Genomic DNA, 230686 nt, shown 5'->3' with positions numbered 1-230686 from the left:
AAGGCCGTCGATGCGGTTATCCGCGAGCGGTTGAACTCTGAGGTGGTGCTGATCCGCACCATAGGCGATTACATCATCGGTGCCGGCGGTAAACGCATGCGGCCGGCGATGGTGTTGATGGTGGCCCGGGCGCTGGGCTATGAAGGCACCCATCACCAACTCCTGGCGGCCGTGGTCGAATTTATCCACACCGCCACGCTGTTGCACGACGATGTGGTTGACGAGTCCGATCTGCGCCGTGGCCGGGAAACCGCCAATGCCGTGTTCGGCAATGCCGCCAGTGTGCTCGTGGGGGACTACCTATACTCCCGGTCCTTCGAAATGATGGTCGAGGCTAACTCCATGCGGATCATGCAGATCCTCTCGGAGGCCACCACCGTCATCGCCGAGGGGGAGGTGCTGCAACTCTTGAATGTGCATGATCCCGAGGTGTCTCAAGAACACTACCTCCAGGTCGTGCGCTACAAGACCGCCAAATTGTTCGAAGCGGCCGCCCAGGTTGGCGCCGTGCTGGCCGGTGCCACCCCTGAGCAGGAAGCGGCCGCCGCGGCCTATGGCCGCCATATCGGTACTGCCTTCCAGCTCATCGACGATGTGCTCGACTACAGCGGCGATGCCTTGGCCTTGGGCAAGAACGTCGGCGACGACCTGCGTGAAGGCAAACCCACTCTGCCGCTCATCCGCGTCATGGAAGTCGGCAGCCCTGAGCAGCAGGCCCTAATCCGCCAGGCTATCGAAACCGGCCAGGCAGATTTCGCCGCCGTGGCCGCCGCGATCCGCGATACCGACGCCTTGGCGCATGCCCGTCGCGCAGCCGAAGTCGAGGCGCAAAAGGCGCGTGATGCCCTTTCTTGCTACCCCGCTTCCATTTTCCAAAAATCTCTGTTAGAATTTTGCGCTTTCGCGGTTGAGAGAGATCGATAGCGCGAAATGAAGCAAAAACACCCAAACCTGATTGAAAAGCGCAGTGTGAAAAGTACAGTGCTTCAAGCAGGAGTGTGATGCAAATCGGGGCGTAGCTCAGTCTGGTAGAGTACTGCGTTCGGGACGCAGGAGTCGGAGGTTCGAATCCTCTCGCCCCGACCATTCATTTGGTCGAATTCCCGGCGGTGTGTTTCACACCGCAGGCAAAACTAGCCGGTATCGCGAAAGCGTTGCCGGTTTTTTTGCGTCTGGTGTTGCCTTCTGTTCCAGGCCGCTACCAGGCAGGGCAGCACAACGCAGAGCGGCACAAAGGGACATAGCGTAATGCGTTGTAGGGTGCCGGTCAGCGTGCGCAAAATTGGGCCGCGTGTACTGAGCCTGGCTCTGCGCGGGGCCGAGGCATACCAAGCCTGCACCCGCCAGTCGCATTACCGCGCGGTTGGCTGCATGGAAGGGGATGGGCTTGAGCGATGGCCCTGGCCAAAACCGAAGGCATTGGCCTCAGATGCTGCTTCATGATCACGGGAACGCCGCCGGTAGCCCGCGAGGAAGTGTGGTTCAAGAGTGGGGTTCAGGAGCGGGCCGGTGTGCTTGCTGGGCAGGAGGTCTTCTCGGCACGCGATGTGGGGGCTTTCGCAAGCAGTGCCTGCGGCGCCCGCTTCCTGGTCTGGGAGTGGCACGCGGCTCAGCTTCCACGAAGGCACACAAGCAAGGCTCAGCCCTGGTTTGCGTTGGCGCCATCTTTCAAAGAACCTGCTCCGCAGTCTGGGGGGCGTCGGGCTGTCGACGACGATGCCGCGAGAATGGTTTTTGCCTGCTCATAGCCTTGCTTCTGATTGGCCCGGATGGCGATATCAGAGAAATCATAGTCTCGGGAGGACGGCTCGTCAGGAGGACCCTGGCGGATAAACCGCGTGATCTGCGTCTGCGTGCCGTTGCCCATGAGCTGGATGTAGCGTGGCAGCCGTTTGATCCGTTCGCGCCGTTGTGGCTCTATCTCCAGCAAGAGATTCTCGATCATGCCGCGATAGGCATCGATCAGTTCGCGCGTGCGCAAGTCATTACGCACCCGCTCGGAATAAACAATCTCATCGCGGCGCGCCATGATTTCTACCATATTCTTCGGTAGCTCCTTTTGGCTGGCGAATAAGTCCACGATAAAAACCCGCTTGCCGTCGGGGCCACAACAGTCAATGACCAGATCCAGCGGCGAATTACTGACAATACCGCCGTCCCAATAGGGCTTGCCGTCCACGAATGTCCAGGAGAAACCGGGGGGCAGGCTGCCGCTGGCAAGAATATGATCCGGGGTCAGGTCGTCTACGTAGCTGTCAAAGGTTTCGAACTCGGCGGTCAGCACATTGACCGCTCCCACCAGCAGCCGGACGGGACTGGATTTCAGTGAAGAAAAGTCCACATACTTTGACAGCAGCCGTCTCATGGGAGCGGTATCGTAAAAGCTCGTCCAGTTCCAGGGCGCCTCCCAGGGCGAGTCGTAGCTGGGAATCCAGCGCGGCCGGAAGAAGTTGTCCACCCCGAGTTGCAGGATTTGCATGACGGCTATTGCCCGCTGCATCGGTTCGGCCGCGCCCTGTAATGAGGCGACCTCGAGTTCCGACCAGAATGCTTCGAGTGCGGCAGTCGCATTGTGGGGATGGCTGGCGATGATGGCGCCGTTCACGGCGCCGATGGAGATGCCCGCGACGATGTCCGGGTAGATTTGACACTCCTCCAGCGCCTTGACGACGCCGCACTCAAAGGCGCCGAGTGCTCCGCCTCCCTGGAGTATCAGCACATTCTGCGTGGGTAGCCCATGCAGCGCGAAGCCAGGATGCCCCAGCTTTTCTTTTTCGTTACTCAACTTGGTCCGATAGCGGATCAGGCTTTCGGCGATACGTGTTTCATCGGCAGAACGGCCTAGCGTGAACACGGCTCGCGCAATGTCCTCCAGAACAGCGAAAATGAGCGCTCTTGCAGCGTGCCGCGTGCAATGGTCTGGTCGATGTCTTCCGTGGGATCGCCGAGCATATCGAAACCGAGGTCGCCAATTTCGCAGAAAAAATACGATACCTCGTCGTAGCGTTGGCGCCGTCTGAGCATATTCATCGCGGCCAGGCGGCCTTGCTTGATGGCGTTGTCCCAGTGTTCGATGTGCCGGCGGCGCGAGAACACGGGGTCAAAGAAGCTGGCCACGTCGCCAGCGGCGAATACGCCGGGCACATTACTCTCCAGCCTGTCGTCCACCTGCACCCAACCGTCTTCGAGCGAGATTTCGCTGCTCTCCAGAAACTGGGTGGCGGGCTTCACGCCAGTGCAAAGAATGGCGAGGTCGCACGGAATACGCCTGCCCTGTTCGGTCAAGACCTCTGAGACCTGGTCTTGGCCTTGGAATGCGATGACAGGGTCATTCATGACGACAGTTATTCCGGCCGCTTGCGCATGGTCTCTGAATACATCAGACAACAGCGGCGATGCCAGGTGCTTGAGCAGTTGTGTGCTGCGTTCGACTATCGTGACCTTCAGGCCAAGTTTGGCCAGCGTCATGGCCACTTCCATGCCGAGAAAGCTACCGCCAGCCACGACTGCGTGCAGACCCTTTGGCGAGGCGTTTGCGATGAGCGCGCGTATTACATCGCAATCGTCGCGTGAGCGCAGCGGGAGCACGCCCTTGAGCGAGGCGCCAGGCACCTCGAGTTGCCGGCTTGTAGCCCCTGTGGCGATCAGCAGTTGACCATAACGGATGTGCGAACCGGATGCGGTCGTGAGCAGGCGCTCGCCTGCATCCAGTGACACGGCAGCAGTGTTGAGGGCGACATCGATGTTTTGCTTGCAGTAGAACGATTCGGGGTGGACCAGGAGACGGGGCGCATCGGTCGTGCCGAGCAGGTAGCGTTTGGATAGCTCAGGGCGGTGATACGGCAGGATAGACTCCGCCGACAGGATAAGAATGGACCCGGTGGCACCTTCCCGGCGCAACGTCTCGGCTGCCTGTGCGCTGGCCAGACCGCCGCCGACCAAAAGAAAGTCGATATCCTGGTACGTCATGCGATGTCCTTCACGATGTCATGTCCCAGTGGCGCGCTGGACCTTACTGCATGAACCAGCCGTGGCTGACCACGAAGGACTGCCCCGTGAGGGCGGCACTCGGGAAGGTCGACAGAAAAAGGACGGTTTGCGCGACGTCTTCGACTGTGGTGAATACCCCATCCACGGTTGCGCCCAGCATCACTTTGCGTACCACCTCGGCTTCGGTGATACCGAGTTCTCTGGCCTGTTCGGGGATCTGTTTTTCCACCAGCGGCGTTTTTACGAATCCGGGGCATATGACATGCGAGCGCACATTGTGTGCCGCGCCTTCTTTGGCTAGCACACGCGCCAGGCCTAGCAGGCCGTGCTTGGCTGTCACGTAGGCGGACTTCAGCGGCGATGCCTCGTGGGAATGGACAGAACCCATGTAGATGACGATGCCGCCCCGATCGTCGCGGTACATGTGCTTGAGCGCGGCCTTGGTGGTCAGAAATGCGCCGTCGAGGTGGATGGCCTGCATTTTTTTCCAGTCCGAGAAGGCGTAGTTCTCGATCGGGTTGACGATCTGGATGCCGGCGTTAGAGACCAGGATATCGATCGACCCGTAGTCGGCTGCGACCTTGTCCATCCCTTCGTTGACTGAGTTTTCGCTGGTGACGTCCATCGCGATGCCCATTGCCTTGCCGCCCGTCTGCGAGATCTCGCGGGCGGCCGTGTTGGCTCCTTCGAGATTCAGGTCTGCGATGGCGACTGCCGCGCCCGCGTCCGCGAGTACCCGCGCGATCTCCTTGCCGATACCGCTTGCTGCGCCTGTGACAACGGCTACCTTCCCGTTCAGATTGCTCATGATTCGACTCCTGTGGATGAATAAAAAACGAAGCTGAAACGACGTGGCTATTTCGCCAGGTAGTCGTAAACCACCTCGCCCAGACCCAATGTCAGATCGGCGATGAAGTGCCGCGCTCCGACGACCTCCAGGACGGGCAGATCGGCGACCGGCGCCAAGGCATGGGGTGCGAGTTCCAAAGCTGCGGGGCCGGACCAAGCGCCGTATACCCGGATGTCTTCGAGGTAATAGCGGACCAGCTCGCAAATGCGCGGCGAGCAGTCGACGTGCGGGATGATTTTCAGAAGGAAGTTCGGGGCGCTCAGATGCCTGGCTTGCTCCACGATATCGACCTCCTCGTGCTTGTAGCCCATGGTGCCCGTGGCGACGCGGATGGGGCCGTAGTCCAGGGTGCCGACGAGGGTGTCGGTATGGACCTTCAGGGTGGGCAGGGCGAGTTTTTTCGGAAACCCCCACAGTTCGCGTCCGCCAGCGATCGGTGGGTGGTCGTTCAGATACATCGCATGCGTATAGCTGCCTGCCACGCCTTCGTATTCAACCGGGATGACCTGTCCGCTTTCGGTGTAGTCGCCAAAGCCTGTGGAGTCTGGCATGCGGATGAATTCATAGTGCACCAATGGTTGCGTGACGGCGAGAGGCTCGGGAACGACGCTGCGTAGCGCTTCAGGATCGGTGCGATAGGTGATGACGAAGAACTCTCGCTTGACGAAGCGGTAAGGACCCATCGGAAAGGCGGGACTGGTCAATGGCATGGCAAAGGCGTTTGCCCGCACGGTGTCTATGTTCATGTTCAATTCCACATATGCTGAATGGGTGCCAAAGCCTGGCTGCGCGGCCAGAAGCGGGCTTGTATCGAGGCCTTTTGCAGCATTGCCGTCGGCATAGGCGGCCGCCTCCTGATAGGCGGGCTTCGTTCTGCCCGTGTCCAGGACGATGACTCTCGTTTGAGGCTTTCTTGCTTTGTAGGCAGGCCAAGTGCTGTGTCTCGCCGATCAATAAAAAAACTTTAGGGATAAACCCGTTCCAGTTTATGGGGGCCTCAAGCTGGCGATTGGCGCCTCTTTCATTTGCAGACGGCCATACCCTGAAGCCGACAAAGCAGCCTTGCACGTAGGTCTCGGACGCACCTCTTTTCACGCTGTTTGCCGCCAGCGGAGGGGGCTTGCCGTGCAGAGCGCTCAACGTAAAGAAGCAAGCAGGCGGTCATGTCAGCTTGGAGAGCGAGCTAAGCATGGTCCTATTCGGTTGGAACGCTGGTCGCTCTGCAATACCTGATTGCAGCGGTGTGCGTGGCGCCTCAGCGTCGTGGGAGCCTTATCAGATCGCTTCACCTATGCTGTTGAAGAGCTTCGTTGATAAGTTTCAGGCTCCGGTAGCAAAGCGAGAGTTCTGATGTCCAATAGTTTGCAGAAATGGGTAGGGCGTAATCGGGCGCCTCGCGTCCAGATCACCTACGACGTGGAAAACGGTGGGGCGATCGAGAAAAAAGAGTTGCCGATGGTGGTGGGTGTGATGGCAGATCTTTCCGGCCACCCGAAAGAACCCCTGCCCAAGCTCAAAGATCGTCGCTTCGTCGAAATAGACCGGGACAACTTCGACGAAATTCTCGATCGGATCAGGCCCCGTCTTGATCTGAGCGTGCCCGATACCGCCAAAGGCGAGGGCAATCTCCGGATCGAGCTGGAGTTCTCCAAATTTTCTGACTTTCATCCCGAAAGCCTGGTGCAACAGGTGCCGCGCCTGCAGCGCCTGCTTCAGGCGCGGCATCAATTGCGCGACCTCTTGGCAAAGCTGGATGGCAATGACGAACTGGATTCGATTCTTGACAGGGTGATTCGCAGCACAGAGGAACTTCGTGCCTTGCACGATGAGGCCGGGCAAGCGGCCGATGATCAAGCTGCAGAGGAGAAGCCTGCCGATCCTCCTGCCGCCGAACCAAGCTGAGCGGGCTCTGTGTCGTGCTCCTTTGAGTCGTGCTCTTTAGAGAGGTAAATCATGTCCAATGAAACGCTTCCGGAAACCGCCGACGCTGTGCAGTCCAGCGCAGAGTTGACCTTGCTTGATCGTATCGTCCTCGAAGGGAATATGGCCGTTGAACCATCCCAGAGTGGTTATGCTAAGCAATTGATCGGGCAGTTGGCGAGCCAGATCCTCGACGAGGGGATGCGCACCAGCCCCGATAAGTCTGTGGTCGCCATGATCCATGAGCGTATCGCCGAGATCGATGCGCTCTTGTCGGATCAGCTCAATGCCATCATGCATGACCCCGCCTTTCAGCAACTAGAGGCTTCCTGGACGGGGTTGCATCACTTCGTGTCGGGCACGGAAACCAGTTCTCGCTTGAAGCTGCGTCTGCTCAATGTCAGCAAAAAAGATCTGCTCAAGGATCTGGAAAGCGCGGTCGATCACGATATGAGCGTGCTGTTCAAGAAAGTGTATGAAGAAGAGTACGGCACCTTTGGCGGCGTGCCCTACAGCATGCTGATCGGCGACTATCAGTTTGGCCGTCATCCACAGGATATTGCCCTGCTAGAACGCATTTCACGCGTGGCCTCGGCCGCGCATGCGCCATTCGTGGCTGCGGCGGCTCCTTCGTTGTTCGATCTGAAGTCATTCACCGATCTCGGTGTGACGCGAGATCTGGCCAAAATATTCGAGAGCGCCGAGCTTGAACGCTGGCGGCAGTTCAGGGATAGCGAAGATTCGCGCTATGTCTGCCTGGTTCTGCCTTCTTATGCGGCACGGCTTCCTTATGGAGCGAATTCGCAGCCGGTCGATTCCTTCAATTTTGAGGAAGATGTCCAGGACGCCAAACACGGTAAGTATCTTTGGGCGAACGCGGCCTACCAGCTGGGCTTGCGTATCACTGCGGCATTTGCCGAACACAGCTGGGCCACGGCCATTCGGGGTGTGGAAGGTGGAGGCCGGGTTCAGGGCATGGCTGCTCATGCCTATAAAACCGGCGAGGGCGATATCGCCATGAAATGTCCGACCGAGGTCACGATTACCGATCGACGCGAGAAAGAACTCAGCGACCTGGGCTTCATCGCTCTGGTCAATGCCAAGGGCACGGGTGAGGCAACTTTTTTCGGCAGCCAGACGGTTAACCGCCCCAAAATCTACAACACGGCTGCGGCGAACGCCAATGCCCAGCTATCCGCTCGCCTGCCGTATGTGCTGGCGGCCTCCCGTTTCGCGCATTACATCAAGGTCATCATGCGCGACAAGATCGGCAGCTTTCAGTCTCGCTCGGACGTGGAACGCTATCTCAATAACTGGATCGCGGATTACGTCCTGATCAATCCCTCGGCCTCACATGACCAGAAGGCCAGCTATCCCTTGAGTGAGGCGAGAGTGGATGTCACCGAAGTGCCAGGCCGCCCCGGCGCTTACCGGGCGACCTGCTTTCTACGGCCTCATTACCAGATGGAAGAGCTCACGGCTTCTATCCGTTTGGTGGCTGATCTTCCTGCCGCCGCCAGTCAATGATTTCCCACAGTGGGGGGCGTTGTGCCCCACTGTTCCCTCCCCCCTGCTTAGGAGTCAAGCATGAACATCTATCTGAAGATCAAGGACATCAAGGGAAACAGCCTGGTTGACCCCTACGTGGGTTATATCGTTCTCGATAGCTATTCGCTGGGTGTCTCGCAACCCGTCTCGCACGATGTGGGGAATTCAGAGCGCACGCTAGGGCGACCGGATTTCCGCCTGTTGTCGTGCTCCAAGCAAACCGATCAGTCCAGTCCGGCGCTGATGGGGGCTTGCGCGGGCGGCAAGAAGCTGGGAGAGGTCGAGTTGATCGTGGCGCGCAATGCAGATGACAAGTCCTTGAATCGCATCTGCGTAACCATGGGCAATTGCATCATCGCCAGCTACGACATGAGCGGTGGCGGCGGCATGGAAAGCGACAGTTTCACCATTTCGTTTACCAGCATCAAGTTTGAGTACACCCAGCAGGGTCCGACCGGCGAGAAGAAGGGTAATGCGTCGATGGGCTGGGATCTCGAAACCAACAAAGCGTTCTGATATTTTGAATGACGCGCTATCTGTTGCCTCTATTTGACCGGTTGTCGGTCGATGCGCCTGAGACGGTGGATATGGCTGGTCTGCATGAGTCGGTCGCCCTGGATCTGGATCGTCTGTTGAACACACGCACGGCCAGATCCACCGATCTCTGGCTGGATGAGTCCGAACTGGATTATGGCGTACCGGACTTCTCCATTCAGATGCTGCGGTCTCAGGGCGACCGAGAAACCATCGAGGTAGTGGTGGCTTGTGCGATTCGGCGCTTTGAGCCCCGTTTGAACGATGTCCAGGTCAAATTTTCTTTTCCTGAAACAGACGCCAGGCGGGGCCATTTTCTCGTATCTGCCAGGTTGAACGCTCAGCCGAAAGCGCCGCAAGTCATGTTCAAGATCGGCGTCGACCTCCTCAACTGACGCTGCGGCACCTCCTATGCTTAGCGATGAATTTCTCAAGTATTACCGGCGAGAGTTGGCGTATTTAAGAGAGCAGGGCGCTGATTTCGCTCAGCGCTATCCCAAGGTGGCCGGAAAACTGGGTCTGCATGGGGGCGAGTCTCCCGACCCTCATGTCGAGCGCCTGCTGGAGTCTTTTGCTTTCCTTTCGGCCAGGGTGCATCGAGAGATTGATCAGACCTTGCCGCAGTTGGCTTCGGATCTTCTTGAGAATCTCTGCCCTGCGCTGGCTTTGCCAGTCCCGTCTATGTCGATTGCGCAGTTGCACCTGGAACTCAGCCAGGGCAAGGTCACCGCAGGTTTCTCGCTACCCAAGGGGGCTGAGTTGGTGGCGCGCAGCGCCGGCAAGGAAAACTGCCGTTTTCAAACCGTCTGGGACAGCCGCTTATGGCCGCTGCATTTGCGCGGTATACGTAGTCTTGATGAGCGGACGCTGTCGTTGGAGCTGGAGGCCGATGCGGGCTTGACGCTGGCGGAGCTGGATATACGCAGTCTGCGGGTGCATCTTGCTGGCGACTGGATGGAGGCTGCGCCCTTGTATGAGTGGCTGGTCGGCGGCGTGATCGGCACGGACCTGATCGTGGACGACCACCGTGTGTCGGCGGGGGAGTGGCGAGAAGTGGGCTTTGACCACGGCGAAGAAGCCTTGCCGCGCCACGGTTACGCCCATCCGGCGCATTTACTTTTGCAGGAAATTTTCGCTTTTCCCCGCAAATTCCATTTCTTCGACCTCGGGTTGCCGCAGGGCCTTCCACTGCCCGGCAGCCGTTGTGAGATCCGCGTGAATTTGCGGCGTCCTTTGCGGGGAAACCGTGGCCCTCACGAAGGGAGTTTCAAGCTGGGCTGCGTGCCGATTGTCAATCTGTTCGGCAGCACTAGCGAACCGGTAGCTTTAGATCAGAAGGCCTATGAGTATCCGCTGAGCGCCAGTTGGCAAGACAGCGAGACCGTCGAGATATTCCGTGTTGAAAAGGTATATCTGTCTGATCCGATGGCGGAGCGCACCGTGGAAGTGCCGAATTTTTCTTCGCAGCAGCATCTGATACAACCTGAGCCACCGATGTTCTGGACCAGCCGGCGGCAACTCAGTTTCCGGCCCAATGGCGGAACCGATACCTTTATCAGTTTCATTGATTCGCGCCAGCGTGCCATGGCGCCGGCAGTGCCGGTCGCCTATGCCAATTTATGGTGCACCAATCGCAGGCTCGCCGAGCAAGTGCCGGCAGGCGCCAGTCTCTTGTTCGAGAAGGTGCGCTCCAACCTGAGCGCGACATGTCTTTATGAGCCGACGGCGCAGCGAGACCCACCGCTGGATGCCGGACAGCTCTGGCAACTGGCCGCCTTTGTGACCTCGCAACAGCAATCACTTTTTGAACCGGGTGGCAGTAGTCAAAGGTTGCAGGATCTGATGCGGCTGTTCGCGGGTAGTTCCGCGCGTGAGATCGGAATGATTCAAGGCCTGTTGAGTGCGCAGGCGACTGAGGCCAGCATTCCCGTCTCTCGAGGGAGTTGGCGCGGCTATCAGCTTGGCACGGATGTGACGCTGGAGTTCGACCCGCAAGCCTATGTCGGCAGTTCGCCGCTGTTGCTGGCAGCCGGGCTGGCGCGGTTTTTCGCGCTGACGACCTCGATCAATTCTTTTGTGCGCACCCAGGTTCGGCTGCGCGATGAGATCTGGCGTGCCTGGCCGCCGATGTCGGGTTACGAGGCCATCCTATGAGTCATGACTTGCTGGCGCGGCCCTATCAATTCAATTTCTTTCAGGCAGTGCGTTTGCTTGAGCAGATGAGCGGCAAGCAAGGCGGGCGCGCCGTGCGCTTTCGGACACGCGTTGGCATCAGTTTTGACGCCAGCGATGTGCTGGCTATTTCGCGCAATGGCGAGGGGCCGTTCGAGCTGACCAGCAATGTGCTTTGTATTGCCGGTGCCAATGGCCCCTTGCCTTTGCCCTATACCGAGCAGGTGCTCCAGGCGAGGGAGCGTGGTGATAGCTCGGCAAGCGATTTTCTGGATATTTTCAACCATAGATTGATGCTCATGCTGTTCCGGGCCCGGCGTCGTTGCTACCCGGCCTTGCTCGGACAGGGCGTGGAGGCGCCGATTTGGCAGGTCTTGCGGGCGCTGACGCATCTTCCTGCCGATGTGGAGCCGCTGGGCGCGCCCGCTTCGGCCTTGCTCGCAATACGCACCCGTTCTCTGGCCGGACTGCAAACGCTGATCGCCGAACGCCTGCATTTGCGGGTGAGGGGGGCGTCGATGCAGGGAGGCTGGATTGCCTTGGACCAGGCCACGCGCGCGCGGCTGGGTGCTGCTTCACGCTTGTCGGATACCGCTTTAGGTAGCCGGGCATGGAATCCGGCAGCGGGTATTGCGTTGACGCTCATGCCCAGACACGCCGACGCATTCACGGATGTCGAAGCCCAGGCTTTAAGCGCCGGAGGCGAGGGATATCGGCTGCTCGTCGCCTGTTTGCGCGCTTATCTCCGAGCGCCACTCGATGTTGAGGTCAGGTTGGCGCCGACGGCAGGACCTGTTACACGGCCTCGCTTGGGGTGGTCCAGCTGGCTGGGGAAGGCTTGCAGACAATCACCAAGATTCCGCTTGCGCGGGGTCCCTTTGCATAAAGGATAAGCGTGGCTACAGATATACGAACCCTGCTGACCCGCATGAATGCGGTGTGTAAAACGGCAATGGAAGAGGCGGCCCAGTTGTGCGTCCGACAGACGCACCACACTGTGGAAGTCGAGCACCTTTTACTCGCTTTGCAGGAGGCCAGAGCTCCGGACCTGGAGCTGTTGATCGAGCGTATGGGGGTAGACCGGGAGATGTTGTCCGCTCAGCTAAAGCGATCGATCGATGCCTTCAAGCGTGGTAATCCCCGTACGCCTGCGTTATCGCCTTATTTCGCGGCCTGGTTTGAAGAGGCCTTGTTGCAAAGCGCCTTGTTGTTAGGCGAGCAGCAGATTCGTTCCGGCACCCTGCTGGTTGCGCTGCTTGAGAAAGACGAATTACGCCAGGCGATTCTGGTCAGCGCGCCCTCCCTGCTCAATATCCCGCGCGAACAACTGCGCGCGGTCTTGCCGGATGCGCTAGCTGCGGGACAGGAGGGTGGCTCGGTCGCCGAGCGTGGAGCGACGTCGGCGCTCTCGCAGTACACGGTAAACCTGACCGAAATCGCGCTGGCAGGGGGGTTAGACCCGGTGACCGGGCGCGATGCCGAGATTCGGCAATTGATCGACGTGCTCTTACGTCGGCGTCAGAACAACCCTATCCTGACTGGCGAGGCCGGCGTCGGTAAAACGGCTGTCGTGGAGGGCTTGGCGCAGCGCATCGCGCAAGGGACTGTGCCGCCTTCTTTGAAGGATGTGCAGCTATGCACGCTGGATCTCGCCTTGCTGCAGGCCGGCGCAGGCGTGCGAGGCGAATTTGAAAACCGACTCAAAGGCGTGATGGCAGAGGTGAAGTCCTCCCCACGGCCCATCGTACTTTTCATCGATGAAGCTCATCAGCTGATAGGGGCAGGGGGCACGGAGGGCCAGGGGGACGCGGCCAACCTGCTCAAGCCTGCTTTGGCCAGGGGGGAACTGCGCACCATCGCGGCGACCACCTGGGCGGAATACAAACGCTATGTCGAGCGCGATCCCGCCTTGGCCAGGCGCTTTCAGGTCATCAAGGTGGATGAGCCCTCCGAGGACACGGCAGTGGAGATGCTGCGCGCGGTTGTGCCACGTCTGTTGCAGCATCATCAGGTGGAAGTTCTCGATAGCGCCGTGCGCGATGCGGTGCGTCTTTCTCATCGCTATCTGTCGGGCAGGCAGTTGCCGGACAAGGCGGTGAGTGTGCTGGATACGGCCTGCGCTATTGTCGCCTCTGCCCACAACGGGCCGCCCCAGGCCTTGGAGACGTTGGACCGTCAGCTCGAACTGGCGCGCGGCCGTCTGAATCTGCTGCGTCATGAGGTGGCGAAAGGCCAGGGCAACCCCGCCGAAGTGGAGCAACTGACGCAGCGCATAGAAGAGCTTGCCGCAGAGAAGACGCATTTGCTGGATCGCCTCGACAATGAACGCCTGGCAGTGCAACAGATCAGAGCCTGGCGTGCTCGGATCGAGCAGGCCGTTCAAGCCGAGGCGGGCGCCGAGGAGTTGCGCGACATGACGAACAATTTGCTGCGTCTCGAAAAAGGTCTGGAGGTACTGCAGGCCGATGAGGCGCTGGTGCCCAGTTGCGTTGACTCCTCTGTTGTTGCCCGGGTCATTTCCGGCTGGACCGGTATACCCGTGGGGCGGATGCTTACCGATGAGCTGCATACGGTGCTCAATCTCGAAGACCGGCTGCGCGAGCGGGTCGTGGGGCAGGACGCTGCGCTAGATGCGATTGCACGGCGGGTGAGGACGTTTCGCGCCGAACTCGATGATCCGGGCAAGCCTGTGGGCGTATTTCTGCTGGTGGGGCCCAGCGGCGTGGGCAAAACGGAGACCGCTACGGCGCTGGCCGATATTCTTTATGGCGGCGAACGCAACATGATCACTATCAACTTGTCGGAGTACCAGGAGGCCCACAGCGTTTCGGGCCTGAAGGGTGCGCCGCCGGGTTATGTGGGCTATGGCAAGGGCGGTGTCTTGACCGAGGCGGTCCGGCGCAGGCCGTATAGCGTGGTGTTGCTGGACGAGATAGAGAAGGCGCATCCCGACGTGCTGGAGCTTTTCTTCCAGGTGTTCGACAAAGGGGAAATGGAAGACGGTGAGGGCACGCCGATTGATTTTCGCAACACCCTCATCATTCTGACCTCCAATGCTGCGCAGGATGTCATTACTGATGCCTGCGCGGGCGAGGTGTGGCCCGATGCCCAAGCGCTGCGCGAGCGCTTGCACGCTGCGCTGTCTCGGCAATTCGGCCCTGCCTTTCTGGGGCGAACGGTTGTCGTTCCTTATTACCCGCTGCAAGACGTCCAGTTAGAGCGCATTGTCAGGCTGAAGCTGAACAAAATCGCTGAGCGCATACGGCTCAACCACGGGGCCGAGTTCGAGTGGACGCCGGAGGTCTCGCAGCAGATTGCACGCCGCTGCCGAGAAGTCGATAGCGGTGCGCGCAATGTGGACCACATTCTCACGCAGGTGGTTCTGCCCGAGATTGCCAGCCAGGTGCTGGACTGCCTGTCCACAGGCGCCGAGTTCGCCCTTGTGCGTCTGAGCGTGGACAGTAGCGGAAACTTTGTCTTTGGCTTGACCGCTAAGGAAGCAGAGCATGACTGAGGTTCAGCATCGTTGGTTGGGTTCAGTCGATACCTCCCTCGGTCAGAACGTTTTGTTGCTGGAGGCGCTGCGGGGCACCGAGGCGCTATCGGCCCTCTTCGACTTTCGCTTGCGTTTGCGCTCCGAGAAGCTCGACATCGATCCCAAGGCGCTCCTCGGCAGCCAGATGACGGTGCGATTGCAGCGGCCCGGCAGTCGTGCGAGGTTTTTGCATGGTCTGGTAACGCGTTTCAGCCACCTTGGGGCCGACGCGCGCAATGCCTGGTACGAGGCCCGCTTGCAGCCGCGCATGTGTTTGATGGCCGAGGGCCGGGATCGCAAAATCTTTCAGGACATGACCGTGCCTGAGATTCTGCGCAAAGTGCTGGATCAACACGCTATCCGCGTCACCCCCAAGTTGCGTGACACGAACTATCCCCGGCGTGAATATTGTGTGCAGTTTGATGAGAGCCCTCTGGATTTTGTTTCGCGTCTGATGGAAGAAGAGGGGATTTTCTATTTCTTCGATTTCTCGGAGAGCGGCCATACCTTGATTTTGGCGGACTCACCCGCCGCGCATCGTGAATGCGCTGGCGCATCGGAGCTTGTTTATGCGCCTCAAGGGCCGGATAAGCCGGGGTTGTTCGATCTTGCCCTGTCGGCCGAGGTGGAGGGCCCTGCCCCGGTGTTGGCTGATTATGACTACCTGAACGCCACGGTTTTGCATACCGATGGGGCGAAAGCCCAGGGAGGGCGGCTTTACTGCTACCCGGGCAGGTATACCCAAGAAGGGGAGGGTAAACGCAAGGCGGACATTCTGGCGGCTGCGCTCCAGTTGCGTCGAGAAAGCGGGTCCGCCCGCAGCGAAAGTCCGGCGCTGTGCGCCGGCGCCAAGTTCCGCCTGCGCGGCCACCCTGATTCGCGCTATGACCAGAGCTATATCCTGAAAACGGTGGCCCATGATTTTCGTCAAGGTGAATACCACAATCAGGTCGATATCTTTCCGGAGTCCTTGCCGTTTCGCTCCTTGCCCCTGACCGCGCGGCCTAAGGTAGCCGGAACGCACACCGGCGTTGTGGTAGGCCCGTCTGGCGAGGAAATCTGGACGGATGATCATGGCCGCATCAAGGTCAAGTTTCATTGGGATGATGGTCCGGAGAAAAACCAGGATGCCTCGTGTTGGATGCGGGTGACTCAGCCGCTGGCGGGACAGGGGTGGGGCGCCTGGTTCCTGCCCAGAGTGGGGCAGGAGGTGCTGGTTGCCTATGCCGACGGTGATCCGGATCAGCCATTAGTGGTAGGCACGCTCTACAACGTCAAACAAACGCTGCCATTGCAACTCCCCGATCAGCAGACGCAGACGGTGCTGCGCTCCCGATCGACGCCTTCGGGCCAGGCGGGTAACGAGCTGCGGATGGAGGATCGCGCGGGTGAAGAGCAGTTCTATCTGCGCGCGCAAAAAGACATGAAGGTCGAGGCTCAATCTCAACTCTTCACCCAGGTTGGTGAGGGAGAAACCCATTCCATTGAAAAGGGTGATCGCGTGATTCGCGTTGCCGATGGCAACGAGCGGCATGAGGTCCAGGGAAAACGAGAGATCAACGTGACGGGTGACGAAACGCATCTCAATGGAGCGCGGTTCAGCCGTGAAGTGGCCGGCGATTATGTGCTCACTGTGTCCGGAAACTTGACGCTTGATGTACGAGGCATGCTAACGATAAAGACAATAGGCGGTTACAGCCTGGAATCCTCCTCCACGGTGAGTGTTAAAGGCCTGTCTATAGAGCAAAAGGCATCTGCCACACAGACCTTGGATGGCGGCGGTCTATTGCTCGTCAAGGGTGGGCTTGTGAAGGTGAACTGATGCAGCAAACAGTCATGGCAATGAACGATGCGGATGGGGTCGGTGAAGAGGCATCCGCCTTTCTTTTCAAGCTTGCTACGGGTGAGCGTATCGATGGCACGCTGCGACAGGGGTCTCTGCACGGACGCTGCACCATCATCAATGAAGATTCTTCACCCCTTCATGAAGCGGATTACCTCAGTGGAAAACTCCATGGCGAGTCCCGCCATTACTTGAATGGTCGCTTGGTGGGCCTGCAGCATTACGCCATGGGGCAGCTTGATGGGCCGAGCCAGAGCTTTGACGCCGTCGGCAACGTCGTTTGCCAAGTGTTTTACGCCGCCGGTCAGCTTGAGGGCCCGGCACAGTGGTTTCAAGAAGGTGTGCTGATTCGTGAAGGGTCTTTTCATCGTGGTTTGCCGGAAGGTGAGTGGCATCACTATGACGAGGGCGGCAGGCGGCTGGAGTCCATGACCTATCAACAAGGTCTTCTGCATGGGCCGGCCTGCCGCTATGGCGCCGATGGCGAGCTCGCGGCCAAGCGGCTCTATCAGGGCGGTAAGCCGCAGGCGCCCTGGGCGCCCGTGTCCCGGGAGGATGCCGGGCCGCAGGGCTCGCGCCTCGAACGTTGGTTAAGGGGCGGTTCATGACACGTCAGATCACAACAGGTGCGACGCTTGCCTGCTCGTTCGGCTTGGCGCCATCCGTGCTGAATGCTACCCCGTCGCCCATCCTGACAGGGGGGCTGCCGGCAGCGACGGTCATGGATCATGTGCCAGGCTTCAATATTCCGCCGTTCGGCATGTGTGTCTGCCCGGCAAATCCCGCTGTGGTGGCGGCTACGGCGGCGGCCTTGGGTACCCCCACACCGGCTCCCTGCATGCCCATGACATCCACGCCCTGGGTTCCTGGTCAGTTGAATGTTCTTTTATCTGGCAAGCCGGGGCTGCGCGAAAGCGATGTGCTCACCTGCGGCTGGGGAGGTCTTATCCGCATTGTTGCGCCCGCTCAATTTCAGACCATGCTGAGTTAATCCATGAGCGCTATTGTCTTTACCTTGACTCGTCGCATGCTGACGCTATTAGCGATCTGCATCATCGCAGTTTTTCTCTTGTTGTTTTTGCTTGGGGTCCAGATAGGCAGCCGCGTTGCTGAGCCGCCCGCAGTCAAGGCCGAGGTCAAGTCGTGATGCGTCGTGCTTGGTCTTTGCTTCTGTTGGCTTTGCTAGCGCTCATGCCATGTTTGGCGCCCGCGGCGGCCAGTTCGCCGTCCGCCACCCCGGTCCCGGCCGCCTCAGGCACTGCGTCTGCGCCACGGTCTGCCGCTCTTGCTGAGCTGCCCTTGAAACGCACCGACACAGGCCTGGTTATGTGGCCCGATGGCAGTCTGTACTCACCTGAGATCAGTGCCATCAAGCAGCGCGGCGTTCTCATTGTGTCCATGCTGAATGTCGACCAGCCCCCTTACTTCTCAGAGGTGAATGGCGAGCTGGTCGGCATCGACGTAGACCTTGCCAGAGGCCTTGCTGATGGTCTGAATGTAAGGCTGGAAATCGATCGCAGCGCCCGGACTTTCAATGAGGTGCTGCAACGCCTTGGGGAGGGCAAGGCGGATCTGGGCATCAGCAAACTATCTCGCACCCTGGCGCGGACGCAGTTCATGGCCTTCAGCGAACCCTATGTCAGCCTGAATCAGGCCTTGCTTGTTAATCGGGTTGCATTTGCGAAGCGTCAGGGCGGGCGCAGCATGGGTGCGGTCATTCGTCATTATGACGGCACGATGGGCGTGTGGGCCAGGTCGTCTTATGCCTCTCGTGTCAAGAGCACCTTTCCTCACGCGGATGTGCATTACTACTCATCCTGGCAGGAGGTGATCGATGCCTTGCTCACGGGAAAAGTCGAGGCGGTGTATCGAGATGAATACGAAATAAAAAAAGTACTGAGCGATGACCCGGCTGCGGCACTTAAGTTGCGCATGGTCACATTGGATGATTTGTGGGACAAGTTCTCTGTCGCGGTCAATCTCGATGCGCCTGCTTTGCTGAATTACGTCAACCTATATCTTGGAATGCGCGGAAAGCCCTATGACCTCGACGACCTTGAAAAAGCCAAGCGAAGGTAAGCGCAGCGCATCGCGGCTTCTGAAATCGATCCAGGCCTTCTCCTTGAATCCGCTGGTGGTGGTGCTTTGCCTGGTGATCGGCGCTGGCGCAGGCGCGATCTGGCCTGCCTTCGGCACCAAGGTGGGCTTCGTCGGAGATATTTATATCGATCTCTTGAAGATGACGACGCTGCCTTTCATGATCTCTGCGGTCATCTTCAGTATTCAGCGTCTGTTTCGCGTGGGCGATGCACCCCTGCTTTTCGTTCGCCTCATCGTTATGTTCCTGGCGTCTATGGTCCTGGTCGCGTTAACTGGCATGGTCCTCATGCTTCTTTTGACGCCAGGCAGCGATCTACCGCGTTCCGTGCTTGACGCCTTGGGCAGCTACGTAGGGGCAGGCGGAGAGGCAGAAGTCGCTCGCGTTCAGCTTCACGGTCCTGATGTGGTGGTGGCCGGACCCAGCCTGGCCTCCATGCTCGGCAATCTGATACCGACCAACATCTTTGCGGCGCTTGCCGCAGGAGACATGCTGAAGGCGCTGATCTTCGCCCTGCTGTTCGGTCTGGCAGTGGGGTCTGTTCCTGAGCGGATTGCTTCAGGGCTAAGCGCGGTTCTGGAGACCATCTACTATGCCTGCCAGAAGATCATTCATAGCCTTAGCTTGCCCCTGCCCTTGATTCTGTTGTGCATGAGCGCATCGCAAATGGCCAAGTCCGGTATCGAGCCGATTCTGGCGATGTTGTGGTTTCTGGTTGCGTTTGGTCTGGCCAGCCTGTTGCTGATGGCGCTTGCTGTCGTGCTCGTGTGGCAGCGTTCGGGCGGCAATCTCCGCGCAACGCTGTTGGCCATGCGCGAGCCATTTTCGATGGCGATCGCGACGCGCAATAGCGCCGCCGCCATGCCGTCGATGATAGAGGGGTTGGCAACGGGTCTGGGTTACTCCCGTTTCACGGTTGAGCTGCTGGTCCCGCTCAGCCTGTCCCTGCTGCGTCTTGGCCCCATCGTTTACTACGTGTGCGCAACCCTGTTTATTGCGCAGCTCTATGGGGTTGATCCAACGCCCGTTCAGCTATTGCTGGTGATCTTCGCGTCGATGCTGGCTGGGCTGGCTTCGGCCGGTTCAACGGGGATACTGACCGTGTCCCTGATCGGGATCGCCTGCGGCTACCTGGGATTGCCCTTCGAGGCAGCCTTTTTGTTGTTTCTGGCCATTGATCCGGTGTGTGACATGTTGCGCACACTTCTGCTTGTGATCGGAAATTTTGCGGTGGTTGCGGGCATTTGCCCCAAGCCGTTGCGAATTTGACATGCATCCTGCCTCGAGGTTCTCACAACGTGGTTCGGGTGAGCCGCTGTGGCTGTGCTGGCCCTCATTGCTGGCAGCGGCGGCGAGCGGCTGGGTGCTCGGCCTGTGGTTTCCGGGGCTGTCCGAGTCTCTTGGCTATGTGAGCGTCATTTATCAAAGCCTTTTGCAGGCGATGGCACTGCCGCTGGTCGTGGCGGCGGTTCTGTTCGGGTTCCGTCAGCTTTTCGACTTGCAGGCGCCAGGTTCCGCCGTGATTCGCATGACGACGGCGGCGTTCTGCGTGACCTTGCTGGCGGCATTGGCGGGGGTTCTGGCTTCCTATGGGATGCTGCCCCGATTGACCGCGCCGCAGCTTGCGGAGTTGGGGAATATGTTCTCTCAAGCGCATATGCCGGGAGATCATATTGTCATGCATACCAGTTTGCCGGTCGTCGAGGATAGGCCGACCTCTGCCGTGCCCGTCAGCATTTATGGCGCGCTGGCGCAAGGGCATCTGTTGCAGGGAATATTCGGCATTTGCCTCTTCGGGGTGGCCATCGCGCGGCAGAACAGCGTGTCTACACAGTTCTTCGACACCCTGATCGAGGCCGTCTACCGCGCCCTGACCCGCGCCATCAATGTGATGAACCTGGCTTTGCCTCTGGTGGTCTTCGGTGTGGCCGTTCATCTCGGGCCGATGGTGAGTGGTGCAGGGGTGCGTGCCTTGTCCAGCCTGCTGTTTAGCTTCGTCCTGGTGGTCTTGCTCATGGTGCTTTGCTCGGTGGGTTTTATCGCCTGGCGGACAAGACGAAGTTATTTTCAGACCTTGACGGCTTTGAAAGAGCCCGCTGCCGTCGCGCTCGTTACCGGTAATCCTATTGCTGCGGTGTCGCTGGCCATCGAGGCGATGAGCACAAAGCTGGGGTGTCCTCGCCATGTGAGTGAGACGGCGATTCCGCTGGGTGCGATCACCGTTCGTCCCGGAATGGCTGTTTACCTGGCTTTGGTGACGATGTTCACGGCCGGTATTTACGGGCTGACGCCGACGGCGACAGACGTCATCGTGGTTGTGTTGCTGGGCGTGGTGCTCGCCTTTATGTCGGCTGACGCGAAAGGGAGCATCGCACCCTGGCACTTCCAGATGATCATGCTGTATCTGGGGCTGCCGCTAGAGGCCGCCATTATTGTTGCGATGGCGATCGATCCCTTATGTGATGGGGTGCGTAACTTGCTCAATTTGATTGCGGTGTGCGTGGTGGCAGCCTGGTTGAGTGAACAGTTCGAAGCGGCTGCGGCACGAGAAGACAATACCGAGATATGGCGGCTGACGCTGTCCCGCAGCCAGCTATATCTGCTGGGTGCTGTGTTGCTTGGTTGCGCGAGTTTGGTTCTGCTTTTAGGCCTTGGTTTGGGAGCGCGCTCATGAGGTTGTTATGGCTGATTTCCTGCTTGATTCTGTTAGCAGGTTGCGGCTGGATCGGATCCTCTGGAGAGCGCCTGTCCTGGAAGGGCGCGGTGATCACGGCGTCAAGCGACATGAATGACAACAGCGCGCTGGCGGTCGATCTGGTGGTTGCGCGTGACGCCATGCTTGGCGGGCAGCTCGCGGCCCTGTCGGCTGAGCAATGGTTTGAGCGTCGCGCGGATTTGCGTGCGGCGTACGGTGCCCAGCTTGACGTGGTGAGTTGGGAGTTGGTGCCGGGCCAACAGTGGACAGTGGGCGCGCAGGGGCTTCCCGCCGGGCGGACGATGGGCGTTTATCTCTTTGCCCGTTATGGCGGGTCGGGCGCGCACCGCACGCGCATTACGCAATTGAACGGAACACTGCGGCTTTATCTGGGGGCCAGGAATGTCAGGGTGCTGCTCGCACCTTGAGACGCCGTGGTTCGTCGTTGAAATCTTCGGGAGCGTCAACTGTGGGGAAAAATGCGCAGGTCGTAGACCGGATCGCGTGGCATGAAGGGATGCTGCTCGCGCCACAGCATTTCCAGCAACTGTCCGCCAGAGTGGATAGTCTGGTGGCTGCGCAGACCCTGGCTGCCCAGCCATTGGCTTGGGGTTTGAGCCATTTAGTCCTGGATGAGCAGCTTTTGCCTGTGGGCAGGCTGAGGGTGCTGGAGCTGGAGGCGGTGCTAGCGGATGGCACCTTGGTGTCGTACTCGGCGCTGGCAGGCACCCCGCTCGAGGTCGATCTGGGCCCGTTTGAAAGCGCGATGCAGCAAGAGGGGGTTGATGTTTACCTCACGCTGGCGCTGGGACAACGACGTTTCATTAGTGTTGCGGTCAGTGTCGAAGAAGACCTGGTTTCTGATGCACCAGACGCGGAAGTGCCGCGTTGGGTGCCGGACTTGCAGCTATTGGCGGGCGAGGCACCCGGCCCCGATCGCACGGGTTTGCTGCTGGGGAACTTCGTTCAGGAGGGCAGCACCGTCAAGCGCGGCTTGCGTCTGGGTCCGCTGCTGCATCTGCCGCGCGATGGCGAGCCATACCGTCAGGCGGTAGCAGTCTTGGCGCGGATACGCGCCAAAGCCGTTTATTTGGCGAAACAGACGCTGACCCCCGTTTCTGATCTCGAAAGCCGTCTGGCTCAGGCGGAGCAGCGGGGCAAGCTGATGGCCTTGATGGCCGCTCTGCCTGGTGCGGAAGGGGTGTTGCGTCTGCCTCGTCTTCATCCCTGCGATCTGTATCTGGCCCTGGTGACGCTATCGGGTCCGATGGCGCTGCTCTGCCCAGGACAGGTCGCGCCCATTCCGCCGGATTATGACCATGAGCGACCGCAGGCCGCGCTAGATCCGCTGCTGCGTTTTCTCAATGAGATGGCTGCCGAGGTCAGTGAGGCTTACCGGCTGAGCAAATTTGTGCTTGTAGACGGTGTGTTCGAGTTGCGCCTGGAAAGCACCTTGGAACAGGAGTTGTTGGTGGGTGTGATGAGCACGTCCGAGCGGGCCGCGATTGCCTGGATGAGCGGGGCCGTTATCGGTGATCAGTCAGAGTTCTCGGCATTGCGTGGACGACGGGTGCTCGGCGCCGCACGAGAACCTGTCGGCGAGTCGGGCAGCATGAGGTATCGCAACGGCTACGCGTTATTCCGAATCGATGCCGCCACATTGAGATCCGGAGGCATGCTCCATATTGCCAATCCTAATGAGGGGGCTTTAGCCGAGCGGCCTTCGGAAATCGTGTTGTTCACGCAGGAGGATGCATGAGCTTCACGCGTATGCCCAAGGAAGCGTCCGCAACCGATGTCATGCTTGGGCAGTTTGTCAGCTATGTCGAGCTGTTGTTGAACCTCATGCGCACCGCTGCCGAAGGTGAGCCGGCCTGCGATGCCGCGCGCCGCGTCAACATGCAGTTAATCGACGCCCTTGAGATCCAGACCCTAGAAGCGCGCCGCGAGAGCTCGCGCTTCGATATTGAAAACATGGCCGACTCGCGCTATCTCAAGGCGGCGGTGGCAGACGAGTTGTTGCTGCATACGCCTTGGCCGGGCCAGGCCTGCTGGGGGGATTATCTATTGGAGTCTGCTTTGTACCGCAGCAATGTTGCGGGTGACCGGATTTTCGAGCTGATAGAGAAAATTCTGCGTGACCAGGAGCCGGCTCAGCGGGGATTGGCGCGCCTCTTGCTCTATGCCTTGGCCTTGGGCTATGAGGGCCGCTTTCGGGGGGAGGGGCAGGAAGGGCGTTTGCGTGAATACCGCCTGGAGCTCTACGAGTTTTCCTATCAGCGTAGGCCGGATCTCGATAGTCTGGACCGCGTCATTGAGCCCAAGGCTTATGCGCATCTTTTGTCGCATTTTTCTCCGCGCCGGTTTGTCGCTGTCAGCCGCGGCTCACTGCTTTTTCTGATTGCCGTGGTGGGGATGCTGGCGTTATCGGAAATCGCCTGGCTGTGGCAGTCGTGGCCGGTTCGGACTGAATTAAACCATGTCGAATCAGGCAATTGAATGGAGGCGTGACGCCTCTCCTGGAAGGGCAGGATGCTACTGAGCAACAACCTCTTTCTCGTCTCGGTATTGGTGCTGTTGATCGTGGCCATTCTCGGGGTCGCGGTGGTGCTTTACTTCGCCACGCGTCCGGTGGGCGAAAAGCCCAAGCCTGAGGTGGTGCCCACTTGGTCGGCCGACGCCTTGCGTGCCGGTTTTCGGCAGGCTATCGATATCATCGAGTCCAATATCAGTTCGCGCGCCGAACGCTATAACGTGCCCTGGGTCGTGGTGCTCGAGGATGGCGATCAGGCGCGTCTTCCCCTGGGGCATACCGGCATTCCGGGAGTCTATGGCAGTGGCCCCGCCTTGTCACAACAAATTCATTGGGAGTTCTTCGAGCGGGGCGTGGTGGTTGATCTCGCGGTCGGGGCGACGCAAGAAAGTGACAGGGACGAGCAGTGGGAGCAGTTCCTGACGCTGTGCCGCAGTTACCGGCCGCAGCGGCCATTTGATAGCGTTGTCGTGACGATTCCTGCGGCCCTGCTGCTGGATAGCGAAGCGCGCCCCGAGCTGATACGCCGTGCCGGTGTGATGCATAGACGTCTGTGGCTGGCTCAGAACCGCTTCGCCATGCGCCTGGCTCTGTATGTTCTGGTGACAGAGTGCGAGAGCATGACGGGCTTCAGCGCCTTTGCGCGTGCCCTGCCAGATGGTATGCGGGCCAGCATGTTGGGCTGGTCATCGCCTTACGATCCATCGATTTCTTATCAGTCCGACTGGGTAGAGCAGGCGATGGCGGACGTTGCCGCTACGGTTGACGATACCGTGGCCGAGGTTCTGGTCACGCGCGAGGTGGGCGTCGCCGATATGCTGGTCTTGACCTCGCGCGTACGTGAAATTCAACCCCAGCTCCAGTTGTATCTGGATGAGTTGATGCGGCCCAATGTTTATCACGAGCCGTTTTTGTTGCGGGGCGTTTACCTGACCGGAGACAGTGGCGAACTCCAGACGCCTCAGTCGGCCAATGCGCCGGACTTGCTGCAGCCGGCCTTTCTTCGTGCGGTGTTCGAGCGCAAGATTTTTCTGGAATCCGGCCTGACACGCCCGATCCGCAATGCCACGCTGACACGCCCGCTCTTGCACAAAGGCTTGCGCCTTGCCGCCGGGGGCGTGCTGGGCGTATGGGCCATAGGTATCGTGGTCGCCACCATCGATGTCGGCCGCCATGCGCCAGGACAGGTGGCCGCCCTGCGAGAGATACGGCGCATTGCGGCAGCAGATGATCAGGACCGTTCGGCAGACTGGTATCGCCGCAGCGCAATCACGCTGCTGGGGCTGGAGCCGGAGGTTCGCGGCGAAGGTGGTTTGGCCTGGATGCTGCCGGGTTCCTGGTCGATGTTTGATGGTCTGAATGCCGCGCTGCGTGAGGCGCTGATGCGCGAATTCCGCGACGTGGTGCGGGTGGCGATTGAGCGTGGCTTTGCGGCACGCGCTACGGCCTTGAGCGGCCAGACGGGGCCGGACGGTCCATGCCGTGCGCCGGCGGGTCTTGCTGAGGGGGCTGATGTGCTGGCGCTGACCGACCGCGCCGATTTTCGTGCAATGCTGGCCTATGTTTCCCAGGTTGAGCGGTTTTCGAATGCCTGGAGCGCCTGGCACGACAGGACTGCGGGAGTGCTGTCTTTGCAGCCGGCGGTTCAGTATGCATTGGGGATAGACGCCTCACCCTCTGCCTTGCAGATCCTGGCCTCCATGCCGCCGTCTGAGGCGCATCAGAATGTCTATGCAGATGCCTTCCAGTGCGCCTACGAAAAAGGCATGGGGCAGCTCGAAGACTCGCTGTTCACGCAAAACCCTCTGTTGCGCGCCGAGCGCAAGGCGCAGCATGCCCTGGCCGCTTTTACGCAGCGCGCGCCCGTCGACGGAGAGGCCGATTTACGCGATCTGGTGCATGCCATTTCCGCGGAACAAGACCTGCTCTCTTCGGCCAACACCGCCTGGCTGCACCAGGATGTTTTCATGCCTGATCCCCTTCTTGAGCAGATTTTCTCCACCGCTGCCAAGGTGCCGCTGTTGGGACAGACGGTCGTGGCGAAAAGCCGAGCGTCCTTTCAGGACGCCTTCGCGGTGCTGCGCAGTCAGATTGCGTCATTTACCTCTGGTTCCGATGCGGGTTTGCAATGGCGCGAAAACCAGTATGTCTTGTCGCCAGGCAGATTAGCTTTGCGTGACAGTCTGGCGGGATTGCTGGTGCAACCCTTTATGCAAGTGCCGCCCGCAACGCAAGTCCCTGATCTGCGTGGGGCGGCGCTGGTGCATTGGGATATCAGCGCGCTGGATCAGGCCCTGGTGTTGATGGATGCGCGCACGGCCTTCTTGGCTCGGGGGCTGGCAGGCGTGCCGCTTACCTATGTGCCGGCCGTCATGCAAAGCGCGAATGCGCAGGCGGGTCTGGGTCTGTATCGGCGGGCGGTGGCTGCCCTTGAGCCAGGCTTCGCTTTACGGTCGATGGAGTTTCAGGCGGCGGCCGACCGTGTGCGGCGGATTGCCTCCCTGCTCGGTGACCTGGGTGCGGTGCGGGAGCGTGGCGAGTTGCTGGCATTGCTCTCGCGCGGGGCGCTGGCGGCGCTGACGCATCTGGATGACATGTTGCGCCGCGCAGATCTTTATGCCGTCCAAACTGATGTGTCGCTGCCTGGCACATCCTTGCTGGCAGCCTTTGGTGTTGCAGACCTGGCGGGGCTGGATGCCTATCTGGCGCAGCAGGCGGGCACGTTGCAGGAGTTGTCGGCCCAAGCCGCCGTTTATCTGACGGCACTTTCTCCGAGTGATGCCCGCTCTGTTGTGGCGCAGCGATGGCAAATGATAGGGCAGGAACTTGAACGTTATGCCTTGCGCAATCCTAATAGCGCCCTGCTGCGGCTTGAGCAATGGATACGCCTGGCCGGGCAGACCAAGGACTGCGCCAAGTGGCCTGCGGCGCCGAGCGCTTCGTCGGGTTACTTCGAACTGCATTGGTCTCGTCTGGCCGCGACCCTGCGGGAGCGTTGCCTCGGGCGCGACAGTTTGCAGTTCCAGACCGATTGGCGGCGTTTCACCACGGCCTACAACGAACTGCTGGGTGGCCGCATGCCCGTGGCCGATCCCAAGGCGCCGTCGCGTGGCGTCGTGCCTCGGCCCGCCGCGACGGTGCAGGGAGTGCAGGATGTGCTCGGGCGGTTTCAGTCGCTGCCCTCATACGAGTGGCCCCCTGGCGCGATCGCCGATTTTCTGACGCGCTTTCGCGCCTGGGCTGAAGTGTTGCAGCCGCTTTGGTCGGCGACCGGCGAGTCTGGCTACCACCTCGCCTGGAACTTCCGGGTAAATCGGGGGGCGGAGGTTGCTGCCAACCAGATTATTTCCTGGACCTTGTCCGTAGGCAGCGAATCCGTGGGCAGCGACATGCCAGACGCCCGCCTGCGCTGGGCGGTGGGATTGCCGATAACGCTGAGCGTGCGTCTGGCCAAGGACGCGCCGTTGCTGCCGCGGGCCGATCCCACTCAGCCGCGGATGTCGGTAGATGGCCATCAGGTCAGTTGGACCTTTCAGGGGCCGTGGGCGCTATTCACGATGCTGGGCTGGCAAGGGCTCGATAGCGGGCTGTTGCGGTTTGAGGTGCCGGTCATGGTGGAAAACATCAATGACTTTGCTCGCTTGCCACCGGGTCAAAAGCTGAAGTTCTTCGTTGATCTGAATCTTTTCTCGCTCGGAGAGGGCAAGCCGCTCAACTGGGCGCGGCCTTTGCCGCCCATCGCGCCAGCCGGGAGTGGCCCGTGATCGAACATCTTTTGCAGGCCATTTCTGGTGAACCTGCCGGACGATCCTTGCGCTATGACCCGATCACTACGCGCATCAGCGCCATGCGCCAGGAAGATGATGCCTCTCTGCCGCAAGGAGAGTGGCAGCGGGAGTTGCAGCGGGCCGACTGGAATGGCGTTGCCGCGCTATGTGAAGAAGCGCTGGTCGAGCATGGCAAAGACTTTCAGATCGCTGCCTGGCTATGCGAGGCATGGGCCAGGCAGCGGGGTCTGGAGGGGCTGTGCTGCGGGGCGCAATTGCTGGATGGCCTGATCGCCAACTTTTGGGAAGATGGCTGGCCCGCCATCGAAGATGACGATGTGGAGGCAAGGCGTGCGCCCTTTGTCTGGCTGGTGGCGACATTGCCCGTTGTCCTTTTGGCCCATATTCCTTTGTTGGACAACCGCGCCCAGGCATGGCTGACGGTTGATGTTTTCCGCCGGCTGACGATGCGCGGTGCAGCACAGGCAGATGAGGCGCTGCAAGAAGGGCCCGATATGGCGCAGGTGGAGCGACTTATCGCGGCGCAACCGCAACACGGCGATGTGTTGCGCACGGCCTTAGACCAGGCGCGTCTGGCTTGGGAGGCGCTTGATCGGCGGTTGAACGAGCATCTGGGATTGGAGGCGCCGAGTTTTGAGCCTCTGCGCGAGGCGTTTCGCCAATGGGAGGCCTGCCTGGCGGCACTTTGGCCCCTCAAGGCGATATCGCAGCCTGAGCCAGTCGTTGAGGTGGTCGCGCCGTCGGCGGAGCCGGAGACGATGTCAGTGCCGGCGCGCATCGAGCGTCCGCGCGATCGGGCGCATGCCTATCAGCAGATTGAGATGATTGCCGCCTATCTGGCCGAGATAGAGCCGCATAGCCCGACGCCGTATTTGCTGCGGCAGGCGGCTTCCTGGGGCGCAATGCCCTTGGATGTCTTGATGCGATCTATTGCGCAGGAAGAGGGCGGGCTGGCGCGGCTGCTCTCCTTGTTGGACGTGGCTTAACTGCCTGGATAGCCCGATTGTTCGGGGTTTGGCCCGAAATTGCTGGTATCTGTCAGCAGCCTGAAATGGCAGGTTCAGAATGCAGATCTATCGGAAGCTTTCCAATTTTTCGGGGTAGTCAAACATGAGCAATCACACCAACAATGTCTGGGAATATGCCAAATACCATGTTGGCAATAAGTCGATTCACCAACGTGTCTGGCACTCACCCAAATTGCACGAGTTGCGCAGCGCCGTGTCTAGCCGTGGTTCTGCGCTGTCCAAAGGGGCGAAGCTTGGCGGCAACGTGACGCGCACCGTGCTGGGTCTGGTGCCGATTCCTGCCCTGGCGACCATTCTTTCCGGCGTGCAGACGAAGATCGAAGAAAAGTATCGCGAGTATCTTCGCGGCAAAAAGCTCGATGGGCTGGCCAGCACGGATCCGGAGTTCGTGAAGTTCTCTATCAAGGATGCCAGTATTGAAGAGATGGATCGCATGCGCTGGAAAGCCGAGCATGATCTGACCGAATTGCAGCGCGTCGGCCAAAAGTGGGGCGAGGCGCGTCAGGATGCGGCGGGTCGGGGTGCGGTATGTGATTTCATGGCGGACGCCGCCCGCCATGTCGCGCAGGCCGAACGCCGGCTGGATATCTTTGAAAAAAAGGTGGCTGAGATCAAGGCGCTGATGCTGGCCTGCGAGATCTGGTCTTCGAATGCGCGCAAGTCGATAGATAAGTTCCGCCAGGAAGCTGAGGAAAGCTTTGCTGAGCTCGCCAAGATCGATCAGCAGATGGGGGCCTATGCGGCCGACAATCATCTCAATTGCGGCGCCTTCTGCATCCATGGCGGTCGGGGCCAGATTAATCGGCGCCGTGATCAGGTCATCAATGCCGCCGCTGTCGCGACGACGATGCTGACCGACCTGGGAGATATTGACAGTTTTCTGTCGCTCAACCGCGAGACGTTTACGGTGACGGATTCGCTGGGGCCTTATCGCGCTAGCAGCGACGACTGACGGACTACGCCGTGTGCATGGGCTGGCTGCCCGCGCAAATTGCTAGTCAGCGCTGCCGGCTCGCCGCTTTACTGCTTTGGCTAGCCAGCTTTGCGCCGCGTGGGCTGGCCGCGCGGCGCAGCGCAAGGCTTAGAGCCCGGCGCCAGCAAGATCGGGTTGGCGCAAATGCCAGTCCGTTTCTTGTTGAAAGCTCATGCCGATTCGGCCCAGGCGGTCTTCTGCGAAGGGGGCGCCCATCAGTTGTACGCCAATCGGCAGCCCCTCGCTGCTGAAGCCGGCCGGCAGGGCCAGCCCAGGCGCGTTCATATAGTTGCCGGGCCGGGTGAAGGCGGCCAGGGGAGTCGACAATTCGTCTGCCTCTTCGACGCGGCAGGCTGCTATGGGCAGGCAGGGAGTGATCAGCGCATCGAAATCCGCAATCCAGCTTTGCCAGGCCTGGCAGGCCTCGGATTGCGCTTGCAGGGCTTCGATGTAATCGGCTGCGCCGATCTGTTTTCCGTTCAACACCCGCGCCCGCACATGCGGCCCGATGGGCAGTTCCATGTCCTCGATGTAGCTGCGATGCAAGGCATAGGACTCCGCTGCGATGATCTGGCCATTGCGCAGCATCATCTCATGGAAGTCGAAGGGCAGTGCCGGGTGTTGGATTTCGGCCCCCAGGTTTTGCAGAACACGGCAGGCCTCTTCAAAAGCTTGCAGCGTATCGGCCTCGATCGGCAGGGGGAATTGCGTGGGCGACATCATGGCGATGCGCATGCCGCGCAGCGACCCGCCGGGAGCGGGGCAGTGGAAGGCGGGTTGATGCAGGGTCAGCGGATCGCGTGCGTCGGGGCCGGCCAGTACGGCAGTCAGCAGCATGGCATCGCGGGTGTCACGCGTGAGCGGACCGATGGAGTCCAGCGATGTCGAAAGGGGTACGGCGCCATACAGGCTGATCAGACCGCGAGTGGTCTTCAGGCCGGTCACACCATTGAGTGCGGCAGGAATACGCACCGATCCGCCGGTATCGGAACCCAGTGCTGCGGGGACGAGTCCGGCGGCAACCGCCACACCCGAGCCGCTTGATGATCCGCCCGGAATGCGCGCATGCTGCATATCCCAGGGGTTGCGCGGCGTGCCCAGCAGGGGATTGGTTCCCCAGCCGCCGAAGGCGAATTCGACCATCTGTGTCTTGCCCAGAATGACCATACCGGCATCGAGCAGGCGGGTGACGGCGGTGGCCGTGACCTCACTGCGGCGTTGCCGCCAGGCGGCGGACCCGCCTGTGGTGATCTGGCCTTCGATGTCGCACAGATCTTTGACGGCAATGGGCAGACCGTCCAGCGGGCTGAGTAAGCCATAGCCTGAGCGCCGGCGCGCGTCGGCGGCCTCGGCCAAGCGCAGAGCGCCCTCACGGTCCACGCTGGCGAAAGCGTTCAGCACCGGGTTGGCCCGCTCAATGCGGTCCAGGAAGTACCGCGCCAATTCCACCGAGCTGTAGCGACCTTCAGACAGCCCTAGGGCCAGCTCGCTCAGCGTGGCAAATGCAATGTGAGACATGTTTTCCTCAAGTTGAGGCGCCGACCTTAAGGCCGGCGCCAGCAGGGTTAACGCTTGTTCCAGTTCGGAGCCGGGAAAACAGGCTTTTCAGTGGCGACGTCCAACGGCCACACGGGCACCATGCCCTTGCCGGGCTGGAGCTGTACGACGGGGAAGGGCATTTGCAACTGCTTGCCCGTTTCGTCGATGGCGTAAGGACCGGCCATGACGGTCACTTTGCCGGACAGGTCCAGCGATGCCTTCTTGAGCGCGGCGGGGTCCGTCGAACCGGCCTGCTTGACGATTTCCTCGGTGAGTGCGCCGGCGCCATAGGCCAGTGCGGTCTGGAAGTCAGGCGGAAACTCGGCCTTGGGGAACTTCTTGTCGTAGGCGGCCGCGAACTGTTCACGGTTAAGGCCTGCATTGACCTTCCAGTTAATCGCCGGATGGTAGTTGGTGTGGCTGTAGATGTAGTTGGAGTCTGCGCCGATGGCCTGGAACTGCGGCGTCGAAGCGTACACCATGAAAACGTAGGGGAAGTTGATATCCAGCTGCTTGAGCTGGCGGGTCATGCTGATCAGATCGCCCTCATACGAGGTCGGCACCAGTGCTTCGGCGCCTGCAGCCCGCGCTTTTTGCAGCAGGGTGCTGAAGTCCTTCTGGCCCTTGGGGTACTTCTCGAACATGACGACTTCCATGCCGTTCTTGAGGGCCTGCTCGCGCCCGCCCTCGGCCAGACCAGCAGGGAAGGGCTCGTCGGCATAGATCAGCGCGACCTTTTTCACGCCGAGTTTGGCAGCCTGCTCCATGCTGGCGCGCAGCATCGCAGACACCGGCATCTGCGTGCCGGAAACCATGTTTTTGAAACCCTGTTTGTAGAGGTCATCGCTGGCGGCGGACCAGACCATCATGTATTTGCCCAGACGTTCGGTGACCGTGGCGGCTGCGGCCGTCAGGGTGGAGCCAAAGGGGGCGAACACCAGATCGACCTTATCGTCCGCGATCAGGCGCTCGTACACGCGGGTGACCATTTGCTTGTCGCTGCGGTCGTCCAGCTTGACCAGTTCAACGGGATATTTTTTTCCCTTGATTTCGATACCGCCGCGGCTATTGACGTCATCGACCCAGAGCTCGACGCCACGCACGCCCGATTGCGAGGCGAGTGCGAAGTTGCCCGTCGAGGACACGGTCATGCCGATACGGATTTTGTCGGATGTTTGCGCCGAGGTGGGTGCTGCGGCGGCAAGCGCGAGCGCGAGGGCTGGCAGGCGGGTCAACCAGAGTTTGGCAAGCATGAGTTGTCTCCAATCGTTATAAATATGCGGTCCCGGCTCGGTTCGCTCAGGAGCCCAGGATCGTGTCCTAAGCGATAATTGCTCAAAACACGGTAAAGCGTATAACAAATAGGCATGGAGTGCACGTCTTGAATAAATTGAACTATCGGCAGACCGAGATGCTCTGGGCCATCGTGATGGCCGGATCGATCAGCGGCGCCGCCCGTTTGCTCAATATTTCGCAGCCCGCAGTGAGCCGGATGCTGGCCCATACGGAGAAAGCGATAGGCGTAGCGCTGTTCGAACGGGTGCGCGGCAAGCTGCGCCCGACCTTGCAAGTCCGTAGCCTGTTTGAGGAAATTGAGAAAACGCAGCGCATGATGCAGCGCGTCAATGACTTGGCCGATAGTCTGGCCGGGGAAGGCTCGGCGATATTGCGGCTGGTTTCCATTCCCAGTCTGGCGCAGTTTCTGGTGCCGCGCGCCGTGGCGCGTTTCCAACAGCATCGCCCCGATATGTTGTTGCGTCTGAACACGACGGCGTTGCCGCTGCTGATCGGCGAGGTGTTGCAGGGCGAGGCCGAGCTGGGCTTGGTGGTCATGCAGGCCGAGCACCCTTTTCTGGTCTCGGAGCAGCTATACGTGGGCCGCATGGTGGCCGCTATCCCTAAGAGCTATCCCCTGGCGGCGCGGGCAAGCGTCAGTCTGGCGGATCTGTCGCCCCATCCGCACATCCTTGTGGGAACGCGCATGCCCTACGGCATGCTGGTTCAAGGGGCGTTTGAGCAGGCGGGTCTGCCCTGCCGCATGGTGGCCGATGTGCCCTGGAGTCAGTTGGCCTGTGCGCTGGTCAGCGCCGGGGTGGGCATTGCCATCGTAGATGAATTCACTGTGATGCCGGGTGCTTTGCCCGACGTGGTGATCGTCCCCCTGGACGAGAATATTCCCCTGACGGTGTCGGTGGTTTATGCCAGCAATCGCGAGCCTTCTTTGATTGCCCGGCAGTTCATCCAGGAGCTGAAAGGCGTCCTCGACGAGGTGTTTCCCGTTAGAAAAATGCCGAAATAAGGGTTAGTCCTTAACTTGCAGTTATGGTTTTAACTGTTCATAATCGCCTCCAAATAAAGCAGCCGATTCATCCGAGTCGGTCCGGAGGAAGACAATATGAGCAGCAGTCCCACCTTGGCGGTGGCCGCGTCGCATCGCGCGCAGGATATGCACGCGATTCGTTTGCGTACCCGCATAGCCGTTACCCTTTTCGCCGTATTAGCGATCATTCTTGCCGTGGTGCCTGCGGCGACATCGAATATTTCCTTCGCCTTTTATCTGATGCTTTGGATAACCATGGCCAGCGCCATGAATATCTGCGTCGGTTTCACGGGCTACCTGCCCTTTGGCTATGTGGTGTTTTATGGCGTGGGTTCTTACGCCACAGGCATCTGCTACAAGATTCTGGGCTGGCCGATATTGCCCTCGCTGCTTGCTGCGGGGGGCGTGGGCGTGGCCATCGCCATGTTGCTGGCGCCGACCTTGCGTTTGCGCGGGGTGTATTTCGGCATCGTCAGCCTGGCGCTGGCGACCATCGTCAAGCTGGTGATCTCCAATCTGCCGCAGTCTTTCACGGGCGGCAGCATGGGCATCATTCTGTCCAACGCCAACAATCCCACGCATAGCTATTACGCCATGCTGATCGTGATGGCGGCCACGCTGGCTGTCGTGACCTGGCTGTCGGTGTCCGGGCTGGGCCGTGCGCTCAAAGCCATCCGCGACGATGACGGCGCGGCCGCCTGCGTAGGCATTCATGTGCCGAACACGCGTCTGAAGGCCTGGCTGCTGGCTGCGCTCTTTCCGGCATTAGCCGGAGGTATCGAGGCTTGGTACACCAACGTGGTCGATCCGGAATATGCCTTCCATGTGCTGATCACCGCCAAGAGCATCATCTATGCCATGGCGGGCGGCTTTGGCACGATTCTCGGTCCGGTTGTCGGGACGCTGGCGCTCCTGGGCATCGATCACGTGATCTGGCAGAAATTCCCCGTGGTGAACCTGCTCTTGCTGGGTTTGATCATTGTCCTGCTGATGCTGTTCCTGCCACGCGGCATTGTCGGCAGTCTGCTCAAGCGCAAGCCCGAACTGCGCCGCTACATTGCCTGAGGAAGCTGTCATGACCGGTTTGATTATTCAAGGCCTGATCAATGGCCTGATCCTGGGCGCCATCTATGGTTTGATCGGCGTCGGCTTGAACGTGATTTTTGGTGTCCTGCGCGTGGTGAACTTCGCGCATGGCGAGTTTCTGGTGCTGGGCGCTTATTTCGCCTACTACCTGATGGAATATGCCGGCATCAATCCGCTGATTGCGCTGCCGCTTTCATTCGCCGTGTTTTTCCTGGCGGGTTATCTGCTGTATTTCGTGCTTATCCCGCGTCTGTCCAAGGCCGAAGATCCCGAAATGAGCTCGCTGTTGCTGATGTTTGGCGTGTCTATCATGCTGGGCGCCATCATGCTGCTGGCCTTTGATGCCGACGCCCGCTCGCTGCCCTTTGAGATGGAGCCGGTGTTTTTCAAGTTTGGTCAGGTGATCATTCCCACGGTACGCCTGCTGGCTTTGGTGATTGCCTTGGCCATCATCGCCGCACTCACGGTATTCCTGTACCGCAGTCAGGTGGGCAAGGCGCTGCGCGCCATCATCATGAACCGTGACGCGGTGCGTATTGTCGGTATCAACGCGCAGCGTTTGTCGGCTGTCGCTTTCGGCCTGGGCTTGGGCCTGGCTGCCGCCAGCGGCGTCTTGGTGGCCATGGTGTTTCCTTCGTTCTCGCCCTTTATGGGCAATGACTACACCCTGATCGGCTTTATTGTCATCGTGCTGGGCGGCCTGGGGCATCCCGTCGGCGCGCTGGTGGGTGCCTTGTTGTTCGCGATCACCGAACAGGTTTCGGTCGTGTTCTTCAATCCTTCGATCGCCACCATTCTGGGCTTTGCCTTGATGGTTGCCATGATCTTCATTCGTCCCAGCGGTCTGTTTGGCCGTCAGGCGCTGCGCTGATCGGGAGACCACCATGTTGAAAGTCAGAAATCTCAAGAAACGCTTTGGCGGGCTGGTGGCTTTGCAGGGCGTAGATGTGGATGTGCCGCGCGGCGCTATTCTGGGCGTAATCGGCATGAACGGTTCGGGCAAGACCACGATGCTCAATTGCATCAATGGCCTGTACACGCCTGATGAAGGACGCATCGAACTCGATGGGCAGGACATCGCTGGCAAGCCGGTCCACGAAGTGGCCCGGCTAGGCGTGGGCCGGACCTTCCAGGTGCCGCGTATCTTCCGCCAGCTCAGCTTGCTGGACAACCTGGATGTGGCTCAACAGCATACCGGGCGCAGTGCCGATGACCGCTATGCGCAATCGGAATATTGGTTGAACAAGGTGGAGCTTTACCGCCTTCGGCACAACTACGCCGAAGAGCTGTCTGGCGGACAGCAAAAACTGGTAGAGCTGGCGCGCATTATGGCGGCGCGCCCCAAAGTGGTGTTGCTGGACGAGCCTTTTGCCGGGGTCAATCCGGCCTTGGCGCAGCTGCTTATCTCCATCATCCGTGACATGCCTCGGGAACATGATTGCTCGGTGGTGCTGGTTTCGCACGACCTGACGTCGATCTATCAGTTGTCCGATCACATCATTGTCATGAACGAAGGTGCCATCCTGACCCAGGGTGATGCCGATCATGTGCGCGCCGACCCCCGGGTGGTCGAAGCCTATCTGGGAGCTTGAGATGAGCAACGCGATACTTGCGCTGGAAGACGTTACCGTGGCCTATCACGGTGACATCACCATTTTGAACCGCATCAATGTACAGGCCCGTCAGGGCAAGGTCACGGGCGTGATTGGGCCCAATGGCGCCGGCAAGTCCACCGTGCTGAAGACGCTGTTTGGCTTTTTGCCACTGCGCACGGGCCGCATTACTTTGCGCGGCGAAGATATCAGCGCCCAGCCCTCGTTTGAACGGGCACGCCATGGCGTGGCCTTTGTGCCGCAGCACCGCAGTCTGTTCGGCGAACTCTCGGTGCACGACAACCTGCTGCTGGGATGCTGGCCTTTTCGCAAGGACAAGCACCGTGTGCGTGAGCGCATTGATTCGGTGTATGACCGCTTTCCGATCCTGGCACAAAAGCGCCATGATCCCGTATCCAGCATGAGCGGGGGGCAGCAGCGTTTTGTCGAGTTCGGCCGCGCCCTGCTCATCGAGCCCTCGGTCATCCTGCTGGATGAGCCCACCGCGATGCTCGCACCTAAGATTTCCAAGGAAATCTACACCTTGATCCGGGGTTTTGCTGATGAGGGGATGACGGTAGTGCTGGTCGATCAGAACGTGCGGCGCTGCGCCGAGATTTCCGACTATATGTACATTCTGGAGCTGGGACGCAACAAGGCCGAAGGTGGCCGTGAAACCTTTGCTGAAGGCGGTGGCCTGCGCGAAATGGTGGCGTCCTGGATGGACTACAAGATCGATTGATTTCCTGTGCCGGCCGTGCGGGCTGTGCATTTTTCAGCGAGGGCAAGGTTTCGCCGATTCCTCGCGACGGCACTTTCGGGTGCCGTTTTTTTTGTCTGCGGCGGACGATGGCGATCAATCTGGCCGTCTGTCGGGGACCTCGATCACGCAATGAGGCAGAAAGTGCTTTTGCTCGCCTTTGCGGCGATAACCCAGCGGATTGGCGACGACGCGGCAGCGGCGCCCGGTGGCCGGGTCTTGCACGACATAGTCATGGGGGCAGTGCAGGTGGCCGTGCAGCCATAGATCCGCCTGCGCGAGTAAATCATCGAGGGCATTGCAAAAACCGGCCGTGCCCGGTGTCAGGCCATAGCGCGGATCGGCGCTGCGCAAGCTGGGGGCGAAATGGGTGATCGCGACGGTCGGCCCGTCAAAGGGCTGCGCCAGGGTTCGGCGCAGCCATGCCTGGCTTTGCAGGCCCAGTTCACGCAGCGCTTCGGCCAGCATGGGCTGCCCTTCATTATCCAGCGTGGTGTTCTTGCTCAGGTAGAAGTTGGCCGCGCGATAGGCCTTTTCCAATTGCTGGCGGCGCAGGGTCTCGGTCTTTTGCGTGATAGCCAAGGCCTCGAAGTCCGTCCATAGCGTAGCGCCAGCAAAACGCACGCCGTCGAGCACCAGGGTTTCGCGTTCCAGCCAATAGATGTTCAGCCGTTCGCAGACCGCGCGCATGCGTTCGGTCGCGGCTTGATAAGCTAGGCCGTCGAATTCATGATTGCCCGGCACGAAGATGACAGCAGGCGGACGCGCCGCCATGAAACGCCCTAGACCGAAATCATCGCCGGGCAGCTGTGATCCGGCCTGATAAGAGCCGATGTCACCGGCCAGGACCAGTACGTCAGCCCCCGGAGCGGGCGAAAACTCGAAGTCCGGGTTGGCCTCGAGATGAATGTCGGAGAGCAGTTGGATGCGCATGTCGCTAGTGTAGAGGCATGCGCATCGGGCTTGATCAAGCGCGGGAAACCTCGGGTCGCAGCGTGCGCAGCGGGCGGCGCAGCAACTGGGCCATCAGCACGCCAGCCAGCGCCGCGCCACCGCCCATGAGGTGGTAGGCCTTCAGGCTTTCACCGAACATGCCTACCGCAATGGCCGCAGTGAATAGCGGCAGCAAATTCATATACATCGCGCAGCGGTTGGGGCCCAGTAGTTTGACGCCCTGCATCCAAAGCACCGGCAGCAAGACCGAGGCGCAGAGTCCGGCGTAGGCGATGAGCGGCAGGCTGGCGTGCTTAGGCAGGGCGGCTTCGGCAGGCAGGCGCATTGTCAGCAGGCCCATGATGATGAATGCCGTAATGCCTTGCACATAGTTCGATTGCCATGTGGGCAGCCCCACCTGCCAGCGTTTGAGCAGCACGCCATAAAGCGCATAGGCCAGACTGGCGGCCAGCATCAGCAGATCGCCTGCGTGGGCGCCGCCGCTTAGCAAGACGCCTGGATTGCCGCCGCTGATCAGGTAGACCAGTCCGCAGAAAGACAGCACGCCGCCTGTCAGCATGCCCAGCGTGGGTGTCTCGCGCAGCAACAGCACCGACAGCAGCATGGTCAACAGAGGCACGAGCGAAGTCAGGATGGCCATATTGGTAGCGGTGGTCGTGTGCGCGGCCTCATAAGACAGGCATTGAAACAGCACCATGGATAGAAAGCCCAAAAAGGCCAGGCGCAGCAATTGCGGCCGGATCATCGCCCTGTTACGCCAGGCCGGTCTGGCTACAAAAAGACTCATGACGGCCACGGCCAGCACCAGCCGCCAGAAGGTGATGGCTAGCGGATCGATGCTGCGAGCCGAGAGCTTGGACACGATAACGTCGCCAGCCCAGAGCAGGATGGCCGAAACGGGATACAGAAAAGAGAAGGCGGGCATGGCATGCGGGGAGAACGACGAGAGAGCTGCCATCCTGCGCGAGTCCGCCAAGTCTGTCCCACGCTAAAATGTCGATAGTTATCGTAAAAGTGACAAATAGACATGTTGGCGCAACCGGCTCACGACATCCATCTGGCGTTTGAGCGCACCGAGCATCCGGTGGCGGTGCTGGCGGCCGACTATCCGCAGGGCGCGCGCATTCCGCGTCATTGTCACCGGCGTGCGCAGCTGCTCTATGCGGTCGAGGGCGTGATGATTGTCGAAGCGCGCGCCGGCCGCTGGGTGGTGCCGCCTACGCGTGGGGTGTGGCTGGATGCGGGTCTGGAGCACAGGGTGCGCATGAGCGGCAGGGTGAAGATGCGCACGGTGTTTGTTGAGCCGGATGCTGTCGCTCATCTGCCGCAGGGCGGCTGCGTGGTCGAGGTGCCGCCTTTGCTGCGCGAGCTGATTCTGGCCGCGGCGCTATTGCCGCTAAGCTATGAGGATACCGGCCGGGATGGCCTGCTCATGCGTTTATTGCTGGCCGAACTGGCCGCGATTCCGCGTTTGCCGCTCTATCTGCCCTGGCCGCAGGATAAGCGTTTGCGCGCCTTGTGTGACGCGCTTTCCCGCGATCTGGCTCAGGTCCATGAGGCGGCATATTGGGCAGAGCAGATGCAGGTGTCCACGCGCACCCTGCATCGCGCGTTTTTGCGCGAAACCGGCATGACATTTGGCCGCTGGCGCCAGCATGCCCGCCTGCTGTCTGCATTGGAAAGATTGGCGCATGGCGAGAAAATACTCAGCATCGCGCTGGATCACGGCTATACCAGCCAGAGCGCTTTTTCCGCCATGTTCAAACAGCATTTCGGCGTGCCGCCCTCGGCTTTCTATACCTAGCCGCCGCGCTGCTCGTAAGCGCCGTCTCTTATCTGCGCTGACGTCGGGGCGGTTTTCGAGCCATGCGGCAGGTGGCGGCAAGATCATGTCGCCTGTGTGCTCAGGCTAAAGAAGAATGGGCTTCGCCAGGCCTTGCCCCCTGCTGCATCGCAAGCGAGACGTTCCGCAGCCGCTGCGTCCTGGGGTAGAGCGGGGCAGGCAGGCCCATCCGAGACGCTTCACAGGCGAATTCATCCGCAGCGGACGCGGGCTGGCCGATAAGCCCGGGCGTGCGCGTTCTCCGATGCCGCATAATGTTGGCCGGGTCCGGCGCGCTGGCCGGGATGCAATTTCTGAATTGAATGCTCTTTCTGGAACGCTCGCATGCATAGCTCCTCTCCGAGTCAGTCTTCGGCATTGATGCGGCCTAATGCTTGGCTCAAGGAGCTGACGCGCCTGAAACCCGCCCATTGGCGCTGGGGCCGCTCGATTCGCGTGGCCCTGGGCATGGCAATTCCGCTGGGCTTCGGGCTGGCGCTGGACAATATAGCCAGCGTACTGTTCATCGCCATGGGCGCGATGTTGCAAGGGGTGGGCGAGCGAGATGCGCCTTATGCAGTCTTGTTCAAGAAGGCGGCTATCTCAGCGCCGCTCGGAGCGGTGAGTTTTCTGCTCGGCTATCTGAGCGCCCTGCCCTTGGGTGTCATGGTCGGCGTCATGGCCTGTGTCGCCTTTGTATCGGCCATCATCAGCAGCTATAGCGCCGCCCTGTCGATCGGATGTCTGCAACTGCTGGCCATGGGGGCGGTGTTCATCGGCAATCCCGAGTTGGCGCCTTATTGGCCGACCGGCTGTATGTTGCTGCTGGGTTCGCTGCTTTATATGGTGCTGCTTGCGCTGGAGGCGCTTTTTTATCGGCAGCGCCCGGATCGTGACATGACGATCAACCTCTTGCGCGCCCTGGCCGAACTGGCTCGCTCCCGCGCCGAGGGGCGGGTCGAGAGCGCCCGACAGCAAGTCACCGATCAACTGGCGGCGCTTTATGGTCTGCTGTTGCAGCGCCGCTCCCATGCCTTGGGCAAGAACAATCATTTGAATCAGGCCGATGCCTTGTTCGCCCTCTTGATGTCCAGTTCCGACCCGCAGGCGCTGCGGCAGGCGCATGACCAACTGCAAAGCATGGCGCGTGCCTATGGCGCAGGCAGCGACGATCCCATTGCAGAGAGCGCCGATGCCGCACAGCCCCTGTCCGCCACGATCGCGGCCTTGGGGCAGGCGTTGTGGGGGCGTACCGCGCCTGCCAGCCTTACCCTCGGTGCCCCCGAGCCCGTGCATCGCCAAAGCCGCCTGGCCCTGCTGCTGGACAAGCTGACCCCTGGCCGCCAGGTCGTGCAGCCGGCCTTAGCGCTTGCGCTCTGCACTGGTCTCGGATATTCGCTGTATTGGATCGACGATAAAAGCCATTGGTATTGGGTGCCCATGACGGTGTGCATTGTCATGAAACCTGATATGGGTTCCATTTTCGGGCGTACCGTATTGCGCTGCCTGGGCACGGCTGGCGGCGTCGTGGTCGGTAGCGCCATCCTGGCCTGGTTGCCGCCAGGGCCGCTCTTCGCCTTGATCATGGTGCTCATTGCCGCTGTCATGCCCTGGATGGGTCAGCGTTCCTATGCGCTTTTTTCCTTGGGCCTGACGCCTCTCGTGCTGGTGCTCATCGACGCCGTCAGTCCCGAGACCCACGGCGTTAACTATGCGGTGCTGCGGCTGATCGACACGCTGCTGGGGGCGGCCATCGTTCTGGTGTTCGGTTATCTCATCTGGCCGCGCAGCCAGGACCGCCAGATGGAGAGCGCCTTTCTGGTCGCGCGCCGGCAGATTGCCGCCTATCTGCGCGCCTCGCTCGACGCGGCGGGAAATCGCGATGCGCCCCAGGTCCATATCAGTCGGCGGCAAGCCTATGGCGCCCTGTCCAATATGCGCACCCGCTTACAGCAGGCTCTGGGAGATCCGCCGCCCGCCGGCCGCGAGGCGGCCGCCTGGTTTCCGCTGCTTGCCGCCGCCGAGCGCGTTTGCGACGCCATCACGGCTTATTCATCCCAAGTGCATCCCGCACCGGCCGAGCAGGACGTGCGCCAGCTCCAGGAACTGGCCCGCGTTATGGATGTCGGCCTGGATGATCCGGGCTGGAAACAGCTGGACGATAGGGTGCCGGACACCTCCCCCGAAGCCCGTCTGATCACCCAGATCCGCAGCGAACTGCGCCAAAGCCGCAGGATGGTGGAGCCAGGGCAGGGTGTTTGAGTGGCGCCAGGTTTTCTGGCGGCGAGATCGCGGCTCTCCGCTGTCGCCGCAGGCGGCCAAGGGCAGGCAGGGGCAGGCAGGGGCAGGCAGGGGCAGGCAAGGGCGCGCGTGTGGATGGACACGCCCCTACGGTTTAGAAAGGTTCGTCACGAACTAACGTCGCGCGGCCCATGCCGGCGCTTGCATCGAAGCCGCTATGGGCTCCAGACCGCTATGCCCACTGCTATGCCCCAACACCGCCTGCGCTAAGGCTAGGCTGCCTCGGCGTTCAGCCGGGATGCTGCGGTGGTGCTTCCTGCGGCGGTGCTTCCATCCCCCGGTTTTCAAAAGCATGATCAGCGCTAAAAACAAAAGCCCCGCCGCATGGTGCGACGGGGCTGCTTTCTGAATCTGCTTTTTGAATCTTTTGGTGGCCTGGGGCGGAATCGAACCACCGACACAAGGATTTTCAATCCTCTGCTCTACCGACTGAGCTACCAGGCCAACCGAGACCGAAACTATACATGAAAAAATCGGTGCAAGCACGTTGTCTGGCACTTTTTTTCATGATCAGGCAAAAAAATCCTGAAGTTTCGTCAGATTTTGCTTATATATTGAGCAAATGCGGGTGAAAACCGGGCTGGCGGGAGCAGGGTGGGCGTTGCGATGATGTTGTGCGGGCGCAAACAATGGGGAAGGCCGTGCGGTGGGGGCGTCTGTCTCGGCTTGCGCGGGGGGTATAATCTTGACTCTGGCTGTTCTCACTTGGCAGCGTTTCCCTACTCCTGATGTCAGTCGCAGTCCTTGCCTTCGGTCTGAATCACACCTCGGCGCCGGTTTCGGTGCGCGAGCGCGTGTCTATGCCCGTTGATCTGGTCAAGCCGGCATTGGCGGGCCTGCGTTCCGCTTTTGGCGGCGCGGTGCGCGAGGCGGCGATTTTGTCGACTTGTAATCGCACCGAGGTGTATTGCGCGGCCGACGCCGCCGTGGCTGAGCAATTGCCTATCTGGCTGGCCGACCATCACTGCATGGAAGCGGGCAGCCTGCATCCTCATTTGTATCGTCTGCACCAGAACGATGCCGTGCGTCACGCGTTTCGTGTGGCGAGCGGGCTGGATTCCATGGTGCTGGGCGAGCCGCAGATTCTGGGGCAGATGAAGGACGCGGTGCGCGCCGCCGAAGAGGCCGGCTCACTGGGCACTCTGCTGCATCAGTTGTTCCAGCGTACGTTTGCGGTGGCCAAGGAAGTCCGTTCGCAGACCGAGATCGGCGCGCATTCGGTGTCGATGGCGGCGGCGGCGGTGCGTCTGGCCGAACGCGTGTTCGGCGACCTGGGTCAGGCCCGCACGTTGTTCATCGGCGCGGGTGAGATGATTGAATTGTGCGCGACGCATTTCGCGGCGCAGCATCCGCGTTCGATGGTGGTCGCTAATCGCACCGCCGAGCGCGCCGAGTCCCTGGCCGGCCGTTTTTCGGCGGGCACCATGAAGCTGGCCGACCTCACCGAGCGTCTGGCCGAGTTCGATGTGGTGGTGTCCTGTACGGCCAGTTCCCTGCCCATATTGGGTTTGGGAATGGTGGAGCGGGCGACGCGCCAGCGCCGCCACAGGCCGATGGTCATGATCGATCTGGCGGTGCCGCGTGATATCGAGCCCGAGGTCGGCCGCCTGGACGACGTCTATTTGTATTCCGTCGATGATCTGGGCCGCCTGGTCCAGTCGGGCACGGATGCCCGCCGCGCTGCGGTGGTGCAGGCTGAGGCCATTATTGAAACCCGCGTGCAGGGTTTTATGCACTGGATGCAGTCCCGCGAGGTGGTGCCTGTGATTCGTGGCCTGCATCAGGCCGCCGAAGATGTGCAGGCCGCCGAACTGGAGCGCGCCCGCCGCCTGTTGGCGCGCGGCGAGTCGCCGGAAGCGGTGCTGGAGCAGTTGGCCCATGGCCTGACGCAGAAGTATCTGCACGGCCCGCTGGCGGCCTTGAACCGCAGCGCGGGCGACGAGCGCAAGCAGTTGCTCGCCTGGATGCCGCGTCTGTTCCCCGGCCGCGACTCCCGCCGTTAGCTGTTGAACCGCGTTCTGTCCTGACCGCGCGGCCTTGCCCGTGCGCGCTTGTTTTTTCCTCTTTTTTTCCGAATTCTTCCATGAAATCCTCCATGCTCGGCCGCCTGGAACAGTTGGCCCACCGCCTGATCGAAGTTGATGCGCTTTTGGCCGACCCGGATTCGGCAGGGGATATGGACCGTTTTCGCAGACTGTCGCGGGAACGCGCCGAGCTGGAGCCTGTGGTGCTGGCCTTCAATGCCTTTCAGAGCACCCAGGCCGACCTGGCCACCGCGCAGGAAATGCTGGCCGATCCCGAAATGAAGGCGATGGCCGAAGAGGAGATCAAGGCGGCGCGCGAGCGCATCGAAGTCCTCGAGGGCGAACTCCAGGTGTTGCTGCTGCCGCGCGACCCCAATGACGGGCGCAGCCTGTTCTTGGAAATCCGGGCGGGCACGGGGGGCGACGAAAGCGCGCTGTTTTCGGGCGATTTGCTGCGCATGTATTCGCGCTATGCCGAGAGCCAGGGTTGGCGCGTCGAGATCATGTCCGAAAGCCCTTCGGAGCTTGGTGGCTACAAGGAGGTGATCGCGCGTATCGACGGCGATGGCGCCTATGGCCGTTTGAAATTCGAGTCGGGCGCGCATCGTGTGCAGCGGGTGCCGGCGACCGAGGCGCAAGGCCGGATTCACACCTCGGCGTGCACGGTGGCCGTCATGCCCGAGGCCGATGAAATGAACGATATCGTCATCAATCCGGCGGATCTGCGCATCGACACCTTCCGCGCCAGCGGCGCGGGCGGACAGCATATCAACAAGACGGATTCTGCCGTGCGTATCACTCACTTGCCGACTGGCTTGGTGGTGGAGTGCCAGGATGACCGCTCGCAGCATCGCAACAAGGATCGCGCCATGCAGGTGCTAGCCGCGCGCTTGAAAGATAAAGAGCTGCGTGAGCGTCAGAGTAAAGAGGCCGCTGAGCGCAAGAGCCTGGTGGGCTCGGGCGACCGCTCCGAGCGGATTCGCACCTATAACTATCCGCAGGGCCGCGTGACGGATCATCGCATCAACCTGACGCTGTACAAGCTGCAGCAGATTCTGGAGGGCGATCTCAACGAGCTGACCGGGGCCTTGCTGGCCGAGCATCAGGCCGAGCAGTTGGCTGCGCTGGGCGAGGACATCTGAGCGTTATGCAAATCAAAGATCTGTTGCAGGATCGCCGTTTGCCGCGTCTGGAGGCGCGCATGCTGGTCGAACAGGTCTGGCGCCAGTCTCGGGCCTGGTTGCTCGCGCATGACGACGACGAGGCCCGTCCGGATCTTGTGGCGGCTTATGAGATGCTGGCGCAGCGCAGGCTGGCCGGCGAGCCCATGGCCTATGTGATCGGCGAGCGGGAGTTCATGGGGCATGTGTTTCAGGTTACGCCTGCGGTTTTGATTCCGCGCCCGGACACGGAAACCCTGGTCGAGGCCGCGCTGGCGTTTCTCAAGACGCGGCCGCAGGCCCGGGTGCTGGATTTAGGTACCGGCAGCGGCGCTATCGCCGTGTCGATTGCGCTGGCCTGCCCGCAGGCCGAGGTAAGCGCTACGGATCTCAGCGCCGAGGCGCTCGCGGTGGCGCGCGGCAATGCCGATAGGCTGGGCGTGCGCCTGCATCTGGCTCAGGGTAGCTGGTTCGCCGCGCTGGACGCCGATGCGCGCTTTGATCTGATTGTGTCCAATCCCCCGTATATTCATCGTAATGATGCGCACCTGGCGCAGGGTGATCTGCGTTTCGAGCCCCGTGGCGCGCTGACGGATGGCGCCGACGGGCTGGCCGCCCTGGCCGAAATCGCCCTGGAGGCGCCCGGGCGTTTGCTGCCGGGGGGCGCATTGTGGATGGAGCATGGCTGGGATCAGGCGGCTGCCGTCCGGGCTTTGTTACAAGAGGCCGGCTTGCGCGATGTGGCAAGCCAGCCCGATCTTGCCGGAATCGAGCGGATTTCCGGCGGCTTTCTATAATGATGCGTGTGTTCCGCTTATTCCTTTTGCGAGTTTATCCATGAGCGACGTCCAGAATTTCATCCGTGATACCGTCACCCAGCATCCCGTGGTGCTGTTCATGAAGGGCACGGCGCAGTTTCCGCAGTGTGGTTTTTCGGGCCGCGCCATCCAGATTCTGAAGGCCTGTGGCGTCAAGAAGCTGGTCACGGTCAACGTGCTGGAAGATGATGAAGTCCGCCAGGGCATCAAGACCTTCTCTAACTGGCCCACGATTCCGCAGCTGTATGTGCAGGGCGAGTTCATCGGCGGTTCCGACATCATGAACGAGATGAACGAAAGCGGTGAGCTCAAGACACTGCTGGATCAATCTGGCGCGACGGCCTGATCGATGCGCAGGCTGGTTGTCGCTATCACGGGCGCCACAGGCGCCCTGTATGCCGTGCGCATGTTGCAGGTGCTGCGTGGTGTGGAGGATGTGGAAACGCATCTGGTGGTCTCGGCTTCCGGCGTTTTGAATATCCAGCATGAAATGGATATCACTCGCCAGGAAGTGCAGGCGCTGGCCGACCATGTGTATGGCGTGCGCGACGTGGGCGCCACACTGGCCAGCGGCGCCTTCGCCACGGCCGGCATGGTCATCGCGCCCTGTTCCATGCGCACGCTGGCCGCAGTGGCCCTTGGCCTGTCTGACAATCTCATTACCCGCGCGGCGGACGTGACGCTCAAGGAGCGCCGGCGTCTGGTGATGCTGGTGCGCGAGACACCCTTTAATCTGGCTCATCTGCGCAATATGACGGCGGTCACGGAAATGGGCGGCATCATTTTTCCGCCGCTGCCGGCGTTTTATCACCGGCCCGCCAGCATCGAGGAAATGGTGGACCATACGGTCGCTCGTGTCCTCGAGTTGTTCGACATCCACGTGCCCGGCCCAACCTGGGAAGGCACGCGTCCCTGAGCGCCGCGGCTAGGGGGTCGGGTAGGTCTGCTGGTAGCGCACGCTGAAGGTGCTGAAGGCCTGGAGCGCCTGCTCCGGGTCGTGGCCGGCCTTGAGCAGAAAGCTGTCGAAGCCGACACGCGCCTGGTAGTAAATCGTGTCTATCATCACATCGCCCACGGCGCGCAGCTCTCCTTGCCAGCCATAGTCCCGGCGCAGCCACTGCGCCAGGGAATAGCCGCGCCCGTCGGTATAGACGGGAAACTCGATGGCAATGAAGGCGGGGGGCGTTCTGGCCAGGGTCTGGCCGAGGTCTTTCAGTTCGGCATCCGGACCGAGTTGCAGGCCGACAGGATGCTGGCGGGCAGCCAGCGCCTGGTGCTGGGCAAGCCACAGGGGCAGGTTCACGCTCCAGCCGGCTTCGTCAGGCGGCAGGCTGTTCTGGGGCTCGTGCAGCCGCCATGCGTTGTTTTGCAGCCGGCCTTGGCGGATAAGCTGGGGCAGAGAGAGGGCAATCATGGCAGGCCTCAGGCTTGGGCGGTTTCGCGGGGCTTGGCTAGCAGCGGATCGGCGTAGACATCTTTTTTGAAGGGATCGATGCCGACACGGTCCACGACGTCGATGAAGCGCTCCAGCTCGCTGTCGCGCAAGCCGAGGTAGGTGCGAATCAGGCGGTCTACGACATGGGCGACCTGTTCGCGGGCGAACGACGGGCCGATGATGCGGCCGATAGCGGCGCCGCCGCCTCGGGTCGAGGCGAGGTCCGTCAGGGGGCGCGCGCCGCCGTTCTGGCGGCCGCCGATAGTGACCTGATACCACTCTTCACCGGCCTTATCCACGCCCAGAATGCCGATGTGGCCGATATGGTGGTGGCCGCAGGAGTTGATGCAGCCGGAAATGTTCAGATCCAGTTCGCCAATCTCGAACAGATAGTCCAGGTCGTCGAACTGCTTTTGGATGGCCTCGGCGACCGGGATGGAGACGGCATTGGCCAGTGCGCAGAAGTCTCCGCCCGGGCAGGCGATGATATTGCTCAGCAGCCCGACATTCGGCGTGGCCAGATTGAGCGCCTGCAACTCGCGCCACAGGGCGGGTAATTGTGCGCGCTGCACATCGGCCAGAATGAGGTTTTGTTCGTGCGACACACGCAGTTCGCCAAAGCCATAGCGTTCGGAGAGGTCGGCTGCGGCGTCCATCTGGTCGGCGGTGATGTCGCCGGGAGGCACTCCGGTAGGCTTGAGTGACAGGGTCACGGCCGCATAGCCCGGCATCTTGTGGGCATGCACGTTGGTGCGCAGCCAGCGCGCGTAGTGTTTGTCCTGCGCCGCCAAGGCGGCATTGGGGTCGGTGGTGCTCTCTTGATAGGCCGGCCATATGAAGCGGCCCGCAATAGTGTCGAGCTGCGCTTGCGTGAGGGTGTCGGGGCCATCTTTGATGCGCAGCCATTCCTCTTCGACCTGCCGCGCATAGGCTTCGGGCGTGAGATCTTTCACCAGGATTTTGATGCGGGCCTTGTATTTGTTGTCACGGCGGCCGTGCAGGTTGTAGATGCGCAGCGCCGCCTGCAAATAGGTCAGCAGGTGTTGCCAGGCCACGAAAGGCTTGATCAGGTGGCCGACCATCGGCGTGCGGCCCATGCCGCCGCCTATCCAGACACGAAAGCCCAGTTGTCCGTCCTGTTCGATGGCCTGCAAACCGATGTCGTGCACGCCCACGGCGGCGCGGTCTTCAATGGCGCCGCTGACGGCGATCTTGAATTTGCGCGGTAGAAAAGCGAATTCCGGGTGCAGTGTTGACCATTGGCGAATGATTTCACACCACACCAGAGGGTTGACCAGCTCGTCGGGCGCGATGCCGGCGAAGTGGTCGGTGGTGGTGTTGCGTATACAGTTGCCGCTGGTCTGGATGGCGTGCATCTGCACTTCGGCCAGCTCGCCCAGAATCGCGGGCACGTCTTTCAGTGCGGGCCAGTTGAACTGGATGTTCTGGCGCGTCGAAAAATGGCCATAGCCGCGATCGTATTTACGGGCAATATGGGCCAGTTTACGCAGTTGCCGCGCCGCCAGCATGCCGTAGGGGATGGCCACGCGCAGCATGTGTGCATGACGTTGTTCATAAAGCCCGTTCTGCAGACGCAGCACGCGAAAGTCGTCCGCGCTCAATTGGCCGCCGAGAAAGCGGCGCGTCTGTCCGGCAAACTGGGCCACACGCTCTTTGACGAGCTGCTGGTTGACGGGGTCATACACATACATGATGGGGGCCCTGGATGGCCGGCGCGCCGGCGTCAAAAAGCGCCTGTGCACGCCGCCAGGCGCTATAGCGGAGAATTGCACATAACCGTAGCCGCGGGCTGATTCTGCCGTCTAAGTCTTTGTGGTTATATGAATATAGGGTCGCGCCGCTTACATCCGGGCCCGGCCGCGATGCGCGCAGCACATCGCGGCAGTGCTCTAATACGCTGCCGGCTTAATGCTGCGGCAGGCTGTCAACGCAGGGCGAGAACGCGCCCGAAACCGGGTCGCGCACAAACAGCACGCCCGTAGCCACGCCGAAATAGCAGCCGTGCAATTGCAGCGTTCCCTGTTCCACGCGGCGGCGGATCGAGGGGAAGGTCATCAGGTTGTTCAGACTGTGGCCGATGACGGACAGCTCCAGGCGCTTGAGGTCCTGGGTGCGGTCGCCGGTGCTCTCGCCCAAGGCATCCGCCACGGGGGCGATTTGCGACATCCACTTGCCGATGAAATTCATCTTGGACAGGGGTTCGGCGTGGTCGTAATAGGAGCGGATACCGCCACAGGAGGCGTGGCCCATGACCACGATGTGCTTGACGGCCAGGCCGTTGACAGCGAATTCGATGGCGGCGCTGGTGCCGTGGTAGGAGGACTCGGTGTCCGGGTCGCAAGGCGGCACCAGGTTGGCGACGTTGCGCACGACGAAAAGTTCGCCCGGACCCACGTCGAAAATCGCCTCGGGCGACACGCGAGAGTCACAACAACTGATGATCAGGATTTCCGGTTGCTGGCCTTTTTCGGCGAGCGCTTCGTAGCGGTTGCGTTCGGCGGGAAAGCGGCCTTGGAGAAAGGCCTGATAGCCGTCGGTAAGTCTTTTGGGAAACATGGTCGTATCCTGCGGTTATTGCCCCTCGGACACGGTGGAGTGGCTTGTCGCCGCGCCGGGTCCGATGTGGCGGGTTCGGGACCATCGCCATTTTCCCACATCAGCTCTGCGCTGAAAAATGGCCCAGACCGAGGCGCCGCAACAAGACGCCCAACTCGGGAGACGGAGGCTTGCCGCAGGCGGCCCGCCGAGCCTTGCTGGCCGGCGGGCCCGCTTGCCACCGCTACACCGTGGCGATCGGCGTGACCGGCGAGCCGATGGCGTGCGGCAGACGCAAGGGCGGGGCGGTCAGCATGAAGCGGTTGCGGCCATGGGCTTGCAGCCATTGCGCCAGGTCTTTCAGATACCAGAGTTCGGCCAGCGGCAGGCCCAGTTTGAACAGACAATGATGGTGCAGCGGCAGCATGGCGCGGCGGCCCTGGCGGTCGCGCGCCGGATAGGCTTCGACCGCGTAGTTATCGGCGCAGATGGCCGCGATGCCGCTGTCGCTGATCCAGGACAGGAGGGCGGCGTCGCTTCCGTCCAGCGCAGCGCCGTATTGGTGCAGCACCTCTGCATCGGGCTTGCCCTGCATCTTGACGACGGCTTCGGCATAGCCCGTGCGCAGCACCAGCATATCGCCAGGTTCGACCACGACGTCCTGCGCCTGCATGGCCTGTTGTAATTCGGCGGCGCCGATAAGGCTGCGGCCGGTACCGAATTCCCGCGCTAGATCCACCAGCACGGCGCGGCCTTGCATGCCTTTCTCGGCGAGATGCTCCACGCCGATCTTAAGCGCGGCCGATGGGCCGCCACTGTTGCAGCCGCAACCGGTATGGTCAGCGTCGGCTGGCCCGATGATGTCTACGCCCGCGCGAAAGCCGTTGTAGTAAACCAGTTCATCCTGCCCGTCGCCATCGGCGTCAAAGAGCGCGCCGACATGGGCTAGCGAGTCCCATTGCGTGGAGTACTGCATGGATAGCAATACCTGATCATCGCTCAATACATCGACGGCATCGGGATTGAGGGCCCGTAGCGGGAAGTTGACATAGGGCGTGTCGTTCAGGCGTGTCGGGCTCAGTTGCGGCGGGTGGCGGCGGGGGTTGAGCACATTGCCGCCGGGTAAATCCAGCGGCAGCGAAAGGCAGAAGGTTTTGCCGGCCCGGATTTCACGGGCGCCTTTGAGCACCTGTTCTTCTGTAATGAGGTTCAGGCGGCCGAGTTGATCGTCCGGACCATAGTCGCCCCAGTTCGATCCTGGTGGGCGTTGTTTCCAGCGTTGCATGGCTTACTCCGTCAGGAAGGCCAGAACATGGCGCGTGAAGCTGTCGGGGTCCTCCCAGTTGGAGATATGGGAGGTATCCAGTTCGACATAGCGGGCGCCGGGAATATGTGCCGCAAGGTACTGGCCATCGGCCGGTGTGGCGGCCAGGTCGTGGGTGCTGGCGATGACCAGAGTGCGGGTGTGGATCTCGGCCAGGCGCGGGCGCAGGTCAGCGTCGCGCAGGGCGGCGCAATTGGCCTGGTAACCGGCGTCGGGCGTGCGGCGCAGCATGTCCACCAGCAGCTGGGCCAGCCCGGGTTCGCGTTGGCGATAGCCCTCGGTCAGCCAGCGCTCAACCACGGCAGGGGCCATGGCTGCGAGGGTCTGCTTCTCTACGGCGGCGATGCGATCGCTCCAGCCTTGGGCGCTGCCGATGCGGGCGGCGGTGTTGCACAGGACCAGGCGGTCAATACGTTCAGGGTGGTTCAGCGCCAGGGTCAGGCCGGTGGGACCGCCCATGGACAGACCGCAAAAGTGGGCGCGGGCCACGCCCAGATGATCCAGCAGTTCGACCACATCGCCAGCGAGCTGTTCGAAGCAGTATTCGCCATCCGGCACGGACGAGCGGCCGTGACCGCGGGTGTCGTAGCGCACAACGCGGAAGTGGTGGGCGAGGGCCGGAACCTGGCGCGCCCACATGTCGGCATTGGTGCCCAGGGAGTTGGACAAGACCAGGGCGGGGGCGTCGGCAGGACCGTCGACGACGTAGTACAGGCGAACCTGGCTGAGATCGGCGTAGGGCATGGAAATTCCTGAATACTGGCGCGAAGCGCCGTTCACAACATCAAAGATAGCTCTTGCCATCTACATAGGCTTTGCGCCAGCGCATGATCGACACACGCTCGAACAATTGGGCCTGGTAGAAGGGATCGGCCTGGATGAGCCGCTCGGCCTCTTCGCGGGTATCGACATCGACCACGTACAGGCCGCCGCCCATGTCCGTGCCGTCATCGTGCAGCTTTGCGCCGCAGGCCAGCAGCAGATGCTTGTTGGCATCCAGAAAGGCCAAGTGTTCGTTGCGGGTCGCCTGGCGCAGGGCCAGGCTGCCGGGTTTGTCGAAGGTTTCGATGATGTAAGGCATGAGCGGCTCCGGGATCAGATGGCCGAAGGATGGCGCGCCAGCGCGGTGACGCGGATATCCATATAGGGGAACAGCGGCAGCGAAGAGAGCAACTGGTGCAGCTCGTCGTGGTTGTCAACGTTGAAAATACTGACGTTGGCATAGCGGCCCACCACGCGCCACAGGCTTTGCCATTTGCCTTCGTGTTGCAGCTTCTGGGCCAGGGCTTTTTCGTCGGCCTTGAGTTTGTCGGCCTTGTCCGCAGGCATGTCAACCGGCAGATTCACTTGCATTTCGACCATGTACAGCATGCTCTTTCTCCTTGAATGGGCGGCGGCTGGCCGCCCGGCATCGATGGGCAGGGCCAGGGCAGGCCCGCCAGAATCAGTGGGCGAACTTCAGCGGCAGGCCGGTGAGTTCGAGCAGGCGTTCGGGCGTCATGCCGCCGAACAAATCCGTTACGGTGATGCCGTCTTTATTGATGTCGAAGACGGCCAAATCGGTATAAACGCGCGAGACGCAGCCCACGCCGGTCAGCGGGTAGCTGCAGGCCTTGACCAGCTTGCTCTGGCCGTCGCGGGTGAGCAGTTCCATCATGACAAAAACCTGTTTGGCGCCGATCGCCAGATCCATCGCGCCGCCGACGGCCGGGATGGCGTCGGGCGCGCCGGTATGCCAGTTGGCCAGATCGCCTTGCTGTGACACTTGGAAGGCGCCCAGCACGCAGATATCCAGATGGCCGCCGCGCATCATGCCGAAAGAGTCGGCGTGATGGAAATAAGCGCAGCCTGGCAATTCGGTGACGGGCTGTTTGCCGGCATTGATCAGGTCGTAGTCTTCCTGGCCTTTGGCCGGCGCGGGGCCCATGCCCAGCATGCCGTTCTCGGTGTGCAGAATGACTTCGCGGTCGGCCGGCAGGTGGTTGGCGACCAGGGTAGGCAGGCCGATACCCAGGTTGACGTAGGCGCCTTCGGGGATGTCTTGCGCGACGCGGGCGGCGATGGCGTCACGGCTCAGTTTTTCGCTCATGCTTACTCCTTGGCGCCGTGGGCGGCGTCGATCTGTACGACGCGTTTGACGAAGATGCCCGGGGTGACGACGGTCTCGGGATCGATGTCCCCCAGTTCGACGATTTCACGCACCTGGGCCACGGCCACGCGCGCCGCGCTGGCCATGATGGGGCCGAAGTTGCGTGCGGTCTTGCGATAGACCAGATTGCCCCAGCGGTCGGCGCGCTCGGCCTTGATCAGGGCGTAGTCGGCGGTCAGCGGGTACTCCAACACGTACTGGCGGCCATTGATCTCGCGCGTTTCTTTGCCGTCGGCCAGGGGGGTGCCGTAGCCCGTGGGCGTGTAGAACGCGCCGATGCCTGCGCCGGCGGCGCGGATGCGTTCGGCCAGGTTGCCCTGGGGCACCAGTTCGAGCTCGATCTTGCCGCTGCGATACAGGCCGTCGAAGATCTGCGAGTCCACCTGGCGGGGGAAGGAGCAGACGATCTTGCGCACCCGGCCGGCGCCCAACAGCGCGGCCAGGCCCGTCTCGCCGTTGCCGGCATTGTTGTTGATGATGACCAGATCCTTGGCGCCTTGATCGAGCAGGGCATCGATCAGCTCCATGGGTTGGCCGGCGGTGCCGAAGCCGCCGATCATGATGGTGGCGCCATCGGGCACATCCGCCAGGGCGGCTGCCGCACTTGGAACGAGCTTAGAAATCATAGGAGAGGTCTGTAATAGTGATGGCGTGGGAGAGCGGCGTGCTTAGGTTTAAGCGCGGGAGAACAGCCTTGCATCGAGCGACTGCGCTTGGTCAAACGTGCGGTGAGGCCGGGCTTGTGGCCCGGGCCCCGCCGTCTTCAGACAGGCGCTACGCCTAATGTGGTGCCGCCGCACACGTACAGCACCTGGCCGGTTACGAAGCCATTGTCCGGGGACAGGAAGAACATCGCGGCACGCGCGACGTCCTCCGGCGTGCCCAGTCGCTTGACCACGATGCTGTCGATGATGCGTTGTGTTTGCGGCGCTCCGGCGGGGTTGCTCTGCATGAAGAGATCCGTCGCGATGGGGCCGGGGCCGATGGCGTTGACGGTGATGCCGTCTCCGCCTAGCTCCATGGCCAGGGTGCGTGTCATGCCGATCAGGCCGGCCTTGGTGGCCGAGTAGACCACGCGCTCGGGCTTGCCCAGCGCGGCGCGCGAGGACATGTTGACGATGCGGCCGAAGCCGGCGGCCCGCATGGCTGGCAGCACCGCCTGGGTCAGGATGAGCGCCGTGCGCAGGTGCAGGGAAACGACATAATCGAGGTCGGCCAAGGTGGCCGTATCGGCGCTGCCGGGGCGCGTGGCGCCCGCATTGTTGACCAGACCCACAATGGCGTATTGCTCAGTGATCTGGCGGGCCACCGCTTCGGTCTGCTCGGCATCGGTGAGGTCCGCCGGAAAAGACACCAGGCCGGCCGGCGCGGCTTCGGGCAGACGGTAATCGATGTTTACGACAGTATGGCCGGCATTGAGCAGCGCATGGGCAATGGCTGCGCCGATGCCGTTGCTTGCGCCCGTAACCAGGTAGGCGGTCGGTTTCATGCGGGATCTCCAGAATCAGTGAGTCAGGTAGCCCCAGGCCAGGACGGCGGCGATGTGAATCACGCCTACCCAGAGCATCATGATGACGGTATAGCCCATCACGTCACGCAACTTCAGTTTGGACAGGGCCAGCGCCGGCAGAATCCAGAAGGGCTGCACCAGATCGTTCCAGGCGTTGCCCAGCATGACCGACATGGTGGTCTGGTTAAGCGCGCTGCCGATTTCTTTGGCGGCGTCGATCATGAAGGGGCCCTGGATGACCCAGTGGCCGCCAGCCGAAGGCGCAAAGAAATTAATGACGAAGGAACTGATCAAGCCCCAGAACGGCAGGCTGGCCGGCGTGGCCACATCCACGAAGATCTTGGAGATCGTGTTGACCAGGCCGGAGCCGGCCATGATGGCCATGATGCCGGCATAAAAGGGATATTGCAGGATGATGCCGGAGATGGTTTTGATACCCTCGTTCAACTTGGCGACATAGGCTGCGGGCGTGCCCAGCAGGATGATGCCCAGGAAGAGAATGATGAAGTTGATGAGGTTCAGGTCCAGCGACTTGCCGTCAGCGAAGTAGAACACCACATAGGCGATGCCCAGCAGGCCGATAAGCAGGCTCAGGATGCGGCTGTTGTTCAGGCGGTTGGCCAGCGTGTTCTCGCCAGCGATGCTGTGGCCCGGCTGTGCCGTTTCGGTGGCCTTGTCGATATTGGGATCGACTTCGACGATTTTGTCGCCCGCCTTGGGGTGCAGCCAGGCGTTGAGCAGCGGCAAGGTGATGATGATGACCAGGCTGGTCAGCAGCATGGGCACGGAGAAAATGGTCTCCGATAGCGGAATGACGCCCATGTCTTTGGCCAGCGGGTGTCCTGGCGTCGCGACCAGGACGGGGATGCTGGCCGACAGGCCCAGACCATAGAGGGTAAAGCCGCTATAGGCGGCGGCAATGATCAGCGGGTAATGGACCCCTTTGACCTTGAGCGCCAGTTTCTTGGCGACGATGCCGCCGATCACCAGGCCGAAGCCCCAGTTCAGATAGCTGCCGATGCCGCCGACCAGCGTGGCCACGATGATGGCTGTGCGCGGGTTGTGCACATGGGTCACGATGCGGTCAAGCAGACGGTCGGTCAGGGGGGCGGTGGCCAGCACATAGCCCATGGCCAGGATGACGGCCATCTGGGTGGTGAAGGCCAGCAGGCTCCAGAAGCCAGATCCCCATTCACGGGTGATTTGCGGCAGGCCTTGGCCTTCGACGGCAAAGGCCAACACTACCGTCAGCAGGGTCAGGGCGATGGCAAAGACAAAAGGATCGGGCAGATACTTGCGCATCAACTCCGTGAAAAAAGAAGTGAGTTTATTCATGATGCCTCCTACAGACTCTAATAAGGCTTGTGCTGTGTTTATGTTTTGTGCGCAGACGCGCGGGGGGAATCAGTCGAGTTTTTGCGTGTTCAGCCACTGCACCAGCGCGGCCAGCGCCGCACTTTTTTCACGCAGCACACGCTCGCGGCGTTCGGCCGGCCAGTCATAGAAACCCTGGCCGGTCTTGGCGCCGAGTTCGCCGGCCTCGACTTTGCGCTTGAGCAGATCGGAAGGCGTGACGCGGTTTTCGAGGTCGGCGTAGAGGTAATCGACGATGGCCAGGTGCACATCCAGGCCGTTCATGTCGCGCTGTTCCAGCGGCCCAGTCAAGGCCAGGCGGATGCCCAGACTCCACTTGACGACCTCATCGATGTCTTCGGCGCTGGCCACGCCTTTCTCCAGCAATGACATGGCCTCTCGGGCCAAGGCGTGCTGGATGCGGTTGGCGATGAAGCCGGGGATGTCGCGATTCACGCGCACCGGGCGTTTGCCGCCGGCGCGCAGTACGGCCATGGCCAGATCGGCGGTGGCATCCGAGGTCTCGTCGCCGCGCACGACTTCCACCAGCGGGATGACATCGGCCGGGGTAAAGAAGTGCATGCCGACAAAACGGTCGCGGCGGCTGACGGCCTGGGCGATGGCGTTGATCGACAAGCCCGAGGTGTTGGTGGCGAAGACGGTGGCGGGCTTGCACAGCGCGTCGAGCTGGGCGAAGAGCTGGCGTTTGAGATCCAGTTTTTCCGGAACGGCTTCGATCACCAGATCGCAGTCGGCGGCCGCCTGTAGACCGGGTTCCATACGGATGCGCGCCAGGCAGGCGGCGACGTCATTGGGCGCATAAACCCCAAGTTGGCGTTCGATGATCGCGGCGGCGCGTGCTAATGCACCGTCCACGGGGTCGATCAGTACGACCGGCAGGCCTCGAGAGGCGAACAGCGCGGCAATGCCGCTGCCCATTGCGCCCGCGCCGATGATGGCCAGATTCTGGATGGGAAAGCCCATGAAAACTCGCTAAGCCATGGCTTCGCAAGTCGCATCCAGGGCGTGGGCACGGCGGCACCGTTGTCTCATCCTTGCTGCGTTCTGTGCGATAGCCAGAAGATCTTTGTGCCCAGGCAGGCATAAGCGCCGACCTGGAATTTGTAGAAATATCTTACTCAGAATTGCTACAGGTGGACGAATTGATCAATGATGCGTCCACCAGATGGACAGTTGAATCTGTGCCGGGCCGTGGCTGTCAGGGATAGACGATGGAGTATTGAACGTAGGTTTGCACCTTGCCCGCGCCGATAGCGCCCGTACCGGTTTTGATGTAGCGGGCCAGATAGGTGAGGGTGGCGCTGGCGGTGCTGTTGACTTTGGCTGCTGTCACGCCCTTGCTGTTTTGTTCGGCAGCGGGTGAGCCTATTTTGATGGCGCTGCCATCTGTATTGGCGAGTTGAATCTCCATATCGCTGAAAACATCGCTGCTGCCCAGGCCGGTATTGGGGAGGCTGCTTGCCGCCTCGGTGGGCAGGGCGTTTGTTTTGTAGGCCAGCAGATTGCCCGTTGCGTAATCCACGGTGGGGCCGGCCTCGAAATAGGCGGACAGGGATTGGTTCGCCAGCGCCTCTGGACAGTCGCTCAGCTTGAGTTGAAAAACGGTGCTGCCTGCGGTGTCGCCGGTGTTTTTCAGCGCCGAGGTCGAGATTTTTGGCAGGGGGACGAGCAGGTTGTAGGGCGGTGTGTTGCCATTGATCTTGCAGGTTTGGGTGGTGATTTCACCTGTGATGGTGATCAGCCCGTCGGCGGCGTGGGCCGGTGCGGCAACCATGCTCGCCAGCGCCAGCAAGGTGAAGGCGGTGCTCTTCACGCATTCAATTGCGGATTGCGTCATGCTTCTTGGCTAAACGAAGGGGGCAGAGCGATGCAGTATGGCTGCGCCTTGAGCTAAGAAGTTTCCGAAGTTCAGCCTGCGACGCAGACCGCACAGGCAGGGCCTTGATAAGAAATCAGACCCCTGGCGTTAGGCCTGCACGGTCAAGGGTAGGCGATGGAGTACTCCACATAGGTCACTACTTTGCCTGCATTGATGCTGCCCGTGCCGGTTTTCACGTAACGCGCCAGATAACGCAGCGTGGCCGATTTACTCCCGCTAGCCTCTGTCAGAGTGGCGCCCGAGGCGGTCGAGGGTTGCTGTCCGATCGTGATTTTGCTGCCGTCGGGATTGGCCAGTTGTATGCCCAGGTTGTCGACCTTGCTGGCTGCCATCCCGGTTGGAATGCTGTCTGCGGCCGAACTCACCGAACTCGCATTTGTATAGGCATAAAGACTGCCGTTGGCGTAATCGGTGGTCGATCCGGGTTCGAAATGCGCCTTGACGTTGCCCGTCAATGATGACGGACACTCCGTCAGCTTGATGGTGAACAGCGTGGCGCCCGCCGTATCGCCCACATTTTTCAAGGCCGTGGTCGAAATCTTAGGCAACGCCACGAAAATATTGGCAGGTGGATCACCACCATTGATCTTGCAGGTGCTATCGGTAATCTCGCCGGTGATGGTGACAATGCCATCGGCGGCATGGGCCGGTGCAGCAGCCATGCCCGCCAGCGCCAGCAAGGTGAAGGCGCTGATCTTCACGCATTCAATTGCGGATTGCGGATTGCGGATTGCGGATTGCGTCATTATCTTTGCTATGAAGGAAAGCACAGAGACGCAGTATGGCTGCGCCACAAGCTCAGAATCTTCCGAAATTCAGCCTTCAACGCAAGCCACAGAGGCAAGACACCGATAAGGAATCAGACCGCTGATTACGCCTGCGCGATCAGGGATAAACGATGGAATACTGCACATAGGTCACCACCTTCCCTGCATTAATGACGCCGTCACCCGTTTTTACGTAACGCGCCAGATAGCGCAGTGTGGCTGTTTTCTTCCCGTCGGTCTGAGCATTCAGAGCCTCGCCAGGGCCGGATGGTAATTCGCCGATCGTGATTTTGCTGCCATCGGGATTGGCCAGCTGTATGCCCAAATTGCTGACTTTGGCGGCTGCCGGAGAAGGAATGCTGCCGACGGCAGCACTCACGGAATTCACATTCGTATAAGCATAAAGACTGCCGTTGGCGTAATCGGTCGTCGATCCGGGTTCGAAATGCGCTTTAACGTTGCCCGTCAGTGAAGTGGGGCAGTCCGTCAGCTTGATGGTGAACAGCGTGGCGCCCGCCGTATCGCCCACATTTTTCAAGGCCGTGGTCGAAATCTTAGGCAACGCCACGAAAATATTGGCAGGTGGATCACCACCATTGATCTTGCAGGTGCTATCGGTAATCTCGCCGGTGATGGTGACAATGCCATCGGCGGCATGGGCCGGTGCAGCAGCCATGCCCGCCAGCGCCAGCAAGGTGAAGGCGCTGATCTTCACGCATTCAATTGCGGATTGCGGATTGCGGATTGCGGATTGCGGATTGCGGATCGTTGGGCATTGGGACTCATCAGCATCTAGTGGGCATAGCAGCGACAGTTTGCACAAGTGACGCCATACGACGAGTCCACTTTTCCCCCCCTGCTCGCCTGGCCTCTCCGACAAGTCTGGGTGCATATCAGACGCACCCTATCAGGTCGAAAAAAAACCGCCGGGCTACGGCGGTTTTTGGGATGGGTGATGGCGCTAATCAGCGTTTGATTTGCGACAGATCCCGCACTGCGCCACGGTCGGCGGAGGTGGCCAGCGCCGCATAGGCCTGCAAGGCCAGGGACACTACGCGCTCGCGATCCAGCGGCTGCCAGGCCTTGTCGCCACGGGCATCCATGGCAGCGCGGCGGCGGGCCAGTTCGGCATCGTCCACCGCCAGATGCATGCGACGCTTGGGAATGTCGATTTCGATCACATCGCCATCTTCGACCAAACCGATCGCACCGCCCTCGGCGGCCTCTGGCGAGGCATGACCGATCACCAGGCCTGACGAGCCGCCCGAAAAACGGCCGTCCGTGAACAGGGCGCAGGTTTTGCCCAGGCCCTTGGACTTCAGGTAAGAGGTCGGGTAGAGCATTTCCTGCATGCCAGGACCGCCCTTGGGGCCTTCGTAGCGAATGATGACCACATCGCCCGCCTCGACCTTGTCTCCCAGAATGCCTTCCACGGCGTCTTCCTGGCTTTCGAACACACGCGCACGACCGGTGAATACCCACTGCGATTCATCGACGCCAGCAGTCTTCACAATGCAGCCCTTCTCGGCAAGGTTGCCATAGAGCACAGCCAGGCCGCCGTCCTGGGAATAGGCGTGTTCTTTGCTTCGAATGCAACCGGCCTTGCGATCCAAGTCCAGCGTCAGGAAAGTCTTATCCTGGCTGAAGGCCACCGTGGTCGGCACGCCGCCGGGCGCCGCCCGATAGAAGGTTTGCGCGGCTTCGCCCGCGCCGCCGGCCACGTCCCATTGTGCGATGGCCTGGCCTAAGGTGCCGCTGTGTACGTTGCCGCAGGACAGATCAAGCAGGTTAGCACGCCCCAGTTCACCCAGAATACCCAGGATGCCGCCGGCGCGGTGCACGTCTTCAATGTGGTATTTATCCGTCGCGGGCGCGGCCTTGCACAGGCAGGGCACTTTGCGCGAAATGCGGTCGATGTCGGCCATCGTGAAATCCACGCCAGCCTCCTGTGCGGCAGCCAGCAAATGCAGCACGGTATTGGTCGAGCCGCCCATGGCGACGTCCAGCGACATTGCATTCTCGAATGCCGCCTTGGTGGCGATGCTACGTGGCAGAACAGAGGCGTCATCCTGCTCGTAATAGCGGCGGCACAGATCCACAACCAGGCGGCCAGCTTGCTCGAACAGCCCACGGCGCCAGGCGTGCGTGGCGACGATGGTGCCATTGCCCGGCAAGGCCAGGCCGATGGCTTCGGTCAGGCAGTTCATGGAGTTGGCCGTGAACATACCGGAACAGGAGCCGCAGGTCGGGCAGGCGCTGCGCTCGACCTGTTCGGCCTCGGCGTCACTCACGTTGGGATCGGCTGCCTTGATCATGGCGTCGACCAGATCCAGCTTGATCACTTTGCCGTCGGTCGGCGAAACGACCTTCCCGGCCTCCATGGGGCCGCCGGACACAAACACGACCGGAATGTTCAGGCGCATGGCGGCCATCAGCATTCCCGGAGTTATCTTGTCGCAGTTGGAGATACAGACCATGGCGTCGGCGCAATGCGCATTGACCATGTATTCGACCGAGTCGGCGATCAATTCACGCGAAGGCAGGGAATACAGCATGCCGCCATGCCCCATCGCGATGCCGTCATCGACGGCGATGGTGTTGAATTCTTTGGCGACGCCCCCGGCCGCTTCGATCTGGCTGGCCACCAGGGCGCCCAGATCCTTCAGATGCACATGGCCGGGCACGAACTGCGTGAACGAATTGACCACCGCGATGATGGGCTTGCCGAAGTCGCCATCCTTCATGCCGGTAGCGCGCCAAAGCGCGCGCGCGCCAGCCATATTGCGGCCATGTGTGGAGGTGCGTGAACGGTAGTGCGGCATGATCCTTCTCGGGCGGTAATGTCAGCAAAGATATAAATATTACGCTGGATCGGGTATCACCGCCCTGATACGAGCCTGAGGGCATAACAATGAGAGGCCGGCGCGGTTCAGACCCCGGGTTTTCCCTGGGTATTCATTTATTTTTACGGTGGGCGCACACTTGCAAGCTATTCGCCTTAAGCGCAACGAGAGCCCGCGTGAACCTGAACCTCCTGATCCGCGACAGCGCGGAAACTGATCTTGATCCGATACAGGCTATTTACGCGCACCACGTGTTGCACGGCACCTCCTCCTTCGAGTTGGACCCTCCGGGCATCCACGACATTTTCCAGCGACGCGCCGCAGTGCTGGCCCAGGGTCTGCCTTATCTGGTGGCCGAACGTGACGGAGAAATCGTGGGCTACGCCTATGCCACGCTCTACCGCCCACGAGCGGCTTACCGCCATACCTGCGAAGACTCGGTCTATGTACGAGAAGGCCGTCATGGCCTGGGCATAGGGCGCGGCCTGCTCGATACGCTGGTGGCGCGATGCGCGGCGGCCGGATGGCGTCAGATGCTGGCCGTGGTCGGCGATAACAACCCAGCCTCATTGGCGCTGCACGCGCGCTGCGGGTTCGAAGTGGCAGGCACCCTGAAAGCCGTTGGCTATAAACATGGCCAGTGGCGGGATACCACTTTCATGCAGCGTACGCTGGGCGACGGCGCGCACACCCCGCCGCCTCATCACGCCTGACGACGGCCGCCAGGCCGGCCATTAGCGCGGCGCGCGCTCCGCCCAGCGCGACCATCCTGCCTTGCGCAAGACGCAGGCCGGACACTCGCCGCAGCCATAACCCCAATCGTGACGCTGGCCACGCTCCCCCACATAGCAGGTGTGGCTTTCTTCGACGATGGTTTGCACCAGGGATTCGCCGCCCAGGCTATCGGCCAGGGCCCAGGTGTCGGCCTTGTCCAGCCACATGAGCGGCGTTTCTATCGTGACGCGCGAACCCAGCCCCAGGCTGAGTGCAACCTGTTGCGCCTTCATGGTGTCATCGCGGCAATCTGGGTAGCCCGAGAAATCGGTTTCGCACATGCCGCCCACCAGCACATCGAGCTGGCGGCGGTAGCCCAGCGCGGCCGCCAGGGTCAGAAACAGCAGGTTGCGCCCCGGCACAAAAGTATTGGGCAGGCCATTGGCCTGCATTTCGATGGCCCGATCACTGGTCATGGCCGTATCGCCAACCTGACCGAGCACTTTCAAATCCAGCAGATGGTCTTGGCCCAAACGCGCCGCCCAGGCGGGAAAACGGCCACGGATCTCGCGCAGCACATTCAAGCGGGCGTCCAGCTCGATACGGTGGCGCTGGCCATAGTCGAAAGCGACGGTCTCGACATGGGCATAGCGATCCAGGGCCCAGGCCAGACAGGTGGTGGAATCCTGGCCGCCGGAAAACAGAACCAGGGCGCGGCGTTGATGATTTTGCATGATGAAAACGGGAAAGTGCATGGCAGCTGCCACTGTAACGCAGCCCCCGATGTAAGAAAGGCTGCGTAGAATTTACGCAGCTTGCCCGCAACTCAGCCGTCCTTTCCTGGAACTCCTGATGACCGCAACACGCACGCCGTCCAATCTGGCCGAGCCCTTACGCAACGACATCCGCCTGCTCGGGCATCAACTGGGTATCGTAGTTCAAGCCTGCGAAGGTAAACGGGTCTACGACACCATCGAAACGCTACGCCGCAGCGCCGTCAGGTTCCGGCGCCAGGGAAAGCCGGAAGACGGCCTGCTGATGCAGAAATTGGTCAAGCAACTGCGCGGCACCGATCCCAATATGGTGGCGCGCGCTTTCAGCTACTTTTTGCATCTATTCAACATTGCCGAGGACCGCGATCAACACCGGCGCCAGCGCGCGCAAGCGCTGACCGCGCCGGCGCCGGGCAGCCTGCACCACACCGTGCAGCAACTGCGTTCGCAGGGCGTCACCGCAGAGCGTATCCGGCGTCTGCTGGCTGAAGCCTGCGTCATGCCGGTATTGACCGCCCATCCGACGGAAGTCCAGCGCAAGAGCACGCTGGACGCACACCGCGAGATCGCCGCCCTCCTCGCGCAGCGCGACCAAACCCTGACTGCCGAAGAAATCGCCGACATCGATAACGCCTTGCTAGGCCGTGTGGACACGCTCTGGCAGACACGCATGCTGCGTTATACGCGGCTGACGGTCGCAGACGAGATCGAGAACGCGCTGTCCTATTACCGCAGCACGTTTCTGCCCGCCATCCCGCGCTTGTACACCGGCCTGTCGAAATTGCTACGTCCGGAATCCTCTTTCAGCGCAGCGCCCGAACCGCTGGTGCCTTTTCTGCGCATGGGAAGCTGGATAGGCGGCGACCGCGACGGCAACCTCAACGTCGATGCCGGCACCCTGGAGTTGGCGATGCTGCGCCAGGCTGCGGTAGTGTTCGAGTACTACTTGAACGAGGTTCATGCGCTGGGCGCCGAACTCTCGATCACCACCCTGCTCAGCCATGTCAGCGATGCACTGCGCGAATTAGCCGATGCCAGCGGCGACAGCTCCCCTCATCGCCAGGACGAGCCCTACCGGCGGGCCCTGATCGGCATTTACGCGCGCCTGGCCGCAACCGCGAACACCCTGACTGGCCGCGATCTTGCCCGGCGCAGCACGCGGCCGGCAGCGCCCTACGATCACCCGCAAGCGCTGATGAACGATCTGAACGTCATCATGGACTCGCTCTCGCGCCACCATGGCAGCCCGATTGCCAGGCTGCGGCTGTCTGGCCTGCTGCAATCGGTTTCGGTCTTTGGTTTCCACTTGGCGACCCTGGATCTGCGTCAAAGTTCAGACGTGCACGAACGCGTGCTGACCGAGCTCTTTGCTCGCGCGGGCGGGCCGCCCCGCTACGACCTGCTGGATGAGACCGAGCGCGTGCAATTACTGCGCGATGAATTGGCTACGGCACGCCCGCTGGCCTCACCCTGGCTGGAGTACAGCGAAGACACCCGCCGCGAACTGGCCATTCTGCGCGCCGCGGCAGCCGCGCGCAGGCGCTATGGCCGCGCCGCCCTGCGCCAGACCATCGTGTCGCATACGGAAAGCTTGAGCGACTTGCTCGAGGTGCTCGTGTTGCAGAAAGAAACTGGTCTGATCCCACCCACCGCCCCCGATGACGGTTTAATGGTCGTGCCCTTGTTTGAAACCATCTCCGACCTAGAGCGGGGTCCGGACATCATGGCCGCCTGGCTGGATCTGCCCGAAGTGCGCCGGCGAGTGAAAATCGCGCAGGACGACACCCAGGAAGTCATGCTCGGCTATTCGGACAGCAATAAAGACGGCGGCTACCTGACCTCGAATTGGTCGCTCTACCGCGCCGAGCGTGAGCTGGTGGAAGTGTTTCGCGCGCGTCAGGTCCGTTTGCGGCTGTTTCACGGCCGGGGCGGCTCAGTCGGGCGTGGCGGCGGCTCCAGTTTTGACGCCATTCTGGCGCAGCCGCCGGGAACCGTGGCCGGGCAGTTGCGCCTGACTGAGCAGGGTGAAGTCATCCAGAGCAAATACAAAGACGCCGAGATCGGCCGCGGACATCTGGAGCTGCTGGTGTCTGCCGTGCTGCAAGCCAGCCTGACGCCGCAACCGGCGGCGCGGCAGGCCGAAGATGCGCATAATGAGCTTCATGGTCCGCTCATGCAGGTGTTGTCGGACAGCGCGCGCCAAAGCTATTGCTCACTGGTCTATGAAACCAGCGGCTTCGCTGACTACTTTTTCGCGGCCACCCCCATCAGCGAAATCGCGGGTCTGAATATCGGTTCGCGTCCGGCCTCGCGCAAGCAGGGGCAGCGTATCGAAGACCTGCGCGCCATTCCCTGGGGCTTTTCCTGGGCGCAATGCCGTCTCATGCTGACGGGCTGGTACGGCATGGGTTCGGCGCTGCAATCCTATCTGGAACTGGGCGCCCAGGGCGCGCCACGCTCCCGACGGGGCCGGCTGACGCAGTTGCGTGCCATGGCCCAAGACTGGCCGGCTTTTCGCACGCTGCTGTCGAACATGGAGATGGTGCTGGCCAAATCGGACCTGGCAATCGCCTCGCGCTATGCCATGCTGGTGCCGCAACGCGGGCTGCGCGAACGCATTTTCGGCGCCATCTCGGATGAGCACGGCCGCACCCTGGCCATGCTCAAACTCATTAACCAGCGCGAACTGCTGGCGGACAACCCCACGCTGGCCGCCTCATTGCGCGAACGCTTTGCCTACATCGATCCGCTGAACTATTTGCAGATCGATTTAATCCGCCGCCACCGCGCTGCCCAGCGCCAACCCGAGAAGACAGAAGACCCGCGCCTGACACGGGCCATCCATCTGACTATTAACGGGATTGCGGCCGGACTACGCAACTCCGGCTAGAGAACCAAAGACCAGCCTGATTTTAAATGTCCCGGTCTCAAGACGAGATCGGGACAGCCGCGAAATACAGCCCCAATCCGATACCCATGCGCAGACATACTTTCAAGCTCTACCAGCCCATGTTTTAGAGTTGAAGCAATGCTTTCATCCGCAATCCGCAATCCGCAATCCGCAATCCGCAATCCGCAATCCGCAATTGAATGCGTGAAGATCACCGCCTTCACCTTGCTGGCGCTGGCGGGCATGGCCGCCGCGCCGGCCCATGCCGCCGATGGCATTGTCACCATTACCGGCGAGATTACCGATAGCACCTGCAAGATCAATGGGAAGGAGCCGCCGGCCAATATTTTCGTGGCGCTGCCCAAGATCTCGACCTCGGCCTTGAAAAGCGTCGGGGATACGGCGGGCGCCACGGCATTTACTATCACGCTTTCTGATTGTCCTGAAGCGATGGCTGGCGATGTCAAAGCGCATTTTGAACCTGGCGCGACGACAGATTACGCGCACGGCAATCTTTTCGCTTATACCGATGCGGCTTCGGTGACGCAGGCTGCGACGAGCATGCCGACGATCGCAGCAGCTAAAGTCGATAACCTGGGCATACAACTGGCCAATGCCAACGGTAGCAAAATCATGATCGGTGAATCGCCCTCAGGCGCGAGCGGCGTGTCTCTGGTTGAGAGCGGCGGGAAAAAGGGCGCCACCTTGCGTTATCTGGCGCGCTATATCAAAACGGGTAATGGCAATATTGCGGCAGGCAAGCTGGTGACCTATGTGCAGTATTCCATTGTCTATCCCTGAGCGCTTAAGCGAAGGCCTGTTCCATTTCGCGGCGCAGGCGCGCGGCCAGGGTTTCCTCGTCGTAGCTGACGTCCAGCGTGCGTATAGGCTGCGATTGGCGCACCGCATGTTTCAGTACTGCGCCCTCGGCCAGGCCGATAGGCAGATAGGCATCATCGGTTGAAATCCGAGCCGGCACTAGGCGGCCATAGACGCTGTATCCGCCCGCGCCATCCAGCACCTCGCCTGCCGCCATATCCCGTTTGGCGGTGGCGATTACATCGGCGTGCCAGGCCGTGGGCATGCCGGTGGGTTCGCGGCGCAGGCCGATGCTGGCCACGCTCATGCCGAGTTCCATGCCCATCAGGTGGTAGGGCCGGTACATGGCGGCGTAATTACCACTGGGGTCGGTGACCAGCCCGAAGTCCCGAAAAGAGCTGCGCACGAAGTCGCTATCGGCGGCCAGCGTGACGAATACCCCCCAGCGCAGATCACGAAACACCGAGCGGCCGTCACGCTCCAATGAGGACACGACTTCCACCTGGCCCCGATGATGCAGGATGCCTCCGTGCTCGCGCGGGCGCAGCACCCGGGCTAGGTCATCGACGCCGCAGGGCGGGTAGAACAGCCCCTGCGGCGCGGGCGTCAGGCCCGTGGCATTGGCGACGCTGGCCATTTCCAGTGCGCTCTTCGTACCGTCCAGAAAGCTGTTGAACAAACGGGCATCGAAATCGCCTGCAGCCACCATTTCGTCGGTGAAGCCGTAATAGGGCCATACCGTATCAGGCGTGGAGGTGTGAAACTCAGGAAGGTATTTGGTGCCTTTGCCTGCGGCCATGATTTCGAACCCGCAAGCCCTTGCCCAATCGACCATTTCGCAGATGAGCGCAGGCTGATCGCCATAGGCCAGCGAGTAAACAATGCCGGCTTCGCGCGCGCGGCGCGCCAGCAGCGGACCCGCCAGTGCATCGGCGGCGAGGTTTACCATAATGATGTCTTTGCGATATTCGCAGCACCACAGCGTGTGGGCGATGCCTTCGGCGGCCAGGGTGCTGGCGTCGATGACGATTTCTACATCGGGGTCGGCGATGACCTGTAAAGGGTCATCGCAGCAAAAGACCTTGCCGTGTTTGAGCGCCTCGTGGATGGTGGACGCGCCCAGTGTCTGGGCGGGCCAGCCGCAGCGGGTCAGGGCAGAGCGGGCCCGCGAGGCATCGCGGTCGGCTACGGCGATAAGACGGATGCCTGGGGTGCGTTGGGCCTGACTCAACAACATGGCGCTGAACTTGCCAATACCGATCAGCGCCAGGCGCAGCGGCTTGTTGTCGGTCTCGCGCTGTTTGAGCAGACGGTGCAGATTCATGGCTCACCTGGTCAGGGCCGGCCCCCGGTGTGGGCCTTTTGCAAACAGCATAGCGTCAATTGCCTGGTGTGAGGAGATCAGGTATCCGATTGGTAGAGCGCGCCGGCCAGGATGTTGCGCCAGTTCTGCCATGTCAGGCGCGGACAGCCGGTTTCCTGCCGGTTGTAGGGGGCGTCATAAATGATGTGGCGCCATTGTGGGCGTACCGCGCCCGGAATGTTCGGACGGTCGTCGATGAGCAAATCGCCCTGGATCAGGGTTTTGTCGCGGGTGAGGATGAGTCGTTCGGTCGCGGCGCGGCCAAGATGATGTTCGACCCACTGATATTTTTCGAGTACGCAGTTGTCATATTGCCGCAAGGGAGACGTGCAGATACGCACATCCATGCCCAGGGCAATCAGTTCGCGCACGGCCTCCAGCGCGCTCGCTACCGGCGGCAGATGGCGGATGAAGCCGGGCGCGGTGTAGATCGCTTCGGCACGGGCGCGCAGCGCCTCGGGGTAGTCTTCAAGAAGATGAAATGAACGGCGGTCTTCATAGGCGACAGGCGCAATATCGGGGTAGCGTTGACGCCAGGCGTCGATAAAGGCGTGTTCAAAATCGGCGAGCACGCCGTCTTGATCGAGCAGGATCAGCATGGTGTGTGGCGGTAGTAGCGTTGCGCGATTGTGCCATGCGGGTTTTGTCCGAGCGCAAGAGGTGGCCGGCGGTGACACTGCCGGCCACGTCAGTCAGCGCATTGCGGCCGTCTTGCCGGTTTCCTGGCCTGCTGCGGGTACGGCGCTGTCCCAGCCGCCGCCCAGCGCACGGATCAGATCGACCGTGGATCGCGCCTGCTCGCCGGTGAGCTGTACCGACAGGCGGCGTTGCGTCAGCACGGTACGGTCGGCCTCGATCACGTCCAGATAACTGATCGACCCTTCGCGGTACTGCGCGTGCGAGATGCTGGCTGCACGGGCGCTGGCGTCAACGGCCTCGCTTTGCGCTTGGGTCTGATTACCCAGGATACGTAGATTGGCGAGGTTGTCTTCGACTTCGCGAAAGGCGCTCAACACGGTCTGGCGGTATTGCGCCACGTCTTCCTCGTAAACCGCCAGGGCCCGATCCAGGCTTGCCTGACGGCGGCCGCCATCGAAGATGGGCAGCGACAAGGCGGTGCCGACCAGGGGGCCGAGCAGAAAGGTGCGGGATGACCACTGGAAAAGCTTGCTCAACTGCGAGGATTCATAGCCCAGCGCACCGGTGATTTCCAGGCGCGGGAAGAATGCCGACTTGGCCACGCCGACGCGGGCATTGGCCGATGCCATGGCGCGTTCTGCGGCGGCGATGTCGGGACGGCGCTCCAGCAGCGCCGAAGGCAAGCCGGCCGGCACCGTCACCAGTAGGGGTTTGAGCGGCTGCGGGGGCATGCTGAATTCGGCAGGGGTTTTTCCCAGCAGCACGGCCAGCGCGTGTTCGGCCGTGGCGCGCTGGCGGTCTACCCCTAGCGCTTCCGCTTGGGCCTGAGCCAGCTCCGACTTGGCGCGGGCGAGGTCGAGCTCACCGATGTCGCCGGCCTCAAAGCGGCGCTGAATCAGCGTGAGGCTTGCTTCGCGCAGCGCGACTGTCTGACGGTAGAGTTGCGATTCGGCATCGCGTTCCCGCACCAGAAAATAGGTGGAGGCCACGTCTGCTTGCAGGGCCAGCAGGATGGAGCGGTAGAGCGCTTCGCTTTGTTGAGCGTCGGCCGTGGCGGCGTCTACGCTGTTGGCGACTCTGCCGAACAGGTCGGCCTCATAGGCGGCACTTGCCTGGGCGCGCCACTGGGTTGAGGCGCTAGGGGAGGCGTTGTCGGACAAGTCTTGCGACGCAGGGGAAGGCCGCTGGCGATTAGGGCCGACACCGGCGTCCACCTTGGGGAAGAAGTCGGCGCGGGCGTCACGCTGCAGGGCGCGGGCCTGCGCCAGACGTGCGGCGGCGGCCTTGAGGCTTTGATTGGCGCCTAGCGCCTCCTCCTGCATGGCGTTGAGGGCCGTGTCGCCAAAAATTTTCCACCATTCGCCGCGCAGCGCCGCTTCCGAGGGCTGAGCCGTTTTCCAATTGCCGGCTTCCTGCGGCGCGGCTTCTTTGTACCGAGCTGGCGTGGCGGCGGCGGGTTGGTGGTAGTCAGGTCCCACCGCGCAGCCCGCCAGCACCAGAAGGGCGGCGAGCAGGGCGGATAGGCGGGCGATGCGTTGTGTCATGTTAGAACTCTCAGGTTCAATGAGCGTGATGTTGATGCAGGGGCGCGTCATGAGGCGAGGCCGAGTGCAGCTTGCGCTTGCTCAGGGTGCGCAACACCACATAGAAGACCGGTGTCAGGAAGAGGCCGAAGAGGGTCACGCCCAGCATGCCGAAGAACACGGCCACGCCCATCGCATGACGCATTTCGGAGCCTGCGCCGGAAGACAGCACCAGCGGCACCACACCCATAATGAAGGCGATAGAGGTCATCAAGATGGGGCGCAGCCGCAGGCGGCTGGCCTCGATGGCTGCCTCCAGCGGTGTCGAACCCTGCATTTCCAGCTCGCGGGCAAATTCCACGATAAGAATGGCGTTCTTGGCTGACAGGCCCACCAGCACCATGAAACCGATTTGCGTGAAGATGTTGTTGTCGCCGCCGGTCAGCCAGACGCCGGTCAGCGCGGCCAGGATGCTCATGGGCACGATCAGGATGACGGCCAGGGGCAGGGCCAGGCTCTCATACAGCGCAGCCAGCACCAGAAAGACCAGGAGCACCGAAATCGGGAAGACCCACAGGCCGGCGTTGCCCGCCAAGATCTGTTGATAGGTCAGGTCGGTCCATTCCATCTTCATGCCGCGAGGTAGCACCTCGGCGGCGATGCGCTCGGCGGCCGCCTGGGCCTGATTGGTGGAGAAGCCCGGCGCCGGGCCGCCATTGATGTCGGCGGCGGTATAGCCGTTGTAACGGACGACCATTTCGGAGCCAAAGGTCGGCTTGATCGTGACCAGCGAGGACAGCGGCACCATCTCGCCCGCAGCATTGCGGGTTTTCAGTTGCAGGATGTCTTGTGGATGCGAGCGGAAGGGGGCATCTGCTTGGGCGCGAACCTGGAAAACGCGGCCGAAACGGTTGAAGTCGTTCACATACATGGAGCCCAGGTAGATCTGCATGGTGTCGAACACCTCGCTTACCGGCACGCCCAGCTGCTTGGCCTTCACGCGATCTAGATCCACATCCAGTTGCGGCACATTGATCTGGTAGCTGGAGAAAGACGGCCCAAGCTCGGGGGTTTGCGCAGCCTTGGCCAGGAAGGCCTGCGCGGCGCGGTCCAGTTCGGCGTAGCCGAGCGCGCCGCGATCTTCGATTTGTAGTTTAAAGCCGCCCAATGTGCCCAGGCCCATGACCGGCGGGGGCGGGAAGACGGCCACAAAAGCGTCTTTGATGGCGCCGAATTTTTGGTTCAGGCTGGCGGCGATGGCATTGCCCGATAGCGCAGCCGATTGGCGCTCTTCGAAGGGCTTGAGCGTGACGAACACGATGCCTGCGCTGGAGCTGTTGGTGAAGCCGTTGATCGATAGCCCGGGGAAGGCAATGGCGCTTTTCACGCCGGGTTCGGCCAGGGCGATGTCCGTCATGCGGCGGATGACGGCATCGCTGCGGTCCAGCGATGCGCCATTGGGCAGTTGCGCGAAGCCGATCAGATATTGCTTGTCCTGAGCGGGCACGAAGCCGCCGGGCACCAGATAGGAGATACCCACGGTCAGCGCCAGCAGCAGCGCGTACACGCCCATGGCCTTGCTCTTGTGCCGGATTACGCCTTCGACGTTGGTGGCGTAGCGGTCGGAGGCGCTGCCGAACAGGCGGTTGAAGGCGGCGAAGAATCGGCCCAGAAAGCGGTTCATCTGGCGTGTCAGCCAGTCGGGTTTGTCATGGTGGCCGCGCAGCAGCAGGGCCGACAGGGCGGGCGAGAGCGTGAGCGAATTGAAGGCCGAGATCACCGTCGAGATGGCGATGGTCATGGCGAATTGCTTGTAGAACTGGCCAGACAGGCCGGTCATGAAGGCCAGCGGCACGAACACCGCGCAAAGCGTGAGGGCGATGGCGATGATGGGACCGCTGACCTCGCGCATGGCGCGATAGGTGGCCTCTCTAGGGCTCAGTCCTGCTGCGATATTGCGTTCAACGTTTTCCACCACCACGATGGCGTCATCCACCACAATCCCGATGGCGAGCACCATGCCGAACAGGGACAGGGCATTGATCGAGTAGCCGAACATCAGCAAGAAGGCGAAGGTGCCGACGATGGAGACGGGCACGGCCAGCAGCGGGATGATGGAGGCGCGCCAGGTTTGCAGGAAGAGGATCACGACCAGCACCACGAGGGCGATGGCTTCGAGCAGGGTATGCACCACGGCCTCGATGCTGGAGCGCACGAACTGCGTGGGGTCATACTCGATGCGGTACTCCACACCCGGTGGGAAGTCCTGCGAGAGTTCCTGCATGGTGTTGCGTACTTGCGTTGCGACATCCAGTGCGTTGGCGCCGGGCGACTGCATGATGCCCATGCCTACGGCGGGCTTGTTGTCCAGCAGCGAGCGCAGTCCGTATTCTTGCGCGTCCAGTTCCACCCGGGCCACACCAGCCAGATGGGTGACACCGCCATCGGGCGAAGTCTTGAGGACGATGTCGCGGAATTCTTCTTCGGTTTGCAGACGGCCGCGCGCATTGACGTTGAGCTGCAAGGGCACATCGCTCAGGGTGGGCGAGGCGCCGATCACGCCAGCGGCGACTTGCACATTCTGCTCGCGGATGGCGGCTACGACTTCCGAGGCGGTCATGCCGCGCTGGGCGACTTTTTGCGGGTCCAGCCAGACGCGCATCGAATAGTTGCCAGAACCCCATACTGTCGCCTCACCCACGCCATTGATGCGCGAGAGGCGGTCCTTGATGTTGATGATGGCGTAGTTGCGCAGATAGGTGATGTCGTAGCGGTCGTTGGGCGAGATCAGGTGCACCACCAGCGTCAGGGTGGGCGAGGTTTTGGTCGTGGTGACGCCTAGGCGCTGCACATCCGGAGGCAGGCGCGGCAAGGCCTGCGAGATGCGGTTTTGCACCAGTTGCTGCGCCTTGTCGGGGTCCATGCCCAGCTTGAAATTCACGGTCAGCGTGAGGTTGCCGTCGCTGTTGGCCTGCGACTGCATATAGATCATGTCCTCGACGCCATTGATGGCTTCTTCGAGCGGAGAGGCCACGGTTTCGGCGATGACCTTGGGGTTGGCGCCGGGGTATTGGGCGCGAACCACGACCGAAGGCGGCACCACTTCCGGATATTCGGAAATGGGTAGCTGGAACATGGCCAGCAGACCGCCCAGCAGAACCAACACCGACAGCACGCCCGCGAAAATGGGCCGGTCGATGAAAAACTTGGAGATATTCATGTGAGGCTCCGGGCCTGGTTTTACTTCAGGGCTGCCGCAGCCGTCTTGACCGCTTGCGGCGCCGTGTCCATAGACACGACGGTGGGCGCGACAACCGAGCCTGGGCGCACGCGCTGCAAGCCGTTGACGACGATTTGCTCGCCGGGCTTCAAGCCTTTTTCGATAACTTGCAGCGGGCCGAGGTTGGCGCCCAGGGTCACTTCGCGGTAGTTGGCGCGGTGTTGATCGTCTAGCACCAGCACATAGCGCTTGTTTTGGTCGGTGCCGATGGCTTTTTCGTCGACCAGCACGGCTTCGCGGGGGCCGCCGCCGCCCAGGCGCACTCTGGCGTAGAGTCCGGGCAGCAGGCTGCCGTCGTGGTTGTCGAACACCGCGCGCAGGCGGATGGTGGCCGAGTTGCTGTCCAGGCGGTTGTCCACGTAATGCACCACGCCTTCACGCGAATAGCCGTCTTCATTGGCCAGGCCGAGCTGCACAGGCACCTCGGTGCCGGCGGCGCGCGCCGGGTTAACAGACTTCAGGAAGGTTTGCTCATCCACGTCGAAAGCGGCGTAAATAGGCGAGACCGAGACCAGCGTGGTGAGCGGCAGGGTTTGCGCGCCGGCGTTCACCACATTGCCCACCGTGACTTCCGCACGCGAGACCCGGCCGTCCACGGGCGCGGTGATACGGGTGTAGCCAAGATGGATGCGCGCCGATTCTTGCGCCGCCCTGGCGGCCAGCAGATGGGCGGCGGCCTCGCGCGCGGCGTTCTGTTTCTCCTCGAAGTCCCGCTTGGCGATGGCGTTGTCGCTCAAGAGGCGCTGAGCACGCGCTAGGTCGCTGGCCGTGTAGGCGGCGCGGGCTTGGGCGGCAGCCAGTTGCGCGGCAGCACGATCGACTTCGGCCGCATAGGGGCGGGGATCGATGGTGAACAGCACGTCTCCCTTTTTGACCAGCGCGCCATCCTTGAAGTGGACCTCGGTCAGGGTGCCTGACACCAGGGGACGGATATCCACCCGGTCGATGGCTTCCAGGCGGCCGGAGTAGCGCTGCCAGTCAAGGATGGTGCGCGCCAGGGCGGGCGCGACATCGACGGCGGCCGCAGCGGGCTGTCCTTCGGCGTGGGCCACCCCCCCGGAGGCGGGTAATAGCGTGTAAGCGGCGCCTGCGGCCAGCAGGGCGGCGGCAACCGTCAGGGCCGCGATACGATGGCGCGAAAGCGTCATGGTGTTTCCTTGATGCAAGTATTTGGGGGGGATCGGGCCGGGTGAGGGAAGGGCGGGGCAGGTAGGAATGCTGCGGCGCGCAATTCGAAGACAGTCCGACAAACCGAGATAGACGGGGCGATTCTGAGCGTTTCGACGGGCAGAATAAACAATGGCTATCCGGCAATACTGTTCGTTTTGAACGTACAATTAATCGAAAATCGGCTGTATCCTAGGCGCACAATTTCTTGATAGGACAGAAACATGGATCGTTTCCAAGCCATGCAGGTCTTTGTTCGTGTGGTCGAAGCAAACAGCTTCACGCGCGCCGCAGAGAGTCTTACGCTGCCCCGCACAACGGTTACCACCATCATTCAAAATCTGGAGCGCCATCTCGGCGTGCGCTTGCTAAACCGCACGACGCGGCGCATCAGCCTGACACCAGACGGCGCGGCCTATTACAAGCACGCCACCCGTATTCTGGCCGAGGTCTACGAGACGGAAGCCTGTTTGCAGGATGCGGCCGCACGTCCGCAAGGCCGTCTCCGTATCGACGTGCCGGCGTCCGTTGGTCAGCTCATCCTGATTCCTGCCCTGTGTGATTTCCACACCCGTTACCCGGATGTGGAGCTGGTGATCGGCATGGGCGACCGCAAAGTGGATCTGGTTCAGGAGGCCGTGGACTGTGTGATCCGGAGCGGTGAGCTGGAAGACTCCAGCCTGGTTGCGCGTCGTATCGGCACGGTTCAGACCGTGACCTGCGCCACGCCCAGCTATCTCGAGCGTTATGGCACGCCCGAGTCCTTGCAGGATCTGGAGCGCCACCATGCGGTGCACTATTTTTCTTCGGGCGGCCGGCAGTGCGCCTGGACCTTTATGGTTGATGGTAAAGAGCAGCTCGTGGACGTGGCGGGTACGGTGTCGGTCAATGACTGGAGCGCCCATCTGACTTGCGGCCTTAACGGCTTTGGTCTGATCCAGACGGCACGCTATATGGCCCTGCCGCATCTGCTGTCTGGGGCCTTGGTCGAGGTGCTGCCGCAATGGAAGCCCAAGTCGGTGCCGATTTCGCTGCTGTATTTGCAGAATCGTCAGCTTTCGCCCAAGGTGCGGGTGTTTTCCGACTGGGTGGCAGATTTGTTCGCGGGCTGCACGCTCTTGTCGGGCCGTGATGAAAATGAGCCTGGCGTGTTGGTATGCAAGGTTCAGCAGCCGACGCTGCTGCCGGCTGGCGAGCATGAAGCGCGCCGCCGCGTGCCGCAAGATATGCCCGAGTTCGTTATGTAAATTTCAGACCGGCAGGCCACATGATGGGGACGGAACCTAAAAACTAGGTATATTGCAGGGGTCTTTCCTGCAATACCAGAGAGCCGTCTAGCCTATGCAGCAGCCCGTCTTTCCCGTTTACCTGATCGCCCGCTGGTTGTTGCTGCTGGTCGTGGCTGCGGGGCTTTATTTTCTTTCCGGTTTTTTGGTGCCCGCCTTGGCGGCCCTCATCATCGGCCTGGCGACCTGGCCGCTTTACGAACGGGTAGTGCGCTTTTGTAAAGGCCGCAACATTCTGGCGGCCACGCTGGCATTGTGCATCGTCGTGCTGGTGGTGGTGGTGCCGCTGTCGATGGCCTTGACCTATGCCTTCAAAGAGGCGAGCAACTTTTTCGCCTGGGCGCTGGCGGCCAATAAACATGGTGTGGAGGTGCCATTCTGGATTTCCTCTCTGCCCGGTGTGGGGGAGCGCCTCTCTCAGTACTGGACCACCTACCTGGGCGAGCCGCATGCCCTGGGTGCGATGGTGGAGTTGGTCAGTGGAGAGCATCTGGGCAATATCTACCGCATGGCGCTGTCGGCCACGGGTAATGTTTTTCAGTGGTTGCTGACGCTGCTTTTCATGCTGATCACACTCTTTTTCGTCTACAAAGATGGCAAGAGCATGGTTGCCCAGCTGGATATTCTTGGCGAGCGCGTGCTGCCGGCCCGCTGGAAGCGTTTCTCGCGCGTTGTGCCGGCCACCGTCAGTTCCACCGTTACCGGCATGTGCCTGATCGCCCTGGGCGAAGGCGTGGTGCTGGGCCTGGCTTATTGGATCGCCGGGGTGCCGTCGCCCGTCTTGCTGGGCGTGATTACCGGCTTCATGGCCTTGATTCCGGGCGGCGCGCCGCTGTCTTTCACCTTGGTGTCGCTTTACCTGGTGGGGTCCAACCATCTGGTGGCCGGCGTCGGCCTGTTCGTCTGGGGCACGGTCGAGCTTTTCATCGTGGATAAGACGCTGCGGCCCAGGTTGGTAGGCGGGCCGGTCAAACTGCCTTTTCTGCCGACGTTCTTCGGCCTGGTGGGCGGCGTGAAAACCATGGGCATCGTGGGCCTGTTCGTCGGGCCGGTGCTGATGGCTTTGCTGGTCGCCATCTGGCGCGAATGGGTGCGCAATACCGAGCGTGATTGCGATCTGGAGCGTGGCATGCCTTCTGAGCGGGGTCCTGGCCCCAGCGACTGAGTCGCCGCAGGAGTATCCTAGGCCCGGGAAGACCGGTCAGGCGACGCGGTCTTGCCTTGCCTAGTATAGAGAGAGAAAATGCCCACCCTTTCGGTTGCCGATCTGGTCGCCACCCTGCGCCAACAGGGTTTCGCGATAGCCCGCAACTTTGCTTCACCCTCAGAGGTTCAGGCGCTGCGCGCCGCAGCCGAGCATGATCTGCACCATCAGATCGCTCCGGTCGAATACGAAGCCGACCTGCAATATCCCGGCGCGCCATCCTCGCGGGCGGCGGCAGGCGGCATGACCGTGCGGCGTCTGCTTGATGCCTACGGCCGGGGGCCGCGCTTTCAGCAATGGGCTACGCAAGCCGCGATCAGCGAGGTGTTGCGTGCCTATTTCGACGGACGCCGGCCGGTGGTCTCGACGGTGCATCACAACTGTGTCATGACCAAGCATCCGATGTATGGCAGCCTGACGGGCTGGCACCAGGACATCCGCTATTGGTCGTTTCCGCAACAGGATCTGGTGTCCTGTTGGCTGGCCCTGGGGCCGGAGTCGCCGCATAACGGCGGCCTGTTTTTCGTGCCCGGCTCGCATGCGGCCGCCTATGGTCCCGAGTGCTTCGATAGCCAGAAATTCTTCCGTGACGACTTGCCGGCCAACCAGGCCTGGATCGCGCGCGCCGTAAGTCCGGAGCTTGAGGCGGGCGATGTGGTGTTTTTCCATTGCCGCACCCTGCATGCGGCGCAGCAGAATCGTAGCGGCAGGGTCAAGCTGTCTCTGGTGCATACCTATTACCCGGAAGATTGTCCGCCTGTCGAGGGCACGCGCTCGTCGTCGCGCCCAGGGGTGTTACTGGCTTGATTCGCCATCGCTCTGCCGCCTGTGAGCGGCAGGGCGGGGAAAAATAGGCCCACGTCACGGATACTGCGCTGATAAACTTTGGCAGCCCTGGCCTTTTTGCGGACACCATGCTGACCAAGCTGCGTTCCTTTTTCGCGCGCTTTTTCCCCTCCCATCTGGTTCTTGCGGTGCTGGTTGCCCTCGTCGGTTACCTGCATCTGCTGTCTGCCTTCAATCAGGCCGGCAGGCCCGATTTCGAGTTTTTCTCGAGTTTCGATTCTTGGCGCGACGCCATCGAGGCGGTGGGCCTGCTCGACGCTCCCCGCGCCCTGCTCGGCCTGGGCCTGGTGTTCATGGCGCTGGGCCTGTTGCTGCGGGCGCGGATTGCCTGGGCGTTTTCGCTGTTGATGCTGGTGGTGGTGGGGATATTGGGCTATCTGGGCAGCGCCAATATGCTGCTCAACCTTTTCAACCTGCTGACCTTTATGCTTCTGGTGGCGGCATGGTCGGTGTTCAACCGGGCCAGTCTGGCGGCGGGCAGTCTGTTCACCGTCATCGCCATTCTTTCCTTGCTGGCCTATGCCATCTTCGGCAGTCTGTATCTGGGGCCGGAATTCGCGCCGGCCATCAGCAGCTTGCCGGCGGCGATTTATTTCTCGGTCGTCACGATGTCTACGGTCGGCTATGGCGACATCGTGCCGCACAGCGATGCGGCGCGTTATTTCACGCTGTCGGTCATCATTCTGGGTATCACGGTGTTCGCCACTTCCATTAGCGCCATCGCGGGCCCAGTGATTGGCGGCAACGTCAAACGACTTATCAAAGGCAGGATCGCTCACGCCATGCGTCACGACCACATTATTCTCGCCGGTGCCTCCTCGCTCGCTGCGGCGGTTTATCCGGTGCTCCGCGCCCATGGTTACGCCGTTACGGCAATTGTTCCGGAAGGTGAGCAGCACCGCTATCCCGATGGGACAGACCTGATCGAGGGGGACCCCACCACTTCGGCGGTGCTGATTGAGGCCGGCGCACAGCGTGCCCGCTATGTGCTGGCCTTGAGCGGCGACGATGCCGAAAATGCCTTTATCGTGCTGGCGGCCAAAGATGTCGGCTCGCCTGAAACCCGAACCGTAGCGGTAGCCAATTTGCCCGAGCATCTCGTCAAGCTCAAACGGGTGCAGCCCGATATCGTGTTCTCGCTGCAGCAGATGGTGGGAGAGCTGCTTGCCCGCACACTGGGGGGCGAGAAGATCGATCAGGCCTTTATCGACAACCTGTTCACGGGCAACAAAAACCATTGATCGGCGGTCGCGTGCCCTCTTTGCGCCCTTGTGGGCTTGGCGGGGCAGTAATGTGACAGGGTCTGATCAGAGCGGCAGCGAGGGGAGAAACAAAGCTGCTATGCCGGCGGCCGCCAAAAAAGGGCCGAAGGGCAAGGCGCGGTGACCGCGCGTCAGCATCCACAGGATGGCGCTCAGGCTGGCCAGCAAGACAATGTCGATCAGGCGGATGGCTCCGAACCAGGCGCCCAGCGCAGCCATGAGCTTGAAGTCGCCGCCACCCATGCCGTCGCTGCCACGCGCCAGGCGTAAGCCCTGTGCGGCCAGCCAGGGCAGGGCATAGCCCAGCGCCGCGCCTACGACGGCCTGAGCCAGCGGAGCGAAAGCATGGTCGAGGTTCACCAGCAATCCGGCCCAGAGCAGGGGCTGCGTCAGGATATCGGGCAGCAGGCGGGTGCGCCGGTCAATGTCCGCGAGGGTAAGTAAAACGGCGCACAAGAGCAGTGCTTGCAGCGAACCCAGTGTCCAGCCAAAGCGCCAGCCGCAAGCCAGGGCCAGGGTGCAGGCGGCGGCAAGGAACAGGGCTTGCCTGCGACCGCGGCCGGGCGGCGAAAGTTTGCCGAATTCGGCCTCGATGGCGGCTTCGTCCTGCATCCATTGCCGGATAACCAGGCCGGGCAGCCGCTCCGCGGCCAGCCAGGCCATCAGCCCGCTCAGGAGACCGGCGGCGATCGCGGCCAGAAGATCAGGGATAGACATAGGGGCGGGATCAGCGGATGAGCTGATTCATTTCCAGTATGGGCATCATCACGGCCAGCACGATGAGCAGCACCAAGCCGCCCATAACCAGGATGAGCGCGGGCTCGAGCAAGGCCGTCATGGCCAGGGCGCGCCGTTCCAGATCGCGCGACAGGTTGCGTGCGCATTGATCGAGCAGTTCGGGCAGCTGCCCGGTTTTTTCGCCGCTGGCCACCAGATGGATGAGGATGGGCGGAAAGACCTTGCGGCGGGCCAGGGCGCCAGACAACGAGGCGCCCTTGCCGACGTGCTCGGCGGCCTCCTGCACGGCGGTGCGCAACACATCGTTGGTCATGGTGCGCCGAGCCGCATCGAGCGCGGCCAGAATCGGCACGCCGCTGCCGCAGAGAATCGCCAGTGTCGAGGCAAAGCGCGCCGCGTTAACCCCCAGCACGAAACGGCCTGCCAGCGGCAGGCGCATCAGCTGGCCGTGCCAGGCAGCGCGGGCTGCCGGCATGCGCAGGCTATAGCGCCATAGCGCGATCAGGGCCGTCAGCCCTAGGCCGCTTATCAGGCCCCATTCGCGCACATAGTCTGAAAGCGCCAGCATGATGCGGGTGAGCAGGGGCAGTTGCTGCTTGGCGTGGCTGAAAGCCGACACGACTTGCGGCACGACATAGCCTAATAGAAAAATTACGATCAGCACCGACACCGCACCCACGACCACCGGGTAGATGAAGGCGGTGAGCACCTTGCTGCGCAGGGCGTTGCGCTCTTCGATGTAGTGGGCCAGTTTCTCCATGACCTGGGAGAGATCGCCCGACTCTTCGCCCGCGCCGATCAGCGCGCGATAGATTTCAGGAAAGTCCCGCGGCCGTGACGCCAGGGCCGAGGACAGCTTGTGGCCGGCGCGCACGTCGTCGCGCACGCCGGTCAGGGTCGTGGCGATATGACGCTTTTCGGCCTGCTCCAGCGTGATGGTCAGGGCGGCGTCCAGCGGCAAGCTGGCCGCCAGCAGGCTGGCCAATTGGCGCGTGAGCCAGGCCAGATCTGCGTCGGAAAGGCGGGCCTGCAAGGCGCCGCCCTGAGCCGCGCGCGCGGTCGAAATCGGGAAAAGCCCACGGCTGCGCAATTGATTGCGGGCGCTGCGTTCGCTCTCGGCATCCAGGGTGCCCCGGACGATTTTTCCCAGAGCGTCGCTGGCCTCATAGCGGTAGGAGGGCATGTCATCTGCCTGCAATGCAAAAACTGCGAGGCTGTCAGATTGGCGCTGAAATATGACCGTAGTATTTCATGGTCATACTCGCCGTTCTCAGGTGCTTTCCCGCACTCGTTACTGGCCAATGTGCTCATCTCGTCATGCGTTTCTTTCTGTCTATGGGTCTCGCCCTGGTGCTGACCGCAGCAAGTCCCCTCAACGCGTTCGCGCAGCCGGCAGCCGACAAGCCAGCCAGCACATCGGATGGCAAAGTCAGCCTCAATTTCGTCGACACCGATATTCCAGCCGTTGTGCGCGCAATCTCTCTGTTCACGGATCAGGACTTCCTGATCGACCCGCGTGTCAAAGGCAAAATCACCCTGGTTTCCGAGCGGCCCGTGAGTCGCGAGCAGGCGCTGGCCCTGTTGAGCGGTTCTTTGCGCCTTCAGGGTTTTTCCATGGTTGAAGTCGCTGGCATCATGCGCGTCGTGCCCGAGGCGGATGCCAAGCTGCAAGGCACGGTCGTGGGCGCCGCGCGGAGAACGGCGGGCGGGCCCGTGCCGGTCTCCGACTTTCTGCGGGGCGCGGCCAGCGGGCAGATGATGACCCGCGTGTTCCCGCTGCGCTACGAAAACGCCGCCAACCTCGTGCCGGTGCTGCGCCCTATGGTGCCGCCCAACAACCCGGTGACGGCCTATCCAGGTAACAACACGGTGGTGGTGACCGACTACGCCGACAATCTGGAGCGCATCGCCGAGGTGATCGCCCGCATCGACGTGCCCAGCGCCCTGTCTACCGACGTGGTGCCGATCAAGGGCGGTATCGCTTCCGACATCGCCGCCCTGGCCTCGCAACTGCTGGACACCCAGAGCAACGATCCCACGCAGCGCATCACCATCGTGGCCGACCCGCGCAGCAACAGCGTGCTGGTGCGCTCGGGGAGTTCTGGCCGCACTCGGCTGGCGCGGGATCTGATCGTCAAACTGGATGCGCAGCAATCTGTCGAGAGTAATCTGCATGTGGTGTATCTGCGCAACGCACAGGCCGCGCGCATCGCCGAGGTGCTGGGCGGTCTGCTGACCGGCCAGGCGAACAACCAGGCGGGGAGTGCGATCAACGGCGGCGCGGGCGGCTCGCGTAGCGGCGCGGCCAGCCCGCCCGCCGGGAATATGCCCTCGCGTAGCGGCGCGTCGGGCGGCAACTACAACGGCGGCAGCACCGGTCTGGGCGGCTCTGGCAATGAGCGCATCGCACGCGAGGAAGTGAGCAACCAGCCGCTGTCCTTCAGCGCAGGCGGCGCGACGGTGCAGGCCGACCCGGCCACCAATTCGCTCATTATTTCCGCACCCGAACCGCTTTACCGTAATCTGCGCACGGTGATCGACCAGCTCGATCAGCGCCGCGCGCAGGTCTTGGTCGAAAGCATGATTGTCGAGGTGTCGGAAGACAAGGCCTCAGAGTTCGGTATTCAGTGGATGACCGGCGCCGGCAATATCAACAGCAATAGCACCTCCTTTATTGGCGGCACTAATCTCGGCGGCAGCGGCCTGGGCGGCGTGCAGGGACCGACCTCGCTCGATGTGCTGGGCAAGGGCCTGAGCCTGGGCGTGGTCAAGGGGACAGTGGATGTGCTGGGCAACAAGGTCATCAATCTGGGCGTGCTGGCCCGCGCGATGCAGAAAGACGGCGAAGCCAATATTCTTTCTACGCCGAATCTGCTGACGCTGGACAACCAGTCGGCCAGCATACTCGTGGGCAAAACCGTGCCTTTCGTGACGGGGCAATACGTAACCTCCGGCGGCAATGGCAGCAGCAATCCCTTTCAGACCATCGAGCGCGAAGACGTCGGCCTCAAGCTCAATATCCGCCCGCAGATTTCCGAGGGGGGCGCGGTCAAGCTGGACATCTATCAGGAAGTCAGCAGCATCGACACCAGCAACTCGACGGCGGTGTCCGGTGTCGTGACCAATAAGCGCGCGATCGACACCAGCGTGCTGGTCGAAGATGGCCAGATCATTGTGCTGGGCGGCCTGCTGGAGGACAGCGTGTCGCAGGGCGCCAATGGTGTGCCGGGCCTGTCGTCTATCCCTATTCTGGGCGCGCTGTTTCGCTATGATTCGCGGCGTCATACCAAGACCAATCTGATGGTTTTTCTGCGCCCTTATGTGGTGCGCGATAACCGCCGTGCGGCCTCGCTGACGATGGACCGCTACGACTATATGCGCCGCCAGCAGGCCGCTTCGCAACCCGAGGCGCACTGGCTGTTGCCGCAGGTGCAGACGCCCGAACTGACGCCGCCGGGAAGCCGTGGATCGGTGTCGAACAACATCTACGATATGCGTCCGGAGCAGCTTGCGCAGACCATGCGCCGCGATCCGCCGCCGACGCTTAGCGCGTCTGTGGTGCGCCAATTGCCGCCGACGCGCAAGTTCTCTCCGGATGAGCCCATCCGCGCGAGTCTGCCGATTGGGGTGACGGTGGCGCTCGACCCCTCCGATTTGGAATCGACGGCGGGCAATGACGGCACGGTGCTGCAATTCGCATCGGTGCAAGAGCAGCGCGAAGCCGAGCAGATCGCTCGCCGCGTGCAATCCAGCGGCTTGTCGGCCTATGTGCAGGTCGGCCCAGGCGGTATGGGTTATGTGGTGCGCAGCCAGGTCTCCAATGACGCGGGCACTGTGCAGACCGCGATGACGCTGTTGCGTGAGTTGGGCTATCCGGCGCAGATCATCAAAAGCCTATGAGTGTCCATCCCCTGCCTTATGCCTGGGCGCGTGCGCAGCGCGCGGTACTCAGTCTGCGCGCCGGGCAGGCGCAGCTGACGGTCAGTCCCCGCACGCCCTCCTGGGCGGTGCGCGAGGTGCGGCGCCGGCATGGAGAGGTTCTGCTGCACGAGGTGGATGACCAAACACTGGAAAGCCTGCTCACCGCCAGCTACACGCATGGCGAAGACGCGGCCTCTGTCATGGGTGTGGCCGAGAACGAAATCGATCTGGACCGCCTGCTGCAAGATATCCCCGAAGTAGCGGACCTGTTGGAAGCCCAGGATGACGCGCCCGTCATTCGTATGATCAACGCCCTGTTTGCGCAGGCCGCGCGCGATGGCGCCAGCGATATCCATATCGAGCCGTTCGAGACACATTCTGCGGTGCGCTTTCGCGTGGATGGCACGCTGCGCGATGTGGTCACGCCGCGCAAAGGGCTGCATGCTGCGCTAATTTCACGTATCAAGATCATGGCGCACCTGGATATCGCCGAGAAGCGCTTGCCGCAAGACGGGCGTATCGCCCTGCGGGTGGGCGGGCGGCCGATCGATGTGCGTGTCTCGACGCTGCCGACCGGGCACGGCGAGCGCGCTGTGCTGCGTCTGCTCGATAAAGAGGCTGGGCGGCTGCAATTAGAGCGCTTGGGGATGAGTCCCCGCGTGCTGGGCCAGCTTGATCGTTTGATACGCCAGCCGCATGGCATCGTGCTGGTGACCGGTCCGACCGGCAGCGGCAAGACCACCACCCTGTATGCCGCGCTAAGCCGTCTGGATGCCGCCACCAGCAATATCCTGACGGTGGAAGACCCGATCGAGTATGACCTGCCGGGGGTAAGCCAGACACAGATCAACGCCAAGATCGACATGAGCTTTGCGATGGCGCTGCGCGCGATTCTGCGTCAGGACCCGGACGTGATCATGATCGGTGAAATCCGCGACCTCGAAACCGCGCAGATCGCTGTGCAGGCCTCGTTGACCGGCCATTTGGTGCTAGCCACCCTGCACACCAATGATTCGGTGTCCGCCGTCACCCGTCTGGTCGACATGGGGGTAGAGCCTTTCCTGCTCGCCTCCTCCCTGTTGGGGGTGCTGGCTCAGCGCCTGGTGCGCCGTCTGTGCCCGGCCTGCAAAACGCCGGTCGATGGCGGGCCGCAATATCGCGCGGTGGGTTGCCCCCTTTGCAATCACAGCGGCTATAGCGGACGCTCGGGCATTCATGAGCTGTTTGTCGTCGATGATGGGGCGCGCAGCCATATTCACGACGGCCGCGACGAACGCGCATTGCGCGTGGCCGCCGTGGCGGCGGGCCTGCGCAGCATGCGCGAAGATGGGCAGCGCTGGGTCGATGCGGGAGAGACCTCGGCCGAGGAGGTCTTGAGGGTGACCAAGGACGATTGAAACAGGCCGGCGGCCAGGTTTCATGGCGCCATGGCCGCGCCCGGCGTGCCGAAGCTTACCGTATCGCCTTGGCGCGGGCCTATCATCGCCAGTAGCCCATCGAGCGCGCGCCGCTGTGCCGCGTCAGTGTTGGCCGCATAGCTGAGACGGCCGGCGAAGCGTACGCCATGTTGATTCGCAATGCCTTGACCGTCGGCCTGTAAGACGCCGCTTTCCGTCGAGAGTGCTAGCGTCAGGTCCTTGCCATTGCCCTGTATGCGCATGACATAAGCGCCGATGCGCGGCAGAGGTGAGAGGGCGGTGCTGGCGTCCTGCCAGCGGATCTGCGCGACTGGGCCGCTCATGGGACGGCCCAAGGTCAGCGCCTGCCAGCGCATGTCCAGCAGGCCGCCCGGACTCAGGGTGTTCCAGGGCGCGCCTAGCGCCGCCATCGCGGCGGCGGGCGCGCGCAGCCCCTGCGCACTGATTTTTATACCGTCCAGACGCGGTGCGATGACAAGCGGGCCTTGCAGCCAGGGATGGGTGGCCTCGATATCCAGACGTGCCCAGCGCACGCGCCATTGCAGGGGCTCGGGCAGCAGGCGGCGCGAATCGGGCGGTCCCAGCGCGATCCAGGCCCGGCCTTCCCACAGGCTGCCCTGGGCATCGGCCAGGCCGATGGGCGCGCCGGCCGGCGAGATCAGGAGCAGCCAGCGTGCAGGCAGCACAGTCAGCCCGGCGATCAGGGCGCACAAGACCAGCCCCATCGCGGCCAGCAGAGACTTGCTATTGAGGCCTCGCATCTTAGTTTCCCTGGGTCAATGCCAGCCGCAGGCTGGCATTGACCAGGCCAGGCAGGGGTCTGCCATTGGGGTTGAGCGCACGGGCCAGTTCGGCCTGCCGAGCAAGCAGCCCCCAATCCCGGGCGCTGGTTTCCAGCCAATCAAGCAGCCGCTGCGCCGGCACATCGTTCAGCGTCAGCACATAAACGGCGTCCTCCTGCGTGAGTGTCCAGTGGTCTGCCGGCAACCCGGCGCGGATCAGGCTGCCGCTCAGATCGGAAGGGGTCGGCAGCTCTGCGCGGACCTGGGCGCGGCGCGACAGCGCGCTGGCCCGAGCGGCCAGATCATCCACGGCCGCCGCCTGGATGCGCAGGCTGGGCAGATCGGTGCGCAGGCGAGCCAGTTTGGCCAGCGGGGGTTCAATAAAACCCAGAAAGATCACCGCAGCGGCCAAAATCGCGCTGACGACCAGCAGCAGACGGCGTTCACGCAGGCTGAGCGCCGCATGGCGGGCGCGTAGCGTATGGAGCTGCGGTGCGGCGTATTGGCTCAGCTTCAGCCAGTATTGAGTCAATCGCTTCATGGTGAGTTACGCGTGATGCGCCAGGTCGGTGTCTTTTCCTGCTGTTCCAGCTTGAGGCCAAGCGAGGCGGCCTGCTGAATCAGCTTTGGGGTGACCGCCAGTTGCCTGGCGGCATCTTCTTCTGCAAAGAGTTGCAGGGTCAGCGCCTGATCGGCGTAATGGAGTTGCTTGACCCTGTCGTCGGTCGGCAGGGGCAAGCGTGCAACATCACGTGCCAGTGACAGAAAATCATGGGAATTGGCCTGGCCGCTGCCCAGGGCGGCCAGGCCCTGCTGCGCCTGACGCAAGGGATCAAGCACCACTGGCAGATTAAAGCTCTGCTGCACGCGTTGCGTCATGCGGGCGCGCAGGGCGCGGGCCTCGGCGTCCAGGTGGCTGGCATAGAGATTGAGGCCGATCAGCCACAAGAGCGCAGCGGCGGCCGTCCATTGCAGCGGGCTGCGCCATTGGGAGACCGTATGGCCTGCCTGGCGGGGCAGCTCTAGGGACCAGCCGGGGGAGGGCGCCCGCCAGCGCGGGTCGCCGCGCGCTTGCAGGGCTTGGCCCTCGCCCAGCGCCGAGGGCGGAATAATGGCGCGCAGCCGCATGCCCTGGCCGGCCAGGAGGGCGCAGGCTTGCTCCAGCGCCGGGCGCGGCGTCCAGGCGACCTCTACCTGCCCATCGGCACCCGTATCGGCATAGCCGATCGCGACTTCATTCAGATCGCCTAGCACCAGCGGTTCGAGAGCGCCGCGCACCACCGCCGCCTGCCGGGCACGGCCCAGCGGCGGCACGCCGATGACTGTCGTGATGATGTCGTCGGGATGCATCACCAGCTCTGCCGGGGCCCGGCGAAAGGCGGTGGCCAGCGCCTGCGCGGTGCTCTCTCCCTGGCGCAAGCCGCCCCGCCGGTCATGCCAGGCATAAGGCAGCAGGGTGTCGGCGCGCAGCGCCGCCAGCGGCGGCAAGGCCACGCGCAGCATGTTTTTCATTGCAACTCTCTTATCCATTGCGTCTTTGGCGCCGCGGGCGAGGCACTGTGCAACAGGGCCTGCATGCCAACCCGCGCGCGTTCGTAGACCAGTGTTCCGCTGGCCAGATACCAATTGCTGTGGGTCACGACGGGGGGATGCCCTCGTTGACGCCGAAGGCCGCCAGGCGGTTGCTGAAGTCTGCGCTGTTGTTGAACCCGTTTCCCCGGTCACGCTCGCCGGTGATCGAGCGCGCCTGAGACAGCGACAGGCCGGGTATCAGCGCGGCGATGACCTCGGGCGGCGCGGTGTTGACGTTAACGCTGACGGCGGCGGGCAAGAGGGTCATCGTGCGCGTCAGCGCAGCACGGGCCGACGGCGGCAGGCGCAGCCACGCCGCCAGTTCGGCCACCCCTCTGGGCAAGGGCGCCTGGAGATCGGGATTGCCTGTGTTGCTGGCTAGGGCGGCGGGCGCCTGAGCGGCCGCGATGGCCTCCAGCAGGGTGTCGGCGAGTGATTCCGGCAGTTGCTGCAATTGCAGCAGCCGCGCCAATACCTTTTGTTGTTCGGACTGCGGTGCGCCATTGCGGGCCAGGGTATACAAATTGAATTTGCCCTGCTCGTCCTCAAGACGGCCGGAAAACACCGCCACCCGCTCATCCCCTGGCCGCTCGATACGCGTATCCATGACGGGTGTCGCCCAGACTTGATCGGGCGTGGTGATGCGGTTCTGACGGCCGTGGTCGCGCAGGATCAGACGGGCCCAATCCGTGCCGCCCTTCAGAAACTGGCGGGCCTGTATCCCAGACAGCGCATTCTCGAATTGGCGTGTGCTGGCGGTTTGGCGCTGAAAGAGGCTGGTCGCCAGCGCGGCGACAACCGCGACGACGATCAGGGCCATGATGACCGCCGTGCCACGCTGGCGCGCTAGCGCTTGCCTGCGTTGTCCCGTCATGGCAGCTCCACCAAGGCGGTGTAGCGCTGCTGCGGGCCGCGCTCCAACGCCAGTTCCAGGCCCTCGGGCGCCGAGCCCGGCGCGCGCGCGGTCGGCACCCAACCGGCGCCCGGCACCCAGGCCCGCAGCGAGAGCGAGGTGATGCCCGGCAACAGCAGCACGCGCTGATCCGCTTGCGGCAGGGGCATGCGGGCAGCGGCCATGCCCGTCGCCCGCCAAAGCCCTTGGCCATCCACCCGCCATTGCACCCGCTGCCACAGGCCCGCGCCATCGGGGTCGGGACGCACAATCTCCAGTACTGGCTGGCCGAGCTGGCGCGTGTTCAGGCGGATGCCATTCGTGAGGGTGATCTCCTCCGTGGTGGGCGGATCGAAAGCGGGCCCGGTATAGGCCAGCTCCACGTCGCGCGAGAGCTGGCCGATGGCGCGCATGACCTGATCGGTGTCGGCCGATTGGCTATCGATGCGCTCGCGCGCGTCGGCCACCTGTCGCAGGCCGCGCCAGGCCATCACGCTGACCAGGGCCATCAATGAAATCGCCACCAACACTTCGATTAGCGTGAAGCCTTGCTGCGCGAGCTGGCGGCGGTGAGGGGACGCGTTCATCGGATACGGGAAATCAAGCCATCCAATTGGATGAGCACGCCCGCGCCATCATTGCCAAGCACCCGCACGCTGGCCTGGCGGAAACTGCGGTTGAGCGAGTTGGCGATCGTGACTTCACAGCGCATGGGCAGGCCACCCTGCGGGCAAGCCGACGTCTGCTTGCCTGCCCGGGGCAGCACGGGCTCCAGCCTGAGCTGTGTCAGCGCGTTTTGCGCCGATAGCAGGGCCAGCGTTTTATTGTGCAAGGCGCGATGGTTGGCGGCCATCAGGCCGGTCGCCCGCAATGCGGCGGTCAAGGCGATGGCAATGATGGCTAGCGCCACCAGCACTTCGATCAGCGAGAAGCCGGTTTGTTGATGCCGCGATTTATCGGATGTCATAGTTGCCTGCCGGGTCACGCCGCAGTTCCACCCGCCGTCCGGCGCTTTCCAGGACCAGCGCAAAGGGCGCCGCGACCCATTCCGTATTGAAAGTCAGCGTGCGTTCGGGGTCTAAGCGCAGGCTTACGGGCGCGGCCGTAAAGCGCATCGGCCGCAATTGTTCGTCGGTGGAGAAATCATCGGGTGGCGGCACACGATCATCCTGAGCGCTCAGCGTGAGAGCGCGGCCATCGCGTTCGAACGCCCAGCCCGCGTTGTTGGCGCGCCAACGGATCGCACGGCCATCGCTCAAGGCCTCGCCTTGGGCCACGGTGAAGGCGCGCTCCAGCCGGCGGGCGTCCTCGAGCAAGGCATCGCTGGCTGGCCGCACCGCCAGCGTCACCATGCCGGCCGTCATGCCCACGATGACCAGCACCACCAGCATTTCCAGCAGGGTGAAGCCGCGCTCAGAGCGCCCAGGAGCCGATGTCTGCATCATTGCCCTCGCCGCCGGCTTTGTTGTCCGCGCCGAAAGAGAACACGTCAACCTCGCCTTTGACGCCTGGATTGAGGTATTGATAGGGCTGGCCCCAGGGGTCGATGGGCAGCTTGTCCAGATAGCCGCGCCAGCCGCTGACCCCATCGGGCTTTTCGACCAGAGCGCGCAGACCCTGAGCCGTATTGGGATAGCGGCCGTTGTCCAGCCGGTATAGCTTCAGCGCCTGCATGATGCCGGCGATGTCCTGGCGCGCCGCCACCTGGCGGGCCTGTTCGGGGCGGTCTAGCACGCGGGGCACGATCAGGGCGGCCAGCACGCCGATGATGACCATCACCACCAGCATTTCGATCAGGGTCAGGCCGCGCTGTAGGGAAAGAGGGGAACGATGACGCACGCGAGATCTCAGTTTTTTTGGGAAAAACTGGATTATGGAAATGAAATAGTGCAGAAATATTAAAGCGGCCTATGGACGCCTCGAATACCGGCTGGACGTTGTGCGGGCGCTGCTCAAGGCAGCGGCACGATGCCAGCCGGCGCGGCCTCACGGGACGGCGTGCGCAGCTGCATTTCGCGTCCGCGCTGATCCAGCACCACCCTGTCTGCGCCGATGTCGCGCAGCACCAGCGCGCCGGGCAGCGCATTGCCGACCCGGTAGGCAGTCGGCGGCCCGCCGTCGATGCTCAGCACGGCCGAACCATGCCGCCCGGCGGCGATGACGCCCAGGATTTTCACATCGCTAGTCAGGGCTTCGTCGCGGCCGAACCAGCGCGCCACCGCCTGATTGTCGGCGGCTGGCGGTGGTGCGGCGGCCAGGGGCGCAGGCATGGCGCCTGGGGCCGGGGCCAGCAAAATCGCACCCCAGACGCCCAGTGCGCAGGCGGCTAGAACCTGAACGGCAAGGGGAGCGGGAAAAACGGGAAGGGCGAAGCGCATAGCGAAACAGGATTGACAGGCTCGGGCGATAGCAGAGCACAGTCATGTTTCAGGCTTGTGATGGCGGCGAAGCCCCAGGCTGTTTCCCCACTAACAAGCCCGCTTACGCGGTGCGGCAGCCCGGCATTAGGGGCGCTTGGCTGGCATGCAGTTCTTGCCAAGCATGAGATCGACAGACTGCCACTTGCCATTGAACTTCTCGCGCGTGTGCTCGAACAGAAACACACCGGTCTTTGCCACGTTGGCGCGGTTCACCTTGCCCTGCAAGGTGTAACGCGCATTGCTGAACCCGCCATCCTCGTAAACCAGTTTTTCCGCCCGTCCATGAATATGCATATGGGCTTCGGGCCGCGGATGATCAAACTCATAAACCACCCGGAAAGGCCTGCCCGCATCACAGTGATAATGCGCCACCTGAACATCGGCATCGACATGAGCATGGGCCGCCATAGGTAGTCCGGTGAGCGGGGAAAAAGCCAAAGAAGCAAGAAGGTATCGATGATTAATCATGGGATATTTGAACAGTTGAGATCAGAAATTAACAGGCTTAACAGCGCAGATAAATAATCTCAGCCATGCCGCCGCGCAGCGGATGCGCGAAGAAATTGCGGATAAAGAGAAGGGGGCTGTGGGGCGTCAGCAAGAAGGCATCCAAAGGCGGGCTGTGTTGGGCGCATGCAGCCCACACGCGGCGCAGGGCCTCCCCGTAGCGCTTACGCGACTCAGCGTCATCGCCATCCGCCGCGACAAGCACGCTGGCAAGGTGCGACATGCCGCACAGGGAGCGGCGTTCTAGGCCTGGCCGAACCGACAGGGCCAAAAAATAAATCGCCCACGGCGCCAGGCATAACACGGTCTAAAAAAGATCGTGACTGCCTATCCCTGTTTTTTTGCAGATTATCTGGTTTAAATCTGACTTGAACTAAAAATACCGTTAATCATTTTTATTAATAGCAATAGCCTATACAGTGACCCCTCTGTTTCTAGATTTATAAAAACGATGATGATTTTAAATAAATGGCACATTGGATATTTTTCGCTTTCAATCTGACTTGAACTAAAAATCAATGACGCTTATGGCCGGTATGGTCAGGTCATTCTCACGGGCTCGTTGATTGATGGTTTTGAATGTAAGCAAAAAAACGCAAATGCCGACTTTTGTATATCTCACCGTATTGCCTGCGGGCGTCAGCAAAGGGAAGGGGTTATGACCACGGATACCAACATTCATGCTCTGTTCATCGGCGATCAGGCAGAAAATGGTGAAAGATTCACGCATATTCTGAATCAGCTGATCCAGGATCACCTCGGCTGGCGCCGGGACTATATGCCCAATGACAGGCCGGGTATCACCGATGCAGAAAAGCGCTCGCCCAGCTTTATCGCGACGGACGCCCGCATGGGTGAGGTCATGGAAGAACTCTCGCGCCGTCTGCGCGGCGGCTCGGTACCCTGGAATAGCGCAGGCCGTTATTGGGGGCAGATGAATTCCGAAACCTTGCTGCCAGCGATCGCCGCCTACAGCTTCGTCATGCTGTGGAATCCGAACAATGTGGCGCTCGAAGCATCGATGGCCACCTCCGCCATGGAAGCCGAGATCGGCGCGGATTTCGCCAAGCTCTTCGGTTTCGACCAGGGCTGGGGCCATATCTCGGCGGACGGCTCCATCGCCAACTTGGAGGGCATTTGGTATGCGCGCTGCGTGAAGTCCATCCCGCTGGCGCTCAAGCGCGTGCTGCCGGCCAGGGTGGCGGGCAAGAGCGAGTGGCAGTTGCTCAATATGTCGGTCGAGGAGATCCTGGATATCTGCGCCACGCTGACACCCGAGGAGTATGACCAGGTCAAGGCGGCGTCGTCCCGCAGCGGCCGGGACCTGCCCAAGCTCGGCAAGTGGCTCGTTCCGCAGACCAAGCATTACTCCTGGGTCAAGGCCGCAGACATCATCGGCGTTGGCCTGGATCAGGTTGTGCAGATTCCCGTGCAGACTGATTACCGCCAGAACGTTACGGTGTTGGAGAAGACCATCCGCGACCTCGCCGCGGCAGGCACACCGATTCTGGGCGTGGTCGCGGTGATCGGCACGACCGAAGAGGGTGCGGTCGACGAGCTCGACAAAATTGTGGCGCTGCGCGAGAAGCTGAAGGCCGAAGGCATCTATTTCTACATCCATTGCGATGCCGCTTACGGCGGCTACGGCCGTTCGCTCTTTATCAAGGAGGACGGCAGCTTCGTCGATTATGCAGACCTCCCTGCGCTGCTGAAACAGCATCATGTTTTCAACTATGACGTGCAGATTTCGGAGTCGGTCTATAAGGGCTACAAAGCCATCAAGGACGTGGAGTCTGTGACGGTAGACCCGCACAAAATGGGTTATGTGCCGTATGCGGCAGGCGGCATCGCCATCAAGCACAAGGCGATGCGCAACATCATTTCCTATTTCGCGCCTTATGTGTTTGAGAAAGGCATCCAGGCGCCCGACATGCTTGGCGCCTTTACGCTGGAAGGGTCACGGGCGGGCGCCACGGCTGCGGCGGTTTGGGCTGCGCACCGCTGCGTGCCGCTGAACGTAAGCGGCTACGGCCGTCTGGTGGGCGCATCGATCGAAGCTGCCCAGCGTTTCAGAGCCTTTCTCGCCACGCTGGAGTTCAAATTTGGCGACAAGGTGGTCAAGGCGCACCCGCTCAATCATCCCGACTTCAATATGGTGGATTGGGTGTTCAAGGTCGAAGGGGAACAAAGCCTGGCCGCGACCAATCAGCTCAACGAAACGGTATTCAACTACTCGTCATACCTGAATGGCAACGACTTCAACAATCGTTTCCTCACTTCGCATACGGCCTTCTCGACAGATGACTACGGCGACAGCCCTCTGCCTTTCGTCAAGTCCATGGGCTTCTCGGAGTCGGAATGGAAGGCGGTCAAGTCGGTCACGCTGCTGCGTGCGGCCATCATGACGCCTTACCTCACTAACGACGCGCTGTTCGATTACTACGCCAAGGCGATCAAAGCCACGCTGGAGCAGCGGCTCCAGGAAGTGCTTACTCAGGGCTAAGCCGCCCGCGATACGGCTGGGGGCGGCGCGCAGCTTGCCACCAGCCGGCAGTGTATTGGCGGTCAATGATCTCTGTGCCTTGAATCCAGGAGCATGTTCATGGTGAGCAAATCGGCAGCGGGTGCATCTCCTGCTTCGAACCCTATCGGGCTTTTCACATTTATTGGTATGACTTGCGCGCTGGTAGCCAGCGTGCGCAACATTCCCGACCTGTCGGCGACTGGTTGGAGCATGTTTTTCTATATGTTCGTGGCGACGTTTATGTTCGCCCTGCCGATCACGCTGATCTCCGGCGAGTTCGCCGGGATGAAGCCCAAGGAAGGCGGTCCCGAACTCTGGGTGACGAGCGGCATCGACGAGCGTTGGGGTTTTGTCACCTCCTGGCTGCTGTGGGTGCAGATGTTTCCTGGCATGGTGATGGTCGCCTCCTCACTCGCTCCCTTGCTGGCCATCGCCATCGGCAACAACGCCATAGGCGAGAACAATACGTTTACCTTGATCTGCATTCTCGTCGTTTACTGGGCCATTTCCATCTTGAACATGTTCTTCGACATGGCCAAGATCGGCGGCAGAATCGGCGCCTGGCTCGGGGTGTACATCCCGGTCATCATGCTGCTCGTGCTCGGCGTGGCGGCGACCATCAAGACGGGTATCCAGACCAACAATTACCTTGGCGAATTCTCGGTTGCAAAGCTGTTCCCGGACACGCTGTCGGCGACAGGGTCCTTGCAGTACTTCGCGGCGATATGCTTTATCTATACCGGCATCGAGATGTCGTCGGTCTACATCCCGCGTCTGAAGAATCCGATCGCGACCTATATCAAGGGTATCTTTATTGCCCTGGTGTTCATGCTGCTCTTTAACCTGGTCAACGCTTTCCTGCTCGCCAATGCCGTAGCACCAGGTCAAATCCAGCTTAACAATATTGCACAAGGCCCCTTGCTCTGGCTGCAGGCGCTTGGGCTGCCGATGTGGATCGGCAATGTGTTCGCAGGATGCGTCTTTATCGGCGTAGCCGTGCAGCTTTCTGCCTGGGCTTCAGGTCCGGCCAAGACCATTCAGGCCAGCGCCCGTCGTGGTTTGTATCCGCCTAGCCTGGGCTATTGGCGCGAGAACAAGTACGGCGTGTCGCGCACCATTATCCTTACCCAGGCCATCATCATCTCGCTGTTCGCGCTGGTCTATCTGCTGATTCCCGCTGTCAATGCGGCCTTCCTGCTGCTCGTGACCGCAACATCGGTCATCTATTGCGTGGTCTACATCCTGATGGCGGTGGGCATTGTCAAGATGCGCAAGGCACAGCCCGATGTCCCGCGTCCTTTCCGCATTGGGGGCGCGAATAGCAAGGGTAATTTCTGGCTGTGGGTGGTGATCGTGGTTTTCCTGGGCACCATACTGGCCTCCATCATCCTGACGCTGTTCACCTTCTCGTTTGTGGATGCTGCGATCGTGATCGGCATTACCGTCGTTCTGACCGGACTGCCGCTCTATATCCACCATATTCGCAAGCCGCAATGGAGGGTTGACGTCGAGGCCAAGATGCAAGCCTTGGGCCAAGGCCATCTGATAGCCAAGCCCGAATCCGCTGCCGCCATCAAGACGGCTCCAGGCGGGCGCGGCGCCGCCTGAGGCAGGGCCTAGAACATGCCCGGCCAGTCTGACTGGCCGGGCATGTCTACGGGCGGCCGCTTCGGCGCCTTGGCTTTCGGGCAGGGCCGAGGCGTCTTTGACATGGCACGCGATGCCTAAAACGAGCGCGACGATGATGCAGCAGAAACAGAGTGGGCGGGGCGGACAGAAATTAGGCTTGATCTCCTGCGTGGCTTTCGCCGTGGGTTCCATGGTGGGCGGCGGCGTTTTCGCGATGGCGGGCGTCGCCGTCAACATGGCCGGCCCGGGCGCACTGCTGGCCTATTTGCTTGCGGGTATCGTGGTGGGGTTTTCGGCCTTGAGTTTCGCCGTGGTGGCCAGCCGTGCGCCGGAAGGAGAGTCCGGCTATACCCCGGTTGGCGTGGAGCTTGGCCAAATCTGGCAGTTCATCACGATGTGGGCGTTCTACGTGTCCACCGTGACAGCCGTCGCCTTCATGCTCATCGCCTTCGGCAATTATTTGCAGTACTTCTTTTCCAGCGTCGATGCGCTCCTCGTGGCGCTCGTTGGACTCTTGGCGCTGGTGTTATTGAACCTGACTTCGGTCGGTGTGATCGGCAAGGCCGAAAGTCTGATGGTGGGGTTCAAACTGCTAGTGCTCTTCGCCATGATCGGCTTCGGTCTGGCCGCATTTAGCGGTGAACGCCTGACGCCCTTTTTCCCCAAAGGCGAGATGCCGGTTCTATCGACTGCGGCCATGCTTTTCAGCGCCTATCTCGGCTTTAGCGTGATCACCAATATGGCCGGGGTCGTCAAGAATCCGCAGAAAACCGTGCCGCGTGCATTGATGCTGAGCATAGGCGTGGTGGCGGTCGTCTATATCGGTATTACCTTTGCGCTGCTGATGGCCGACGTCGGCGATCTTGGCGACGCCGGTCTGGCCAAAGCCGCCGAAGTCCTAATGGGCAAATGGGGCGCCTGGCTGGTTGCCCTGGCGGCCTGCATTTCTACGCTCTCCGGATCCAACGCCACGCTGCTCGGGGTTAGCGAACTCATGATAGGGATGGCGGCTAAAGGCTATGTGCCTTCGTTCATGGGACGTATGAGCCGCGCAGGGCATGCGCAGATGAGCGTCTTGATTGCCGGCGCCGTGGCCTGTGTGCTGATGCTGACCGGAGACATCGCGTCCATCATCACCTATTGCAGTGTTGCAGGCATCTGGGCTTTGATTATGATGGACATCACGGCATGTCGCATCGCCTGGAAGCGCTGGGGGCCGATCGGCTTGCGCTTGCCCTTCGGTGGCCTGATTCCGGCGCTAGCCGCGATTGCGGCGGCGGCGCAACTGCCCTCTTTGGGGTGGGAGCAGGTCCTCATCGGCACGGCCATGGTGGCTGCGGGATTTCTGATCTATGCGCTGCGGCACCGCTCTGACCCAAAAGAGCGGGAGACGACCCAGGCGCAAATCGCGGCGCAGCAGACGCCCTTGCTGCGCCATGTGCAAGGCGCTCAGGCAGCTGAGCATGATCGTGGCGCGGCATCTTGACCGATATGGGCCTGCGGCCCTCCAACCGAGGCGCGAGCTCAGCGAGTGGTCTCAGCGCCCGGTGGCTCTCCCTTGGCCGCGCAGCACGCCCTCGGCAGAGGGCCGTTCCTGGCGCTGCGCCGAGACGCAAGCTTACAGGCGAGTCGGATCGCCATGGGCTGCCGCTAGGTGGCGCTTGAGCCGCCCAGTGCAAGATCGGTTTCGGAAAAGCGCTTTAGCTTTGAAGCATTTTTCAACCATTGAATAAGAAATTTACCGGCCTGAATATGGACAAAGCCGTTGACGCTTCCTAAGCTAATCCGGCCTGTCGCTTCGTCCTAGTTGCGGTGCGCGGTTGAGGGGCGCCTCAATAGGGCCCCTTGAAATTTCTGACTTTCTGGAGCTCATCATGAAGCGTTTTCTGGTTGGAGCAACGATTGCGCTGGCCTGTGGCTGGGCGTATGCCGCCGACATCGTGGATACGGCCAAATCGGCGGGCGAGTTCAAAACACTGACGACTGCCGTGCAGGCTGCCGGCCTGACCGATACCCTGAAGGGACCGGGTCCCTTTACTGTTTTCGCGCCGACAGACGCGGCCTTCGCCAAGATACCCAAGGACAAGCTGGACGCGCTGTTGAAAGACAAGGCGGCGCTGACCAAGGTTCTCACCTATCACGTCGTGCCGGGCAAGGTCATGGCCAAGGACGTCAAGGCGGGCGAGGTCAAGACCGTGCAGGGCAGCCCGGTCACGGTGACTGTTGCTGACGGCAAGGCCAAGGTCGATGGCGCGAACGTGGTCAAGACGGATATCGCCGCTGACAACGGTGTCATTCACGTCATCGATACGGTATTGATGCCCAAATAACGCGGAATCTGCGACGCTCAGGTTCGGCTAAGGCCGTACGAGCACGGTGCCAAACCGCTCCGTGCTCGTTTGCGCAAAGCCGCTTCGTCTCATTAGGCCAAGGTCAGGCCAAGAAAACCCTGTCTCGGCCGAGCAGCAAGCTCAGGGTGCATGGGATATCGGCGGCATCGCCTTGAAGGCCGGTCTGGCGAACAAATACCCTTGCATCAGCGTGATGCCTTCCGAGGCCAGGAAATCACGCTCGCCGACGGTTTCAATCCCTTCTGCAATCACCCGGATGCCCAGATCCGTGCAGATTCTTTGGACGCCTGAGATGATGCGCTGGCGCGCCTTGTCGGCGTCGACGCCGCGCACTAAGGCCATGTCAAGTTTGATGATGTCAGGTTGAAAGTCAGCCAGCAGCGTCAAACCCGAATAGCCTGACCCAAAGTCATCGATGGCGGTCTTGAAGCCATACGATTTATAGGCCTTGAATATCGCCAACAAATGCGCGCGGTCGACGATATTCTCACTTTCTGTCGTTTCGAAAATGATCCGATCGGTCGGGAAACCATGGCGTTCCGCGGCCTCAAAGGTCGTGCGAATACACGCGGCGGGTTGATAGACCGCATTCGGCATGAAATTGATGGAGAGGAAGCGGTCCATCCCCAGCCGGGCCGCGAGTTCGATCGCTGTCGTGCGGCAACGCTGGTCAAAACGATAGCGTTTGCTGTCGTCCACTTGCGCCAATACGGAAGCCGCCGATTCCCCTTGAGGCCCGCGAACCAGCGCTTCATAGGCATAGGCCTCTCCCGATGCCATGTCGACAATGGGTTGAAACGCGAACGTCATCTCGATCGACCCTTCCTCGCCCGATTTGCAACCGTGGCACAGGCCGTCTGATGCAAGAAAGCCGAGCGAGCGATGTATGGGAATCATGGTGGTGGAACGGGCGGAAAAAAATGATGAGATGGCCCCCATCCAGACCTGGGACTGCTCGCAGGCCTAGGTTTTTGGGTGCGAGGCTGTAACAGATGTGAAAACCTAAAGAACCGCGGTGGCTGCCGTCCGAAGAAGCGCCAAGCGCCAAGCACAACGGCATCAGGTCGCAGGTGTTGAGGGGAGGGCGTGGTGCTGGGGCAGGCCGCGGGCCCGAGGTGTTTCCCGTGGTCCCTCGGTTTGCCAAGCCTGCGTCAATTCGGGCACTCAAGATTTTCCGCCCCAGGCAACAGGATGAATGCGGATCTTCGCGCCAGCCCACACCCGCCAGCCGCTTGGCACTTGCGATGGATGCGCAGCGGGCAAGTTCAGCGCGAGGGGGCGGTCACTGCTCAAGCCGGCTGGGCCTGGAAGACAGCGGCCAAACTACGAGAAACCGCCTCCATCTGCGTCGTGCACTGGTTGAGTTCTTTTAAGGCGCTTGACGCGGTTTGCGTGGAGGCAAGCGCTTCTTTGGCTTTGCTGTCGCACTGTTCGAGCGCAGTGACGGCCTCCCTGACCCCGCGTTGCGTGAGCTGCGTCAGGCGGTCAATCTCCTTGGCCTGTAAGGCGACTGCCCCGGCTAAGGAGCGTACTTCTGCCGCGACGATGGAAAAGCCCCGCCCGGCCTCTGCGGCACGAGCCGCCTCGATGGCCGCATTGAGCGCCAGGATATTCGTTTTAAATGCAATGTCCGAGATGCCGCTCGCCATCTCGCCTATGGAATGGGATAGCTTGAGCAGCGCCATTATTTTTCCGGCGCTTTCACTCACCAAGCCAGCCAGCGCCTCAACTTGCTGCTCACTGGCCCCGCCGGTCAGCCTTAGGACTTCGCTTTGCTGCTGCGCGCGGGTAGAAGATCGGTATGTCTCTTCAACGGCGAGGCGGGATTCGCGGTTGAAATTCTCTCTTTGCGTCACATCGGTCGCAAACTTCAAAACACTCCTGACATTCCCCATGTCGTCCTTGATGGGGTTGTAAGAGGCCTCGAGCCACAAGAGCGTGCCGTCTTTGCGCACCCTGTCAAATAGCCCCACGCCTGCCACGCCCTGTCTTAGCCTCTCCCAAAAACCACGATACTCTGCCGTGTTCGCATACTGGGGCTTACAGAGCAGCCGACGATCTCGTCTCGCCGATACCCCACGCTACGAAGAAAGCGGTCATTGGCGTTGACGATAAAGCCTTCCGGGGTAAATTCGATCATCGCCGTGGACTCGTTTAAGGCCTGGACGATGGCGCCGGATTGTTGCCGGCTGAGGTGCTGGGCCGTCACGTCTTGGGCGAGCTGAAGTACCGATGCTATCCGGCCATTTTGGCTTCTTGTCGCCAGATAAGTGGCCTCCAGATACACCGCCACCCCATCTTTGCGCAGGCGCTTGAATACTCGAGTTGCCGGCTTGTCCTCTGCGACGTCTTGCAAGATCGACGTATATCGCGCAGCCCCTACCGGATCGGGCACGCAGAAGATGTCATGGTGTTGGCCCAACAGCTCGTCCGGGTGATACCCCATCATGTCGCAAAAACGATGGTTCGCTGCAAGAATGCGCCCATCCGGGAGGAACTCAATCATCGGAACGGCGTTCCGTAATGCTTCAAGGTTTCGATTCTTGAATAGGCTAAACATCTGGGCTCAGTTCGGAGAGTGTTCGTCGCAATCGCATCAGACTGCAAAGCGGGCAAGCTGGGCTTATTGCGTAGCGGCCGAACTCGGGTCGTAGCGCGGGTCTTTGCGTTCTTGTGATACCCAGATCAGCGCCGAGGTATCGACCCCCAGGGCCTGCGCCTGCGCCACAATGGCGTCACGCTGTGCGGCAGATAGCTGCTTGTCGCGCGCCAGAATCCAGGCATAGCCGGTATCGTTGCCAAGCACCAGCGCCCAGCGGTAATCGGGGTCTAGCGCGGCGACGTGGTAGCCGCCGTAGAAAGGCCCGAAGAAAGACACTTTGAGCGAGGCGGTGGTCGGCGAGCCGATAAACAAGGCCTTGCCCACGGCTTCGCGCCATTTGCCAGTGCTTGGCGCATAGCCACGGTTAATGACTTGCACGCTGCCGTCAGCCTGCGCGGTGTAGGTGGCTGAAACATCGGTCATGCCGCGCTCGAAGCTGTGATCCAGCCTTGCCAGTTCGTACCAGCGTCCCTCATAGCGCTGCACCTCAAAGGGGCTGACAGGCGTCACCCCCGGCGGCGGAAGCGTTGCCGCACAGCCCGCCAGCAGCAAGGCGCTCCCGGCCAGCAGCGCTGCCAACAGGCCCCGACGCCCACGGCATGAAACAGAGGCCGGCTTCGGCGATGTGAATACGTGTTCGAACATGAAGGTAAGGGTAGGCATGTAATGCTTTCTAGGTACGATGAGCCTGGCGCCACTGCGCCACCAGAGGCGCTAAACCCGATAGATTTCTTACGGTGCTGACGCCCGCCAGCGGGCGTTGATAAAGCGCGGTGCAGCCGCCGCCCACCCACAGCTCGGTGTCTGCGGCCAACAGGGCGCGCAACTCATGCAGGAAGATAGGCACGACGGCCCCTTTGTGTATGTTGCTAAAACTCATGACCACTACATCGGCCCGGTGCGCGCGCGCCGCCTGGATAATGTCGCTAAGCGGAGTCTGTGTGCCGAGCGACACGCAGGTGCAGCATTCCAGCGCCAGCAAGGCCTCGACCATGAGCAGGCCCAGGCCGTGCGGCTCTTGCTGCATGGTCGTGAGCAGCACCTTAGGGCCTTGCGCGATTGCCGGTGGGCTCAGCGAGACTGTCGCCTGACGCAACACGCCGGTGACCACCTCGGTGTACAGGTGTTCCTCAAAAATCTCAAAGCGCCCCTGCGCCCAGGCCTCCCCAACCGCCGTCGTTAAGGGCGCCACCAGATCCGTCACGAAGCGCTCAAGCCCCATGCGCGCTTGCGCATAGCTAAGGCCGTGCCGCAGCCGCTGCGGATCGTGGGCGCCAATGGCGCTCAGCAACTCGTGGAGCAAGGGGTAGTCAGAAACCTTGCCTGGGTTTGTCCTAGACAAATGAACGGGAGGCGCCAAAGCCTGCTGCGTCAGCAAGGCCTGCAAGCCCGGCTGATCCAGGCCCACCACCTTGCCGGGGCGGGCCCCGGCATCGAGCAGCCTGCGGATCAGCTTGAGCTGCTGTAGCTGTGCAGCGCTATAGCGTCTGTCGCCAGAGGAATCGCGTGATGGCTTAGGGAAACCATAGCGCCGCTCCCACACGCGCAGCGTGTCTTTGCCGATGCCGGTTTCGCGCTCGACGGCTGCGATCGGCAGGGCGCCATCGTCAGCGTCAAGAGAGGCCAAAACAGGGGAGCGTGTTAGCGGGGTCATTGGAATCTTAAGTCCTCGGCGCCAATAGTCTAGGACAAATTCAGTTTTGTCTAGTCTATTTAGGCCTCAGGCCCGCGCATAACGAGGAATGCGCCAGCGCCGCAAACCCTTGCAATGTCCGGCAATCGTCGGATAGGGTGCGCCGGCCGCCGCCGCTTGACGGCGCGGCAAGGCCTTAAGGCTTGCGCGGCTTAAGCGCTGTCCGCATTCGCTTTTGAGTAAGGGCCCGCCCCGTTGTTACGGGGGCGGGCTGTTTGAATGGCGGCAAGCCTTGCGGGGGAGGGCGGCCGAGCAATGGAGGAAACGGCGCGGTTCAAGAAAACCTGGGCGGCTCATGGCGGGCGGGCAGCGAGAGCCGGACAAGGGGGGCCTGCCTGGTTCGGCCCTCGCAAACGAGGGCCGGTGTTTAGCCCGCCGCTAATGCCACCTGGATTTTCTGCGGGGTAATCGGATAGTGATAAAAGCGCTTGCCGACGGCATGGCTAATGGCATTGCTCACCGCAGCCACGACGGGAATCATGCCCAGCTCCGCCATCCCCTTGGGCGGCGAGGTCTCTGACAACGGCGGCAAATAACTCGCCGTTTGCGTCCAAACCGCTACATCCTTGGCGCGAGGCAGGGTGTAGCGATTGAAGTTCCAGGTGCCGTCGCCAGGGCCATTTTCATAGAGCGGCATTTCCTCCATCAAGGCATGGCCTATCCCCATGGCCGCGCCGCCTTGAAGCTGACCCGATACCAGCTCCGGCACGATCATGGTGCCAGGGTCCATAAACGAGTGATGGCTCATGACCTCGACCTGGCCGGTAAAGGTGTTGACGTTCAACTCCACGATATAGGCTGCTGGCGTGTAGGTGGTCGGCCCGGCGCTGCTGCGTTGCGTGGGGGGGTAGGTGGCGCTTTTACGCTTGATAAAGTCGTATCCGGCCGTCGTCATTCTGCTTTTCAGCGCAGCCGAAGCCCCATCGCCATACCGTACTGCCAGGGCGTCGATGGGCAGATTGCGTAGACCCACACCCGGGATATCGAATTCGGCGCGGGCCCATTCCCAGCGGCTAAAGGTGTGCAAAGCCACCCCGGTGATCAAGCCCATTTCGTGCGCCTTGCGCGCCAGCGTCTCGAAGGGCAGAGGCTTCATGCCGCCGCCGCCCAGCCCGTCCGGCCCGATGCGCACGTCGCTGAACTGCATGTCGAAACTGGAAAACGACCCGTCGCCCGCACCCTCGCTCCAAATGGCGCGCGCGGCCGGCCAGAGCGTGAATTCCAGCAAAAACCGGGCGGCCTGGCGTGTCGCAAACCCGATGTAATAGACCCCCGCTGACGAGCTCATATCGGGCACGATAGACGGCACCCAATAGGGATTGTTCTTGGAGAACTCATCCTGTAGCTTCTGATCGGCCCAAGCGCTAGTCAGCGGTAGCTCCGGGAAGTCGGTGATGCCGAATTCGACCTGATCCGGCGCCTTGCCCAAGCCCTGCCACACCATGACTTGCTGCGCAGTGGTGGCCCCGGTGCCAATCTCTTGGACGCAATGCCGCATGGTCAGTTTGCCCTGGCTGTCGAACTCCAGCGCCAAAATGCTGGGGTCGCCGCTGGACCCATACACCTGCTGCACCTGGGCAAAGCCAACGCCATAGCGTTTGCCTGGATTGGCGGCTTCGAACTCGGCCTTGGCTTTTTGGCGATTGGCCCACAGGGGGTGTTGTTCCGCCATGTCCAGCATTTCTATGATGCGCGGATCACCCGCTTGCACCCCGCCTTGGGTGTTTTGCCAGCCCTCACGCAAGGCATTACGGCGGCGCAGTTCTATGGGGTCTATGCCCAGCTGATCGGCCAGCTCATCGACCATGACTTCCGTGACGCTCATCGACTGCAAGGAGCCAAACCCGCGCATCGAGCCGGCCTCGACAGCGCGGGTCGCCATCGCGACGGTCGCCAGGTCAGATTTGGGAAAGTAGTAAATCGACTGCGCGCCGCGTGCGGCCACGTGCGACACGGCGACTGACAGGTTTTCCCGCCCGCCGCCATTACAGTTATAGAAGCCCTTCAGGATCTCGAACTTGCCTGTCTTGCGATCTGCCGTAATGGTGACATCCATTTCGACGGAATGGCGCTTCATGCCCATTTGAAACTGGTCATAGCGATTATTGGCTACCCGAACAGGCAGACCATCGCTGTAAAGACAGGCCGCAATCGCGTAATACGGGAAAACCGAATAATCCTTGGAGCCATAGCCCACGGTCGAGCCGGTCAGCAAAATGATGCGCTCGACCGGAACCTGCGTATTGTTCTTCACCATGTCTGCGGCTGCGCTGACGATACCCACCGGAGACTGGGTGGCCGTCATGATATGCAGACTGCGTGTGGCGGCGTCGTACCAGGCCGTACAGTTGTCAGGCTCCATCGCGCAGGGGTCGATCGATTGTGAAAACCCCTGCCGTTGCAGCACGATCTTGTCTGGATTCTTGCGGGCCTGCTCGATATCGCCGGCGATCACCATAGCGGCATCCATCGCTTGCGACGCCACGCTCGGGTCCAGGCTGGCGGCGTAGAGCGAATCCTCGAAGCCGCTGCCGCGCTTTCTCTTGATCACATCGGGAACAAACAGCGCGGGGTCCGGCTTAAAGGGCGGCCATATCACCTCATTGCCATGAAAACCGCCTTTGATGGCGCCATTCTGGAAAGGCGCGAATTCAGGCGCGGCAGAAGGGGTTTCCCCGCCAATGCGAACAAAGCGGCCGGCGCCGTAATTGGCGGGCGGCTTAGCGCCGGTGAACTCGCCATACTTGACGGCTTCGGTATTGAATTGCAGCAGCCTTCTGGCTGCCTGGAAGCGGTCAAAATCTTTATAGAACAGAATGGCGACAGGATGCCCCAGCAGCGGCGCGGTTTCGCCCACAGGCAGCAGAATATGCTCGCCATAAAACCGACTGCCCATGCTCTTGGGCGCTTCCAGGCCATTGCCGGCCAAATCTTTTTGCAAGATCAGCCGGTCGGGTTGCAAGCCATCGCCCAGCACGGCGAGGTCTACCCCTGCAAAACGGTGTTCCGCATCAGTGGCTTTGAGCATGAAGGCATAGCCTTGCTGCTTGGGCCAGCCGGGAATGTCGCGTGAGCGGTAATCAAAAGCGAAGTTCTTTTGACCCGTGACTTTGCGTACGCCATCCCAGCGGGATTTGGCCTTGCCGTTGCGCCCTATCCACTCGGTAGGGCTAGGGCCAGAATTCACCTCCAAGGCTTGTGCCGTCGGTAAGCGCCCCAAAAATAGCGTAATACCCCCTACGGTTCCCAGTTTGATGAAATCCCGGCGGGAAAATCCATGTTGATTCGCGCTTGACACAAGCTACTCCTGAACTCGACTTAGAGTGAATTTTTCATGCTAGGCCCGGCAAGCATGAGGCAAGGGCGTTCAGAAACTATGATCCAACCCGACGATCACCTGCTGGCCACGGACGTTTTGGAAAGCAAAACCGGTCGAATAAGCGCCAATCGCATAGAGCGACGTGCGCTTGGACAGGTTGTAGCTATAGCCCGCGCTGTAGATGTTCTGTTGCCGCTTTTCCAGGTTATAGGCATTGCTGAAACCGCTGCTGGCGCGAGAAATGCTCCAGCCCACCATGGCGCTGGACACGGCGCCCACGGGTACGGTTGCGTTGATCGTAAAGCTCGATTTGAATTTTTGGCTAATGCGTAAGGCTTACGCCGTAGCCGCGTCTCTTGATTCAAAACGAAGCAACCGGTCGTAGACCGGCTTGAAGACATTGCGTTGATCAAAGCTTTTTAGATGGCAAGTGCCAAACGCTTATAGACGATGGTAACCAAGCCCCGCGCCTCAATAATTTAGTACGAGTCCGATTAAAGTTCGATGCTAAATAAAATTCGACGCGCTGACAGCATAAACAATGCAAAACCCACCGTAGAACATGCCAGAAAATATGGCGCTGCACGGTATTTTCGTCAATACGCCATCGTTCCATTTGCCATCGTCCCGGTTACGCGGCTTGCGCCCGCACCCACACCCTCGTGCTGTCGGTCTGCTTGCGGCAGCCCTGCACCGCCTCAGATCGCTACCCCTATTGTCCAAGAGAGAATCGGCCTTCGCTTTCCGTGCGGGCGGACATAGATCTCGGCATTTTCCCGATAAGGGGTCAGCGGGCTCAACGCTAAAGGCCGGCGATCCGGGCGCCGATGAGGGTCTAGGCGGATGGGTTGTGATGCGCGGCGCCTTTATCTAGGAATGTTGCGTATTGGACACACAGGGGCCTGCTCTGGCTGCCTTCGTCGCTTGTCAGCAGATATTGCCGCCGCCATGCTGGGCCGCTCAGCGTCATATTGCGCCGCTTTCGTGAAGCCTCCGGTGCTGACATAAAGGCCACGATTATTTTTATGGCGGCCATTCCGATGCGTTACCTCGATGACGATACGAGGCGGTTGAAACCCGAAACCGTCAGGCGACGCAAGAATATCTTTACCCCGGTCAGCGCCAAATGCCTTGGTTTTTTGGCCCATTGCCCGCAATAAACCCGCGGCGAGCGCTTGCATTTCATCTGCCCCTAACCCAGCTTAGTGCCGATCTAAATTAGAAAAAACGGCGTGATTTCACGATAGGGAATGGGGTCGTCCAACAAGGCGCCAAGGCCTAAGCAAGGCCCCAACCATGCCAGGCATCGACCAACTCGCCGGCGCGGACCTCCTTCACCTCGGGGCGGGCGCGGCACCAATCCAGCAGGCGGCTCACCTGCTCTGGCGTCACAGAGCCAGGGTCCCAACTGGAGACAAAGCCTTCGGTCTCGGCGATGGGCAGCGTGCCGCCCAGGCCGCCGACGCACAGGCCCAGCGCTTCGATGCGCTCGATAATGGCATCCCAGTGCCGCTCATAAGCCGCTTCATCCAGCGGGCTGTGGAAGGACAGATGCAGGGTGAAGCCCAGCTCCTGGAATTCGCCCAGGCGCAGTTTTTTGCGCTGGCGGCGGTTCCAGCGGTGTAGGCGGTTGCGGGGTACGGTTTGGAAGGGTTTCACGTTTTTCTTGGATGCGTGTTCAGGCTACGGCGCGAACGTCGATGTGGCCGGTGACGGCAGCGGCAATTAGGGCATTGCGTCGTCGTGCTAGCAGGGTGATGGCTCGCTCTGAGTCCGATTTGAGTTTGTCGAGTTTGGCAATTTCACGGTCAAGAACGACGTCATTGCAAGCTGCTCGGTTACGCGCCAGACGGCAGGGCCTAGATCGAGCGTGTGCGGCAGCAACTGAAAGATGACATATCGCTTGCTGGAGCGATAGTCATGCCAGCGTAGCGCAGCAAGACAGAATGCATGCGCAGCGTTATAGGCCAGATCGAGGCGGCGTTCTATGGCCAGCGACTCGTTCAGCGCGTCCCGCAGACGGGCATGTCCTGAGCGGACCAAGCCTTCGAACTCCCGCTTGTCTGGCGGCTCGGCCCGCAGCGGCTTATTCGGGCCGCTCAGGTTTTCAAACGCGGTTGCCCACCTGTTTCATCGAGACAAGGCCGCTATGGATGAGCGTTGCCAGTTCACGTCGCACGGCACCTGATCCGCTGGCGGCAAGCCTGATCAACGCGTTCGCGTACAAGCTACGGTCGGGCTGTTCGTACAAAATCCCCAGCACGCGCTGTTTGTTGCCGGGGAAGAGCGCGTCGGACGGGCTCTGAGGAGAGGGGAGAGTGGCTTTCGTACCCATATTGGGTTCTATTGTGCCTAATTCGGTTTTTTTGCTGTTTGTCAGGGTGCAGCGCTTTGCTGGGCTCAGGTGTGGGCAAGTCGCTAAAGGTTCAAACGGGGCGAGCTTGATTCATCACACTTTTAGTCCTGTCCCATTCTCTTTCAACCACTGCCGACACTGCGCATACTCCGGCATGACCCGCGCGACCTCCCTCCAGACTTGGTTTCGACGCGGAATGTTGGACGACCTTGGCTAACTCGTCTCGCGCATGACGGCTGTGCAGGTACCAGATGGGGGTCGCCATGCGAGTTGAACGTTCCGGCATTAGGCTCGGTGCTACGCCGCGATAGCGAAACCGTAGCTGGCTCACAAACTTGGAAAATCCCCTAGTGCTAGGGAAAGACTAAAAATCGCGCTAGATGCTTGTAAATAATAGGGATTTTTAAGTGGTGCCCGGGGCCTGCACACCAAAATGCTCTCAGGGCCTTATTCTAAGCGGGTCTCGGGGAAAGCACCAGTCCGCGGGCACGCGCTGGGGACATCCAGCATCCAAATTCCTGACGCTCTATCTCGACGAGGCAAATTTCTCCCAAATGTGATCGGTTTTGCCTTGAGCACTCATGGGGTGCATGGTTTCATTAACTCATCGCAACTCACCCAGTCAGACCATGTCATCCACCAAGCGCCCCGCCCCTCGCAAACCTCGGACGTTCCCTGATGCCGAGCTACTGAACCGGGCCGACCTGATGTGCGGCTTGGATATTACTAAGTCTACGCTGCACCGTTGGGTGGACGACGGATACTTGCCCGCGCCGCACAAGCTGGGCACTACGCCGTACTGGCGCAGGGAAACGATCATGTCTTGGATCGACGCCAAGTGCCCTGCTATGACCTTCACCGTCGAATAACAGTCACCCTAAAGCGAAAGGCCCGCTCTGGCAGGAGTGGGCCTTTCTTGGCATGGCAGCTACGTCATGCTGGTGTGGACACAGAAGACGGGAGCTTCTATGTTGTATGGCAATTCTACTGGTGGCGATTGGCCGCTCGCAAGCAGTTCTGGTCGAAGCTGTAGGCCTACCGCAGCCAAGAGTTTGGTTGCCAACCCGGCGCCCGCGTGGGCTAAATCCTGGGGGGCTGCCGCCATCGAGATGGTTGCCGAAATTTGGCGCAAGGCCCACGCCGATCATGTGCAAGCTGCAGCAGAGAGGAGGGCCGCCACCGAGAGCCAGGCAGTAGTCCATGCTCAACGTGCTAGCAAGCAAACAAAACGCAGAGAGAAATCCGAGCAGTCAGATTCGGTCTTCGCGGTGCATCGGCGTCTGACGGCGCTCGGACGTAGTAAGAAGATGGTCGACACGGCGCGAGCCGTGATGGCCTTTCACGACAGCATTCGCGCCAGCGGATTCAGGACAGCTGTGCTTAAGTCCTTCGATATGGAGGGCAATCCGGTGTTCGGCCGTACCCGTCGCTATTGCAGCACGTCCCATCGCCTACGTTGCGTGAGAGCGGTTCAACGGAATGACGCCCTGGCGCGCGATGCCTTTGCCAAAAGTCGCGGAATCCAAGTAGACCTCAACGCCGCCTTTCGCCGGCAGCTACAAAGCAGAGTGGCAGCCCACTATTCCCGAGCTCTAACGGGGATCGTTGCGGGCCAATGTGCCGGGCTGAAGGTCTACACAATGACGCTGACGCTTGACCGGAAGTGGCACGGTCGACCGCTAGCGGACCAGTTCAAAGAACTTAAGCGGGCCTGCAAGGCGCTCTCGGATCGGCTGCGCCGTGCAGGTATCCATTGGGAGTATGTGAAGGCTGTCGGCACCCACAGGGCCACTCTCTGCCCGCACTTGCACTTGATTGTCACCTTGCACCCAGGCACGTATAGAACGTTTCGTCGGCACGTGCGAGAGTGCTTTCCAGGGCGCCGCGGCGCCCATATGAAGCAGATCTACGACGCTGCTGGAGCAGCGTGCTACTTGCTCCACGAGCTACAGGATCTAGATAGGTCCGTGGTTCGCACGGTTTGCCGAGAAGCCAGAAGCAGAACGATGAGTTTCTCGGCCGGCTGGCCTGACGCAGCAGAACGCAACGCGCCCGCTTTTCGCGCGCACGTTGCGTTGAAAACCAACCAAGAGAACGCTGACAACCTTCCACGGGTTCGGCGGTGGGTCTTGGCTCCGACATCGCCACTCGTGGAAGGGAAGAGTTGCTTCGAATTGATTTCGAATCAATCGGAGTGCCCTAGGTGTGGCGTTTTGGCCTTTAGGGTAGGAAGTCCTTCTGGCTGAGCAGCCCCGTCAGCGGCTAAGGGTGAAAGGCCGAACAGGGCTCGATCGCTATCTCTCGTGAGGTAGTCAGTGAATCTTGCCCCATGCAGGGTCATGCCCGATACCTTTCCACCCGTTTGAGCCATTACAAAGGCTCCTACCAGAACCTTGCGACGCGTATCGGCAGCTCGTTCAGCTTTGTTGGTCTTGCTGCGATTCCGCGCTCGGATCGCCTGCTCCGGCGCCTTGGCTTGGCTAAGCTTCTTGGCGAGCTCATCGACTTTGGCCTGTGCCCTCAGTAGGCTCGACATACTGTCCTCCGCTGCTTAAAAAATCCAGGATATTTGCCCTTAACCTGAGTTGCAACGTACAGCGGCATAGATATGCTTGAATCTCTGCCGAAGGCCCGCGCCGATTGAGCGGCCCCCATGGAATGGCGCACTTATACATTGACTCCGTCAATGGTGCGCAAGGGCTCCGCCCTTGACCCCTTCGCCCGTTCCGGGCTGCGCGTCGGCGGGCCGACTTACAAAACCTGGAAGCATCGCTGTGGCCATTTATCACTTTTCTGCTCAGATCATTGGCCGGTCTGTCGGACGCTCTTCTGTTGCTGCGGCGGCATATCGGGCCGGCGCGAAAATGGTTGATGCTCGGACCGGTGAGATCCATGATTTCACGCGCAAGGGAGGAGTGTTTCACGACGAGATCATGGTGCCGTCCAATGCTCCCACCTGGATGCTCGATCGGTCCGAGTTGTGGAACCATGTTGAGCAGACAGATCGCCGAAAAGATGCCCAGCTTTGCCGCGAGTTCAACGTCGCACTGCCGCGTGAACTAGACCGGAAACAGCAGCTAGCTCTGGCCCGCGCCTTTGTTCAACGCGAGATGGTCGACAAGGGCATGGTGGTGCAGCTGAACCTGCATGACCTCGAAGGCGAAAATCCGCACTTTCATGTGATGGCGACCACACGCACGGTTGAAAGCAGTGGATTCGGAAAGAAGGAGCGGAGTTGGAACTCGAAGGAACAGTTGCAAGGATGGCGTGTAGCGTGGGCGAACTTGGCGAACGCGCATCTTGAGCTAGCGGGCCTGGGCGTGCGAATCGATCATAGAAGCTTGAGGGAACAAGGAATGACCATGCGGGAAGCCGCCGCGCATCTCGGCCCTCATGCTGCCGCCGTCGAGCGTCGTACCGGGCAGTCATCCCGGATTCGGCAGGACAGGCAAGTGGCCGACCGCGAGGTCATGGGCGAGCGCGCCCGCGAGGCCGCGGTTGGCAAATGCGCCGAAGCGCGCGCTCGCGCATGCGTCCAGGCTTTGCAGACTCAGGTGGATCAGGCGCGGCTCGAGATATCCATGCGCATTAGCGCTGAACGCCCCTCTGCTGATCTGACTTTAGAAGCGGAAATGATCGAGCATGACATGAGGCAACTTTTGGCGGCTGCTCCCGCCGTTGTGGGTGCTACGAGTGCTCTCAAGGAGGCTACGACGCGTCACGACCGTGCCGAAGCTCGAGTGAAGCGTATTTCCCTGATTCATCAAAAGGTTGAAATGCTTGCCAACAAGGCGCAATGCAGCCTAGCCTGTTGGCCACAGGAGCACCCTATCCGCGCTTGGTTCCACCGGCGCGGTCTTAGGCAGAGAGCTCTCGTCGTGGTCGAGCAGCAAGCCCAGGATGCGGCTTGCGCCATGCGACGAGTTACTTATCTGGTTGATCAGTCGCGGCAGACCTATGCTGCTGCTGTGGCAGTAGTCGATCAGGTACGGAACCGCTTAGACCAGGTGTGCAAGGTCGAAATTGAGGTTCTACGAAGCAGGGGTTTGGTGGATTTCCGCACCCAAGTCGAGGCTGCTGTCGGTCAGGCGCGACAGCGGGAATGCGCGATTGTCACAAAGAGGGAAGGGATCCAACGCGAACACGTCGAGATCTGCCGTCTGGCTGAACAAGAGCGCAGTGACTGGATAGCTCACTGGGGCGCGAGCGTAGCTCAGGATCGAAGCCGTGGGCAGGTTCCTCGGGCGCGTTGATGGCCAGCAACGTCGGCGCGGTGTTGCCGGCTGCCGCATCAAGTGGCGTAGGTGGATGGTAATTCTAGCTAGTCCTTCATACGCATTCAGCAAACACGTGCTCAGCACATGCATTTTCCGACATGGTGTCTATTGCGCCATGTCAGAGCGAAGTTAGCTCTCGAAGTACGTCCGCTGCGGCTCGGTATACCATGTTCGCGAGGCGGTCCATCCAGCTTTTGACTTCAAGTAAGCATAAGTTTGACGAAAAGTCCGGCGTGAAGTATTCCTTATATTGCTTGGGCGCTTATGGGGGAAACTATGAGGACGCTCTTGGGCTCGCTTGAGGCTCATCGCGCCATTTGGGCTTGGGCCGTCGGGGCCCGAACACCTGCCGATGCAATACGGCTCCGTCGATGGATGGCGCCAATACAGCCTGATGCACGGGTGATACCGCGGCAAATTGTTTAATCAGATATTCTTGGCCCGCACCTTGTGAGATCACGGCGTTGTACCCAAACCTGCATGTTTGAGCGTTGATGTGCTCCACCCACGTGTCGTGAGGGGCGTCACAGTGCACGAGCCCTTTAGCTGCAAAGGGCTCTCGGTACTGAGTGCCTCCAAGGAGAAGGACGGTCGGGCTAATAGGAAACTGGAGAGTAATTGGCCCATCAGGACTCAGCGCGTATGGAAGCTGGCTTTCGAAGGGCAGGGATGGGTCAAACCATGCAACGGGGTTGTCGCTTGTCAAGAACGGACGTGACGTCGCGTTGTGGATCGCCACTAGCCCGATCTTGTCATAGATCGGGCCCATACTTTGAATGATCGTCACCATGGCATGGATGCTTTGGTGCGGATCAATCGCTATCTCAACTAGGTCAGGGAGATTTTCAAGCCCCGTCGGTGGGGGAGGAAGGGCTCCCGCAGCTAGCATGGCCTTCATCGTAGCCTTGACAGTCGAAGCGAGCGCTGCTTCGACTGCATCTCGGCTCGCTGGGACTCGGGCACGCTGCAACGCCATGAATTGAAAAATGGCTTCCAAGCTATTGTTGACGTTCTCCCTTCGATGAAGTTTAGCGACAATCTGAGGCCAGTCGCTTTCTATTTCAGAGAAGAAGTCCTCCAAGGTATTGTTGTCCACACCGCCGTCTGGTGTCGGCTGAGAGTAGTAATACCCCTGGAATTGGGTCGCGTCCGGTGTAACCCGTAGGGGCTCGTCGGGCTTGTCCTTCCGATAGACCAGCAGCCGTCCTGCACTGTCGCAGAACGCTTTGAGGTAGGCTTTAGGAACGTAATGGTGTCTTTTCTTCTGCATCATTTGCTATTTCGAAAAATCCATCTCAGCCTCACTCTGCTCCCGATGCCAGTTTTTCCAAGTAGCCTGTTCTTGCTGGTAGTCGGCCAAACTCACTCTTCTGGGGAGGATGCGAGGAACATCGCTCTCCTCTTTGTCGAAAACGTAGCGGTGGGCATGTTCAATAATGATCCTTCTAATCCGCTGCGCAGTGACTACATCGAGTATGGCACCTCTCGGCCAACTTCTTCGACCTACGAAGTGGTGCAGCAGATGTTTGGGACTGAGCGGCATGAAAACATCGCACTTGGGAACTCCCCAGCCTCCGCCGTAGGTGTAGCTATCAGCACTCATGTATCTGAGCTTGACGACAGGGTGGTCGGTCGTCGGCCACGAGATGCCGTCGGGTGCATGAATGATGGTCCAACGGCTGTCTGGGACCTTCTTGATCGTTTCGGTCAGGAGATGTCGCAGGCTCCATAGCCAGAGGCTTCTTCCAACGACCATTTCGGTTCGGATGGTTCCATCCCCCTCCCCATTCGGATTCCTCTCGGTGGTCACCTTGAATGGAAAGGCACCCGAAGTAGTTGGTTGTGGCGTTGGAGGTCTGGCACCGGTCCTGGCCATTTCTTCAAGGACTCTGACGGAGTTCTCAAGGGTCTCGTTTATGAGAGATGGTAGGGTTTCTTGTTGCCGGCTCAAGAAATTCACCAAACTTGCCGGAGTGCGTACATCCTGCGCAACTGTGAAGCGGATCAGGGCTTTCCAATGTTCGGCCGTCATCCGCTCATTATTGACTGCCCGTCGTATGGCTTCTGTAGCAGGGTTTTCAAACTCCTGGGCAAGCCATCGTTCGAACTCGTCTGTTTCTTCTTGGCCAATCAGGTACGTGTACAGATGCTGATGGGAGGCTATGCCTCGTAGCGAGTGCTTCTTCCACAGTGGGATGTTTGCGCGCGGGACGAGAAGCCGGTAGGTCTGGATCCTGCCCTCTGTAGCCCACTGCTTTAGGTAAAGCTGCGGCACGTAGTGATTGTTTTTGCGGAATTCGGGCATTTCAGCCTTCATCATTCAATTGCCGGACTGTCCAGGAGTCTAATTCTTGATCGAGCTCACCCTTCATCTTGGCGCCGAGCTGCGGGTGAAAGCGGACTACTTTCCCGACCTTTCCGCGTGCACTGTTGATGGCTTGAGCGTCGACTAGGGCGCCAGACGCAAGAGCGAGTTTCGCCTGGTGCAATTGAGCTCGGATTTGGCGGCGTTCAGCCTTGGGCAGCGCAGGGTGCTCATTGATAACCAAGTTGTTGACAGTCATGGGGACGTTGCGCTTCATCACCTTAAGCTTGGAACGCTTGACGGTGAATCCGTTGCGCTGGATGAAGCCGATCGCTGTGCATGTGGTGCGGGTGATTTCGTCTTTTTCGACGGGTGCTTTCTTCGAGAGCGTGATGTCGTCCGTTAGTCTGGAATAGTGCCAGCCTCGCGTTTGAAGAGTTCGCACAAGCTCGTGCTCGTTTTCCCATAGCACCAGGTTAGCCAAGTAGCTGCTAGTCGGTGCGCCTTGGGGAAGGAAGCTATCCTTCGTGGTCAACCGGGTAAGCAACTCAGCTACTTGCCAGGGGAAATGGCATACCCCAAGCCATGCAGACAGGACCTGATCCGGAGTGATGCTGGGGAAAAAATCTTGAATGTCGATCGCGATGGTGACGGCGGCGCCCGAATGGATGTTCGCGTTTCGTGCGTAATCTCTGGGATATGCCCGATCTCGGATGCTTCCTTGCAGGTACAACGGAAATAAGATTCGACCAAAAATTCGCAGGTTGATCTGCTTCTGAGCCTTCTTCAGTTGAGGGTGTGCATCCCATGTCATGCGCAAAGACCCATCCTTCTTGCGCTGGGGGTTCTCACGATACATCTTGCTGGCGTTGGCAGCCAGTTGATGTAGTTGTGGAGAAGTCAGTCCGAGCACCTCTGCCAGGGCATCAGAACTGGCGATCTCGTCGCCCTTATATAAGGGTCTGTTCGGACGACTCATGCAGCAGCTGTAGCGCAGCAAAGGACAGTTTCTCTTGCAGTTCGACCGGCAGACCTGATAGCTCAGTCTTGTCCGCCGCTAGAAAAAACAAGATTCCAGACGGGATGCCCAAGGCTTCCGAAATTCTCTGGATGGTAGTGAGCGTTGGGTCCTTTCGCTTGTTCTGTTCAAGCAGCGAAAGGTATGAGACGGAAATCTCCGCTTTTTCAGCGAGAGCCGCTTGATTGAACCCACGCTGCTTTCTACAGAGCGTGATGGCGCGACCAAGGTTCATGTTTTTTCCTAAATATGGAAATGGTGGTTTGCTGCATCAATCCGAGTGGAAGAATCGATCAATCAATGCGCTGAGGTTCGTTACGACCGACAGGCCTTTAGCCATTAGTTCCAATGCCTTTTGGCAGGTTTCGTAAGAAACTCGGGGCTTGTTTGCCGCTGCTTCCTGGCAATCCTCCAATGCAGCGATGATTGCCGTTAACTCACTATTGACGCTGGTGTTTAGCTCATGGTGCTTTTCCTGATGAAACGCGCGAAGCGCTTCGATGCAGGCTTTCAACTGGTCTGACTTCATTTCGGATCTCTCCAAGTCCGGGCAAAATTGCCCAGCTTCCACAAGCAATGGCCGAACGGAGAAGAGCTAACACCACAAACCACATCCCAACCAACAGCTTCCCATACTTTGTGACGCGTGCTTCGCATGTAGCCTGCGGTGCAGATACGGCATAGACCGGTATCTGGACAACGATGAGTACAGCCAAGACAGAGTCGCAAGGTGTGCAGCTTTCCTGCTACGTACGACTCGGGCCGGGTGGGGCGAGGGGACGGGCAGGCAGCGAGGGGGAGACTTCAATCAAACGAGTGCATCACCTCAAGAGCGATGCAGTCCTACCACGCCATGCTTGTGCAACGATGAAATCGACCGTTTAAAGAGCGCCGGGGCGAAACGCCCCTCCAAGCGACATGCTACAGAGATGCAGACAGAAGTCAATATTTTTTCACTGTCAGTAAATTTTTCGATGCATATATTTTGTTACGATCTGCATTTTTCCGTTGTGGTTGCCGGGTTTTTTGTTAAATAACTCTGGCTTCGACCAAAGTCACCCCTCCGTTGATTTGCAAAGCTTGGAGGCCGCTTGCCCGCGACTGACCCTTAGTGCGGCTGAGCTGGCGCTCGGCGATATGTGGGCGCAGCCGATCGACCATAGCTCCAGCATTCTTACAAGCCTTTTAACGGTGGGGAGGGCGCGGCTGTCATAACAGAACTTCTCCACTTCCCGACTGACGCCGATGATCGCTGCGCCCAGCCGCTCATACCAGTCTTGTTTCTCCAGGGAGGAAACCCCGCAAAGGCGCGCTAGCGCGTCGAGATCGGCTTGACTTGGCCAGCGCCGCGTGCCTCGTAATGTGAGCGCCATGCCATCCAGTGCGTCGCCATTATTGGCGCGTGGCGCGTAGGCTCCCATGGTTAGCACGTCTTAGGCGGGAGATAGCCGCGGGCTTGAACCGGGCGAATAGAGCACGCCAAAGTTTTTGAGATGCGCGTCTCCGTTGCGAATCGCAGATGCCAGGATGTATTGGCCAAACAGGTCCGCGCAGCTTCGAGCCGCCGCTTCGGGAGCTACGGTGCTGCGGATAATACGTATCACCCGTTCAATGGAACTCGCATATTTATCGCGGGCAGGCCGCCCCAGCAGCGAACATGCGTCCTCAAACTGAAGTGCCGTACCGTCTTCGGCGACATCGAAGCGCTTGACGTACAGATGCTCCCCATCGGGGGATAGTACGGTAGTCGCGGTCGGAAGCCCCATGCGCCTAGAGACTTCCATGCCAAAGAACTCAAGCACGGTTAGCTCGGGGTGATCGGCATCATTGGTTTTGACGATCCAGAGGGGTTCCGACGAGGACGAATCTTGACTTGGTGCAGAGCTGAGGTACTTAGGGAAGCCACCAGAGATGCCGGGCAGGTTCCCGATGGCGACTCTATCCAAATCGGCCAAGCAAGACGCTTCGAAGTCGGCGCCCGCATACATCAGTTCAAGAGGGCGAGCTCTGGGGAGCTCGCCGTGAGGAACTAGGCGGAGATTGCCGATTCGCTTCTGGCCGCTGGCCAACAGCGTGTCCAGCTCGGATGCGTGCATGCCTTCGTTGTCCAGACGCTTTTCGAGCAATCGTTCCAGAAATCCTTCTGGATAAGAAACTTGGAATATCGGGAACAGCGTTCTGCTCTTCCATTCTCGCTGGGTTATGGGCATGCCGATAGCGAGCGCATGCTTGGCGGGCACCGAGGGCGCATAAGTGAACGTGAAATGGTCCTGGTCATCGCGATCAAGAACCCCTAGCAGGACGTCCCGGAAGAAGACATCAATCTGCATGGTTGTTGCCTCCAGCATAGGATTGGACAGGCCGTGACGGGTAGCGGATAGCGTACGCGTTGGCAAGGCTGAGCAGTCATAGTTTTGTTTTCGCCGCATAGCTCAAATGCCACAAAGGACGTCCGACTCGCTCGGCGACGTGGATGAAACGCAAATCGCATCAAGATCCTCGCAGAATACGCCACCGCCATTCCAGCCAATTCCACAGCGAACCTACCATATTTGGTGTCTCGGGTTCCTTAGCGTGGAGGCGTAGTCAGTCGCAGGCTAATCGATGATTTCCAGGGGGCAACATCGCCAATTCCGCTGCGAACCTACAACCTGATGTGCCAGCGATCGCAGTCTAGAGGTGCTGTTAGCCACTTCCAAACGGTGCAAGCCAGAGATTCTCTAGTCAACGCCGCAGCAGACCCACCACTTTTGGTGTAGCGGGTTCCGTGGTCCGGAGGCGTAGTCAGTCGCATGCCAATCGATGATTTTCAGAGGCAACATCGCCAATTCCGCAGCGAACCTATGACCTGCTATGCCAGCGGCCGCAGTCCAGACGGGCTGCCAGCCACTTCAAAACGGTGCCTGCCGGCCAGAGGCTCTCGCGCTAACGCCGCAGCAAACCCACCACTTTGCGGGTAGTCAAGCCGCGAAATATCTTCATGAATGAGAAGACGGCGTCGCAGATTTGCCACTGATGCACTGTTACACACATTGGGCCTGCCGCTCTATGGGCGAGGTGGTAGGTTTGCTGCGGAGTTGGAAATTGCCCTGATTTCTCCCTTTGAAAAGAGTCGATCAGAGCCTTGTGTTTGTATAGGCTATACAGACAGGCCATCACAAACACGGCCTTCTCAGCGCGTCTATTAGAAGCCTTTCCTTGTTCAATCGAGCCTTGCTGGACCTTGGGGAGAGCTCCGCAGCACCCTAGTGCTTTTCTGAGGCTTAGCGCCTTTGAGCGCTCCCTTCCTTTGCGTCGATTGAACCGATTTCCTGCCGAAAAAGCCCTAACCATGAACGAACACTCTAATCGACTAGATACGTTGAAACAGCAATTCCCTCGTGTGCTTCAGAACGCCAATCTTCCGTGGGGGCTGGAATGCGGTCCCGGCTGGGATGGGTTGCTCGCGGACCTACTCTTCCGTATCGACACTATTCTGAGCGAGTATCCCGCTTGCACGGCGAAAGTCGTGCAGATCAAGGAAAAGTTCGGTGCCTTGCGGTTCTATTGCCAAGTTGATGGCGAGGACGATGCTAGGCGAGACGCAGCGGCCGAGGCTATTTCGCGGGTGATCCGCCACGCCGAACACGTCAGCGTTGAAACGTGCGAGAACTGCGGGCAGCCAAGCTCGATACAGGAAGCCGGGCTTCTAACAACAGTCTGTCCTAAGTGCACAAGTCGGTGAAAGCTTGGTCACCAAGACCCCTGACTAGTGAGCTCCGAGGGGAACTTCAGGCCCAGAGTACGGAAGCCTTAATGTTGAATAGATCCCGTTCAGATGTAGCCAGGGCCTAGGAGTGGCCCCGGCGATACGGTCATCAGGCCGCCAGACGAACTGCGGGTGTCGTCTTCCCGTCGCGCAGACCATCAAGGTAGTCTGCCCAAGCCTGCACCATCGCTAATCTCTGCGTCAGGAACTGAGTGCGGTCATAACTTGTGCCCAGCTCTTCTCGCGTCTTGTGAGCAAGGTGCCGTTCCACGACATCCCTGTTCCATTCCAGTCGCTCGACTAGCAGTGTGCGCGCCATAGCTCTGAAGCCGTGGCCCGTAATCTCTGTACGTGTGTCATAACCCAGCGCTCTGAGAGCCGAGTTAACTGTGTTTTCCGAGATGGTCCGAGTTGCATCGCTGCGTCTGGCTGCCGGCTTGAACACGAAGCCGGACGGCCCTGTGACCTGATGCAGGTTACGCAGGATCTCGAGGGCCTGCTTCGAAAGCGGGACCAAATGCGTTGGTGTTTGTTCGTGTTCCTTGTCCACGCGGCGCAGCTTCATGATCTCAGCTGGACACGTCCAAACGCCCGTCTCGAAATCGATCTGATCCCAGCTCATCCTGCGCACTTGGCCGGGGCGCTGGAAAACAAGCGGCATGATCTCCAACAGAGATTTCGTGATGAAGTTCCCCCGATACTCTTTGAGGTCGCGTAGCAACTGCCCAACGGCTTCGGGCTTCAGAATCGTAGCGAAGTTCGTTGTGCGATAAACCGGCAGGTCCATCTGGGTCACTGCCATAAAGTTTGCCGCCGGCACGATCATTTCGTTGCGTACGGCGAAGGCATACATCCGTTTGAGGTGTGTGCGCAGCTCTCCTGCCGTCTCGCGCGTTTCCACGGCCACAGACATTAGCAGGCCGTGGACCTCTGGAGGGGATACCAGGTGCAAAGGCCGTGCGCCCAACTTCGGGAGCAGGTGGAGTTCGATCATTCGCAGAACCTTGCGCTCGTAATTTGCCGACCACTTTCCCAGCACCGCGGCTTCTTTATGCCAGGCGCGTGCCACGGTCTCCATAGTGTCAAAAGCGCGGCGTTTGGCAACCGTGACCTGCTCGATGCGGTGGATCTTCGGGTCGACCTTGGCGGACAGCAGCTGTCGCTGCTCTCCGGCACGCTCTCTCGCTAGAGTAAGTGGCACGTCCGTTAGCCGCCCGAGGCTGAGCTTGCCCTTGCGGCCTCCTGGAGCCGTAAAGCGGAATAGCCAATCCCGGCTGACTGTGCCGTCGGATCGTAGCCGCAGCCGTAGGTAAAGACCGCCGCCGTCGCTCAAAAGGGTTTCTTGTTTGCCAGACGGGATCAAGGCCGCCAGGCATTGCTTGGCCGTAAGCTTCATATGCTCTCCAGAAATGGGTGTACCCACGGGGAATTCGGAGAGCATTTTGGGTACACGCCAGGGAACCCAGAAAAGCGGGCTTCGGTGTACCCCAGCGGGAATCTATGGGACTCGCTGGGAATTTTGTCTAGCGCTAACTCGCTGATGTAAAAGCGAATTTGTTGGCTATGGGCCTTGCTGGGAAGGCCAGATGGTGCCCGGGGCCGGAATCGAACCGGCACGCCTTGCGGCGGGGGATTTTGAGTCCCCTGCGTCTACCAATTTCACCACCCGGGCGGGAGGATGCGCTGACCTGGCAGGCAGGAAAGGCTGGAAGCTAGTCCGCAATTATACGTGATCTTTGCGTTTTGGGGGAGGGTGGCCGGGTTTATTGCCCCAGGGGGCCTTTGATTTCGCCTCGGGCGAGGGTGTCGGGGGTATTGCCTTGCTTGTCTTGGGCCTGCATGTTGGCGCCGCGTTCGCGCAGGGTCTGGAGCAGGGCGTGGCGTTGGAAGAGGGCGGCGTACATGGCGGCGGTCTGGCCTGCGTGGTTGGTCTGGTCGATGGGGCAGGCGGTGTCGAGCAGGAGGCGGGCGGCGCTGTCGTGGCCTTGGAAGAGGGCGCCCATGAGGGCGGTGTTGCCGCGAGCGTCGGGCAGGCAGGGGTCGGCGCCTTGCTTGAGCAGAAAGCGCAGGGCGTCGGTCTGGCCGTGGTAGGCCGCGAGGATGAGGGGGCTGCGGCCCTGGGCGTCGCGGGCGTTCCAGTTGGTGGCGGCCTGGGCGAAGGCGGCGAGCGCGGTCATATCGCCTTCGCGGGCAGCCTGGCGCAGCCGGGCCTGGAGTTCGGCTTGGAGAGCGGCGGGAGCCTCGGGCGGGGCGGCGTGCAGCAGCGGCGCGCTGCTTAGCGTTAGGCAGGCGCAGAGGAGGGGGATGCGCAGTGGTCGGGTGAGCATGGCGGGCTTCTCTTGTTGGGGGGCGCCCGCCGTTTGGCGCGGCGGGCGGTGGGCCGGGCTCAGTCGGCGAGCTGGCTGGCCAGGTGGCGGACTTTGTTCATGTCTGCCTTGGCCACGCGGGCCAGGCCTTGTCCATATTCGGGGTCGGCCTTGTAGAAGTAGGAAATCATGATGTGTTTGGTGTCGTCTTGGGTGCGGGCCAGCTCGCTGCCCAGGCTCTGGATGAGGTCGGCGCGTTCTTTGGCGCTGTAGCTGCGGTAGAGCTCGCCAGCCTGTTTGAAGTTTTGCTGGCGCTGGATGGGGCGCTGTTGAACGGTGCCGCTCAAGGGGGTGGGGGTGGCGCGTGCTGCGGCGGATTCGAGGGCGGGCGAGACACGGCTGGGTTGGTAGTTGACGCTGCCTTGGGTGTGGCCGGCGTTCAGGGCGCCGTCCTGGTTGCGGGTGAGGACGGCGTTGTGCGGGCGGTTGATGGGCAGGGACAGGGCCGTGGCGCCCAGGCGGTACATCTGGGTGTCGGCGTAGGCGAAGAGCCTGCCTTGCAGCAGGCGGTCTTCGGAGGGCGCGATGCCAGGGATGAGGTTGCTGGGCGCCATGGCGACCTGTTCGGTTTCCTGGAAGACATTCTCGGGGTTGCGGTTGAGCACCATTTCACCGATTTTGCGGCTGGGCACGTCGGGCCAGATCTTGGTGGCGTCGAGCGGGTCGAAGTCGAAGCTGGCGAGTTGTTCGGGTTTGAGGACCTGGATGTAGAGATCCCATTTGGGGTAGTCGCCGCGGTCGATGGCCTCAACCAGGTCGCGCGTCATGTGGCTATAGTCTTTGCCTTGCATGGCCTGGACTTCGCCGGGATCGAGGTTTTTCCTGCCTTGGCGGGTACGCCAGTTGAATTTGACGTAGTGCGTCTGGCCGGCCGCGTTGACGAATTTGTAGGCGTGCACGCTGTTGCCGTCCATATGGCGGTAGCTGGCGGGGGTGCCTTCGTTGGCGTAGAGCTGGGTGAGGGTGCGGGTGGCTTCGGGGAAAAAGGAGAAGAAGTCGAAGCGGCGGCGATCGTCGTCCAGGTTGGTGCGCGGGTCGGTCTTGAAGGCGTGGACCATGTCGGGGAATTTGATCGCGTCGCGGATGAAGAAGGTGGGGAAGTTGTTGCCCACCAGATCCCAATTGCCCTGGGTGGTGTAGAACTTGACGGCAAAGCCGCGCGGGTCGCGCAGGGTTTCCGGCGAGTGCACGCCATGGACGACCGAGGAAAAGCGTACAAAGACCGGGGTTTTGATGTCTTTGCGAAAGAGTTCGGCCTGGGTCAGGTCGGAGAGGTCTTCGTGGGCGATGAACTCGCCGTAGGCGCCCGTGCCGCGTGCGTGTACGACGCGCTCGGGAATGCGCTCGCGATCAAAGCGTTGCAGTTTTTGCAGCAACTGCACGTCTTGCAGTAGCACGGGGCCGTTGGGGCCGGCGGTCTGGGAGTTCTGGTTGTCGCCGACGGGGGCGCCGTTGTCCAGGGTGAGGGTGGGCTCTTGCGCCAGGGCGGGCAGACAGAGGGTGGCGCTGATGGCCATGCCCAGAGAGATGGCAGTCTTGTGCACGAGAAGCTCCTTGTTGAGGGAGCCTCACCATAGCGGCTGATGATGCTGGGTTGGATTGATTTCTTGTGCGGCCGGGATAGCGGATGGCTATATTGCCGCGCGGGCCCTGCGGGCCGGGCCGCCTCAAGGGCAGTCCGGCCGGATCGATGAATCAGACAGCCTGAAGGACCCGCCCTAGTGGGCGGGGCGGTTCAGGCGGCTTTGGCCTGGGCGGGGCTTTCCGGGAGGAACCAGTTCATCAGCAGGGCGCAGATGCCGCCCGTGGCGACGCCGGATTCGAGGATGCTCTTGAGGGCGTGGGGCATGTGAGCCAGGAATTCGGGCACTTGCGACACCCCCAGGCCGAGGGCCAGGGAGACGGCGATGATGAGCAGGGCGCGGCGGTCCAGGCGCACGCCAGCGAGGATGTTGATGCCCGAGGCCGCAACGGCGCCGAACATGACCATGGCGGCGCCGCCCAGCACGGGTTCGGGCACGGCCTGGAGCAGGCCGGCGACGGCGGGGAAGAGGCCGAGCACGACGAGCATGCCCGCGATCCAGATGCCGACGCGGCGGCTGGCGATGCCGGTGAGCTGGATGACGCCGTTGTTTTGGGCGAAGACCGAGCTGGGGAAGGTGTTGAATACCCCTGCCAGCAGGGAGTTGGCGCCGTTGACGAGCACGCCACCCTTGATGCGCTGCATCCAGAGCGGGCCGTGGACGGGCTGGCGCGAGACCTGGCTGGTGGCGGTGATGTCGCCGATGGCTTCGAGCGAGGTGACCAGGTAGATGATCAGCATGGGCACGAAGAGGGGCCAGGAGAAGGACAGGCCGAAGTGCAGGGGCAGGGGCACTTGAAACAGGGCGGCGTCGCGGGCGCTGGAGAGGTCGAGGCGGCCGAGGGAGGCGGCGGCGATGTAGCCGACGATCAGGGCGATGACGAGGGCGGCGCTGCGCACCCAGACGATGGGCAGGCGGTTGAGCACGATGATGGTGCCGAGCACGAGGCCGGAGAGCAGCAGGTTTTCGCTGTTGGCGAAGGTGCCGTTCTGCATGGCGGAGAAGCCGCCGCCCATGCTGATCAGGCCGACTTTGATGAGGGTCAGGCCGATCAGGAGCACGACAATGCCAGTGACCAGCGGGGTGATGAGGCGTTTGACGAAGGGCAGGATGCGGGAGATACCCATTTCGACGAAGGAGCCGGCAATGACGACGCCGAAGATGGCGGCCATGACGGCCTCGACGGGGGTGCCTTGCGCGACCATCATGCTGCCGCCGGCGATGAGCGGGCCGACGAAGTTGAAGCTGGTGCCTTGCACGATGAGCAGTCCGGCGCCGAAGGGGCCGAAACGGCGGCATTGCACGTAGGTGGCGATGCCGGAGATGACCAGCGACATCGAGACAATGAGGGTGGTGTCGCGGCTGGAGACGCCAAGCGCCTGGCAGATCAGCAGTCCGGGGGTGACGATGGGAACGAGGATGGCCAGTAGGTGTTGCAGGGCGGCGATGAAGGCGACCGGGGTGGCGGGGCGGTCATCGGGGCCATAAATGAGGTCGGGCGTGACTTGGCCGTGGGCCGGGGGGGTGTGGGTTTGGGTTTGAGGAGCGGAGCTCATGGTGGAAAAAAGAGCGGGTTGGTCGGGCGGAGCGGGATTTTACCGGCTTCCGGGCGGGGCGCTGGCCGTGGGCCCGCCGCGGCAGGCGTTAGACTCTTGAATTAGGGGCTTCAGACCCCATGTCGGGAAGGCTGGGCAGGTTCTCTGCCATTCTTTTTTCTTAATCTGACGATCACATCCATGACTCAAAATGCCACGTCCGAAACCCTGGGGTTCCAGGCTGAGGTCAAGCAGTTGCTGCACCTGATGATCCATTCCTTGTATAGCAACAAGGAAATTTTCTTGCGCGAGCTGGTCTCGAACGCATCGGATGCCTGCGACAAGCTGCGCTTTGAAGCCATCGATCAGCCTGAGCTGCTGGCGGGCGATAGCGAGCTGGCGATCCGCGTGAGCTATGACAAGGCGGCGCGCACGATCACGATCGCCGATAACGGCATCGGCCTGTCGCGCGAAGAGGCCATCGCCAATCTGGGCACGATCGCCCGCTCGGGCACGCGCGAGTTTTTCTCGCAATTGACGGGCGACAAGCAAAAAGACGCCCAGTTGATCGGTCAGTTCGGCGTGGGCTTTTATTCGTCGTTCATCGTGGCGGACCGGGTCAGCGTGCTGAGCCGCCGCGCCGGTTCCGATGAGGCGATCCGCTGGGAATCCGACGGCCAGGGCGAGTTCTCGATTGCATCGGCCGAGAAGGCCACGCGGGGCACGGATGTCGTGCTGCATCTGCGCGCCGACGAGGATGAGTTTCTGAATGGCTGGAAGCTGCGCGAGGTGCTGCGCCGCTATTCCGACCATATTTCGCTGCCCATTCTGATGCGCAAGGAAGAGTGGGACGCCGACAAGGGCGAGCAGGTCACGCGGGATGAGTGGGAGACGGTCAATCAGGCCAATGCGCTCTGGACCCGCTCCAAGAGCGAGATCTCCGATGAGCAGTACCGCGAGTTCTACAAGACGGTGTCGCACGGCTTTGATGAGCCGCTGGCCTGGACGCATAACCGCGTGGAAGGCCGCAGTGAGTATACGCAGCTGCTCTATGTGCCGCGTCAGGCGCCCTTTGATCTGTGGGACCGCGATGCCCGCCGCGGCGTGAAGCTGTATGTGAAGCGGGTGTTCATCATGGATGACGCCGAGCAGCTGCTGCCGGCCTATTTGCGCTTTGTGCGTGGGGTGATCGATTCGGCGGATCTGCCGCTGAATGTGTCGCGCGAAATCTTGCAGGAAAGCCGGGATGTCCGCGCGATCCGCGAGGGCTCGGCCAAGCGCATTTTGTCGCTGCTGGAAGACCTGGCCGAGAACCGCAAGGACGATTACGCGGTGTTCTGGGGCGAGTTTGGCCAGGTGCTGAAGGAAGGCGTGGGCGAAGATCCGTCTAACCAGGAGCGCATTGCCAAACTGCTGCGTTTTGCATCGACCCATGCGGGAGATGCGTCGCAGACGACGTCGCTGCAAGATTATCTGGGCCGTTTGAAAGAAGGCCAGGACAAGATCTATTACGTGACGGCCGACAGCTATTCGGCGGCCAGCAACAGCCCGCATCTGGAGATTTTCCGCAAGAAGGGCATCGAGGTGCTGCTCTTGTGGGACCGCGTGGACGAGTGGATGCTGTCGCATCTGCGCGAATTCGAGGGCAAGTCGCTGGTGTCGGTGGCCAAGGGCGGTCTGGATCTGGCCGATCTGGCGGACGAGGAAGAAAAGAAAAAGCAGACCGAGGTGGCCGAGTCTTTCAAGCCGCTGATCGAGCGCTTGCAAACGGCGCTGGGAGAGCAGGTCAAAGAGGTGCGTGTCACCCTGCGCCTGGTGGACTCGCCTGCCTGCGTGGTGGTGGGCCAGAATGATTTGAGCCCGCATTTGCTGCGCATGCTCAAGGCGGCCGGGCAGGAAGCGCCCGAGGTCAAGCCGGTGCTGGAGATCAACCCGGAGCACGCCCTGATCGCCCGTATCCGCGACGTTGCCGATGCGGATTTCGGCGCCTGGGCGCAGTTGTTGCTGGATCAGGCGCTGCTGGCCGAAGGCGCGCAGATCGCCGATCCGGCGGCCTTTGTGAAGCGCCTGAATGCGCTGCTGCTGAAGGTATGACAGCCTGAGGCTGCATGACAAAGCGGACCCTGATCGGGTCCGCTTTGTTTTTGGGCGCTGTCCTTTGCCGATCAGGCTAGGGGCAGGGTCAGCACGCCCTGAACGGCCGGGCGCATCATGAGACGCCGGTACCAGGCGGCCATATTGGGCGTGTCGGGCCTTTCGATGGGCAGGGCGAGCCAGCGGTGGGCGGCGCAGCCCAGCACCACGTCTCCCATCGTGAACTGCGGGCCGGTAATGAATTCGCGGCCTTGCAGCGCTTTTTCGAGGATTAGCGCGCTGGCGTTGGACTTGGCGATCGAGGCCGCGATGGCGGCCTTGTCACGTTGGTCTTCTGGCGTGCGGATCAGGCCCAGAAAGGCAGGCCCCTGCGCCGTTTGCCAATCGGTGGTTTGCCAATCCATCCAGCGGTCGGCGTCGCCGCGCACGCAAGGATCAACAGGCCACAGCGAACCGGCGCCGTAGCGTGAGGCCAGATAGCGCACGATGGCGTTGGATTCCCACAGGATGAAGCCGCTGTCGTCGATGACCGGCACGCGGCGGTTGGGGTTCATGCTGAGGTATTCCGGGGTGTCCAGGCCCCCGAACTTGCCGCCGACCTCGGTCAGCGTATGCGGCAGCGCCAATTCGCGCACGGCCCAGACCACCTTCTGCACATTGACGGAACTCAGCCGTCCCCAGATCTTCAGCATTGCATGTCCTCGGTGTTAGCGCGGCGGCAGTTCGCGCCGCAGAAAGCCGGCGCCGCGCGCAAAGCGCGGCCAGTCGAAAGCGGGGCCCGGATCGGTTTTGCGGCCGGGCGCGATGTCTTCGTGTCCCCAGGCGGCCCGGATGGGCAGGCGCGCGCGCAGGCGGCGGGCCAGTTTGCTCAGGGTGGTGTACTGCGCGTCGGTATAGGGCAGGCGGTCGGTGCCCTCCAGTTCGACGCCTACGGAAAAATCATTGCAGCGCTCGCGTCCGGCAAAGCGTGACACGCCGGCATGCCAGGCGCGATCGTGGATGGAGGCGAACTGGACGATGTTGCCATCGCGGCGCACAAAAAAGTGCGCCGACACCCGCAAACCCTTGAGCCGCGCAAACCAGGGATGCGCATTCAGATCTAGCCGGTTCAGGAAAAGGTCGGCCACATAGGGGCCGCCGAATTCTCCGGGGGGCAGGGTGATGTTGTGCAATACCAGGAGCGACACCTGCGCGCCCGGGGGGCGGGCGTCGACATTGGGCGAGGGCAGGAGGGTGACGGTGGGCGCGGGGTGCAGCCAGCCGTGGCGATCCAGTTGCGGCAAGGACATAGCGAAAAGAAGAGTTTCCAAGCCAGGCATTATGCCGCTTGGACCGCGCGCTTGCCTAACGGGCCGCTATTTGGACTGGCCCAGGCGGGCGTGCTCCTGGCTGCACCAGGACTGGCCATGGGCCTGCACGGCCTCGGAGCGGGGCAGGTGCAGGCCGCAATGGGCACAGCTCACCATGGGTTCGACGGCCTTGGCGGTCGGAGGCTGCCGCGTCGTGCCGGGCTTGCGGGCGTTGATCATGCGCCAGACCGTCAGGATGGTCAGGATGGCGAAGAACCAGAAGATTATTTTGCCCATCTGGATCAACTCCGATGCAGGATCATTTCCAGCACGAACCGGCTGCCGGTGTAGGCCAGGATCAAAAAGCAAAAGCCCACGATGGTCCAGCGCAGCGCAACCCGGCCGCGCCAACCCCAGGCCTGGCGGCCGACCAGCAGGCCGCCGAATGTCAGCCAGGACAGCAGGGTGAAGATGGTTTTGTGATCAAAGGGCAGAATCCGCCCGGTAAGCAGAATGGAGGCGACCGAGCCGGTGCCGACAGCGAGGGTCAGCACGATAAAGCCGATCAGAATGATGCGGAACAATAGTTGTTCCTGCACCAGCAGGGGCGGCTGGGCGTCCAGCACGCGGCCGATGATGCTGCGTCCGTCGGGCGCGTCCAGCGGCCGGTGCAGATGGCGGTCCAGCAGGGCCATCAGCATGGCGTGCAGCGCGGCTATGGTGATCAGACCATAGGCCGCCAGCGCGATCAGCAGGTGGATGCGCAGCCAGGGATTGCCCTCATGAGGAACCTGGATGCCCTGCGGGAACAGGGCCGCCAGCAGGGTGGCCAGGGAGGCGAGGGGCAAAAGCAGTAGCTGCACGCCGTCGATGCGGATGAAGAGGCTCTCCAGCCAGTACATGACCAGGCCCAGCCAAACGGCCGCCGACAGGGCCAGGGCCCAGCCGATAAAGATATGATGCGCCCCTAGCATCGCCTCGCGCAGGGCGTAGCCATGCACGATCAGCGCGCCGAGCAGGCACAGCCGGGCAATTTTGCCGGTATGCTCGACGCTGCCGGCCCGCTGTAGGCGCCGCCACATCGAGGCGCCGAGCACGGCATAGACCAAGGCGGCCACGGCGTGAAATACAATGCCTGATGACATAAAAACCGTTGTCTGGATGGAACCGGGGGAATGCCACCCGCTGACATCGCCCCAATCGACGGCCTCGCGGCCTGGGCGGTCCCGTTCAATCAACTAGTTTAAGCGGAAACGCCTCTCATGCTCGATAACCTTACCCAACGATTGTCGCGCGTCGTCAAGACGCTGCGCGGCGAAGCCCGCCTGACTGAGGCCAACACCCAGGAGATGCTGCGCGAAGTGCGCATGGCCTTGCTGGAGGCGGACGTGGCGCTGCCCGTGGTGCGCGATTTCGTTGCCCGCGTCAAAGAGAAGGCCCTGGGCGAGGAAGTGGCTTCCAGCCTCACGCCGGGCCAGACCCTGGTCGGCCTGGTCCATAAAGAGCTGACCTCTCTGATGGGCGGAGACCTCGGCCCGGGCAGCGGCGAACTGTCGCTGGCCGTTCAGCCGCCGGCCGTCATCCTCATGGCCGGCCTGCAGGGGGCGGGTAAAACCACCACCACCGGCAAGCTGGCGCGCTGGCTGTCGGAAGGCGAGCACATCCAAAACGGCCGCAAGAGCGGCAAGAAAAAGGTCTTGGTGGTGTCGGCAGACGTTTATCGTCCGGCCGCCATCGAACAGCTCAAGACGGTGGCGGCCCAGGTCGGCGTCGATTTTCTGCCTTCGGACCCCAGCCAGAAGCCGGAGGATATCGCCCGCAATGCGGTCGAACACGCCCGCCGCCATCACTATGACGTCCTGATCGTCGATACGGCCGGCCGCCTGGGCATCGACGAGGCCATGATGCGCGAAATCGCCGCGCTGCATGCGTTGGTCAAACCGGTGGAAACGCTGTTTGTCGTCGATGCCATGCAGGGTCAGGACGCGGTCAATACGGCGCGCGCCTTTGCCGAGGCCTTGCCCCTGACCGGCGTGGTCCTGACCAAGCTGGACGGCGATGCGCGCGGCGGTGCGGCCCTGTCGGTGCGCTATATCACCGGCAAGCCCCTGAAATTCGTGGGGGTGTCCGAAAAACTGGACGGCTTGCAGCCTTTTCACCCCGAGCGCATGGCGCAGCGCGTGCTGGGCATGGGCGACATCGTTTCGCTGGTCGAACAAGCCCAGAAGAACATCGATATCGCCGAGGCCGAGAAGCTGGCCAAGAAGATCAAGTCGGGCGACAAGTTCGACCTGAACGACTTCCGCGAGCAATTGGGGCAGGTCAAAAAGCTGGGCGACATGAGTTCCTTGCTGGAAAAACTGCCCTCGCAGTTTCAGCAGGCGGCCGGCCAGCTACAGGGCGGGCAGGCGGAAAAGCAATTGCGCCGCACGGAGGGCATCCTGAACTCCATGACGCCGGCAGAGCGCTCCAAGCCGGAACTCATCAAGGCCGCGCGCAAGCGGCGCATTGCTGCGGGCGCGGGCGTGCCGGTGCAAGAAGTCAACAAGCTGCTGAATCAGTTCGAGCAGATGCAGGGCATGATGAAGCAGATGAAAAAGGGTGGCATGGCCAAGATGATGCGCGCTATGGGCGGCATCAAGGGCCTGGGCCGCTTTGGCGGTTTCGGTCGCTGAACGGGCCGGCTTGCTTCGCCTGATGGATAAAGGGGCCGCCGGCCCCTTTATCGTTTTTGCGAAGGGTTTGAGGAGTGGTGTTCAGCCGCCGCCGACCGCGACGACGATTTCGATCTGGTCGCCATCGGCAAGCGGCGTGGCGCTGTGGCGGCTTTTGGGCACGATTTCGCCGTTGCGCTCAACGGCGACGCGTTTGCCCGCATAGCCCAGCTCTTCCAGCAGCCCCATGACGGTAAGCGAGGCCGGCAGCGCGCGCGGCTGGCCGTTCAAGGTAATCTGCATATCAGTCCTAGTAGCTGGCATAACGGTTCGTGGCCTCGATCAGGCGGGCCAGGGTGCCGGGTTCGTCGAAGGCATGGCCCGAGTCGGGAACCAGGTGGAAGTCGGCCTGCGGCCAGGCGCGATGCAATTCCCAGGCGGTTCGAGCCGGGGTGCATGCGTCGTAACGGCCTTGCACGATGGTGCCTGGAATGCCGTGTAATTTGTGCGCGTCGCGCAGCAATTGGCCTTCTTCCATAAAGCCTGCATGCACAAAATAATGGTTTTCAATGCGTGCGAAGGCGAGGGCTGCGCGGTCGGCCGCGTGGCTTTGCTGGTGGCGCGGGCTGGGCAGCAGCGTGACCGTGCGGTCTTCCCATTGGCTCCAGGCCTTGGCGGCGCGTAGCTGTTCGGCCGGGTCGGCGCCGGTCAGGCGCTTGCGGTAGGCCGCGATCATGTCGCCGCGCTCGGTTTGGGGTATCGGCGCCAGGTAATCTTCCCAATAGTCCGGGAATAGCCAGGACGCGCCTTCCTGGTAGAACCATTGCAGCTCGGCCCGGCGCAGGCTGAAGATGCCGCGCACGACCAGTTCGCTTACCCGTTCGGGGTGGGTTTCGGCGTAGGCCAGCGCCAGCGTCGAGCCCCAGGAGCCGCCAAACACCAGCCAGCTTTGCACGCCCATCACCTCCTGGCGCAGCCGCTCGATATCGGCCACCAGATCCCAGGTGGTGTTGTTGTCCAGGCTGGCATGCGGCGTGGAGCGCCCGCAGCCGCGCTGATCGAACAGCAGCACGTGGTAGCGCGAAGGGTCGAACAGTTGCCGGTGCACGGGCGAGCAGCCGCTGCCCGGCCCGCCATGCAGGAAGACGGCGGGTTTGCCTTTCGGGTTGCCGCAAAGCTCCCAATACACCTGATGGCCGTCGCCGGTGTCCATCATGCCGTGACGGTAGGGTTCGATAGCGGGGTAGAGCATGGGGCGGATTCCTGTCGGCGGGCCTGTCAGGCCTTGCGTTTGAAAATCAGATCCCAGACGCCATGGCCCAGGCGCAGGCCGCGCGTCTCGAACTTGGTCTGCGGACGGTAAGCGGGGCGCTCGGCGTAATCCTGGGCGGTGTTCTCCAGCAGCGCTTCGCCGCCGAGCACCTCCAGCATCTGCACCGCGTAATCCTGCCAGTCTGTGGCGCAATGCAGATAGCCGCCCGGCTTGATGCGGCTGGCCAGCAGTTGCACGAAGGCCGGTTGCAGCAGGCGGCGCTTGTGGTGGCGTTTTTTGGGCCAGGGATCGGGGAAGTACACATGCACTCCGGCCAGCGAGTCGGGCGCGATCATGTCGCGCACCACTTCGACGGCGTCATGCTGGATGATGCGCACATTGGGGATCTGCGAGGTTTCGATACGGTGCAGCATCGAGCCCACGCCCGCGTTGAAGACTTCCACCCCCAGGAAGTTGTCTTCCGGGCGGGCCAAGGCGATTTTTTCGGTCGTTTCGCCCATGCCGAAGCCGATTTCCAGAATCGTCGGCGCTTCACGTCCGAAAGCCGTGGCGGGGTTCAGGGGGCGCGGCGCATAGGGGATGGCCCATTTGCCCATCAATTGTTCCAGCGCATCACGTTGGCGCTGGGTAATGTGGCCCCGGCGATGCACGAAGCTGCGGATATGCGTGGCGCCAGGGCTGGCGGGCGCATGGTTGGCCGGCTCCAGCGCAGCCTGGGTGGACGGCGTGAGCTCAGTCGGCTGGCCGTCGATAGGGGTCGGGGTGTTCGCGTTCATAAGCTGAATTGTAGTGGGAGGCGCAGCCCCCCCGGAAATGCGGTCTCGGCAGGCTCGGTTCAGGACTTTGTGCGGATCGGCGGGCCAGTCCGCCCAAGCAGCCAAAGGCAAGCTATAATTCGCGCCTGCGCTGTCGCGGCTCAAGCCCGCTTCGGCGCCAGCCTCCCAAGGCGGGTGTAGTTCAATGGTAGAACGGCGGCTTCCCAAGCCTCAAGCGTGGGTTCGATTCCCATCACCCGCTCCAGTTTTCATTCCCAAACCTATGCAGATTTTGGGAAGCGAGCGCCATACCTGAGGCTCAAGGGCCTGCTGGCCTCTGTCGGTGTTCAGAAAACATCGCGTTCACCCCCATAAGTCGCTCCGGCCATCAATCTGATGCCTTGCGCTTGTCTGCGCCTGTAGAGCGGCGATGCCTGTCTGGGAAACTGGATTGCGGGAGTGCTTTCCATCTGCTGCGCAGATCGGCCTCGGCTTTGCGCCCCATCAGCACTACGCGCGCTTTGCCGCCGACCTGGTCTTGCGGCTGGCGTGCTCCAGCGAGCGCGCCAGCCGGCTTACGCCTTCCTCGATATGGTCTGACGGCACGCCGCCGTAGCCGAGCACCACGGCCTGGCGGTCGGAGTGGGTATCGTCATCCAGAAAGTGGGGCATGCCGAGCACCAGCGCTTCGGCTCGGGCGGCGTCGGCCAACGCCTGGACGCAGATTTCCGGGCCCAGCCGGGCATAGACATGCAGGCCGGCTCGGGCTTGCGACAGGCGCAGTGGCTCGCCAATGCGGCGTTCCAGGGCCTCGCGCAGCACAGACTGGCGCTGCGCGTATTCCAGGCGCATGCGTTTGATGTTGTGCGAGAAGTGGCCGTCGTTCATGAAGTCGGCCAGGGCGGCCTGCAAGTGCAGGTGGCCGGGTCGATAGATGCGCGCGCAAGCATTTGAAAAAGCATGCGCTACGTGTTCCGGAACCACCATATAACTCAGGCGCAGCCCCGCGAACATGGTTTTGCTGAAAGTGCCCATATAGATCACGCGTCCGTCGGCATCGAGGCCTTGCAGCGAAGGAATGGGCGCGGCGTCGTAGCGGAATTCGCTGTCGTAGTCGTCTTCGAGCACCCAGAGGCTGCGCGCGCGCGCTTGTTGCAGCAATTCGAGCCGCCGGGCCAGCGGCATGATGACGCCGGTGGGGTATTGATGTGACGGGCTGGTGATGACCATACGGGCGCGGCGCGGCAGGGGGCTTGCCGCGATGTCGATGCCTTGATCGTCCAGCCGTGCCGCCCGGGTGCGCAGGCCTGCGGCGCCTAAGACCGGCGCAAAGGCCCAGTGGCAGGGGCTTTCGACCAGGGCGCTATCGCCGGATTCGGCCAGCAGCCGCGCGCAGAGATCAACGGACTGGTGCGTGCCGGCCGTGACGATGATCTGCGCCGGCTCGCACACCACCGATCGCGACAGGCGTAGATAGTTGGCGATCGCCATGCGCAGGGGTAGAAAGCCCGCGCCGTCTTTGGCATAGCCGGCCAGCTCCAGATTGGATTTGTTCAGGTGGCGCGAGACCAGGCGGCGCCAGATATGAAAGGGGAACAGGCTGGCGTCGGCAATGCCGGGCACGAAGGCGCCGGTATGCTGACCCAGGCCGCCAGTGCCGCTGCCGGTGATGGCGCCTCGCGCCGACAATGCCGGACGCTCATGCTCGATCAGGTCGGCTGCGCCCGCTGTTCGCAGCGGTGTGTCGACGGTCTGCTCGACGAAGGTGCCGCTGCCGCCGCGCGCGCTCAGATAGCTCTCGGCAATCAGTCGCTCATAAGCCAGCGTGACGGTGATGCGCGAGACCCCCAGTTCTTCGGCGAGTGCGCGCGAGGAGGGCAGGCGTTGTCCGGCGGCCAAGGTGTGATCTAGCACGCCACGCCGGACGATCTCATAAATCTGTTTTTGCAGCGGCTCGTCGGCCGCGCGTGACAGGGAGCCGGTCAGCAGGTCGGCGAGCAAGACTTCTTTCATTGCGAGGCCCGGAAAAGTGGACTTAGGCAGCCCTGTGGCCGATCAAGATATCGCCAGTGCTTGCTAGCGTCAAACGCCAGCGCGAAGCTTCATGTGTCCATTTCACCAACCCGGGGTATCTTCCTGAGCGCGGGTCCGCAGCCGCTGGGCGAGGTGGGCGGGGGCTGGCCTCAATATCAGCAGTGCTAGCCTGCGTGCCCTCAATGGCTGTGCGCTTGGCAGACCGCCCTCTCTCGCGATCTGGAGGCGAACGTGACGAGGCCAGGGCAGCCTGACGCTGCTCGTTCTTAGCGCGTTAGTCTTCGCGCCCCAGCCAGGCGCTTACGTCTCAGATCGCGTCAAGCGCGGCGCGCACCAGTGTTTCGACGGCGCCGCTGGCGGCGGCTGCCAGCGCCCCATCCCAGGCATAGGGAGGCCGTTCTTCCATATAGGTGGATTGGCACATCTCTAATTGCACGGCATGGATCTGCCGCTCGGGGTCGCCATAGTGGCGAGTGATGTAGCCGCCCTGGAAGCGGCCATTGACCACCCAGCTATAGCCGGCCTGTTGTTCCAGTGCCTGCTGGATAGCGTCTTGCACGGCCCGGGCTGCGCTGGCGCCGCTGGCGGTGCCGATGTTCAGATCGGGCAGCTTGCCGTCGAACAGGCGAGGGATGACGCTAGCGATGGAATGCCCTTCCCAGAGCAGGACTTTGCCGTGACGCGCGCGCAGGCGTTCGATTTCCGCGCGGAGCTGATCGTGATAGGGCTGCCAGTAACGCACACGGCGCGACTCGCGCTCGGTTTCGCTGATCGCGTCGCGGCCGTCTAGGTAAAGAGGCTGGCCGTCAAAGGTATGGGTGGGGCACAGGCCAGTCTTGGCCTGGCCGGGGTAGAGGCTGGCATCGTTGGGCGGCCGGTTCAGATCGACGACATAACGTGAATAGCGTGCCCACAGAAAGGAGGCGCCCAGCGCGCGGCCAAAGGCATAGAGGCGGTCAAGATGCCAATCGGTGTCGGCCGAACTCAGCCCGATCGCGGTCATGTCTGGCGCCTGCTCGTCGGGGATCAGGCTGCCCAGATGGGGAATGGAGATCAACAGCGGGGTGGAGCCCGCTTCGAAGTGATAGGTATCGCTCATGAATGGGTCTGCTGCTTGGACGCCCGAAGGTAGGCAGCAGGCAGTGTAAACCGGCCTACGGTGCCTGCACTGTTTCGCGAGCCACGCGGGAGGTAGAGGGTGGGTTCAGCGGCGCTAAGCGAAAAGATCTTGGGCATGGGTGCAGGGGATGTCTAGGCCGGACAAGGGCTTGTCAGGCTGGCGGGCGACGCTGAAGCGGTGGCGGCGGTCAAGTGCTGGCGCCAAGGTGCTGCGGAGCCTGCGCACGCGGGCCCGCTCCCCGTGTCGCGCATGAAGGCCTGCGCGGCGCGCCAGGGGCGAGACGCAGGCGCCCCGGCGCGGCCTCGTGATGGCCGCGCGGCCCCTTGTGCAAACTGTCAGGCGACGCGACGCAGGCGAGCGGCGCCCTGGCCGGTGTGGCAGAACAAATCCTTGGGGTCTGCCGCCTCGGGCACGAGCTGCACGGTCTTGCCGATATCGTGTTCGAGCGATTTCGCCAGCACATAGCGCAGGACTGAGTAGTCTTCCAGGGCGAAACCCACGGAGTCGAACACGGTGATTTCCTTGGCGTCCTGGCGGCCGGTGAGATGGCCTGCCAGCACCCGCCACAGATCCTTGACCGGGAAGTCGGCGGGCAATTGTTGAATATCGCCTTCGATGCGGGTCTGCGGTTCATACTCGACGAACACGGTGGCCGCGCGCAAAACATCGGCGTGTAGTTCCGTTTTACCGGGGCAGTCGCCGCCGACGCCGTTCAAGTGCATGCCGGGTTCCAGCATGTCGGGCGTGATGATGGTGGCGTAGGCCTTGTCGGCCGTGACGGTGGTCACGATATCGGCGCCGCGCACGGCTTCGGCCGTGGAGGCGGTGCGCACGATTTTCAGGTCCGGGAAGCCCGTGAGATTGCGGATCAATTTTTCGGTGGCCTGCGGATCGATGTCATAGACGCGCAGTTCTTCGATACCCAGGTGGCAGTGGAAGGCCAGCGCCTGGAACTCGCTCTGGGCGCCGTTGCCGATCAGGGCCATCACGCGCGAATCGGGGCGGGCCAGCGCGCGGGCGGCCATCAGCGAGGTGGCGCAGGTGCGCAGGGCGGTGGCTAGCGTGAGTTCGGACAGCAGCACCGGGTAGCCGGTCTCAACTTCGGCCAGCAAGCCGAAAGCCATGACGGTGTACAGGCCGCGCGCCGTGTTGCCGGGGTGGCCATTGACATATTTGAAAGCGTAATCCTGGGCGTCGGATACCGGCATCAGTTCGATGACGCCAATGTCGCTGTGGTTGGCCACGCGCGCGGATTTGTCAAAGTCGGGCCAGCGGGTGAAGTCGGCCTTGATGGTGTCGGCCAACTCGCCGATGAAGGTGGGCAGACCGACCTTCTGAATGAGTTGGGACATGGCGGGAACATCGATAAAACGGGTCATAGGCAAGCTCTTTAGGCCGCTAAGCGGCGACCGGGATATTGTCTCCGGGGCAGGCTACCAATTTGAATCAGGCAAACTGCACAGTTCAACGCAGAAATTGTGCATCTTGCTCGTAAGCGCCTTACATAGTGATTTTTGTGCTGTGCAAAAAGTCATAATTTGGGCAGAAAGCCGGCTTTTCAGGCGGGCGTTGCGCGCGGGCGTCTCCCTGCCTGCCTGGCGTCAAGGGGGCAATACCGCGTCTGGCCCCTGTCGAATGGCGCCGTCTGGCTCTAGCCGCGGGCCTGTCCGGCACGCAGAATGGCGCATTGTTTCCCGGACAGCCGCTATGTATATCCCCGCCCCTTTCACGGTCAGCGACCCCGCCGTCTTGCATACCCTTATGCGTGACCATCCTCTGGGCATGCTGGTCACACAGGGTGGCAGCGGGCTGGATGCCAATCATCTGCCTTTCGAGTTGGATGCCGGCGAGGGGCCGTTGGGCCGTCTGAGCGCGCATGTGGCGCGCGCCAACCCCGTTTGGCAGGATGTGGCCGATGGCGACGAGGTGCTGGTGGTGTTCCGCGCCGAACAGGCCTATCTGTCGCCGAGCTGGTATCCCAGCAAGCACGAGACCCATCAGCAGGTGCCGACCTGGAACTACCGTGTGGTGCATGCGCGGGGCCGCATCACCATCCGCGATGACGAGCGTTATGTACGCGGCGTCGTGGCGCGCCTGACGCGGCGCCATGAGGCGGGCGAGGCCGTACCCTGGAAAATGAGCGATAGCGCGCCGGATTTCATCGACGGCATGCTGCGCACCATTGTCGGTATCCAGGTGGATATCACGGCAATCGAGGGGAAGTTCAAACTGAGTCAGAACAAGGCCTCCCGTGACATCGCGGGCGCCGCGCAGGCGCTTGCCGAGCGGGGCAACACCGCCCTGAGCGCAGCTATGCTGGCCTGTGATCCGGGAAAGCCGGCTTCTTGAGGGCGGGCGGCGTTGGCGCAAGCGAGGGTGAACAGGATGCGCGCTCAAAATCTGGCCCGAGCTTCGCTGTGCCGAGGCGGCGGGCATGCGGTGGCGGCACGCCCTGCGCAGCGTAGAAAATCCGCATTGTTTGAGATCGAAGATGTGGCGAGTTGGAAAGCGCTCGCTTGGTGCGGCCTCGGTTTCCAGGTCTGGCGGGTCGATAAAGTGGCTATATAAAATTTGCCAGACTGGCTATCGAGTTTAGGGCCAGTTCTCTCTATCATCCTTGGCATCACCCTGCCAATGGAAAGATCATGCCAGAACTGACGCCGGCGCTGAAAGCGCGCATTCTCGAAGCTGTCGATGCGGGATTCGCAGCCCAGACGGAATTGACCGCGCAATTGGTGTGCCTGCCCTCACAACGCGGCGAAGAAGCGACCGCCCAGGACTTCATGGCGGCCCGCTACGCCGAGCGCGGCTATGCGGTAGACCGCTGGAAGATCGACGTGGACGCCATTCGCCATCTGCCGGGCTTTTCCCCGGTCGCGGTCTCTTATGACCATGCCTACAACGTCGTGGGAGCCTATCGCTCGCACTCCTTGCAGGGGCGCTCGCTGATTCTGAATGGCCATATCGACGTGGTGCCCGTCGGCCCCTTGAGCCAATGGAGCCGCGATCCCTATGATCCGGCCATTGTCGATGGCTGGATGCACGGACGCGGCGCGGGCGATATGAAGTCGGGTCTCGTCGCCTGCCTGTCGGCCATGGACGCGCTGGCCAGCCTGGGCCTGGCGCCGGCGGGCGATGTGTTTCTGCAATCGGTGGTCGAGGAAGAATGTACCGGCAACGGAGCGCTGGCCTGCCTAGCGCGCGGCTACCGGGCCGACGCGGCTTTCATCCCTGAGCCGCTATTGCCGATGCTGATGCGCGCTCAGGTTGGCCCGATGTGGTTCCAGGTGCAGGTCGAGGGGGACCCGCAGCATGCTTCGGCGGCCTTTACGGGCGCGGGCGCCAATGCCATCCAGAAGGCCATTTTCCTGATCCAGGCGCTGGACGAACTGGAGGTGCGCTGGAATGGCCGCAAGTGTGACCACCGGCATTTCCACGATCACCCGCATCCCATTCGCTTCAACCTGGGCAAGATTGCCGGCGGCGACTGGCCTTCCAGTGTGCCGGCTTGGTGCACCTTCGACATGCGCGTGGCGGTTTATCCGGGTCAGAGCCTGGAGTCCGCCCGCGCCGAAATCGAGGCCTTCATCGCCGAAGCCGCGGCGCGAGATCCCTTCCTCGCTCAGCATCCGCCCAAGGTGGTCTACCATGGCTTTATGGCCGAAGGCTATGAGCTGAAAGACTCGGAAGCCGTCGAGGTCGCCCTGCGCTCGGCCCATGAACGGGTGTTCGGCGAGCCGCTGCGCGAATATGCGACGTCCGCGGCGACCGATGCCCGCTTCTATGGTCTTTATGCCGACACGCCCGCGATCGTCTACGGGCCGGAGTGCCGTATGCCGCATGGCTACGATGAGGCCGTCAACCTGGAGTCGGTGCGCAAAGTGACGCAGACGATTGCGTTGTTCATCGCCGAGTGGTGCGGGTTGGAGGAGCGCTCCGTATGAGCGCCAGCGCAGCGCAGGCGCTATTCGCCGCCGAGCCGCCCAAGCTGACCCCAGGGGAGGCGGAAGCGCTGGCGGCCCGCTTTTACGGTTTGACGGCGCGGGCCGATACCTTGAGCAGCGAGCGTGATCAGAATTTCCGCCTGACCCTGGCCGATGGCCAGCGCTATGTGCTCAAGGCCACGCATCCTGCGGAGGACCCGGCTGTCACGGATTTCCAGACTCAGGCTCAGCTTCATATGATGCGCGCGGGCGGCGATCTACCCATTCCGCGTCTGGTCCCCGGTCTGGCAGGCGAGTATGTGTGTTGGCACGAGGGGGCCGACGGCGCCCGCCGCGCCATCCGCCTCATCACCTTTATTCAAGGCCGTCCGCTGCATAGCGTGGGCCGCAGCGCGGCGCAGCGGCGCGCGCTGGCGCGGGCCCTGGCCCGTGTCGATCACGCGCTGAGCGGTTTTGAGCATCCGATGGCGGATCACGAGCTGCTCTGGGATGTGCAACACGCGGACCGGCTGGCCGACCTGCTGCCCTTGATCGAAGAGCCCGAGCGCCGCGCGCTGGCCGAAAAGCATATGGCGTATTTCACGCAGCGGGTGCGGCCCGCTCTGACGGGATTGCGGCGTCAGGTGATCCATAACGATCTGAATGCGTACAACGTGATGGTCGGCGCCGACAACGCCGACCATATCGCCGCCCTGCTCGACTTCGGAGATATGGTGCGCGCGCCCTTGGTGCAGGATATCGCCGTCGCCTGCGCTTATCAGCTCGAGGACGCGCCGGACCCGCTCTCCACGGCTGCCCGCGATTGCGTGGCGAGCTATCACCAGGTGCTGCCGCTGGGCGAGGCCGAGCTCGCGCTGATCCCGGGTTTGATTGCCGCGCGTCTGCTCATCACCGTGGCGATCACCGGCTGGCGTGCGCGCCAGCACCCCGAGAACCGGCAATACATCTTGCGTAATAACGCCCTCGCCTGGAACGGCTTGGCCCGCCTGGATGCTTTGCCCCGATCCCAGGCCCGCGACATTGTGTTCGCAGCCTGCCACACCTCCTTGGAGAATTCCGCATGAGTCGAGATAAAGCCATGCTCAATGCCTTCGATCCTGCGGCGGCTGCGGGCCTGCCGCAGGCCGAGCGCGCATTGATCGAACGGCGTCAACGTATGTTGGGCCCGGCCTACCGCCTGTTTTACGACCAGCCCTTGCATATCGTGCGCGGCGAGGGCGTATGGCTCTATGCCGCCGATGGCCAGCGCTACCTGGACGCCTATAACAACGTCGCTTCGGTGGGGCATAGCCATCCGCGCGTGGTGCAGGCTATTGCCGCCCAGGCGGCGGTGCTCAACACCCATACGCGTTATCTGCATGAGGGCGTGCTGGACTACGCCGAGCGCCTGCTCGCGACCTTTCCGCCCGCTCTGTCACAGGTCATCTTCACCTGCACCGGCAGCGAAGCCAATGACCTGGCCTTGCGCGTGGTCCGCAGCCATACGGGCGGCAGCGGCGTCATCGTGACCTGGCTGGCCTATCACGGCGTCACGGCGGCGGTCGCTGCGGTTTCGCCGTCTTTGGGGCAGGCCGTGCCGCTGGGTCTGGATACCCGCGCGATCGATGTTCCTGACAGTTACCGCCAGGACCCGGCGACGCTGGGCCTTTGGTTTGCCGAGCGCGTGCGTGAGGCCATCGCAGATATGCGCCGTCATGGCATCCAGCCGGCGGCGCTCCTGGTCGATACCATTTTCTCCAGCGATGGCGTCTATGCCGAGCCCGCGGGTTTTCTGGGGCCTGCTGTGGCGGTCATCCGCGAGGCGGGCGGGCTGTTCATCGCCGATGAAGTGCAGGCCGGCTTTGCACGCACCGGATCATGTATGTGGGGCTTTCAACGCCATGGGCTGGAACCCGATATCGTCACCATGGGCAAGCCCATGGGCAACGGCCATCCCATCGCCGCCATGGTGGCGCGCCCCGATGTGCTGGCCCGCTTTGGCAGCGAAGCCCGCTATTTCAATACCTTTGGCGGAAATCCGGTTTCCTGCGCAGCGGCCGCCGCCACGCTGTCGGTGATCGAAGACGAGGGCTTGCAGGCCAATGCCGCCGAAGTCGGCCACTACTTGCGCCAAGGCTTTCGGGCGCTGGCGGCGCGCCACCCGCTTATCGGCGATGTGCGGGGCGATGGCCTTTTCCTGGGGGTCGAGCTGGTCAGTGACCGCCAGGCCAAAACGCCAGCCAAGGCCCATACGCATCGTTTCGTGAATCTCATGCGCGAAAACCATGTGCTGCTGAGCGCTACCGGTCTGCATGGCAATGTGCTTAAGTTGCGTCCGCAACTACCTTTCAGAACAGAGCATGCCGACATCCTGCTCGCGGCGGCGGACAAGGTGTTCACGCAACTGGCCGAGGAGTCAACGCGGCTCACCGTGCTGGCGCCTGGACTGGGCTTTTGAGGCAGTGGGAGGCCTCGGATATCAGATAGGCCACCCTGGTCCGTCCGCGCCAGCGGTATCAGGCAGGCCAACTGGGCGCTGGCTGACGTTATAGGGCGAGATAGCGGGGATGGCTCTTGCTTAGCTCGAGCGCCGACGCACGGCGGCAAGTTCGTCCTGAGTGGGGCGGACGCCGACTTATCCAGGATAGACCGCTTGGCCGGCGGCGAGGCAACAGGGGCTTTAGCGATGCGCCGCCAGCAGCAAATGGCTTTCTGAGTTGGCCACCCCGGCTATGCCGCGCAGCTCGCGCAGCACCCGGTCAAATGCTGCGAGGTCGGCCGTGTGCAAATGCACCACCAGATCCCAGCGCCCGTTGGTGGAGTGCACCTGGGTCGCCTCAGGCAGGCGGCGCAGGGCGGCAATCACCTGGTCTGTGGCGGCCCCGTGCACCTCGATGAGGGTCACTGCCTGCACGCCAGCCTGATCTTCATGTTCGGCCATGCGCAGGGTATAGCCCGTGATAACCCCGGCGCGTTCCAGGCGCTGCATGCGGTTTTGTATGGTGCCGCGTGACACCGCTAACTGCTTGGCCAAGGCCGCAGTGGGCAGGCGGGCGTCGGTGCGCAATAGCGCGATAAGACGGCGGTCCAAAGGATCGAGCAACATGATGGGTCCGGCAGCAGTCAAAGCCCTGATCATAGTGAAAAATAGTCAGAACGCCAGATTTCTATGCTTATTGAATAGAGGATTATCGAAAAGCATCATTTTTCTATCTATCCGATAGCGCTCAAGCGTTCTACCATTGCGCCAGCAGATTGACGCTCAAACCCCCCGCCGACCAGAAGGAGATGCCATGCAGGCCAGAGATATCAGTTTGATCGGTGTGCCGACCGATGTCGGCGCCGGCGCGCGTGGCGCGTCAATGGGCCCTGAGGCGCTGCGTGTGGCAGGCCTGATCGAACGCTTGAGCCAGCGCGGCATGCGGGTTCACGATCGTGGCAATCTGGCTGGCCCGCCCAATCCCTGGCAACCCCCCTCGGCCGGCTATCGCCATCTGGATGAGGTCATTGCCTGGAACCGCCTCGTCTACGAGGCCGTGTACGCGGAGTTGCGCGCCGGTCATTTCCCCATGATGCTGGGAGGGGACCATTGCCTGGCCATTGGTTCGATCAGCGCCGTGGCGCGTCATTGCCGCGAAGCCGGCAAAGGGCTGCGGGTGTTGTGGCTGGATGCACATGCCGATTTCAACACGCAAGTCCTCACGCCGACGGGCAATATCCACGGTATGCCGGTGGCCTGTCTGTGCGGGGCGGGACCCGAAGCGCTGATCAATCTGTCAGGGGCCGTGCCGGCCATCGAGGCAGGCTGGGTGCGTCAGATCGGCATTCGCAGCGTCGATGACGGCGAGCGCCTGCGGATATACGAGGCGGGTCTGGAGGTGTTCGATATGCGCCATCTTGACGAGGCCGGCATGCGCGCCACCATGCAAACCGCGCTCGAGGGCCTGGATCACAACACCCATTTGCATGTCAGCTTTGATGTGGATTTTCTCGACCCCGACATTGCGCCCGGTGTAGGAACCACCGTGTCTGGCGGCCCGACTTATCGCGAGGCCCAGCTATGCATGGAGATGATCGCCGACACGGGGCTGATGGCTTCGCTCGACATCGTTGAACTCAATCCCGCGCTGGATGTGCGCAACCGTACCGCCATGGTGGCGGCCGAATTGGTGGAAAGCCTGTTCGGCAAATCCACCCTGATACGGCGTCAAGGGTAGAGGATCGAATACTGTACGTAGGTATGAACCTTGCCCGCCTTGATGGCGCCGTTGCCTGTCTTGATATAGCGTGCCAGATAGGTCAGCGTGGCGCTGGCCGTCTTGCTGTTGCCCGAGCCGGCCTCCACGGCTGTGAAACCCTTGCTGCGATGGTCGGCCGCGCCGATCTTGATGGCGCTGCCATCCGTATTGGCCAACTGGATTTCCACATTGTCGAATAACTTGCTGCTGTCCAGGTCGCCAGGAATGGTGCTCGCCGCCTTCGTGGGCAGCGTGTCGATGGTATAGGTCTGGAGATTGCCTGTCGCGAGGTCCACCGCAGGGCCCGGTTCAAAGTAGGCGGCCAGCATCTTGTTTTTCAGGGACTCGGGGCATTCCGTCAGCTCGATGTGAAAGACGGTGCTGCCGGCCGTGTCATTGACGTTTTTCAGGGCTGACGACGAAATCTTGGGCAGGGTGACCAGCAGATTGTAGGGCGGTGTGTTGCCATTGATTTTGCAGGTTTGCGTGGTGATTTCACCGGTGATGGTGATGACGCCATCGGAGGCATGCGCCGGGACGGCTGCCATGCCAGCAAGCGCGACCAAGACGACGGAGGTCGTTCTTATGCAGTCGATTACAGTCTGCGGTTTGAAAGCGAAAGCCATGTCTTGCCTTTAACGAGAGATAACAAGGGGAGCCTGTCAGCCTCCCCCCTTGATGGAAGGCAGGGAAGCGGGTTTCCAACCGTTCGAGAGCGGCCCGGCGCTGTCCCTCAACGCATCGAAACACCCGATGAATGTCATCAGGTGTTTCATCCATCGTCCATGCTAGCCCTGGGCGGGGTCAGAATGCCCAGCGGCCTTGCAGCGTAGCGGTCTGTTGCCGTGACCGGGAACCGAACTCTCCGGTATAGCCTACGCCCAGCGTCGCCTTGGGGCTGATGGCCAGATCCGCGCCCAATTCGGCCTGTGCCGTACTGCGTGCGATCGGGGTGCCGCTTACCGTGAAATCCGGCCCATTCTGGAAAGCGAGTTTGGATTGCGGCGTCAAGTCCTGGCCTGTGTAGCGCCAGGCCAAGCCGGCCCGCAAGCGCAGATCTTTACCCGACACCTTCAGATCGTAGGCAGCACGAACACCCAACGAGGTCACGAGGTTGCTGCGGCTTTGTGCCGCGCCATGTAGGGCGGCAACCCCACCGCTTTCCGTATAGGACTCGGTGTGCAGGCGGTTGAGGCTGATGCCGGCATAGGGTTCGACATAGCCGTGACGCCAGGGGAAGGCGTGGCCGAGTTCGGTGAAGAGCTGCACGGTATTGCCGTGGTAGCCGGCCCTCAGCGTATCGGCCAGCCCCACCTGGGAAAGATCGCGCTTGCTGCGAATGTGATGCGAGGTATAAGCGCCGCCCGCCAGCAAGTTCAACTGGCCCAAGCCGGTTTCCCACTGTTTTCCGCCGTAAGCGGTCAAGCTGAAGTTGTCGATCGTGGCCTTGGCCGAGCGCGTGCGGATGTTGACCTGTGTCTGGCTGTAGCCCAGGGCGGCGCCCAGGCGTATGTCCTTATTCTTGCCAAGAGCCTGGTCTACCCCGATGAAGAGCCCACCCGTGAAGGCACGGCCGCCGGGGGCGTTGCTATCACCTTTGTCGTGCTGCCACGATCCGAATGTCTGGGCCCACAGAGGCTGGGCGGCCGAGGAGGGCAGGGCGGAAACCGGGTAGGAGCCGCCGCTTTGCGCCAATGGCGCGCCTGGCAGCAGACCGGCTTGCAGATTGCTGCGAAGATGGGCCATGGGCACTTGCATCACAGGGGCCACTGCGCTTTGTTGTAGTGCGTTGCTGACCGAGGTGTGCGCATCGCCTGCCAGGGCATCAAACACGGCGGCCGGAGCGCCCTTGGGCAGCCGTTGCACGAACTGAGGGAGTTCGCCGCTCTCGGGCATGTGGTCGAGCGCGTTGGCGACGGCGCGCTCATTGCTGCTGACGGCCTGGCTGGCGAAGGTGTCGTTCGCGCGGCGGGTCAGTGTCAAACTAATCTGTCCTGGGGTGTTGTAGTCCAGCGTGGTGTCAATAAAGGCGAGATTGTTGTCCACCTTGCTGGATACCGTGCCGAACTTGCCCTCGACGCCGCCCGTCGCCTTGAGCAACAGATAGGGCGCGTCGAGTTGCGCGTCACGAGCCTCCACGTTCAGCTTGCTGGTTTCTTCAAGCTTTGTCTTGCCACTCACATTGAGCAGCGCCTGAGTGGGCACGGTGTCACTGGCGAGCGCGACGCTTAAGGCGCCGCCGTTCTTGATCTCCAGGTCACCCATGACCGTAACAGGCTGGCGGCCTCCGGCCGAAAGCGTGCCGCCCTCATTGATGACGGTCGAGCCGATCTGGCCCGTGCCGCTCAGGAATGCGCCGCTATGGACGGTAAGTGTTCCTCCCAGTTTTCCATCGACGCGCAGCGTACCGCCCAGAACATCTGTCTGGCCGGCAAAGGCTGCGCTGTCTCCGGTCAAGAGGGTGACGCCATGTTGCTGCGTGATGTGACCGCGGCCGGTGATAGGCGCGCCAAACTCATAGTTGTCGGAGTTATGGTTGAAAACCAGTTGTTGCGTGGCGGCGCTGTCGTCGAGCGAGGAAAATTCCAGCCCCTTGGTGGACAGTGTGCCGGCGGCTGCGGCTGCATCCTCACCGCCCAGAATGAGGCGGCTGTGCTTCCCTTGCAAGCTCAAGGCCTTGTTTCCGGTGTCCAGTGTGCCGCCATTGCGCAACTGGACGCTGGCATTGTCGTTCAGCGTGAAAGCCTGTGTCGCAGCCCAGTGTGACCCCGCGCCATCGATAAGCACGGTGGTAGACTCGCCGTCGCCAGGCTTGCCCAGGGTTGCGCCTTGGCTCTTCAGGCTGCCGCCGTCAAGGATTTTGATATCAACCTTACCTTCAGTAGCTTGGGCGTTGACCGTTGAGGCCGTCGTCAGCGAGGCGTTCTCGCCTTCGACCAATAGGCTGCTGCTGCGAGTGGATTTAAGCTGAACAGCGCTTTGGCTATCGACCGTGCCGGAAACCTTGAGCTCGCCATTGCTGATGGTGAGTGCGCCGCCGAGTTTTCCCGCAACGTCCAGAGAGCCCCCGGTTATCAGTGTTTCACCCGAGAACGTCGAGCTATCTGCGGTCAGGTTTGTCAGGCCTTGCTCTACTACGATCGAACCATTGCCCGTGATCTTGGGGCTGAAATCCAATCCATTGGTGGTGTGCTTGAAGGCGAGTATTTGCAGTGTGTCGTCACTTATTTGTGGCGAACGCAACCTCTGGTGTTTTCAGTAGCCCCGGTGCGACGGCTGCTTCGGTTGACAGGCTGCCGATGGACACTTCAGCATCCTTGCCCGACAGTGTCAAGGCTTGGTCGCCGAGATCCAGCGTACCGCCATTGCGCAATTGCAAAGTGGCATTGTCGTTAAGTGTGAAGGGCTTTGCCGTGGTGGTCCAGCGCGACCCCACGCCGTCTATCAGCACGCTAGTGGTCTTGTCACCGTCGGACTTGCCCAGTGTCGCGCCTTGGCTGTTCAGGCTGCCGCCATCGAGAATCTTGATGCTGGCCATGCCGCCACCGGTACTCGAATCGACGGTTTGCGCCGTTGTCAGGCTGGCGCCTGAACCTGAAATCAACAGGCTCGCCGTATCGGAGGTGTCTTGCGTGAGCGTCAGCGCCTCCGGCGTATCGACCGTTCCGGACACCTGGAGCTCGCCATTAATGAGGTTGAGCTTTCCGCCCAACTTGCCTACGACCTGCAGCGATCCGCCGGCTATCTCCGTGCTGCCACTGAATTGCGAGCTATCCGCACTCAGGCGTGTCAGGCCGTGTTTCAGTATGACCTTACCATCGCCAGAAAGTTTGGCGCCGAACTCAAAGCCCTCCGAGTCGGAGTGGTTGAAGACCAGCGCTTGGGTGGCGGCGGTCGCATCGCTCTTCGAGAATGCGACTGCTGCTGCGTGCAGCGTCCCAGTGGCGGCGGCGCCTTCGGTGTTTGTGCCGCCGAGGTTCAGGCTGGTGTTCTGGCCTGTCAGCGTGAGCGTTTTGTCACCGAGATCCAGCGCACCGCCATTGCGAAGCTGCACGCTGGCCTGTGCGTTGAGGGTGATGGCTCCGGTATTGGTCCAACGAGATCCGGCGCCGTCGATAAGCACGGTGGTCTTGTTGCCGTCAGACTTGCCCAGTGTTGCGCCTTGGCTGTTGAGGCTGCCGCCATTGAGCACAGTGATCGCAGTGGTGCCGCCTGCGCCGGATGACACCTCACCGCTAACGTTAAGCGAGGAGCCTGCCCCATCAATGCCGAGCGTGGCGGAGTCGGTGTTTGTGTTCGTGAGCGTCAGCATTGTGTCGCTCGTCAGGGCTCCACCATCCTTGATTTGCAACGTGGCTGCGCCGTTGTTACCGACGCGGAAACTTCCATCGGCTTTTACTTGCAAAGACGAACCCTGCCCGGTGACCAGCGTTTGCCCCTTGTCCAGGTTGAGTTTGTTCAAGACTGCCTTGCCCTGGTCCTCGACCTTGAGGCTTGCCCCACTCTCGGTAATCTGCACCTCACCGGTGGTGAGCGTCGAGCCGGCGCCGGTTACGGTGACGGAAGCTGTGGCTCCGGGAAGGATGATCCAGTCGGCGGGCGACAGGGACCCGCCGTTCTCGATGGTCAGCGATGCGGAGCCGGACAGTTGAATTTTGTTTTTGTTTTTCACATTGTTCGGGACATTTTCGCCGGAGACGGTAACGGCGGTGTTGCTCAATGTGGCATCTGGCTGCGGGACCTGGGCGTATGTGGCCGGCGCTGCAGAAAGCAGAGACAGATAAAGGGCCAGTGGAGCCGGGCGAAATATAGGACGAAAGGAGCGGGGGGGGGGGTGGAGTCATTATTGATGGCGGCTTAGGAGAAACAAGGTGTTTGCGCAGGACACCGGAGGTATGCGGTAAAGCATCGCTACGCATGCTTGAGAACCGATATAGAGTGGGGTGTTGGGCAATCATCCGGGGCTGGGCGATGGGCGGCGCGCGATGTGCCGTAATCAAGACGGAGTCCGTGACAAGCTGGCCACGTAGCGCGACAAAAGCACGGTGCGGTTTAGCGTCGGCGTTAGACGTTGGCGGGGCGGAGCCGCTTATGTCGGGCCGTGGTGAACAGGTCGGTCAACAATATGCCCAGCAGCGCACCGGCCAGGGTGGCCCAGATCGTGTGGGCGTCGAGCATCACGCGCGCCCACATGGTCATGAGCGTCATCGGTGCGAGTATCCAGAGGAAGATCAAGCCGTAACGCCGCGCGACAAACCATGCGCCAGAGGCGGCCAAGGAGGAGTGTCCTGAGGGCATGTTGTGTTTGCTGGAGGCCGAGCGCGGCCGCTGCCCGAGACGGCTGCCTGCAATTTCGACGTCGTTGAGCAGACGCTTCAGGCCGTGCACGGTTGCGGTCGCGGTGATGGCGACCACCAGCAGTTGCTTCAGGCCGACCCAATCGCGCGTCAAAAGCGGCATGGAGACCTGCATGAGCGTGTTCAGGTGGCGGCCGACATGCTCCACCGCCCACGCGGCGGCGGGGGCATCGGGCGACACATGCTTGTCATGGTCGTAAGGAAAGACCATGGCTGCGATGGCCAGGCACCAGCCCGAACCCAGCAGCTTCAGGCGTGCGGCCGGATAGCTGAGGGGCAGGCGCAGGATGTTACGGAAGGTCATGGTGTTTTCTCCCGGAACAGGTTGCGTTCGGGCTGGTAGATGGGCGATTGCATGCCGAAGGCGCCCAGCACGCTGTGAAAGACATGGTTGTGCGAGAGATCGTCTGGCGCCTGCGTAGGCAGGCGCAGGCGGGGATGGGAGTCGGATAACCAGAGATAGAAGGGGATGTCGCGTTGAACATCGGGCGCCAGCGCATTGGGTGCGCCATGCAGATACCAGCCATGCTCGCCCAGCGATTCGCCGTGGTCGGCGGCGTAAAGCAGCGTTGCCGGATAGGGCAGGCTGGACAGCATTCCGATCAGGCGGCCGAGCACGTAATCGGTGTAGACCAGCGTGTTGTCATAGGCGTTGATGAGCGATTCCGATGAGCATTCGCTGGGCTGCACAGAGCGGCATACGGGCGTGAAGGTCGTGAAGGCTGGCGGATGTTTGCGGTGGTAGGCCGGACCGTGGCTGCCAGCCAGGTGTAACACGACGAATACCCGTTCCGAGGTTGAGGTCTGGATGCGCTTGGCCAGCCCATGGAGCAGATCGGCGTCATGCCCGTCGCACTCGGGGCAATCCTGTGCGATGTCGCCGCGTTGCTCATAAGTGTTGACCGCGATGCGGGGTTCTCCGCTGTTGTTGCCACGCCAGATCACGTCCACACCCTGGCGCGACAGATAGCTGGGCAAGGGCTCGTCGCTGACCGGAAGACTGGCCGCGTCACCCTTGTGCGACAACATGCAGGCCAGCGAAGCGGTGGTGTAGGTGGCGCAGGAACGGGCGCCCGGTAGGGCAAGCAAGGTGGTGTCGCGGGTGTAGGGATTGGTGTCTCGCCCGTAGCCGTAATGGGTAATATTGGCCGAGCGGGCGGCTTCGCCGATCACCAGTACGACGACCTCTTTTTCTGCCAGGGGGGAGGCAGCGCGGCGTCGGGCAAGAGGCGTTGCACGGTCTGCTGGCCTGCTTCATGGCTGGCGTAGCGGACGGTGTTGACGAGGTAGGACCAGGGCAGCACTAGACCGCCGAGCCGCTTGGCATGTTGGTCCAGCCACAACCAACTGCCGCTGGCCGCGTAAAGCCAGGCGAGCAGAGCAAGCAGCACGGCGCTCGCGCTGGCTGCCAGATGCAGCCTCCCGCCTGAACGCAGGCGCAGGCGCCAGAGCAGGGCGGCGGGCAGCAGGCCCAGCACAAGTACATAGAAGCCCAGCATCGGGTGCAGCAGCTCGCTCGATTCGGCCCAGTCGGTGCTTAGCACATTGCCCATCATGGCGCGGTCTATCAGCACGCCATAGGTGTTGATGAAGTACAGCGCGATGGCATTGCCGATCAGCAGCAAGGCCGCAGCCAGCTTGGCCGCGCGGCGAGACAGCAGCGCGAAGGGGGCGAGCAGCAAAAAACTTAGGCCGGCCTGCGTCAGGATCAGCGTGATCAGAATGTTGATGTGGCCGTCGTTGTGCCGGGCGGCATAACGCAGCAGCGGCCATATAAACAGCAGCGAGTTGAGCAGTACGAACAGGGCCGCGAAGGCCGTACGGCTGCAGGCCGGCGGAGTACGGAAAGAGGCTAGGGACACAGGCGTTGGCGGGGCAAGCCTCATGACAAGGACGCCCGGCAGTCTCCGTGGCTTTATCCGGCGCGCGCTGTTGAGCGGCGAAAACAAGACGGTTCTGCGTCGACCCTGCGCTATAGCTCGAACATCTCTTGGCGGTTACAGTAGATGCCTACTCCTCAGACAGAGAGAATGTGATGTCCCTTCCTCGAGCAATGCTGTGCGCCGGCTTGCTGGCCCTGTCGGCCGGCTGCGCGACCCATACCGGTCAGGCCCGGCCCGTCGGGTCGGCTGCCGCCAATGCCGCCACCAGCGCGGATTCGCTGGCGCAAACCCGCTGGGAGCTGACCCGTTGGGCCGACGCGCTGGGCAATCAGCGTGATATCACGAAAGGAGGCGAGCCGATCTCGCTGACTTTCCTGGCGGATGGCAAGCAATACACGGTTCATGGTTTTTCGGGCTGCAATCGCTATCGCGGCAGCTATAAGCTGGAGGCCGACAAGCTCAGCATCACGGCACCCGCCTCGACACGCATGGCCTGCCCGGACCCGCAGCAGGCTCAGCTCGAGGCGGATTATCTGCGCGCCCTGGCAGCTATCCGCTCGTTCACGCTGGATGCCAGCGGCGCGCCGCGTCATCTGACTTTCAACGTGGCAACGGGTGACGTGCTTGAGTTTTCGCGTCGCGAGGATGCATCCAACCTCTGATGCGGCCCATGGACGGCAGGGCATAAAATAGGGGTTTCGGCCGCTCAGCCGGCCTGCATCAAGGAAGCCGCTATGCCTGCTATCTTTCGTCCGCTGTGCTATTTGACGCTTTTGCTGGGGCTGGCTGCCTGCGCTTCACGGCCTGCGCCGTCGCCCGTCATGGGGCAGCAGGTCGGGCAACAATCGGATGTTTTCGCGCAGACAAGCTGGGAGCTCGCGCGCTGGACCCGGCCCGGTGGCGCATTGCGTCCGGTGCCGCATGCGCACAGCGGGCAAAGACCCATCACCCTGGTCTTCACGCAGGACAGGGGGCGAGGGCAGATGGGGGGGGTTGCCGGGTGCAATAGCTACTCGAGCCAGTATGTGGTGGCCAATGGCCAGTTGCTCGTGCAATCGCCTCCTGTGGTGACCTATATGGCTTGCCCGACTGACACCATGCAGCTCGAGCAGGATTATCTCGCGGGCCTGACAGGGATTACCGCCAGCCATCTGAACGATGTCACGAGGCCAGAGCGCCTGACGCTTACGCTGGCCTCGGGCGATGTGCTGGACTTCGTCCGCCTGGCGAATAGGGCGCCGCGATAAGCCCGCCCGGTTTTTATTTTCAGTTTTTGCCGTCTGCTTTCATGTCTATCGTCAATATTGCCGCCTATAAATTCGTAAGCCTGCCCGATACCGTCTTGCTGCGCGAGGCCTTGCAGGAGCGCGCCGATGCCCTGGGTCTCAAGGGCACTATTCTGTTGGCCCCCGAGGGCATCAATCTGTTTTTGGCAGGTTCGGGCGAGGCGATCGAGGCTTTTCTTGCTGGCCTGCGCGCCGATGCGCGTTTTGCAGACATCGAGGTCAAGTACAGCACTTCCGCCGACGTGCCCTTTGGCAAGATGCGTGTGCGTCTTAAGCGAGAGATCATCCGCATGAATCATCCGGCCATCCGTCCCGAGGCGGGCCGAGCGCCCAGCGTCAACGCCCATACCCTGGCTCGCTGGCTCGAGCAGGGGCGCGATGATGACGGGCGCGAGGTCGTTATGCTGGACACCCGCAATGCTTTCGAAGTGGATGTGGGAACCTTCCGTAACGCCATCGATTGGCGTATCGACCGCTTCACGCAGTTCCCGGATGCGGTGCGCGAACACCGCGCAGAACTGGAAGGGAAAACGGTGGTGAGTTTCTGCACCGGGGGCATCCGCTGCGAGAAAGCCGCCATCTTCATGGAAGATATCGGGATAGCGCATGTCTATCAGCTCGAAGGCGGCATTCTGAAATACTTCGAGGAAACTGGCGGGCCGGGCTATGACGGCGCCTGTTTTGTGTTTGATGAGCGCCATGCCCTCGATCCGGCGCTCAAGCCGGTCTGACGTCGCCGCCTTACCGGTAAAGCAAAGGGGCGCCCATTTCGCGATGGGCGCCCCTTTGCTGGACCTGGGTTTTAGTGGATGCGCATGCCAGGTTGCGCACCAGGCCAGGGCTCGAGCACGTAGATCCCGGCGTCGACCTTTTCGTCGGCGTGGCTGGCGGCCAGCACCATGCCTTCGGATACTCCGAACTTCATTTTGCGCGGCGCCAAATTGGCTACCAGCACCGTCAGCTTGCCAATGAGGTCTTGGGGCTTGTAGAAGGACTTGATGCCGGAGAAGACATTGCGGTGGCGGCCTTCGCCTGCGTCCAGGGTCAGGCGTAGCAACTTGGTCGAGCCTTCGACCTCTTCGCAATTGATGATTTTGGCGATGCGCAGGTCCACCTTGACGAAATCATCGATGGAGATGGTGTCAGCCAGGGCTTCGCCGCCTGGTGTGGGAGCGGGAGCGGCAAGTTCGGCGGGCGGCTCGAACAAGGCATCGAGCATTTGCGGATCGACACGCTGCATCAGATGCTTGAAGGGGGCCACCTGAGCCGGCAGGTCGGCGGCATCGCTCCAGATGAAGTCACGCTGGGCGCCGAACAGCTCACGCGCCACGCGCGAGGTCAGGGCGGGCAGCACCGGGGCAAGCATGACCGACAAGGCTTTGAAGCCGGCCAGGGCGCGCGAGCAGATGTCTTGCAGTTGGGCGCGGCGGGCCTCGTCGGCCTCGGCGAAGCCCTTGGCCAGGACCCAGGGCTGAGCGGCGTCGAAAGCCTGATTGATGCCGTCGGCGTAGGCCATGATTTCACGGATGGCGCGGTTGAACTCGCGCGCCTCCAGGGCTGCGCGGATCGATTCGGTTTGCTGCGCGAACTCGGCCGACAGCGCAGCGGTATCGCCCAGATACGCGAGCTTGCCCTCGAAGTGGCGGGTGATGAAGTTGGCCGCGCGGCTGGCGATATTGACGTATTTGCCGACCAGGTCGCTGTTGACGCGGGCGATGAAGTCCTCGGGGTTGAAGTCCATGTCTTCAACGCGTGCGTTCAGCTTGGCCGCCATGTAGTAGCGCAGCCATTCGGGGTCCATGCCGACTTCGAGATAGCGCAGCGGGGAAATGCCGGTGCCGCGGCTCTTGGACATCTTCTCGCCGCTGACGGTGATGAAGCCGTGCACATTCAGGGCGTCGGGTGTCTTGCGGCCGGCGAACTTGAGCATGGCAGGCCAGAACAGCGCGTGAAAATAGATGATGTCCTTGCCGATGAAGTGGACTTGTTCGGTGGCGCTGGACGGGTCGAGCAGCGCGTCGAAGTCCAGGCCGATCTTGTCGCAGTAAGATTTCAGCGAGGCCAGGTAGCCGACCGGGGCGTCCAGCCAGACATAGAAATACTTGCCCGGCGCATCGGGGATTTCAATGCCGAAGTAGGGCGCGTCGCGCGAGATATCCCAGTCGCCCAGCTTGGCTTCGCCCTCTTCGCCGCCCAGCCATTCCCGCGTCTTGGCCTGGACTTCGGATTGCAGGTGCTTGATGCCGTTGCGATTGCTGCCGGTCGTCCATTGCTGGAGGAATTCCACACAGCGCGGATCAGAAAGTTTGAAAAAGAAGTGGTCTGAACGCTTGAGTACCGGGGTGGCGCCGGTCAGGGCGGAATAGGGCTGGATCAGTTCGGTGGGGGCATAGACGGCACCGCACACTTCGCAGGAGTCGCCGTATTGGTCTTTGGCGTGGCAGCGCGGGCATTCGCCCTTGATATAGCGGTCGGCGAGGAACATGCCCTTGACCGGGTCGAAAAACTGTTCGATGGAGCGCGTTTCAATCAGGCCGGCCGCCTTCAGCGCCCTGTAGATTTCGTGCGACAGGGCGACATTCTCGGCCGAGTCCGTGCTGTGCCAGTGGTCGAAACGGATATGGAAGCCGTCGAGGTAGCGGGGGCGCTCGGCCGCGTAGCGGGCCACGAGTGCTTGGGGCGTGATCCCTTCCTTTTCGGCCTTGAGCATGATGGGCGCGCCATGCGCGTCATCCGCGCCCACGAAGTGCACCGTGTGCCCCGCCATGCGCATCGAGCGGACCCAGATGTCAGCCTGGATGTATTCCATGATGTGGCCGATATGGAAGGAGCCGTTGGCATAGGGCAGAGCAGTGGTGACGAACAGGGTGCGTGACATGTCGGATCTGACGTTGAGAGGAAGGCGGGCAACACCCGCCAGGAAGCGAGAGGCTATTTTAAGGCCTGGCGCGGAGGGCGAGGCCAGACGGGCAAGCCATGGGCTTGCCCGCTAAACGGGGGGCAGGGGCAGAGCGGGGGCATAGTAAACGGATTGCCCGCCGTGCCGGGCGGAGCTAGCGGATTTCGCGAGCCTCGACGTCGATGACGTCTTGGGTGCGCGTGGGCGCGCTGGCGCCGGGGAAGGGCCCCTGAAAGGGTCGGTTCGCCTGGCGTTGGCTCCAGTAGGCGCGCACGCCAAAGGGTTTTCCGCGCACCTTGGCAACCAGATACAGAATGCCCAGTGCGATCACGGTCGAGGCCATGAACACCAGCGCCATCAGCGTGCCGATCAAGCCCAGCAAGATAATGGGAATGGCGCGGAGAAAACGAATGAGGGCGTTTGTCATGGATATAGGATGTTAAAACAGGGCATTAGGTTCCCTTGCTTCCGCTATCCTTGTGGGTAACGGTTGATGCGAATCCCGCCTTGCCTCTGAAATCATAGTGACATGAGTATAACGATAGACCAAATCCGCGCCGCGTTGCGCGGAGTTTCCGATCCGATAACCGGCCTTTCCCTGGGCGCTTCTGTAAAAGATCGTGACATCCACATCGAAAATGGCCGGGTTCGTCTCCTGATCGAACAAGGCTATCCCGGGCTGGCGGCACAGGCGCGCCTGGCCGAGCTGGCCCGTGACGCGCTGGCCGCCGTAGGGGTTGATCAGGCCGAGATCGCGGTCAAGGTGGCTGTGCAGGCGCATGCCGTGCAGCGCGGCCTCAAGCCCCTGCCCAATGTGCGCAATATCATCGCCGTGGCCTCGGGCAAGGGGGGGGTTGGCAAAAGCACCACTTCGGTCAATCTGGCCCTGGCCCTGGCGGCCGAGGGCGCCAGTGTAGGCGTGCTTGACGCCGACATCTATGGGCCCAGCATCCCGACCATGCTGGGCATCACCGGCCGTCCGGAGAGCCTGGACAACAAATCGATGGAGCCCCTGGTGGGCCATGGCATCCAGGCCAATTCCATCGGCTTTCTCATCGATGCCGACTCGCCCGCCATCTGGCGCGGGCCGATGGTGACCCAGGCGCTGGAGCAATTGTTGCGCCAGACCAACTGGCGTGACCTGGATTATCTGATTGTCGACATGCCGCCGGGCACGGGCGATGTGGCGCTGACGTTGGCCCAGAAAGTGCCCGTGGTGGGCGCGGTCATCGTGACCACGCCTCAGGATATCGCGCTGCTGGACGCACGCAAGGGCCTGCGCATGTTCCAGAAGGTCGAGGTGCCGATTCTCGGCGTGGTCGAGAACATGGCTATCCATGTGTGCAGTCAGTGCGGCCACGCTGAGCATATCTTCGGCGAGGGCGGCGGGCAGCGCATGGCGGCCCAATACGAGGTGCCCTGGCTTGGCAGCCTGCCGCTGACCCTGGCCATCCGAGAGCAGACCGATGCCGGCGCGCCCACGGTGGTGGCGGACCCGCAAAGCGAGGCCGCCGGCCTGTATCGCGAGATTGCTCGCAAGGTGGCCGCACAGGTGGCGGCTCTGCCGCGTGACATGGCAGGGCGGATGCCTTCGGTTGTCGTTCAGCAGCAGCGGCCCTCCTGAGGATGCGCGGGTCACGAGCGGCCGTTGTCCTGGCAGCCCTGGTGTATGTGTCCCATGCCCAGGCCAAGCCCGAAATCATCATTGATCCGGGCGGCGTTACGCCACAGTCGCTGAAGGTCATCACCGAGGCGGTTGATGCAATCGCCCGGCTGGCGGAAGACCAGGACGGCGGTGAAACCACCCGTTTGCGCCGCCGTGCGCGCGATGCGACCGTGGCCGCTCTTGCGACACAAGGGTATTTCTCGCCGACGGTGACCTTGGCGCCCGGCACCGATGTGGCGGGCGATACCTGGGACATCACCATCGGGCCAGGGCCGCGCGCGACGATCCGCTCGGTAGACCTGCAATTCACGGGCCGCGTGCTGCGGCCGGAATACGCGGCCCGCATTGCCCAGTGGCGCGAAGACTGGAGCCTGAAGGTCGGTCAGCCCTTTATCAACGACAACTGGAGCAAGGCCAAAGCCACCCTGCTGGATAATGTCTCGGCGCGGGACTTCATGCTGGCCGCCATGACCGGCTCGCAAGCGGATGTCTATGCCGAAGACGCCAAGGTAGACCTGAAGGTCGTGATCGACAGCGGCCCGCTGGTGCGTCTTGGCGCCTTGCAGACCCAGGGGCTTGAGCGTGTGCCGGAAAGCCTGGTCACGCGGTATGTGCGCTATGACAAGGGCGCGCCCTACAACCAGGAGCAGCTCGATGACTGGCAGCAGGAGCTCCAGTCGACCGCTTTTTTCCGCGGCGCCTTCGTGACCCTGCGCCGTTCGGGCGCGCAGCCGGTCCAAACCGAGACGTCGCCGCCATCGGGCCCGCCGGCCGATGTCAAAACGCAGCCCGCCCCGGCCGTGGCGCCGCAGGCCTACGATTCGGATGGCGAACTGACCCTGCCGGTAGATGTCCGTGTGGTCGAGGCGCCGCCCAAGGCCCTGACCGTGGCGGTGGGCTTCGACGATACCGCCGGCGCGCGTTTTGAAACCTTGTATCGCCAGAATGTGGTGTTTGGCCTGCCGCTCACGATGGAGACCGGGGTGGGCGCCGACCGTTTGCAGCAGCGCGCTTTCATGGATTTCACCCTGCCGCCGGACGCACGCGGGCGGCGCAATTCCATCGGTGTGCTGGCCCAGCATTCGGATATCCAGGGGCTGGATGTCACGCGTTACGCCCTGGGTTTCACCCAGGCGCAGGATCGCAAGGCGGCCGGCGAGAGCCGGGTGGAGTATGAAACGCGTTGGGGCGGTCTGTTGGCGCATGACCATGTCCAGATCGATGGCGGCCCGACCTATGACCTGCCCACGGCCACGCTGACGGCCGACTGGCTGCGCCGCGACGTGGACAGCAAGTACGACCCGCGCGAGGGCAACCTGATTGCGGCGGGCGCAGGCCTGGGCGCGGTGCTCGATAATGGCGATCCCTATCTTCGTCTGCGGCTGCGCGGCCAGAAATGGTGGCCGGTCGGCCAGCGGGATGTCCTGACGCTGCGCGGCGAGCTTGGGCGTGTATGGTCCAACAGCAAGACGCACGTCCCTGACGATTTCGGTTTTCGCACAGGGGGCGCGCGTTCCATCCGCGGCTATCGTTATCAAAGCATCGGTTTGAAGCGCAATAGCGCTACCGTCGGAGCGCCGACCCTGGCGGTCGCAAGTGTTGAATACGACCACTACTTCGATGAGCGCTGGGGAATCGGCTTTTTTGTCGATGCGGGCGATGCCGCCGAGTCTTTTGGCTCCATGGACCTCGCGGTGGGCTATGGCGTGGGCGCACGCGTGCGCACGCCCGCCGGACCTCTGTTTCTTGATGTGGCCTATGGCCAGCGTGAGCGCGATCTGCGCTTGCATTTTTCGCTGGGGATCGCGTTTTGATCAAGCTGCGCGCCGTCTTGCGGCATGTGCTCGTGTGGTGGTTGCCGGGCTTGGCCATGCTGGCTGCGCTGGCGGCTTCCTTTGTGCTTTGGCTGGTGGCCACCCAGAATGGCAGCCGTTTACTGCTGACTTCGGCCGTGCAGCTATTGGATGGCCAGATCGAAAACATCGAAGGTTCTGTCCTGCGCGGTCTGCGCATAGGCAAATTGGATGTCACGGTGGCCGCAACCCAGGTGCGGGCCGACGACCTTGGGCTGGACGTGGATTGGCGCGCGCTCGGTCAAGGGCGCGCGCATGTGCGGGCACTGACGGCCGCCAATCTGGCTATCGGCTTGCCGCCTTCGGAGGAGGCCGGGGCTAAGCCGCCACAAGAGAGCGGTTTGCCCGAGTCCTTGTCCTTGCCGGTTTCCATTGATGTCGATCGGCTGGCGGTAGGCAGGTTTTCGCTGACTCAGGCTGGCAAGCCCTTGCCGGTCGCCCTGAGCGATATCGTGCTGGCCTTGCATGTGCAACGAGACAAGGCGGCGCGTCTGGCTGTCGAGAGTCTGCGTGTCGATCATGATGAGGGCCAATTGCGCCTGAACGGCGTGCTTGATTTGCATGAGCTGGCCGCACCCTGGCCTTTATCGGCTCAGATCGAGGCGCGGGCGGCCGCCACGCGGCCGGACTCCACACTGTGCGCCGAATGGGATCATGCGGGACGCAAGCGCGAGGAAGCGGCCGCCAAGGCGGGCGAACTGGGCGCCTACCTCATGACTCAGCCGCAGGCGCAGCATCAAGCTGCAGCCTTATTAGGCCGGGATGCCGTCATCGATGACACCGGCCGGCAGCGCTGGCTCGAAACCCTGGATCAGATGTGCCCGGTCACGGTGTCCGTCCGTGCGCAAGGGTCGATGGATCAATTGGCCCTTACGCTCAAGGGGGATGGCGGGGGCATTGCGATCGATGCGCAGGCCGCGCTCGCGCCGCTGGCGGCTTTTCCGCTGCGTGGCGCGCGGGTGGACATCAAACGGGATGATGGCTCTGGCCTGAGCGCCACGCTCGATTGGCAAACGGCCGAAAAGGCGGGGGCGCCGGATCACGTCAAGGCCGAGCTGCGGGCGGATCGGTTGGATCTGCGCAGGCTGGTCGGTGATCGCCTGCCGCAGGCGTTGTTGAGCGCGCAGGCCGAGGTGCAGGCTGAGGTCTTGAACCTGAGTGAGCTGCTTTCGGCCAGTGTGCGGCTGAATATCGCCCCGGACAGCCGCTGGAACCAGCAAGCCCTGTCGGGTGCGGTGAAAGCGGATTTGCGCGCCGGTGGGGGCGCCCTTGCGCCGGGTCTGCCTGCGGGCTGGCGCCTGCCGATGCTGGATATCGACCTCACCCTGGGGAAAAACCGTATTCTTGCGCAGGGTGAGCTACAGGCGCAGCGCGCCAGGCTCATGCTGGATGCGCGGGCCCCGGAGCTGGCCGCTTTCTGGCCCGATCTGCCTGGCGGCGCCGTGCTCAAGGCGACGCTGGATGGCGATGCGGCGCATCATCGGGGCAAGCTCGATGCGCGCTACACCCCGCCTGGTGCGCAGCCCAAGCTTCTGGGCCGTGCGCTGGTCGAGGCCCGTTTGGCTTTTGACGGCGGCTGGGCGGAGCAGGATGGTCAGGCAGGCTGGCGTGGCAAGCTGACGGGCTTGTCCGCGCAAAGCGCCGGCTTCACGGTCGCCATTCCCGGCGCCATGGCGCTGGCTTATTTGCCGGATGCCCCGCAATGGCAATGGCAGGTGGGCGCGGCGCAGATCCAGGCGGTTTTCCCGGACAAGCAAAGCCTTGTCTTGTCTCACGCCGGTTCGCGTGGCGGGCCTGAGCGTTGGGAAAGCGCCGGACGCGCCAATAATTTCGTCTTGCGCGCCTCTATGGTGCGCCAACTGATGCAGGCCCTGGAACCTGAGGCGGGCGCGGCGGCGAAGGTCAATGCCGTGACGGCAGATGTGCAACGCCGCATCGCGCTCGATTTTTCCTGGGATCTGAAATATGACCAGGCCTTGTCGGGGCGGGTCCGTCTGGCGCGGCGGGATGGGGATTTGCAGATCCCAGGCGATCCGCCGATTCCCTTGGGCCTGAAAACCTTGCAACTGGACCTGAGCGCTACGCCGGGCGGGGGTAATGCGAGCCGGATCAATGCGGCTTTGGCGCTGACCACCGAGCACATGGGCGATGTGAAGGCCACAGCCAGCACTCAGCTCCGAGGTTTGACGCTGCCGCCTAATCAGGCGATACGCGCCGAGGTGTCGGCGGATATCGCCGATCTGGCCTGGGTTGGTTTGTTCGTGAGCGACACGCTGGAGTTGGGCGGCTCTCTGCGCGCCAATGTGCGCGCCGATGGGTCCTTGGGCGGCGCTTGGAAGGCCTCAGGCAGTATCGAGGGCGACAAGTTGCGCATGGTGCGCATCGATGATGGCGTACGCCTCATGGACGGCACTCTGCGGGCCCGCCTTGACGGCGACCGGGTGGTGCTGGAGTCCCTGCGCTTTCCTGCCGTGCTGCGTGTCATGCCGGATGAGTGGCGCACGAAAGAGTGGATCACCACCAATCCGGGCGCCAAGGGGGGGTATCTGGAGGCCAAGGGTGACTGGAACCTGGCGGAGTCGGCGGGCCGGGTCGGTGTGACGCTGTATCGCTTCCCGGCGCTTCAGCGTTCGGACCGCTACGCGATGGTCAGCGGCAAGGTGGATATCGACGCCGCCCTGCCCCGGGTCAGCATCGACGGCAGCATCACGGCGGACGCGGGCTGGTTCAGCCTGGAAATTCTGCAAGGCGTGCCCACGCTGGATGACGATGTGCGGGTGGTGCATCCAGGGCAGAGCCTAAAGGCCGGCCCCCCCATCCAGTTGAGCATGGATCTCAAGGTGGACATGGGGCCGCGCTTTTACATTACCGGCATGGGCCTGGACGCCGGGCTGGTCGGCAGTATCCAGATACTGATGCAAGACGGTAGGTTGAGCGGCATCGGCGCCCTGCATACGCGGGACGGCGGCATCGAGGCTTATGGGCAAAAGCTGCGCCTGCGGCGAGGGACTCTGACCTTCCAGGGCCGATTGGACAATCCCCTGTTGGATATCGAGGCTCTGCGCACCGGCAAGGCGGTCGAGGCGGGCGTGCGCGTGGCGGGCACAGCCCAACGGCCGCGTATCGATCTGGTCTCCTACCCCGATGTCAGCGATGTCGAGAAGCTGTCCTGGCTGGTGTTGGGGCGCGGCCCTGATGCCGGCGGCGGCGATACCGCGCTCTTGCTGTCCCTAGGCACATCCTTGTTGAGCGGCAAGGGTCCGCCCCTGTATAAGCAGTTCGGCCTGGACGATGTCAGCATGCGTACCGGGGCCATTGGCAGCTCGGGCAGTGTGCTGCCCGACCGCACCGTGGCCAGCTCCGTCAACCGGGATGCCGATGCCGATCTGGCCACCCAGTTCCTGGTTGCCAGCAAGAATTTCGCCAATGGCATCACGCTGAGCGTGGAACAGGCCATGTCCGGCAGCGAAACCGTAGGCCGGGCCAGCTATGCTTTGGCGAAAGGCCTGTCCCTGGATTTGAAGGGGGGGTCCGTCAATGGCATCGAGCTGGTCTACCGCTGGCTGGGCGGGCAATGAGCCCGACGCGATAAAATAGTCGCCGATTGCATATAAGGTAGAGAATTCATGAGCATCAAAAGCGACCGCTGGATACGCCGCGCGGCCGAGGGCGGCATGATTGAACCGTTCGAGGCCGGACAGGTGCGCACCGTAAACGGCGGGCGCATCGTCAGTTATGGCACGAGCAGCTACGGCTACGACGTGCGCTGCGCCGACGAGTTCAAGATATTCACCAACATCAACTCCACCATTGTTGATCCGAAGAATTTCGACGAAGGCTCTTTCGTGGATTTCAAGGGTGATGTCTGCATCATTCCGCCGAATTCGTTCGCCTTGGCGCGCACGGTGGAGTACTTCCGCATTCCCCGCAGCGTGCTGACCATCTGCCTGGGCAAGAGCACCTATGCGCGTTGCGGCATCATCGTCAATGTCACGCCGCTGGAGCCCGAGTGGGAGGGCCATGTAACGCTGGAGTTCTCCAACACTACGCCCTTGCCGGCCAAGATCTACGCGGGCGAGGGCTGCGCCCAGATGCTGTTCCTGGAAAGCGATGAAGTCTGCGAGACCTCGTATCGCGACCGTGGCGGCAAATATCAGGGCCAGCGCGGCGTGACCCTGCCGCGCACCTGATCAGTCATCGAGCGGCTTGAGCATCAGGGTTTCGTCGATGGGGCGGCCATCGATGTACAGGGCCGCTGGTTCATGGCCATAGGCCTTGAAGCCCAGGCTGCGATACAGCTGGCAGGCCGCGAGCTTGCTGCTGTTCACGGTGAGCAGCAGTTGCCGCAGCCCCTGCCATTGCCGGGCATGATCGATGGCGCTCAGGATCAACTGCCGCCCTAGACCTGCGCCACGTTGCGCGGGCGCAACGTATACCCCCCAGATCACCGCCTTATGCTGCTGCTTCAGCGGACTGAGGCGGTATAGGCCTGCACAGCCCACCAACCGCTCGGCTTCCCAGGCGCCCAATACCAGGCTGGCCGAGGTGGGCGTGATCCGTCCTGCCCATTCCTGAGTCGTAAGCCTTTGTTCTTCTTCGTAACTTGATCCAAAGGCGTCGGGTGTGTCGCATAGCGCGGCCAGGCGTAGCGCTTGAAACGATGCGGCGGATTCGGGCCCGAGCGGGCGTATGCAGGCTGAACTCATCAGTGATACCTTGTGCGAAGGGGCCCGTGCTGACGCCGCAGCCCTGGCGTAACCATACCCGAACGCGCAGGAGTCGCCGATGTTTGGTCTGTTCAAGAAAAAAGCGCAGGCGGTATTGCCCAATCCAGAGGTGCAGGCTGAGTTTATCGACCGGGTAAGCCAGGCCGCTGCGGACTTTCTGGCTGCGCTGTCCGACACGCAGGGGCTGGATTATCAGCCGGCCAGTGTGGCCTTGCTCGACAGGGTCGCCGCGCGTGTGCGGGCCGGCACCCTGAGCTTATCGCCCATGCAGCGGGTCGGCATGGCCGCCTATCTGTACGAAGTCGCGCGGCGCGCCCACGGGGGGCAATACGAGGTCTGCGACAACGATGATCCCGTGGTGCTCGTGATAGGCGAACCGGTGTTCGACGTTTGTCTCTGCGGTATTTCGCGGGTGGAAAGTACGCTCCAGGGCAGGGTGCAAGAACCCCTAGCTGTTTTCTATGGGCGTTTTGAGGCGGCTGTGCGCGCCGCCCGCCCGGCCCTATTGCGTTGAGCCCGACAAGCAATTTGGCCTGCTGTCATCGCGTGACCAAGAATCCGTCCTACAATTCTCCCCGAATCGCCGGCTCCACGTCCGCTTGATCGTTTCAGGCGGGCGTCCCCGAAGTACACTCGCGTCCGTTTTGCCTTGCCGCCCAGGAGCGCCAGCATGAAATTTCGCTTCCCCATTTTCATCATCGACGAAGACTTCCGTTCCGAGAACGCCTCGGGTCTCGGGATTCGCGCCTTGGCGTCGGCCATCGAGGCCGAGGGCGTGGAGGTCATCGGCGTGACGAGTTATGGCGACCTGAGTTCTTTTGCCCAGCAGCAAAGCCGCGCGAGCGCCTTCATCCTGTCTATCGATGATGAAGAGTTCGATGTGGACTCTCCGGAGGACGTGGCCAGCGCGATCAAGAATCTGCGCACCTTCATCGGCGAGCTGCGGTTTCGCAACGCCGACATCCCGATTTATCTGTACGGCGAGACGCGCACCTCGGAACACATTCCGAATGACATCCTGCGCGAGCTGCACGGCTTCATCCACATGTTTGAAGACACGCCCGAGTTCGTGGCGCGTCACATCATCCGCGAAGCGCGCAGCTATGTTGACAGCCTGCCGCCGCCGTTTTTCCGCGAACTGGTCAAGTATGCCCAGGATGGCTCTTATTCCTGGCACTGCCCCGGCCACTCGGGGGGCGTGGCTTTTCTGAAGAGCCCGGTGGGCCAGATGTTCCACCAGTTCTTCGGTGAAAACATGTTGCGCGCCGACGTATGTAATGCGGTCGATGAATTGGGCCAATTGTTGGACCACACCGGGCCGATTGCCGAGTCGGAAGTCAATGCCGCGCGCATCTTCCATGCCGATCACTGCTACTTCGTGACCAACGGCACCTCGACGTCGAATAAGGTTGTCTGGCATGCCAACGTCGCCGCCGGCGACGTGGTGGTCGTGGACCGTAATTGCCACAAGTCGATTCTGCACGCCATCACCATGACGGGCGCTATTCCGGTGTTTCTGCGCCCGACGCGCAATCACCTGGGCATTATCGGCCCCATTCCGCTCGAAGAGTTTGACCCCGAGAACATTCGCAAGAAGATCGAGGCCAATCCCTTCGCCCGCGAAGCCAAGAACAAGAACCCGCGCATCCTGACCCTGACCCAGAGCACCTATGACGGCGTGATCTACAACGTCGAAATGATCAAGGAAAAGCTCGGCAGCTATGTCGATACGCTGCACTTCGATGAGGCCTGGCTGCCGCACGCCTCTTTCCACGAGTACTACCAGGACATGCATGCCATCGGCCAGGACCGTCCGCGCAGCAAGGACGCCATGGTGTTCGCTACGCACTCCACGCACAAGCTGCTGGCCGGTATTTCGCAGGCCTCGCAGATCATCGTGCAGGAATCGGAGTCGCGCAAACTGGACCGCAATGTGTTCAACGAAGCCTACCTGATGCACACCTCGACTTCGCCGCAATACGCCATCATCGCTTCTTGCGATGTGGCCGCGGCCATGATGGAGCCGCCGGGCGGCACCGCACTGGTCGAAGAGAGTATCCGCGAAGCCCTGGACTTCCGCCGCGCCATGCGCAAGGTGGAATCGGAGTATGGCAAGAAAGACTGGTGGTTCAAGGTGTGGGGCCCCAATCGTCTGGTGTCCGAAGGCATCGGCAACCGCGACGAATGGATGCTGCAAGCCAATGATCACTGGCATGGCTTCGGCGAGCTGGCCGAAGGCTTCAATATGCTGGACCCCATCAAGGCCACTATCATCACCCCGGGCCTGGATATGTCGGGCAGCTTCGGCGAAACCGGTATTCCCGCGGCGCTCGTGTCCAAGTATCTGACCGAGCACGGCGTGGTGGTCGAGAAGACGGGTCTCTATTCCTTCTTCATTCTGTTCACCATCGGCATCACCAAGGGCCGTTGGAATACGCTCTTGACCGCTTTGCAGCAGTTCAAGGACGATTACGATCGCAACCAGCCTCTGTGGCGCATCCTGCCCGATTTCTGCCGCGAGCACCGCAAGTATGAACGCCTGGGTCTGCGCGATCTGTGCCAGATGATCCACGAAGCCTACCGCGAGCGCGATGTGGCGCGCCTGACCACGGAAATGTATTTGAGCGATATGGTGCCCGCGCTCAAGCCTTCGGACGCCTTTGCCAGGATGGCGCACCGCGAAGTCGAGCGTGTGGAGATCGATCAGCTCGAAGGCCGCGTGACCGGGGTGCTGCTCACGCCCTATCCGCCGGGTATTCCGCTCTTGATTCCGGGCGAGCGCTTCAATCGCACCATCGTGCAATATTTGCAATTCGCGCGTGAGTTCAATGAGCGCTTCCCCGGTTTCGAAACCTATATTCACGGCCTGGCCGATGAGGTTGGTCCGGACGGCGCCAAGCGCTACTACGTGGACTGCCTGAAGGAAGGCGACGCCTGATCGGGCGGGAATGCTTCAGCAACGATGGGCCGCAAGGCCCATCTTTTTTCAGGAAGCCACATGTTTGATGTCGCCATCGTAGGCGCCGGCGCGGCGGGCATGATGTGCGCGGCCGTGGCAGGCCAGCGCGGCTTGTCGGTCGTGCTGATCGATCATGCCAGCCGTCTGGCCGAAAAAATCCGTATCTCGGGCGGCGGGCGCTGCAATTTCACCAATCTGGGTACCAGCCCCGGCCAGTTTCTCTCCGAGAATCCGCATTTTTGCCGGTCTGCGCTGGCGGGCTACACGCCCCAGGACTTTCTGAGCCTGATGCGCGAGCATCGCATCGCCTGGCATGAAAAACACCGCGGCCAGCTATTCTGCGACAACAGCAGCGAGGACATCATCGAGATGTTGCGCAGCGAATGCGACCGTGGCCGGGTGTCCTGGCGCATGCCTTGCGCGGTGCGCGAGATCGCCCGGGAAGGCGAGACCTGGGCGCTGGCCACCGATGGCGGCGCTATTCGCGCGGGCAAGCTGGTAATCGCGACGGGCGGCATGGCCATCCCGCAGCTTGGCGCGACGGACTACGGGTTGAAGATCGCAAGGCAGTTCGGTCTCAAAGTGGTCGAGCCGCGTCCGGCCCTGGTGCCGCTGACTTTCGACCCCCAGCAGTGGCAAGCCTTTGCCGAGTTGTCAGGCCTGGCCTTGGAGGTCAGCCTGACGACTGGCGAGGGCAAGGCCCGGGGGGAGTTTCTCGAAGACCTCTTGTTTACGCACCGTGGGCTGTCGGGTCCGGCTATTTTGCAAATTTCCAGCTATTGGAAGCCAGGGACGCAGATCCGCATCGATCTGGCGCCGGGCCGCGATCTGGGCGATGAGCTGCTGGCGGCTAAAACGGGGGCGCGCCAGCAACTGCATACCCTGCTGTCCGGCCTGTGGCCCAAGCGGCTGGCCGATACCTGGCTGGCGGGGGAGCCTGGGCTGGGTCATGCCAGGCTGGCCGATGTTCCCGATCGCCGCTTGCGCCAGCTGGCTGCCGGCATCCATGCCTGGTCGCTTATCCCCACCGGAACGGCGGGATACAAGAAGGCCGAGGTGATGCGAGGCGGGGTGGATACGCGCGGTCTGGACCAGAAGTCCATGCAGGCGCGGGCGGTGCCTGGCCTGTACTTTATCGGCGAAACCGTGGATGTGACCGGTTGGCTGGGCGGTTATAACTTTCAGTGGGCTTGGGCATCGGCCGCTGCCTGCGGCCGGGCGCTCTAAGCGCGGGTTTCAGTCTTTGCGGCGCGGCGCGGCGCAGTGGCGGGAGCGCCCAAGCTGCCCCGTTCGAGCACAGTGTGCGGCAGCGGGCCGCTAGGCGCCGGCTCACGGTCTTCAATCAGGTCGACGATATGGCGCGCGGCCCGCCGGCCGATCTCCTGCGCCGGAATACTCACGGTGGTGAGTTCCGGCTGCATCATTTCGCCCTCGTCGATACCGTCAAAACCAACGATGGAAAGCTGTTCCGGTACGGCAATGCCCAAGCGTCGGCACTCGTGCAAAGCCCCCATGGCCAGCAGGTCCGTGCCAAAGAAAATAACCGACGGACGCTCGGGGCGTGACCAGTACTCACGGATGGCTTGGCGGCCGCCTTCGAATGAAAAGGGTTGCTCGTTGATCCATTCGGCCGGCACAGAAAGCCCCTGTTCGCGCAAAGCGCCTAGCACGCCGTTGCGTCGTCCGCGGGCGCGTTCGTTGCGCTCTATCGGGCCGCCGCAAATGCCAACACGGGTATGGCCGTGCGCCAGCACGCAGCGCGCCAGATCGTAGGCGGCCGTGTAGTTCGAGATGCCGACGCAATGCGGATAGTTGCTGTCGTCTACCGACCAGGTCAGCACGTAAGGCAGGCTGCGTTGATGCAGCAGGGCGAAGACTTCTTCACTGTGATCGGTGCCCACCATGATGATGCCGTCCACCCCGCGCTCGACCGTTGCGCGCAGCACGGCGGCTTCGTCATCGATGTGATATTCGTGGCTGGCGATCAGCAGTTGGTAGCCCATCTCCCACAGGGTTTGCTGCATGGAGTGCGTGGAGTGCGCATAGATGGGATTGTTGAGCGTGGGGTAGACCGCGCCCACCGTGCGGGTGCGGCGCGAAGCCAGCGCCGCGGCGGCGCCGTCGCGGATATAGCCCAATTGCGCGACGGCGCGGTTCACGCGCTCGAGCGTGGCCGGTTTGACCTCATTGGGCACGGACAGCGCCCGCGATGCGCTGCCCAGCGAAACGCCGGCCAGTTTGGCGACATCGGCAAGGGTGGGGCGGCGTATGGAGGGTTTCATAGGATTGGAAGCCAAGCGGCGAGTGTAAGCAGGACGCTCCTGGGGAAAACGCGAAGTTTACGCGGAGCAGATTGACAGCTTGCCAGAGTTGGCCTCAAAATTGAAGCGTTTCAAAAATATAGAAGCAACCTGAGATAGCCAAAAAGCCGATTTTTAATCATGAATTGGCTTTTTTTTGAAAACAAATTTGAAGCGCTTCAAGTGCTTTGGATCTGGTGGCCTCTTGGGAATGACGACAACTGGAGACAAGACATGGAAGTGGCGAAGGTTTGTGCGCGCCTGTTGGCGGGCATGTCCGTGGCGTTGGGCCTGACGGCCACCACGCTGGCGGCTGATGAGATCAAGATGGGGGCGTTGTTTCCTTTCAGCGGCGGCCTGGCCCAGTTGGGCGATGAAAGCTATCGCGGTCTGCAGATGGCCATCGAAGAGCGTAATGCCAAAGGCGGCCTGCTGGGCAAGCAGATCGTGCTGGTCAAGGCGGATGCCGTTGACGCCAATCAGGCCGTGGGCGAGGCCCGCCGGCTGACTTCCGTGGAAAATGTCGCGGCCGTGTTTGGCAGCTTCTCCTCGGCGCTGTCTTTTGCCGCAACCCAGGTGACCGAGCTGGCGGGCGTGCCCTTTCTGGAGCTGGGCGCGGTTTCCGACAGTGTGACGGACCGCGGTTTCAAATACGTGTTTCGCAGCAACTCCACTGCGCGCGACTTCGCCAATGGCACCATCGAGGGCGTCGTCGATGTGATTGGCCCGGCGCTCAAGACCGATCCCAAGGCGCTCAGGCTGGCCATCATTCACGAGGATGGCCTGTACGGCAAAACGATCGCGGGCTTCCAGCAGGAGCGCGCCAAGGCGCTGGGGCTGAATGTGGTGGAGGTGCTGCCGTATTCGGCCAAGGCCGTAGACCTGTCGTCCCTGATCCTGCGTCTGCACGGCGCCAAGGCCGATGTGGTGTTGCAGACCTCTTATCAGAATGACACGATGCTGTACTTCCGCCAGGCGAAGTCGGCGGGCTTTAAGCCGCGTGCGGTCATCGGCGCTGGCGGCGGCTATTCCTTGTCGGACACGGCCAAGGCGCTGGGCGGCGAGATGGACGGCGCTTTTGACGTCGACTTTCCGCAATTCGCCATGAACGAGAAGGGTGCGCCGGGCCTGTCCGACTTTGTGACGGTCTATAAAAAGCGCTTCAACAGCGAGCCGCGTTCTGGCCATAGCCTGGTGAATTATGTTGGCGCGAAAGCCTTTCTGGATGCCATCGAGCAGGCCGGCTCGCTCGATAAGGACAAGGTTCGCGCTGCGGTGCTGGCCTACAAGCAGCCGGTCGGCAGCAATGCGGCGGGCTGGGGCTTTGACTTTGGTGAAAACGGCCAGAATCGCGCCGCCACCACCACCTTGATGCAGTGGCAGGACGGCAAGCTGGTTACGGTGTGGCCCAAGGCGGCCGCCGTGACCGAGCCCATCATCAAGCGCTGATCTCGCATATCCCGGTGGACAGGGTTTCCTGTCCACGCTAGGACATTCCCAGATGGACATTCTTCTGCAACTGATCGTCAACGGTCTGCTGCTGGGCGGCGCTTACGCCATCATCAGCATCGGCCTGACTCTGATCTTCGGCGTGGTGCGCGTCGTCAACTTCGCGCACGGCGAGTTTTTGATGGTGGGCATGTACGCCACCTATCTGCTGGCCATGAATCTGGGCTGGCATCCCTATGTGTCTCTGGCCCCGGTGGCCCTGTTGCTCTTCGTCATTGGCGCGGCCATGCAGCGCTTTGTCGTCCAGCCCTTGCTGGACGCCGACGGGCATATCCAGATTTTCGCCACCGTGGGCGTATCCACGGCGCTGATGAATCTTGCCTTGCTGGTGTTCGGCGCTGACGTGCGCGCCACGCCCGTGGAGCTGGGCACCGGCATTATCAGCCTGGGCAGCATCAGCGTCGTCAGCGGCCAGCTCATCACGTTGATCGCGGCCCTGGCGCTGGCGGGCGGCATGCATTGGTTCATGACGCGCACCTATCTGGGCCGGGCTTTTCGGGCCGTCGCCCAGCATCGCAATGCGGCCGCTCTGATGGGCGTCAATGTGCGCGGCATCTATGTGCTGGCGTTCGGCATCGGCTCGGCGTTTGTCGGCGTGGCCGCCGCCCTGCTCACGCCGCAATACCCCGTGTTTCCGACTATCGGCACCTATTTCGTGCTCACCGCCTTCGTCATCGTGGTGCTAGGCGGCATGGGCAGTCTGTTCGGGGCTTTGCTGGGCTCCATGCTGATCGGGCTGGTGGACAGTCTGGCCGGCTATTACATCGCGCCGGATCTCAAAGAGGTCGTGTATTTCGCGATCTTCCTGCTCATCCTGGTGCTGCGCCCGACCGGTCTGTTCGGCCTGGGCCGCGGATCTGAATAAAGAGAGGCTGCCATGTTTCCCGATATCCGACGCCCGCGCGTCTACGTGGGGCTGCTTGCGCTGTCCCTGCTGCTGATCATTCCTCTCCTGATCCAGTCGCCTTTTGCCTATCACCTGTTCGTGCTGATCTGTCTGTACGGCGCGCTGGCGACGGCCTGGAATATTGTCGGCGGCTATGCAGGACAGCTTTCGCTGGGTCATGCCGTGTTTTATGGGGTGGGGAGTTACGCCGCCACGCTGCTGGTCATCAACTTCGGCATTTCGCCGTGGATAGGCATGTTCGTGGGGATGGCGGTGGCCGCGCTGGTGGCTCTGCTGATTTCCTATCCCACCTTCCGTTTGCGCGGACCCTTTTTCGCGCTGGCGACGATTGCCGTGCTGGAGGTAGTCAAGCTGCTGGTGGTGAACCAGGACAGCTGGACCGGCGGCGCGGCGGGCCTGAGCGTGCCCTTGAACATCGGCCTGGAGTGGATGATCTTCCGTGAGAAGTGGGCCTATTTGCTGGTGGCCTTCGGCATGCTGGCGATCACAATCTGGGTGGCCTGGGCCATACGCCATTCGCGCCTGGGTTTTTATCTAGTGGCCGTGCGTGAGCGCGAGTACGCCGCGCCGGCGGTCGGCATCGATACGGTGCGTGTAAAACTGGCCGCCGCCGTGATCTCGGCCATGCTGACGGCGATGGTCGGCTCCTTCCATGCGATGTATCTGACCTTTATCGAGCCTTCTGCGGCTTTTTCGCTGGAACTCTCGATCCAGATCGCCATGTTTGCGCTCATCGGCGGACTGGGTAGCGTGGCCGGCCCGCTGGCCGGCACCGTGCTGGTCGTGCCGATCGCTGAACTGGCGCGTGGCTGGCTGGGCGCCTTCGGCAGCGGCATGCATGGTTTCATCTATGGCGTCATTCTGGTGCTGGTGGTGTTGACGATGCCACGCGGCATTGTGGGTCAGTTCGGCGCCCGAGTGCGGGCCTGGGTCGATCGCCTGCCCGGTCCGACGGAAAGCCCCGTCGCGCCTGCGGCGGCGCCCACGCTCGCTCAGAGCGCGGGCGTGGGGACGCCGATTCTTAAAGCCGAGTCGCTCAACAAGCACTTCGGCGGCTTGCACGCCACCAACAATGTGTCGCTCACGCTGAACGAGGGCGAAATTCTTGGCGTGATCGGGCCTAATGGCGCGGGTAAAACCACGGTATTCAATCAGCTCTCGGGGTTTATCCGGCCGGATAGCGGCACGGTGAGCGTGCGCGGCCCGGCAGGCTGGGAGCAGCCGGCCGATTCGCGCGCCTTTGCCCGTGCGGGGGTGGGGCGCACCTTCCAGATCGCCCAGCCCTTTGCCGGCCTGAGCGTGCTGGAGAACATCATGCTGGGCGCGTTCTTGCATACCTCGGATCGGCGCGAGGCCGAGGCGATCGCGCGCCAGGTGGCTGATCTTACCGAGCTGACGGCCAGCCTGGATGCCGAGGCGCGCAGCCTGACCGTGGGCGGCCTCAAGCGTCTGGAAGTGGCGCGGGCGCTGGCCACGCGACCCCGCATCCTCTTGCTGGACGAAGTGATGGCTGGGCTCAATCCCACCGATGTGGAGCGCGCCATCCGCATGGTGCGCCGGGTGCGCGACGCCGGTGTGTCCGTGCTGCTCATCGAACACTTGATGCAGGCAACCATGGCGTTGTCGGACCGCATTCTGGTTATCAATCTGGGCCAGGTGCTGATCAGCGGCACACCCGAGGCGGTGGTGAACGATCCGCAAGTCATCGAGGCCTATCTCGGCAAGGAGTACCTGCATGCTCAAAATTCGTGATCTTTCCGCCGGTTACGGCAAGAGCGAGGTGTTGCAGGGCATCTCCCTGGATGTGCCCGAGGGCAAGGTGGTCACGCTTATCGGCGCGAATGGCGCGGGCAAGACCACCACGCTTAAGACGCTGTGCGGCTTGATTCGTCCGTCGGCGGGCACCATTGAGTTCGAGGGCCGCCAGATTGCCGGTGAAACGCCGCATCAGATCGTTGAGCGCGGCATCACCATGATTCCGGAGGGGCGGCAGCTTTTCCCTTTCCTGACGGTGCGCGACAACCTGCTGATGGGGGCTTACAAGCGTAGCGCCAGGCCGGTTGCGCAGGAGCGTCTGGAAGAGGTGTTGACGCTGTTTCCGCGTGTGCGCGAACGTCTGGACCAATTCGCGGGGTCGCTGTCTGGCGGCGAACAGCAGATGGTGGCCATCGCGCGCGGCATGATGGCCTGCCCCAGGCTGTTGATTTTCGATGAGCCTTCGCTGGGCCTGTCTCCGCTCCTGGTCGAGCAGATGTTTGCGGTGATTCGCGATGTCGTGCGCCAGGGCATCACCGTGCTGCTCGTCGAGCAGAACGTCTACCACACGCTGAAGCTGGCCGACATGGGCTATGTGTTGGAAAACGGCCGTATCGCCCTGTCGGGCAGCGGCGAGGAATTGTTGAACAGCCCGCATGTGCGGCGCGCCTATCTGGGCCATTGAACACTGCGCAGACGCGCAAGGAGATATTCATCATGAGCGGAAACATCCATCGACCCGATGAGCAGGCCATCGCCTATCGCCTGCCGCAAGCGCCCGATATGATGCGCGACCTCGTGCATCCCGGCGTCGCGACAGACTGGTTGGCCGACGACAATCTCTGGGTGCCTTCTTCGGCGACCGTCTCTTTCAAGCCTTTGTTGTTCAGCGCTAGCCAGGGCTATTACATCAATCTGTTGCGCGTGCGCGGCAGCGGCGTCGTGTCGCGCCATCGCCATACCGGCCCGGTCCATGCGATGGTGCTCAAAGGGCGCTGGTATTACCTGGAGCATGATTGGGTCGCGGAGCAGGGCGGCTACGCCTTCGAGCCGGCAGGCGAAACGCATACGCTTTTCGTGCCCGAGGATGTGCCCGAAATGATTACCTGGTTCCACGTTACCGGCGGCTACACCTATGTGGACCCGGAAGGCGTGGCGCAGGGCTACGAAGATGTATTCACCAAAATCGAGACGGCCCGCAAGCACTATCGTTCGCTCGGTCTTCCCGATGACTACGTCAAGCAGTTCATCCGCTGAGCCGGGGCCCGCCATGCAGCAGGATCACGAAGGGCGTGTTGTATTGGTGACCGGCGGCCTGCGCGGCATCGGCCAGGCCATCGTGGCCGCCTACGCCGAGCGCGGCGCGGCGGTCGGGGTGGTCGATCTGGATGAAGAGGCGGGCCTGAGGCAGGCCGCCGAGTTGCAGGCGCAAGGGGTGCGCGCCGCCTTCGCGGCGGCCGATGTGGGCGATTTCGAGGCCTGTCGCCGGGCTGTCGCAAGCCTGAGCGAGACCTTGGGCATGCCCGATACGCTGGTCTGCAACGCGGGAATTTCCCCCAAGCATGCCGGGCGGCCGGCCCCCGTGCACGAGATGGACCCGACCGAGTGGCGCCGGGTGGTGGCTGTCAATCTGGACAGCGCCTTTTATTTTTCCCATCTGCTGGCGGGCAGCATGATTCAGCGCGGGTTTGGGCGCATCGTGTTGATGTCATCGGTAGCTGGCAAGGTGTATCTGGACATGGTGGCCGCGCATTACAGCGCCACCAAGGCGGGCATTGCCGGCCTGACCCGCCATCTGGCCGGAGAGCTGGGGCCGCACGGCATTACCGTCAATGCCCTGGCTCCGGGACGCATCGATACGCCGCTGGTGCGCGGTGTGGCTGATGGCGTCAACGACGAGGTCGTGGCCCGCACGCCCCTGCGGCGTCTGGGCCGGCCCGCCGAGGTGGCGGACACTTGCCTGTATCTGACCTCTGCACAGGCGTCCTTCGTAACCGGGCAGGTGATAGACGTGGCTGGTGGCTGGGTGATGTCGTGATCGCCGGGATGGGCTTTCCGGGGCGTTATGTGCAGGGCCCTGGGGCCTTGGCGCATCTTGGGGAACTGCTGGCGGAACTGGGCTGGTCGCGCCCTACCGTCGTCGTGGACCCCGCCGTCGCGCCGCTTGCAGCAGTGCTGATGGCCGACATGCCGCGCCTGCCCTTTGCGGGCGAGTGCAGCAGCGAGACTATCGCGGCGCTGGCGGCCGCCGTGCCGCCGGACAGGGATTGCCTGCTGGCCTTTGGCGGGGGCAAAACGATCGACGCCGCCAAGGGAGTGGCGCGAGAGCGGGGCCTGCCCATCGTGGTCTGTCCCAGCGCCGCGTCGAGTGACGCGCCGACCAGCCGATTGATAGTGCGTTATGACGCCGAGCACGCGGTGGCCGGTGTGGACAAGCTGCGTCGCAATCCGGATGCCGTGGTTGTGGACACCGACGTCATTGTGCGAGCGCCAGCGCATTTGTTCGCTGCCGGGATCGGCGATGCCCTGAGCAAGGCTTTTGAGGTGCGCGCCTGCGTCGCGGCGGGCGGGCGGAATGCTTATGGCTATCGCGCCACGGATACCGCCCAAGGTCTGGCCCGTTTGTGCCTGGAGGTGTTGCTGGCGCGAGGGGTGCCGGCGATGCAGGCAGTGCGCGCGCAGCGTGGCGGCGCCGATGTCGAGGCCGTGGTCGAAGCCACGGTCTTGCTTTCGGGCCTGGGCTTCGAAAGCGGTGGCCTGTCCTTGGCGCATGCGCTCATCCGGGGCTTGACCACCGTGCCTGAGCTGGCGGTGCGTCTGCATGGCGAACTGGTGGCCTTTGGCACCCTGGTCCAGATGGCGGCCATGGGCTGCCCTGCCGCTGAAGCCGGCCCGGTGCTTGGTTTGATGCGAGCGGTAGGCCTGCCCGATTGCCTGGCGGCTTTGGGTTTGCAGCGAGAACTGAACGAGGCGCAGTGGCGAAGGCTGATCGAGGCCACGCTCGCGACGGATTACAGCCGGCATCTCGTGCCTGCCCTCACGCCTGCGCGTTTGCGCGCGGCGCTTGACGTGGCGCAGGCCTGGGCGACGGCAGAGGATGGATGCGCAAGCAGCGCAGGAGACAATCAATGAAAAGCATGCAAGTGACAGAGTTCGGCCAGCCCCTGGTCGCCGCAGAATCGCCCACGCCGGTGCCGCGAGGCCGCGAGGTCCTGCTGCGTGTGCGCGCGGCAGGGGTATGCCACACGGATTTGCACCTTTGGCATGGTGGCTATGATCTGGGGCATGGCCGCACGCTGTCCCTGAAAGAGCGTGGCGTGACGCTGCCTCTGACCATGGGCCATGAAACCGTGGGGATGGTCGAGGCGGTTGGCGAGGACGCCGGCGAGGTGCCGGTGGGCGCCTTGCGCTTGATCTACCCCTGGGTCGGCTGCGGCGAGTGTGAGGTCTGCCGGGAAGGGCGGGAGAATCTATGCCTGACGCCGCGCACGATAGGCATTAACCGGGCGGGGGGGTATGCGGATTACATCGTGGTTCCCGATCCGCGCTATTTGGTGGATCTGCATGGGCTAGACCCGGTGCGGGCCGCTCCGCTGGCCTGCTCGGGGCTGACCTGCTTTTCTGCCTTGCGCAAGATTGGCGAGGACGTCCTGGCGCGCGGCCCCATTGTGGTGGTGGGGGCAGGCGGCCTGGGCTTGATGTGCCTGAAACTGCTGCAGGCGCTGGGTCTGCCCGGCGCGGTCATGGTCGAGCTTGATCCTGCCAAGCGCGAGGCAGCGTTGCAGGCGGGCGCGCTGGCCGCCATCGATCCAACACGGCCCGATGCGGCGCAGGCTATCCGCGATGCGGTGGGCGGTCCGGTGCGCGCGGTGCTGGATTTGGTGGCCAATCCGGCGTCCGCCGCCCTGGGGTTTGATCTTCTGACCAAGGGCGGCCGGCTGGTGCTGGTCGGTTTGTTCGGCGGCGCCGCACCCTGGCCGCTGCCGCTCATCCCCATCAAGTCCATCACCATCCAGGGCAGTTATGTGGGGTCGCTCCCCGAGTTGCGGGAGTTGGTGGCCTTGGTCGCGCGTGAGCGCCTGGAGCTTATCCCCGTGGCCACCTGCGGCATGAGTGCGTTGGGCGAGGCTTTGCGTGATCTTGAGGCCGGGCGTGTCGTCGGGCGCGTCATCATGACCCCCTGAGGCGCGCGCGCCGGGGTTTTGCCTGCCCCCGCTTTCGTTGTATGCTTCGCACGCTGTCATGCATGTCGCGGGAGAGAGCGGGCCATAGGCCCGCCGCCGAAGGCGCAATTCGCCCGGAATCGCTCAGGTAACCCATACCGCGCATTGCTCGGCCTGCTGTTTCGCGGCGGGCTGTCACAGCACTCTGGAGAGACCTGGCGCCGCGACGCGGCCAGCCCAGGCGCCGAAGGTGCAAACCCGCGATGGCTGCGGGGCAACTCTCAGGCAAAAGGACAGAGGGGCGGAATCCCGACCGGCTACCGGGCGTTTTCCGCATCCCTGGGGCCGGCATTTTCTATGCCACTGGAGCGCCCTCGCATGTCCGCCTCTTTGAAACATACTCCCCTGGCCGAAACCCATCTGGCCGCTGGCGCCCGCATGGTCGATTTCGGCGGCTGGGAAATGCCGCTGGCCTATGGCTCGCAACTGGAAGAGCATCATGCCGTGCGTCAGGATGCCGGCATGTTCGACGTTTCGCACATGTTGAACGCCGATATCACCGGCCCGGACGCGACGGCTTTTCTGCGCTATCTGGTGGCCAATGATGTCGCGCGCCTGAACACACCGGGCAAAGCCCTTTACTCCTGCATGCTCAATCCGCAGGGCGGCGTGATCGACGACCTGATCATTTATTACTTCGCGCCGGACTCCTGGCGCGTGGTCGTCAATGCCGGTACCGCCGAAAAAGACATGGCTTGGATGGCGCGCGTGGCTGCCGCCGGCAACTTTGATGTCGTCATCACGCCCCGCCGGGATCTGGCCATGATTGCCGTGCAGGGCCCCAATGCCCGCGCCAAGGTCTGGGCGGCCCGTCCCGCCTGGCAGCCTGCATCCGAGGGGCTTGGCCCGTTCACGGCCGCCATCCTGCCGGAAGATACCCTGGTGGCCCGCACGGGCTATACCGGAGAAGACGGTTTCGAGATTGTGCTGCCGGCCAGCGCTGCCGTTGCGCTTTGGCAGGATCTGGTCGCTCAGGGTGTGCGTCCCTGCGGGCTGGGCGCGCGCGACACGCTGCGTCTGGAGGCGGGCATGAATCTCTACGGCCAGGATATGGATGAACTCGTTCAGCCGAATCAGGCTGGTCTGTCCTGGACGGTGTCGCTCAAAGATGCCGAGCGCCGCTTCATCGGCCGCGATGCGCTGGAGCAATTCGCCACGCCCTGCGCCTTTCTGGGCCTGAAGTTGTCCGAGCGTGGCGTCATGCGCGCGCACATGGCGGTGCGCACGCCGCAGGGCATGGGCCTGACCACCAGCGGCACCATGTCGCCCACCTTGGGCGTGTCCATCGCCTTCGCCCGTCTGCCGCTCGATGTGCAGCCGGGTAGCGCCGTCGAGGTGGACATCCGCGGCAAATGGGTGCCGGCGCTCGTCTGCAAATTGCCCTTTGTGCGTAACGGCAAAGCCGTCGAACACTCGTAAACTTGTCTCTTGTGCGCGGCGTCTCCGCGCGCAAGGCGCGTATTCCCTTTTTTACCCGAATTTTTCAGGAGCTCTCATGAGTCTGCCTACCGATCGCAAGTACACCACCTCCCACGAGTGGGTCAAGGCCGAAGGCGACGTATTCGTCGTTGGCATTACCGAAAACGCCCAGGATCAATTGGGTGATCTGGTTTTCGTGGGCGACGTGAGCGTTGGCGCCAACCTCAAGGCGGGCGAAACCGCCGGCGTGGTCGAGTCCGTCAAGGCGGCTTCGGATATCTACGCACCGGTTGATGGCGTGATCGTCGCCTTCAATGATGAATTGGAAGCCAATCCCAACCTGATCAATGAGTCGGCCTTCACGGCCTGGATCTTCAAGATCAAGCCGCTCAATGCCGCCGACGCCGACAAGCTGCTGGACGCAGCCGGCTACGAGGCAGTCGCCAACGGCTGACCGGCTGCGCGGGCCCCCGGTCCGCGCTTATCCAGAATTATCGAGAACACCATGTCGCGCGCCCTAGACACCCACTCCGACTTCATCCCCCGCCATATCGGTCCGTCCGAAGCGGATCAGGCTAAGATGCTGGCAACCATAGGCTGCTCCAGCCTGGATGCCTTGCTCGAGGAGGTCGTTCCTCCCCGCATCCGCAATCAGGCGCCGCTGGCGCTGCCCGGCGCGCGCAGCGAGCCGGACGTGCTGGCCGAATTGAAACAGATGGCGGCGCGCAACAAGGTGTTTCGCAACTACATCGGCCAGGGTTATTACGGCACGCATACGCCCAACGTCGTATTGCGCAACGTGCTGGAAAACCCGGCTTGGTACACGGCTTACACGCCCTACCAACCCGAGATTTCGCAGGGCCGTCTCGAGGCCTTGCTCAATTACCAGACCATGGTCGCCGATCTGACCGGCCTGGATATTTCCAATGCTTCGCTGCTCGACGAAGGCACGGCGGCCGCCGAAGCCATGACGCTGGCGCGCCGCAGCGCCAAGTCCAAGAGCGCGGTGTTTTTTGTTTCGCAGCACTGCCACCCCCAGACCATCGAGGTGGTGCGCACCCGTGCCCAGGGGCTGGAGATCGACGTGCTTGTGGGCGACGAGTCGCAGGGGCTGCCGGAGTGCTTTGGCGTGCTGCTGCAATATCCGCACAGCCTGGGCGGCGTGGTGAATTACCGTGAGTTGGCCGAAGCCGCTCACGCTCAGGGCGCGGTCGTGGCCTGCGCGACCGATCTGCTCGCACTGGCGCTGCTGACGCCGCCGGGAGAGTGGGGCGCCGATATCGCCGTTGGCACGGCTCAGCGTTTTGGCGTGCCTTTTGGCTTTGGTGGCCCGCATGCGGGTTTTATGGCTTGCCGCGATGCCTTCAAGCGCAATATGCCGGGCCGTTTGGTCGGCGTCTCGAAAGATGCCCAGGGCAATCCGGCGCTGCGTCTGGCGCTGCAAACCCGCGAACAACACATCCGCCGCGAGAAAGCCACCTCGAACATCTGCACGGCCCAAGTGCTGCTGGCCGTGATGGCTGGCTTGTATGCGGTCTGGCACGGCCCGGCCGGCCTGCGCCGCATCGCTACGCGCGTGCACACGTTTGCCGGTGTGTTGCGCCAGCATGTGCAGGCGCTGGGCTTGACGGTCGAAAACGACAGCTATTTCGACACGCTGCTGATCAATACCGGCCCGGCCACGCCCGCTGTCTTGCGCGCGGCCGAGTGCGCGCACATCAATCTGCGCCGCGTGGATGCCGGGCGCGTGGCCGTCTCGATCGACGAGACCGTCACCGTCGAAGATTTGCAGGCTCTCATCAATGTGTTTGCCGCCGGTCTGGGCAAGGACGACATCACGCTGGACGCCGCCACCCTGGCGCCCGAGGCAGGCCTGCCTGCCGGCACCGTGCGCACATCCCCGATTCTGTCGCATCCGGTTTTCTCCAGCGTGCAGTCCGAAACCGATATGCTGCGCTATCTGCGCAAGCTGGCCGACAAGGATCTGGCCCTGGACCGCAGCATGATCCCGCTGGGCTCCTGCACCATGAAGCTGAACGCCACGGCCGAGATGATTCCCATCACCTGGCCGGAGTTCGCCCTGATTCATCCCTTTGCCCCCGCTGACCAGACTGCGGGTTACCGCGAACTGATCGAGCGTCTGTCGGCGGCCCTGTGCGAAATCACCGGCTACGACAATATCAGTCTGCAACCGAATTCCGGCGCCCAGGGCGAGTACGCCGGCTTGCTGGCCATCCGCGGCTACCATCAGGCGCGCGGCGAGCATCAGCGTAATATCTGCCTCATTCCGTCGTCGGCCCATGGCACCAATCCGGCCTCTGCGCAATTGGCCGGTATGGATGTGGTGGTCGTGGCCTCGGACGACCATGGCAACGTTGATCTGGATGACCTGCGAGCCAAGATCGAGCAGGTCGGGGATCGTCTGGCCGCCCTGATGATCACCTATCCTTCGACGCATGGCGTGTTCGAAGAAACCGTCACCGAGATCTGCGAGCGGGTGCATGCCGCCGGCGGTCAGGTCTACCTCGATGGCGCCAACATGAATGCGATGGTGGGCGTGGCCAAGCCGGGCAAGTTCGGCTCTGACGTTTCTCACCTGAATCTGCACAAGACCTTCTGCATTCCGCATGGCGGCGGCGGCCCGGGCGTCGGTCCGGTCGCGGTCCGTGCCCATCTGGCGCCTTACTTGCCGGGTGTGCTCAATGAGCAGGGCAAGCTGGATGCCGAAGCCAAGGTGGGTCCGGTGTCGGCCGCGCCCTACGGTTCCGCGGGCATCCTGGCCATTCCTTTCGTGTACATCTCGCTGATGGGAGCGGAAGGCCTGCGCCGCGCGACCGAGGTGGCGATTCTCAATGCCAACTATGTGGCGACGCGTCTGCGTGAATACTATCCGGTGCTCTATGCCGGCCGTCATGGCCGCGTAGCGCACGAGTGCATTCTGGATATCCGTCCGCTCAAGGAAAGCATCGGCATCAGTGCCGAAGATATCGCCAAGCGCCTGATGGACTATGGTTTCCATGCTCCCACCATGAGCTTCCCGGTGGCAGGTACCTTGATGGTTGAACCCACCGAGTCTGAGGGTCTGGCGGAACTGGAACGTTTCATCGATGCCATGATCGCCATCCGCGCCGAGGTTGCCCAAGTCGAGCGCGGCGAACGTGACCGCGAAGACAATGTGCTCAAGAACGCGCCGCATACGGCGCAGATGTTGCTGGCCGAAGAATGGCACCATGCCTATCCGCGTCAGCAGGCGGCTTATCCCCTGGCGTCGCTGCGCGACGGCAAGTACTGGCCGCCGGTTGCGCGGGTGGACAACGCCTATGGCGACCGTAATCTGGTCTGCTCCTGCCTGCCCATCGAAGCCTACATCTGATCGGCACGTCAAAAAAACCGGCCGCGCTTGGGCGCGGCCGGTTTTTTATGGGCAGCAGGCCCGCGCAGGGGGGATAGCCCTTACCCCTTGTCGCCTCAGTTTCGCCAGTAGGTGAAGTTCATATGGCCATCGCAGTGAACGAGTAGGTAGCCGTGGGCCAGGAGGGCGTGGTGTGCGTCCTGAATGCGCGCCTGGTTGCGGGCGCTCGGGCGGGCCAGCTCATCGTATTCCACCAGTATCTGCTGCGGGAAAATCCCTTTCTCCATCATGTCGTGAATGACTTCGATTTCGGCACCCTCGATGTCGAGTTTGATCAGCGGCGGGACGCTGAGGCCGTAATCGCGCATCAGTATGTCCAGCGGCGCGGCGGCGACTTCGATATAAGGCGTGTCGTGCCGGTAGTGATTGCCATAGTTGTTGATCGAGTGCGACACGCCATTGTCGGGCGGAGCGTAGAAACGGATGTTGCCGGCCTCTACCCACAGGGCCGTGGGAGCCAGGCGTAGCTGGCCTGGCCGGATGGCGCGTAAGTCATAGGCTTCGGCAGGGATGTTGCCTTTTTTCGGGTAGGGGAGGGCCGCGGGTTCGCCCAGCCTGGCCTCGATCGCTCTGAAATGGCGGATGGCGCTGGGCGTCGGATCGACGATAAGCGTGCTTGCCCCGTAGTGGGTGGCGAATTTGATGTCAAAAGAGGCATCGGTGCCCAGGCCGCAGCTGATGATATGGGCGCAGCGCAACTGCGGATCATCGACAAAAGTCCAGCCGCCATAGGCCGTACCCATGCTGCGCAGCGCCAGGCCGGGAGCATAGGCAGGACCGAAGCTCGGGCGATAGCGGCGTTTATTGATTTTCCAGAGCGTGCGTCGAGCGCGCCATGCGGGCCATTTGGCCGCGGCGCTTAACCTGGCAGTAAAAGACATGGGTTCGGCTCCGGGAGGGGCCGCCCTGGCGGGGCGAGGACTTCCGGATGATGGCCAAAGCCCTCGACAAACCATACCAGACGGACCAATAAAGCAGTCTAGTCTGTCAAAAAGAGTCGATATTGCTGGCTTTATGCAGGGCTATTTTCCGCTGGCCTGGATGCAGATGAGAAAAAACCCCAAACGCGGGAATGCCAGCGCTTGGGGTTGAGGATTGCCTGTAGATCTGCTGAGTTTTACTCTTCGATTTCCGGGAAATCGTCGCTGATGGCCAAGAAGGTCAGCAGGTAGATTTGCAGGACGTCGAGCGAGAGGCCGTCGGAGACATCGACATCGTTTTGCAATACGACCTTCCCCCGCTTGTTGATCGAGGCGCGTCCGAAGGTTTGGTACTCCTCGTTCCAGCGCGTGATGTCGGCTGGGGAGGGGACAGGCAGGTCGTCATAGACGGCTTGCATGCGCAGCGTGGTGCAGTCCGGCGCGCAGATCAGCGTAGCGCTGATAGCGGTGGGCGTCATCCCATCGGGATCGATCGTGAAGCGGCGCGTGGCGGCATCGTAGTCGTAGTCGTAGCCCGCTTCGTCGAGCAGAGCGCCAATCATGTCGGCCTCGAGGGTGTCGAAGATGATCGTTTCTTCGGCCTCCTCAACGTCGTCGCCGCCCAGCGAGTTGCCCAGTTCGGCCAGCCATTCCTTGACTGGCACTTCCTTGCCGTTGAGCTCACCGCGCCCATCGGCATAGTTGAACTTGCTGATGATGTTATCGCCATCGTTGCGGCCCAGCGCCATCATTTCTGCCATGCCTGCCAGGCCCTGAATGGTTTCGTCGGCTTCGCGCTTGGCCTGTTCGGGGCTTGCGCCGCGCAGCGTCAGGACTTGCTGCGCCAGCAGGGCTGCCATCGGCTTGGAGACTTTCAGTTCGGCAGCGATGCTTTTGACGAGTTGTTGAACCAGTTGCGAGGCGCCTTCGGACAGGTCTAGCGCGGCCAGGTCCTTGCCCGGCGGCAGGGTCAGGTCGAGCGCAAGATTGAAGCGGCTTTCGCCGGCCGTGTTGCGCCACACAAGCTGGTCGATGCCGAGGCTGGGATTGGCCGCGAGCAGTTTGGTGGCGTTTTCGATCACCGAAGCGACCTGCTCGTCCTGTTGGCCTTCATCTGCCTGTCCGGCGCCCATCAGGCTGTGCATCATCTGTTTGTAGGTTGCGCTCAGCGACTTCAGGGCCGGGCCATCCAGATGGCTGACCGACAGGGCCAACTCGCCGCCGCCGAGATCGGTGTCGGCCAGGCCGACCTTATCTACTTTGTACACCGCCTTGCCGCCGACGAATTTATCGTCTTCGGAAACCACTACGGCATAGCCCAGGTTCTCGATGAGCAGCTTCTGGTCGATATTGGGCGTCTGGAGTTCCAGGCGTTTGATCAGCAGGCCCGAATTGCCCACCGACACGCCGAATTTGCCCAGATGTGTATCGATGTCCAGGCTCAGGCCGTTCAGGCTTGCCTTGGAGGGCGTGTCGCCCTTGGGCACATCGACCAAGAGCTGGTCGGCCTGAAGTCGGCCCTTTACGGCCTGCGTGCGATAGTCATAAACGGTATTAATGGCCGCGCCGCTGAAATCGATTGCACCTCCGTCCTTGTTGAGGCTCAGCGCGGCGATGCCGGCTTGATCATCGACCACGCCGTCATAGGAAATGATCGCGTTGCTCCACAGCGGGGTTTTACCCTGGGCCATGTCGAACAGGGGTTTGATTTGCTCGTTGCTTTCCAGTTCGGAGTGAACGAAAGCCAGTTGAGGCAGGAACTTGCCGCGCTTGATGGCGCCGCCGGGGAAGGGGCCGTGGGCGATATCGCTCTTGAACGAGATGGCCAGGGGCGTCTCGTCGTCCTTATCGGCGGTGAAGCTCAAGGTATAGCGTGCCTGGCTGCTGAAAAAGCCGCGGTCATAGCGGTCTTGCTCCAGGCGGATGGTGAGGCCCGGCAAGACGTTGGCCAGCTTTTCGTTAGCCTGCGCCAGATACTGATGGGTCTGCTCTTCGATGCGCTTACCCGTGTACCACGTGGCGCCCAGCCACGCTCCCACTCCAACGATGACCACTCCGGAGGTGATCGCAACACGCTTCTTCATTTTTTATATTCCTGAGTAATGGCGCGGCGCGCGCGCGGCCAGGTCCGGCCCGCGGCGAGTATAGCGACCAGGCAAGACAGACAACAGCCTGTCAGGTTACTAGCCATGTCAAATTGCAAATGGATCAAGCGCGCATCCCTCGCGCCGAGGGATGCGCGCGAGTCCGCGATCAATGCTGCGGCAGCATGCCCAGCAAGGCATCTACAGGCATGTCGCGGCCATTCAGGCTGAATATGCCGTTTCCGTAGTGCAGGTCGCTGATGATGTCATTGCCCTGGAGCTTGCCCAGGTTGAGCATCATTGCCATGCCGGAAATATTGTTGATCTGACGCACGGCCTGTTGCGCGGCAGCTTCGGGCGGCTGCCCCTGCAATTGCAGAATCGTGCTGCCCAGCTCCGTCAGCATGGGTTTGTTCAGCGTCAGTTTGAGGTCCAGGTTTTTGATGGCCTGACGCACAAAGCTGGCATCGTATTTCTGGGCCTCGGCAGGCAGGGCCAGCGTGAGGGTGAGGTTCAGGCGGCTTTCGCCCTTGTCGTTTTTCCAGACCAGGGGGTCGATGGCGATAGTCGGGTTGTCGGCCAAGAGGGGCAGGCCGGCATTGACCAATTGCTCTATCTGCGCGCGGTCGAAGTCATCCTGCGGGCGGCCTTTTGCCGCGGTTTCGGCGGCCAGGCGCGTATACACCTCATTGAAGGCCTTGACCTTCGCGCCATCGATACGGGCGAACTTCAGCGAAAGCTGCTGGCTGCCCAGCGCGCTGCCATTGATGCTCAGTGAGTTCAGGCCGAAATCTGCCTGGCCGTCGATGAACTGGCCGTTCTCGCTGGCGATGGCCCGGTAATTCAGGCCGCCGATGGCGAAATGGCCGCCGCCTTCTCCCTGCGCTTGCACGTCGATACTGTCCACATGCAGCGTGCTGGAGCCGACGTGATAGCCGTATTGGCTGGCCTTGCCGTCCATGTCCAGCACGGACGGACCCAGCTTCACCAGCATGGGCGTCGTCTGCTCGTCTTCCGGCAGCAGCAGCGTGACCGGCTCCAGGCTGAGTTTGCCCTTGACCGTGGAAAGCTGCTTGCCCAGGTCGCCATCGAAGCGGGCGCCGCCGAAGCTGAGTTTGGGTTCAGCCAATTGCAGGGGGGCGGCTTCGGCCTGCACCGAGGCGCCGCCGCCGTACTTGAGCACGGCGTCAGCGCTCAAGGGGTTCTTGCCCTGGGCGCCGGCAAACAGGGTGCGTGCGGCCTCGGTGTCGGCAATCTGGGCGTGCATATAGGCCATGGTGGGCAGGAAGTGGCCTTGCGCCAGCGAGCCGGCCGGCAGCGGGCCGTGATCGACACGCGCGTCGATTTCCAGGCGTGCGCCCGGCTTCAGAATGCTGGCAGGCAGGCCGCCGGCGCTCAGCCCGTAACGGGCCTGGGTCGAAAAAAAGCCACGCGAATAGGAGAGCTGTTCGAGCTTGAGGCCTTCTCCGGGGAAATTGGCCGTCAGATAGTCGTTGATCTGATCCAGCCGCACCTGGCTTTCGTCGGCCACACGTTGGCCCGTGTACCAGGTGCCTCCCAACCATGCGCCTGCCAGCACAATGACCACGCCAGCGGTTAGCGCCACGCTTTTTTTCATGTTTTCCTCGTTGGTGTTGCGCGCGCCAGGGTGTGAAAACCCTGGCGTGCCGGTCTGCCGCGTGGCGGCAAGGGTAAACCCGAGGAAGTATAGCCCGGGGGCTAAGCCGCCTTACATAGTGTCCAGCGGATAAATAGGCCGTCTGACATGTTTGAACTCGATCTGGCTGTAATCAGAAGTGGTGACGCCCGTGCCCGTGCACTCGATGATCTCGCTTGCCATGCTGGCGAAGCCCGCCCGCCAGTGCACGCGCGATTTCAAGACCACATAGCGCTTTTGCAGCGGATCGATACCGGCCGACAGCAGACAGTTGATGTCAAAGGGCTCTTGGTGGCGCGACACGATGATGATCTCGACCCGCCCGGTGTCCAGCACGACGGTTAGGCCGGTATCGTTGCGCACGCCCCGGTACATGGGGCCGCGATTGAGATACACACCGTCGAAAATCAGTTTGACGCGGCCCGTCACAGCGAGCGGCCGGTTTTCCACCTTGAGCGCAGGCATGGGGACTTTGCCGCCCAGCTGGATCGTGATGGTGTTGCCCACACCCGCCGAGGCGGCCTCCTGCGCGGCCTGCGGATCGCAGATAGCGTAGAACACAACGTTTTCCAGCTCCTGGCGCAGGATCTCGGCCAACACGGTCGTGGTGTCCATCGTGCCGCCCGAGCCGGTATTGTCGAAGTGATCCAGCAGCACGACCGGCCCTTGCGTCAGCGATTTTGCGTGTGCAATGGTGGGTTCGAGCGGCTCCGGGTGGAAGACCCATTTTTCGCGTTGCGTCCAGGCCTGATCCAGCAGCGCGTCGCAATAGGCCTGTGCGGCCTGTGGGTCGTCATTGGTGCAGACCACGGCCGACAGCCCCGCCTCGCGGATGTCCGCGTGCGGAAACCCGACGAATACCGAAGCGGCCAGCACCGCGCCCTGTTCCAGCTCGATACAGCGCGCCTGCAAGGATTTGTTGGGGTCGGCATGGGTGCCCTGGCACATGACGTGGGGCAGCATGGGCACATTGCCCCAACGCATCACGGGTTTGATCTCGCCTTTGAGGGTGCGCACAATCACTTCGGCCGCGCGCACGCCGCTTTCGCGGATGTCCACGTGGGGATAGGTATGGAAACCGGTGACGACGTTCGCGTTCTGGATGATGTCGTCGTAGACGTTGGCGTGCATGTCCAGCGTCACTCCTACGGGTGTGCGCGGGTCGATTTCGCGCAGACGCCTGAGCAATTGGCCTTCGGCGTCCTCGACCCCCTCGGCCACCATCGCGCCATGCAGATCGAGCAAAATGGCGTCATAGCCCCCCTTGCGCACTTCATTGAGGATCAGGCTGCAAAGCTGTTCGTAGGTGGCCGCATCGGTGGGCGAACTGGGCCAGGATTCGGCGGCCACCGGCACGACGATTTCGGCGCCGACGCGGCGCGCCACTTCGATGTAGCCGCCCAGGCCGCTATCGGTGTCTTCGTAGGCGCGGATGGCGCGTTCGCCGCACAGGATTTCCGGGCTGCCGCGAAAAAAACGCGCCAGAGGTGTGGGCACGGGCGAAAACGTGTTCGTCTCGTGCTTGATCATTGCTAACAGCCAACGCATTTACTGCTCCTTGTCATGTCAGGAATGCCTGGATATGCAGGCCAACTCAGGCGGCCGCCTGCAGGGGGCGGAAATTGCGGAAATCCCAGCCGCGCCCCGGCGCGGCATCGATCAGGGCGCGGGTATAGGCGTGCTGGGGATGGGTGAGAACGGTGGCGGCGCTGCCCGTTTCGACGACCTGGCCGCGCTGCATCACCATGATGGTGTCGCAGATCTGGGCGGCCACGCGCAGGTCGTGCGTGATGAACAGCACACCCACGCCGGTCCGCTGGCGCACCTCTTCGAGCAGATCCAGTACCTGCGCCTGCACTGATACATCCAGCGCTGACACGGCCTCGTCGGCCACCAGCACTTCGGGTTCCATGACCAGGGCGCGGGCGATGCAGATGCGTTGGCGCTGGCCTCCCGAGAATTGGTGCGGGTAGCGCTGCATGACGTCCGGGCTCAGGCCGACCACGCGCAAGGTGTCGCCGGCGCGGCGTTCGGCGGCTTCGCGCGCCATGCCGAAGTTGAGCAGGCCCTCGATGATGGACTCGCCGACCGGCCGGCGCGGGTTGAGCGAGCGGTAGGGATCCTGAAACACGATCTGGATGCGTTTGCGCAAGGGGCGAAGCGCGGCGCCCTGCACTCGGGCGACGTCTTCGCCGCCCAGGCAAAGCGAGCCGGCAGTGGGTTCGATCAGGCGTACGATGCAACGCGCGACCGTGGATTTGCCCGAGCCGGACTCCCCCACGATGCCCAGAATTTCACCCCGGCGCAGCACCAGGTTCACATCGGCCGCCGCCACGACAGAATGGCCGCCCGCGCCAAAGAGGCCGCGCTTAGCGCCATAGGTGCGCCCTAAATTCTGCACATGCAAAATGGCCTGCCCGTCGGGGGCGGGCCGCTGTGTCGGGACCAGGCTGGGGACGGAGGACACCAGGCGGCGGGTGTAGGGCTGGCTGGGCCGTGTCAGGATGTCATCGCGGGTGCCGGTCTCGACCAGGTCACCCCGGTTCATGACGACGATGCGGTCGGCGATCTCGGCGACGACGCCGAAGTCGTGCGTGATGAACAGCACGGCGGTGCCCTGCTTCTCCTGTAGCTCCTTGATGAGCGCGAGAATCTGTTTTTGCGTCGTGACATCCAGCGCGGTGGTCGGCTCATCGGCGATGAGCAGCCGGGGCTCCAGGATGAGCGCCATGGCGATCACGATGCGCTGGCGCTGGCCGCCCGAGAGCTGGTGCGGATAAGCGTCGTAAATGCGCTCCACGTCCGGAAGGTGTACCGAACGGAACATCTCCAGCACCTTGTCGCGGCGCTGTGCGCGGTTCATGGTTTTACGATGCAGGCGCAGCACCTCGTCAACCTGTTGGCCCACCCTGTGGACGGGATTCAAGGCGGTCATGGGCTCCTGGAACACCATGGCCATATGGGTGGCGCGCATTTCGCGCAGACGGCGCGGCGAGGCATTGACGATATCCTCGCCATCGATCGTGATCGAACCGGCGCTGACCTTAAGAATGCCGGCGGGCAGCAGGCCCATGACCGCCAAGGATGTGACCGACTTGCCGGAGCCGGATTCGCCGACCACGCAGACTGTTTCGCCCGGGTGGACATCCAGGTTGAACTGGCGCACCACGCGGCTGTCTGTGCCTTGTACTTCGACCGAAAGGTCTCGAATGGAGAGCACCGCATCGCGGTGAGAGGCTGGTTTCATGGTTCAGCTCCGGCGTGCCATCTTGGGATCGAGCGCGTCGCGCAGGGCGTCGCCCAGCATGTTGACCGACAGCACGGTCAGCGACAGGAACAGGCCGGGAAAAAGAATTAGGCCTGGCAGCATGCGGAAATACATGCGACCCTCCGACATGATGTTGCCCCAGGAGGGAATCTCGGGCGGGATGCCCGCACCCAGAAAACTCAGGATGGCTTCGGTCAGCATGGCCGAGGCGAAGACATAGGTGCCTTGGACGGTGAGCGGCGCGATCGTGCTGGGCACCATATGGCGCCACAACAGCAGCGGCAGCGGGGTGCCCAGAGCCAGCGCGGCTTCGACATAGGGCTCTTCGCGCACGCTCAGGATCTGGCCGCGCACCAGGCGCACCACCCGGGGAATTTCGGGAATGGTGATGGCCACCAGCACGGTGGTCAGGCTGGCGCCGCCGACCGAAACGAGCGCGATGGCCAGCAGAATGCCCGGGATGGCCATGATGGCGTCCATCGTGCGCATGATGAGGCCGTCCAGGCTGCGGAACCAGCCGGCCAGCACGCCGATGACCAGTCCGACCGCCACGCTGATGAAGGCCGCGCCCAGGCCCGCCAGGAGCGAGACACGGGCGCCGTACACCACGCGCGACCAGACATCGCGGCCAAAGGCGTCGGTGCCGAACAGATATTCGCCAAAAGGCGGTTTGAGGCGGGCGCCGGGGTTGATGGCGGTCGGGTCTACGGTGCCTATCCAGGGGGCGAAAATCGCGCCCAGGGCCACGAGGATGAGAATGGCCAGAGAAAGCATGACGGGCCAACTGCGCAGTTCCTGGCGTAAACGCTGCCAGGCGCCGGCGTTGGGGCTGCCGCTGCCGGGCAGCGGGGTGTCGTTGATGGCGTCAGTCTGCATGTTCAATACCTGATTCGCGGGTCGAACACCGTGTAGGCGCAATCGACAAGCAGATTGATGAATACGTAAACAAAGGCGAAAAACAGCGTCAGCCCCTGAATGACCGGGTAGTCGCGCGCCAGCACGGCCTCCACCACCAGGCGGCCCAGGCCGGGGATGTTGAATACCGACTCCGTGACCACGACCCCGCTGATCAACAAGGCGATGCCCACGCCGACCACGGTGGCGATGGGCACAGCCGCGTTGCGCAAGGCATGGCCCAGCATCACGCCGGCTTCTCCTCGCCCTTTGGCGCGGGCTGTGCGGATGAAGTCCTCTCCCATGACTTCGATGACGCTGGTGCGCGTAATGCGGGCAATCAGGGCGATATAGACCGTGGATAGCGCGAGCGATGGCAGGATGAGCCGGTGTAGATAGGGCCAGAATCCCTGCGACAGCGGGGTGTAGCCTTGAACGTTGAACCAGCCGAGTTTGATCGCGAAGGCCCAGATCAGCAGATAGCCGGTCACGAACACAGGTACCGAAAACCCCATCACGGAGAAACCCATCACGGCCCGGTCCAAGAGTTTGCCGCGCCGCCAGGCTGCCAGCACGCCCAGCGGCAGGGCGATGAGCAGGGTAAGGATGAGAGTGATGACAGCCAGGCTCAGCGAGGGCTCTAGCCGCTGGCGGATCAGCTCGCGCACGGGCACGCCCGACATCAGCGACGTGCCCATGTCGCCCTGAAGCAGATTGCCTCCCCAGATGAGGAATTGTTTGAGCAGCGGCTGATCCAGGCCCATGGCCTGGCGGATCTGCTCGACACGCTCGGGCGTGGCGCCGTCGCCCGCCATGATGATGGCCGGATCGCTCGGACTAAAGCGCAGAATTGCGAATACGACCACGGCCACCATGATGAGTACTGGAATGGTGGCCAGCAGCCGGCGTAATACGAATGCCAGCATATGTACTTCCCCGTTTTTGTTGTCACGGCCGCCGCCGCAGCCGGCCCGCGCGTGGAACGCGCGGGCTGGGTCAAGCTCAGATCAGGGTGCTTTCTTCACGTTCCAGAAGGCGAACACGGGTGCGTGCACCAGGCCGCTCAGCTTGGAGGAGTACACCGTGGGAACGGACATCTGGCCCAGCGGCACATACAGCCCCTCGTCTACGCCGATGCGCTGCACTTCGTCGGCGATTTTTCTTTGCTCCGCCGGGTCGGAGCTCAGTGCGAACTTGGTGCGCAGCTCCTCGATCTGCGCGAACTCGGGCCAGCCGAACCAGGCGTTATCGCCGCTTGCCGCAGCCGGCGCCGAGCGCACCGGGTCCATGATGTCGGTGGCGTACCAGTTGGTGTTGTGGATATTCCAGCCGCCATCTTTGGGCGCGGCCTTGGAGGCGCGGCGTGTGGCGACGCTTTGCCAGTCCATGGCTTGCAGGTTGACGTTAAAGCCGGCCTTGCGCAGCGCCTGAGCGATTACGACCGGTTGGGCGCTCAAGGTGCCGACATCCGTGGCGTGCATGATGAGGATGGGGGTGTTGTCGTAGCCGGCTTCTTTCAGCAGGGCGCGGGCTTTCTCGATATTGCCAGGGACGGTCATGTCCTTGCCGATATCACTTTGCAGCGGCGTGCCGCAGCCCCACAGTGAGGCGCAGGTCTGCCAGTACTTCGGATTGCCCACCAGGGCCTTCATGACATCCTCCTGGTTGACGGCGTACATCGCAGCCTGGCGGATTTTTTTGTTGTCGAAGGGCGGGTGCTTGAAGTTGAAGCGGTACATGGTGAAGTAACCGACCGGACTCAGGGTTTCTTCCTTGAGGTCTTTGTTGCCTTCTACCATGGGCAGCAGGTCATAGGGGAACTGCTCGACGAAATCGATCTCGCCATTGAGCAGGGCATTCGCCGTGGTGAGCGCGTCGGGCATCACTTCCCATACGACGCGATCGACATTGACGACCTTGCCGCCAGCCAGCGCGCTGGCCGGTTCTTTGCGCGGTACATAATCGGTGTTCTTTACGTAGACGGTCTTTACGCCCGGCTTGAATTCCGCCACCTTGAAGGGGCCCGAGCCCGTCATGTCGGTGATGGGCTGGCCGATCGGCATTTCGGCAATGCGCTTGGGCATCATGAAAGCCGCCGTGCCGGTAGGCTTGGACAGGGCGCGCAGCGCCAGATCCGTCGGTTCTTTCATGACGATGCGAAACTGCTTGTCGTCTATCGGCTCGATCTTGTCGGTAAAGCGCAGCAGGGTGCGGCCCATGCCGTCGCCCGCGGCCCAGCGCTTGATCGAGGCGACGCAGTCATCGGCCGTGACCGGTTTGCCGTCATGCCATTTCAGGCCGTCACGCAGAGTCATGGTGTAGGTTTTGCCATCGGGCGAGACCTCCCATTTTTCCAGCATTTGCGGCTGAATCTTGTTGTCGGCGTTGGTGGCCAGCAGCGTGTCGTAGATCATGTAGCCGTGCCACGTCGTGATGTAGGCCGTGGTGGCGTGAGGATCGGTAAGGCGTAATGGCGAATGCATGACCGCCTTGATGGCGGTGTCGGCATAGGCGCCATGCGCCGCCATCATTGTGGCTCCGGCGACAAAGGCTGCGCGTACGAACTTCAGCATGGATATTCCCCTGATTCTGCAAGCAGGCGGCATGACGCCACCCTTGTTGTGAACATGCCGTGCAATACGGCGTTTAGGGCGTTACACGGCCGGAGAATTCCGGTCCGCAGGGTGCCATTCTGATACCGTGCCGCAAGCGTGTCCATGGCTGTTTCTCCGCATCCATGAGCATCGATCCGGGGGCGGCGCACACCAGTATCCTATCGGCGATGTCGGTGAAGTCGGCACGAAAGTGCGCCGTGCTCTTGAGCACCAGAATCGCGGCTCTTCTGGGCTCGATGTCAACGAAGCGGAACATCTCCTGGTCGGCCATTTGCACCTTGATGGAGGCCACCACGATGCGGATGCCATCGATGCGCAGGCAGGCGCTGGGTCCGAGATCCATATGGAAGCCACGATAGAAAGCGCCATGGGTATCGAAGCGGCCGTCCGATATTTTCTCGACCAGGAAATCGGCCGATAGCGGTTCGTCTCCGGGAATGCCCGAGTGTCCGCCCAGTGCGAGGCGCACCGTATTGCCGACGCCAGCGCGGTGCGCCGCCATCGCCGCAGCCGGGTCGACGATCAGGCCGATGGCGGCATGGCGCGCGCCGTGGCGTATCAGGGCGCGCAATATCCCCGTGGTATCCGAGCTGCCGCCCGCGCCTGGGTTGTCCTGCACGTCGGCGATGACGACCGGCCGCATGGCGTCCGCTGCGATGCGCATGGCTTCCTGCACGGCCTGATCCGGGTCGTAAATCGGGCCGCCGAAGTCTTCTTCGGCGTTCAGAACTGCACGCGTCATTTCATCTGCGGCGGCGTCGGCCGCGCTTTGACTCTCGCCATAGGCCCAGACGGCCGGGGCGCACTCGGGGAAGTCCGCCGCCGGAAAACCGGTGGCGAAAGACAGGCTCAGGGCTGAGCGGTCTTCGATATCGCCCAGCAGCCGGTATAGGCTGCGCGCCGGTTCGATGTCGGTGGATTGCCAGCACAGTGAAATCAGGAAAGGTAGCGAACGCAGGGCCACGTAAGGGCGGGGCATCCCGTCGAGCCGCTTTTGCAGAAACTGCGCGGTACGCGCCCCAGTCTCGGCCATATCCACGTGGGGATAGGTGCGATAGCAGGTAAGCCCGTCGGCATGGCGGATCATGGCGCGCGTGACATTGGCGTGCAGGTCCAGACTGGCGACGAGCGGCACGTCGGGGCCGATCAGTGCGCGCACCCGGCGCAGCATCTCACCCTCGCCGTCATCCAGATGCTCGGCCACCATTGCGCCATGCAGGTCGAGGTAGACCGCGTCCAGCGGCATGGCCTGGCGCAGGCCGTCGAGAATAAGCGCGCTGATGCGTTCGAAGGCATCACGGGTGACGGGGCCAGAGGGGCTGGCCGCTGCCCAGGTAGTGGGCAGGAGCGTATGCCCTGACATCGCTTCGATGAAACCGGCGATGGGAATGTTGGCCCCCGCGACCGCGGCGAACATGGCCGGGCCGCTGACCAGACGGGGCCAGCCGCCGCCTTTGTCTGCGAAGTCCTCCCATGCAGCCTTGGATGGGGCGAAGGTATTGGTTTCGTGCTGAAAGCCGCCTATTCCTATTCGCATCGGTTCTTCCCCTGCATGAGTGAGGTTATGGCTTGTGTTGCAACGAAGGTGATGCGTTGGGTGGCGATGGGCTTGTGGGGCGGGCCAGGCCCGCCCCACCGCTCATTTGGCGACTGGCATGGTGAACTCGGCGCCTTTGGCGATGCTGTCAGGCCAGCGTTGCATCACGCTCTTGTAGCGGGAGTAAAAGCGCACGCCCTCTTCGCCGTAGGCGTGGTGATCGCCAAACAGCGAACGCTTCCAGCCGCCGAAGGAGTGCCAGGCCATGGGCACTGGAATCGGCACATTGATGCCGACCATGCCCACCTTGATCTGGCGCGCAAAGGCCCGGGCAATGCCGCCGTCGGAAGTGAAGCAGGACACGCCATTGCCGAATTCGTGGCTGTTGATGAGCGCTACCGCCGAAGCGAAGTCCGGCACCCTGACGACGCACAGTACCGGGCCGAAGATTTCTTCGCGATAGATATTCATTGCCGGGGTGACGTGGTCGAACAGGGTGCCGCCCAGGAAGAAGCCGTTTTCGTGGCCAGGCACCGTGAGGCTGCGGCCGTCGGCCACCAGCGTGGCGCCCGCCGCGATGCCGTCTTCGATATAGCCCAGCACTTTTTTGCGATGCTGGGGGGTGACCAAGGGGCCCATTTCGGCGTCCGGCGACATGCCGTCTTTTACGACCAGGGCGGCCACGCGAGGCTTGAGGCGTTCGATGACCTGATCCGCCACATCGCCCACCGCCACCGCGACGGAAATCGCCATGCAGCGCTCGCCTGCCGACCCGTAGGCCGCACCCATGAGCGCATCGGTAACCTGATCGAGATCCGCATCGGGCATGACGACCAGATGATTCTTCGCGCCGCCCAGGGCTTGAACCCGTTTGCCGCGCCGCGTGCCTTCGGCATAAATATATTCGGCGATGGGCGTGGAGCCCACGAAGGAAAGGGCTTCGACATTGGGATGGGCGATCAGCGCATCCACGGCGATCTTGTCGCCTTGCACCACGTTGAATACGCCGTCGGGCAGGCCGGCCTGTTTGAGCAGCTCGGCCAGGCGCAGCGATACCGAGGGGTCGCGCTCGGAAGGCTTGAGAACGAAGGTGTTGCCGCAGGCCAGCGCCACCGGGAACATCCAGCAGGGCACCATCATGGGGAAGTTGAACGGGGTGATGCCGGCCACCACGCCCAAGGCTTGGCGCATGCTCCAGTTGTCGATGCCTCCGCCGATCTGGTCGCTGTACTGGCCCTTGAGCAGTTGCGGAATGCCGCAGGCGAACTCGACCACCTCGATGCCGCGGGTGACCTCACCCTTGGCATCGGAAAAAACTTTGCCGTGTTCACGCGTGATCAGGGTGGCCAATTCGTCCTGGTGCTGGTCAAGCAAAGCCTTGAAGTTGAAGAGAATGCGGGCGCGCTTGAGCGCCGGTGTTTCCGACCAGGAGGGGAAGGCGGCATGGGCGGCGGCTACTGCCGTGTCGACGTCTTCGGCCGAAGCCAGCGCGACGCTGTTGATGACTTCGCCCGTCGAGGGGTTATAGCCCTCGGTAAAGCGTCCGGAGCGGCCTTCATAGCGTTGGCCGTTGATGAAATGAGTAAGCTTGTTCATGGGCGCTGCAAAGAAAGAGGGCGGGCCGTGCCCGCCCGTTGGAATCAGGCGATATCGTTGAGAACGCTGTGGATCGTATCGAAGATTTCGTTGATCTGGGCCTCGCTGACGATGAGCGGCGGCGAGATCGCCAGGATGTCGCCGGTGTAGCGCACCAGTAGGCCGCGGTCGAAACACTTCTGGAAAACTTCGGCCGCGCGGGCGCCGGGCGCGCCTGTGCGCGAGCCGAGTTCTATCCCCGCCACCAAGCCGATATTGCGCACATCGATCACATGATTGGCTTCGCGCAGCCTGTGTGCGGCGCGCTCGAAGGCCGGGGCCAGTTCATGCGCGCGCTGGAACAGGCCTTCCTTGCGGTAGATGCCGAGCGTGGCAAGAATCGCGGCGCTGGCCAAGGGATGGGCGGAGTAGGTATAGCCGTGGAAAAACTCGATTCCGCCCTGCACGCTGTTGACGATCGTGTCATGGACTTCGCGCCGGACGGCGACGGCGCCTGCCGGGATGGCGGCGTTGCTGACACCCTTGGCCATGGTGATGAGATCGGGCGTGACGCCGAAATATTCGGCGGCGGTGGAGGCTCCCAGACGGCCAAAAGCGGTAATGACTTCGTCGAAAATCAAGAGAATGCCGTGGCGCGAGGTGATCTCGCGCAGGCGCTGTAAATAGCCTTTGGGCGGGATCAGCACGCCTGTCGAACCCGCCATGGGTTCGACCACGACGGCCGCGATGGTGGAGGCGTCATGCAGCGTCACGATGCGTTCCAGCTCGTCGGCCAGATGGGCGCCCCATTCTGGCTGGCCTTGCGTGAAGGCGTTTTTTTCCAGGTTGTGCGTGTGCGGGAGGTGGTCGACTGCCGGCAGCAGCGCGCCCGAAAAAGTCTTGCGGTTGCCGGGGATGCCGCCTACTGAAATGCCGCCGAATCCGACGCCGTGATAGCCGCGTTCGCGGCCCACCAGGCGTGTACGCTGGCCTTCGCCTCGCGCGCGGTGATAGGCCAGGGCGATCTTCAGCGCGGTATCGACCGACTCCGATCCCGAGTTGGTGAAAAAAATGCGGTCCAGACCCTCGGGCATGAAGGAGGCCACAGCCGTTGCCGCCTCGAAGGCGCTCGGGTGGCCCAGCTGGAAGCCGGGCGCATAGTCCAGCTCGCCGGCCGTCCGGGCGATCGCCTGCACGATTTCGTCTCGGCAATGGCCGGCGTTCACGCACCACAGCCCTGCCGTGCCATCCAGGATCTGCCGTCCGTCAACCGCGGTGTAGTGCATATCCTTGGCGCCCGCCAGGAGGCGGGGCTGGGCCTTGAACTGGCGGTTGGCCGTAAACGGCATCCAGAGGTGGGAAAGGTCGGGCAGGCCGGCGGGGGCATTCATGGCGGGCTCCAGGGGAGAACGGCACGGCGCGACAGGCGCCGGGCTCATAGGGGATGCCGAGGATTCTCTGCCGCCGCTCCCGGAATGAAAATATACAATCTGATCAAAACTCAGAAGCTGTATTGGTATTTTCAGATCAACTGTACAGATAACCTATGGATTTCCTAGCGATACGCTCCCGTAAACAGGGACCCACCCTGGTGGAGCAGGTGGTTCAGGCCTTTGCCCGCGCCATCGAGCAGCAGGTCTTGCGTCCGGGTATGTCCGTACCCTCTGTGCGTGCGTTCGCCCGCGAGCATGGTTTGAGCACCTTTACCGTGGCCAGCGCCTATAACCGGCTGGTGGCACGCGGCTGGCTTGCCGCCCGCCCGGGTTCTGGCTATCGGGTGCTGGGCTTGCAACGGCAGCCGGCGCTTCGTCCCGCCGGCTGGTCGCCGCCAAGTTTGAACACGGATTGGCTGTTATCGGATATCTATGCCGACCATTCCATTCCCATCAAGGCGGGTTGTGGCTGGCTGCCCGGAGAGTGGCTGAACGAAGAGGGTTTGCATCAGGCTTTGCGGCATATGGGCCGCGTGCCGGCTTTACGCATTTCCGGCTATGGCCATCCTCTGGGCTATGCGCCGCTGCGGGAAAGCATTGCCGCCGGATTGGCGCAGCACGGTCTGCTGGCCGCACCAGACCAGATTGTGCTGACGCAGGGCGTCACGCAAGGCCTGGATATCGTGATGCGCAGCCTCTTGCAGCCGGGCGATACCGTGCTGGTCGAACAACCCTGTTATGCCAATCTGCTTCAGCTATTGCGGCTGGCGGGCATACGCGCGGTCGCGGTGCCCAGAAACGAGGCCGGACTGGATCTGCAGGCCCTCGATGAGGCCGTGCGCACGCATCGGCCACGCGCCTTGTTCGTCAATACGGTGTTGCAAAACCCATCGGGCACCACCCTGTCCATGGCCAATGCCTTTCGGCTGCTGCAATCGGCCAATCAGCACGGGTACTGGATCATCGAAGACGATATTTCCCGTGAACTGCAACCGGGTCTTGCGCCGCTTCTGGCTGCGCTGGATGGCGCGGAATGCGTGATCTACCTCGGCGGCTATTCCAAAATCATCAGTCCGTCGGTGCGGGTGGGCTATGTGGTGGCGCATCGGGACCTCGCCCGCGATTTGGCGCGCACCAAAATGGCGACTGGCCTGACCTCGCCCGAAATCATGGAGCGCGTGGTGCATCAGGTCATCCGCGAGGGACGTTACCGGGCGCATATCCAGCGCACCCGCGAGCGGCTGGCGCAAGCCCATGCGCAGGTCGAGCGTCAACTGGACGATTCGGGTTTCGAGATTGCCGCTCGTCCGCAGGCCGGCCTGTTTCTCTGGGCGCGTCCTTCCGGGCGCGCCCAGGGCGCGAGGGCCCTGGCCGAAGCCGCGCTGCGAGACGGCATCTGGCTGGCGCCAGGCTGCTATTTCGATGCGGCGCAGGCTGACACACCATGGCTGCGTTTCAACGTCGCGTACAGCAACAAGCCCGCGCTGTGGCGTTTCTTACGTCAACGACAGGCTTGAGCGGCATCGTCTATGACTCGGGCGGGCAGGGAAGACGGCCCTAGCGATTTCCACTAGCGATTCCGTTCGTAAACGACGAAGTCGTAGTGATAGCCGTTTTCTTCGGGCTGGGGTTGGCGTGAGGTTTCACGCCATTCCGTTTGCGCTAGGGGAGGGAAGTAGGCGTCGCCTGCCACATTGGCCTGAATTTCCGTGGCGATGATCCGCGTGGCCAGCGGCAGCGCCTGGCTGTAGATCTGGGCCCCGCCGATGACGAAAACCTCGTCGGCCTCGGCCATCTTCAGCGCGGATTGCAGGTCGGGCACGACGATCGCGCCTTCTGCGCGGTAATCCGGATTGCGGCTCACCACAATATTTTTTCGGCCGGGCAGGGGGCGTCCCAGCGACTCCCAGGTATTGCGGCCCATCACGATGGGGTGACCCAGGGTGCTGCGCTTGAAGTGCGCCAGGTCGCCAGGCAGCCGCCAGGGCAGGGTGTTGTCGCGGCCGATGACACGGTTGCGGGCGTAGGCGACGATCAATGTCAGTTGAGCCATGGTCAAACCGCCATCGGCGCCGTCAGCGGCGCATGGTGCTGATAGCCTTCCAGGCTGAAGTCGCTCGGTTCGACGTGCTCCAGCCACTCGGGCTCATAACGCTGCGTCTGGCGGAAGTCTGGGATGCGGTCTGACAGCAGCAGGCGCGGCGACGCATGCGGCTCGCGCTTGAGCTGTTTGCGCAGCATGTCGAGATGGTTTTCGTAGATGTGCGCGTCGCCGATGAAATAGCTGAACCATCGCGGCGTGTAGCCGGTCAGGCGGCCCACCAGGTGCAGCAGCGCCGCGCCTTCAGTCAGGTTAAACGGCGTACCCAGGCCGACATCGTTGGAGCGGATATACAGGCAGAGCGAGATTTCGCGCGTGCTGGCGTTGGGCAGAAACTGATAAAGCAGGTGGCAGGGCGGCAGGGCCATTTCCTCGATCTGCGCCCAGTTCCAGCCATGAAACAGAATGCGCCGGTCGGAGGGGTTGCGGTGGATGGTGTCCAGGCACTGGCGCAGCTGATCCACGGCCTTGTAGAGCAGCACCTGCGGCACGCCCGCTTCATCTAGCTCGGCCACTTTGGCGTAGCCGCGGCTGAGCGCGTCGCTGATCTGCGCCTGCCGGTCAGCGCGGAGCAGCTTGTAGGCTGGCCAGTTGCGCCACTGCACGCCATAGACGGGGCCCAGGTCGTCCAGACCCTCGCGATAAGGGTTGTTCAGCCATTGGCTGTTTTCATTGGCGTTCTGGTCCCAGACCTTGCAGCCCAGCGCCCGGAAGTCGGCGGCGCTGCGTGCGCTGCGCAGAAAACCCACCAGTTCGCCGATGGCCGATTTGAAGGCCAGCTTCTTGGTGGTAACCGCCGGGAAGCCTTGTTGCAGGTCGAAGCGCAGCATGGCGCCGGGCAGGGACAGGGTGCGCACACCGGTGCGGTTTTCCTGCCATGCGCCCTGGTCAATAATGGACTGGACGAGGTCTAGATACTGTCTCATGGCTGTAGTGGGCGCATCGTGCGCCGGTGGGCAAAACGGAAAATCAGGCGGCGGCCGTGTCGACGATCTCGACCGAGAAGCTGAGGGCTGCGGTTTTTTCGAGCATGGCCGAGGCCGAGCAGTACTTTTCGTGGGAGAGCTGCACGGCACGTTCAACGGCGGCGCGCGGCAGATTGCGGCCTGTCACGGTGAAGGCGAAATGAATGCGGGTGAATACCTTGGGGTCCGTGTCTGCACGGTCGGCCTCAAGTTTGACACTGCAACCGCTGACATCATGGCGGCCGCGCTTGAGGATCAGCACCACGTCGTAAGCCGTGCAGCCGCCGGTGCCGGCCAGCAGCATCTCCATCGGACGCGGGGCGAGGTTGTGGCCGCCCCCGTCGACGGCGCCGTCCATGGCCGTGACGTGGCCGCTGCCAGTGGTCGCCATAAAGAGCATGCCCGAGGGGCCGCCCCAATCGATTGTGCATTCCATCGCGGTAATCCTTGTGCGGGAGAGGGGCGCTTGCGCCCGGTCAAAGGGCGATCATACCTGTTGGCTACAATCTTGAGCGGAGTGCCCCGGCTGCCTTCAGGGGCGGTGCGCATAGAAAGGAGTCGCCATGAATTACGCCAGTCCCCGCCATGCGGGGCCCTTGGATGCCTTGCTGATCGAGGTGGATCGCGCTTTGCAGGTTTTGTCGCGCTCGGCGGTGGCCGGGCGGGCGTATCCGGCCCATGCCGCCGAGGCGCCCCTGGCGGACACCGAAAAGCGCCACGCGGCCGGACTGATGCGGGTCAATCATGTGGGCGAGATCTGCGCCCAGGCGCTGTACCGTGGCCAGGCCGTGGCCTGCCGCGATGCCGGTACGCGCGAATTGCTGCGCAAGGCCGCCGCCGAGGAGGTGGATCATCTCGTTTGGTGCGACCGGCGCCTGAAAGAGCTGGACAGCCGTCCCAGCCTGCTCAATCCCCTCTGGTATGCGGGATCTTTCGCATTGGGCGTGGCGGCTAGTGTCGCGGGCGTGCCGCGCAATCTGGGCTTCATGGCGGAAACCGAGCGTCAGGTCGAGGCGCATCTGGATGAGCATTTACGCACCTTGCCTGCGGCGGATGAGCGCTCGCGCGAAATCGTGCGGCAAATGAAGGACGACGAGGCCGGTCATCGTGAAAGCGCCGAGCGGGCGGGTGGCATACCCTTGCCTGCGCCGGTGCGCGGCATCATGCGCGCCATGTCCAAGGTGATGACCGGCACGGCCTACCGCTTGTAGGGGGCGGCTTATGGTGCGACGCCGCATAAGCGGTGGCGCTCGTTTTTGAGGTGGGCTAAGCACCTGAAAATTCGAGGGTTTTCACGCAAGGGTTTCCCCGCGCATGGGGGTGGGGCAGGCTGAATGGTTTTTCCCGCGACAGACTCAAACCCTTGTCCAGCCTGAGTTTTCGCGCTGAATGTGGCTGAATTTCACCGATTTTGCATTGTGAAATCCATTTCCAAAAAAATTCTTGCAACGCACAAAAGAATCCTCTACTATTCCTCACATGGATGCTCAAAACGAAGGCGCAAAGCGCTCTCGTAGCAGTTCCAAGGTAGAGCAAAGAGGTTGTGGCACGTTCCCTCCCGCGCTCCCCCGAACTGTTGGGTTTGTGTAACCCAGGCATGCCAAGCTTGTCTCCTCCACCCTCCTCCTTTGGTGGATTTAGCCCGAGATCGTTAGATCTCGGGCTTTTTTTTATTATTTTTGCCCACTCTCCGCTTCGCTAAGGCCGGTGAGTAGCGCAAGGAGTTAGCCATGACCGTGTCGCCCGGCGGCCAGCTTGGTGTTTTCCCTTAAATTTCCCGGCGTATCCAGTAGGAAAGTTCTACAATTAATGGGTATCGGCCATATCATGTACCGATAGCTAGGCGGCCTGAGATGAAGGCGTTACTTTCTGTACTTGTGACTTGCACTTGAATATCTCTCCCATATATGGGCGTTACACCTGCCGCACATAATTGCGGTCTTGTCTCGATAGACCATCCAAAGGTGATCCTGTGACCTGGTTCTATATCTGCGTGGTCGCATTCATGGTGGGGGGGCTCATCGTCGCGTCGGAACGCTGGCATGGCGCCTTTACCGGTGACAACGATCTCAACAAGCCTCAGGCGTCTCACACCCGTTCGACGCCGCGCGTCGGGGGGCTGGCGGTGCTCGCCGGCACCTTGGCCGGCTTGTTGGTGCTGGGTCCCAGCAACATGACGCTGACCTGGCTGTGGCCGGCCCTGTTCGTTGCCGCGCTGCCCGTATTCGTGGCCGGTCTGCTCGAAGACATCACCAAAGATATCGGCGCAAGCAAACGCCTCTTGGCGGCCTTCGCGTCGGCGGCCATCGCCTGGTGGCTGCTGGGCGGTGTGTCGCGGGTAGGGATTGCGCCGGTGGACTGGGTGCTTTCCTTCTGGCCGGTTTCGCTGCTGTTCACGGTTTTCGCGGTGGGCGGCTGTACGCATGCGCTGAATATCGTTGATGGCATGAATGGCCTGGCGGGGATGGTCGCCACGCTGATGTCCGTGTCCATTTGTCTAGTCGCGTTGCAGGTGGGTGATATGCCCATCTTCATGATCGCTGCGGCGCTGGCCTCGGCGACGCTGGGCTTTCTGGTCTGGAATTTTCCGTTCGGACGTGTATTTCTGGGCGACGGCGGGGCCTATTTTCTGGGCTTTATGCTGGCTGAGCTGGCGGTGTTGCTGGTGGTGCGCAATCCCTCGGTTTCGCCGTTTTACGCTTTGGCCGTGCTGTTTTATCCGGTGTTCGAAACCGGATTCTCGATCTGGCGCCGCCGTTTCAAGCGCGGCGTGCCGGTAGACCAGCCCGATGCCTTGCACCTGCATCAGTTGGTGTTCCGCCGTCTGGTCCGTGTGACGTTCAGCCGCCGCAGCCGTCATGCCGTACCGGCGCTGTGCAATGCGCTGGCTTCGCCCTATATGTGGGTGCTGGCCTTGATCGGCCTCGTGCCGGCCACGATCTGGTGGGATAACGCCTGGGTACTCTGCGCGAGCCTGCTGGTTTTCGCCGGGGTCTATATCTGGCTTTACATCAGGCTGGTCTCCTGGCGCAGGCCGGGTTGGCTGCTGCTGCCTTCCGTGCTGCGCACGCATTGACAATCCAGACGCCCGCTTTGGCGGGCATATTCCACGAAATTCTATTTTTTTTGATTCCGTAGCCGCCATACGGTAACTGGGAGATTTACCTTGCGTATTCAAGATGTGAAACTGGCCGTAGTGGGTTTGGGCTATGTCGGTCTGCCGCTGGCGGTGGAATTCGGCAAAAAGCGCTCCGTTATCGGTTTTGACATCAACACGCGCTTCTATTTTTTTTGATTCCGTAGCCGCCATACGGTAACTGGGAGATTTACCTTGCGTATTCAAGATGTGAAACTGGCCGTAGTGGGTTTGGGCTATGTCGGTCTGCCGCTGGCGGTGGAATTCGGCAAAAAGCGCTCCGTTATCGGTTTTGACATCAACACGCGCCGTATTGACGAGTTGCGAGCGGGTCGTGATCACACGCTTGAAGTCGATGATCAGGAACTGGCCGAGGCCAAGCATCTGCGCTATACGACGGACCGCGCCGAACTGGGGCAGGCCAATGTTTTCATCGTGACGGTGCCTACCCCGATCGACGAGTACAAGCAGCCTGACCTGACCCCCCTGGTCAAAGCCAGCGAAACCATCGGCGCCGTGCTCAAGCGCGGCGATATCGTGATCTACGAATCGACCGTCTATCCGGGCGCCACGGAAGAGGATTGCGTGCCGGTGCTGGAGAAGGTTTCCGGCCTGAAGTTCAACGTTGATTTTTACGCCGGCTACAGCCCCGAGCGCATCAATCCGGGCGACAAGGCGCACCGTGTTTCCACCATCAAGAAAGTGACCTCCGGCTCGACGCCTGAGGTTGCCGAACTGGTCGATCAGCTCTACAAGGAAATCATCGTTGCCGGCACGCACAAAGCGTCCAGCATTCGCGTGGCCGAGGCCGCCAAGGTGATCGAGAACACGCAGCGCGATGTCAACATCGCCCTCATCAATGAGCTGGCCCTGATCTTCAACAAGATGGGGATCGACACGGAAGCGGTGTTGCAGGCGGCGGGGACGAAGTGGAACTTCCTGCCTTTCCGCCCGGGCCTGGTCGGCGGCCATTGCATTGGCGTGGACCCCTACTACCTGACGCACAAAGCGCAGTCCATCGGCTACCACCCGGAAATCATTCTGGCCGGCCGTCGCTTGAACGATTCGATGGGCGGCTATGTCGTGTCGCAGCTGGTCAAGTGCATGACCAAAAAGCGTCTGCATGTTCAGGGCGCTAAGGTGCTGGTGATGGGTTTGACCTTCAAGGAAAACTGCCCTGACCTGCGCAATACGCGCGTGGTGGACATCATCCGCGAGCTGGGCGAATACAACGTCGACGTGGATGTTTACGATCCCTGGGTCGATGCCCAGGAGGCGCAGCACGAATATGGCATTACGCCGGTTGCTGAGCCGGTCGAAGGCAGCTACGACGCCGTCATTCTCGCGGTGGCGCATCACCAATTCGTCGAAATGGGCGCCGAAGCCATCCGCAAGCTGGGCAAGCCCGAGCATGTGTTGTACGACCTGAAGTATGTCCTGATCGCCCAAGAATCGGATCTGCGTCTGTAATCCGTAGAAGGAATTGCCACCATGACGACACGCTACGACGCCGTCCGTGCGGACTTGCAGGCCCGGCCACGCAAATGGCTGGTGACGGGTTGTGCGGGGTTTATCGGCTCCAATCTGATCGAAACCCTGCTCAAGTTGAACCAGACCGTTGTCGGTCTGGACAACTTCGCGACCGGTCATCAGCGCAATCTTGATGAGGTGCGCGGGCTGGTGACGGCCGAGCAGTGGGCGCGCTTTACCTTCATCGAAGGCGATATCCGCGATCTGGATACCTGCCGCCGCGCGGCCGATGGGGTGGACAAGGTGCTCCATCAGGCTGCCCTGGGTTCGGTGCCGCGTTCGCTGAATGACCCGATCACCACCAATGCGGTGAATATCAGCGGTTTCCTGAATATGCTGGTCGCTGCGCGCGACGCCAAGGTCGGGGCCTTTGTCTATGCGGCCTCCAGCTCGACCTATGGCGACCATCCGGCGCTGCCCAAGGTCGAAGAGAATATCGGCCGTCCGCTGTCGCCTTACGCCGTGACCAAGTTCGTTAATGAACTTTACGCCGACGTGTTTGCGCGTTCCTATGGTTTTACGACCGTCGGTCTGCGTTATTTCAACGTCTTTGGCCGGCGTCAGGACCCTAATGGCGCTTATGCGGCCGTCATCCCTAAGTGGACGGCGGCGATGATCCAGGGCGAAACCGTGGTCATCAATGGCGATGGCGAAACCAGCCGGGATTTCTGCTATGTCGATAATGCCGTGCAGGCCAATATTCTTGGCGCCATGGCGGACGACGAGGCGCGCAATCAGGTCTACAACGTGGCCTATAGCGGACGCACCACGCTGAACCAGCTCTTTGATTTTCTGAAGACCTCGCTGGGGCGTCAGGGCGTGGCCTATGACAAACAAGCCGAGCATGCGGATTTCCGGGCGGGTGATGTGCGTCATTCCCAGGCAGACATCAGCAAGGCGGGCAGGTTGTTGGGTTATCAGCCGGCGTTCGACATCCTGCAAGGGCTGGACGCCGCGATGCCCTGGTACACGCAATTCCTGCGTTGATTTGAAAGCCCTTCTGCGCAAATTCGGCGGCATACACCCGGACCACCAACGCATCTTCAGGGGCGCGTTCCGGGTCGCCGTATTTCTCATCCTTGGCAAGGCTGCCGGCGCCATCAAAGAGATGGCGGTCGCCTATCGCTACGGCATCAGCGATGCCGTAGACGCCTATCAGTTCGCCCAGACCATGGCGACCTGGTTGCCCGTCACCATCGTGGGCGTGCTGTCGGTCGTGCTCATCCCGGTGTTGGTGCGCCTGCGCCGCGAGGGCGGCGCCGAGCGCGACCTTTTCGTGAGCGAGTTGCAAGGCTGGACCTTGCTGGGCGGTCTGCTGCTGGCCGGCCTGACCTGGCTGGGCTGGCCCTATGTGCTGGCCTGGCTCGGGCCGGGCCTGTCGAGTGCGGTCGCGGGCATGACGCAAGAACTGCTCTGGGCTTTTGTGCCCGTCAGTGCCGTCCTGCTCATTGCCGGCATCAGCGCAGCGCGCCTGCGCTCGCACGAGCGCCACGTCAACACCCTGCTCGACAGCGTGCCGGCCGTGACGACGCTGGCCTGGGTCATGCTGGCGGCGGCCGGAGGCGATCAGGTCGGCCCCCTGCTGTGGGGAACCCTGGTCGGCTATCTCATCCAGGCGGTCTGGCTGGCCTGGCTGGCAGCCCGCGCCGATCAGGGCTTCTGGGGGGCGCCGCGTTTGACGCTGCGCTCGCCGCATTGGCCGGAACTCTTGAGCGCGGCCGGTGTGATGCTGGTTGGCCAGGTCGCCATGAGTTTCGTCAACCCGCTGGACCAATACACCGCCGCCAATCTGGGCGGCAATGCCAACGCCACACTGGGTTATGCCAGCCGCCTGCTCTCCCTGGTGCTGGGTATAGGCGCGGTGTCGGTGGGGCGCGCGGCGCTGCCCGTCCTGGCCGATGTCCAGCACCGGGGCGATGGCCTGCGAGCTCGTGCGATGGCTTTGAAATGGTCCTGGGCCATGGTGGGGGCAGGCATCGCGGCCGTGGCGATCGGCTGGCTGCTGGCGCCTTGGGGCGTGGCGCTGCTGTTTGAACGTGGCGCCTTTACCGCGCAAAATACCGAGGCGGTGGCCAGTGTGTTGCGCTGGGGGCTGTTGCAACTGCCGTTTTATTTTGGCGTACTCATTCTGGTGCAATTGCTCGCCAGCCAGGGGCGCTACCGCGTGATGGCCCTGATCGCCGTGGCCAATTTTTTGTTGAAGGCGGTGCTCAATACCGTACTCGGGCCCCGTATGGGGACCGAGGGCATCATGCTGGCGACCAGCCTGATGTATTTCCTCTCCTTTATTTGCTACACGGGAGTGGCCTTGCGTGCGCTGCCCGAGACTGCGGAGCGCAGCTAGATGGCCCGTCGGCGCATCCTGATTTTTATTCATTCGCTGCATGGCGGCGGGGCCGAGCGCGTGGCGGTCGATCTGGCCGGGCATTGGGTGCGCGCAGGCCATGAGGTGATGATTCTCACCCAGGCCGAAGGCGATGCCTATCCGATACCCGAGGGGGTATTGCGGCAGGTTCTGGGGACCGACGGCCGGGGGGGCGCACGCGGTATTCTGGATAATGTGCGCCGCGTGCGCGCCTTGCGCGCCGTGTTGCGTCAGTTCAGGCCGGATATCGTGCTAGGCATGATGACCACCTCGTCCATTCTTGCTGTGCTGGCGGCATGGGGGCTGCCCATCAAGGTGATCGCCACCGAGCATACCCATCCGCCGTCTCAGCAGCTCTCCGGCATGTGGCAGCGCTTGCGCCGTTTGACCTATCCGCGCGCGGCGCGTGTGGTAGCGCTGACACGCGGCACGGCCGACTGGATCGCCGAGCATGTGCCGGGCTCGCGGCTGGCCGTCATTCCCAATCCGGTCCATTGGCCCTTGCCGCGCAACGAACCCCGTTTGCGGCCGCCGACCCTGCCCGGGCGGCACTATTTGCTGGCGGTGGGGCGTTTGCATCCGGACAAGGGCTTTGAGGTGCTGATCGATGCCTATGCGCAGCTCGCGGCCCGCTTTCCCGATTGGGATCTGCTGATTCTGGGCGAGGGTGAGGAACGTGCCCGGCTTGCGGCCCAGGCTGCCGCCCATGGCCTGGGCGAGCGGATCTATTTGCCCGGGCGCGCTGGCAATGTGGCCGATTGGTATGAGTCTGCGGATCTCTATGTTCTCAGCTCACGCTTTGAGGGGCTGTCCAATACCCTGCTTGAAGCCATGGCCAGCGGTCTGGCGCCGGTCTGCTTTGATTGCGATACCGGGCCCAGGGAGATCGTGCGTGATGGCCTGGATGGCGTACTGGTGCGTCCGGTGAGCGACGCGGCCGCCATGGCGCAGGCGCTGGCGGCCCTTATGCAGGATGCCCCTGCCCGGTCGCGGATGGCTGCGCAGGCGCAGACCGCCCGCGAGCGTTTTTCGGCCCGTCATGTCCTCGGACTGTGGCGGCAACTTTTTGACGATGCTCTAGAGAACTGAAAACATCATGTGTGGAATCGTCGGTCTTTGGGGACCCTTGGAAGACAAGACGCGAATCCTGGCCGAAAGCTGCCAGCGGATTCGTTTGCGCGGGCCTGACAGCAAGGGTTTCTGGGAAGATCGTGAGGCGGGCGTAGGCTTTGGCCATGTGCGCCTGGCGATTCAGGATCTGACCGAGGCGGGGCATCAGCCCATGGTGTCCGCTTGCGGTCGTTATGTTCTGACCTATAACGGCGAGGTCTATAACCACCTCGATATGCGCGCCAAGCTGGAGCAGGCGGGGCAGGCGCCCGACTGGCGCGGCCATTCCGACACCGAAACGATTCTGGCCTATGCGGCGGCCTTCGGCGTGCAAGCCATGTTGCGCGACGCTGTCGGCATGTTGGCCATTGCGCTGTGGGATCGCCAGACGCGCAGCTTGACGCTGGCGCGCGACCGCATGGGTGAAAAACCCCTGTACTACGGCTATGTTGGCGCCAATCTGGTGTTTGCTTCGCAGCTCAAAGGCCTGTCGCCGGTGCCGGGGTTTGGCCGGCAGATCGACCGCAATGCGCTCGCCTCCTTTATGCGGCACAACTATGTGCCAGCGCCGCAATCCATCTACGAAGGCATTCGCAAGCTGCCTGCCGCAAGCTGGGTCGTATTCAGCGAAGCGCAGCTTCGCGCCCGTGAAATGGCCCCGCCTCAGGCCTATTGGTCGGCGCTGGAAGTCGCGGATGCGGGTCAGCGCCAGCCCAGGCGCTTTGCTTCCGACAATGAAGCCACCGATGCCTTGCAGGAGGTGTTGTTGCAGGCCGTGCGCGGCCAGATGCTCTCCGATGTGCGTCTGGGGGCTTTTCTGTCGGGGGGTATTGATTCGTCCACGATCGCCGCGCTCATGCAAAGCCAAAGCAATGCGCCGGTGCGCACTTTCGCTATCGGCTTTCATGAAAAGGAATACGACGAGGCGCAGCATGCCAAGGCGGTCGCCGCCCATCTGGGCACGGATCACTCCGAGCTCTACGTGACGCCCAAGGATGCCCTGGATGTGGTGCCGCACCTGGCCGACATTTATGACGAACCCTTTGCCGACTCCTCGCAAATTCCGACTGCGCTGGTCACACGCATGGCGCGCGAGCACGTGACCGTGGCCCTGTCCGGAGACGGCGGCGATGAGTTGTTCGGCGGCTATTCGCGTTATCTGCGCGTGGCGCGCTGGTGGGATCAGTGCGAACGCTTGCCCGCGCCGCTGCGCGCCCTGGCGGGGGCGGCCATGCGCGGTTCGACCCGTTTGCCAGGCGCTGGGGCATGGCGCGGCAAGGTGGGCAAAATGGGAGAACTGCTGCGGGCCCGGTCTCAGGGGGAGTTCTATCGTTTATTCGTGTCCTATTGGTCGGACCCCGCCCGTGTCGTCAAGGGGGGGGAGGAGCCGCCGTCGCTGTTTGAGCAGCCGCTCAGCGGCCCCTTGTTTGAAGCCATGATGAAGCTCGACACGGTGACCTATATGCCTGACGACATTCTGGTCAAGGTCGACCGTGCGGCCATGGCGGTCAGCCTGGAGACCCGTGTGCCGCTCATCGATCATCGTGTCTATGAGTTCGCCTGGAGTCTGCCGTTCAATTACAAGCTGCGCGGCGGCACCGGTAAATGGCTGTTGCGCCAGGTGTTGTATCGCCATGTGCCTCAAAGCCTGGTCGATCGTCCCAAGCGCGGCTTTGCCGTGCCGCTGGCTTCCTGGCTGCGCGGTCCCCTGCGCGATTGGGCCGAGGCTTTGCTTGATCCTGCCCGCCTGCGTCAGCAGGGCTGGTTCGAGCCCGAACCCATTCTGCGCAAATGGCGGGAGCATCAAAGCGGCCACCGCAATTGGGATAGTCATCTGTGGGGCGTGCTGATGATGCAGGCCTGGCTGGATCGTTATCACAGCGGTCAACTCGGCGAGGGCATGGACCCATGAGGATAGTGCTGGCCGTCAGTTCGATGAATGCCGGTGGCGCCGAGCGCGTGGCGGCCACCCTGGTCAATGCCTGGGCCGAGCGGGGCGACAACGTGACCCTGCTGCCCACGTATTCCGGTGGCGGCCAGTGTTTCTATCCCTTGGCGTCCGCGGTCGAGCTGCTGTGGCTGGCCCAGGCCGTGCCCGCGCAGGGCAGGCTGGCGCCGCTCAAGCGCCTGTTGGGCCTGCGCCGTTTGATCCGTGAGCGCCGCCCGGATGTCGTGGTTTCCTTCCTCACCAACGTCAATGTGGGCGCCATTCTGGCAACACGTGGACTGGATCAGCCGCTTATCGTGTGCGAGCGCACCAATCCTGTCGTTGACACGACGACCGGCAAGGTCTGGCGCCGCTTGCGCCGCTGGCTTTATCCGCGCGCCGATGTGGTCACGGTGCAGGCCAAAGACACCGTCGCGCCCTTTGCCGCTCAGGTGCCGGGCATTCGTCATCTGGCCGTCATTCCCAATCCTTTGCCCCCCGAGCTGCTCGATGCGCCGCTGGCCGATCTCAAGCCCGATGCGCAGGGCCGTAAACGCCTGATGGCGATGGGCCGTCTCGTGCCCGACAAGCAATTCGATCTCTTGATCGATCTGTTTGCGCAGTTGGCGGCCGCGCACCCGGATTGGGATCTCTGGATCTGGGGCGATGGACCGCGCAGGCAGGCTCTGCAAGCCCAGGTCGAGCGTCTGGGTTTGCAAGACCGCGTGCGTTTGCCGGGCCGCACCACCGAACCCTGGGCGGCCTTGTCGGCATCGAGCGCCTTTGTGCTGAGCTCTGCCGTGGAAGGCTTTCCCAACGTCTTGCTCGAGGCCATGGCGAAGGGGCTGCCCTGCGCAACGTTCGATTGTCCCAGCGGTCCGCGAGAAATGACCCGTGACGGCGCCGATGCCTTGCTGGTTGATTCGGCCGCCGCCATGAGCGAAGCCCTGGGCCGTCTCATGAGCGATGAAACCCTACGCGCCGACCTGGGGCGGCGCGCCGCCCTGTCGGTGCGTGAGCGCTACGCCCTGCCCGTTGTGCTTGCGCAATGGGACCGGCTGTTTGCGCTGGCGCGGCACTGAGGTCTGTATGCGCATCGTTCACATCATTACGGGCTTGGGGCAGGGCGGGGCCGAGGCCGTGCTGTACCGTTTGGCCACCTATGCCGAGACCACCACCCGCCACGTCGTGATTTCTCTCACTGATGAAGGCGTTTACGGCGCGCGTCTGCGCGCCGCAGGCATCAGCGTGCATGCCTTGGGAATGGCCCGCGGCCGTGTGACGCTGGGCGGCCTGATGGCTTTGCGCGCCTTGTTGCGCAAAGAGGCGCCCGACGCGGTGCAAACCTGGATGTATCACGCGGATCTCATTGGCGGTTTGGCTGCCCGGCTGGCGGGGATCAAGGCGCTATCCTGGGGGATACGCAATTCCGGTAACCATCTGAATCGCAGCAGCCGATCGGCCAGACTGGTGTTGCGGCTGTGCGCCTTGCTGTCAGGCTGGATGCCGCGCGCCATTGTGTGCGCGGCCCAGGACGCCGCCGACCGGCATCAGGCGCTGGGCTATGACACCGGGAAAATGGTCGTCATCGCCAATGGTTACGACCTCTCCCGTTATGCGCCCGATCCGCTTGCGGGCGAGCGGATGAGGGCCCTGTGGGGAGTGGACGCCGGCACGCCCTTGATAGGCTGTGTGGCGCGCTGGGACCCGCTCAAAGACCACCGCAACCTGCTTGCCGCTCTGGGGCAGTTGTTGCGTGAAGGACAGGCGCCGCGTTGTGTGCTGGTCGGCCGCGGCATGACGCCGGCCAATGCCGAACTAATGGCGCTGATCGATGGGCAGGGCTTGGCGGGTCGGGTGTTGTTGGCTGGCCCGAGCGATGACGTACCGGCCGTGATGAATAGTCTTGATCTGCATGTGCTCTCGAGTTGCGCAGAGGGCTTTCCCAATGTGGTGGCGGAGGCGATGGCCTGCGGCACGCCCTGCGTCGTGACCGATGTGGGCGATGCCGCGTATATCGTCGGCGATACCGGGGTGGTGGTGCCGCCGGAACAACCCGCCGCGCTGGCGCGCGGTATTGCGCAAGGCTTGCGCGAGATGGCCGCAGGGGGCAGGGCGGCTGAGGCCGCGCGCGAGCGCGTGCTGGCTCTTTTCGATCTTGGCCGCATGGTGCGCGCCTACGAGGCCGTGTGGCGGCGTATTGCCGGAGACCGTGTATGAGCCCGACGCGCCTCTTGTTCGTGGTGAATAACCCCGCGTTTTTTCTCTCGCATCGTGTCGCCCTGGCCATTGCCGCCCAGGCTCAGGGCTATGAGGTGCACGTGGCGACGATGGATGGCCCCTCGGTGCCGCAGATTCAGGCTTTGGGCATGATGCATCATGTCATTCCCATGAGCCGCAGCGGCAAAAAGCCGATGGAAGAGCTCAAGACCATGCTGGCCCTGTACCGCCTTTTCAGAAAGCTGCGGCCTGACCTCGCGCATCTGGTGACGATCAAGCCCGTACTTTATGGCGGTATTGCTGCGCGCTTGGCTCGCGTGCCCGCGATGGTGGCGGCGATTTCAGGTCTGGGCTATGTTTTCATGGCCAAAGGGGCTCGGGCGCGTCTGGTGCGGGCCGTTGTCGGCCGTTTTTATCGTCTGGCGCTCGGTCATCCCAACAGCCGCGTGATTTTTCAGAATGCCAATGACCGTGATCTGCTGAGCCGACTGGGCGCCGTCCGGTCCGAGCGGGTCGAGATGATACGGGGCTCGGGCGTCGATTTGAGCCGCTATCGTGCCGAGCCGGAACCGCCCGCGCCGCCGGTCGTCGTCTTGATGGTGGCCCGCTTGCTGCGCGACAAGGGGGTCTATGAGTTTGTCGAGGCGGCCAGGCTGCTCAGGCAGCAGGGGCTGAATGTGCGCATGCGTCTGGCTGGCGGCGTGGATCTGGGAAATCCTGCTTCGATCCGTGCCGATGAAGTGCAGGCCTGGGCGCGCGCCGGCCTGGTGGAAGCCCTGGGCGAGCGCCAGGATATTGCCGAGTTGTATGCGGCGTCCCATATTGCGGTGCTGCCCTCCTATCGGGAGGGCCTGCCCAAGTCTCTGATCGAGGCTGCGGCCTGCGCTCGCGCCGTCGTCACCACAGACGTGCCGGGCTGCCGCGATGCGATCGACCCCGATCAGACCGGCTTGCTGGTGCCGCCGCACGATGCGCCGGCCCTGGCGGCGGCGATCGCCCGGCTGGTGGCCGACCCGGCGCAGCGCCAGCGCATGGGCCAGGCCGGCCGCCGCCTGGCAGAACGAGAGTTCTCGATTGACGACGTATGCCGCCGGCACCTGGCGATTTACGCCGCTTTGCTGGCCCGCTGATTCGCGGTCCGGCGGCTTTGGCAGTCAGCTGCGCCGCGACAGCAGATCCACCCAATAGCGGGTAGACGGATCGGCGCTGGCCATGCCGCTAGGTTTGTCCAGCTCGCCGATGATGCCGCGCGCCAGCGCCTTGCCGAATTCCACGCCCCACTGGTCGAAGGGGTTGATGCCCCAGAGCACGCCCTGCGTGAAAACCTTGTGTTCGTACAGCGCCAGCAGCGCGCCCAGGTTGTGGGCGGTCATGCGCGGCAACACGATGAGTGTGGACGGGCGGCGTCCGGGATGGACGAGGTGCTCCGCCAGAATGCGGGCCTCTGACGGGTCATCGACCCGCGCGCAGGTTTCGGCTAGGGCATCCTCGAATGATTTGCCGCGCAGCAAGGCGGCGCGTTGCGCCAGGCAGTTGGCAATCAGCAGACGGTGATGGTGGTCATAGGTGTGGTCAGCATGCTCGCAGACGATGAAGTCGACAGGCGCTCCCGTCGTGTCCTGGTGCAGCCACTGGAAGAAGGTGTGCTGGCAATCGGTGCCTGTCATGCCCCAGACAACCGGGCCTGTGGGCACGCCTGCGGGACTGCCATCGCGTGTCGCCACTTTGCCCAGCGATTCCATTTCCAGTTGCTGGGCCCAGGGAACGAGATGCGCCAGACGAGAATCGTAGGGCGCGATAGCCAGGCTGTTGAAACCCATCACGCTGCGGTTGGCCAGCCCGGCCAGCGCCATTTGCACCGGGGCATTGGCGGCCAGGGGGGCGCGCAGGAAGTGCTCATCCATGGCGGCCGCGCCGGCCAGCAATTCGTCGAAAGTGTTGTTGCCCATGGCCAGCGCAATGGGCAGGCCGATAGCCGACCACAGCGAATAACGCCCGCCTACCCAGTCCCAGAAACGGAACACATGTTGGGGCGAAATCCCGAAATCCAGCGCGGCGTCGACATTGGCGGTAATGGCGACCACTTGCTTGATCGGGTCCGCCACGCCGGCGTTCTGCAACCAATGAATGGCGACTTCGGCGTTGGCTAGCGGCTCGGTGGTCGTGAATGACTTCGAGGCGACGATGACCAGGGTTTCGTGCGGGTCGAGCTGGTGCATGGCGTCGGCTACGGCATGCGAATCGACGTTGGAGGCGAAGCGCACTTCGCGTTTGAGTCCCTGGTGGCGCAGCGCGCGGGCCACCAGACGCGGCCCCCAATCGCTGCCGCCTATGCCCAGATGCAGCACATATTTATACGCGCCTCTGGCATCGGCTTCGTCGACGAAGCGGCGCAGGCGCTCGCGTTCGTTGAGAATGTCCTTGGCGACGGAGGGCGGGGGCTGCGCCGCTCGCAGCGCGGTGTGCCACGCCGGGCGGTGTTCGGTCCAGTTGGCCTCGCCGCCTTCGAACAACTGCCGGCGCGCCAGCGCGAAGCCCTGCTGTTCGCATAAGGCCAGACCCGCCGCCTCAAGCTGAGGTGAATAGGCTTGCGCCGTGAGATCCACCGACAGGCCGCCGCCTTCGATGATGCGCAGATGGTCGCCACGATGCGAGGCGCCGCGTACGGCTTCCTCGAAAGCTAGCCAGGCGGGGCTGAAAGGGAGAGACTGGGGCATGGCGGATCAGAATGGCAAGCGGGCTTGAGGCGCCAGGCGCAATAGCTCTCGTTTGAACAGGGTTTGAATGCGGGCCAGCGCGTCGGCGTTTTCGGCTTCGAAGCGCAGCACGACCACCGGGGTGGTGTTCGATGCGCGCGCCAGCCCGAAACCGTCGGCGAACTCGGCCCGCACGCCATCGATGGTGATGACCTGTGAGGCGTCGTCGAAACGGCCATGCTCTTGCAGCTCGCGGATCAGCGCGTGAGGCTGGCCTTCTTCCATTTCGAGCTTGAGCTCCGGCGTGGAGACGGCGGTGGGCAAGGCTTCCAGCAGCGCCGAGGGGTTGGCTTCTCGCGCGAGAATTTCCAGCAGGCGCGCCCCGGTATACAGGCCGTCGTCGAAACCGTACCAACGTTCCTTGAAGAAAATATGCCCGCTCATTTCGCCTGCCAGCGGTGCGCCGGTTTCGGCCAGTTTGGCCTTCACCAGCGAGTGGCCGGTCTGCCACATGAGCGGCTGGCCGCCCGCTGCGGCGACCGCCAGGCCCACATGGCGGCTGCATTTCACGTCGTAAATAATGGTTTCGCCGGGGCAGCGCTGCAATACGTCGCGCGCGAAGAGAATCAGTTGGCGGTCGGGCCAGATGATCTGGCCGGATTTGGTCACGACACCCAGGCGGTCGCCGTCGCCGTCAAACGCCAGGCCGATTTCGCAGTCGGTGGTGGCCAGGCAATGGATCAAATCCTGGAGATTGTGGGGGTCCGCCGGGTCCGGATGGTGGTTGGGGAAGTTACCGTCCACCTCGCAGAACAGCTCGGTCACCTCGCAGCCCAAAGCACGGAAGAGCTCAGGCGCGACAGCACCGGCCACCCCGTTGCCGCAGTCGATGGCGATTTTCATGGGCCGGGCGAGTTTGATATCGGAAACGATGCGCTCGATATAGGCCGGCACCAGGTCGGTATTGCGGCCCGTGCCGTGCGCGCTGCCGGCCGGCTGCGGCTGGTTCATGGCATCGCGCAATGACTGCACGGCCTCGCCATACAGGGCGCGGCCGCCCAGCATCATTTTGAAGCCGTTGTACTTGGGAGGATTGTGGCTGCCGGTAATGGCAACGCCTGCGCCCAGCCCCAGGCTATACGCGCCAAAATAAACCAGCGGTGTGGGCACACGGCCGATGTCCAGGGTGTTGACCCCGCCTTCGTGGATACCCTGTTGCAGTGCCGTCGATAGCGCCGGGCTGCTCAGGCGGCCGTCATAACCGATGACCAGCTCCGTATTGCCTGCCTCGCGGGCCCTTGCGGCCAGCGCATAACCAAGCGCGCGCGCAAAATCGGGATCGATGAGGTCAGGGACAGTGCCACGTATGTCATACGCTTTGAATACTGAAGCAGGGTAGTTATTTTTCACGAGGCTTCCTTCTGGCGCGGCCTGGCCGCATTTGATCGCTCGGGGTGATCACCCCCAATTATCTCTTATTTCGGTGGAGCGGGCCGAAGGCGCCCCAGCGTGGACTCGCTCGATGCGCGCCAGCGCGGAACCGGACATTAGCGAAAACTGTGCCGTTTTCGCTGAGAATCGAGCCGTTGACGGGCCTGTCATCACAGAAGTGCTACGCTTACTCGTACGAATTTGAACGGGAGGTGGCTATGGGTGCCAAAGTTTCGTTCCTTACACCCTCTGCCCATATCGTTGGTATGCGCCGTCCGCCGGGCGGGCCGGCCGGCGGCGCCGAACGCAGACTGGATATTCATGTTTTGGTCCAGGAAGATGGCCGCGTCGAGGCCAGCGCCGCCTGGGAGCGCTGCGTCTGGCGGGATCAGCGTGTGCTGATCGCCGAATGCCCGGCGCCCAGGCTGTCCTCGCGCATGGAGGCCACGCTGCGCGAGGTCGCCATACACATCGCCCAGCATCGTGGCTGGCTGGGCCTGGGCACCGTCGTGTTCTCGCTCGACGACGAAAGTGGTTTGTTCCGCATGATCGAGGCCTTGCCTCATGGCCGCATCGGCAAGGCGGCGCTGATGGAGCCGATGGCTGCCCATGCGCTGGAGGTCGGTATCGGCGCTTGCGCCGCGTCCGGTCGGCCGGGCGCCAATTTGCTGGTTTGGGGGGTTACGCGCGGCGATGCCTTGCGGCGTGCTTACCAGGCTATCGGCGATATGCCGGGTCTGGCGGTGCCGGAACGCGCGTTTCTGCTCAATCGCATCGCCTCCCCGGCTTTCTGCTCGGGCCTGACCGGATCGCGGCTGGCGGGGATTTCCGACTGGAGCGATCACCGGGCGGCCAGCTAGCGCGGCTTGACCCTACAATGCGGCCTATCTCTGAATCAGAGTTTTTTCGTCTGCTATGACCCTGCTGCAAGCACTTCAGTCGCTTCTGGGCCCGGCCCATGTACTGACCGGCGAAGACGCCGAACCCTATCTGCTGGACTGGCGGCGACGCTATCGCGGCCGCGCGCTGGCCGTCGTCCGGCCGGGTTCGACCGAAGAGGTGGCGGCGGCCTTGCGTCTGTGCCGTCAGCATGGCGCGCCGGTTGTGCCGCAGGGCGGCAACACCGGTTTGTGCGGCGGCGCGACCCCTGACGACAGCGGCCAGGCTGTGATTTTTTCCACCCGGCGGCTGAATCGCGTGCGCGCCATAGACCGGGATAACGACACCATCACCGTTGAGGCGGGTTGCGTGTTGCAGGCGGTGCAGGAGGCCGCTGAACAGGCCGGGCGCTTGTTCCCGCTCAGTCTTGCGGCCGAGGGCAGCTGCACCATCGGCGGCAATCTCGCGACCAATGCCGGCGGCACCCAGGTGCTGCGCTATGGCAATGCCCGCGAATTGGCGCTGGGTCTGGAGCTGGTGACGGCCGAGGGCGAAATCTGGCACGGGCTGCGCGGTCTGCGCAAAGACAATACCGGCTATGACCTGCGCGATCTGTATATCGGCAGCGAAGGCACCCTGGGCATCATCACGGCCGCCACGCTCAAACTCTATCCCTTGCCGGTGGCCCGCTGCACCGCGCTCCTGACCCTGTCCCGTATCGAGGATGCTGTCGAGGTGCTGGCGCGCGCTCGCGCTGGCTTCGGCGCCTCGTTGACCGGGTTCGAACTCATGGCCGCCGATTGCTTGCAATCTGTGATCCGGCTGTTCCCGCAGCAGCGTCTGCCGTTTGAGGGCGAGTCCTTGAAAGCCCCCTGGTTCGCCTTGCTGGAGCTTTCCGACAGCGAGAGCGAGGAGCACGCCCGCGAGCGTTTCGAGGCCGTGCTGAGCGCGGCCATCGGCGAGGGTTTAGTGGGGGATGCGGCCATTGCCGCCAACCTGGCTCAGAGCCAGGCGCTCTGGCATCTGCGCGAGAGCATTCCACTGGCCGAGGCCGAACTGGGCAAGGCAGTCAAACACGATGTCTCGCTCCCGATCTCGTCCATCGCGCATTTCGTCAGCGTGACCAACGCCGCGCTGCAAGAACGCTTTCCGGGGGTGCGCAATGTGATCTTCGGCCATCTGGGCGACGGTAATCTGCATTACAACGTGGCGCGCGGCGCCGGCCAGACCGAGGCAGACCTGCTGGCGCTGCAACCCGCCATTTACGATGTGGTGCACGCCAGCGTGCAGGCCCATGCCGGGTCCATCAGCGCCGAGCATGGCGTGGGCCAGCTCAAGCGCGACGAACTGCCGCGCTACAAGAGCCCGGTTGAAATCGCGCTCATGAAACGTATCAAAGCCGCCCTCGATCCTGAGGGTGTGATGAACCCCGGCAAGGTGTTGCAGGGCTGAGATCATGAACGGCGCTCGCGTGCTCATCGTTGAAGACAACCTCACCATCGCAGGGAATCTCTACGAGTACCTGCAAACCCAGGGCTTCATGCCGGATGCCGCGTACGAGGGCAAGAGCGCGCTGGCCATGTTGGAGCGTCAGGAGTTCGATGCCGTGCTGCTGGATGTTGGTCTGCCGGGCGGTCTGGACGGCTATGGCGTGCTGCATCATTTGCGCACGGCATTGCGCAAGCCGGTGCCGGTGCTCATCCTGACCGCGCGCGACGGTCTGGACGACAAGCTGGCGGGTTTTTCGCATGGCGCCGATGATTACCTCACCAAACCCTTCGCTCTGGCCGAGGTCAAAGCGCGTTTGCTGGCGCTGATTCAGCGCTCGCGCCACGCCGTGGTCGATGCCGTGTATCGCTTCGGCCCCTTGGCCATGGACAGCCGCAGCCGTGAGGTCAGTGTCAACGGCAAGCCTGTGCATTTGGCGCGCAAATCGGTGCTGATCGTCGAGATGCTGCTGCGCGACCCAGGCAAGGTCGTATCGCGGGAAACGCTGGAGGCTGCCCTCTGGGGCGACGAGCCGCCGGCTTCCGACGCCTTGCGCAGCCAGGTGCACCTGTTGCGCCGGGCGCTGAGCGAGGCGGGGTTTGACGGCATCGAAACCACACATGGCATTGGCTGGCGTCTGGTGCAGAAAGCATGACGCGTGGCGGCACCCTGACGCAACGGGTTGTGTGGGCGCTGACCGGCATCGTGGCGATCTTCGTTACCTTGCTGGCCCTGCTGGCCTATCTGACCTTCGATCAGATGGAAGACGATCTGGTCAACGACATCCTCACGACCGAAACCGAACGCGTCATCCAGCATCTGGTGTCCGAACCCGACTATATTCCGGAGCGGGGATCGCGTGAGTTGGGGGGATCTATGCATGCCTGGCTGCACCTGCCGGGTATGGCCAACGACGACCTGCCCGCGCCCTTGCGCGGCCTGGACAATGGACTGCATCTATTGGAGCCGGGCTCGGATACCTGGCATGTGATGGTGGCTGACGCCAATCATGGCCGTGGCAAGGTCTACGTGATGTATGACGCCACCGAGAACGAAGATCGGGTGAAGATCTTCGGCCTTTTCGTGCTGGGCGTGGGGGCGGTGTGTATCGTGGTGGCCTATGGGCTGGCGCGCCGGCTGGCGGGCTATGTGGTGGGGCCTTTGCTCGATGTGACAGACCATCTGGCTCACTGGGCGCCTGGCGCGCCGGATATGGCGGTCACGCGTGACGACGAGGCCGGGCGTCTGGTCGAGGCGTTCAACCGCATGCAGGGTCAGGTTGACCAGTCGATCGCGCGGCAGCGCGAGTTTGCCGCCAACCTCAGCCATGAAGTGCGCACCCCCTTGGCCAGCATCCGTTCCGATAGCGAAATAATGCAGATGGATACCCGCCTTCCGCCTGAGGTGCAGCGCCGGCTGACGCGCATCGTCGATGGCGTTGACAGCATTTCCTCTTCCCTGGAAAGCGCCCGTGCGATGGCGCGCGAAGAGCGTTGCGCGCCTGAGCCGGTCAGGCTTGCCGAGTGCATGGGGGCCGCCTGGCAGGGCTTTGCCGGCAACGCCGAGCAGGCCGGGCTGCGCTTTAGCAATGACATCGACACCGAGACGGTGCGCGAGTTGAATCGTTACGCCCTCTTGACGGTGTTGCGTAATCTGGTCCGCAATGCCATCGAACATGCCGCGCCAGCCGAGCTGCGCGCCAGCCTGGATGGCCAGGGTAGCCTGGTGCTGGCCGACAACGGGCGTGGCATTGCGCCGGAGGAGCTGCCTTTTGTATTTCAGCGTTACTTCAGCAGCCGCTTGAAAGACAGCGGCGGCGTCATGAACGACCGTGATCCGCAGCGCGGGCTGGGCCTGGCTATCGCCAAACAGGTTTGCGACGTGCAGGGCTGGACACTGACCGTCGATTCCGCGCGCGAGGGCGCGCAGCGCGGCACCCGCTTTACCTTGGGCTTTTCCTGAGCTGCCGCGCCGCCATTATGTGGACCCGCCGGCCGCCGCGTCTGGCCTGCGCCCTTGTCCATGTGCTTGCATCGGGGCTTTGGATCTGCAGCGATCTCAGATTTTTTTTACAGCTTGTATCAAGGCCGGATCGAGGTGGCTCTGCATGATGCCTGTGCGGAATTTCCGCCCGCCTGATCCAGCAGTCGCCCACTAGCCCGGAGGTATAATCAGCGCAGTTTTTTCCTTCGCCCGGTTGCAGGTTGCCGGGAAAATCGTGATGAATGCTCCGAATGAACCGCCCGCCGCGCAGCGGCGTCCTCGCAATCTGGCCCAGGGTCTGGTTGAGAGCATCTCAGGCCGCATTCGCGCTGGCGATATCCCGCCTGGGCAGAAACTTCCCACTGAACCCGAAATCATGCGCCAGTTCGGCGTGAGCCGTACCGTGGTGCGCGAGGCGTTGTCGCGCTTGCAGGAAGCCGGGCTGGTCGAGACGCGTCACGGTGTGGGCACCTATGCCTTGCAGGCCTCTCCGGGCGCAGACTTTCGGGTTAGCCCGGCAGAGCTTGCCTCCATCCGCGATATTCTGGTGGCGCTTGAGCTGCGCATCGGCCTGGAAAGCGAGGCGGCCGGCCTGGCTGCGCAACGCCGCAACGACGAGCAGCTCGCCGCGATGCGGCGGGCACTGGATCTGTTCCAGGCGCGCTTGCTCAACCAGGGCGACACCATCACGCCGGACTTCGAGTTTCATCTCTTGGTCGCCCAGGCGACACAGAACCGGCATTTCGCTGAGCTGATGTCGCATCTTGGTTCCGCCATCATCCCGCGCACGCGCATCAACTCCGCGCGTGTCTTTCAGGAAAACCCAGGGCAATACCTGGCCCGGATCAATGTCGAGCACGAAAATATCTATGATGCGATCCTGCGCCAGGATGCCGAGGCTGCCCGGGCGGCCATGCGCACACACCTGAGCAATAGCCGGGAACGCCTGCGCCGCATCGAGAGCTCGCGCTAGCGGCGCCACATATTCACCTCCGGCGGGACTGCCCGCCGATATCAGGACCGTGCCGCGGCCCGGTCCGTCTATGGAGCGGACTTTGCGCAGATTGACCCTACGATTTCTCATTGCCGTCTTGCTCTTGCTGACGGCCAGCCGGCTGGGACTGGCGTTCTGGCAATGGGACCGCGTGCAGGCCGCAGGCGGGCTGTGGCCTTTGCTGTTTGGCGGTTGGCGTATCGACCTCGTGATGGTGGGCATGGTGATTGCCATTCCTGCGGTGTTTTCCTATTGGTTCGGTCACCGGCCTCTGGCGGCCAGCATCACGGCCTGGTGGTTCCGCATCTGGTGGATGTTGCTGGCTCTGCTGGAAATTTCCACGCCGCAATTCATCTCGGAATACGACACCAGGCCCAACCGGCTCTATTTCGAATATCTGGTGCATCCGCGCGAGGTGGCAGGCATGTTGTGGGAGGGCTATAAGGGCGTGCTGCTGGCCGCCTTTTTGGCGCTGCTCTTGGCTGCCTGGCTGGCCAAACGCCTGTTTCCCCTGGGCAAGACCGACCCTTACATGCGGTGGTGGAAGCGGCCCTTTGCCTCGCTGCTTACGCTGGCCGTCGTGGTGCTGGCCATACGCGGCACGCTGGAGCATCGGCCCATCAATCCGTCGGTGGTCGCGTTCAGCAGCGACGCCATGGTCAATACCTTGCCGCTGAACTCGCTCTATAACGTGCTTGATGCGGCCTACCGCCTGCGGGACGAGCGCTCTTCGGCCGCGCTCTATCCGGAAATGCCGATAGAAAAAATGAACGCCATCGTTCGCCAGGCTTCGGGTATGGAGGGCCCCGCCCTCGATCCGGCCTATCCCAGCGTTCACGCGCAAAAAGCCAGCGTGCGGCGCGATAAGCCGCTCAATCTGGTGATCATCCTGCAGGAAAGCCTGGGGGCGCAGTATGTCGGCAGCCTGGGCGGCGCCAATCTCACGCCGGAGCTGGACAAGCTGGGTAAAGAGGGCTGGATGTTTCATCGCGCCTACGCAACCGGCACGCGTTCGGTGCGTGGCATCGAGGCCGTGACGACCGGCTTTCTGCCCACCGTGGCCGAGGCGGTGGTGAAGCTGCCGCGTTCGCAGACCCATTTTTTCACCCTGGCTTCATTGCTCAAGGCGCATGGCTACCATTCGCGCTTCGTCTATGGCGGCGAGTCGCACTTCGACAATATGCGGGGGTTTTTTCTGGGTAACGGTTTCGACCAGGTCGTGGATCGCAAAGACTTTGTCGACCCCGTCTTTGTCGGCTCCTGGGGCGCCTCTGACGAAGACATGTTCAAGCAGGTGGATCGCCTCTTGCGCAATGATGGCGATAAGCCCGTATTCACGCTGGCCTTTTCGGTCAGCAATCATTCGCCGTGGGAGTATCCGGCGGGCCGCATCCAGCCGCAGGGCGAGGCGGCTTCGGTGCAAAACACCGTGCGCTATGCCGATTGGGCCATCGGCCAATTCTTCGAGCAGGCGCGCAAGGCGCCCTATTGGGATAACACCGTTTTCCTGGTGATTGCCGACCACGATTCACGCGTGTTCGGCGCCAATCTCGTGCCGGTGCGGCATTTTCAGATTCCCGCCCTCATCTTGGGCGGGAGCATCGCGCCGCGTCAGGATGAGCGCATCGTCAGTCAAATCGATATGGGCCCGACCCTGCTTTCCCTCATGGGGGTGGATAACATCAACCCCATGCTGGGCAGCGATCTCACCCAGCGCGACCCGAACCGCGCCATCATGCAGTACGGCGACAACTTCGGTTATCTGCGCGGAGATTCGCTCGTTGTGATCGAGCCCCGCAAGACCCCGACCTCCTACCGCTATACGCGGATGCCACGCGACCAGGAAGACAAGTTCGAGCCTGCGCCGATAGACGCGCAGCAGGCCGAGGAGGCCCTGGCCTTTGCGCTCTGGCCAAGCTGGGCTTACCGCGAAGGGCGTTACAAACTGCCGCCGCAAACCCAGGCCGGAACGACCCGGCCTTGACGCGATGACCAAGGGGCCGCCGGCCCCTTTGGTCTCTGTTTCAGAGGCGAGCCGGAGCCACCGTGCCCACGCACTGCCCGAAGCCGATGCGCGGATAACCAGGCTTGACACATTCGGCCCGCATGATGATCTGGTCGCCGTCTTTCAGGAAGGTACGCGTTTCGCCCCAGGGCAGCGCAATGGGGTGTTTGCCGCCTTGGCTCAGTTCGAGCAGCGAGCCGGCTTCATCCGGCTGCGGGCCGGAGAGCGTGCCCGTGCCCATCATGTCGCCGGGTTGCAGATTGCAGCCGTTGACGGTGTGATGCGTCACCAACTGCGCCACATTCCAATAGGCATCGCGGAAATTGCTGCGCGACAGGCGGGCGGGTTCGGCGGCCTTGGCGCGCGACTGCGCGGTGCTGAGCAGCACCTCCATTTGCACGTCGAAGGCCCCTTCTGCCTTGTTGGCTGCCGAAGCCAGATAGGGCAGCGGTTGCGGATCGCCTTCGGGCCGCGCCCAGGTCGTGCGGAAAGGCGCCAAGGCCTCCAGCGTGACGACCCAGGGTGAGATCGTCGAGGCGAAGTTTTTGGCCAGGAAGGGCCCGAGCGGCTGGTATTCCCAGGCCTGAAGATCACGCGCCGACCAGTCATTCAGAATGCCCAGGCCGAATACATGGTGTTCGGCCGCATCCAGCGTGATGCGATCGCCCTGGGCGTTGCCCTGGCCGATGAACAGGGCCAGCTCAAGCTCGTAGTCCAGGCGTTTGCAGGGGCCGAACTGCGGCGCCTCGCCTTCATTGAGCGGGCGCTGCTGGCCCACCGGACGGGCAAAGGTCTGCTCGACCCCAATCGACGAGGCGCGCCCGTGGTAGCCGATAGGCACCCATTTGTAGTTGGGCAGCAGGGGATTGTCCGGGCGGAATTGCTTGCCCACCGCCGTGGCGTGGTGCAGCGAAATATAAAAATCGGTGTAATCGCCGATGCGGGCAGGGGTGCTGAATTCGGCTTCGGCCTGCGGCACCAGCAAGGGTTCGATCAGGGCGCGCTGCGCCGATCCTTCACGCAGCGCCCGCGACAGCGCCAGGCGCAGCGCGCTCCAGGCCGTGGGCCCAAGCGCCATCAGGGCGTTCAAATGGGTGTCGGCGCAGGCGTCCAGGGCCCGCTGGGCATCGCCGTCAAAGGGACGGGCCAGGCGCAAGGCGCCAAGATCCACGATGGCATCGCCGATGGCCACGCCGGGGCGGAAAGCCTCTTGTGAACCGCGGCGGCGAAAAGCCGCAAAAGGCAGGTTCTGAATCGGGAAATCGCTGTCGCCGGTGTTGGCGCTGGCCACCCAGCTCTTGAGGCTGGGATTGTGGGTTTCGTTCAGGGTCATGATCACTCGAGTTGGGTTGCCGCCGCATCGCGGCGGATGTTGTTCTGGCGCCCTCAGGCTTTCTCGGGGTTGAAGTGTTTCTTCAGATCCTGCCAGCACCGATAGTAGTCGCCTTGCAATTGCGCAGACGCCAGCGCCTGGCGGGTCGGGCGGATCACGCGCCGCGTCTCGAACATAAAGGCCATCGTGTCACGGATGTAATGGGCCTTGCTGGTGTCGGCCACGCTGGCTTTCTCGAAAGTATCGGCATCCGGGCCGTGGCCGCTCATGCAGTTGTGCAGGCTGGCGCCGCCGGGAGCGAAACCCTCGGCCTTGGCGTCATACACGCCCTGGATCAGCCCCATGAACTCGCTGGCGATATTGCGGTGGAACCAGGGCGGGCGGAAGGTGTTTTCCATCGCGAGAATACGCGGCGGGAAAATGGCGAAGTCCAGATTGGCCGTTCCCGGCGTGTCCGACGGCGAAGTGAGCACCGTGAAAATCGACGGATCAGGGTGGTCATAGCTGATCGAGCCGATGGTATTGAAGTGGCGCAGATCGTATTTATAAGGGGCATGCGTGCCATGCCAGGCCACCACGTCCAGCGGTGAGTGTGTCAGCGGCGCGCGCCAGAAGCCGCCCGTGAATTTCGCGATCAGTTCAAAATCGCCTTCCACGTCTTCATACCAGGCCACTGGCATCTGGAAATCCCGCGCATTGGCCAGGCCATTGGAGCCGATCGGACCGAGCTCTGGCGGACGCAGCGCCGTACCGAAGTTCTCCAGCAGATAGCCGCGCGCCTCTGCGTCGAGAAGCTCGACGCGGAAGCGCACGCCGCGCGGCAGCACGGCGATCTCCAAGGGCTCCAGGTCGAGCAGGCCCATTTCGGTCGCCAGGCGCAGTCGGCCCAGTTGCGGCACCAGCAGCATCTCGGCATCAGCGTTGTAGAAAAAACGCCCTTTCATGCTTTGATTGGCGGCATACAGATGAATGCCCACCCCGCTTTGCTCATCGGGGCCGCCATTGCCGCCCCAGGTGTGCACGCCATCGATGAAGTCGGTGGGCGTGGTGGGCAGCGGCAGCGGGCTCCAGCGTAATTGATTCGGCGTGACCGGGCCGGCGCCGAAATCGGCCAGCCAGTGCGGGGCCCCGGCATAGGGTTCAAACGGGCGATGCACGACACCCGGCCGGATGCGATACAGCCAGGAGCGGCGGTTTTCGCTGCGCGGCGCAGTGAATGCCGTGCCAGAAAGCTGTTCGGCATAAAGCCCGTAGGGGCACTGCTGCGGGGAGTTGCGGCCTTGGGGCAGGGCGCCAGGCAGCGCCTCGGTGGCGCAAGCGTTGCCAAAACCGGATTGGTAATTCAAGGGCATGGGTTGTCTCCAGGCGAGGCCAGGTTGTTATACACCGGACACTTGGCCGGTATCTGCCCGCATTCTGCGCAAAATTGCCAGATATGAAAATGGGAATGTATAAATACAAGCTATAAATTTTATGAATAAAGGGGGGGTGGTGGACGCCCTGCGAAAACTCGATCTCAATCTCCTGGTGGTGTTCCAGCACCTGCTCGAAGAGCGCAATATCTCGGCGGTCGCCCGCCGGCTCGATCTGTCGCAGCCTGCCGTCAGCAATGCCCTGCGCCGTTTACGCCTGGCCTTTGGTGACGAGCTTTTCGTTCGTACTGCGCAGGGCATGTTGCCGACCCCCCTGGCCGAAGGCATGGGCGGGCAGGTCAGCGAGGCCTTGTCGTTGTTGTCGCATCTGGCCGATGCGGCCCAGCCCTTTGATCCGGCGACCAGCCAGCGGCGGCTGCGCATTGCCATGTCCGATGCGGGCGAGATTCACTTCATGCCTACGCTCATGGAGCTGTGCGCCCGTCATGCGCCTGGGGTGCGGATTGATTCGCTGCGCTGCACCGATCTGCAACGTGAGTTGGATACCGGCCGTGTGGATCTCGCCTTGGGCGCCTTCGACGGCCTGGGCAGCGGCATCGTGCAACGCATGCTGTTCCGTCAGGGGTATGCGACCTTGTTTCGCGCCGGTCATCCGCGGGCCTATGCCGGCATGAGCGCGCGGGCCTTTCGCGCCGAGCAGCACCTGGTGGTGTCGCGGGCTGCGCCCGACGGGCAGATCAACCAGGCGCTGGAGCGGGCTGGCGTGGTGCTGCAAGAGCAGTTCAGCGTGCCGCATTTCGCGGCCGTTCCCTATATCGTCAGCACCACGGATTTGCTGGCCACGGTGCCGGAAAAGCTGGCCGCCAGCGCCGCGCCGCGCTTCGGCCTGCAGGTGCTGACGCTGCCCATCAAAGTGCCGCTTTTGCAAACCAATCTGTACTGGCACCGCCGCTTTCAGCGCGACGGTGCCAATCAATGGTTGCGCGGCCTCATCATCGACACCTTCGCGGATCGTGCCTGAACTTCAGCCCTGTACCGAAGCGCGGGCCACGGCGAGCGCCTGGGCAAGCACGGCGGCATCGCCGACATGGTTGGCCAGCACCAGGATCAGGGCGGCGTTCATCTCGCGGCTTTGCTCGTCGCTGAGATCCTGATGCGCATCGATCAGCGCCTGATAGAAGGTATCCGGCTCGGCCAGATTGGGGGTAAGAGTCAATGGCATGGCGCCTTCCTTCAATGCTGGCCGCAGGCACGCGCCAGGGCGGCACGCAGCGCGGTGATATCGGTATCGCGGCGCCGGGCGGCGATGTGCTGGTCAGGGCGGATCAGATAGCAGGTGCCGGGCCGGGCGTCATAACGGGCGGCCAGCAGGCCTTCCTTGTCCGTCACGCAGCGCGTGCCCTCGGGCGCCGTCCATGCCGCGCCGGCCGGACGCACCAGCAGCAGATCGGCCAGGCCCGCCAAGGCCTCGAGCGTCTCGGTCTCGGGCGCCTGTTCGCCGGCAAACAGCGCCAGCGTGAAATCGCCATCCAGCATCTGCAACCACCATTGACGCGCATCGTCGCTTTCCACGGGCGCGTCGGCGGCCACGCTGCCCGGCCGCATCGCGCCCGCGAACCGATGTTCGTCGGCCGTATTCAAGGCTGAGTTCTCATAGCAGGCCGGCAAAGACAGCCGGCCGCTATTGACCAGCTTGCGGGCAAACGCGTGATCGCGGGCCAGGTTCAGCACGGCATTGCGGAAATTCTTGCTGACTTCACTTTTGGGGGTGATGAAGTCGGTCGAACGCGAGGAATTCAGGATGTTCTCATCGGCGGCGTACTCACGCTCGCTGGCATAGCTGTCGATCAGGGACTCGGGCGAGCGGCCGTCGAGCACCCGATGCAGCTTCCAGGCGAGATTGTCCGCATCTTGCACGCCGCTATTGGCCCCGCGTGCGCCAAACGGCGACACGCGATGCGCTGCATCGCCCGCGAACACGACCCGGCCGTGACGGAAGCGTTCCATGCGTTCGCAGGCAAAGGTATAGACGCTGACCCACTCCAACTCGAAGGGCGTGTCCGCGCCAAGCAGGGCGCGGATGCGCGGCAGCACATTGGCGGGTTTCACGGCTTCGACGGGGTCGGCGTTCCAGCCTAGTTGGAAATCGATGCGCCAGACGTCGTCGGGCTGGCGATGCAGCAGCACGGATTGGTTGGGATGAAAGGGCGGATCGAACCAGAACCAGCGTTCCGCAGGGAAGGGCGCCGTCATCTTCACGTCGGCGATCAGAAAGCGGTCTTTGAATATGCGGCCGTGGGCCTCCAGACCCAGCAGGCGGCGTATCGGCGAACGGGCGCCGTCGCAGGCGATCAGCCACTGCGTGCGCAAAGCATAAGGGCCATCGGGCGTTTCGATGGCGAGCAACACGCCGTCGTCGCCGGACTCTACGCCGGCCACCTTGTTCTTCCAGCGCAGCTCGATATTCGGCTCGGCCTGCACGGCCTCTAGCAGATAGCCTTCGGCATAGTACTGCTGCAAATTAATGAAAGCCGGACGTTGATGGCCGCTTTCCGGCAGCAGATCAAAGCGCCACACCTCGCCTTCGCGA

General features: G+C 62.1%; 199 protein-coding genes, 4 tRNA genes and 2 riboswitches (2 of these 205 cut by a window edge). Of the genes, 96 read left to right on the top strand and 107 right to left on the bottom strand.

Going from position 1 to position 230686, the window contains the following annotated elements:
• Both ispB and U0029_RS15825 read left to right on the top strand, forming a co-directional pair.
• On the top strand, positions 1-924 hold the 3' portion of the coding sequence (ispB, locus tag U0029_RS15830) for an octaprenyl diphosphate synthase (RefSeq protein WP_114851618.1). It extends 42 nt beyond the left edge of the window; 924 of the gene's 966 nt are visible here — the last part of the coding sequence; its start codon lies beyond the left edge, outside the window; its stop codon occupies positions 922-924.
• 85 nt (positions 925-1009) lie between these two features.
• Positions 1010-1086 (top strand) — tRNA-Pro (locus U0029_RS15825).
• Between the two features lie 553 nt (positions 1087-1639).
• On the opposite strand, the gene U0029_RS15820 is transcribed toward U0029_RS15825, so the two are convergent.
• From U0029_RS15820 to U0029_RS15805, 4 genes are read right to left on the bottom strand one after another with little or no spacing between them, the layout of a single operon-like run.
• Positions 1640-2854 carry a patatin-like phospholipase family protein gene (locus tag U0029_RS15820; RefSeq protein ID WP_249037534.1) on the bottom strand — a complete coding sequence of 405 codons (1215 nt, stop codon included), beginning with the start codon at positions 2852-2854 and terminating at the stop codon, positions 1640-1642.
• The gene (locus tag U0029_RS15815; protein ID WP_249037535.1) at positions 2842-3969 is read right to left on the bottom strand and encodes an NAD(P)/FAD-dependent oxidoreductase; all 1128 of its coding nucleotides are present in this window, start codon (positions 3967-3969) and stop codon (positions 2842-2844) included. Before U0029_RS15815 ends, U0029_RS15820 begins: the two co-directional genes overlap by 13 nt.
• A 43-nt stretch (positions 3970-4012) precedes the next feature.
• Positions 4013-4798, bottom strand: a complete 786-nt coding sequence (locus U0029_RS15810) for a 3-hydroxybutyrate dehydrogenase (protein ID WP_012415965.1) — start codon at positions 4796-4798, stop codon at positions 4013-4015.
• A 47-nt stretch (positions 4799-4845) separates the two neighbouring features.
• Positions 4846-5586, bottom strand: coding sequence for an acetoacetate decarboxylase (locus U0029_RS15805; protein WP_012415966.1), 741 nt, complete (start codon positions 5584-5586; stop codon positions 4846-4848).
• A gap of 604 nt (positions 5587-6190) precedes the next feature.
• Between U0029_RS15805 and tssB the strand changes: the two genes are divergently transcribed.
• From tssB to U0029_RS15730, 15 genes are all read left to right on the top strand, one after another.
• Complete coding sequence (tssB, locus tag U0029_RS15800) at positions 6191-6742, top strand: type VI secretion system contractile sheath small subunit (RefSeq protein WP_012415967.1); 552 nt, start codon at positions 6191-6193, stop codon at positions 6740-6742.
• A 51-nt stretch (positions 6743-6793) separates the two neighbouring features.
• Positions 6794-8287: a type VI secretion system contractile sheath large subunit gene (gene tssC, locus U0029_RS15795; RefSeq protein ID WP_012415968.1), complete on the top strand. Its 1494-nt coding sequence runs from the start codon at positions 6794-6796 to the stop codon at positions 8285-8287.
• A gap of 60 nt (positions 8288-8347) precedes the next feature.
• Positions 8348-8824 (top strand): Hcp family type VI secretion system effector, encoded by a 477-nt coding sequence (locus U0029_RS15790; RefSeq protein WP_114851619.1) that lies wholly within the window; start codon positions 8348-8350, stop codon positions 8822-8824.
• Positions 8825-8832: 8 nt separating this feature from the next.
• Positions 8833-9237 (top strand): type VI secretion system baseplate subunit TssE, encoded by a 405-nt coding sequence (tssE, locus tag U0029_RS15785; RefSeq protein WP_012415970.1) that lies wholly within the window; start codon positions 8833-8835, stop codon positions 9235-9237.
• A 16-nt stretch (positions 9238-9253) separates the two neighbouring features.
• Positions 9254-10996: a type VI secretion system baseplate subunit TssF gene (gene tssF, locus U0029_RS15780; protein WP_012415971.1), complete on the top strand. Its 1743-nt coding sequence runs from the start codon at positions 9254-9256 to the stop codon at positions 10994-10996.
• Positions 10993-11907 (top strand): type VI secretion system baseplate subunit TssG, encoded by a 915-nt coding sequence (gene tssG / locus U0029_RS15775; protein ID WP_012415972.1) that lies wholly within the window; start codon positions 10993-10995, stop codon positions 11905-11907. The genes tssF and tssG overlap by 4 nt, the downstream gene beginning before the upstream one ends.
• A 2-nt stretch (positions 11908-11909) precedes the next feature.
• Entirely contained in the window at positions 11910-14528 is a 2619-nt protein-coding gene (tssH, locus tag U0029_RS15770) for a type VI secretion system ATPase TssH (protein ID WP_086935756.1), read from the top strand.
• Positions 14521-16371 (top strand): type VI secretion system Vgr family protein, encoded by a 1851-nt coding sequence (locus U0029_RS15765; protein WP_114851620.1) that lies wholly within the window; start codon positions 14521-14523, stop codon positions 16369-16371. Before tssH ends, U0029_RS15765 begins: the two co-directional genes overlap by 8 nt.
• Before the next feature lie 14 nt (positions 16372-16385).
• Entirely contained in the window at positions 16386-17000 is a 615-nt protein-coding gene (locus U0029_RS15760; protein WP_114851621.1) for a toxin-antitoxin system YwqK family antitoxin, read from the top strand.
• Positions 16997-17383: a DUF4280 domain-containing protein gene (locus tag U0029_RS15755; protein ID WP_114851622.1), complete on the top strand. Its 387-nt coding sequence runs from the start codon at positions 16997-16999 to the stop codon at positions 17381-17383. The genes U0029_RS15760 and U0029_RS15755 overlap by 4 nt, the downstream gene beginning before the upstream one ends.
• A gap of 3 nt (positions 17384-17386) precedes the next feature.
• Positions 17387-17539 carry a hypothetical protein gene (locus U0029_RS15750; protein ID WP_162790323.1) on the top strand — a complete coding sequence of 51 codons (153 nt, stop codon included), beginning with the start codon at positions 17387-17389 and terminating at the stop codon, positions 17537-17539.
• Positions 17540-17691: 152 nt separating this feature from the next.
• Positions 17692-18471 (top strand): substrate-binding periplasmic protein, encoded by a 780-nt coding sequence (locus U0029_RS15745; RefSeq protein ID WP_236824193.1) that lies wholly within the window; start codon positions 17692-17694, stop codon positions 18469-18471.
• 43 nt (positions 18472-18514) lie between these two features.
• Entirely contained in the window at positions 18515-19759 is a 1245-nt protein-coding gene (locus tag U0029_RS15740; RefSeq protein WP_445607629.1) for a dicarboxylate/amino acid:cation symporter, read from the top strand.
• A 1-nt stretch (position 19760) separates the two neighbouring features.
• Complete coding sequence (locus U0029_RS15735; RefSeq protein ID WP_114851625.1) at positions 19761-21164, top strand: dicarboxylate/amino acid:cation symporter; 1404 nt, start codon at positions 19761-19763, stop codon at positions 21162-21164.
• Positions 21161-21613 carry a hypothetical protein gene (locus tag U0029_RS15730; protein WP_012415981.1) on the top strand — a complete coding sequence of 151 codons (453 nt, stop codon included), beginning with the start codon at positions 21161-21163 and terminating at the stop codon, positions 21611-21613. The genes U0029_RS15735 and U0029_RS15730 overlap by 4 nt, the downstream gene beginning before the upstream one ends.
• A gap of 35 nt (positions 21614-21648) precedes the next feature.
• Here U0029_RS15730 and U0029_RS15725 read toward each other — a convergent pair whose 3' ends face one another.
• Entirely contained in the window at positions 21649-21807 is a 159-nt protein-coding gene (locus U0029_RS15725; RefSeq protein WP_231838792.1) for a hypothetical protein, read from the bottom strand.
• Here U0029_RS15725 and tssK point away from each other — a divergent pair.
• The 5 genes from tssK (at position 21733) to U0029_RS15700 (ending at position 29486) form a co-directional block, all read left to right on the top strand.
• A complete protein-coding gene (gene tssK / locus U0029_RS15720; protein ID WP_265737927.1) occupies positions 21733-22944 on the top strand; it encodes a type VI secretion system baseplate subunit TssK in 1212 nt (403 codons plus the stop codon). The genes U0029_RS15725 and tssK overlap by 75 nt on opposite strands.
• Positions 22941-23684, top strand: coding sequence for a DotU family type IV/VI secretion system protein (locus U0029_RS15715; protein WP_012415983.1), 744 nt, complete (start codon positions 22941-22943; stop codon positions 23682-23684). Before tssK ends, U0029_RS15715 begins: the two co-directional genes overlap by 4 nt.
• 33 nt (positions 23685-23717) lie before the next feature.
• Positions 23718-27482: a type VI secretion system protein gene (locus U0029_RS15710; protein ID WP_114851627.1), complete on the top strand. Its 3765-nt coding sequence runs from the start codon at positions 23718-23720 to the stop codon at positions 27480-27482.
• Positions 27479-28492 carry a type VI secretion system protein TssA gene (tssA, locus tag U0029_RS15705; RefSeq protein ID WP_039051979.1) on the top strand — a complete coding sequence of 338 codons (1014 nt, stop codon included), beginning with the start codon at positions 27479-27481 and terminating at the stop codon, positions 28490-28492. The genes U0029_RS15710 and tssA overlap by 4 nt, the downstream gene beginning before the upstream one ends.
• A 124-nt stretch (positions 28493-28616) precedes the next feature.
• Positions 28617-29486 carry a hypothetical protein gene (locus U0029_RS15700; RefSeq protein WP_012415986.1) on the top strand — a complete coding sequence of 290 codons (870 nt, stop codon included), beginning with the start codon at positions 28617-28619 and terminating at the stop codon, positions 29484-29486.
• A 129-nt stretch (positions 29487-29615) separates the two neighbouring features.
• Here the strand turns inward: U0029_RS15700 and U0029_RS15695 are convergent, their stop codons facing one another.
• Both U0029_RS15695 and U0029_RS15690 read right to left on the bottom strand, forming a co-directional pair.
• On the bottom strand, positions 29616-31025 hold the full coding sequence (locus tag U0029_RS15695; protein ID WP_012415987.1) for an amidase: 1410 nt from the start codon (positions 31023-31025) through the stop codon (positions 29616-29618).
• Positions 31026-31072: 47 nt separating this feature from the next.
• Positions 31073-32299, bottom strand: a complete 1227-nt coding sequence (locus tag U0029_RS15690) for an amino acid ABC transporter substrate-binding protein (protein WP_012415988.1) — start codon at positions 32297-32299, stop codon at positions 31073-31075.
• A gap of 119 nt (positions 32300-32418) precedes the next feature.
• Between U0029_RS15690 and U0029_RS15685 the strand changes: the two genes are divergently transcribed.
• The 5 genes from U0029_RS15685 to U0029_RS15665 all read left to right on the top strand — a co-directional run bounded on the left by U0029_RS15685 (position 32419) and on the right by U0029_RS15665 (position 36786).
• On the top strand, positions 32419-33345 hold the full coding sequence (locus U0029_RS15685; RefSeq protein WP_039051978.1) for a LysR family transcriptional regulator: 927 nt from the start codon (positions 32419-32421) through the stop codon (positions 33343-33345).
• A 96-nt stretch (positions 33346-33441) separates the two neighbouring features.
• On the top strand, positions 33442-34431 hold the full coding sequence (locus U0029_RS15680; RefSeq protein ID WP_012415990.1) for a branched-chain amino acid ABC transporter permease: 990 nt from the start codon (positions 33442-33444) through the stop codon (positions 34429-34431).
• A gap of 10 nt (positions 34432-34441) precedes the next feature.
• Positions 34442-35323, top strand: coding sequence for a branched-chain amino acid ABC transporter permease (locus U0029_RS15675; protein WP_012415991.1), 882 nt, complete (start codon positions 34442-34444; stop codon positions 35321-35323).
• 13 nt (positions 35324-35336) lie between these two features.
• Positions 35337-36044 carry an ABC transporter ATP-binding protein gene (locus U0029_RS15670; protein ID WP_012415992.1) on the top strand — a complete coding sequence of 236 codons (708 nt, stop codon included), beginning with the start codon at positions 35337-35339 and terminating at the stop codon, positions 36042-36044.
• A gap of 1 nt (position 36045) precedes the next feature.
• On the top strand, positions 36046-36786 hold the full coding sequence (locus tag U0029_RS15665; RefSeq protein WP_012415993.1) for a branched-chain amino acid ABC transporter ATP-binding protein: 741 nt from the start codon (positions 36046-36048) through the stop codon (positions 36784-36786).
• Positions 36787-36900: 114 nt separating this feature from the next.
• On the opposite strand, the gene U0029_RS15660 is transcribed toward U0029_RS15665, so the two are convergent.
• Together U0029_RS15660 and U0029_RS15655 are read right to left on the bottom strand one after the other, a co-directional pair.
• Complete coding sequence (locus U0029_RS15660) at positions 36901-37737, bottom strand: metallophosphoesterase (protein WP_012415994.1); 837 nt, start codon at positions 37735-37737, stop codon at positions 36901-36903.
• A gap of 34 nt (positions 37738-37771) precedes the next feature.
• Positions 37772-38716, bottom strand: a complete 945-nt coding sequence (locus U0029_RS15655) for a DMT family transporter (RefSeq protein WP_114851628.1) — start codon at positions 38714-38716, stop codon at positions 37772-37774.
• Between the two features lie 69 nt (positions 38717-38785).
• Between U0029_RS15655 and U0029_RS15650 the strand changes: the two genes are divergently transcribed.
• Together U0029_RS15650 and U0029_RS15645 are read left to right on the top strand one after the other, a co-directional pair.
• Positions 38786-39562: an AraC family transcriptional regulator gene (locus U0029_RS15650; protein ID WP_012415996.1), complete on the top strand. Its 777-nt coding sequence runs from the start codon at positions 38786-38788 to the stop codon at positions 39560-39562.
• Between the two features lie 363 nt (positions 39563-39925).
• Positions 39926-41842 (top strand): FUSC family protein, encoded by a 1917-nt coding sequence (locus U0029_RS15645; RefSeq protein WP_114851629.1) that lies wholly within the window; start codon positions 39926-39928, stop codon positions 41840-41842.
• A gap of 407 nt (positions 41843-42249) precedes the next feature.
• Here U0029_RS15645 and U0029_RS15640 read toward each other — a convergent pair.
• Positions 42250-42325 (bottom strand) — tRNA-Phe (locus U0029_RS15640).
• Positions 42326-42609: 284 nt separating this feature from the next.
• Between U0029_RS15640 and hemA the strand changes: the two genes are divergently transcribed.
• The 5 genes from hemA (at position 42610) to U0029_RS15615 (ending at position 46799) form a co-directional block, all read left to right on the top strand.
• The gene (gene hemA / locus U0029_RS15635; RefSeq protein ID WP_012415998.1) at positions 42610-43884 is read left to right on the top strand and encodes a glutamyl-tRNA reductase; all 1275 of its coding nucleotides are present in this window, start codon (positions 42610-42612) and stop codon (positions 43882-43884) included.
• Positions 43885-43964: 80 nt separating this feature from the next.
• Positions 43965-45047 (top strand): peptide chain release factor 1, encoded by a 1083-nt coding sequence (gene prfA / locus U0029_RS15630; RefSeq protein WP_039051975.1) that lies wholly within the window; start codon positions 43965-43967, stop codon positions 45045-45047.
• A 5-nt stretch (positions 45048-45052) separates the two neighbouring features.
• Positions 45053-45862 carry a peptide chain release factor N(5)-glutamine methyltransferase gene (gene prmC, locus U0029_RS15625; protein WP_012416000.1) on the top strand — a complete coding sequence of 270 codons (810 nt, stop codon included), beginning with the start codon at positions 45053-45055 and terminating at the stop codon, positions 45860-45862.
• A 40-nt stretch (positions 45863-45902) separates the two neighbouring features.
• Positions 45903-46229, top strand: a complete 327-nt coding sequence (gene grxD / locus U0029_RS15620) for a Grx4 family monothiol glutaredoxin (RefSeq protein WP_012416001.1) — start codon at positions 45903-45905, stop codon at positions 46227-46229.
• Positions 46230-46232: 3 nt separating this feature from the next.
• On the top strand, positions 46233-46799 hold the full coding sequence (locus U0029_RS15615; RefSeq protein ID WP_012416002.1) for a UbiX family flavin prenyltransferase: 567 nt from the start codon (positions 46233-46235) through the stop codon (positions 46797-46799).
• 9 nt (positions 46800-46808) lie between these two features.
• Here the strand turns inward: U0029_RS15615 and U0029_RS15610 are convergent, their stop codons facing one another.
• From U0029_RS15610 to ilvD, 16 genes are all read right to left on the bottom strand, one after another.
• The gene (locus U0029_RS15610) at positions 46809-47297 is read right to left on the bottom strand and encodes a DUF934 domain-containing protein (RefSeq protein WP_012416003.1); all 489 of its coding nucleotides are present in this window, start codon (positions 47295-47297) and stop codon (positions 46809-46811) included.
• An 8-nt stretch (positions 47298-47305) separates the two neighbouring features.
• Positions 47306-49030: a nitrite/sulfite reductase gene (locus U0029_RS15605; RefSeq protein ID WP_114851630.1), complete on the bottom strand. Its 1725-nt coding sequence runs from the start codon at positions 49028-49030 to the stop codon at positions 47306-47308.
• A gap of 214 nt (positions 49031-49244) precedes the next feature.
• Positions 49245-49895 (bottom strand): carbonic anhydrase, encoded by a 651-nt coding sequence (locus U0029_RS15600; RefSeq protein WP_012416005.1) that lies wholly within the window; start codon positions 49893-49895, stop codon positions 49245-49247.
• A gap of 223 nt (positions 49896-50118) precedes the next feature.
• Positions 50119-51159: a cyclase family protein gene (locus U0029_RS15595; RefSeq protein ID WP_012416006.1), complete on the bottom strand. Its 1041-nt coding sequence runs from the start codon at positions 51157-51159 to the stop codon at positions 50119-50121.
• A gap of 3 nt (positions 51160-51162) precedes the next feature.
• The gene (gene pcaD / locus U0029_RS15590; protein WP_114851631.1) at positions 51163-51942 is read right to left on the bottom strand and encodes a 3-oxoadipate enol-lactonase; all 780 of its coding nucleotides are present in this window, start codon (positions 51940-51942) and stop codon (positions 51163-51165) included.
• Between the two features lie 40 nt (positions 51943-51982).
• The gene (locus U0029_RS15585) at positions 51983-52279 is read right to left on the bottom strand and encodes a YciI family protein (RefSeq protein ID WP_012416008.1); all 297 of its coding nucleotides are present in this window, start codon (positions 52277-52279) and stop codon (positions 51983-51985) included.
• Between the two features lie 14 nt (positions 52280-52293).
• On the bottom strand, positions 52294-52569 hold the full coding sequence (gene catC, locus U0029_RS15580) for a muconolactone Delta-isomerase (RefSeq protein WP_012416009.1): 276 nt from the start codon (positions 52567-52569) through the stop codon (positions 52294-52296).
• 73 nt (positions 52570-52642) lie between these two features.
• Positions 52643-53287 carry a 3-oxoacid CoA-transferase subunit B gene (locus tag U0029_RS15575; RefSeq protein WP_012416010.1) on the bottom strand — a complete coding sequence of 215 codons (645 nt, stop codon included), beginning with the start codon at positions 53285-53287 and terminating at the stop codon, positions 52643-52645.
• Between the two features lie 2 nt (positions 53288-53289).
• Positions 53290-53973 (bottom strand): 3-oxoacid CoA-transferase subunit A, encoded by a 684-nt coding sequence (locus tag U0029_RS15570; protein WP_114851632.1) that lies wholly within the window; start codon positions 53971-53973, stop codon positions 53290-53292.
• Between the two features lie 137 nt (positions 53974-54110).
• Positions 54111-54836 carry an SDR family NAD(P)-dependent oxidoreductase gene (locus U0029_RS15565; protein WP_114851633.1) on the bottom strand — a complete coding sequence of 242 codons (726 nt, stop codon included), beginning with the start codon at positions 54834-54836 and terminating at the stop codon, positions 54111-54113.
• A gap of 15 nt (positions 54837-54851) precedes the next feature.
• Positions 54852-56192 (bottom strand): short-chain fatty acid transporter, encoded by a 1341-nt coding sequence (locus U0029_RS15560; RefSeq protein ID WP_012416013.1) that lies wholly within the window; start codon positions 56190-56192, stop codon positions 54852-54854.
• 69 nt (positions 56193-56261) lie between these two features.
• Complete coding sequence (locus tag U0029_RS15555) at positions 56262-57194, bottom strand: 3-hydroxyacyl-CoA dehydrogenase family protein (RefSeq protein ID WP_114851634.1); 933 nt, start codon at positions 57192-57194, stop codon at positions 56262-56264.
• Between the two features lie 235 nt (positions 57195-57429).
• Positions 57430-58068 (bottom strand): fimbrial protein, encoded by a 639-nt coding sequence (locus tag U0029_RS15550; protein WP_114851635.1) that lies wholly within the window; start codon positions 58066-58068, stop codon positions 57430-57432.
• 143 nt (positions 58069-58211) lie between these two features.
• Complete coding sequence (locus U0029_RS15545) at positions 58212-58856, bottom strand: fimbrial protein (protein ID WP_114851636.1); 645 nt, start codon at positions 58854-58856, stop codon at positions 58212-58214.
• A 139-nt stretch (positions 58857-58995) separates the two neighbouring features.
• Positions 58996-59592, bottom strand: coding sequence for a fimbrial protein (locus U0029_RS15540; RefSeq protein ID WP_236824194.1), 597 nt, complete (start codon positions 59590-59592; stop codon positions 58996-58998).
• A gap of 250 nt (positions 59593-59842) precedes the next feature.
• Positions 59843-61699 carry a dihydroxy-acid dehydratase gene (gene ilvD, locus U0029_RS15535; protein ID WP_012416019.1) on the bottom strand — a complete coding sequence of 619 codons (1857 nt, stop codon included), beginning with the start codon at positions 61697-61699 and terminating at the stop codon, positions 59843-59845.
• A 197-nt stretch (positions 61700-61896) separates the two neighbouring features.
• Here ilvD and U0029_RS15530 point away from each other — a divergent pair, with 197 nt between their 5' ends.
• Positions 61897-62433, top strand: coding sequence for a GNAT family N-acetyltransferase (locus U0029_RS15530; RefSeq protein WP_039051972.1), 537 nt, complete (start codon positions 61897-61899; stop codon positions 62431-62433).
• Between the two features lie 21 nt (positions 62434-62454).
• Here U0029_RS15530 and queC read toward each other — a convergent pair whose 3' ends face one another.
• Positions 62455-63168, bottom strand: coding sequence for a 7-cyano-7-deazaguanine synthase QueC (gene queC, locus U0029_RS15525; RefSeq protein ID WP_039051986.1), 714 nt, complete (start codon positions 63166-63168; stop codon positions 62455-62457).
• A gap of 118 nt (positions 63169-63286) precedes the next feature.
• On the opposite strand from queC, the gene ppc reads away from it, so the two are divergent.
• Both ppc and U0029_RS15515 read left to right on the top strand, forming a co-directional pair.
• Positions 63287-66097, top strand: coding sequence for a phosphoenolpyruvate carboxylase (gene ppc, locus U0029_RS15520; protein ID WP_114851638.1), 2811 nt, complete (start codon positions 63287-63289; stop codon positions 66095-66097).
• A 138-nt stretch (positions 66098-66235) separates the two neighbouring features.
• Complete coding sequence (locus U0029_RS15515; RefSeq protein WP_114851639.1) at positions 66236-66898, top strand: fimbrial protein; 663 nt, start codon at positions 66236-66238, stop codon at positions 66896-66898.
• A gap of 4 nt (positions 66899-66902) precedes the next feature.
• Here U0029_RS15515 and U0029_RS15510 read toward each other — a convergent pair whose 3' ends face one another.
• The 5 genes from U0029_RS15510 to U0029_RS15490 form a co-directional block, all read right to left on the bottom strand.
• A complete protein-coding gene (locus tag U0029_RS15510; protein WP_012416024.1) occupies positions 66903-68240 on the bottom strand; it encodes an NAD(P)H-dependent oxidoreductase in 1338 nt (445 codons plus the stop codon).
• Between the two features lie 77 nt (positions 68241-68317).
• On the bottom strand, positions 68318-68878 hold the full coding sequence (locus tag U0029_RS15505; protein ID WP_114851640.1) for a 5' nucleotidase, NT5C type: 561 nt from the start codon (positions 68876-68878) through the stop codon (positions 68318-68320).
• 93 nt (positions 68879-68971) lie between these two features.
• Positions 68972-70462: an efflux transporter outer membrane subunit gene (locus U0029_RS15500; protein WP_012416026.1), complete on the bottom strand. Its 1491-nt coding sequence runs from the start codon at positions 70460-70462 to the stop codon at positions 68972-68974.
• 16 nt (positions 70463-70478) lie between these two features.
• Complete coding sequence (locus tag U0029_RS15495) at positions 70479-73661, bottom strand: efflux RND transporter permease subunit (RefSeq protein ID WP_114851641.1); 3183 nt, start codon at positions 73659-73661, stop codon at positions 70479-70481.
• A gap of 20 nt (positions 73662-73681) precedes the next feature.
• Positions 73682-74869, bottom strand: a complete 1188-nt coding sequence (locus U0029_RS15490; RefSeq protein ID WP_012416028.1) for an efflux RND transporter periplasmic adaptor subunit — start codon at positions 74867-74869, stop codon at positions 73682-73684.
• Positions 74870-75112: 243 nt separating this feature from the next.
• Between U0029_RS15490 and U0029_RS15485 the strand changes: the two genes are divergently transcribed.
• The 4 genes from U0029_RS15485 to kch all read left to right on the top strand — a co-directional run bounded on the left by U0029_RS15485 (position 75113) and on the right by kch (position 79465).
• Positions 75113-76135 carry a LysR family transcriptional regulator gene (locus U0029_RS15485; RefSeq protein WP_012416029.1) on the top strand — a complete coding sequence of 341 codons (1023 nt, stop codon included), beginning with the start codon at positions 75113-75115 and terminating at the stop codon, positions 76133-76135.
• Positions 76136-76229: 94 nt separating this feature from the next.
• Entirely contained in the window at positions 76230-77339 is a 1110-nt protein-coding gene (locus tag U0029_RS15480; RefSeq protein ID WP_012416030.1) for an AI-2E family transporter, read from the top strand.
• Positions 77340-77417: 78 nt separating this feature from the next.
• Positions 77418-78185: a phytanoyl-CoA dioxygenase family protein gene (locus tag U0029_RS15475; protein WP_114851642.1), complete on the top strand. Its 768-nt coding sequence runs from the start codon at positions 77418-77420 to the stop codon at positions 78183-78185.
• A gap of 110 nt (positions 78186-78295) precedes the next feature.
• A complete protein-coding gene (gene kch, locus U0029_RS15470) occupies positions 78296-79465 on the top strand; it encodes a voltage-gated potassium channel protein (RefSeq protein WP_169507453.1) in 1170 nt (389 codons plus the stop codon).
• A 66-nt stretch (positions 79466-79531) separates the two neighbouring features.
• Here the strand turns inward: kch and U0029_RS15465 are convergent, their stop codons facing one another.
• Complete coding sequence (locus U0029_RS15465; protein WP_236824195.1) at positions 79532-80203, bottom strand: prepilin peptidase; 672 nt, start codon at positions 80201-80203, stop codon at positions 79532-79534.
• Positions 80204-80213: 10 nt separating this feature from the next.
• Positions 80214-81407, bottom strand: coding sequence for a type II secretion system inner membrane protein GspF (gspF, locus tag U0029_RS15460; protein ID WP_114851644.1), 1194 nt, complete (start codon positions 81405-81407; stop codon positions 80214-80216).
• A 134-nt stretch (positions 81408-81541) separates the two neighbouring features.
• Between gspF and gspD the strand changes: the two genes are divergently transcribed.
• Both gspD and gspE read left to right on the top strand, forming a co-directional pair.
• Positions 81542-84124: a type II secretion system secretin GspD gene (gene gspD, locus U0029_RS15455; RefSeq protein WP_114851645.1), complete on the top strand. Its 2583-nt coding sequence runs from the start codon at positions 81542-81544 to the stop codon at positions 84122-84124.
• Entirely contained in the window at positions 84121-85542 is a 1422-nt protein-coding gene (gspE, locus tag U0029_RS15450) for a type II secretion system ATPase GspE (protein ID WP_114851646.1), read from the top strand. The genes gspD and gspE overlap by 4 nt, the downstream gene beginning before the upstream one ends.
• Before the next feature lie 20 nt (positions 85543-85562).
• Here gspE and gspN read toward each other — a convergent pair whose 3' ends face one another.
• The 11 genes from gspN to U0029_RS15395 all read right to left on the bottom strand — a co-directional run bounded on the left by gspN (position 85563) and on the right by U0029_RS15395 (position 91959).
• Positions 85563-86324 (bottom strand): type II secretion system protein N, encoded by a 762-nt coding sequence (gene gspN, locus U0029_RS15445; RefSeq protein ID WP_114851647.1) that lies wholly within the window; start codon positions 86322-86324, stop codon positions 85563-85565.
• A 1-nt stretch (position 86325) separates the two neighbouring features.
• Complete coding sequence (gene gspM / locus U0029_RS15440) at positions 86326-86886, bottom strand: type II secretion system protein GspM (protein WP_114851648.1); 561 nt, start codon at positions 86884-86886, stop codon at positions 86326-86328.
• Positions 86883-87857: a GspL/Epsl periplasmic domain-containing protein gene (locus tag U0029_RS15435; RefSeq protein WP_114851649.1), complete on the bottom strand. Its 975-nt coding sequence runs from the start codon at positions 87855-87857 to the stop codon at positions 86883-86885. Before U0029_RS15435 ends, gspM begins: the two co-directional genes overlap by 4 nt.
• Before the next feature lie 124 nt (positions 87858-87981).
• On the bottom strand, positions 87982-88791 hold the full coding sequence (gene gspK / locus U0029_RS15430; RefSeq protein ID WP_305954679.1) for a type II secretion system minor pseudopilin GspK: 810 nt from the start codon (positions 88789-88791) through the stop codon (positions 87982-87984).
• Positions 88788-89396: a PulJ/GspJ family protein gene (locus U0029_RS15425; protein ID WP_114851650.1), complete on the bottom strand. Its 609-nt coding sequence runs from the start codon at positions 89394-89396 to the stop codon at positions 88788-88790. Before U0029_RS15425 ends, gspK begins: the two co-directional genes overlap by 4 nt.
• Positions 89393-89776, bottom strand: a complete 384-nt coding sequence (gspI, locus tag U0029_RS15420) for a type II secretion system minor pseudopilin GspI (protein ID WP_114851651.1) — start codon at positions 89774-89776, stop codon at positions 89393-89395. The genes U0029_RS15425 and gspI overlap by 4 nt, the downstream gene beginning before the upstream one ends.
• Positions 89763-90254, bottom strand: a complete 492-nt coding sequence (locus tag U0029_RS15415) for a GspH/FimT family pseudopilin (RefSeq protein WP_305954678.1) — start codon at positions 90252-90254, stop codon at positions 89763-89765. The genes gspI and U0029_RS15415 overlap by 14 nt, the downstream gene beginning before the upstream one ends.
• Positions 90223-90597 (bottom strand): type II secretion system major pseudopilin GspG, encoded by a 375-nt coding sequence (gene gspG, locus U0029_RS15410; protein WP_236824230.1) that lies wholly within the window; start codon positions 90595-90597, stop codon positions 90223-90225. Before gspG ends, U0029_RS15415 begins: the two co-directional genes overlap by 32 nt.
• 164 nt (positions 90598-90761) lie before the next feature.
• Positions 90762-91187, bottom strand: a complete 426-nt coding sequence (locus tag U0029_RS15405; RefSeq protein WP_114851653.1) for a type II secretion system protein N — start codon at positions 91185-91187, stop codon at positions 90762-90764.
• Between the two features lie 126 nt (positions 91188-91313).
• The gene (locus U0029_RS15400) at positions 91314-91637 is read right to left on the bottom strand and encodes a hypothetical protein (RefSeq protein WP_114851654.1); all 324 of its coding nucleotides are present in this window, start codon (positions 91635-91637) and stop codon (positions 91314-91316) included.
• Between the two features lie 97 nt (positions 91638-91734).
• A complete protein-coding gene (locus U0029_RS15395) occupies positions 91735-91959 on the bottom strand; it encodes a hypothetical protein (RefSeq protein ID WP_114851655.1) in 225 nt (74 codons plus the stop codon).
• Between the two features lie 435 nt (positions 91960-92394).
• Between U0029_RS15395 and tdc the strand changes: the two genes are divergently transcribed.
• The 4 genes from tdc (at position 92395) to U0029_RS15375 (ending at position 98219) form a co-directional block, all read left to right on the top strand.
• The gene (gene tdc / locus U0029_RS15390; RefSeq protein ID WP_114851656.1) at positions 92395-94239 is read left to right on the top strand and encodes a tyrosine decarboxylase; all 1845 of its coding nucleotides are present in this window, start codon (positions 92395-92397) and stop codon (positions 94237-94239) included.
• Positions 94240-94431: 192 nt separating this feature from the next.
• A complete protein-coding gene (locus U0029_RS15385; RefSeq protein ID WP_236824196.1) occupies positions 94432-95868 on the top strand; it encodes an amino acid permease in 1437 nt (478 codons plus the stop codon).
• 133 nt (positions 95869-96001) lie between these two features.
• Positions 96002-97375 (top strand): APC family permease, encoded by a 1374-nt coding sequence (locus U0029_RS15380; protein ID WP_012416050.1) that lies wholly within the window; start codon positions 96002-96004, stop codon positions 97373-97375.
• A 388-nt stretch (positions 97376-97763) separates the two neighbouring features.
• Positions 97764-98219, top strand: coding sequence for a fasciclin domain-containing protein (locus tag U0029_RS15375; protein WP_114851657.1), 456 nt, complete (start codon positions 97764-97766; stop codon positions 98217-98219).
• Between the two features lie 141 nt (positions 98220-98360).
• On the opposite strand, the gene U0029_RS15370 is transcribed toward U0029_RS15375, so the two are convergent.
• The 10 genes from U0029_RS15370 to U0029_RS15325 form a co-directional block, all read right to left on the bottom strand.
• Positions 98361-99137, bottom strand: a complete 777-nt coding sequence (locus U0029_RS15370) for an EAL domain-containing protein (RefSeq protein WP_114851757.1) — start codon at positions 99135-99137, stop codon at positions 98361-98363.
• 392 nt (positions 99138-99529) lie between these two features.
• On the bottom strand, positions 99530-100213 hold the full coding sequence (locus tag U0029_RS15365; RefSeq protein ID WP_147294811.1) for a methyl-accepting chemotaxis protein: 684 nt from the start codon (positions 100211-100213) through the stop codon (positions 99530-99532).
• 17 nt (positions 100214-100230) lie between these two features.
• Positions 100231-100746, bottom strand: coding sequence for a PAS domain-containing protein (locus U0029_RS15360; RefSeq protein ID WP_162790324.1), 516 nt, complete (start codon positions 100744-100746; stop codon positions 100231-100233).
• A gap of 117 nt (positions 100747-100863) precedes the next feature.
• Complete coding sequence (locus U0029_RS15355; RefSeq protein WP_236824197.1) at positions 100864-101505, bottom strand: lipocalin family protein; 642 nt, start codon at positions 101503-101505, stop codon at positions 100864-100866.
• A gap of 10 nt (positions 101506-101515) precedes the next feature.
• A complete protein-coding gene (locus U0029_RS15350; protein WP_114851660.1) occupies positions 101516-102496 on the bottom strand; it encodes a MerR family transcriptional regulator in 981 nt (326 codons plus the stop codon).
• Between the two features lie 406 nt (positions 102497-102902).
• Entirely contained in the window at positions 102903-105722 is a 2820-nt protein-coding gene (locus tag U0029_RS15345) for a xanthine dehydrogenase family protein molybdopterin-binding subunit (RefSeq protein ID WP_211308636.1), read from the bottom strand.
• 180 nt (positions 105723-105902) lie between these two features.
• Entirely contained in the window at positions 105903-106133 is a 231-nt protein-coding gene (locus tag U0029_RS15340; protein WP_114851662.1) for a hypothetical protein, read from the bottom strand.
• A 587-nt stretch (positions 106134-106720) separates the two neighbouring features.
• Complete coding sequence (locus tag U0029_RS15335) at positions 106721-107035, bottom strand: restriction endonuclease (protein WP_114851663.1); 315 nt, start codon at positions 107033-107035, stop codon at positions 106721-106723.
• A 97-nt stretch (positions 107036-107132) separates the two neighbouring features.
• Entirely contained in the window at positions 107133-107513 is a 381-nt protein-coding gene (locus U0029_RS15330; protein ID WP_114851664.1) for a YggL family protein, read from the bottom strand.
• Positions 107514-107961: 448 nt separating this feature from the next.
• Positions 107962-108189 carry a hypothetical protein gene (locus tag U0029_RS15325; protein WP_114851665.1) on the bottom strand — a complete coding sequence of 76 codons (228 nt, stop codon included), beginning with the start codon at positions 108187-108189 and terminating at the stop codon, positions 107962-107964.
• Between the two features lie 2795 nt (positions 108190-110984).
• On the opposite strand from U0029_RS15325, the gene mobQ reads away from it, so the two are divergent.
• On the top strand, positions 110985-112463 hold the full coding sequence (gene mobQ / locus U0029_RS15320; protein WP_147294810.1) for a MobQ family relaxase: 1479 nt from the start codon (positions 110985-110987) through the stop codon (positions 112461-112463).
• Positions 112464-112761: 298 nt separating this feature from the next.
• Here mobQ and U0029_RS15315 read toward each other — a convergent pair whose 3' ends face one another.
• From U0029_RS15315 to U0029_RS15265, 11 genes are all read right to left on the bottom strand, one after another.
• A complete protein-coding gene (locus tag U0029_RS15315) occupies positions 112762-113760 on the bottom strand; it encodes a DUF4238 domain-containing protein (protein ID WP_114851670.1) in 999 nt (332 codons plus the stop codon).
• Between the two features lie 3 nt (positions 113761-113763).
• Positions 113764-114807: a DUF4238 domain-containing protein gene (locus U0029_RS15310; RefSeq protein WP_114851671.1), complete on the bottom strand. Its 1044-nt coding sequence runs from the start codon at positions 114805-114807 to the stop codon at positions 113764-113766.
• Positions 114794-115771, bottom strand: coding sequence for a reverse transcriptase family protein (locus U0029_RS15305; RefSeq protein ID WP_114851672.1), 978 nt, complete (start codon positions 115769-115771; stop codon positions 114794-114796). The genes U0029_RS15310 and U0029_RS15305 overlap by 14 nt, the downstream gene beginning before the upstream one ends.
• The gene (locus U0029_RS15300) at positions 115743-116045 is read right to left on the bottom strand and encodes a helix-turn-helix domain-containing protein (RefSeq protein ID WP_114851673.1); all 303 of its coding nucleotides are present in this window, start codon (positions 116043-116045) and stop codon (positions 115743-115745) included. Before U0029_RS15300 ends, U0029_RS15305 begins: the two co-directional genes overlap by 29 nt.
• A gap of 36 nt (positions 116046-116081) precedes the next feature.
• Complete coding sequence (locus U0029_RS15295; protein WP_114851674.1) at positions 116082-116339, bottom strand: hypothetical protein; 258 nt, start codon at positions 116337-116339, stop codon at positions 116082-116084.
• 904 nt (positions 116340-117243) lie between these two features.
• Positions 117244-118140, bottom strand: coding sequence for a type II toxin-antitoxin system HipA family toxin (locus tag U0029_RS15290; RefSeq protein ID WP_162790325.1), 897 nt, complete (start codon positions 118138-118140; stop codon positions 117244-117246).
• A 1527-nt stretch (positions 118141-119667) separates the two neighbouring features.
• Positions 119668-120954 (bottom strand): tyrosine-type recombinase/integrase, encoded by a 1287-nt coding sequence (locus tag U0029_RS15285; protein WP_162790326.1) that lies wholly within the window; start codon positions 120952-120954, stop codon positions 119668-119670.
• Positions 120955-121145: 191 nt separating this feature from the next.
• A tRNA-Leu gene (locus tag U0029_RS15280) sits at positions 121146-121230 on the bottom strand.
• Between the two features lie 91 nt (positions 121231-121321).
• Positions 121322-121885, bottom strand: a complete 564-nt coding sequence (locus tag U0029_RS15275) for an ankyrin repeat domain-containing protein (protein WP_114851679.1) — start codon at positions 121883-121885, stop codon at positions 121322-121324.
• Between the two features lie 59 nt (positions 121886-121944).
• Complete coding sequence (locus U0029_RS15270; protein ID WP_049794194.1) at positions 121945-123441, bottom strand: catalase; 1497 nt, start codon at positions 123439-123441, stop codon at positions 121945-121947.
• A 218-nt stretch (positions 123442-123659) separates the two neighbouring features.
• The gene (locus tag U0029_RS15265; protein ID WP_114851680.1) at positions 123660-125063 is read right to left on the bottom strand and encodes a nucleobase:cation symporter-2 family protein; all 1404 of its coding nucleotides are present in this window, start codon (positions 125061-125063) and stop codon (positions 123660-123662) included.
• Between the two features lie 180 nt (positions 125064-125243).
• Between U0029_RS15265 and htpG the strand changes: the two genes are divergently transcribed.
• Entirely contained in the window at positions 125244-127136 is a 1893-nt protein-coding gene (gene htpG, locus U0029_RS15260; RefSeq protein ID WP_114851681.1) for a molecular chaperone HtpG, read from the top strand.
• Positions 127137-127207: 71 nt separating this feature from the next.
• Here the strand turns inward: htpG and U0029_RS15255 are convergent, their stop codons facing one another.
• The 4 genes from U0029_RS15255 to U0029_RS15240 all read right to left on the bottom strand — a co-directional run bounded on the left by U0029_RS15255 (position 127208) and on the right by U0029_RS15240 (position 129570).
• Positions 127208-127828: a glutathione S-transferase family protein gene (locus U0029_RS15255; protein WP_114851682.1), complete on the bottom strand. Its 621-nt coding sequence runs from the start codon at positions 127826-127828 to the stop codon at positions 127208-127210.
• Between the two features lie 15 nt (positions 127829-127843).
• Entirely contained in the window at positions 127844-128425 is a 582-nt protein-coding gene (gene ampD, locus U0029_RS15250) for a 1,6-anhydro-N-acetylmuramyl-L-alanine amidase AmpD (RefSeq protein WP_039051427.1), read from the bottom strand.
• A gap of 66 nt (positions 128426-128491) precedes the next feature.
• Positions 128492-128722: a PP0621 family protein gene (locus U0029_RS15245; RefSeq protein WP_147400152.1), complete on the bottom strand. Its 231-nt coding sequence runs from the start codon at positions 128720-128722 to the stop codon at positions 128492-128494.
• Positions 128723-128727: 5 nt separating this feature from the next.
• Complete coding sequence (locus U0029_RS15240) at positions 128728-129570, bottom strand: cytochrome C assembly family protein (RefSeq protein WP_012416148.1); 843 nt, start codon at positions 129568-129570, stop codon at positions 128728-128730.
• A gap of 117 nt (positions 129571-129687) precedes the next feature.
• Between U0029_RS15240 and ffh the strand changes: the two genes are divergently transcribed.
• Entirely contained in the window at positions 129688-131100 is a 1413-nt protein-coding gene (ffh, locus tag U0029_RS15235) for a signal recognition particle protein (RefSeq protein ID WP_114851683.1), read from the top strand.
• A gap of 81 nt (positions 131101-131181) precedes the next feature.
• On the opposite strand, the gene thiS is transcribed toward ffh, so the two are convergent.
• The 3 genes from thiS to trmB are packed head-to-tail and all read right to left on the bottom strand — an operon-like array spanning position 131182 to position 133128.
• Entirely contained in the window at positions 131182-131382 is a 201-nt protein-coding gene (thiS, locus tag U0029_RS15230) for a sulfur carrier protein ThiS (protein ID WP_012416150.1), read from the bottom strand.
• A gap of 7 nt (positions 131383-131389) precedes the next feature.
• Positions 131390-132331, bottom strand: a complete 942-nt coding sequence (gene pip / locus U0029_RS15225) for a prolyl aminopeptidase (RefSeq protein ID WP_012416151.1) — start codon at positions 132329-132331, stop codon at positions 131390-131392.
• A gap of 26 nt (positions 132332-132357) precedes the next feature.
• Complete coding sequence (trmB, locus tag U0029_RS15220; RefSeq protein WP_012416152.1) at positions 132358-133128, bottom strand: tRNA (guanosine(46)-N7)-methyltransferase TrmB; 771 nt, start codon at positions 133126-133128, stop codon at positions 132358-132360.
• 170 nt (positions 133129-133298) lie between these two features.
• Here trmB and U0029_RS15215 point away from each other — a divergent pair.
• A tRNA-Gly gene (locus U0029_RS15215) sits at positions 133299-133372 on the top strand.
• 245 nt (positions 133373-133617) lie between these two features.
• On the opposite strand, the gene pdxR is transcribed toward U0029_RS15215, so the two are convergent.
• From pdxR to U0029_RS15200, 3 genes are all read right to left on the bottom strand, one after another.
• Positions 133618-135120 carry a MocR-like pyridoxine biosynthesis transcription factor PdxR gene (pdxR, locus tag U0029_RS15210; protein ID WP_114851684.1) on the bottom strand — a complete coding sequence of 501 codons (1503 nt, stop codon included), beginning with the start codon at positions 135118-135120 and terminating at the stop codon, positions 133618-133620.
• A gap of 328 nt (positions 135121-135448) precedes the next feature.
• Positions 135449-136240, bottom strand: a complete 792-nt coding sequence (gene hutG, locus U0029_RS15205; RefSeq protein WP_114851685.1) for an N-formylglutamate deformylase — start codon at positions 136238-136240, stop codon at positions 135449-135451.
• 356 nt (positions 136241-136596) lie between these two features.
• Positions 136597-137640, bottom strand: a complete 1044-nt coding sequence (locus U0029_RS15200) for an ornithine cyclodeaminase (RefSeq protein ID WP_114851686.1) — start codon at positions 137638-137640, stop codon at positions 136597-136599.
• 328 nt (positions 137641-137968) lie between these two features.
• On the opposite strand from U0029_RS15200, the gene U0029_RS15195 reads away from it, so the two are divergent.
• The 4 genes from U0029_RS15195 to U0029_RS15180 all read left to right on the top strand — a co-directional run bounded on the left by U0029_RS15195 (position 137969) and on the right by U0029_RS15180 (position 142642).
• Positions 137969-138610: an FMN-binding negative transcriptional regulator gene (locus tag U0029_RS15195; RefSeq protein ID WP_114851687.1), complete on the top strand. Its 642-nt coding sequence runs from the start codon at positions 137969-137971 to the stop codon at positions 138608-138610.
• 296 nt (positions 138611-138906) lie between these two features.
• Positions 138907-140205: an ArgE/DapE family deacylase gene (locus U0029_RS15190; protein ID WP_114851688.1), complete on the top strand. Its 1299-nt coding sequence runs from the start codon at positions 138907-138909 to the stop codon at positions 140203-140205.
• A complete protein-coding gene (locus U0029_RS15185; RefSeq protein ID WP_114851689.1) occupies positions 140202-141269 on the top strand; it encodes a phosphotransferase in 1068 nt (355 codons plus the stop codon). The genes U0029_RS15190 and U0029_RS15185 overlap by 4 nt, the downstream gene beginning before the upstream one ends.
• Complete coding sequence (locus U0029_RS15180; RefSeq protein WP_114851690.1) at positions 141266-142642, top strand: aspartate aminotransferase family protein; 1377 nt, start codon at positions 141266-141268, stop codon at positions 142640-142642. The genes U0029_RS15185 and U0029_RS15180 overlap by 4 nt, the downstream gene beginning before the upstream one ends.
• Before the next feature lie 222 nt (positions 142643-142864).
• Here the strand turns inward: U0029_RS15180 and U0029_RS15175 are convergent, their stop codons facing one another.
• A complete protein-coding gene (locus U0029_RS15175; RefSeq protein WP_012416160.1) occupies positions 142865-143290 on the bottom strand; it encodes an Lrp/AsnC family transcriptional regulator in 426 nt (141 codons plus the stop codon).
• Between the two features lie 187 nt (positions 143291-143477).
• Here U0029_RS15175 and rocF point away from each other — a divergent pair, with 187 nt between their 5' ends.
• Positions 143478-144401: an arginase gene (gene rocF, locus U0029_RS15170; RefSeq protein WP_114851691.1), complete on the top strand. Its 924-nt coding sequence runs from the start codon at positions 143478-143480 to the stop codon at positions 144399-144401.
• Here the strand turns inward: rocF and U0029_RS15165 are convergent.
• From U0029_RS15165 to U0029_RS15140, 6 genes are all read right to left on the bottom strand, one after another.
• Positions 144392-145048: a fimbrial protein gene (locus U0029_RS15165; RefSeq protein ID WP_012416161.1), complete on the bottom strand. Its 657-nt coding sequence runs from the start codon at positions 145046-145048 to the stop codon at positions 144392-144394. The two genes, rocF and U0029_RS15165, sit on opposite strands and share 10 nt — an antisense overlap.
• 178 nt (positions 145049-145226) lie before the next feature.
• A complete protein-coding gene (locus U0029_RS15160; RefSeq protein ID WP_147294809.1) occupies positions 145227-147665 on the bottom strand; it encodes an autotransporter family protein in 2439 nt (812 codons plus the stop codon).
• Positions 147643-149142 (bottom strand): hypothetical protein, encoded by a 1500-nt coding sequence (locus U0029_RS15155; RefSeq protein ID WP_162790327.1) that lies wholly within the window; start codon positions 149140-149142, stop codon positions 147643-147645. Before U0029_RS15155 ends, U0029_RS15160 begins: the two co-directional genes overlap by 23 nt.
• 344 nt (positions 149143-149486) lie before the next feature.
• Entirely contained in the window at positions 149487-150083 is a 597-nt protein-coding gene (gene lpxE, locus U0029_RS15150; RefSeq protein ID WP_114851694.1) for a lipid A 1-phosphatase LpxE, read from the bottom strand.
• Positions 150080-150952 (bottom strand): sulfatase-like hydrolase/transferase, encoded by an 873-nt coding sequence (locus tag U0029_RS15145; protein ID WP_162790328.1) that lies wholly within the window; start codon positions 150950-150952, stop codon positions 150080-150082. The genes lpxE and U0029_RS15145 overlap by 4 nt, the downstream gene beginning before the upstream one ends.
• Positions 150949-151641, bottom strand: coding sequence for a phosphoethanolamine transferase domain-containing protein (locus U0029_RS15140; protein WP_162790329.1), 693 nt, complete (start codon positions 151639-151641; stop codon positions 150949-150951). The genes U0029_RS15145 and U0029_RS15140 overlap by 4 nt, the downstream gene beginning before the upstream one ends.
• A gap of 173 nt (positions 151642-151814) precedes the next feature.
• Here U0029_RS15140 and U0029_RS15135 point away from each other — a divergent pair, with 173 nt between their 5' ends.
• The 3 genes from U0029_RS15135 (at position 151815) to U0029_RS15125 (ending at position 153679) form a co-directional block, all read left to right on the top strand.
• Positions 151815-152324, top strand: a complete 510-nt coding sequence (locus U0029_RS15135) for an META domain-containing protein (protein ID WP_114851697.1) — start codon at positions 151815-151817, stop codon at positions 152322-152324.
• Positions 152325-152396: 72 nt separating this feature from the next.
• Positions 152397-152909, top strand: a complete 513-nt coding sequence (locus U0029_RS15130) for an META domain-containing protein (RefSeq protein ID WP_114851698.1) — start codon at positions 152397-152399, stop codon at positions 152907-152909.
• Positions 152910-152950: 41 nt separating this feature from the next.
• Positions 152951-153679, top strand: coding sequence for a sulfurtransferase (locus U0029_RS15125; RefSeq protein ID WP_012416167.1), 729 nt, complete (start codon positions 152951-152953; stop codon positions 153677-153679).
• Between the two features lie 71 nt (positions 153680-153750).
• Here U0029_RS15125 and metG read toward each other — a convergent pair whose 3' ends face one another.
• The gene (gene metG / locus U0029_RS15120) at positions 153751-155826 is read right to left on the bottom strand and encodes a methionine--tRNA ligase (RefSeq protein ID WP_114851699.1); all 2076 of its coding nucleotides are present in this window, start codon (positions 155824-155826) and stop codon (positions 153751-153753) included.
• 175 nt (positions 155827-156001) lie between these two features.
• Positions 156002-156274: a hypothetical protein gene (locus U0029_RS15115; RefSeq protein ID WP_012416169.1), complete on the bottom strand. Its 273-nt coding sequence runs from the start codon at positions 156272-156274 to the stop codon at positions 156002-156004.
• 102 nt (positions 156275-156376) lie between these two features.
• On the opposite strand from U0029_RS15115, the gene apbC reads away from it, so the two are divergent.
• From apbC to dcd, 4 genes are read left to right on the top strand one after another with little or no spacing between them, the layout of a single operon-like run.
• The gene (apbC, locus tag U0029_RS15110) at positions 156377-157471 is read left to right on the top strand and encodes an iron-sulfur cluster carrier protein ApbC (protein ID WP_012416170.1); all 1095 of its coding nucleotides are present in this window, start codon (positions 156377-156379) and stop codon (positions 157469-157471) included.
• A gap of 2 nt (positions 157472-157473) precedes the next feature.
• Positions 157474-159327: an autotransporter assembly complex protein TamA gene (locus tag U0029_RS15105; protein WP_114851700.1), complete on the top strand. Its 1854-nt coding sequence runs from the start codon at positions 157474-157476 to the stop codon at positions 159325-159327.
• The gene (locus U0029_RS15100) at positions 159324-162944 is read left to right on the top strand and encodes a translocation/assembly module TamB domain-containing protein (RefSeq protein ID WP_114851701.1); all 3621 of its coding nucleotides are present in this window, start codon (positions 159324-159326) and stop codon (positions 162942-162944) included. Before U0029_RS15105 ends, U0029_RS15100 begins: the two co-directional genes overlap by 4 nt.
• A gap of 48 nt (positions 162945-162992) precedes the next feature.
• Entirely contained in the window at positions 162993-163556 is a 564-nt protein-coding gene (gene dcd / locus U0029_RS15095) for a dCTP deaminase (RefSeq protein WP_012416173.1), read from the top strand.
• On the opposite strand, the gene U0029_RS15090 is transcribed toward dcd, so the two are convergent.
• Positions 163557-164072 carry a GNAT family N-acetyltransferase gene (locus U0029_RS15090; RefSeq protein ID WP_012416174.1) on the bottom strand — a complete coding sequence of 172 codons (516 nt, stop codon included), beginning with the start codon at positions 164070-164072 and terminating at the stop codon, positions 163557-163559.
• 79 nt (positions 164073-164151) lie between these two features.
• Between U0029_RS15090 and U0029_RS15085 the strand changes: the two genes are divergently transcribed.
• The 3 genes from U0029_RS15085 (at position 164152) to U0029_RS15075 (ending at position 168279) form a co-directional block, all read left to right on the top strand.
• A complete protein-coding gene (locus tag U0029_RS15085; protein WP_114851702.1) occupies positions 164152-164607 on the top strand; it encodes a hypothetical protein in 456 nt (151 codons plus the stop codon).
• Positions 164608-164763: 156 nt separating this feature from the next.
• Complete coding sequence (locus U0029_RS15080) at positions 164764-167031, top strand: arginine/lysine/ornithine decarboxylase (RefSeq protein ID WP_012416176.1); 2268 nt, start codon at positions 164764-164766, stop codon at positions 167029-167031.
• A 60-nt stretch (positions 167032-167091) separates the two neighbouring features.
• Positions 167092-168279: a BaiN/RdsA family NAD(P)/FAD-dependent oxidoreductase gene (locus tag U0029_RS15075; RefSeq protein ID WP_114851703.1), complete on the top strand. Its 1188-nt coding sequence runs from the start codon at positions 167092-167094 to the stop codon at positions 168277-168279.
• Here the strand turns inward: U0029_RS15075 and U0029_RS15070 are convergent.
• A complete protein-coding gene (locus U0029_RS15070; RefSeq protein WP_236824200.1) occupies positions 168276-169334 on the bottom strand; it encodes a LacI family DNA-binding transcriptional regulator in 1059 nt (352 codons plus the stop codon). The two genes, U0029_RS15075 and U0029_RS15070, sit on opposite strands and share 4 nt — an antisense overlap.
• 252 nt (positions 169335-169586) lie before the next feature.
• On the opposite strand from U0029_RS15070, the gene U0029_RS15065 reads away from it, so the two are divergent.
• From U0029_RS15065 to gcvP, 11 genes are all read left to right on the top strand, one after another.
• Positions 169587-170801 (top strand): ABC transporter substrate-binding protein, encoded by a 1215-nt coding sequence (locus U0029_RS15065; protein WP_114851758.1) that lies wholly within the window; start codon positions 169587-169589, stop codon positions 170799-170801.
• Between the two features lie 52 nt (positions 170802-170853).
• Complete coding sequence (locus tag U0029_RS15060) at positions 170854-171726, top strand: branched-chain amino acid ABC transporter permease (RefSeq protein ID WP_012416180.1); 873 nt, start codon at positions 170854-170856, stop codon at positions 171724-171726.
• A 12-nt stretch (positions 171727-171738) separates the two neighbouring features.
• Positions 171739-173520, top strand: coding sequence for a branched-chain amino acid ABC transporter ATP-binding protein/permease (locus tag U0029_RS15055; protein ID WP_114851705.1), 1782 nt, complete (start codon positions 171739-171741; stop codon positions 173518-173520).
• Entirely contained in the window at positions 173504-174208 is a 705-nt protein-coding gene (locus U0029_RS15050; protein WP_012416182.1) for an ABC transporter ATP-binding protein, read from the top strand. The genes U0029_RS15055 and U0029_RS15050 overlap by 17 nt, the downstream gene beginning before the upstream one ends.
• 32 nt (positions 174209-174240) lie before the next feature.
• Positions 174241-174780, top strand: coding sequence for a 2,4'-dihydroxyacetophenone dioxygenase family protein (locus tag U0029_RS15045; RefSeq protein ID WP_039051432.1), 540 nt, complete (start codon positions 174241-174243; stop codon positions 174778-174780).
• A gap of 13 nt (positions 174781-174793) precedes the next feature.
• Positions 174794-175561 (top strand): SDR family oxidoreductase, encoded by a 768-nt coding sequence (locus U0029_RS15040; protein ID WP_012416184.1) that lies wholly within the window; start codon positions 174794-174796, stop codon positions 175559-175561.
• Positions 175558-176655 (top strand): glycerol dehydrogenase, encoded by a 1098-nt coding sequence (locus U0029_RS15035; RefSeq protein WP_082011646.1) that lies wholly within the window; start codon positions 175558-175560, stop codon positions 176653-176655. The genes U0029_RS15040 and U0029_RS15035 overlap by 4 nt, the downstream gene beginning before the upstream one ends.
• On the top strand, positions 176652-177707 hold the full coding sequence (locus tag U0029_RS15030) for an alcohol dehydrogenase (RefSeq protein ID WP_114851706.1): 1056 nt from the start codon (positions 176652-176654) through the stop codon (positions 177705-177707). The genes U0029_RS15035 and U0029_RS15030 overlap by 4 nt, the downstream gene beginning before the upstream one ends.
• 58 nt (positions 177708-177765) lie before the next feature.
• Positions 177766-177857, top strand: a riboswitch (glycine riboswitch).
• A gap of 24 nt (positions 177858-177881) precedes the next feature.
• Positions 177882-177993: riboswitch (glycine riboswitch) on the top strand.
• A gap of 71 nt (positions 177994-178064) precedes the next feature.
• Entirely contained in the window at positions 178065-179165 is a 1101-nt protein-coding gene (gene gcvT, locus U0029_RS15025) for a glycine cleavage system aminomethyltransferase GcvT (RefSeq protein ID WP_012416187.1), read from the top strand.
• Positions 179166-179241: 76 nt separating this feature from the next.
• Positions 179242-179619: a glycine cleavage system protein GcvH gene (gcvH, locus tag U0029_RS15020; RefSeq protein WP_012416188.1), complete on the top strand. Its 378-nt coding sequence runs from the start codon at positions 179242-179244 to the stop codon at positions 179617-179619.
• Between the two features lie 51 nt (positions 179620-179670).
• Complete coding sequence (gene gcvP / locus U0029_RS15015; RefSeq protein WP_114851707.1) at positions 179671-182538, top strand: aminomethyl-transferring glycine dehydrogenase; 2868 nt, start codon at positions 179671-179673, stop codon at positions 182536-182538.
• Positions 182539-182633: 95 nt separating this feature from the next.
• Here the strand turns inward: gcvP and U0029_RS15010 are convergent, their stop codons facing one another.
• The 11 genes from U0029_RS15010 to U0029_RS14960 form a co-directional block, all read right to left on the bottom strand.
• Positions 182634-183458 (bottom strand): FkbM family methyltransferase, encoded by an 825-nt coding sequence (locus tag U0029_RS15010; RefSeq protein WP_012416190.1) that lies wholly within the window; start codon positions 183456-183458, stop codon positions 182634-182636.
• 236 nt (positions 183459-183694) lie between these two features.
• Positions 183695-185581 (bottom strand): DUF945 family protein, encoded by a 1887-nt coding sequence (locus U0029_RS15005; RefSeq protein ID WP_012416191.1) that lies wholly within the window; start codon positions 185579-185581, stop codon positions 183695-183697.
• 169 nt (positions 185582-185750) lie between these two features.
• Positions 185751-187199, bottom strand: coding sequence for a YdgA family protein (locus U0029_RS15000; protein ID WP_114851709.1), 1449 nt, complete (start codon positions 187197-187199; stop codon positions 185751-185753).
• Between the two features lie 111 nt (positions 187200-187310).
• Complete coding sequence (locus tag U0029_RS14995) at positions 187311-188786, bottom strand: M81 family metallopeptidase (protein WP_012416193.1); 1476 nt, start codon at positions 188784-188786, stop codon at positions 187311-187313.
• 46 nt (positions 188787-188832) lie between these two features.
• Positions 188833-190485, bottom strand: coding sequence for an ABC transporter ATP-binding protein (locus tag U0029_RS14990; RefSeq protein ID WP_012416194.1), 1653 nt, complete (start codon positions 190483-190485; stop codon positions 188833-188835).
• A gap of 3 nt (positions 190486-190488) precedes the next feature.
• A complete protein-coding gene (locus U0029_RS14985) occupies positions 190489-191382 on the bottom strand; it encodes an ABC transporter permease (RefSeq protein ID WP_012416195.1) in 894 nt (297 codons plus the stop codon).
• Positions 191383-191384: 2 nt separating this feature from the next.
• Positions 191385-192326: an ABC transporter permease gene (locus tag U0029_RS14980; RefSeq protein WP_114851710.1), complete on the bottom strand. Its 942-nt coding sequence runs from the start codon at positions 192324-192326 to the stop codon at positions 191385-191387.
• Between the two features lie 81 nt (positions 192327-192407).
• Complete coding sequence (locus U0029_RS14975) at positions 192408-193973, bottom strand: ABC transporter substrate-binding protein (protein ID WP_114851711.1); 1566 nt, start codon at positions 193971-193973, stop codon at positions 192408-192410.
• A gap of 73 nt (positions 193974-194046) precedes the next feature.
• The gene (locus U0029_RS14970; RefSeq protein ID WP_114851712.1) at positions 194047-195552 is read right to left on the bottom strand and encodes a M81 family metallopeptidase; all 1506 of its coding nucleotides are present in this window, start codon (positions 195550-195552) and stop codon (positions 194047-194049) included.
• Positions 195553-195654: 102 nt separating this feature from the next.
• Positions 195655-197148 (bottom strand): CoA-acylating methylmalonate-semialdehyde dehydrogenase, encoded by a 1494-nt coding sequence (locus U0029_RS14965; RefSeq protein ID WP_114851713.1) that lies wholly within the window; start codon positions 197146-197148, stop codon positions 195655-195657.
• A 44-nt stretch (positions 197149-197192) separates the two neighbouring features.
• Entirely contained in the window at positions 197193-198518 is a 1326-nt protein-coding gene (locus U0029_RS14960; protein ID WP_039051424.1) for an aspartate aminotransferase family protein, read from the bottom strand.
• A 155-nt stretch (positions 198519-198673) separates the two neighbouring features.
• Between U0029_RS14960 and U0029_RS14955 the strand changes: the two genes are divergently transcribed.
• The gene (locus tag U0029_RS14955; protein WP_114851714.1) at positions 198674-200077 is read left to right on the top strand and encodes an aminotransferase-like domain-containing protein; all 1404 of its coding nucleotides are present in this window, start codon (positions 198674-198676) and stop codon (positions 200075-200077) included.
• 53 nt (positions 200078-200130) lie between these two features.
• Here the strand turns inward: U0029_RS14955 and U0029_RS14950 are convergent, their stop codons facing one another.
• Genes U0029_RS14950 through U0029_RS14940 form a run of 3 tightly spaced genes read right to left on the bottom strand, consistent with a single transcriptional unit; the run spans position 200131 to position 202062 of the window.
• Positions 200131-200613: a dihydrofolate reductase gene (locus tag U0029_RS14950; RefSeq protein ID WP_012416202.1), complete on the bottom strand. Its 483-nt coding sequence runs from the start codon at positions 200611-200613 to the stop codon at positions 200131-200133.
• A 2-nt stretch (positions 200614-200615) separates the two neighbouring features.
• Positions 200616-201587 carry a thymidylate synthase gene (locus tag U0029_RS14945; RefSeq protein WP_114851715.1) on the bottom strand — a complete coding sequence of 324 codons (972 nt, stop codon included), beginning with the start codon at positions 201585-201587 and terminating at the stop codon, positions 200616-200618.
• 43 nt (positions 201588-201630) lie between these two features.
• On the bottom strand, positions 201631-202062 hold the full coding sequence (locus tag U0029_RS14940) for an OsmC family protein (protein WP_114851716.1): 432 nt from the start codon (positions 202060-202062) through the stop codon (positions 201631-201633).
• 127 nt (positions 202063-202189) lie between these two features.
• On the opposite strand from U0029_RS14940, the gene coq7 reads away from it, so the two are divergent.
• The 11 genes from coq7 (at position 202190) to U0029_RS14885 (ending at position 215044) form a co-directional block, all read left to right on the top strand.
• On the top strand, positions 202190-202837 hold the full coding sequence (coq7, locus tag U0029_RS14935; RefSeq protein WP_114851717.1) for a 2-polyprenyl-3-methyl-6-methoxy-1,4-benzoquinone monooxygenase: 648 nt from the start codon (positions 202190-202192) through the stop codon (positions 202835-202837).
• Between the two features lie 761 nt (positions 202838-203598).
• Positions 203599-204702, top strand: coding sequence for an MraY family glycosyltransferase (locus U0029_RS14930; RefSeq protein WP_039051422.1), 1104 nt, complete (start codon positions 203599-203601; stop codon positions 204700-204702).
• A gap of 90 nt (positions 204703-204792) precedes the next feature.
• Positions 204793-204921, top strand: a complete 129-nt coding sequence (locus U0029_RS14925) for a hypothetical protein (RefSeq protein WP_114851718.1) — start codon at positions 204793-204795, stop codon at positions 204919-204921.
• A 36-nt stretch (positions 204922-204957) separates the two neighbouring features.
• Positions 204958-206232: a Vi polysaccharide biosynthesis UDP-N-acetylglucosamine C-6 dehydrogenase TviB gene (gene tviB / locus U0029_RS14920; RefSeq protein WP_114851719.1), complete on the top strand. Its 1275-nt coding sequence runs from the start codon at positions 204958-204960 to the stop codon at positions 206230-206232.
• A 21-nt stretch (positions 206233-206253) separates the two neighbouring features.
• On the top strand, positions 206254-207279 hold the full coding sequence (locus U0029_RS14915) for an SDR family oxidoreductase (protein ID WP_114851720.1): 1026 nt from the start codon (positions 206254-206256) through the stop codon (positions 207277-207279).
• 1 nt (position 207280) lies between these two features.
• A complete protein-coding gene (murJ, locus tag U0029_RS14910; protein WP_114851721.1) occupies positions 207281-208636 on the top strand; it encodes a murein biosynthesis integral membrane protein MurJ in 1356 nt (451 codons plus the stop codon).
• On the top strand, positions 208637-209746 hold the full coding sequence (locus tag U0029_RS14905; protein ID WP_114851722.1) for a glycosyltransferase family 4 protein: 1110 nt from the start codon (positions 208637-208639) through the stop codon (positions 209744-209746).
• Between the two features lie 7 nt (positions 209747-209753).
• The gene (gene asnB / locus U0029_RS14900; RefSeq protein ID WP_114851723.1) at positions 209754-211679 is read left to right on the top strand and encodes an asparagine synthase (glutamine-hydrolyzing); all 1926 of its coding nucleotides are present in this window, start codon (positions 209754-209756) and stop codon (positions 211677-211679) included.
• A complete protein-coding gene (locus U0029_RS14895; RefSeq protein WP_012416212.1) occupies positions 211676-212776 on the top strand; it encodes a glycosyltransferase family 4 protein in 1101 nt (366 codons plus the stop codon). Before asnB ends, U0029_RS14895 begins: the two co-directional genes overlap by 4 nt.
• Before the next feature lie 7 nt (positions 212777-212783).
• Positions 212784-213914: a glycosyltransferase family 4 protein gene (locus tag U0029_RS14890; RefSeq protein WP_012416213.1), complete on the top strand. Its 1131-nt coding sequence runs from the start codon at positions 212784-212786 to the stop codon at positions 213912-213914.
• Positions 213911-215044 carry a glycosyltransferase family 4 protein gene (locus U0029_RS14885; RefSeq protein ID WP_114851724.1) on the top strand — a complete coding sequence of 378 codons (1134 nt, stop codon included), beginning with the start codon at positions 213911-213913 and terminating at the stop codon, positions 215042-215044. The genes U0029_RS14890 and U0029_RS14885 overlap by 4 nt, the downstream gene beginning before the upstream one ends.
• A 24-nt stretch (positions 215045-215068) precedes the next feature.
• Here U0029_RS14885 and pgi read toward each other — a convergent pair whose 3' ends face one another.
• Both pgi and U0029_RS14875 read right to left on the bottom strand, forming a co-directional pair.
• A complete protein-coding gene (gene pgi, locus U0029_RS14880; protein WP_114851725.1) occupies positions 215069-216631 on the bottom strand; it encodes a glucose-6-phosphate isomerase in 1563 nt (520 codons plus the stop codon).
• Between the two features lie 6 nt (positions 216632-216637).
• The gene (locus U0029_RS14875; protein WP_114851726.1) at positions 216638-218020 is read right to left on the bottom strand and encodes a phosphomannomutase/phosphoglucomutase; all 1383 of its coding nucleotides are present in this window, start codon (positions 218018-218020) and stop codon (positions 216638-216640) included.
• Between the two features lie 239 nt (positions 218021-218259).
• Here U0029_RS14875 and U0029_RS14870 point away from each other — a divergent pair, with 239 nt between their 5' ends.
• The 6 genes from U0029_RS14870 to U0029_RS14845 all read left to right on the top strand — a co-directional run bounded on the left by U0029_RS14870 (position 218260) and on the right by U0029_RS14845 (position 225369).
• A complete protein-coding gene (locus U0029_RS14870) occupies positions 218260-218901 on the top strand; it encodes a BPTD_3102 family carboxylase-like protein (protein WP_012416217.1) in 642 nt (213 codons plus the stop codon).
• 55 nt (positions 218902-218956) lie between these two features.
• A complete protein-coding gene (locus U0029_RS14865) occupies positions 218957-220372 on the top strand; it encodes an FAD-binding oxidoreductase (protein WP_012416218.1) in 1416 nt (471 codons plus the stop codon).
• A 4-nt stretch (positions 220373-220376) separates the two neighbouring features.
• Positions 220377-221063 carry a response regulator transcription factor gene (locus U0029_RS14860; RefSeq protein ID WP_012416219.1) on the top strand — a complete coding sequence of 229 codons (687 nt, stop codon included), beginning with the start codon at positions 220377-220379 and terminating at the stop codon, positions 221061-221063.
• Positions 221060-222370 (top strand): sensor histidine kinase, encoded by a 1311-nt coding sequence (locus tag U0029_RS14855; protein ID WP_114851727.1) that lies wholly within the window; start codon positions 221060-221062, stop codon positions 222368-222370. The genes U0029_RS14860 and U0029_RS14855 overlap by 4 nt, the downstream gene beginning before the upstream one ends.
• Before the next feature lie 259 nt (positions 222371-222629).
• On the top strand, positions 222630-223364 hold the full coding sequence (locus tag U0029_RS14850; RefSeq protein WP_012416221.1) for a FadR/GntR family transcriptional regulator: 735 nt from the start codon (positions 222630-222632) through the stop codon (positions 223362-223364).
• Positions 223365-223434: 70 nt separating this feature from the next.
• Positions 223435-225369, top strand: a complete 1935-nt coding sequence (locus tag U0029_RS14845; RefSeq protein WP_236824201.1) for an LTA synthase family protein — start codon at positions 223435-223437, stop codon at positions 225367-225369.
• 40 nt (positions 225370-225409) lie between these two features.
• Here the strand turns inward: U0029_RS14845 and fahA are convergent, their stop codons facing one another.
• Positions 225410-226726, bottom strand: a complete 1317-nt coding sequence (gene fahA / locus U0029_RS14840) for a fumarylacetoacetase (protein WP_114851759.1) — start codon at positions 226724-226726, stop codon at positions 225410-225412.
• Positions 226727-226776: 50 nt separating this feature from the next.
• Positions 226777-228075: a homogentisate 1,2-dioxygenase gene (gene hmgA, locus U0029_RS14835; RefSeq protein WP_114851729.1), complete on the bottom strand. Its 1299-nt coding sequence runs from the start codon at positions 228073-228075 to the stop codon at positions 226777-226779.
• Between the two features lie 121 nt (positions 228076-228196).
• Here hmgA and U0029_RS14830 point away from each other — a divergent pair, with 121 nt between their 5' ends.
• Positions 228197-229117 (top strand): LysR family transcriptional regulator, encoded by a 921-nt coding sequence (locus U0029_RS14830; RefSeq protein ID WP_370510833.1) that lies wholly within the window; start codon positions 228197-228199, stop codon positions 229115-229117.
• 3 nt (positions 229118-229120) lie between these two features.
• Here U0029_RS14830 and U0029_RS14825 read toward each other — a convergent pair whose 3' ends face one another.
• Both U0029_RS14825 and U0029_RS14820 read right to left on the bottom strand, forming a co-directional pair.
• Positions 229121-229318, bottom strand: coding sequence for a DUF2783 domain-containing protein (locus tag U0029_RS14825; RefSeq protein ID WP_012416226.1), 198 nt, complete (start codon positions 229316-229318; stop codon positions 229121-229123).
• Positions 229319-229329: 11 nt separating this feature from the next.
• Positions 229330-230686, bottom strand: partial view of an FAD-dependent oxidoreductase gene (locus U0029_RS14820; protein WP_114851730.1) — the 3' portion only. The gene runs 302 nt beyond the window's last position; only the last 1357 of its 1659 coding nucleotides appear in the window; its start codon lies off the right edge, out of view; it ends in the stop codon at positions 229330-229332.

The organism is Bordetella avium (assembly GCF_034424645.1).
Classification (GTDB): Bacteria; Pseudomonadota; Gammaproteobacteria; order Burkholderiales; family Burkholderiaceae_B; genus Bordetella; species Bordetella avium.
This window is presented reverse-complemented; position numbering and strand designations above follow the sequence as displayed.

What these genes read in the sequence shown, in the direction of transcription:
- U0029_RS15570 (WP_114851632.1), bottom strand. Translation starts at nt 53,973, where the DNA reads ATGATTTCTAAGCTCGTTCCAAGTGCGGCAGCCGCCCTGGCGGATGTG.
- U0029_RS14955 (WP_114851714.1), top strand. Translation starts at nt 198,674, where the DNA reads ATGGATTTCCTAGCGATACGCTCCCGTAAACAGGGACCCACCCTGGTG.
- U0029_RS15735 (WP_114851625.1), top strand. Translation starts at nt 19,761, where the DNA reads ATGCATCCTGCCTCGAGGTTCTCACAACGTGGTTCGGGTGAGCCGCTG.
- pip (WP_012416151.1), bottom strand. Translation starts at nt 132,331, where the DNA reads ATGCTCTACCCCGCTATCGAACCCTACCGTCACGGCATGATGGACACC.
- U0029_RS15165 (WP_012416161.1), bottom strand. Translation starts at nt 145,048, where the DNA reads ATGGCTTTCGCTTTCAAACCGCAGACTGTAATCGACTGCATAAGAACG.
- U0029_RS14985 (WP_012416195.1), bottom strand. Translation starts at nt 191,382, where the DNA reads ATGCAGACTGACGCCATCAACGACACCCCGCTGCCCGGCAGCGGCAGC.
- asnB (WP_114851723.1), top strand. Translation starts at nt 209,754, where the DNA reads ATGTGTGGAATCGTCGGTCTTTGGGGACCCTTGGAAGACAAGACGCGA.
- U0029_RS15085 (WP_114851702.1), top strand. Translation starts at nt 164,152, where the DNA reads ATGTTTGGTCTGTTCAAGAAAAAAGCGCAGGCGGTATTGCCCAATCCA.
- U0029_RS14855 (WP_114851727.1), top strand. Translation starts at nt 221,060, where the DNA reads ATGACGCGTGGCGGCACCCTGACGCAACGGGTTGTGTGGGCGCTGACC.
- U0029_RS15090 (WP_012416174.1), bottom strand. Translation starts at nt 164,072, where the DNA reads ATGAGTTCAGCCTGCATACGCCCGCTCGGGCCCGAATCCGCCGCATCG.
- tssE (WP_012415970.1), top strand. Translation starts at nt 8,833, where the DNA reads ATGACGCGCTATCTGTTGCCTCTATTTGACCGGTTGTCGGTCGATGCG.
- U0029_RS15305 (WP_114851672.1), bottom strand. Translation starts at nt 115,771, where the DNA reads ATGAGTCGTCCGAACAGACCCTTATATAAGGGCGACGAGATCGCCAGT.
- U0029_RS15790 (WP_114851619.1), top strand. Translation starts at nt 8,348, where the DNA reads ATGAACATCTATCTGAAGATCAAGGACATCAAGGGAAACAGCCTGGTT.
- U0029_RS15585 (WP_012416008.1), bottom strand. Translation starts at nt 52,279, where the DNA reads ATGCCTTACATCATCGAAACCTTCGACAAACCCGGCAGCCTGGCCCTG.
- U0029_RS15335 (WP_114851663.1), bottom strand. Translation starts at nt 107,035, where the DNA reads ATGCAAGCGCTCGCCGCGGGTTTATTGCGGGCAATGGGCCAAAAAACC.
- rocF (WP_114851691.1), top strand. Translation starts at nt 143,478, where the DNA reads ATGCAGGCCAGAGATATCAGTTTGATCGGTGTGCCGACCGATGTCGGC.
- hmgA (WP_114851729.1), bottom strand. Translation starts at nt 228,075, where the DNA reads ATGCCCTTGAATTACCAATCCGGTTTTGGCAACGCTTGCGCCACCGAG.
- U0029_RS15545 (WP_114851636.1), bottom strand. Translation starts at nt 58,856, where the DNA reads ATGACGCAATCCGCAATCCGCAATCCGCAATCCGCAATTGAATGCGTG.
- U0029_RS14990 (WP_012416194.1), bottom strand. Translation starts at nt 190,485, where the DNA reads ATGAAACCAGCCTCTCACCGCGATGCGGTGCTCTCCATTCGAGACCTT.
- dcd (WP_012416173.1), top strand. Translation starts at nt 162,993, where the DNA reads ATGAGCATCAAAAGCGACCGCTGGATACGCCGCGCGGCCGAGGGCGGC.
- U0029_RS15135 (WP_114851697.1), top strand. Translation starts at nt 151,815, where the DNA reads ATGTCCCTTCCTCGAGCAATGCTGTGCGCCGGCTTGCTGGCCCTGTCG.
- hemA (WP_012415998.1), top strand. Translation starts at nt 42,610, where the DNA reads ATGTCAGTCGCAGTCCTTGCCTTCGGTCTGAATCACACCTCGGCGCCG.
- U0029_RS15115 (WP_012416169.1), bottom strand. Translation starts at nt 156,274, where the DNA reads ATGACAAACGCCCTCATTCGTTTTCTCCGCGCCATTCCCATTATCTTG.
- U0029_RS15105 (WP_114851700.1), top strand. Translation starts at nt 157,474, where the DNA reads ATGCGCGGGTCACGAGCGGCCGTTGTCCTGGCAGCCCTGGTGTATGTG.
- U0029_RS15490 (WP_012416028.1), bottom strand. Translation starts at nt 74,869, where the DNA reads ATGACGCTTTCGCGCCATCGTATCGCGGCCCTGACGGTTGCCGCCGCC.
- U0029_RS14830 (WP_370510833.1), top strand. Translation starts at nt 228,197, where the DNA reads ATGAATAAAGGGGGGGTGGTGGACGCCCTGCGAAAACTCGATCTCAAT.
- U0029_RS14980 (WP_114851710.1), bottom strand. Translation starts at nt 192,326, where the DNA reads ATGCTGGCATTCGTATTACGCCGGCTGCTGGCCACCATTCCAGTACTC.
- U0029_RS15285 (WP_162790326.1), bottom strand. Translation starts at nt 120,954, where the DNA reads ATGAAGCTTACGGCCAAGCAATGCCTGGCGGCCTTGATCCCGTCTGGC.
- U0029_RS15325 (WP_114851665.1), bottom strand. Translation starts at nt 108,189, where the DNA reads ATGGGTACGAAAGCCACTCTCCCCTCTCCTCAGAGCCCGTCCGACGCG.
- U0029_RS15255 (WP_114851682.1), bottom strand. Translation starts at nt 127,828, where the DNA reads ATGCTGAAGATCTGGGGACGGCTGAGTTCCGTCAATGTGCAGAAGGTG.
- U0029_RS15495 (WP_114851641.1), bottom strand. Translation starts at nt 73,661, where the DNA reads ATGAATATCTCCAAGTTTTTCATCGACCGGCCCATTTTCGCGGGCGTG.
- U0029_RS15045 (WP_039051432.1), top strand. Translation starts at nt 174,241, where the DNA reads ATGAGCGGAAACATCCATCGACCCGATGAGCAGGCCATCGCCTATCGC.
- U0029_RS15070 (WP_236824200.1), bottom strand. Translation starts at nt 169,334, where the DNA reads ATGAAACCCTCCATACGCCGCCCCACCCTTGCCGATGTCGCCAAACTG.
- U0029_RS15245 (WP_147400152.1), bottom strand. Translation starts at nt 128,722, where the DNA reads ATGGGCAAAATAATCTTCTGGTTCTTCGCCATCCTGACCATCCTGACG.
- U0029_RS15275 (WP_114851679.1), bottom strand. Translation starts at nt 121,885, where the DNA reads ATGCTCACCCGACCACTGCGCATCCCCCTCCTCTGCGCCTGCCTAACG.
- gspI (WP_114851651.1), bottom strand. Translation starts at nt 89,776, where the DNA reads ATGACATCCGATAAATCGCGGCATCAACAAACCGGCTTCTCGCTGATC.
- U0029_RS15065 (WP_114851758.1), top strand. Translation starts at nt 169,587, where the DNA reads ATGGAAGTGGCGAAGGTTTGTGCGCGCCTGTTGGCGGGCATGTCCGTG.
- gcvT (WP_012416187.1), top strand. Translation starts at nt 178,065, where the DNA reads ATGTCCGCCTCTTTGAAACATACTCCCCTGGCCGAAACCCATCTGGCC.
- gspN (WP_114851647.1), bottom strand. Translation starts at nt 86,324, where the DNA reads ATGCGAGGCCTCAATAGCAAGTCTCTGCTGGCCGCGATGGGGCTGGTC.
- U0029_RS15655 (WP_114851628.1), bottom strand. Translation starts at nt 38,716, where the DNA reads ATGGCAGCTCTCTCGTCGTTCTCCCCGCATGCCATGCCCGCCTTCTCT.
- U0029_RS15690 (WP_012415988.1), bottom strand. Translation starts at nt 32,299, where the DNA reads ATGCTTGCCAAACTCTGGTTGACCCGCCTGCCAGCCCTCGCGCTCGCG.
- U0029_RS15060 (WP_012416180.1), top strand. Translation starts at nt 170,854, where the DNA reads ATGGACATTCTTCTGCAACTGATCGTCAACGGTCTGCTGCTGGGCGGC.
- U0029_RS15315 (WP_114851670.1), bottom strand. Translation starts at nt 113,760, where the DNA reads ATGATGCAGAAGAAAAGACACCATTACGTTCCTAAAGCCTACCTCAAA.
- apbC (WP_012416170.1), top strand. Translation starts at nt 156,377, where the DNA reads ATGAGTATAACGATAGACCAAATCCGCGCCGCGTTGCGCGGAGTTTCC.
- gcvH (WP_012416188.1), top strand. Translation starts at nt 179,242, where the DNA reads ATGAGTCTGCCTACCGATCGCAAGTACACCACCTCCCACGAGTGGGTC.
- U0029_RS15760 (WP_114851621.1), top strand. Translation starts at nt 16,386, where the DNA reads ATGGCAATGAACGATGCGGATGGGGTCGGTGAAGAGGCATCCGCCTTT.
- pdxR (WP_114851684.1), bottom strand. Translation starts at nt 135,120, where the DNA reads ATGAAAGAAGTCTTGCTCGCCGACCTGCTGACCGGCTCCCTGTCACGC.
- U0029_RS15195 (WP_114851687.1), top strand. Translation starts at nt 137,969, where the DNA reads ATGTATATCCCCGCCCCTTTCACGGTCAGCGACCCCGCCGTCTTGCAT.
- U0029_RS15660 (WP_012415994.1), bottom strand. Translation starts at nt 37,737, where the DNA reads ATGCGCATCCAACTGCTCTCCGACATTCATCTCGAGGCCAACCCGGAC.
- U0029_RS15755 (WP_114851622.1), top strand. Translation starts at nt 16,997, where the DNA reads ATGACACGTCAGATCACAACAGGTGCGACGCTTGCCTGCTCGTTCGGC.
- U0029_RS15480 (WP_012416030.1), top strand. Translation starts at nt 76,230, where the DNA reads ATGCAGCAGCCCGTCTTTCCCGTTTACCTGATCGCCCGCTGGTTGTTG.
- U0029_RS15010 (WP_012416190.1), bottom strand. Translation starts at nt 183,458, where the DNA reads ATGTCTTTTACTGCCAGGTTAAGCGCCGCGGCCAAATGGCCCGCATGG.
- U0029_RS15040 (WP_012416184.1), top strand. Translation starts at nt 174,794, where the DNA reads ATGCAGCAGGATCACGAAGGGCGTGTTGTATTGGTGACCGGCGGCCTG.
- U0029_RS15000 (WP_114851709.1), bottom strand. Translation starts at nt 187,199, where the DNA reads ATGAAAAAAAGCGTGGCGCTAACCGCTGGCGTGGTCATTGTGCTGGCA.
- U0029_RS14960 (WP_039051424.1), bottom strand. Translation starts at nt 198,518, where the DNA reads ATGAATGCCCCCGCCGGCCTGCCCGACCTTTCCCACCTCTGGATGCCG.
- U0029_RS14940 (WP_114851716.1), bottom strand. Translation starts at nt 202,062, where the DNA reads ATGGAATGCACAATCGATTGGGGCGGCCCCTCGGGCATGCTCTTTATG.
- pgi (WP_114851725.1), bottom strand. Translation starts at nt 216,631, where the DNA reads ATGCCCCAGTCTCTCCCTTTCAGCCCCGCCTGGCTAGCTTTCGAGGAA.
- U0029_RS15700 (WP_012415986.1), top strand. Translation starts at nt 28,617, where the DNA reads ATGAGCAATCACACCAACAATGTCTGGGAATATGCCAAATACCATGTT.
- U0029_RS15810 (WP_012415965.1), bottom strand. Translation starts at nt 4,798, where the DNA reads ATGAGCAATCTGAACGGGAAGGTAGCCGTTGTCACAGGCGCAGCAAGC.
- U0029_RS15400 (WP_114851654.1), bottom strand. Translation starts at nt 91,637, where the DNA reads ATGGCGGCCCATGCTCATGTCGATGCCGATGTTCAGGTGGCGCATTAT.
- U0029_RS15055 (WP_114851705.1), top strand. Translation starts at nt 171,739, where the DNA reads ATGTTTCCCGATATCCGACGCCCGCGCGTCTACGTGGGGCTGCTTGCG.
- gspF (WP_114851644.1), bottom strand. Translation starts at nt 81,407, where the DNA reads ATGCCCTCCTACCGCTATGAGGCCAGCGACGCTCTGGGAAAAATCGTC.
- U0029_RS15675 (WP_012415991.1), top strand. Translation starts at nt 34,442, where the DNA reads ATGACCGGTTTGATTATTCAAGGCCTGATCAATGGCCTGATCCTGGGC.
- queC (WP_039051986.1), bottom strand. Translation starts at nt 63,168, where the DNA reads ATGCAAAATCATCAACGCCGCGCCCTGGTTCTGTTTTCCGGCGGCCAG.
- U0029_RS15555 (WP_114851634.1), bottom strand. Translation starts at nt 57,194, where the DNA reads ATGGGCTTTCCCATCCAGAATCTGGCCATCATCGGCGCGGGCGCAATG.
- gcvP (WP_114851707.1), top strand. Translation starts at nt 179,671, where the DNA reads ATGTCGCGCGCCCTAGACACCCACTCCGACTTCATCCCCCGCCATATC.
- tssG (WP_012415972.1), top strand. Translation starts at nt 10,993, where the DNA reads ATGAGTCATGACTTGCTGGCGCGGCCCTATCAATTCAATTTCTTTCAG.
- U0029_RS15125 (WP_012416167.1), top strand. Translation starts at nt 152,951, where the DNA reads ATGTCTATCGTCAATATTGCCGCCTATAAATTCGTAAGCCTGCCCGAT.
- U0029_RS15200 (WP_114851686.1), bottom strand. Translation starts at nt 137,640, where the DNA reads ATGACCCGTTTTATCGATGTTCCCGCCATGTCCCAACTCATTCAGAAG.
- htpG (WP_114851681.1), top strand. Translation starts at nt 125,244, where the DNA reads ATGACTCAAAATGCCACGTCCGAAACCCTGGGGTTCCAGGCTGAGGTC.
- U0029_RS15240 (WP_012416148.1), bottom strand. Translation starts at nt 129,570, where the DNA reads ATGTCATCAGGCATTGTATTTCACGCCGTGGCCGCCTTGGTCTATGCC.
- U0029_RS15270 (WP_049794194.1), bottom strand. Translation starts at nt 123,441, where the DNA reads ATGGCCATCAGCGCCACCCTCTGTCTGCCCGCCCTGGCGCAAGAGCCC.
- U0029_RS15405 (WP_114851653.1), bottom strand. Translation starts at nt 91,187, where the DNA reads ATGCGCTTCGCCCTTCCCGTTTTTCCCGCTCCCCTTGCCGTTCAGGTT.
- U0029_RS14895 (WP_012416212.1), top strand. Translation starts at nt 211,676, where the DNA reads ATGAGGATAGTGCTGGCCGTCAGTTCGATGAATGCCGGTGGCGCCGAG.
- U0029_RS15435 (WP_114851649.1), bottom strand. Translation starts at nt 87,857, where the DNA reads ATGAAAAACATGCTGCGCGTGGCCTTGCCGCCGCTGGCGGCGCTGCGC.
- grxD (WP_012416001.1), top strand. Translation starts at nt 45,903, where the DNA reads ATGAGCGACGTCCAGAATTTCATCCGTGATACCGTCACCCAGCATCCC.
- U0029_RS15475 (WP_114851642.1), top strand. Translation starts at nt 77,418, where the DNA reads ATGCCCACCCTTTCGGTTGCCGATCTGGTCGCCACCCTGCGCCAACAG.
- catC (WP_012416009.1), bottom strand. Translation starts at nt 52,569, where the DNA reads ATGCTGTACATGGTCGAAATGCAAGTGAATCTGCCGGTTGACATGCCT.
- U0029_RS15175 (WP_012416160.1), bottom strand. Translation starts at nt 143,290, where the DNA reads ATGTTGCTCGATCCTTTGGACCGCCGTCTTATCGCGCTATTGCGCACC.
- U0029_RS14860 (WP_012416219.1), top strand. Translation starts at nt 220,377, where the DNA reads ATGAACGGCGCTCGCGTGCTCATCGTTGAAGACAACCTCACCATCGCA.
- U0029_RS15300 (WP_114851673.1), bottom strand. Translation starts at nt 116,045, where the DNA reads ATGAACCTTGGTCGCGCCATCACGCTCTGTAGAAAGCAGCGTGGGTTC.
- U0029_RS15815 (WP_249037535.1), bottom strand. Translation starts at nt 3,969, where the DNA reads ATGACGTACCAGGATATCGACTTTCTTTTGGTCGGCGGCGGTCTGGCC.
- U0029_RS14970 (WP_114851712.1), bottom strand. Translation starts at nt 195,552, where the DNA reads ATGCGAATAGGAATAGGCGGCTTTCAGCACGAAACCAATACCTTCGCC.
- U0029_RS15560 (WP_012416013.1), bottom strand. Translation starts at nt 56,192, where the DNA reads ATGAATAAACTCACTTCTTTTTTCACGGAGTTGATGCGCAAGTATCTG.
- U0029_RS15500 (WP_012416026.1), bottom strand. Translation starts at nt 70,462, where the DNA reads ATGACACAACGCATCGCCCGCCTATCCGCCCTGCTCGCCGCCCTTCTG.
- U0029_RS15505 (WP_114851640.1), bottom strand. Translation starts at nt 68,878, where the DNA reads ATGCTGATCCTGCTCGATCAAGACGGCGTGCTCGCCGATTTTGAACAC.
- U0029_RS14885 (WP_114851724.1), top strand. Translation starts at nt 213,911, where the DNA reads ATGAGCCCGACGCGCCTCTTGTTCGTGGTGAATAACCCCGCGTTTTTT.
- U0029_RS15050 (WP_012416182.1), top strand. Translation starts at nt 173,504, where the DNA reads ATGCTCAAAATTCGTGATCTTTCCGCCGGTTACGGCAAGAGCGAGGTG.
- U0029_RS15610 (WP_012416003.1), bottom strand. Translation starts at nt 47,297, where the DNA reads ATGATTGCCCTCTCTCTGCCCCAGCTTATCCGCCAAGGCCGGCTGCAA.
- U0029_RS15730 (WP_012415981.1), top strand. Translation starts at nt 21,161, where the DNA reads ATGAGGTTGTTATGGCTGATTTCCTGCTTGATTCTGTTAGCAGGTTGC.
- tssB (WP_012415967.1), top strand. Translation starts at nt 6,191, where the DNA reads ATGTCCAATAGTTTGCAGAAATGGGTAGGGCGTAATCGGGCGCCTCGC.
- U0029_RS15190 (WP_114851688.1), top strand. Translation starts at nt 138,907, where the DNA reads ATGCCAGAACTGACGCCGGCGCTGAAAGCGCGCATTCTCGAAGCTGTC.
- U0029_RS15710 (WP_114851627.1), top strand. Translation starts at nt 23,718, where the DNA reads ATGCTACTGAGCAACAACCTCTTTCTCGTCTCGGTATTGGTGCTGTTG.
- hutG (WP_114851685.1), bottom strand. Translation starts at nt 136,240, where the DNA reads ATGAGCGATACCTATCACTTCGAAGCGGGCTCCACCCCGCTGTTGATC.
- U0029_RS15515 (WP_114851639.1), top strand. Translation starts at nt 66,236, where the DNA reads ATGCTTTCATCCGCAATCCGCAATCCGCAATCCGCAATCCGCAATCCG.
- U0029_RS15080 (WP_012416176.1), top strand. Translation starts at nt 164,764, where the DNA reads ATGAAATTTCGCTTCCCCATTTTCATCATCGACGAAGACTTCCGTTCC.
- U0029_RS15380 (WP_012416050.1), top strand. Translation starts at nt 96,002, where the DNA reads ATGATGCAGCAGAAACAGAGTGGGCGGGGCGGACAGAAATTAGGCTTG.
- U0029_RS15510 (WP_012416024.1), bottom strand. Translation starts at nt 68,240, where the DNA reads ATGAATCTGCACCGTCTGCTCAAACAGCGCGAGACCGACAACAAGCCG.
- U0029_RS15290 (WP_162790325.1), bottom strand. Translation starts at nt 118,140, where the DNA reads ATGCAGATTGATGTCTTCTTCCGGGACGTCCTGCTAGGGGTTCTTGAT.
- U0029_RS15805 (WP_012415966.1), bottom strand. Translation starts at nt 5,586, where the DNA reads ATGAACATAGACACCGTGCGGGCAAACGCCTTTGCCATGCCATTGACC.
- U0029_RS15615 (WP_012416002.1), top strand. Translation starts at nt 46,233, where the DNA reads ATGCGCAGGCTGGTTGTCGCTATCACGGGCGCCACAGGCGCCCTGTAT.
- tssC (WP_012415968.1), top strand. Translation starts at nt 6,794, where the DNA reads ATGTCCAATGAAACGCTTCCGGAAACCGCCGACGCTGTGCAGTCCAGC.
- U0029_RS15350 (WP_114851660.1), bottom strand. Translation starts at nt 102,496, where the DNA reads ATGACCCCGCTAACACGCTCCCCTGTTTTGGCCTCTCTTGACGCTGAC.
- U0029_RS14975 (WP_114851711.1), bottom strand. Translation starts at nt 193,973, where the DNA reads ATGCTGAAGTTCGTACGCGCAGCCTTTGTCGCCGGAGCCACAATGATG.
- U0029_RS15665 (WP_012415993.1), top strand. Translation starts at nt 36,046, where the DNA reads ATGAGCAACGCGATACTTGCGCTGGAAGACGTTACCGTGGCCTATCAC.
- gspG (WP_236824230.1), bottom strand. Translation starts at nt 90,597, where the DNA reads ATGCTGGTGGTGATGGTCATCATCGGCGTGCTGGCCGCCCTGATCGTG.
- ampD (WP_039051427.1), bottom strand. Translation starts at nt 128,425, where the DNA reads ATGTCCTTGCCGCAACTGGATCGCCACGGCTGGCTGCACCCCGCGCCC.
- U0029_RS15565 (WP_114851633.1), bottom strand. Translation starts at nt 54,836, where the DNA reads ATGAAACCGACCGCCTACCTGGTTACGGGCGCAAGCAACGGCATCGGC.
- U0029_RS15645 (WP_114851629.1), top strand. Translation starts at nt 39,926, where the DNA reads ATGCATAGCTCCTCTCCGAGTCAGTCTTCGGCATTGATGCGGCCTAAT.
- U0029_RS14890 (WP_012416213.1), top strand. Translation starts at nt 212,784, where the DNA reads ATGCGCATCGTTCACATCATTACGGGCTTGGGGCAGGGCGGGGCCGAG.
- U0029_RS14850 (WP_012416221.1), top strand. Translation starts at nt 222,630, where the DNA reads ATGAATGCTCCGAATGAACCGCCCGCCGCGCAGCGGCGTCCTCGCAAT.
- U0029_RS14865 (WP_012416218.1), top strand. Translation starts at nt 218,957, where the DNA reads ATGACCCTGCTGCAAGCACTTCAGTCGCTTCTGGGCCCGGCCCATGTA.
- U0029_RS15465 (WP_236824195.1), bottom strand. Translation starts at nt 80,203, where the DNA reads ATGTCTATCCCTGATCTTCTGGCCGCGATCGCCGCCGGTCTCCTGAGC.
- U0029_RS15075 (WP_114851703.1), top strand. Translation starts at nt 167,092, where the DNA reads ATGTTTGATGTCGCCATCGTAGGCGCCGGCGCGGCGGGCATGATGTGC.
- U0029_RS15575 (WP_012416010.1), bottom strand. Translation starts at nt 53,287, where the DNA reads ATGAGCGAAAAACTGAGCCGTGACGCCATCGCCGCCCGCGTCGCGCAA.
- U0029_RS15355 (WP_236824197.1), bottom strand. Translation starts at nt 101,505, where the DNA reads ATGCCTACCCTTACCTTCATGTTCGAACACGTATTCACATCGCCGAAG.
- prfA (WP_039051975.1), top strand. Translation starts at nt 43,965, where the DNA reads ATGAAATCCTCCATGCTCGGCCGCCTGGAACAGTTGGCCCACCGCCTG.
- U0029_RS14950 (WP_012416202.1), bottom strand. Translation starts at nt 200,613, where the DNA reads ATGGCTCAACTGACATTGATCGTCGCCTACGCCCGCAACCGTGTCATC.
- U0029_RS15725 (WP_231838792.1), bottom strand. Translation starts at nt 21,807, where the DNA reads ATGGCTCAAACCCCAAGCCAATGGCTGGGCAGCCAGGGTCTGCGCAGC.
- tssF (WP_012415971.1), top strand. Translation starts at nt 9,254, where the DNA reads ATGCTTAGCGATGAATTTCTCAAGTATTACCGGCGAGAGTTGGCGTAT.
- U0029_RS15375 (WP_114851657.1), top strand. Translation starts at nt 97,764, where the DNA reads ATGAAGCGTTTTCTGGTTGGAGCAACGATTGCGCTGGCCTGTGGCTGG.
- gspK (WP_305954679.1), bottom strand. Translation starts at nt 88,791, where the DNA reads ATGACGGGACAACGCAGGCAAGCGCTAGCGCGCCAGCGTGGCACGGCG.
- U0029_RS15670 (WP_012415992.1), top strand. Translation starts at nt 35,337, where the DNA reads ATGTTGAAAGTCAGAAATCTCAAGAAACGCTTTGGCGGGCTGGTGGCT.
- U0029_RS15695 (WP_012415987.1), bottom strand. Translation starts at nt 31,025, where the DNA reads ATGTCTCACATTGCATTTGCCACGCTGAGCGAGCTGGCCCTAGGGCTG.
- U0029_RS14870 (WP_012416217.1), top strand. Translation starts at nt 218,260, where the DNA reads ATGGGTGCCAAAGTTTCGTTCCTTACACCCTCTGCCCATATCGTTGGT.
- U0029_RS14915 (WP_114851720.1), top strand. Translation starts at nt 206,254, where the DNA reads ATGACGACACGCTACGACGCCGTCCGTGCGGACTTGCAGGCCCGGCCA.
- U0029_RS15180 (WP_114851690.1), top strand. Translation starts at nt 141,266, where the DNA reads ATGAGTCGAGATAAAGCCATGCTCAATGCCTTCGATCCTGCGGCGGCT.
- U0029_RS15265 (WP_114851680.1), bottom strand. Translation starts at nt 125,063, where the DNA reads ATGAGCTCCGCTCCTCAAACCCAAACCCACACCCCCCCGGCCCACGGC.
- U0029_RS14825 (WP_012416226.1), bottom strand. Translation starts at nt 229,318, where the DNA reads ATGCCATTGACTCTTACCCCCAATCTGGCCGAGCCGGATACCTTCTAT.
- U0029_RS15650 (WP_012415996.1), top strand. Translation starts at nt 38,786, where the DNA reads ATGTTGGCGCAACCGGCTCACGACATCCATCTGGCGTTTGAGCGCACC.
- U0029_RS15600 (WP_012416005.1), bottom strand. Translation starts at nt 49,895, where the DNA reads ATGTTTCCCAAAAGACTTACCGACGGCTATCAGGCCTTTCTCCAAGGC.
- U0029_RS15030 (WP_114851706.1), top strand. Translation starts at nt 176,652, where the DNA reads ATGAAAAGCATGCAAGTGACAGAGTTCGGCCAGCCCCTGGTCGCCGCA.
- thiS (WP_012416150.1), bottom strand. Translation starts at nt 131,382, where the DNA reads ATGCAGATTACCTTGAACGGCCAGCCGCGCGCGCTGCCGGCCTCGCTT.
- U0029_RS14965 (WP_114851713.1), bottom strand. Translation starts at nt 197,148, where the DNA reads ATGAACAAGCTTACTCATTTCATCAACGGCCAACGCTATGAAGGCCGC.
- U0029_RS15130 (WP_114851698.1), top strand. Translation starts at nt 152,397, where the DNA reads ATGCCTGCTATCTTTCGTCCGCTGTGCTATTTGACGCTTTTGCTGGGG.
- U0029_RS15550 (WP_114851635.1), bottom strand. Translation starts at nt 58,068, where the DNA reads ATGACGCAATCCGCAATTGAATGCGTGAAGAGCACCGCCTTCACCTTG.
- U0029_RS15680 (WP_012415990.1), top strand. Translation starts at nt 33,442, where the DNA reads ATGAGCAGCAGTCCCACCTTGGCGGTGGCCGCGTCGCATCGCGCGCAG.
- U0029_RS15185 (WP_114851689.1), top strand. Translation starts at nt 140,202, where the DNA reads ATGAGCGCCAGCGCAGCGCAGGCGCTATTCGCCGCCGAGCCGCCCAAG.
- trmB (WP_012416152.1), bottom strand. Translation starts at nt 133,128, where the DNA reads ATGAACGCGAACACCCCGACCCCTATCGACGGCCAGCCGACTGAGCTC.
- coq7 (WP_114851717.1), top strand. Translation starts at nt 202,190, where the DNA reads ATGAATTACGCCAGTCCCCGCCATGCGGGGCCCTTGGATGCCTTGCTG.
- U0029_RS15595 (WP_012416006.1), bottom strand. Translation starts at nt 51,159, where the DNA reads ATGCAACGCTGGAAACAACGCCCACCAGGATCGAACTGGGGCGACTAT.
- U0029_RS15395 (WP_114851655.1), bottom strand. Translation starts at nt 91,959, where the DNA reads ATGTCGCACCTTGCCAGCGTGCTTGTCGCGGCGGATGGCGATGACGCT.
- U0029_RS15750 (WP_162790323.1), top strand. Translation starts at nt 17,387, where the DNA reads ATGAGCGCTATTGTCTTTACCTTGACTCGTCGCATGCTGACGCTATTA.
- U0029_RS15370 (WP_114851757.1), bottom strand. Translation starts at nt 99,137, where the DNA reads ATGATTCCCATACATCGCTCGCTCGGCTTTCTTGCATCAGACGGCCTG.
- U0029_RS14905 (WP_114851722.1), top strand. Translation starts at nt 208,637, where the DNA reads ATGGCCCGTCGGCGCATCCTGATTTTTATTCATTCGCTGCATGGCGGC.
- gspM (WP_114851648.1), bottom strand. Translation starts at nt 86,886, where the DNA reads ATGAAGCGATTGACTCAATACTGGCTGAAGCTGAGCCAATACGCCGCA.
- U0029_RS14945 (WP_114851715.1), bottom strand. Translation starts at nt 201,587, where the DNA reads ATGAGACAGTATCTAGACCTCGTCCAGTCCATTATTGACCAGGGCGCA.
- gspD (WP_114851645.1), top strand. Translation starts at nt 81,542, where the DNA reads ATGCGTTTCTTTCTGTCTATGGGTCTCGCCCTGGTGCTGACCGCAGCA.
- U0029_RS15360 (WP_162790324.1), bottom strand. Translation starts at nt 100,746, where the DNA reads ATGATTGAGTTCCTCCCGGATGGGCGCATTCTTGCAGCGAACCATCGT.
- ffh (WP_114851683.1), top strand. Translation starts at nt 129,688, where the DNA reads ATGCTCGATAACCTTACCCAACGATTGTCGCGCGTCGTCAAGACGCTG.
- U0029_RS15415 (WP_305954678.1), bottom strand. Translation starts at nt 90,254, where the DNA reads ATGATGCAGACATCGGCTCCTGGGCGCTCTGAGCGCGGCTTCACCCTG.
- U0029_RS14995 (WP_012416193.1), bottom strand. Translation starts at nt 188,786, where the DNA reads ATGCGTTGGCTGTTAGCAATGATCAAGCACGAGACGAACACGTTTTCG.
- prmC (WP_012416000.1), top strand. Translation starts at nt 45,053, where the DNA reads ATGCAAATCAAAGATCTGTTGCAGGATCGCCGTTTGCCGCGTCTGGAG.
- metG (WP_114851699.1), bottom strand. Translation starts at nt 155,826, where the DNA reads ATGTCACGCACCCTGTTCGTCACCACTGCTCTGCCCTATGCCAACGGC.
- gspE (WP_114851646.1), top strand. Translation starts at nt 84,121, where the DNA reads ATGAGTGTCCATCCCCTGCCTTATGCCTGGGCGCGTGCGCAGCGCGCG.
- pcaD (WP_114851631.1), bottom strand. Translation starts at nt 51,942, where the DNA reads ATGCCCTACGCCGATCTCAGCCAGGTTCGCCTGTACTACGTCGTCGAC.
- tdc (WP_114851656.1), top strand. Translation starts at nt 92,395, where the DNA reads ATGACCACGGATACCAACATTCATGCTCTGTTCATCGGCGATCAGGCA.
- lpxE (WP_114851694.1), bottom strand. Translation starts at nt 150,083, where the DNA reads ATGACCTTCCGTAACATCCTGCGCCTGCCCCTCAGCTATCCGGCCGCA.
- U0029_RS15605 (WP_114851630.1), bottom strand. Translation starts at nt 49,030, where the DNA reads ATGTATGTGTATGACCCCGTCAACCAGCAGCTCGTCAAAGAGCGTGTG.
- U0029_RS15005 (WP_012416191.1), bottom strand. Translation starts at nt 185,581, where the DNA reads ATGAAGAAGCGTGTTGCGATCACCTCCGGAGTGGTCATCGTTGGAGTG.
- ilvD (WP_012416019.1), bottom strand. Translation starts at nt 61,699, where the DNA reads ATGCCGCACTACCGTTCACGCACCTCCACACATGGCCGCAATATGGCT.
- U0029_RS15295 (WP_114851674.1), bottom strand. Translation starts at nt 116,339, where the DNA reads ATGAAGTCAGACCAGTTGAAAGCCTGCATCGAAGCGCTTCGCGCGTTT.
- ppc (WP_114851638.1), top strand. Translation starts at nt 63,287, where the DNA reads ATGACCGCAACACGCACGCCGTCCAATCTGGCCGAGCCCTTACGCAAC.
- U0029_RS15765 (WP_114851620.1), top strand. Translation starts at nt 14,521, where the DNA reads ATGACTGAGGTTCAGCATCGTTGGTTGGGTTCAGTCGATACCTCCCTC.
- U0029_RS14845 (WP_236824201.1), top strand. Translation starts at nt 223,435, where the DNA reads ATGGAGCGGACTTTGCGCAGATTGACCCTACGATTTCTCATTGCCGTC.
- U0029_RS15310 (WP_114851671.1), bottom strand. Translation starts at nt 114,807, where the DNA reads ATGATGAAGGCTGAAATGCCCGAATTCCGCAAAAACAATCACTACGTG.
- U0029_RS15425 (WP_114851650.1), bottom strand. Translation starts at nt 89,396, where the DNA reads ATGAACGCGTCCCCTCACCGCCGCCAGCTCGCGCAGCAAGGCTTCACG.
- U0029_RS15485 (WP_012416029.1), top strand. Translation starts at nt 75,113, where the DNA reads ATGGATCGTTTCCAAGCCATGCAGGTCTTTGTTCGTGTGGTCGAAGCA.
- U0029_RS15715 (WP_012415983.1), top strand. Translation starts at nt 22,941, where the DNA reads ATGAGCTTCACGCGTATGCCCAAGGAAGCGTCCGCAACCGATGTCATG.